Below are 227977 nucleotides of genomic sequence, written 5' to 3'. Positions count from 1 at the left end.
GCCGCCGAGATGCTGCGGCGCATGGGCTCCCCGGACCTCGCGGACGCCGACGGCACCGACGCCGAGCCGTCGATGTCGATCGCCGAGGTGGTCGTGCTCGGCCGCCGGACCTCCCGGCCGCGGCACACGGACGTGCTGACGCCCCGGGAGCTGGAGGTGGCCGGCCTCGTCGCCGAGGGGCTCACCAACCCGCAGATCGCCGAACGACTGGTGATCTCCCCCGGGACCGCACGGACGCACGTCGAGCGCATCCGGACGAAGCTGGGTGTGGGCTCGCGTGTCCAGGTCGCCCGATGGGTCCTCGAAGAATACGTCGATCGACAGACGCGCTGAGACCTCCGACGGCCCACGATGGGAACGGTTCGGGCGAGCGATCGAGACGCTCTGCCCGAGAGGACGTGGACCGTTTCCCCCGGCGGTTCATCGTGACGCGTCGGTGGCGTCGGTTCGGCCGGCGCCACCGGTGTCCGTCGGACGGCGGCGTCGCACCCGCCGCCGCCTCCGCCGCGCGCAGTCGAGCACGAGGCCACGGTCCCGCACGGCCAGCACCGCCGTCCCGCACCCGTCCGTGCGCACCACGCGCGACCCGACGGCTTCGTAGAGCCGCAGCGCGGTGTCGGCGGGGTGGCCGTAGTCGTTCTCCCCGACCGGCACCAGCGTGACCTCGGGTCCCAGGTGCGCCGCCAGGGCCGGCGACTGCGACGCCGACCCGTGGTGCGCCATCTTCACCACCTCCACCGGCTCGTCGGGGAACCCGGAGGCCCGGAGCCCCGCCAGCAACCGCTCCTGTCCCTCCTGCTCCAGGTCGCCGAGCGAGACCACGTCGATCCCGCTCGCCGTCCGCAGCACCGGGACGACGCTCGCGTCGTTCGCCCCGCCACGGGAGTCCGCCCCGAGCACCTCCCAGGTCACCGTGCCGGCGACGCCCCGGTGTCCGGGCACGGCGGCGCTGACCGGCACCTCGGCGTCGTGCAGCGCCGCGCGCGCCCGTCCGGCCGGGGCGGCCGGCTCGTCGAGTGGGGAGACCAGGGCCGCACGCACCGTCGGTCCGGCCAGCACCGCGTCCAGGCCACCGACGTGGTCGGTGTGGAAGTGGCTGAGGACCAGCAGGTCGATCTGCTCGAGGCCGAGCCGTCCCAGGCACCGCGCAGCGGCGTCGCCCGGTGGCCCGACGTCGACGACGACGGCGGCACGCGGTCCGCTGCGCACCACCAGGGTGTCACCCTGGCCGACGTCGCAGGCGACCACCTGCCAGTCGTCCAGAGTCCCCGCCGTGCCCGCGCCGACGACCGGCCAGCGCGGCACGAACAGCACCGCCGCCACGACCGCCAGCACCGCTGCCGCGGCCCAGGTGCCGGACCGGCGCGAGCCGACGCGCCCGCCTCCGGGGAGCCGGTGGCGGCGCCGCAGCGTCGCCACCAGGTCTCCGAGCGGGCGGCGCCAGCCGTGTGCCGGCGGTCGGCGCAGGACGGCCCAGAGCACGACCGCCGACGATCCGGCGAGCAGCAGGGCACCGAGGGCTCCCCCCGGCCACGGGGTGCTCGCACCGGGAAGGCCGGCGAAGAACCGGGCGACCGCGGCGATCCAGGCCGTCGCTCCCCCGGCGACCCACGCGACCGCGCCGGCGGCCGCCGGCGCCCACGGCGCGAGCAGCGTGGCCACGAGGCCGAGCACCGTGGCGGGTACCAGGGCCGGCGCGGCCAGCAGGTTGGCGGGCACGGCCGTGAGGGGCAGCGCGGGATCGAGCAGGACGAGCACCGGGCCGCAGGTGGCCTGGGCGGCCAGAGGCACGGCGACGGCGAAGCCGACGGCGCGGCCGCACCACGGGGCCAGGCGACGAGCGAGCGGCCCGGTGAGCAGGATGATGCCCGCGGTCGCCGCGCAGGACAGCGCGAACCCGAAGGACCGCGACACCCAGGGGTCAGCGACGAGCAGCACCGTCGAGGCCACGGCGAGCGCCGGCGGGCCGGCCGACGGCCTGCCGAGCGCCAGGGCGAGCAGTGCCACGGCGCACGTCCATGCGGCCCGCAGCACGCTGGGCTCGGGGCGGACGAGCAGCACGAACCCGAGCGCCCCGACGACGAGCAGACCGACGCGGGCCCCGCGCGGCACCCGCAGCAGCACGCAGACCACGGTGAGCGCGGCGACCACGATCGTGAAGTGGCTGCCGGAGACGGCCGTGACGTGGGTGAGCCCGGTGACCCGCATCGCCTCGTCGAGGTCCTCGGGCAGCCGGGTCGTGTCCCCGACGGCGGCTCCGGGGACGAGCCCGCGCGCCTGGGGCGACAGGTCGTCGGTGACCTCGAGCAGCGCCGCGCGCAACGTCGCCGTCGCGCGCAGGACGGCTCCCGGCGGTGCGGTCGTGGCCACGGACGTCGCGGATGCCGTGGCCACCGTCCCGGGCGCGAACTCCGGCGGGCCCAGCCGGGCGTCGACGACGACCCGGGCCCCGTAGCTGGGGGGCGTTCCCGGTGCGGTCACCTCGACGTGCCCGCGGACCGCCGACCCGCTGCCGCGTGCCCAGACCTCGTCGACGGCCAGGACGAAGCGATGACCGCCGCCGAAGGTCGCCGGCCGGGGCTCGGCGGCCACCGTCCCGTGCAGCGTCGTCACCGCCTGCTCGACCGCGAGCTCGGGCAGCGGGGCCCGGGCGGCGCTCTGTGCGTGCGCCGAGGCGCCGACGGCGAGCACGTAGCCCGCGACGAGCAGCAGGTGGGCGGCTGCCCGCACGCGGCGTCGGACCAGCACGAGCGCCAGGAGGACGACGACCGCGGCGACGAGCGCGACGGCGACGTCCCGGCCGCTGCCCGAGGGGTTGTCGCGGCTCAGCAGCCACGCGGCGACCCAGGCCGCGACGGCCGTCGGCGCGAGGCGCAGGTCGCGGGTCACCACGAGACGAGGTCGCGGACGTCGGCCAGCAGCGCGGGCCCGATCCCGGAGACCTCGGTGAGCTCGTCGACACGCGTGAACGGCCCGTTCTCGTCGCGCCAGGCGACGATCCGCTCGGCGATCACCGGGCCGACGCCGGGCAACGAGGTGAGCTCTGCGGCGTCCGCGGTGTTGAGGGGCACGAGCCCGCGCGGCCGGTCCGGACCGCCGACGGCGGCAGCATCGGCGGGCGCGCCCTGCACCGGAGGGTCGTCCCCGGGCGCGGGGACGTCGACCTGCTCGCCGTCGACGACCGCGCGCGCCAGGTTCAGCGCGGTCAGGTCGGCGCCGTCCGTCGAGCCCCCGGCCGCCTCGACGGCGTCGGCCACCCGTGCGCCTGCCGGCAGCTCGACCAGGCCCGGGTCGGCAACCTCGCCGACGACGTGGACCACGACGCTCGCAGCGGACCGCGGTGCCGCGCCGTCCTCGGCCGCCGCCTCGTCGTCCGCGGGCACGTCACCCCGGGGCACGTCGTCCGTGACCTGCGTCCCGGCGTCGTCGGCCGACGTGCCGTCGCCCGGAGCGACGGGCGCCCCGGCCCGGGCGTCGTCGGGCACCCTCGTGGCCGACGGTGGACCGACGGCGACACCCAGGTCCTCGACGTCCTCGTCCGACCAGATCGTCACGCCCAGGACGGCCACCGTCAGGACCAGGAGCGCGAGGCAGGCGACGACGGCGGTGGGGCCGGACAGGGCCCAGCGGCTCCGGGCGGCGCCGTCGTCGCCGCCGAGCGGGTGCCCGTGCGCGGCGCTGTACGCGGCGGCGACGTGCCCGGCCGAGCGCCGGGCACGCAGGCGATCGACGAGCTCCGGGTCGGGCTCGTCACCGGGCTCGGTGGCCCCGGGAACCTCCGGCGCCACCGGTCGCGCTGGTGCGGGGGCCGCGGCGTCGAGCGCCGCACGCAGCGCCGCCAGGCGAGCGGCGGCCTCGGGCCCGGAGCTGGTGTCGGTGGTGGTCACGGCGCGAGGCTAGGCAGGCGCGCGGCCCGCCGGACGCCGTGGGACCTCGGCCTGTGGACGTTCGCGGCCGGGGACGGCCTCGGACGCCGGTCCTACCAAGGGCCGCCCGGTTCGAGGTCGTGGACGTGCCCACCTCGGTCGACGACCATCGCCGCGAGCGCACCGGGCCCCACGTGCGCGCCCAGCACCGCGCTGACCGGGGTGACGACGGGAAGCACGCCGAGGCGCTCCGCCAGCACGGCCGCGACCTCGGCGGCACGCTCCGGTGCGCCCAGGTGGTGGACCGCGACGGCCGGACGGGTGGCGGCCCGCGCCCGGGTGACGGCGATCTCCACGAGACGAGCCGTCGCGGCGGAACGGGTGCGCACCCTCTGGACGAGCTCGACCCGCCCGTCGCGCAGCCCGAGGATCGGCCGGACGCCGAGCGCGGCCCCGAGGGCCGCCGCCGGCGCGGTCAGCCGCCCGCCGCGACGCAGGTGCTCCAGCGAGTCGACGAGGAAGACCGCCTCCGCCGAGGCGGCCACGTCGGCCGCTCGACGGGCCACGTGCTCGGTGTCGCAGCCTGCCGCGGCGCACCGGGCCGCCTCCACGGCCGCGAAGCCGAGGGCCATCGCCGCCGTGCGCGAGTCGACCGCGCGCACCGGGACCATCGACCGCTGCCCGGCACGCTGCGCCGCGGCGAAGGTGCCGGACAGGTCGGCGGACAGGTGGACCGAGACCACGGAGCGGGCGCCGTCCGTGACGAGCTGCCGGTAGGCGTCGGCGAGCTCGGTGATCGAGGGCTGGGACGTCGTCAGGCCCTCGCCGGCTCCGATACGGGCGGCCACGTCCTCGGGGCTGACGTCGACGCCCTCGCGCAGCGACCCGCCGTCGGTCACGACGTGCAGCGGGACGACGAGCGGGCCGTGGCCCGGGCCCTCCCAGAGCGCGGGGTACGTCGCGTCGTCCGCGGCGGGGAGGCAGGCGGTCGAGTCGGTCACGACGCGCACGGCAGGAGAGTCAGGCATCGGTGCGAGTCTAGCGAGCACGGCTCGCGGCCCCGTGCACGCGTGGTCCCCCGCGCGCGAACCGTGCCGCGTCGCGTTAGCGTGCCACCCATGCCCGACGACGCCACGCCCACCGCCACCGCTGCGGACCGGGCCGTCGGAGGTGCACCGCCGCACCCCGGCCAGGCGCTCGTCGCCGTCGGCGGGGCTGCTGTCCGGGGGGAAGGAAGGCGCGCACCAGGACGTGCCCGACACCACCGCCCGGACCTGGACCGCCGGCACCGTCCCTGACACGGGGAGGGCCCGTCGTCGGGCGCCGGGCACCGGCGTCCGACGACGGCAGCCTCACGTCTCAGGCGGGCGGCAGCACCTCGGCGTGCCACACGCGGTCCATGTAGTCGCGCATCGAGCGGTCCGAGGAGAAGAACCCGGACCGTGCCACGTTGAGCACCGCGGAACGGCTCCACGCGTCCGGGTCGCGGTACGCGGCCTCCACCCGTTCCTGCGCGTCCAGGTACGGCTGGTAGTCCGCCAGCACCATGAAGCGGTCCTCCCCCAGCAGGTTCGACACGATCGGCTCGAAGACCGAGCGGTCTCCGCCGGAGAACTCGCCGTGCGCCACGAGGTCGAGCGCCCGGCGCAGCGCCGGGTTGGACTCGTAGTACGACGACGGCCGGTAGCCCGCCTCCTGCATCGCGGCGGCCTCGGGCTCGGTGAGCCCGAACAGGAAGAAGTTGTCGTCGCCGACGAGCTGGCGGATCTCGACGTTCGCGCCGTCGTCCGTGCCCACGGTCAGCGCACCGTTGAGCGCGAACTTCATGTTCCCGGTGCCGGACGCCTCCTTGCCGGCCAGCGAGATCTGCTCGGACAGGTCGGCGGCCGGGATGAGCGTCTCGGCGACGGTCACGTTGTAGTTCGCGGGGAACGCGACCCGCAGCACCTTCGACACCTCGGGGTGGGCGCCGACCACCGCGCCGACGTGGTTGATCAGGGCAATGATCTCCTTGGCCATGGCGTACCCCGGGGCGGCCTTGGCGCCGAAGACGACGGTGCGCGGCACCAGGTCCTCGGCGGCGACCTCGCCCGAGACGATGCGGTCGTACAGCGTGATCACGTGCAGGATCTTGAGCGTCTGTCGCTTGTACTCGTGCAGCCGCTTGACCATGACGTCGAGCATGGTGCCGGGGTCGACCTCGATCCCGTCGCGGCGGGCGAGCAGGTCCACGAGCCGGTCCTTGTTCACGGCCTTGACCTCGCGGAAGCGCCGGCGGAACTCGGGGTCGTCGGCCATCGGCTCGAGCTCGCGCAGCCGGTCGAGGTCGGTCACCCAGCCGTCACCGATCGCCTCGGTGATCAGCTCGGACAGCCTCGGGTTGGCGAGCCGGACGAAGCGGCGTGGCGTCACCCCGTTGGTGACGTTCGTGAACTTCTCCGGCCACATCCGGGCGAAGTCCGCGAGCACCTTGTCCCGCAGGAGCTGGGAGTGCAGCTCGGCGACGCCGTTGACCTTCGTCGCCGCCACCGTGGCGAGGTGCGCCATGCGCACGCTGCGCGCCGGGTGCTCGGCGATGATCGACATGCGTCGCACGAGCAGCTCGTCGTCGCCGGAGCGGTCCCGCACCCGTACCAGGAACTCGTCGTTGATGCGGTAGATGATCTCCAGGTGGCGCGGCAGCAGCCGCCCGAGCAGCTCGACCGGCCAGACCTCCAGGGCCTCCGGCAGCAGCGTGTGGCAGGTGTAGGCGAAGCAGCCCTGGGTGACCTCCCACGCCTCGTCCCAGTCGAAGCCGTTCTCGTCGACGAGGATGCGCATCAGCTCGGGCACCGCGATGACCGGGTGGGTGTCGTTGAGCTGGAAGCAGATCCGCTCCGGCAGCCGGTGCAGGTCGAAACCCTCGGGCAGCAGCTGGTCGATGAAGTCCCGCAGCGAGCAGGCGACGAAGAAGTACTGCTGCTGCAGGCGCAGCTCCTTGCCCTGCGGCGTCGAGTCCTCGGGGTAGAGCACCTTGGAGATGTTCTCGGCGAACGTGCGTGAGCGGACCGCCTCGGCGTAGTCGCCGTGGTTGAAGATCTTCAGGTCGAACGCGTGGGTCGCCCGCGAGCTCCACAGCCGCAGGGTGTTGACCATGCCGTTCCGGTAGCCCGGGACCATGTAGTTGTAGGGGACGCCGAGCACCTTCCAGCCGGGCAGCCAGCGGGTGCGCTCGACGGCGTCGTCGCCCTCGCCGTCGACGTAGCGCTCCGTGTGCCCGCCGAAGCCCACCGTCACCTCGTGCTCCGGGTGGGCGAACTCCCACGGTGCGCCGGCCGCCAGCCAGTCGTCCGGCTTCTCGACCTGGCGGCCGTCGACGAACGTCTGGCGGAAGATGCCGTACTCGTAGCGGATGCCGTAGCCGATCGCCGGCACCGACATCGTCGCGAGCGAGTCGATGAAGCAGGCGGCGAGACGTCCGAGCCCACCGTTGCCGAGCCCGGGCTCCACCTCCGCCTCGCGCAGGTCGGCGAGGTCGATGCCCAGCGAGGCGAGCGCCTCGGCGGCGATCGCCTCGAGGTCGGCGGCCACGAGCGCGTTGTCGAGCTGTCGGCCCAGCAGGAACTCCGCCGACAGGTACGCCACCGCCTTCGGCTGGCGGCGGTAGTGGTCGGTGGTCGTCGTGATCCACCGGGCCATGAGGTAGTGCCGGACGGTGCGCGCCAGCGCGAGGTACTGGTCGTTGACGCTCGCCCGCTGCAGCACGGTGCCCTGGGCGAAGTTGAGCTCGCGCAGGTACTCGCGGACGAAGCCCTCGACGGAGTGCTCCGGCGTGGCGATCAGGGGGGTCGATTCGGTCACGTGGTCGACACTACCCACGGCCCCGCCCCGTGTCGTCGGTTGAGGCCGAGCCGACCCCGCACGGAAACACGCCCGTCGTCCGCCGTTCAGGGCGTGGTGCGTCCCACGTCCCGCACGCTAGGGTTCCGCCGGCACCGCGCCCTGCCGCTGCACGGGGTGCAGTTCCACCCCGAGTCGGCGCCTGGTCGAAGCGCCGCTGCACGTCGGCGCCGTTGACGCCGCTGGAGGACTTCGACCTCGACCGGACCATCGTCCGGGACTCCGGTGCGGGGACGCGCCCGTTCGGCGTCGTCAGCGAGCGGAACGGTGTGCCGCGGACCAGCGACCGCGTCACCGAGGTGCGCGGCGTCCGGGTCTCGGTCCGCACCGGTCCGCGTGCCGGCCGCATGAAGGTCTACGTCGGCAAGAGGTACCTCGGGACGGTGGACGCGCGGTCCGCCACGACGCGCTGGCACGGCGTCAAGCTCAAGGTGCCCGCCGACGAGGCGCGCACCGGCCGCCTCCGCTTCGTGCCCGTGACCAAGAGGCCGGTGAAGGTGCGGTTCGTCTGGCCGATCGGCTGACCGGCTCAGGCACCGACCAGCGTGACCAGCCGCGAGCGGCCCGCCGCGTCCTTGACCGCCTGCAGCACGACGTCCACGTGCGGCTCCAGCGCACTGACCTTGTCCAACGGGGCACCGATGACGAGCTGGAACCCCAGCCCCCGCCACGCACCCACGGCGCGGCCGGCGAACCGGGCGTCGGCCTTGATGAACGCCTCGTCGAGGAAGACCGGCGCGTACCGCGGGCGCTCCGCCCCGGCGTCGCCGAGCTGGTAGCGCAGCGCCGCCCCCACGATGAACGCCACGAGCTCCTGCGACTCCCCGCCGGACTTGCCCGCGATGTGGTCGTACACGCTGACGTGGCGACCCTCGAGGTCCACGCACTCGGCGCTGATGCGCACGTGCTCGCGCACGTCCACCAGCCGGCGCCGCTCCGGCGAGTCCGGACGGATCCGGTCGATCAGCCGCGCCATGCGCTCGTACCGTCGCTGCCGCTCCGCGGGCGTCTGCTCTCCCGGGTCGGCGGCCAGGTCGCGCAGCTGGCGGCGGAAAGAGGTCACGTCACGCGCCTCGGTCACCTGGGCGGTGATGCGCAGCCGATGGGTGTCGTCGCGGAACGGCAAGGTGGCCAGGATCGCGTTCACCGGTTCCATGCGCTCGCGGATCTCCGCGACCGATCGGTTCATGACGTTGCCGAGCAGCGTCAGGTCGTGACCGCTGAGCCGGCCCAGGGTCCGTGACCAGCGCTCGGTGAGCTGGTAGAGCCGCTGGTCCTCGATCTCGTCGAGGATCCGCGCGAAGTCCTCGTAGGACTCCTCAGGGTCCGTGCCCAGGTTGGGGTTCGGCCACGCGTCGCAGAAGCGCTCGAACACGCTGCGCAGCGCAGCGCGCGCGGTGCGCCCGGCCTCCAGCGCCTCGTCCCGGTCGCGCACGAGCTCGCGCACGACGGCCGTGGTCGCCTGCTCCAGCGCGGCGAGCGACAGCGTCTGCGGGTCCGACGGCGTCACGGCGGCCAGCGCGGCGTCCAGGCGTTCGCGCTGCACGGCCGTCGGTGCGACGTCGGCCCGCTCGGCGCTCTCGACTGCGTCGGTCACCTGGTCGACCAGGTCGGTGATCGCCGCCCAGTGCTCGCCGAGCTCACGCACTCGGTTCTCGGCGTCGGCGCGCTCGCGGTAGAGCTCGGTGAGGCGGGAGCGCAGGCGCTGCTCGTCCTCGGCGAGCCCGCGGACCGCGTCGGACCCGTCGCGCAGCGCCTCGAGACGCTCCGTGCGGTCCGCGACGGCCTGCTCGGCGGCGGCGACGTCGACGTCCTCCCACGACACCCGCAAGACCTGGCTGGCCGCCACGAACTCGTCGGTGTGCGCCGCCTGCCGCAACCGGGCACCCTCCAGGGCGGCACCGGCGTCGCGCAGCGCCCCGCGGGCCTCCTCGACGTCGGCCTCGACACGGGTGCGGCGGCGGGTGTTCGAGAAGCCGAGCACCGAGGCACGCCCGGCTCCGCCATGGGCTCCCCGTGCCCCGTCGGACATCTGTCCGGTGCGCGTGAGCGCCCGCCGGTGGTCCCGCAGCTCGGCGGGGTCGTCGACGCAGACGTAGGCGAACTGCTCGGCCAGGCGCCGGGCGAGCCAGCCGCCGAACGGACCGGCCTTGACCTCGAGCCGGCCGGGCAGCGTCGACGGGTCGGCGTCGTCGTCGAGCGGCAGGTGGGTGGGGACGCCCTCGAACCGGACGCGCCGGCGCAGCGACACCCCGTCGATCGCCGCGCGGAACTCCGCCAGCCGCTCGGCGTCGACGAGCAGGGTGGTGGCGAACCCGCCGAGCGCGACCGAGACGGCCTCGCGCCACGGCTCGTACTCGCCGCGCACCTCGAGCAGCTCGCCCACGAACGGCAGCTCGTCCACCTCGAGGCCCGCGGCCTCAGCCAGTGCGAGCCGCGCCGCGTGGTCCTCGGCCGGCATGTTGCCGCGCCGTCCGGACAGCGACACCTGCTCCTGCTCGAGACGTGCGAGCCGATTCTCCGCCTCGGCGACCGCCTGCCGCGCGGCGAAGACGTCCTCCTCGTGCTCGCCCGCCCGCAGCGTGCGCTCCTCGACCAGGTCGCGCGCCCGGCGCAGCACCCGGTCGAAGTCGCGCTTCGAGGCGACCTGCTCCTGCAGGACCGCGAGGTGGGTCTCCAGGCCCGCCCGTGCCGTCCGGGTCTCCTCCAGCACCTCGGTCCGACGGCGGATCTCCCGTTCCGTGGACTCGATCGCGTCGCCGCCCTGGCTGCGCAGCGACGCGCGCACCTCCTCCAGGTCCGCCTCGGCCGACGCGATCCGTGCGGCAGCAGCGGTACGACGCTCCTCGGCGGCACGGTGCGCCACCCGGTTCGCCTCCTCCTCCGCCCGCACCAGCGCGAGCCGGCGGCCGTCGCGCCACGCCCCGAACGCCGTGGGACCAGCAGGCTCGCCCCGTCCACCGCCGTCGGGCACCCCGAGCGTGTCCAGCAGCGCGACGGAACGCTGCGCGGCCTCGGCCTGATCGCGCAACGTCCGCATCGGGCGCAGCACCTCGACCTGCCGGTTCGCCGTGAGCATCTCGGTGCGCACGGCGCTGAGCTCGTCGAAGTGCTCGACGGCACGGTCGGCGACCTCGAGCGTCTCCGGCTCGGTGAGCACCATCGCCTTGTACAGCGCGTCGACGGTGGTGATCGCCTGGCCGGCCTGGATGCGGCCCAGCAGCTGCATCGCCTTGTGCCCGTCGCCGGCGGCACCGATGCCGAGCGCCGAGTGCAGCCGCGTGGCGAACGCGACGTCCGTGTCGTACGGCGTCAGACCGGCCTCGGTCAGCGCCGCGCGGGCGAACCGTCCCGCGGCCAGCGGCTCCAGGTCCCGCAGGTCGAAGGCGCCGTCGGCCGTCGCGCGCACGACGACGCACTCCTCGTTGCGAGTCGCCCCACGGGGCACGTACCAGGCACGCAGAGCCGTCAGGGTCCCGCCGGACTGGTCGGACCACGACATCGCGATCGCCGTCCACGTGTCCACGCCGTCGCCGCGCAGCACCTGCTCGCGGCTGGTGGTGCCGTCCGCCCGGGACTCGTCGAGCTTGCCCCGCGCGTAGGACAGCACGTTGCGCTGCTCGCGCCCCCGGGCCCGCCCGGCCGCCGCGCCGTTCGAGGCACCGTTGAACGGCGTCGTGTGGCTCATCATGAGCGCGATGTAGGCGTCCAGCAGGGTCGACTTGCCGGACCCCGACGCCCCCGAGAGCAACGTCGCGGCCCGGGAGAAGCGCACCTCGTGGTGGCCGTGGTAGCCGCCCCAGTTGACGAGCTGCATCGACCGGGCCGTCCACTGCCGGCCGTCCGAGGCGGCGGGGATCAGCCCGAACAGCGAGTCGTTCATCCGCGTCCCGGCCGGGATGGTCACACTCATTCGTCCGCCTCCTGCGGGCTCGCCGCGGTGTCGTCGTCGGGCAGCACGGGCGGCGCGGGGTGCTCGACAGGTGCGGCGGCGTCCCCCCGCAGCCAACGCGTCAGCTCACGCAGCCGGTCCACCGGCAGCAGGATCTCCACCACCGGCAGGACGCGGTACCGGCCGGTGGCGACCTCGTCCAGTACGCGCTCACGCGCCAGGGCCGCCACCGCGTTGTCGATCTCCCGCCGTCGTGCGGACAGGTTGGTCTCGTCGTGCGCGAGGAAGCCGAGGGCGTAGTCGGCCATCTCCTCGGCGTCCACGTAGGCGGCCGCCTGGCCGGCCCCCTGCTCCTGGCGGAACCGGTTGCGCACGAACAGCATCAGCAGGGTCTCGACCCGCTTGTACGGTTCGTCCTTCAGCAGCACCGGGATGGTGAGCCCGTCCGAGCGGACCTGCCGCTTGTAGGCGATCTCGTAGTCGCGGTCCACGACCAGCTCGACGAACAGGTCGTGCAGGCGCGAGGAGATCACCTGCTGGTGGCTCAGCAGCGCCTTCCACTCGAGCGGGTGGTCCGCCGCCGCGAGGTAGCGCCGCTGGAGGAGCAGCGCCAGCACACGGCGGGCCTCGAACGGGAGCACGCCCGTGTCGCCCGGGAAGAGCCCCGGGTCGTCGTCCTCGACCGCCGCGGGCTCGACGAAGGTGCCCGACGGCGCGGGTACCTGGTCGTCCGGCGCCTCCGACGTGCGTGGTTCCTCGACGGTTTCCAGCTCAGTCATCCGTCCTCCTGATCGGGGTGCGGGGCAGCACGAAGTCGCGGACCGTCCCGTCGGCACGCGTCGCCGTGACGCGTTCGAGCCCGTCCGCCGGGACGTCGCCGGACCCTCCGCCGTCGTCCTCCGTGGCGAGGTCGAGATAGCCGAGCAGCTCCACCGGGCGGCGCAGCGTGTCCGGTCCGGCGGTGAACGCCTGACCGATGCTCGACGGGCCGGCGATCGTGCTCAGGTGCGCCAGGATCTCGGCGTGCTGCGGACCGCCCATGGCGCGCAGGTCGGCGATCTCGTCGCTCGGGGCGAGGCCGTCGGACCAGTCCTCCAGGTCGTCCGGCGGGGTCTCGGGGCGCAGGTCGTGGAGCGCGGTCCGCAGGCGGCAGGGACGTGCCCGCTCGAACCAGCGCAGCGGCTCGACCCGCGCCGCACGTCCCGACGCCGGGAACCAGTCGGCCATCGCGGCGGTGGCCTCGCGCAGCGCGTCGTCGAGCTCGCGGTCGCGCAACGGGTTGTGGTGGCGGATCTGCGCGGTGACCGTCCGCGAGGCCCGCGCCTGGGCGGCCAGCACCACCTCGATCGCGCCGACGAGCTGGGTCCGCAACGTCTGCAGCACCGCCCGGTGGTCCGGCGGCAGCTCGGCCGCGAACGGGTGGTCGAGGATCGAGCGGACCCGGTGCTCGAGACCGTCCAGCAGGTCCGGGTCCCCGAGCAGCTCCATGGCACCGGCGAACGCCCGGCCCTCCGGGGTGCGCTCCAGGAGGTTCTCCGAGGCGTCCAGGTAGTCGGCGACGACGACGCCGGTCGTGCGCTCGTCCTGACGCAGCCGTGTCACCATCTCGCGCTGCAGTGTGGAGATCGACTCCGCGACCCGGGCGAAGTCGGCCGGGAGCTCACGCACCAGGGACAGCACGTGGTCGTACTGCTCGGCCAGCCGCGCGGGCGCGACCGACTCCACCTCTCCCCCGGCCTCGAGCCGGCCCAGCTCCGCCTGCGCCTCGTCGATGCGCGAGCGGAGCTCGCGCATCCGGGCCTCGCGGTCGGGACGGGCGTCACGCGCCAGGTCCTCCACCGTCACCAGCAGGGTCCGGATGCGCGACTCGCTGACCAGGCCGCGGGTGCCCTGGGTGCGGGCGACGACGTCGAGCGCCTCCGCGGCATAGCTGGAGAGCCGGTAGCGCTCGGCGCCCGCGTCGTCGAGCGAGCGCACGAGCCAGCGCTCGCGCACCCAGCGCGTGCACAGCACCCGGGCCGGGTCGTCGGGCACGTCCGGCGCACGATCCTCGCCCGCGGGACCGGCCGCCGAGCGCAGCTCGGCCAGCAGGTCGTCGACCTCCACGTGCAGCTGCTCGGTGGCCACCGTGGGCCGGTCCGGCGTGAACACGCAGCGCAGCACCGCGACCACCAGCGGGGCCTCCACCTTGTGCAGCAGCCCGAGCGTCGGGGTCGCGAAGGCCCGCTCCGCGCCCGCGAGCGCCGCCGCCAGCCGTGCCGCCGTCACGACGCCACCAGACGGCAGCGCTCGTCGTCCGAGCCTGCGGTTCCGCTGCGGCCGAGTGCCTCGCTGCGCTCGGCCCTCACCCTCCGCTGCACCTCCGGCTCACCAGCACCACGATCGTCCGAGCCTGCGGTTCCGCTGCGGCCGAGTGCCTCGCTGCGCTCGGCCCTCACCCTCCGCTGCACCTCCGGCTCAGACGACAATGTTCACGAGCTTGGGCGCCCGCACGATCACCTTGCGGATCTCGGCGCCGTCGATCGCGCGCTGCACGTTGGGCTCGTCCAGCGCGGCGGCCTGCAGGTCGGCCTCCGAGATGTCCGGCGCCACCTCCAGGCGTCCGCGCACCTTGCCCCTGACCTGCACGACGCAGGTCACGGTGTCCGCCACCAGGTACTGCTCGTCGGCGACGGGGAACGGCTCGCGGGCCAGCGACGCGTCGTGACCCAGCCGCTCCCACAGCTCCTCGGCGATGTGGGGGGCGATCGGGGCGACCATCAGCACCAGCGGCTCGACGGCCGCCCGCGGCACCACGTCCAGACCGGTCAGGTGGTTGTTGTACGTGATGAGCTTGGCGATCGCCGTGTTGGGCCGCATCTGCTCCATCTCGACGCGGACGTCCGCGACGGTGCGGTGCAGGGCACGCAGCGTCGCGAGGGCCGGCTCGTCGTCCGAGACGACCAGGTCGCCGGTCTCCTCGCTGACGACGTTGCGCCACAGCCGCTGCAGGAACCGCTGCGACCCGACGACGTCGCGGGTGTTCCAGGGGCGCGACAGGTCCAGCGGGCCCATGGCCATCTCGTAGACACGGAACGTGTCGGCGCCGTACTCGGTGTACATGTCGTCGGGCGTGACGACGTTCTTCAGCGACTTGCCCATCTTTCCGTACTCGCGCTCCACCGCGGCGCCCTGGTACGTCCAGCCGCTCTGCTCGTCGCCCTCGACCTCCGCGGCAGGCACGTAGGTGCCGCGGTCGTCGGTGAAGGCGTACGCCTGGATGTACCCCTGGTTGAACAGCTTGCCGAAAGGCTCGCGGGAGCTGACGTGCCCCAGGTCGTGGAGCACCTTGTGCCAGAACCGCGCGTACAGCAGGTGCAGCACGGCGTGCTCGACGCCGCCGACGTACAGGTCGACGCCGCCGGCCGGACCGGCCGTGTCGTTGTGCTGCGGCCCCATCCAGTACTGCTCGAGGGCCGGGTCGATCACGGGCAGCGTCGTGTCGGTGGCGCCGTCGGCTCCCACCGAACCCCAGGTGGGGTCGAGGTAGCGCAGGTAGTACCAGCAGGACCCGGCCCAGTTGGGCATCGTGTTGGTGTCCCGGCGGTACTGCTGGGGACCGTCGCCCAGGTCGAGGGTGACGTGCACCCAGTCGTCGTTGCGTCCCAGCGGCGCCTCGGGCTCGGAGTCACGGTCGTCCGGCGCGAAGGTCCGCGGCGAGTAGTCCGGCACCTCCGGCAGGTCGACGGGCAGCCGGTCGGCGGGCACCGCCACCGGGCGGTCCTGCGCGTCCCACAGGATCGGGAACGGCTCGCCCCAGTAGCGCTGGCGGCTGAAGAGCCAGTCGTTGAGGCGGTAGGTCGTGGTGCCCTCGCCGGCGCCACGGGCCTCGAGCCAGTCGATGATCTTGGCCTTGGCGTCCGCGACGCCCAGGCCGTCCAGCGAGATCTCCTCGTTCGACGAGTTCACGGCCACACCGTCGCCGGTCCAGGCACCCTGGTGGCCCTCCGGCAGCCCGCCCGCGGGCTCGACCGTGTGCACGATCGGCAGCTCGAACGCCTCGGCGAACGCGTGGTCGCGGTCGTCCCCGCCCGGCACCGCCATGATCGCGCCGGTGCCGTAACCCATCAGCACGTAGTCCGCGGTGAACACCGGGACGGTCCGCCCGTCGACCGGGTTCACGGCCAGGTGACCGGTGAACACGCCCGTCTTCTTGCCGGCGTCGGCCTGCCGCTCGACGGCGGTCTTGGCCGCGGCCTCGGCGCGGTAGGCGGCGACGGCCTCCACCGGGCTGGCGTGCCCGCCGGTCCAGGCGTCGCGGGTGCCCTCGGGCCAGGTCGCGGGGACCTCGTCCAGCAGGGGGTGCTCCGGGGAGACCACCATGAACGTCGCGCCGAACAAGGTGTCGGGGCGCGTGGTGAAGACCTCGATCTCCTGACCGGCACCGGCGGGGTCGACGGAGGCGTCGCCGGACCCGACGACGTGGAACCGGACGTTCGCACCGGTGGAGCGGCCGATCCAGTTCCTCTGCATCGCCTTGACCTTGTCGGGCCAGTCGATGAGGTCCAGGTCGTCCGTCAGGCGGTCCGCGTAGGCGGTGATCCGCATCTTCCACTGGCGCAGGTTCTTGGTGAAGACCGGGAAGTTGCCGCGCTCGGAGCGACCGTCGGACGTGACCTCCTCGTTGGCGAGCACCGTGCCCAGGCCGGGGCACCAGTTCACCGGGGACGAGTCCACGTAGGCCAGGCGCTGGGAGTCCAGCACGTCCCGGCGCTCGCCCTCGCTCAGGGCCGCCCAGACGGCTCCCTGCGAGTTGTCACCGCCGTGCTCCTCGCCCCACGGACCGGGCACCGCGCGGGTGCCGGCGGCCAGCTCGTCACGGAGCTCGGCGATGCGTCGCGCGCGGCCTCGCTGGGTTGTCTGGCTGCCGTCGGACGGCTTCCCGACCGGCTCGGCGTCGGCGTCGTACCAGGAGTCGAAGATCTCCAGGAAGATCCACTGGGTCCAGCGCACGTAGTCGCTGTCGATGGTCGCGAAGCTGCGGCGCGGGTCGTGGCCCAGGCCCATGCGGCGCAGCTGCCGCCGGTAGGTGACCATGTTCCGCTCGGTGACCAGGCGCGGGTGCTCACCGGTCTGCACCGCGTACTGCTCGGCGGGCAGGCCGAAGGCGTCGAACCCCATGGCGTGCAGCACGTTGTCGCCGCACATCCTGCGGAACCGTCCGACCACGTCCGTGGCGATGAATCCCAGCGGGTGCCCCACGTGCAGCCCCGCGCCCGAGGGGTACGGGAACATGTCCATGATGAAGAACGGTTCGGCTGCGCCGGCGTGCTCGCCGTCGCCGCTCGTGAGCTCGCCCGACGGGTTCGCGGCGTAGAACGTGCCGCGCTCGTCCCAGCGGTCCTGCCAGCGCTCCTCGATCTCCTGCGCGAGGGCGGGCGTGTACCGGTGGGCGGGCTCGGAGGGTCGCTGCTGGGTCTCGGTGTCTGGCGTGCTCACGCCGGGGAGTCTACCGGCCGGGCCTCGCCCGGCCCGCCGGGTTCTGCCGCCTCAGAAGGAGCCGACGAGCGCCGGTCCCACGGCGAGCAGGAGCCACGCGACGGCGACGACGTACCCGATGACGAGGATCACCCAGCGGTTGCCCACGACGGCGCGTCGCAGGCCCTCGCTCGCCGGCAGGTCCCCGGACTGCACGGCGCGCACGACCTGCACCCACAGCAACGGCCACATGGCGGTCCACACGATCATGCAGGCCGGGCACAGGGCGACCAGCACGTAGAAGCTGGTCCACATGAGGAAGAAGATGAGCGCCTGACCCAGGACGGTGCCGGCCAGCAGGCTCAGCAGGTACCAGCGCGGCAGCCGGGCTCCCGCGAGCAGCACGACGCCCGTGGTGATCACCACCGGGAACGCCGCGACCCCGAGGAACGGGTTGGGGAAACCGAGCAGGGCCCCCTGCCACGACCCCATGGCGACGCCGCAGTCGAGGAACACGTTGATGCTGCACGAGGTCGTGCGTCCGGGGTCCTGCAGCTTGAGGATCTTCTCGATCGCCAGCCACATCGACCCGGCGAGCCCGATGCCACCGAGGACGACCAGCAACGTGCCGAAGGCGCGGGTCGACAGCGTGCGCAGCACGGGCGCAGGCACCGCAGGATCGAGGCCGTCCGGGCTCTGGGCGGAACCGTCCGTGCTCACCGTCGTGTCGGTCACGCGGGTGACGGTACCGCACCGTCCTGGGACGGTGCTGGGAGTACGCGGTCAGGAGGTCGGGCCCGACCCAGGAGCCCGCACCGCCCGGTGGGACCAGCGTGCCCGCACCGACAGCAGCACGATGGCGAGGCCGACGAAGGTCAGCACCAGGCCGGTCCAGGCGGGAGCCACGTACCCGTAGCCCGCGGCGATGACGAGCCCGCCGAAGAACGCGCCGCCGGCGTTAGCCAGGTTGAGGGCCGAGTGGCACAGGGCGGCACCGAGCGACTCCGCCCGGGGCGAGAGGTCCATGAGCCGTGTCTGCATGGCCAGCCCCAGCACCTGGGAGGTGACGCCCAGCAGGAAGAGCCCGGCCACGGCACCGACGGGCGACGTCGCGGTCAGCGCGAACAGGACGAGGGCCGCGGCGGTGGTCAGGAACCCGCCGATCACGGTGCCCAGCACCGAGCGGTCGGCGAGCCGTCCGCCCACGAGCGTGCCGACCGTCATCCCGACGCCCATCGCCGCCAGCACCCAGGGCACGGCGCCCTCGCTCATCCCGGTCACCTCGGTGACGGTCGGCGCGACGTAGGTGTAGACGGCGAACAGCCCGCCGAACCCGATCGCGCCGGCGACGAACGCCACCCACATCGGTCCGTTCGCCAGCGCGCCGAGCTCCTGGCGCACGCTGGACTCGACGGGTCCGCGCTCCGGCACGAACCGCCACAGCCCCAGCAGGGCGACGCCGCCGAGCGCGCCGATGAGCACGAACGCGACCCGCCACCCGAACGCCTGGCCGACGGCGGTGGACAGCGGCACCCCGATCACGTTGGCGACGGTGAGCCCCGTCATCATCACGGCCACCGCGTGCCCGCGCCGACCCGGCCCGGCGACGGAGGCCCCGACCGCGGCGCCGACGCCGAAGAAGGCCCCGTGCGGCAGGCCCGCGAGGAACCGGCCGGCCACCAGCCACTCGATGCTCGGCGCGGCCGCCGAGACCACGTTGGCCACGGTGTAGAAGCCCATCAGCCACAGCAGCAGCCGACGCCGGGACATGCGCGCGGCGGCGACGGTCAGCAGCGGGGCGCCCACGACGACGCCGACGGCGTAGGCCGTCACGGCGTGCCCGGCCACCGGGTCGCTCACGCCCAGGTCGGCGCCGAACTGCGGGAGCATGCCCATGGTGGCGAACTCGGTGGTGCCGATCGTGAAGCCGCCGAGCGCGAGCGCGAAGAGGGCCCACGAGGCGGGGCTGAGGCGCAGGCGCGCCGCGGGGCGGGAGGGAGCCAGGGTCACGGAGTTCCTCGAGTTCTCGGAAGTGCTCGAAACGATTCGACGGCGCGTCGCAGAGACTGCGAGCACACCGTCGGGAAGGGACCCAGCCTACGCGCGGACCACCCGCACGCGCGAGGCCGCCAGGTGCCCCAGGTCGACGGACACCGGCCCGTCGGCCCCGCTCCAGGCCACCGTCAGGGTCCCGGCGTAGTCGCGGCGCCGCACCACGGTGATCTCGAGGTCCAGGTCGAGGCCCAGCCCGGCCAGGTACCGCAGCGCGTCCGGGTCGGCGTCGGAGATCCGGGCGACCACGCCGACCTCTCCCTCGGCGAGATCGGCCAGCAGGATGGCGTCCGGACGCACGACCCGGCCGTCCGCCGTCGGGATCGGGTCGCCGTGCGGGTCGCGGCGGGGGTGCCCCAGCCGGGCGTCGATCCGCTCGACGAGACGGTCGGAGACCGCGTGCTCGAGCACCTCCGCCTCGTCGTGGACCTCGTCCCAGGTGTAGCCGAGCTCGCGCACCAGCCAGGTCTCGATCAACCGGTGCCGACGGACCATCGTCAACGCGTGCCGGCGCCCGAGGTCGGTCAACCACACCCCGCTGTACGGCTCGTGCCCGAGCAGTCCCTGGGCCGTCAGCCGGCGCACGGTCTCCGAGACGGTGGAGGGGCCGACGCCGAGCCGGTCGGCGAGCAGACCGGTGGTGACCTTGTCGTCGCTCCACTCCTGCGCGGACCACACGGCCTTGAGGTAGTCCTGCGCCACGGGCGTGAGGTCGGCCGGCTGCGTCTCGGTGTCGGTCACACGGAAGAGCCTACGCGCGGCGGCGGCGCTCAGGGCGCGATCGGGACGTCGACCGAGGGCTCGTCCGAGGGTGCGACCGTCTCCGCGGGGTCCTCGGGCGACGAGGGCGAGACCAGCGGCGCCGGGTCGGCCAGCTCGCCCACCGGCGGGACGACCTCGGGCACGGGGACGCGGTCGTGGACGGTCGCCTCGCCGTCCGGCGTCACCTCGATCACCTGGGTGTCGAGCCACTCACGGGTAGCGGTGTCGATGCGCAGCAGCGTCATCTCGGCGGTGCCCCGCAACGGGCCCACGGTGGGCTGCCCCGAGGCGGCACCCGCCGTGCTCGCCGAGACGTACCGCATGCCGCGCCCCACCTGCAGCGGTCCTGATCGCCGGTGGGTGTGGCCGGAGACCTGGAACGGGACGCATCCCGACTCCAGCGCCGGCACACCCACGACCGGAGTGTGGACCAGCAGCAGGTCAGGTTCCTCCTCGCAGGCGGTCTCGGCCAGGTTCGCCGCCTGCTCGGCCGGCGTCTGCTCGCGCGCGGGGTAGGTCCCTTCGCCGATGCGGGTCTCCAGGGCGTCCCGGTCACCCAGGATCCGCACGCCGGCGACCTCGACCACGTCACCGTCGAGGATGATCTGGCCGTGCGCCGCCTCCTGCTGGGAGGTGAGCGTCGAGTCGTGGTTGCCGTCGGCGACCACCATCGGGACGTCGCCGACCGCCGAGGCGAAGGCGTCCACGCAGACCTTCTCGACGGCGGTGCCGTTCATCGTCGTGTCGCCGGCGTTGAGCACCACGTCGGGCTCGGAGCGCTCGACCACCTCCTCGATCACCGTCGACATGCCGGTGTTGCAGTGCAGGTCGGAGACGACCAGCATCGTCACGACGTCACCGTCGGCGCCCGTGGCGGGATCGGCGGGTTCCTCGCCCAGGTTCGTCCGCACGGCGTGGCGGATCTCCCAGGAGCTCCACGCCGTGCCGAGGTCGGAGCGGGCTGCCTCGTAGAAGGCCTCGTTCTCGTCGTACAGCTCGACGAGCTGACCACCGTAGGTGTCGATCACCCCGGCGAGCCGCCCGGTGATGCGCGCGCCCTCCAGCGACGTCCCCGCGAACACCTCCGAGGCCGGGCGTCCGGGGCGCGGCGTGTCGACGTCCGCCGAGACGAACGCCCCGCCGATGAAGGCGACGACGACGACACCGGCCGTGAGCTGCCACGTCCGCGGGGCGAGCACCGCCGTGAGCTCGCGCCTCCTGGGGCCGCCCAGCAGCGCCCGCACCCCCCAGCCCAGCAGCGCGACGACGGCGAGCGCGAGACCCGCCCGTCGTGCGGCGTCCCCGAGCAGCGCCACGGTCACCGCGTCGATCGTCACCTGCGGGCTGTCGTAGAACTGCAGGTAACCGTCCAGGTCGCCGACGAGCCGGTCGAGCGTCGACGAGGCGCCGACGGCGGACAGGTCGGCCGGGATCTCCTTGACGGTGACGTCCACGCCGAGGCCGAGCGGGAGGGGCGAGTCGATCTCGAGGGTGCCGAGCGGCCCGAGGTCGACGACGACGAGCCCGTCGGTGTCGACGGCGTACTCGGCCTCGTGCGGCCCGAGGCTCAGCGTGGCGGACGCCGTCGTGATGCCGAGACCGACGCAGGCGGTGACGACCGCGACGACGGCGAGCGCCCAGCGCAGCCAGCGGGGCGGGGTGCGGTGTTCGGTCATGGTGGCACCATCCTGACATCGCGCCGCCCGGCTTCCGGCACAGCCCTTCCCCGGGCGGCGCGTCAGGAGGTCACACGGCGCAGCGTCGTCCGCGCGACCACGGCGGCGACCAGGACCGCGACGAGGCCGATGACCGACGTGGTGACCACGCCGCTGCCGAACGCGGCGTGGGCGGAGTCGAGCAGCACGGTCGCCTGCTCCGCCGGGAGCCCTGCCGCGACGTTGGTCGCCCCGCCGAGCGTCTCGGCCGCCCGGGCGGCGTCCGCCGCGGCGACGCCGTCGGGCACCACGACCGACGCCTGGTACGACGCGGTGAGGATGCCGCCCAGCACGGCCGTGCCCAGCACGGCGCCGACCTCGTAGGCGGTCTCGGAGATCGCCGAGGCGGCGCCGGCCTTGGCCGGCGGGACCGTGGAGACGATGAGGTCGTTCGAGATCGTCTCCGCCATCCCGACCCCGAGGGAGAGCAGCACGAACGCCGCGGCGATCCAGCCGGCCTCGCCGCGACCGGCCACGAGGGCGGTGACGAGGTAGCCGGTCGCGGACACGCACAGCCCCGTGGCCACGACGGACGCGGGGCGCACGCGGCGCACGACACGGACCACCGACAGACCGGCGACGACCATGGTGACGGTCCCGGGCAGGAGCACGAGACCCGCCTGGACCGGCGACAGCCCGATGACGAGCTGGAGGTCCTGGGAGACGAAGAACAGGAACCCCACGAGCGAGAACACCGAGAGCAGGTTCACCAGCACGCTGCCGGTGAACGCCCCGTGCCGGAAGAGGCGGACGTCGAGCATGGGGTCCGGGCGGCGCAGCTGGCGGCGGACGAACACCGCCCCGACACCGAGGCCGAGCAGCATCTCGGCGACCCCGGAGACCTCGCCCTCGGCGAGCGTCTTGATGCCGAGGACGACGGCCGTCATCGCCACCATCACGAGCACGATGGAGACGGGGTCGATGCGGCCGGGCGCCGGGTCCCGCGACTCCGGGACGTAGATCGGTGCGAGCACGAGCATCAGCACCAGGACGGGCACCGCGAGCAGGAAGACCGAGCCCCACCAGAAGTGCTCGAGGAGCACGCCCCCGACGATCGGGCCGACGGCCGAGCCGGCGGCGAAGCCCGAGGCGAAGATCGCGATGGCCAGCCGGCGCTCGGAGCGGTCGGTGAAGACGTTGCGCAGCAGCGACAGCGCCGACGGCATGAGCATGGCGCCGAAGAAGCCGAGCGCCGCCCGCGCGGCGACGAGGGTCTCCGCCGTCGGGGCGAACGCGGCCACGGCGGAGACCGCGGCGAAGCCGACGGCACCGGTCAGCAGCAGCCGACGGCGGCCCACCCGGTCGGCGATCGAACCCATCGGGACGAGCAGGCCGGCGAGCACCAGGGAGTAGGAGTCGACGATCCAGAGCAGCTGGGTGCCGCCCGGCTCGAGAGCGGCCGAGATCTGGGGCAGCGCGAAGCTGAGGACGGTGTTGTCGATGGACACCAGGAGCACCGGCAGCATGAGGACCGCGAGGGCGACCCACCGCCGCGCCGCAGTGGTCGGGGACGCGGCGCCGGGGGCGGAGGGGTTCGTCGTCGAGGGTGCCGGTGCCGTGGGGATCTGAGCCATGGCGGATGCCTCTCACAGCACACGACGGTCAGGGCGACGCGTCGCGTCGAGCTTCTGCACCGTCTAGTCGGTACAGTAACGCGTCCGCCGGTAGGGTGCAACCATGCCTCCCCCACCGGCAGCCCGCGCCAAGGTGCTGCACGCGTTCACCGACCTCCTCGTGACCTCCGGCGAGCGGTCCGCCACGCTCGACGCCGTCGCCGAGCACGCGGGCGTCTCGAAGGGCGGGCTGCTCTACCACTTCGGTTCCAAGGACGCCCTCGTCGACGGCCTGGTCGAGCACCTCACCGGGCTGATCTCCGCCGACGTCTCCGCGATGCGGTCCGCACCCGAGGGCCCCGTGCACTACCTGCTGCGCACCTCGTCCGCCGTGGGCAGCGAGTTCGACCGCACCTACCTCGCCGTGGCGGAGCTCGCGCGCGGCGCCTACCCGCGTGCTCGCGGCGCGCTCGACGCGGCCGAGCAGGCGTGGACCGACGCCGTCGCCGAGCAGGTCCACGACCCGGCGGTGGCCCGCGCCGTCGTGCTCCTCAGCGACGGCATCTACCACCGCGCCTCCCTCGGCGCCGAGCCCCCGCCGCTCGAGGAGCTGCTGGCGCTGGTCGAGCGCCTGCGACAGTCCGCCACCGCCTGAGCTGCCAGGACGAGCCCCCGCGACGACGGTCAGCCGGTCTTGCGCTGCGCGGCGACGGATCGCTTGAGGGCCTCCATGAGGTCGACGACCTCGGCGCCCTCCCCCTCCTCCTGCTCCCCGAAGGTCTCCGCGGGGTCCAACGTGTCGCCCTTCTCGATCTTGGCGTCGATGAGCTGGCGCAGCTGGACCTGGTACTCGTCCGTGTAGTCCTCGGGCGTGAAGTCGGACTCGTAGCTCGCCACCAGCTGGGCGGACATCGCCAGCTCCTTGTCGGTGACGGAGGTCGAGGCGTCCAGGGACGGGAACTCGGCCTCCCGGATCTCGTCCGCCCACAGCAGCGTCTGCAGGGTCAGCACCTCCTCGCGCACGCGCAGCGCCGCGAGCCGGGTGCGCTGGCGCAGCGCGAACTTCACGATCGCCGTCCGGTCCGTCTCCTCCAGGGTGCGCCGCAGCAGCACGTACGCCTTGGGGCTCTTCGAGTCCGGCTCGAGGTAGTAGGTCCGGTCCAGCAGGATCGGGTCGACCTGGTCGCTCGGCACGAACTCCACCACCTCGATCTCGCGGTGGGTCTCCGCCGGCAGCGCGGCGAAGTCCTGCTTGGTCAGCACGACCACCTGCTCGCCGTCGTCGTACGCCTTGTCGATGTGCTCGTAGGGCACCGTCTCGCCGTCGAGCTCGCAGACGCGCCGGTAGCGGATCCGGCCGCCGTCCGCGTCGTGGACCTGGTGCAGCGAGACGTCGTGGTCGGACGTCGCGCTGTACAGCTTCACCGGGACGTTGACGAGGCCGAACGTCACGGCACCCTTCCAGATGGCCCTCATCACCCCAGTCTCACGCGGGACGCGCGAGCGCGCAGGGCGATCGAGCGTCAGCCGAGCAGACCGAGCACGCCCACGACGCCGACCAGCAGCGCGAGGACGACGGAGACCCCGACGAGCACGGCATGGACGGTGTAGAACCGCGTCGGTCGGCCGGCGTCGTCACGGGCGCGGGCGTCCTTGGTCACGCGTCGCCAGAACTGGGGCCACACGACGAGATTCCAGACGGCGGCGAGGACGAGGACGAGCGACCACACGAGAGGAATCTGCACGTCACCAGTGTCCCACCGACCGCCACCAGGCCGTCCGGGGACCCCGCCTCACGAGAGCAGGCCGTGGTGCAGCGCGCGCAGCACCGCCTTGGTGCGGTCCGTGGTGTCCAGCTTGAGCAGCACGGCGGACACGTGGTTCTTCACGGTGCCGGGTGCCAGGTGCAGCACCTCGGCGATCTCCCGGTTGGTGCAGCCCTCCGCCACGAGCCGCAGCACCTCGGTCTCGCGCTCGGTCAGCGGCTGGACGTGCGCGTCGTCGATCCCGAGGTCCGCTGCCGGGGACGACCGCACGGCGCGCAGCAACCGGGCCGTCACCGACGGCTGGACGTGGGTGCCGCCGCCGGCCAGGGTGCGCACCGCACCTGCGAGCTGCGCGACGGTCACATCCTTGAGCAGGTAGCCCTGCGCCCCCGCGCGCAGCGCGCCGAGCACGAGCTCGTCGTCGTCGAACGTCGTCAGCACCAGCACCGGCACGTGCAGCCCACGACGGCGCAGCTCACGCAGCGCCCACAACCCGTCCGTCCCCGGCATGCGCAGGTCGAGCAGCACCACGTCCGGGCCGTGCGCCACCACGGCCTCCACCCCCGCCGCGCCGTCGTCCGCCTCGGCCACCACGTCGAGACCCCCGGCGATCTCCAGCAGGCTCCGGATGCCGTGACGCACGAGCGTCTGGTCGTCGACGAGCACCAGGCGCAGCTCCCCGGGTGCCGCCGGTGCCCGCGTCACGAGCGCACCCGCTGCGGCATCGCGGCCTCGATCCGGAAGCCCCGCGAGCCGTCGAAGCGCACCGCCCCGCCCAGCACCTCGACGCGCTCGACGATGCCGCGCAACCCGTTGCCCGGCGTCACCGTCCCGGCGGCGTACCCGTCGTCGTGCGCGACCAGCCTCAGCCGCTCGCCGTCCGCCGTGACCTCGATCGTCAGGACCGACGCCTCGACGGCGTGCCGCACGGCGTTGGTCGCGACCTCTTGAGCCACCCGCACCAGCGCGGCCGTCTGCTCCTCGTCGGCGGCGACGTCGTCCGCCACCGACACCTCGAGCCTCGGGTGCGGGACCGCGGCCGCGACCGCGCCGAGCGCCTCACGCAGGTCCGGCGCCCGACGGCGGAGCTCGCCCACGGTCGTGCGCACGTCTGCCAGGAGCTCGCGCGCCATGCTCCGCGCCCGCTCGACGTGCTCGGCCTGCTCCGGACCGGTCCGGTGGACGGCCGACTCCAGCTCCAGCGTCAGCACCGTGAGCTGGTGACCCAGCAGGTCGTGCAGCTCGCGCGCGATCCGCAGGCGTTCCGAGGCCCGGCTCACCTCGTCGCGCAGCACCGTCGCCGCCGCGAGCTCGGTGTGCGCCACCGAGAGCTCGACCCGCATGCGCTGCTCACGCTGCAGGGCGGCACTGACGAACGCGGCGGAGACCTGGAGGAGCAGGTACAGGCCCGCCCCGAAGACGACCTCGGCCACCGGCAGCTCCGCGCCCCGGCGCTCGGCACCGAGCACCGAGCTGACCACGAGGACCACGGTGTTGGCCGCGATCACCGCCGTCGTCACCCGCCACGACACCAGGTACGTGCTCAGCGCGGCGCCGAACACGAGCAGGATCGGCAACCAGCCCGCCCCCGGCAGCCCGATGATCAGCACACCCGCGAGCACCGTCTGGCCGGCGACACCCGCCACCGTCCCCGGGGCGTGCGGCTTCTGCACCATCACCCAGAGGGTCAGCGCCACGAAGGCGACCGCCGCGACCCACCACATCCACGGCGCCACCAGGTAGGACGACCGCTCGACGATGAACGGCACGATCACCACGACGCCCACGCACACGCCGAGCACCGCCAGCCCTGCCGCCGCGTCTGCCCCTGGTCGTCGCACCGTCCCACGCTACGGCAGGTCAGCGCCGCGCCGCGGGTGCCAGAGGTCACGGTCGGAGGTCGTGACCGCCGGCACGCGCGGCGGGGTGCCCGCCGTCCCTAGCGTCGTGGTCATGACAGCGATCCGAGCGACGCACCTGCACAAGGAGTACCGGCGGCGCGGCCGCACCACCGTGGCGGCGGACGACGTGAGCCTCCGCATCGAGGTCGGTGAGATCGTCGGGCTGCTCGGCCGCAACGGCGCCGGTAAGTCCACGGTGGTGAGCCTCGTCAGCGGCCTGCGCGCTGCGGACACGGGCACGGTGAGCGTGCTGGGTCACGACCCGCGCGCCGACCGCGCGAAGGTCCGCGGCGTCCTGGGCGTCCAGCTCCAGGAACCACAGCTCCAGGACGCCCTGACCGTCGGCGAGCTGGTCAGGCTGCACCGGTCCTTCTACCCGACGGGCCGCGACCCCGGCGAGCTCGTCGAGGCGATGGGGCTGGGCGACCAGCACGAGACGCGGTTCGGCAACCTCTCCGGAGGACAGCGGCAGCGCACCTCGATCGCCGTGGCGCTGGTCGGCAACCCGCGGGTGGTGATCCTCGACGAGCTCACCACGGGTCTCGATCCCGAGGCCCGTCGCGGCATGCTCGACCTGGTGCGCGGACTGCGCGAGGACGGCACCACGGTGCTGCTGGTGAGTCACCACATGGACGAGGTGGAGAAGCTGTGCGACCGCGCGATCGTGCTCGACGCCGGCCGCGTCGTCGCCGACAACACTCCCGCCGGACTCGTCACGGACGCCGACCTGCCGACGGATGCCGGGCTCGAAGAGGCCTACCTGACCCTGACGGGAGCCGCACGATGACCGACACCCTGGTCCCCCGCCTGCCCGAGGTCCGTCCCGGCGTCCGCGCGTGGCTCGCCATGACGGTCGCCGAGGCGAAGATGGTCGCCCGCGACACGGCCGGTCTGATCGTCCCGATCGGCATGCCCGTCCTCATCCTCGTGATGAACGGCACCCAGAGCGGCGCCGAGACCGTGATCCCCGGCACGGGCGGACGCACCGCCTTCGACCTCTACCTGCTGCCCCTCACCCTGGCGTTCGTCGTCGCCATGGTCGGGGTCGTGAACATGCCGAGCTTCCTGGCCACCTATCGCCGCACCGGAGTGCTGCGCCGGCTCGGCGTGACTCCGGCGTCCCCGGTGATGGTGCTGGTCGCGCAGGCCGCCGTCGGGATCGCGCAGATCCTGGTCGGGCTGGCGCTCACCCTGGGGGTGGCGTTCGTGGCCTACGGTGCCCACGCACCGGCGGCCCCCTGGACCGCGACCGGTGTGCTGGCGCTGGCGATCGCGGCGATGTACGCCGTCGGCATGCTCGTGGCCGCGGTCTCCCCCACGCCACAGTCCTCGGTGGCCATCGGACTGGTCGCCTTTCTCGGTATGGCCGCCGTCGGCGGACTGTTCGGGGGCCGGGAGAACCTGCCGGACGTGCTGGCCCAGATCGGTGGGGTGCTGCCCTTCGGCGCCACCGTCGACGCGCTCGGCGCCGCCTGGGCCGGCGCTCCCGTACCGGCCTCCGCCGTCGTCGGCCTGGTGGTGGCGACCCTCGTCGGCACGCTGCTGTCGGCTCTCTGGTTCCGCTGGGAGTGACCCGGGACTGCGCCCCGCCCCGGGCCGGGGCAGCATGAACCCATGGCACCCGCCGACGCGCCCCGGTCCCGGCCCCAGACGGTCTCGGTGGAAGGCCGCCGGCTCCAGCTGACGAACCTCGACAAGGTGCTCTACCCGGCGACGGGCACCACCAAGGGCGAGGTGCTGCACTACCTGGCCCAGGTGGCGCCCGCGCTCGTGGCGCACGCCGCGCACCGTCCGGCCACGCGCAAGCGGTGGCCGGACGGGGTGGACGGGCAGATGTTCTTCCAGAAGAACCTCGACGCCTCGACACCCGAGTGGGTGCCGCGGCGCACCATCCGGCACACGTCGTCGACCAACGACTACGTGCTGGTCGACGACCTCGCCACCCTGACCTGGCTGGGCCAGACCGCCACGCTCGAGATCCACACCCCGCAGTGGCAGTTCGGCCGCACGGGCACGCCGCTGGCCCCGGACCGCCTGGTCCTCGACCTCGACCCGGGACCCGGCGCGGGTCTGGCCGAGTGCGCGGAGGTCGCCCGGCTCGCCCGGGACGTCCTCGCGGGCATGAACCTGGACCCGCTGCCGGTGACGAGCGGCTCCCAGGGCATCCACCTGTACGCGGCGCTCACCGCGGCGCACGGCGAGCTCACCTCCGACGACGTCTCCGCCGTCGCCAAGGAGCTGGCCCGGCACCTGGAGTCGGCCCGTCCGGACCTGGTGGTCAGCGACATGAAGAAGTCGTTGCGCGTGGGCAAGGTGCTGGTCGACTGGTCGCAGAACAACGGGTCGAAGACGACGATCGCGCCGTACTCGCTGCGCGGGCGCGGGGAGCCCACGGTCGCGGCACCGCGGACGTGGGACGAGCTCGACGACCCGGACCTGCGCCAGCTGAGCCACACCGAGGTCCTCGAGCGGCTCGACCGCGACGGCGACCTGCTGGCCCCGCTGCTCACCGGCCACCTGTCGCGGCTGGAGCCGACGCCGGATCGGCTCGCCTCGTTCCAGCGGCTCGAGACGTACCGGGCCAAGCGTGACCCCGGCAGGACGCCGGAGCCCTTCGGGCCGGACGCCGGGCGCCCGGACCCGCACCCGGAGGGGTCGGCCGGGCACGGCGGGCCCCCGTCCGCACCGGGCGAGGAGGCCCGCCCGTCGTTCGTCGTCCAGGAGCACCACGCCCGCCGCCTGCACTGGGACTTCCGCCTGGAGCACGAGGGGGTGCTGGTGAGCTGGGCGCTGCCCAAGGGTGAACCGACCGACCCGTCCCGCAACCACCTCGCGGTGCAGACCGAGGACCACCCCCTGGAGTACGGGCAGTTCGAGGGCACGATCCCGTCCGGCGAGTACGGCGCAGGCGAGGTGACGATCTGGGACGCCGGCACCTACGAGCTGGAGAAGTGGCGCGAGGGCAAGGAGGTCATCGTCACGCTGCACAGCGAGCGCCGGGGGTCGCGCCGGCTCGCCCTCATCCAGACCGGTGGCCGCGACGGCAGCGCGAGCTCCTGGTTGATCCACCGCACCAAGGAACAGCCCGACGGCGCCGCGCCGTCAACCGGTACGACCTCGACCGGTACGACCTCGACCGGCGACGCCGAGACACTGCCCGACGCCCCGACACCGGCCGCCGGCCCGCCACCGCGCCCGATGCTCGCGACCACGGCGCCACCCGCGGAGCTCGCCCGCATGGAGGCCGACGAGTGGGCGTTCGAGGCCAAGTGGGACGGGTTCCGGGCGATCGTCGAGGTCGTACCCGCCGACGTGCCCGAGGGACCTGGCGGCGCTGCGGGCGACGGCACGGGCGCCGGCACGGACGGCGGCCGCCCGCCGACAACCCGCGTGCGCCTGACCTCACGGTCGGGCCGGGACCTGACACCCACGTTCCCGGAGCTCCAGGAGCTGGCGGAGATGGTCGCCGACGACGAGGTGCCGCTGGTGCTCGACGGTGAGGTGGTCGCGCTCGACCCGCAGGGCCGGCCCAGCTTCCGGCGGCTGCAGAGCCGGGCCAACCTGGTCAAGCCGCGGGAGGTCGAGCGTGCGCGCCGTCGCGTGGGCGTCGATCTCGTGCTCTTCGACGTGCTGCGGGTGGCCGGCATCGACGTCACCGACCACCCCTACGACGAACGGCGTGCGATGCTCGCCCGCGTGCTCACCCCGCGGCGCCCCGTGCACGTGCCGGAAACGTTGCCCGGCGGCGCGGCGGACGCGCTGACCGAGTCACGCCGTCTCGGGCTGGAGGGGATCGTGGCGAAGCGACGGCGGGCCGGCTACGCGGCAGGGCGCCGCTCGCGCGACTGGCTGCGCGCCAAGCACGTCGAGATGCAGGAGGCGGTCGTCGTGGGATGGCGTCCGCTGCGCAGCGGGACACCGACCGAGGACCCGCGGTCTGTCGGCGGCCTGCTGCTCGCGGTGCCCGACGGCGAGGGCCTGCGCTTCGTGGGACGGGTCGGCTCCGGCTTCGGGGACGCGGAGCGGCGGTCGCTGCGCGAGGTGCTGGGTTCGCGAGAGCGTTCCACCGCGGCCGTGGACGTCCCGGCCGTCGACGCCGCGGGGACGCGCTGGGTGGACCCGTCCGAGGTGGTCGAGGTGATGCACGCCGGGTGGACCGGGGGCTCGCCCGGCGCGGGGAGCCTGCGGCACCCTGTCTGGCGGGGTCGGCGCCCGGACAAGGGGCCGCAGGACGTCCGCGTCGAGTGACTCACACCTGGTGGGCGTACACGACGGTGTTGTCCTGGTAGTGGCCGGCCTCCGGGTCCCAGGCTCCGCCGCACGTGATGACACGCAGCTCGGGGCCCTCGGTGTTGGCGTACACGCGCCGGGTCGGGAACTCGTCCTTGTCGTACGCCTCGACACGGTCGACCTCGAAGGTGACCGTGGTCCCGTCCTTGCGTTCGACGTGCACCTTCTGCCCCGGTTCCAGCGTGGACAGGTGGTAGAAGACCGACTCGCCGTTCGGGCTGTCGACGTGTCCCTCGATGACCGCCGGCCCCTGGTCGCCGGGCCGCGGGGACCCGTCGAACCAGGCGGCGCGGTCGATGTCGTCACCCGCGGGGACCTCGATCGTGCCGTCGTCGTTCAGGCCCAGGTGCAGCAGCCGCGAGTCGACGTCGATGGCCGGGATCCGCACCCGCTCGGGTGGAGCGCTGCGCTCCTCCGCGGTCGGCTCGTCGGACGGTGCGACCGGCTCGGCGGCGCTCGGGGCGGTGCTCGGGCCGGGCAGCGCCTCGGGCGGCGCGGAGCGGGACGAGGACGGGGGCGGCGACGGCTCAGCCGCCGTCATCCCTCCCACCGGTGCCGGCACGGGTGCCGGCTCCTGCGTACCCAGCCCGACGGCGACCGCCGTGCCGCCGCCGAGCAGCAGCCCGGCGGCGAGGACGACGGTCGCGCGTCGGCCGACCATCAGGAGTCCTGGCTCACGGTCCGACGGCGGGCGACCAGACCGGCGGTCAGGCCGGCGCCCGCGAGGAGCGCCACACCACCACCGGCGATCAGACCAAGGTTCTCGGTCCCGGCGGTGCCACCGGTGCCGGTGGCCACGCCGCCGGCCGGCATCTCGTCCATCTGCGAGGCGGCGAGGATGCCGCACAGCGCCGGGTCCGTGGCCTCGGCCGGCAGCGACGGGTCGAGGTCCGACTCGGTGTCGCCGTCGTAGGCACCGCTGCCGTCGTGGTCGACGCCGTGCACGACGAGGGCGACGTCACCGGCGAGGATGTCGTCCGCGAGGTCCTCGGAGACCTCGATCTCACCGCGCTGGTAGTCGATCTCGCCGCCCTCGGCGGTGTCGAACCGGTCGACGGCGAGCGCCGAGTCGCCCGACGTGTCGCCCTCGGTGGTCAGGGAGACCTGGACCGAGCCGTAGGACGGGACACCCTCGGACGTGGTGATGGTGCCCGAGTCGTCGGCGTCGTCGCTCTCGACGGGGCACTGGTTCGTGGCGTCCTCGCCGTAGTGCAGGTGAGCGGCGTGCGGGCTGCCGGCGAGCAGGCCGGAGGCCGCGAACTCCACGGTCAGCGTGGTGCCCTCGACCCAGACCATCGCCTCGCCGCTGCCGTCCACGCCGTTCAGCGGGACGGGGGTGAGATCGCCCTGAGCGGTTCCGTCCGCGGCCGAGGCCGTTCCGGTCACGGCGAGCAGTCCGGCGAGCGAGAGGGCCGGCGCGACGAGCGCGGCGCGGGTGCGTGCCTTCATGATCGATCCCTTCGTTCCGGGCCGCGACGTTCGCGACCTGTCGGGGGTTCGGAGGTGTGGCGCGTCCGGATGGGTCCGGATCGAGATCGGCGACGACGGCGGCCGGGCGGGGGCCCGGAATGGCTGGCCCGGGTCGCCGGTTTCCCCTGGCATGCGAGCAATCACCTACGGCCGGTACGGCGACGCCGACGTCCTCGAGCTCACCGAGCACCCCGACCCCCACCCCGGCCCGGACGTCGTCGTGGTCCGGGTCCGCGCGACCTCCGTCAACCCCGTCGACTGGAAGGTCCGGGAGGGATATCTGGACGGGCTGCTGGACGCCCGGTTCCCGGTGACGCCCGGCTGGGACGTCGCCGGCGTCGTGGAGCAGGTGGGTCTCGACACGCCGGAGCTCCAGGTGGGCGACGAGGTCTACGGGTACGTGCGCACCGACGTCGTGCATGGCGGTACGTTCGCCGAGCTCGTGGCCGCGCCCGTACGCACGCTGGCGCGCAAGCCGCGCTCCCTGACGTTCGAGGAGGCGGCAGCCGTCCCCCTGGCGGGCCTCACCGCGCTGCAGACGGTCCGGCGTTCCGGCGTCCGGGACGGACACACCGCGCTGGTCCATGCCGCGGCGGGCGGCGTGGGCGCCTTCGCGGTGCAGATCGCCCGCTCGCTCGGCGCCCGGGTGATCGGTACCGCGAGCGAGCCGAACCACGCGTTCCTGCGGTCCCTCGGCGCGGAGCCGGTGACCTACGGCGACGGCCTCGCCGACCGGGTGCGCGAGCTGGCGCCCGACGGCGTCGACGTGGCGCTCGACTACGTCGGCGGCGACGCGGTGGCGACCTCCGCCGCGGTGCTGGCCGACGGCGGGACGATCACCTCGATCACCGACCCGGCCGCGCGTGACGAGCACGGCGGGCAGTACGTGTGGGTGCGCCCGTCGACAGGCGACCTGGACGACCTGGCCGCGATGCTCGACGCCGGGACGCTGCGTGTCGAGGTCGCCGAGACCTACGAGCTCGCGGACGCCGCCGCGGCGCACCGCGCCAGCGAGGGCGGGCACGTGCGCGGCAAGATCGTCGTGCGGGTCTGACCGACGGTCCGTCCGACCGACGGTCCAGGGTCAGCTCTGGGCCGCCCGGCCGTGCTTCCAGTACCCGACGAAGTCGACGTGGGCCTTGGGGACGCCCCGGTCGTTGACCAGGTGCCGGCGCACACCGGTGGCGAGGCCGGACTCCCCGGCCGCGAAGGCGTAGACGTCACCGGCCGGGAACCGCGCGTCCCGGACGACGGCGAGCGCGGCCTGCCCCGGGACGGCGGCCGGGTCCGCACGGTCCCGTTCCACCCAGAGCAGCTCGACGCCGTCCGGGACGCGGAAGTCCTGCCGGTCGTCCGCCGTCGGCACCTCCACGACCGCGAGGCCACGGGCGTCGTCCGCCAGCGACTCGCAGACCCCCGCGACGGCGGGCAGCCCCGACTCGTCCGCCACGAGCAGCGTCCAGTCGTGCTCGTGGCGCGGGTTGTAGCCGATGCCCTGGTCGAGGATGCCGACGACGTCACCGGGCCGGGCCGTCTCGGCGAAGGTGGTGCCCGGGCCGTGCGGCTCGTCCGGCTCACCGCCGTGCACGACGAAGTCGACGTCGATCTCGTGCAGGTCGGGGCGGGCGGCCCGGATCGTGTAGCTGCGCACCCACGGGCGCCGGGAGCGCGGGGTGGCGAGGTACTGCGCGTACCAGCCGAGGCTCGAGGTCCGGGTCGGCAGCCGCATGGCGTCCTGGCCGGGGCGCGGGAGGAAGAGCCGGAACCACTGGTCGTGGCCTCCGAGGGTGAGCTGCGCGAGCCCCTCACCGCCAAGCGTGACACGGGTCAGGTTCGGCGACAGCCGCTTGGTGGACACCACCTCGGCGACGAGGACGTGCGGCTCGACCGGTCTGCGACCCCTGTAGGCACTCATAGGGTGAGGTTAGGCGAACCTCACCGAATTTCCCAGGGGCTGCTCACCGTCCGGACAAGGCACGGTGCCGCAGACTGGTCCCGTGTCCAGCCGCCGCCCGTCCCGCGACGCCCCTCAGCCGCCGATCGCCCTGCTGCTCGCGCTGGTCGGTGCGCTCGCCGCCTGCACCCCCGACGACGGCACGTCCGGCGCACCCGTACCCCCGTCCGCGTCGGTCTCGTCGGCACCGGCCACCGCGCCCGTGCCCGTGCCCGCGCCCTCGGTGACACCGGTCGAAGAGGTGGTCCGGTCGGGCGGGGTGGGCCTCGTCGTCACCTCCGTGGGGCCGGCCGAGGTGACGGCCGACGACGACGCCACCAGGTTCACCGTGGGCGCAGGGCCCCGGTCGCCGGTGTCCCTGGCCGTGGACACCGGGTCGCTCGTCGTGAACGCCGACGGGACGGTCACCGTCCACGACGACGACGGCACACCGGTCGCGGCCCTGACGACCCCGTCGGGCGGCGCCCGCCTCACCGCGGCGGACGGCGGCGCCGTGCGGCTCGATGCCGACGAGCCGGTCACCTCGACCATGATCCTGGGGAGCCGGGCGGTCGAGGCCACCTCGTGGGGCGACCGTGAGGGTGGCCGGTCGCTCGCCGTCACGCCGACCGACTGGGCACGGACGGCCGGCGTCGCCGGCGAGGAGCTCGTGTGGACCGAGCTGGTGGCGGCAGACCCCGACGTCGGCTCCACGACGATGCGCGACCAGCTCACCTGCCACGTCCTCGGCGCCCCGGACAAGGAGACGTGGAACCTCGAGCCCTGGCGTCCCGACGTCGGCCTGATGGCCGTGCTCGCCGCACGCTGCAACCCGACCGACGACGGCGCCGCGTGACGCGTCGTCACCACCGTTGACGGACGTCCTCCGCCCAGCCCTCGATCCGGTGCACGTCCAGCCGTTCCCCGGCGTCGGTCCTGACCCAGCCCGACCAGCTGCCGAAGCACTGGTCCGTCGCTGACGCGACGACCCCGAGGTTCGTGCGGCTCACACGGTCGAAGAACGGGGCGAACGACAGGTCCAGCCGCTCCCCCCGCACCCGCCAGGGACGCAGGTAGGCGTGCCGGTCGAACGACCACTCCAGCTCGTCGTGGACCTTGTCCAACCGGCCGTCGACGAACAGCGCGTTCTCCGTGGTCGGGCCGTGGCGGGTCCATGTCCCCCCGAGCTGCAGGCCGAGCCGGCGGTCCCGCCCCGAGGCGTCCCGCACCGAGCCGTTCCCCACGCCCCACTGCCAGGCGACCGAGTACGGCCAGCGGCCCCGGCCGTGGTCCAGCACGGCCCACGCCGGGGCGCCGATCTCGTGCAGGACGCCGTCGACGCGCAACGTCCCGCGTACCGGGCGGCCGACGTCCTTGAGCGTGTACTGGAAGCGCCGCGGGGACCAGGGGACGACGACGCCCAGCACCTCGTGGCCGTCCGGCCGGTCCACGACGACGTCCAGCTCGACGTCCGCGGTCCGCGCCCGCAGCCGGGTCCCCGGGGTACCGGACGGTCCGTCGGCGCCCTCGTCGGCGTCGTCGACCGCGATCTCGACCCGGCGGGTGCGCGAGCGGACCCGTCCCTGCCCCAGGGTGGCCGGCAGCTCGACGGTGCCGGACAGGGGCGCCACGACCACCTCGTCCGTCTCGATCCCGGTGGACCGCTCGAGCACGTACACCTGGTGCAGGGCGGCGTAGTCGAGGGCGGCGGTGGTCACGCCGACGACGTGCGTCGGGGTGATGATCCCCCAGTACTCCCACCGCTTGTCCCGCCCGCGCCGTCCGCGGCCGATGCCCGAGGTGTCGTGCAACGGGGCGCGGGTCCACCCCACCGCGGCGGGGTCCAGCGACCCGTCCGGCCGGCAGAGCCGGACACCCGCGATGATCTCGTCCTCGGTCACCGCTCGACCGTAACCGTCGACGGCACGTGGCTGCTCCACGGAAGGGCCGGTCAGCGCGTCGGCCGCGTCATTTCACCCGCGCCGACCGCTCCGTGCCGTCGTCACGGATACCCACCATGCTCACCAGGCCACCGGCCACCAGCAGAGCCGCGGTCACCACGAGCGCCCGGTGGAAGGAGTCCACGTCGAGCACACCGCCGACGATGACCCCGGCGAAGGCGATGACGACGAGTCCCGCGACCCGGGAGACGGCGTTGTTCACGGCCGAGGCGATCCCGGCGTCCGACGGCGGCACGGCCCCGAGGATCGCCGCGGTCAACGGTGCGACGGTGATCGCGAGACCGAGGCCGAACACCAGGATCCCGGGCAGCACCTGGGTGAGGTAGTCGGCGTCGGCGTCCATGGTGAGCATGAGCAGGAAGCCGCACCCGGCGACCAACGGCCCCACGGTCATGAACCACCGCGCGCCGTAGCGGCCCGCGAGCGCCCCGAAGCGCGTCGAGAGCGCGAGCATCGCGAACGTCGTCGGGAGCTGGGCCACGCCCGCCGCGGTCGCCGAGTACCCGGCGACCTGCTGCAGGAACAGGGACAGCACGAACCCACCGAAGGCCAGCGCTCCGTAGACGGCCGCCGTGGCGAGGTTCCCCCACGCGAAGTTCCGCACCGCGAAGAGACGCAGCGGCAGCATCGGGTCCGGCGCCCGGCGCTCGACGAGGACGAACGCCACGAGCAGCACGATGCCGACGCCGACCACGACCCAGATCTCCTCGATGAGCCCCAGCACCGCGCAGGCCAGGCCCAGGGCGGCGAGCGCGGCCCCCGGCAGGTCGAGGCGCCGACCCACCGTACGGCCCGACGGCGGTACCCGGCGCAGCAGCACGAGGGTCACGGCGACCACGGGCAGGTTGATCCAGAAGACCCACCGCCACGAGACCAGGTCGACCAGCCCTCCCCCGACGAACGGGCCGACGATCATCGCCGTCCCGGTCCAGGCGGTCCACCGACCGATCGCGCGGGCCTGCGCCGGGCCGTCGAACGACGAGATGATGATCGCCAGGGAGCTCGGGACGAGCAGCGCGCCGGCCACGCCCTGCGCCAGCCGCGCGGCGACGAGCACGGGGCCGGTCGGAGCGAGCGCGCACAGGGCCGACGACACCGCGAAGCCGAGCAGCCCGACGAACAGCACGCGACGCCGTCCCAGCACGTCGGACAAAGACCCGGCCAGGAGGATGAAGGAACCCAGGGTGACGAGGTAGCCGTCCACCACCCACTGCTGGAGCGTCAGGCCCGCCTCGCCCGGTCCGCCGAGCTCGTCGGCGATCGCCGGCAGCGCCACGTTGACCACGGTGCCGTCGAGGAACGACACGAACGAGGCGAGGATCGCGACGAGCAGCACCCGTCGCTGGAGGGGCGAGTCCACGCCCGTCACGCTACGGCCGCGCGGGGGCCACGGCCATCCGTGGCGCGACGCCGGCGGCACTCCGGCCCGCGGGTCACTAGCGTGATGGCGTGACCTTCGACATCCGACGCTCCACCTTCGCCGACGTCCGTGCGGCGCGACGGCTCGGCGACGAGGCCTTCGGCGCCCCCGCGGCCCGGGCCCCCGACCCGGACCCGGACTCCTGGCCGTCGCCGAACGTCCGCCCCTGGTCGGCCTGGGCCGGGGCGGAGCTCGTCGCCGTGCTCGGCGTGCGGCACTTCACCTCGTGGTTCCACGGTGCCGCGGTCCCGACGGCCGGGTTCGCCGGGGTGACGGTCGCCGCGGAACGGCGTGGCGAGGGCGTGATCCGGCCGCTGTTCGACGCCGCGCTCGCCGAGGCACGCGACCAGGGCGAGGTGGTCTCGACCCTCTACCCGAGCGCAGCCGGGATCTACCGCGGGCTCGGGTACGAGGTGATCGGCTCGTACGACGAGGTCCGGCTGCCGATGTCGGCGCTCGCCGCGGTGCGACCGCCGACGAGCGGGGTGCGCACCCGGCGCGCCACCCCCGCCGACCTCGAGGCGGTCCGGGCCGTGTACGCCACGTGGTCGGCGGCGCAGAACGGTCCGCTCACCCGGGCGGAGAAGCCCTTCACCGCCGAGTCCGACGAGCTGTTCGGTCCCGACTCGCCCTACACCGGGGTCAGCCTCGCCGTCGGCCCCGACGAGGGCGTGCAGGGCTTCGTGAGCTGGAACCGGGGCTCGGCGCACGACGGGACGGGCAGCCTCGAGGTCGACGACCTGGTCGCCCTCACCCCGGACGCCGCGCGGGCCCTGTGGCGTGTGGTCGGGTCGTTCACGACGGTGGCCGGTGCGGTGCAGGTCTCGACGTCGGGCGGATGGACGGGGGCCGACCCGAGCCGGCTCGTGCTGCCCGACCACGCCGCGACCACCACGAGCCGCCCGTACATGCTGCGGCTGCTGGACGTCGCCGGCGCGCTGGGCTCCGCCCACCTGCCGCCGCTGGAGGCGTGCGTGCCGTTCGCCGTCGTCGACCCGCGCACCCCCGACCTCGAGGGCGCGTGGACGCTGGTCGCGGACCGCGACGGCGTGGCGCACCTCCGCGCGGACCCGTGGCGTGCGCCGACGGCGGGGGCGCCCGACCGGCCGACCTTCACCTCGGCCGGGCTCGCCGTCAGCTATGCCGGTGCCGCGTCGACCGCGAGCCTGCGCCTGGCGGGCCACCTGTCCGGGCCGTCGGACCACGACCGGGTGTGGGACGCCCTGTGGCGCGGCGGCGACGTGCACGTCCGCGACTACTTCTGAGGCACGTTCAGCAGGAGGCCGCGACGTCGGTGCGGTAGGCGAGCGCCCAGCACAGGGTGCCGACGTCCTGTCGCACCCCGTCCACGGCCCCGCGGAGCCCGTCGAGCTCCTGGCGCAGGGCGTCGAGGTCGGCGACCGTCGGGGTGTCCTGGCCGCCGTCCAGATCGGCGCGGACGCTCGCGAGGTCGCTGCGGACCGTGCCGAGGCCGTGCTGGAGATTCGTCTCGAGGCTGTCGATCCCGTTCGAGACCTCGAGCAGCCGCGTCTGCAGGTCCGCGGTCCCGGCGGCGCCGTCGGCGGGGAACCCGGTCCAGGCTTCGACGTTCTCGACGCGCCCCACGAGCGCGTCGACCGTCTCGGGGTCCGGGCCCTCCTCGACCGTGGCGCGCAGCCGCGCCGACTCCGTCCGCACGGCTTCCGCCTGGGCGACGGCGGACTCGACCTCGCCGGCGAGCTTGCGGTTGGCCGACCAGAGCACGGCGACGCCGACCGAGGCGACCAGCGCCAGGATCAGTGCGGCGGCGAGCAGAGCCGTCTGGACGCGACGCGCGTCGAGGTGGTCCATCAGGTCACGCGTCCTCGTCGGTGGCGGCTCCGGGGGGAACAGCGACGCGACGGACGCCAGCTCGCCGGTGCCGGGCCGGCGGGCGATCCGGACGCCGTCCGTGCGGACCGGCGCGGTGCCGGGCTCGTCCCTCATCTCGGTCCTCCTGTCGCCCGGCGGTCGGTGACATCTTTCCGCCCCCTGGCTCGGGCCACAACCGGTCGCGCGGACTGCCGGCACACCGCGAGGCAGGTGCGGCAGGTGCGGCAGGCGAGGTGGGTATGGTCGTCGCGATGCTCGCCGACCGCGAGCCCCGACGAGCCGCCGCACCGGAGGACCCGTGACCACGTTCCGCGAGCGTCTGCGCGCCCTGCCCGTGCTCCCCGAGGGGCTGCCCGCCTGGGAGGTCGAGGACCTCGACGACCTGCCCCGACACCGCACCGGCTGTTCGAGCAGTGGTTCGACGAGACCGTCGCCGCCGGGGCGACGGCCCCGCACGCGATGACCCTGTCGACGTCGGACGGGCACGGCGCGGTGCACGCGCGCACGGTGATCCTCAAGGACCTCACCGCCGAGGGGTGGTGGTTCGCCGGGCATGCCACGAGCCCCAAGGGAGTCGACCTGGCGGCCGACCCGCGGGCGGCCCTGACCTTCCTGTGGCGGGAGACCGGACGCCAGGTACGCCTGAGCGGCCCGGTGACCGCGAACCCCGGCGCCGGTGCCGAGGACTTCCGCGCCCGCCCCGACGCCTCGCGCGCGGCCGGGCTCGTCGGCCGCCAGAGCCAGGTGCTGCGCGCCCTGGACGAGCACCGCGCCGCGTGGGCCGAGGCGCTGGACCGGGTCCGCGCCGCACCCGACCTGGTCGCCCCGACGTGGACCGCGTGGCACCTCGCCCCTGTCGAGGCCGAGTTCTGGCAGTCGGGCACCGGGACCGGTCAGACGCGCGTGCGCTACCGCACCGGCGACGCGCACCGACCGGCCTGGACCAAGGAGCTGCTCTGGCCCTGAGCCGCTGACCTGGCCACCCGTCGACGCGTGGTGTGACCTGCATCACTGCAGGTCAGGGGCCCTGTGACCTTGCTCTCATTCTTTGTGACACTTTTCACCAGCGTCGTAGCATGGCGTGGTGACTACGCGTGCTACGGCCTCCAGCAACGGCTCATCCGACGCCGTCGACGTCGTCCTCATCGGCGGCGGCATCATGAGCGCCACCCTCGGGACGCTGATCCAGCAGGTCGAGCCGACATGGTCGATCCGCATCATCGAGCGTCTCGACGCCGTCGCGCTCGAGTCGTCCAGCCCGTGGAACAACGCCGGCACCGGGCACGCCGCGCTCTGCGAGCTGAACTACACGCCCGAGAGGCCGGACGGCACGATCGACGTCTCCAAGGCGGTGACGATCAACGAGCAGTTCCACACCTCGCGCGAGCTCTGGAACCACCTGCTCGCCACCGGCCGTCTCGCGGACTCCTCGTTCGTCAGCCGGACCCCGCACATGACGTTCGTGCGTGGCACGAAGAACGTCGAGTACCTGCGCCGCCGCCACGAGGCGCTCAGCGCGCACCCGCTCTTCCGCGACCTCGAGCTCTCGACGGACCGGGCCGAGATCGGCCGCTGGGCACCGCTGCTCACCACCGAGCGCGACGCGGGCGAGCCGATCGCCGCGACGCGGTCCGCCGCCGGCACCGACGTCGACTTCGGCAACCTCACCCGCCAGCTCGTCGACGGTCTCGTCGCGAACGGCGCCGAGCTCCAGCTCCAGCACGAGGTCCGTTCGCTGAAGCGCACCCGCGACGGCGGCTGGCGCCTGCGCGTCAAGGACCGCTCGTGGAACGCCCCGCAGCGGATGTCCACGCTCAAGGCCCGCTTCGTGTTCGTCGGTGCGGGTGGCGGTGCCCTGCCGCTGCTCCAGTCGGCCGGCATCCCGGAGATCAAGGGCTTCGGCGGCTTCCCGATCTCCGGCGAGTTCCTGCGCACCGACGACCCGGAGCTCGTCGCCCAGCACCAGGCCAAGGTGTACGGCAAGGCCGACGTCGGCGCGCCGCCGATGTCCGTGCCGCACCTGGACACCCGCGTCGTCGACGGCAAGAGCTACCTGATGTTCGGCCCGTACGCCGGGTTCAGCCCCAAGTACCTCAAGAAGGGCAAGTACCTCGGGCTGGTCACGTCGCTGCGCGCGCACAACCTCACCTCGATGCTCGGCGCCGGCCTGAAGAACCTCGACCTGACCCAGTACCTCGTCGGCCAGCTCGTCGCCGCGCCCGAGACCAAGTTCCACGCCCTGCAGCAGTTCATGCCCACGGCACACCCCAAGGACTGGGAGACCATCACCGCGGGACAGCGTGTGCAGGTGATCAAGCGCGACGCCGACGGCAAGGGCGTCCTGCAGTTCGGCACCGAGATCGTCTCGGCCGCCGACGGCTCGATCGCGGGACTCCTCGGCGCCTCCCCCGGCGCCTCGACCGCCGTCTCCGCGATGGTGGACCTGATGTCCCGGTGCTTCCCGGACCGCTTCACGCGGTGGCGTCCCCAGCTCGCCACGATGATGCCGAGCCTCGACGGGGTCCCGGCCGACGCGCGCGAGATCGACACCACGGCGGACGCGGCGTCCGAGCTGTCCGCCGCGGAGCTCGCCGCCCGCAACGGCGGTGTGGTCCCCGCCAGCGTCTACGAGTCCCGCGCCGACTCCCGCTCCTGAGCGCTCGGTCGGTCAGCCGACGCCGCGGTGCAGGCGGTCGACCGTCCGCTCGATCGTCGGGGTGGGCACACCGCGCTGCGCCCCGCACCGGGCCACCGCTCCCCCGATCGCGTCGAGCTCTCCGAGCCGGCCGACGGCCAGGTCGGCCTGCAGCGAGGACCGCATCGTCGGCGGGAAGCCCCCCAGGATCGCCCGCAGGTCGTCCGGCGTCGTGGCCACCCCCTCGGCCGTCGCCACCGCGGCCACCTCGCCGAGCACGTCGGCGGTGAGGGCCGGGTCGGCGTCCAGGGCCTCGCCGATGCCCGTGCGGTGAACCGACGTCAGCAGCGCCAACGGGGCCAGGAACCGCAGCTTCGACCACAGCACCTCGGCCTCGCTGCCCGCCGTCGCGACCTCGATGTCGGTGTCTCGCAGCGCCCGGACGACGTCCAGGTCGGCAGCGGCCGCCGGGACCGTGATCCGCAGCAGGTCGCCCCGGTGGCGCACGGTCATCGCCGTGTCGGGGCCGGACCCGGTGCGCAGCGTCTCGCCCGCGTAGGACGCCCCGGCCACGGCCGTCACACCCGGACCTCCGCCGTCGCCGTCCACCGCGAGGGCACCGCGCAGCGTCGCCATGTGCTCCACGCCGTTGAGCAGCGAGAGCACCTCCCGCGGACGGGCCGCCGCGACGGACCCGACGACGGCGGCGAGCCCCTCGGCCTTGACCGCCACGAGCACGCACGCACCACGGGGCACGGTCGTCGTCGCCCGCAGCGGGGCGTGCCAGTCGCCGTAGCGGTCCGTGACGATCTCCAGGCCGTGCTCCGACACCCGCCGGGCGGTCCCCGGCCGGCCGACGAGCACGACCTCGTGCCCGGCGCGCTGCAGGAACGCGGCGACGAGTCCGCCGACCGCGCCCGGGCCGACGACGGCGAACAGGGGTCCGTGCGTGCGGTTGGTCATCGCCCGAGGGTAGCGCCGACGCCGGTCACAGCGCCTGGATGATCATCTCCACCTGATCCTTCGCGTCGCCGAAGACCATGGCGGTGTTCTCCCGGAAGAACAGCGGGTTCTGCACCCCGGCGTAGCCGGTGGCCATGGACCGCTTGAACACGACCACCTCGCGGGCCTTCCAGACCTCGAGCACGGGCATGCCGGCGATCGGTGAGCCCGGGTCCTCCTGGGCCGCGGGATTGACCGTGTCGTTGGCCCCGACGACGAGGACGACGTCGGTGTCCGGCAGGTCGCCGTTGATCTCGTCCATGCCGAGCACGACGTCGTAGGGCACCTTCGCCTCGGCCAGGAGGACGTTCATGTGTCCGGGGAGCCGGCCCGCCACGGGGTGCACCCCGAACCGGACCTGCACCCCGCGGGCCCGGAGCTTCTCGGTGAGGTCGGCTACCGGGTACTGCGCCTTGGCCACGGCCATCCCGTAGCCGGGTACGACCACCACCGACGACGCCGCCGTCAGCTGCGCGGCGACGTCCGCCGCGAAGGTCTCGCGGTGCTCGCCCTCGACGCCGGCGGCGACCGTCCCGGGCTCGGTCCCGAACCCTCCGAGGATCACCGAGACGAACGACCGGTTCATCGCGCGGCACATGATGTACGACAGGATCGCGCCGGACGACCCGACCAGCGCGCCGGTGATGATGAGCAGGTCGTTGCCGAGCATGAAGCCCGCCGCGGCGGCGGCCCAGCCGGAGTACGAGTTGAGCATCGAGACCACGACCGGCATGTCACCGCCGCCGATGGAGGCCACCAGGTGCCAACCCAGCGCCAGCGCCACGACGGCCACGAGCACCAGCGCGGTGAGCGCCTGGTCGCCCGACCCCGTGCCCGAGGCGGTCAGGAACCAGGCGAGCAGGGCCGCCGCGGCGAGGACGAGGCCGAGGTTGGCGAGGTTGCGGCCCGGCAGCCGCAGCGGCGCGGAGCGGATCCGTGCCGCCAGCTTGAGGTTCGCGACGATCGACCCGGTGAAGGTCACGGCACCGATGAGGATCCCCAGGAAGACCTCGACCAGGTGCACCGTGTCCGAGGCCGGCTCCGTGAGGTACGACCCGAACCCGACCAGCACCGCCGCCAGGCCGACGAAGGAGTGCAGGAGCGCGATGAGCTCCGGCATCTGCGTCATCTCGACCTTGCGCACGCGCCACGTGCCCACGGTCGCGCCGACGACGAGCACCACGAGGATCAGGCCGGACGTCACCTGCCACGGACGCTCGGACCGCTCGAGGGCCAGGGCGACGGTGGCCATCAGCGCCAAGGTCATGCCGAGCATGCCCAGCACGTTCCCGCGCCGGGCGGACTCCTGCCGGGACAGGCCGGCGAGCGAACCGATGAACAGGATCCCGGAGATCACGTAGGTGGCCTGCACGACCGACAGCACCGTCATCGGGCCACCTCCCCCGTGGCCACGACACCGGTCGCGTCCTTGCGGAACATGCGGATCATGCGGTGCGCGACGAGGAACCCGCCGAACACGTTGATCGACGCCAGCGTGGCGGCGACGACGGCCAGGGACGTGACCAGCCAGTCGTCGACGCCGATCTGCAGCAGCGCGCCGACCAGGATGATGCCGCTGATCGCGTTCGTCTGGGCCATCAGCGGGGTGTGCAGCGCGTGCGGGACCGCGGAGATGACGTAGAAGCCCACCACGACGGCGAGGGCGAACACCGTGACGTGGCCGACGGTGTCGGGCGGTGAGGCCGCGATCGCGAGCCCGGTCAGGACCGCGGCGACGACGGTGAGCACGCCGCGGCGTCGTGTCCGTGCCCGCTGCGCGACGGCCAGCTCCTCCGGACTCGGCCCGGCGGGCGGCGGCTCGGGCGCGGGTGCGGGCGGCGCGGCCGAGACCTGGACCGGCGGCGGCGGCCAGAGCACCTCGCCGTCCCGGGTGAGCGCCATGCCCCGCACGACGGCGTCGTCGAGGTCGATCACCAGGCGGCCGTCCCCCGCCGGTGTCAGGAGCGCGACGAGGTTGACGACGTTCGTGCCGAAGAGCTGGGACGTGTGCTGCGGCATGCGACCCGGCAGGTCCGTGTAGCCGAGCACGACGACGCCGTTGTCGCTCACCACCCGTTCGCCCGGCACCGTGAGCTCGCAGTTCCCGCCTCCGGGCGCCGCCAGGTCCACGATCACGGACCCGGGCCGCATCGCGGCGACCATCTCGGCGGTGATCGTCGTCGGTGCGGTGCCCCGCACCAGGGCTGTGGTGATGACGACGTCCGCCGCGGCGGACTCGGCGGCGTAGGTCCGTCGCGTCGCGGCCTCCTGGTCCTCGCTCAGCACGCTCGCGTACCCGTCGGCGCTGACCTCCTGAGCCGCGCCCGCCGCCTGGACGGGGGTGGCGCCGAGGGACTCGATCTGCTCGGCCACCTCGGGGCGCACGTCGAAGGCCCGGACCCGGGCACCGAGCGACGACGCGGTGCCGATCGCCGCGAGCCCCGCCACGCCCGCACCGATGACGAAGACCGTCGCCGGGGGCGTCGTCCCCGCCGCTGTCACCTGGCCGGTGAACATGCCTCCGTACTCCTCCGCCGCCTCCACCACGGCGCGGTATCCCGCCACGTTGGACTGCGCGGACAGGACGTCGAGCGCCTGCGCCCGGGAGATGCGGGGCACGGCGTCGAGCGCGAGCGCCGTCACGTGGCGCTCGGCCAGGGCGTCCGTCAGCTCGGGTCGCGCCGCCGGCGCGAGCTGGGAGACCAGCACCGCACCGGGGCGCAGGAGGTCCAGCTCGTCGCCCGACGGCGCGTTGACGCAGGTGACGACGTCGGCGGCCCAGACCTGGCCGCGGTCGCCGAGGCGCGCCCCCGCCGCGACGTACGCCGCGTCCTGCCAGCTCGCGCGCTCCCCCGCGCCCTGTTCGACGACGACGTCGTACCCCCGGGCGACGAGCTTCTCGACGGTGGCGGGGGTGCCGGCGACGAGCCGCTCACCGGGACGCGACTCGCGTGGGACACCGATCAGCACGGGCTCGGACCTCCTGTGGTCGAAACTCCTGCAACCTACCCGGTGTCTCCCGGCAGGACGAGGCCGACACGGCTCCCGAGACACGGTCTCGTCCGGCTGCCACGGCCGGCGGAAGGCCGATAGCATCCAAGGGCGGCGACGAACGGAGGGACCATGTCCAACCTCGAGGCCCTGACCTCGGTCCACCTCGCGAAGGCTCGAGCCGCCGAGAACGGGCGCAGCGCCGAGGTGCTCGTCCACGACGGCACGCTCCGCCAGACCGTCCTGGCCCTGGCGGAGAGCACGGAGCTCGGTGAGCACAACGCGCCGCCGGCAGCCTCGGTCCTCGTGCTCCGCGGCCGGCTGCGCGTCACCGTGGCCGACGGGCACGACGAGATCTCGGCCGGGGAGCTGCGCGTCCTCACCCACGACCGGCATGCCGTGCTGGCGCTCGAGGACTCCGTGTTCCTGCTGACCACCGTGACGAGCGTGCCCAAGCCCTGACCGCCGCGGACTCCGTGCCGGTTCAGTCGCGCCGCGGCCCGACCCACACCTGCTGAGCGTTGACGAACTCGCGGATCCCGTGCGGCCCGAGCTCGCGCCCGTAGCCGGACCCCTTGACCCCACCGCTGGGCAGGCGCGGATCGGTCTTGACGATGCCGTTCACCGCGACCTGCCCGGCGGCGATCCGGCCGGCCATCGCCTCGCCCCGCTCCGGTGTCGACCAGACCGACGCCGCCAGACCGTAGTCGGTCCGGTTCGCCAGCGCGAGCGCCGTCTCCTCGTCCGCCGCCTCCATCACGACCATCACCGGGCCGAACGTCTCCTCGCGGCACGCCGTCATGGACTCGGTGACGTCGGCGAGCATCGTCACGGGGTAGAAGAAGCCGGGGCCGTCCGGCATCTCACCGCCCAGCAGCAGGCGGGCGCCGGCGGCGACCGTCTCGGTGACCTGCCGGTGCAGACCGTCGCGCAGGTCGGCGCGGGCGATCGGACCGACGTCGGTACCCTCCGAGCGCGGGTCACCCACCGTCAGCTTCTCGAGCCGCATCCGCAGACGTCCCACCAGGTCGTCGTAGACGGACGACTCGACGATGATGCGCTTGGCGGCGATGCACGACTGCCCGGCGTTGATGATGCGGGACAGCGTGATGGTGTCGGCCGCCGCGTCCAGGTCGGCGTCGGCCAGCACGATGCACGGGTCGGAGCCGCCGAGCTCGAGGACCGTCGGCTTGATCTCGCCGGCCGCCACGCTCGCGACAGCCGCACCGCCCTTCGCCGAGCCCGTGAAGGACACGGCGTCGACGCGACGGTCACGGATGACGTCGGCCACGGCGGGTGTCTCCAGCGGCAGGTTGGCGAAGACGCCCGACGGTGCGCCGACGGACTCGAGCTCTGCGGCCACCACCTGGGCGATGGCTCGTGCGCAGCCGGGCACGTGGGGGTCGTGCTTCATCAGGCACGTGTTGCCGGACATCAACGCCGGAGCAGCGAACCGGGCGGCGAGCCAGAAGGGCGCGTTCCAGGGCAGCACCCCCAGGACCGTCCCGAGCGGAAGGTGCTGCACGTAGCTGTGGGTGGCGTCCGACTCGATGGTCTGCGGCGCCAGGTACTCGGCCCCGTGCTGGGCGTAGTGCTCGAAGCACCACGCCGCCTTCTCCACCTCACCGCGCGCCTCGCCGATCGGCTTGCCCATCTCCTCGGTCATCAGGGGCGCCAGCTCCTCGACCTGTGCCCGCAGCCGGGCCGCCACCCCGCGGAGCACCTGTGCTCGACCGTCCAGGCCGCGGTCCACCCAGCTCGCGCGCGCGGCCTCCGCCGCGGCGAGCAGAGACTCGACCTCGGCGGCGCCGGCCGGGGTGATCTCGCGGACGACCTCGCCGGTGCTGGGATCGATCACAGTGAGCATGGGTGCTCCTCTCAGGCGACTTCGGGACGGATGGGCGTAGCGCCCTCGTGCTCGTGCTCCGGCGACACCACGGCGGCGGCGTGCTCCGGCTTGACGGTGAAGTCCTTGTCGAGCGTGAAGAAGGACTGGCAGCCGTCGGCCGTGACGTGGACGGTGTCGGAGATGCCGACGGTCTTGTCCCCGTCGACACCCCACATCCACGGCAGGATGTGGAAGGTCATGCCCTCGCGCAGGATCGCCGGGTTCCCCTGATTCAGGCTGACGATGTAGCCCTCGTCCCAGCTCGGGGGGAACGCGATGCCGATCGAGTAGCCGGACCGCGTGACCAGCCGGGCACCCACACGGTTGTCGCTGATGATGCTGCGCACGATGTTGTCGGCGTCGGAGACGGTCAGGCCCGGGCGGATCGCCGCCTCCACCTCCGTGAGTGCCAGCTTCATCCGCTCCTGCGCCTCGAGCATCGAGCCGGAGAGGTCGTCGAGGACGGCGGTCCGCATCATGGCGGTGTGGTAGCGGCGGAAGCACCCACCGACCTCCAGGAAGACGTGCTCGCCCGGCTGCACCGTCCGGCCCTCCCAGGTCGCGTGCCCGATCATGCTGCGCGGTCCGGAGGTCACGTACGGCATGACCGCCGGGAACTCACCCCCCGCCCGGAACATCGCCGAGCTGATCTCCGCGGCGATGTCGTTCTCCGTCACCCCGGCCGCGCATGCCTCGAGACCCGCGCGCATGCCGGCCTCCGTCGCCTGGGCCGCCTTGCGCATGATCGCGATCTCGGCGGGCGACTTGCACACCCGCCCCTCCTCGACGATGCCGAAGCAGTCGAGCAGGCGCCCCTCGGTGAACGTCGCGTGGATGTAATCCTGGTGGTAGGCCGGGAAGTAGTAGCTGTTGCGCTCGTACCCGACCTCCTTGGTGTGCAGCCCGAACTCACGCATCGCCTGGACGAGGCCCTGGATGGCGTCCCCGGTGTCCGGGTAGGGCCGGGTCTTCTCGACCCAGGTGCGCGCGTGGACGTTCGACTCCTCCATCGCCCGCGTGATCATGAACGGTTCGGCGTCCAGCGGGACGACCAGCGCCTGGAAGAACGAGTACCCCGTCGTCTGGTAGTCGGTGAGGTACATGAGGTTCTCGGGGTCGGTGATCACCACCGCGTCCAGGAGCCGGTCGGCCATGCGCCGGCGCAGCTCGCCGACCCGCCGCTCGTACTCCTCGAACGGGAACGTCATGTCGTCGCGTGGGTTCATCCCGGCCTCCTGGCGGTCAGGTCAGAGAGCGTGTCGTACTGCCTTGTCGAGGATCTGGAGCCCCTCGTCGAGGTCCTCGTCGGAGATCGTCAGCGGCGGGATGAGCTTGAGCACCCGACCCCCGCTGCCGCACGCACCGATGAGCATGCCCTGGGCGAAGCAGTCGGCGACCACGGCCTTCGCCACGGCGCCGTCGCCCACGTCGAGACCCTGGATCATGCCCCGGCCGCGCACACCGACACCGGCGCCGACGTCGTCCGCGAGCGAGCGCAGCGCGCTCTCGATGCGCGCGCCCTTGGCCCGGACCTCGTCCATGAGCACGTCGTCGTCGAAGTACGTCAGCGCCTCGCGCCCCGCCACGAACGACAGCCCCTGGCCGCGGAACGTCCCGGTGTGCTCCCCAGGGGACCAGTGCGCGTCGTGCTCGGGCTTGGCCAGGTTCATCGCCAGCGGCGTCCCGAACCCGCCGATGCCCTTGGCCAGGCACACGATGTCCGGGTCCAGCCCCATGCCGTCGAAGCTGAAGTAGCTGCCGGTGCGGCCGCACCCGACCTGGATGTCGTCGACGATGAACAGCGCGCCGACGTCGTGCGCCAGGTCCTGGACGGCCCTCAACCACTCGGCGCTCGCGACGTTGACGCCGCCCTCGGCCTGGATCGTCTCGACGAGGAACGCCGCCGGCGGGACGAAGCCGCTGGACGCGTCGGCGACCAGCGCCCGGAAGTCCTCCAGCGCCGCCACACCCCCGCCCGGCGCCGTCTCGAACGGCAGCCGCACCACGTGGTCCAGCGGCACGCCCGCCGCGTTGCGGAAGTAGTCGTTGGCGGTGGCGGCCAGCGCCCCGAGCGTCATCCCGTGGAACCCGTGCGTGAACGCCACCACGTCGCGGCGGCCGGTGACCCGCCGGGCGAGCTTCAGCGCCGCCTCCACGGCGTTCGTCCCGGTCGGGCCCATGAACTGCATCTTCATCGTCATGTCGCGCGGGACCAGGACGGTCTCGACGAACTTCTCGATGAAGTCGCGCTTGGTCGTGGTCGCCATGTCGAGGCTGTGCGCCACGCCGTCGGCCTCGAGGAACTCGATCATCGCGCGCTTCATGCGCGGGTTGTTGTGCCCGAAGTTCAGGACTCCTGCACCGGCGAAGAAGTCCACATAGCTGCGCCCGGCCTCATCGACCTGCCGGGCGTTGGATGCCGACGCGAAGACCGTCGGGTACGTGCGGCTGTAGCCGCGGATCTCGGATTCCCACTTCTCGAACGCCTCCATTGACCACTTCTACGTGTCCCCCTGGGGGCTGTCAACAGATGTGGCTCAGGATTTACCGCGGCGACATCGTGCGCCGCCGCGGCGCTGACGTCCCAGCAGCCCGCGCGGGCGACGGGCCTGGTCCGCCGCGCGGCGGTACCGTCGGCACGACGCCCACGACCGCAGGAGGCACCATGACCGAGCTGCAGATCCCCGCACCCGTCGCGTCGTTCATCGACGCCGTCAACCACCACGACGAGGACGGCTTCCTCGACGCGTTCACACCCGAGGGAGCGGTGGACGACTGGGGGCGAGTCTTCACCGGACGCGCAGCCATCAAGAAGTGGAGCGACGAGGAGTTCATCGGCGCCCGCGGCATCCTCACCCCGGAGGAGGTCTCGGACGACGGTGACGTCGTCACCGTCGTCGGCGACTGGCGGAGCAACCACGCCAACGGGCGCAGCAGCTTCGCCTTCGACGTCGACGGCGACAGCATCAGCCGGATGACGATCCGCGAGGGCTGACCGACCCTGCTCGGGCCGACCGGGCGCGGCTCAGGTCTCGTCGCGCCGGTCGATGCCCAGCGTGGCGAGCAGGTCCTCGTGCAGCTGGGACCAGACGCGGTGGCAGGAGTCGATGCCGCTGCCGTCGACCCACTCGCTCCGGCCGGCCTGCGCACGACGCAGCGCCGTCGCGAAACGGACGTCGTAGCCGCCGAAACGTGCGAGCACGCCGGCCAGGCCCTCGACCAACCGCGCCAGATCCGTCGCGAGAGCTGCGAGCTCGCCCAGGACGCGCGCGTCCCACCCGGGGTCGGTGTGATCGTTGGGCACCAACCGGCCGGAGCCGGTGGGCCTGAGCTGCCAGTCGGTGCAGGCCCGCAGCAGCCGCGCGTTGAGCGGGAGGAACGCGCGGTGTCCGGCCGCGATCACGCCGTCAGGGTCGGCTTCGACGCGCTGTCGAGCGAGCAGCCGCTCGTTCTCGGCCTTGCCGGTCCGGGTCAGCGACCAGCCCTCCAGGTCGGCGAAGGAGGTGTGCTGGACCCAGCCGCGACGAGCCGCGTCATGCAGCTCCCTGGTCGTGCCGTCGAGGTCGAGGCCGGCACGACCGGCGACCGCGAGGGCGTCGGCGAAGCCGAGCAGGCGCACCCCGTGCAGCACCGGCAGCGCCGTCGGCGGACGGCTCACGAGCTCTCGCCCTGCCGGGCGACGAGCCGCGTGAAGTGCTGCTGGCAGGCCTGGGGGGACCGGTAGCCCATCGCCTCGGCGATCTGCGCCCACGTCAGCCCCGCGCTGCGCGCGGTGAAGAGCAGCCCGGCCTCGAGACCGTCGACCTCGGCGCGGGCGGCGGGCAGCAAGGTGAGCGCACTGAGCAGGTCCTCGGCCCCCAGGTCGGACGACCGCCACAGGGCGAGCTGGACGAGGTCCCCGGCAGCCGGCGGCAGGGGATGCGGTCTCCACGGACGGGGCTCGAGGTGTCCCGCCGCCAGGGCGGAGAGTCGCTCCTGCGCACGGTGCTCCCGGCGAGCCTGCCGCTGGTCGTCGTCCGGCTCGTGGTCCCGGTCGTTCTTGCCTTCCATGCGAGACATCCTGCAGAATCAACAGATCATTGTCAACGGATTGTTGAATCGACATGCTCACCTCGCTCGCCCGGGCCGACTCCTCGACATGCGGCCACAAGGCCGCCGCACTGGCCACGCTGCTGCGTGCGGGCCTGCCCGTCCCGGACGGGTTCGTCGTGCCGGACGCTACAGGACCGTCCTCGCCGTCCAGGGAGCGACGGCGGTCATGGACGCGCTCCGCACCTGCTGGGCGTCAGCACCCTCCGGCCGCACTGCTCAGGACCGTCCCGCCATGGCGGTGCTGGTGCAGCGTCTGGTCGATGCCGACACCTCCGGCGTGCTGTTCACGCCCACGCCCACCGAGGCCCGCACCCGGATCGAGGCGTCCTGGGGCCTGGGTCCGAGCACGGTGGGCGGGACGGTCACCCCGGACACCTACCTGGTGGCGCCCGACGGCGCCGTCCGACACGCTCTCGGGAGCAAGGCGACACGCATGGACAGGGACCGGCTCGTCGGCGGCCTCACGACACGGCCCGTCCCCTCGGGCCACCGCGCCACCCTCTCGCTCGACGACGGCACCGCCCGCGAGCTCACCGACCTCGGCCGCCGGGTCGCGTCCGAGCTCGGCCAGCCGCAGGACATCGAGTGGGCGCTCGCAGGCAACACGCTCTGGGTGCTCCAGGCCAGACCGATCACCGCACCACTCCCCCCGTGGCACACCGCCGCCTCTGATCCGCAGGGGCGGCTCTTGGCCGGCACACCCGGTTCGCACGGCGTGGCCTCCGGGACGGCACGCGTGCTGCACGGCCCGTCCGACATCCCCCGGGTGCGCCCCGGCGACGTCGTGGTCTGCCGCGACACCGACCCTGCCTGGACGCCGCTGTTCCGGGTCGCGGCGGGCGTCGTCACCGAGGCGGGCGGAGCGCTCAGCCATGCCGCGATCGTCGCGCGGGAGCAAGGCATCCCTGCAGCCCTGGGGGTCCGCGACGCCACCACCACGATTCTCGACGGACGTCCCGTCACCGTCGACGGCACGGCGGGCACCGTGCTCCTCGAGCCGTCCTGACGCTCCGCTGGACAAGGTCTCCCGCGTCGGGCCGGCGCTGAGCCCCGGGGCCTCGCTCCAACGCGGCCGAGACACGACGAAGGCCCCACCTCGCGGCAGGGCCTTCGTCGTTCTTCTTCGGTGGAGCTGAGGGGACTCGAACCCCTGACCCTCTGCATGCCATGCAGATGCGCTACCAGCTGCGCCACAGCCCCGTGAACCTGACGCGAGCGTCGGATTCGGGATGTTCGTGCAATTCCTGCGGGCTTGCGCCCCCCGGGAACGGAGATATCTTAGGCAGACTTCGGCTCAGGCTCCAAATCCACGTGCGGTCCCGCCTGCCAACGGTCCAAGGGGTAGCCGGCACCCACGTTGTGGGCCACGAGCCGCCACTCGGGCACGGCCCCTTGCGCGGATCGGTGCAGGTGGGACCAGTGCACGTTGTTCATCCCGGAGATGCCTCGCCAGCCGGCGGCGTCCAGCCCGAGCAGCCCGGTGATGGCCAGCGAGATCGCCGCGCCGTGGGAGACCACCACGAGACACTCGTCACCGCCGAGCTCCTCCGCGTGCTCGAGGGCCGCGTCGACCATGCGGGCGGCCACCTCGACCTTGGTCTCCGCACCGATGCCCCGCGGTTCGCCGCCGCGGCGCCACTCGTCCCGCTCGGCCGGCCACCCCGCCGCCATCTCCTCGGGCGTGAGGCCTTCCCACCGCCCGAACGAGCGCTCGCGCAGCCGCGGGTCCGTGGTCACCGGCGCGCCCACGAGCGCCGCGTAGGCGCTGGCGGTGTCCACCGCACGGACGAGGTCGGAGGACACGATCCGGCTGGCACGGTGCGAGGCGACGAGGGCCGCGGCCCCCTCGGCGGCCTGCCACCGGCCCACCTCGTCCAACGGGATGTCGATCTGCCCCTGCAACCGCATCGCCGCGTTGTACGCGGTGCGGCCGTGGCGCAGCAGCACGATGGTCCCGGCTGTCACGCCTCGCTCACATCCCGCCGAGGTGGATCGTGCCGTCCGACGAGCTCTCGCCGAACTCGGCACGGGCCGCGGCGCCGTCGCCGCCCCGCGCGTCCTCGGGGAGCTCGACCGCCGGACAGTCCTTCCAGAGGCGCTCGAGGGCGTAGTAGACGCGGTCCTCCGCGTGCTGGACGTGCACGACGACGTCACCGAAGTCGAGCAGCACCCATCGTCCCTCGGCCTTGCCCTCCCGCCGGATCGCCTTGGCGCCGGCGGCGAGCATGGCCTCCTCGACAGCGTCGACGACGGCGACCACCTGACGCTCGTTCGTCCCGGAGGCGATGAGGAAGACGTCCGTGAGGACGAGCTGCTCGCTGACGTCGAGGGCGATGATCTCCTGCGCCTTGCGGCCCGAGGCGGCACGCGCCGCGACGATCGCGAGGTCGACGGCCCGTTCCGTCGCGGTCATCGCGGTCCTCCCTCGTCGGACGCCGCGGCAGACGTCGCGACGGGTGCGGCGGCCTCCTCGGTGGCGAAGTCCTCGTCACCCGGGCCGTCGAGGAGCAGGTTCCACAGCAGCAGGCCCAGGACGAACGCCACGACGACCAGCACGATGTAGTGCAGCCAGGTGTAGGACGGCTCCGCCTCGTCCCACTCCTCGTCCTCGTCGGCGTCGGGGGCGAGATCGATCCGCGCGGACTGCCCCTGACCGACGACGGCGGCGAACGGCGACGCTCCGGCCTCGTGGTGCGACGGCGCCGGTGCGGCACGCGCCGGCTCGGGAGCCGCCGGTCCGGGTGCGGCAGCGCCCGGACCTGCGGTGCCCCAGGGCAGCGCGGGAGCCACAGCCGTCGCGTCGGGGTCTGCCGCCGACGCCGAGCCGCCTGCCGACGGACTCGAGGCTCCGGGCCACGCCGGCGCGCTCCGTGACGGCGTCGGCGGGGCGGGGGCCGGCGTCGCCGGCGACCTCGTCGGCGTCGGAGCGCCGGAGGCGTAGGCCGAGCGGCGGCTGGGGCTCGCGCCGTCGAACGGTGAGGGGACGGGTTCTGCGCCCGACGGTCCGGCCGGCGGCGAGCCGGCGCGCGAGGACGACGCACCACCGAACGGCGGGCGCGGCGGTTGGTCCCCCGGACCGGCCGCGGGACGCGACGGCGTCGGCGGGCCGCTCTCGGCCGGCGAGAACGGCGACGGCGACGGCGATCGCATCGAGGTGCGCGTCGGCGTCCTCGGCGGTGCCGACGGGGCGGGAGCCGGCGGAGCGGACGCCGACGGCGCCGAGGAGGCGCTCGGCTCGCTGCCGGTCCGGCGGACGGGTGCCAGCCGGCCCGTCTCGTCGAGTCCGCGGACGCCACCGGACGTCGACGGGGGCCGGACGGTCGGCGCCGGGGCCGCTGCCGGGGCGGGCGGCGGACCCTGTTGCTCCCGCATGGATCGCCGCGAGGGTGCCGGGCCGGTGCCAGGTGCCGGCGGCGCGGCCGGCGGCGAGGACGCGCTGGGCGCGCCGCGCCCGAAAGCGGCCGGGCCCGCACCGGGGACCGGAGCCGAGCCACCGGGGGAAGCCTGCCGGGCCGCCGCCTCGGCGGCGGCCTGCTCGCGTTCGCGGATCTCCCGGCGCGTCAGCGGCCGGGACGTGTTGTCACTCATCGAGACCTCGATACAGACCGTGCTTGGCGATGTACTGAACGACGCCGTCCGGCACCAGGTACCAGACCGGCTGACCCGCCTCCGCGCGTCGACGGCAGTCCGTGGACGAGATCGCGAGCGCCGGCACCTCGAGCGTCGTGACGCCCTCCGACGGCAGCCCGTCGACCGTGAGCCGGTGGCCAGGCCGGGTGACGGCCACGAAGTGGGCCATCTCCCACAGCGACCCCGCGTCCTTCCAGGTCAGGAGCTGTTCGATCGCGTCCGCACCCGTGATGAAGTACAGGTCGGCGTCCGGACGATCCTGACGCAGATCCCGCAGCGTGTCGACCGTGTAGGTCAGCCCCGGCCGGTCGATGTCGACCCGGCTCACGGTGAACCGAGGGTTCGACGCCGTGGCGATCACCGTCATGAGATAGCGGTGCTCGGCCGGGGACACGCGGGTGTCCTGCTTGAAGCTGGGCTTGCCCGTCGGGACGAAGACCACCTCGTCGAGGCCGAGCAGCGCGGCCGCCTCGCTCGCCGCCACGAGGTGCCCATGGTGGATGGGGTCGAAGGTCCCACCCATCACCCCGATGCGGGGACGACGCTGCTGGCTCACCGGTCGGCGGACCGCTCAGTGCTTGTTGCTGGCGTTGCGGAAGGCGAACGTCGCGAGCAGCGCCACGACGAAGCCACCGAAGGCGAGCACGCCCAGCAAGATGGGCGAGATCCCGGTCGACGCGTGCTCGGCGGCTTCCTCGGCAACCTGGACGGCGGTGTGCAGCACGATGGCTCCTCAAGGGTGGTCGGGTCGGGTCGGGGCACAGTCTCTCACGACGGACGATCAGGGCCGTACGTGACCGTCACCGTGCACCACCCACTTGGTGGTGGTGAGCTCGGCCAGCCCCATCGGCCCCCGCGCGTGCAGCTTCTGGGTGGAGATGCCGATCTCCGCGCCCATGCCGAGCTGGTTGCCGTCCGTGAACCGGGTCGAGGCGTTCACCATCACGGCGGCCGAGTCGACCTCGGCCACGAAGCGCTCGGACGCGGCGAGGTCCTGTGTGACGATCGCCTCGGTGTGCCCGGAGCTCCACGTGCGGATGTGCTCGATCGCCTCGTCCAACGAACCCACCACCCGTACCGCGAGCTCGGCCGCGAGATACTCGGTGGCCCAGTCGTCGTCGGTCGCCGGGGTGATCTCGACGCTCTCGGGAGCCTGGGCGCGCGTCCCCTCGTCACCGTGCAGGACGACTCCGGCGCCGCCGAGCGCAGCCAGCGCGGCGGGCAGGAACCTCTCCGCGACGTCGGCGTGCACGAGCAGCGTCTCCGCGGCGTTGCACACCCCGACGCGCTGCGTCTTGGCGTTCATGACGATCTCGACCGCCGTGGGTACGTCCGCCGTGGCGTCGACGTAGACGTGCACGTTGCCCGTGCCGGTCTCGATGACCGGCACGGTCGACTGCTCCACGACGGTCCGGATCAGATCCGCACCCCCGCGCGGCACCAGGAGGTCGACGAGCCCCCGTGCCTGCATGAGCGCCACTCCGCCGGGCCGGCCGAACCGGTCGATCGACTGCAGGAGGTCCGCCGGCAGCCCCCGCGCCTCCAACGCCCGGCGCATCACGTCCACGATGACCGTGTTGGACGAGGCCGCCGCGCTGCCGCCGCGCAGGACGACCGCGTTGCCGGACTTCAGCGCGAGCCCCGCGGCGTCCACGGTCACGTTCGGGCGCGCCTCGTAGATCATGCCGACCACCCCCATGGGCACCCGGAGCTGACGCATCCGCAACCCGTTGGGCAACGTGCTGCCGCGCACGACCTCCCCCACCGGGTCGGGCAGCCCCGCGAGCTCGCGCAGGGCGTCGGCGATCGCCACGACGCGGTCGCCGGTGAGGGCCAGGCGGTCGAGCAGGCCGTCGCTCATGCCGTTCTCACGCCCGCGCGTCACGTCCTCGGCGTTCGCCGCCACGATCTCCGCCGACGCCGCCACGAGCGCGTCCGCGAGGGCGTGGAGCGTCGCGTCCTTCTCGCCACGGGTAGCAGTGGCCAACGTCCGCGACGCGGTCTGCGCACGACGGGCGACGTCCTGGACGGCCGCCGCGACCTCGGCGTCCGGCTGCGGTCGCGCGGTGCCGGGCGTCGTGGGCGGTGTGGTGCCGAACGTCGTGGTCATGCCCCCGAGACTACGACGCCGGGCCGGTCGAGGACAGGCCGTTCCGCCCTTCGAGCACGAGATCGTCCCGGTGCACCACCTCACGGTCGTAGCCCTCGCCCAGGTCGTCGCGCAGCTCGTAGGTGGACCGTCCCAGCAACGGCGGGAGCTCGGCGGCGTCGTACGCGACGAGGCCCCGGGCGACCACCGCACCGTCCGGGCCGACCAGCTCGACAGGGTCACCGGCGTCGAACTGTCCCTCGACGCGCGTGATCCCCGCGGGCAGCAGCGAGGCCCGTCCGCCGAGCACGGCGCGCGTGGCTCCGGCGTCCAGGTGCAGCACACCGGCCGCGCGTGCCGCGTGGGCGATCCACAGGCGGCGGGCCGTCGTGCGCTTGCGGCCCGCGGCGAAGAACGTGCCGACGTCGTCCCCGGCCAGCGCCGCAGCGACGTTCCGCGCGGCGGTGAGGACCACGGGGACCCCGGCCTGGGTGGCGATCCGCACCGACTCCAGCTTCGTGACCATCCCACCGGTGCCGACGGCGCTCCCCCGTGCGGTCACCTCCACGCCGGCGACGTCGTTCAGGTCGGCCACGTGAGCGATCCGCCGGGCGCCCGGGCGGCTCGGCGGGGCGTCGTGCAGGCCGTCGACGTCGGTGAGCAGCACCATCGCGTCGGCACGCACCAGGTGCGAGACGAGGGCGGCGAGCCGGTCGTTGTCGCCGAAGCGCAGCTCGTCGATCGTCACGGCATCGTTCTCGTTGACGACCGGCACCACGCCCAGGGCGAGCAGCTTCTCCAGCGAGCGCTGCGCGTTGCGGTACCGCACGCGGCGCACCGTGTCCTCGGCCGTCAGCAGCGCCTGCCCGACCTGGAGCCCGTGCGCGGCGAAGGCCTCGCTGTACCGGGCCACGAGCTGCCCCTGGCCGAGCATCGCGCAGGCCTGCATGGTGGCCAGGTCGCGCGGCCGAGCAGTCAGGCCCGCCGGGCCGATGCCCGCGGCGATCGCGCCCGAGGTGACGAGCACGACCTCCTGCCCCTGCGACCGACGCGCGGCGAGCACGTCCACCAGGGCGCGCAGCGCCGCCACGTCGAGGTGCCCGTCCGGTCGCGTCAGCGACGACGAGCCGATCTTGACGACGATCCGGCGGGCGGCCGGCAGGGCGGAGCGGGTGAGGGCGTTCACGGGGCCATCATCCCCGCATCGGACGTCAGTCGTCGCTGGGGTCCGCCCAGTGGCCCGAATCCCGCTCGGTCCACAGCTCCTCACGCGCTGCCGTCTTGGCGTCCATGCGCTCGCTGTGCTCCTGGCGCTTGCTGGCGCGCGTCGGCCGCGAGGGCTCGTCGAAGCGCAGGTCGGTGCCGCGCGCCCCCAGGAGCTCGGCGCCCGTGCTCATCGTGGGCTCCCAGTCGAACACGACGGCGTCGCGGTCGGTGCCGATGCGCACCTCGTCCCCCGCGACCGCACCCGCCTTGAGGAGCCGGTCCTCGACGCCGAGCTTGGCCAGCCGGTCCGCGAGGAACCCGACGGCCTCGTCGTTGTTGAAGTCGGTCTGGCGCACCCACCGGTAGGGCTTGCGACCCTCGACCAGGAAGTACACGTGCCCCGTGGAACCGTCGGTGCGGCGGGTGACCGTGAACCCGGCGTCGTCGACGGCGCGCGGCCGCAGGACGACGCGCGCGGGCTCCGCCGGCGGCGCGGCGGCGCGCGCCTGGTCGACCAGCTCGCCGAGCGCGAAGGTCAGCGGCCGCAGCCCCTCGTGGGAGGCGGTCGAGACCTCGAAGACGCGCAGCCCGCGCGCCTCCAGGTCCGGGCGGACGAACTCCGCGAGCTCGCGCGCCTCGGGGACGTCGATCTTGTTGAGAACGACGAGCTGCGGGCGTTCGGTCAGCGGCACGCGGCCGCCCTCGATGCCCAGGTCGCCCGCGTAGGCCGCGAGCTCCGCCTCGAGCAGCTCGAGGTCGCTGATCGGGTCGCGGCCCGGCTCCAGCGTCGCGCAGTCGAGCACGTGCACGATGACGGCCGTCCGCTCGACGTGCCGCAGGAACTCCAGTCCCAGCCCCTTCCCCTCGCTGGCGCCCGGGATCAGCCCCGGCACGTCGGCGATCGTGTAGCGGGTGTCCCCCGCCTGCACCACCCCGAGGTTCGGCACCAGCGTCGTGAACGGGTAGTCGGCGATCTTGGGGCGGGCCGCCGAGACCGCGGCGATCAAGGACGACTTGCCGGCGCTCGGGAAGCCGACCAGCGCGACGTCGGCGATCGACTTGAGCTCGAGGACGACGTCGCGCTCCTCCCCCGGCTCGCCGAGCAGCGCGAACCCGGGCGCCTTGCGCTTCGGCGAGGCGAGCGCACGGTTGCCGAGCCCGCCGCGTCCGCCCTCGGCGATGACGTACTCGGTGCCGTGGCCCACGAGGTCGGCGAGCACGTCGCCGTCGCGGTCCTTGACCACGGTGCCGTCCGGCACCCGCAGGACCAGGTCGGCGCCCTTGGCACCGTCCTTGTCGTCACCCATGCCCTGTCCGCCCTTGGACGCGCGCCGGTGAGGCGAGTGGTGGTACTCGAGCAGCGTGGTCGTCTGCGCGTCCACGACGAGGCGGACGCTGCCGCCGTCACCGCCGTTGCCGCCGTCGGGACCGCCGAGCGGCTTGAACTTCTCGCGGTGCACGGACGCGACCCCGTGCCCGCCGTCACCGCCGGCGGCGTGCAGCACCACTCGATCGACGAAGCTGGCCATGGGTAGATCCTCTCAGGAGGGTGGGAACAGCACGAGGGGCGCACCCGAGATGGTGCGCCCCTCGTGGGAAGTACGGCAGCGGATCGCTGCGCGCGGTTCCAGGTGGATCAGGCCGGTGTCGTCAGCCGGCGGCGAGGATGTCGACGACCTTGCGGCCGCGGCGCGTCGCGAAGGCGACCTCGCCGGCAGCGAGCGCGAACAGCGTGTCGTCCCCACCGCGGCCGACGTTCTCGCCGGGGTGGAAGTGGGTGCCGCGCTGGCGCACGATGATCTCACCGGCGTTGACGGCCTGGCCGCCGTAGCGCTTCACGCCGAGCGACTTCGCGTTGGAGTCACGACCGTTGCGCGAGGAGCTCGCGCCCTTCTTGTGTGCCATGTCAGTCCTGCTTTCTGGGAGTACGAAGAGGGTGGGACCGGGCGGCCGGGGCCGCCGGACGTCACTTGATGCCGGTGACCTTCAGGCGGGTCAGCTGCTGACGGTGACCCTGGCGCTTCTTGTAACCGGTCTTGTTCTTGTACTTCTGGATCGAGATCTTCGGGCCCTTGGCGTCCCGGACGACCTCGGCGGTGACCGTGACCTTCGCGAGCTTCTCCGCGTCGGTGGTCACCTTCTCCCCGTCCACGAGCAGGATCGCGGGCAGCTCGACGGAGTCGCCGGCCGAAGCCTCGATACGGTCCATGACGACGATGTCCCCGACGGACACCTTCTCCTGACGGCCACCGGCCTTGACGATCGCGTACACCATGCTGATGCTCATCTCTCCTGGTCTTGGCGTGCTCGCCCGACGTCGGTCACCGGCTTGATCTGGAACTCTGGCCGCCGCGGCGGTCGAGTGCGGTGCGCCGAGGGCACACGGGACAGGCGCACTGAGGGCGCGCCGACGCACTACTCTACGTGACGCCACCTGTTGCGATCAACCGGCCCGGGTGGCGACCCGCGTGACCTCAGGCACGTCGCGGGCCCGCTCGCCCGCTCGCGACGGGACCGCCACCGGTCGATCATGGCACGGTGAGGTCAGCACCTCCGCCGGTCGGCGGCCCACCCACCGACGACGGCGCCGACGACGCCGTCGCGCAGGCGATGCGCGCTGTCGACCGGCGCGGCTTCCTCCCCCGGGCCCAGCGTGCCGCCGCCTCCCGGGACCGTCCCCTGCCCATCGGCCACGAGCAGACGTGCTCGCAGCCGTCGACGGTCGCCGCCATGCTGGCGCTCCTGCGCGTCCCGCGGGGCGGGTCAGTCCTGGACGTGGGCTCCGGCTCGGGGTGGACCACGGCCCTGCTCGCGCATCTCGTCGGCCCCGGCGGCGAGGTGCTCGGGGTCGAGCTCGTCCCCGAGATCGCGGCCTGGGGCGCCGCGAACCTGGCCCGGCAGGAGACGCCGTGGGCCACGATCGTGCCGGCGACGAGCGACACGCTCGGATCGCCCCGCGAGGCCGGATGGCAGCGGATCCTCGTCTCGGCGTCACCCGACGAGCTGCCGCCCGAGCTGGTCGACCAGCTCGCTCCCGGCGGCCGGATGGTCATCCCGGTGCGCCACGCGATGCTGCTGGTCGAACGGTCGGTCGACGGCACGGTGCGCACCTCGGAGCACGGCACCTACAGCTTCGTGCCGCTCGTCCAGGGCTGAGCCGACCGGTCGGACCTGCGCGAGACCTTCACTTCTGTGTCGCGACCCCGGAACCTACGGTCCCGTAGGCTCGGGCCCATCGCCGGGCACCTGCCCACCATATCGGCTGGGAAGTCGACACCGACCAACTGCGAGGCATGCATGGCCCCCTCCGCATCGTCCGTCCTCGACGACACACGCCCCCCGCCCCGCGCCGCCGAGCGCTTCACCAGCAGCTACAGCGACCTCGCCCGCCAGGTGCGCGAGGCCGGTCTGCTGCGCCGGGCCTACGGCTACTACCTCGCCATCGGGATCGGTGTGACGTTGGCGCTGGGCGGCATCGTGACCGGGATCGTGATGCTCGGGGACTCGTGGTTCCAGCTGCTCATGGCCGGTGCGCTCGGCATCGTGCTCACCCAGATCGCGTTCCTGACCCACGAGGCCGCCCACCGTCAGGTCTTCGCGAGCGGGCCCGTCAACGACCGCGTCGGGCGCTGGCTCGCCAACGCCGTCGTCGGCATCAGCTACTCGTGGTGGATGACCAAGCACACCCGCCACCACGCCAACCCCAACCAGGTCGGCAAGGACCCGGACATCGCGCCGGACACGATCCGGTTCACCCCGGACGACGCCGCCGACGTCCGCGGCCCGCTTCGACACATCACGCGACGCCAGGGCTGGCTGTTCTTCCCCCTGCTGACCCTCGAGGGGCTCAACCTGCACGTCACCTCGATCCGGTCGCTGCTGACCGGTCCGCCGAAGACTTTCGCCGCGCGCCGTCGTGAGATCGTCACGATCGCCGTCCGGCTGACCCTCTACGTCGGCGTGATCGTCTGGTTCATGCCGCTGGGACTCGCCGCCGCGTTCATCGGCGTCCAGCTCGCTGTGTTCGGCGTGTACATGGGTGCGTCCTTCGCCCCGAACCACAAAGGCATGAAGCTGGTGCCGGCGGGCACCAAGATGGACTTCCTGTCCAAGCAGGTGCTCACGTCCCGCAACATCCGCGGCGGCTGGTTCATGAACGTCCTGATGGGCGGCCTCAACCACCAGGTCGAGCACCACCTGTTCCCGAGCATGCCGCGCCCGAGCCTGGCGAAGGCCCGCCTCCTGGTGCGCGACCACTGCGACCGCCACGGTCTGCCCTACACCGAGACCAGCCTGGTCGCGTCGTACGCGATCGTCGTGCGCTACCTGAACCAGGTCGGGCTGGCCGCCCGCGACCCGTTCGACTGCCCCCTGCGGCAGGAGCTGCGGGGGTACTGACCACCGGGCTCCGGGCCTACCGGGGCGTCCGGTGCGCGCGACAGCGCGCCTGGTAGGACTCCGTCCCTCCGACGTGCGCGGCGACCGGCACGACGGCGTCGTCCACCGGTGAGCCGCCGTCGGACGCCCGCACGTGGTAGGCGGCGTCCCGGCCGCACACGCTGCACACCGCCGTCAGCTTGACCACCGACTCGGCGACAGCCATGAGCGCCGGGACGGGCTCGAACGGCCACCCGTCGTAGGTCACGGAGAGCCCCGCGACGACGACGTCGAGCCCCGCGTCGAGCAGGTCGAGGACGACCGGGACGAGGCCGGGACCGAAGAACTGCGCCTCGTCGACCGCGACGAGGCGGACGTCCGGCGTCACGATCCCCCGCACGGCTCCGGCGTCGTCGACGGCCAGGGACTCCGCCACGACGCCGGAGTGGGAGGCCACCCTGCCCGTGCCGTAGCGCGTGTCCAGCACGTGCGTGACCACGACGGTCCCTCGCCCGGCGATCTGCGCGCGGTGCACGCGACGGACGAGCTCCTCCGTCTTGCCGGCGAACATGGGGCCGCCGACGACCGTGAGATGACCGGGGGCTCGACCGTCGTCCATGCGGACCAGTCAAGCACCCCGGTCACCCGGTCGCTCAGGGCGTGTCGGTCAGCGCCGCAGCCTCGCCATCAGCCTGCTCAGGAGCCTCTGCGGCTCCGGCTCCTTTGGCCGGGTCGGCCTCGGCCGACGGTTCGGCCGGGTCACCCGACGGTGCCGGCTCGGACGCTGCCGGCTCGGAGGGCACGGGCAGCTCGACGGGCGCGGCCGCGGGCTCGGGCTCGGGCTCGGGCAGCACGATCGCGTCGACCGCCGCCTCCACCGCTGCACCGGCCTCGGCCGCCGTGCCCTCCGTGACCGGCTTCGCCGACTCAGTCGACTCCTTCGGTTGCTCGGCCGTCGCGGGACCGTCGACCGACGGACCGCCGTGCTCCTCGTCGTGGTCGTGCGCGTGCGCGGCCGCCGCGGCGATCGTGGCCAGGGTGGCCTTGACCGCCTCTCGCGCCTCGGACTTGTCGTCCGGCAGCTTGGCCATGTCGGCAGCAGGCTGCTGCGGCTCGTCCTTCTTGCCGGTCCGCTTGCGGCGCGAACGCTTCGACCCGCCGTCGTCGCCCGACCCGGAAGATGCCGCGCCGCCGCGCTCGATCGGCTCGCTGTGCACGATGAAGCCGCGTCCCTTGCAGTGCTCGCACGTGGAGGAGAACGCCTCGACGAGGCCCTGCCCCACACGCTTGCGCGTCATCTGGACCAGGCCCAGCGAGGTGACCTCCGCCACCTGGTGCTTCGTGCGGTCCCGGCCGAGGCACTCCACGAGACGCCGCAGCACCAGGTCGCGGTTCGACTCGAGGACCATGTCGACGAAGTCGATGACGATGATCCCGCCGATGTCACGCAGCCGGAGCTGGCGGACGATCTCCTCCGCGGCCTCCAGGTTGTTGCGCGTGACCGTCTCCTCGAGGGTGCCGCCCGACCCGGTGAACTTGCCCGTGTTGACGTCGACGACGGTCATCGCCTCGGTCCGGTCGATGACGAGGGAACCGCCCGAGGGCAGCCAGACCTTGCGGTCCATGCCCTTGGCGAGCTGCTCGTCGACGCGGTGCTTGGCGAAGACGTCGCCGGGCTCGTTCCACTTGCTCACCCGCTCACGCAGGTCGGGCGCCAGCTCCGCCACGTAGGACGAGATCTCGGACCAGGCGTGCTGACCCTGCACGCCGAGCGACGTGAAGTCGTCGTTGAAGATGTCCCGCACCACGCGGATGGCCATGTCCGGCTCGCCCTGGAGCAGGCTGGGGGCGCTGGTCGACGCCTTGGCCGCGCCGTCGCTGATCGCCTGCCACTGCGACTGCAGACGCTCGACGTCGGCGCGCAGCTCCTCCTCCGAGGCGCCCTCGGCAGCGGTGCGCACGATGACGCCCGCACCCTCGGGCACGACGTCGCGCAGGATCTTCTTCAGGCGGCTGCGCTCGGTGTCCGGCAGCTTGCGGCTGATGCCGGTCATGCCACCGCCCGGCACGAACACGAGGTACCGGCCCGCGAGGGTGATCTGCGACGTCAGGCGAGCGCCCTTGTGGCCGATCGGGTCCTTGGTCACCTGGACCAGCACGGAGTCGCCCGACTTGAGCGCCTCCTCGATCCGACGCGGCTGTCCCTCGATCCCGGCGGCGTCCCAGTTCACCTCGCCGGCGTACAGCACGGCGTTGCGGCCCTTGCCGACGTCGACGAAGGCGGCCTCCATCGACGGCAGGACGTTCTGCACGCGGCCGAGGTAGACGTTGCCCACCATCGAGGCCTGCTCCTGCTGGGAGACGTAGTGCTCCACGAGCACGCCGTCCTCGAGCACGGCGATCTGCGTGCGGCCGTTCTCCTCCCGGACGAACATGGACCGCTCGACCGACTCGCGGCGCGCCAGGAACTCGGCCTCGGTGATGACCTGGCGACGACGCCCCGCGTCGCGGCCGTCGCGGCGCCGCTGGCGCTTCGCCTCCAGCCTGGTCGAACCCTTGAGCGCCGTGACCTCGTCCTCGGCACGTTCCTTGCGCCCACCGTCGCGCTCACCGCTGCGCGCGCCACGGCGACGGCGACGACGACGGCGGCTGGAGCCGGACGAGTCGTCCTCCGGGCGGTCGCCGTCCTCCGGGCGACCCGCCCCCTGGCCACGCTGCTGGTCGGTGTCGGTTTCGGTGCCGCCGTCGTCCGGCGAGGCTGACGACTCCTCGGCGGCGGACGACTCGGTGCCGTCGTCGTCCGTGCCGTCGTCGTCCGTGCCGTCGTCGTCCCGCTGGTCGATCTTGCGCCCGCCACGACGGCCGCGGCCTCCCCGGCGGCGGCGGCGACGCGGCCGGATGTCGGTCTCGTCGCCGTCCTCCACGAAGTCCTCGGGTCGCAGCTCCGGCAGCGCGACACCCTCCGCCTCGAGCTCCGTCTCGATCACCTCGAGCTCGGAGACGGCGGCCTCCTCGGCCTGGCTCAGCGAGATCGGCTCGACGGGCGCCGGGGCTGCCTCGGCGGCGGCGTCCGACGCGTCCGAGGTCGACCCTTCCGTGGTGTCCGGCTCGTCCGCTGCGTCGGCGGCCTTGGCCGCGCGGGTGCTGCGACGCGAACCGGACCTCCGCGACGGCTTCTGCTCGTCCTTCGCGGCGCCGGTGCCGGGCTCGACAGCCGGCGCCGGCGGTGCGATGCGCCCGGAGTCCTCGACGGCCTCCGTCGCCGCCTCCGTCGCGGCGCCCCTGTCGACGTCGTCACGGTGGGTCGGCGGTCCGGCCGGTGCCTGCGCACGGCGGGACCGGCGCGGCCCGGACATCTCGGGCGCCTGGAACAGCAACGCCGTCGTGGCCAGGCGCGGCGCGCCGGAGTCCCCGCCGGTGCGAGTGGTCGCGGGCTGGGCCGGCTGCTCGGGCTGGGCCGGCTGCTCGGGCTGGGCCGGCTGCTCGGGCTGGGCCGGCTTCTCGGCCTCCGCGGGCTGCGGCGGCGCGGCGGCCTCGGCGACGCTCTTCTTCGGGGCTCGGGAGCGCGACCGCTTCGCCGGCTTCTCGGCCTTCTCCTCGGCGGACTGTGCGGCCTTGCTCCGCGAGGTCCGCTTCCTGGCCGGCGCGGGCGACGCCTCGGGTGCCGGCTCCACGGCCGGGGCGCCGGGCAGCACGATGTCGTCCAGGGAGAAGGATCCGCCCGGGGTCGTGGGTGCGGCAGGTTCCGCCGCCCTCGGCAGCGAGACGGCGGCGGACTCCGTAGGACGGTCGGCGGGGGCAGCTTCCGGCTCCGGGGCAGCCTCCGGCTTCGGGGCGGCTTCCGAGGCCGGTCCTGCGGTGCGTCGCACCGCACGGCGTGGCCGCCGGGCGGATGCGGACGAGGACCCGGTGGCGGACTCGGTGCGGGCGGCCTGCTCCGGAGCGGCCTGCTTCGCAGCGGCAGGCGCCGCTTCGGTCGGTGCGGCGTCAGGTGCCGGCGCGGGCTCGGGCGCCGACGCGGGGACCACGATGGGCGCCGGTCCGGAGGCCTGGGGTGCTGAGGTGGGTCGGGTGACCCGACGGCGGGTCGCGCGCCGGGGTCCGCTGCTCGCGCCCTCGGTCGTCGCCTGGTCGCCGGTCGGGATGTCGGACGTCACGAAATACGCTCCTGCTCCCGGGTGCCGGCCCACACCTACCGGCCGCCGGGTGGTCGCCGCCCTAGGTGGCAGCGCTGCTCAGCGCGCCGCCCGGACGGAAGTCTCGGTCTCGGCTGCGTCACCCCCGTCTTCGCGGCCGCCGGCTGCCGGGCCCCTTCACGCCCGGCCGCGGCACCGCGTGCGGGACGCGGGAGCTGCAAGCTTGTCGACCGTCCGAGGGATGTGGCCCCGGCGGTCTGCCGTCCAGTATCGCACCCCTCGGTGCCGACGCCGACCGCGGTCCGACCGTCGGCGTGGCGCCGCTCACATCCAGCCCGCACGGCTTGACTTGTGAAGATCTTCACGAGATCGTTCGTGAAGGTCTTCACAAACTTTGAGGAGTCCCTCCGTGGAAGCTCTGGATCTGGCTCGATGGCAGTTCGCCATCACGACCGTGTACCACTTCATCTTCGTGCCCCTCACCATCGGGCTCGCGCCCATCGTGGCCGGCATGCAGACCGCGTGGGTCGTCACGGGGAACGAACGCTGGCTCCGGTTGACGAAGTTCTTCGGCAAGCTTCTGCTGATCAACTTCGCGCTGGGGGTCGTCACCGGGATCTGGCAGGAGTTCCAGTTCGGGATGGCCTGGAGCGAGTACTCCCGGTTCGTCGGCGATGTCTTCGGTGCACCGCTCGCGATGGAGGCGCTGGCCGCGTTCTTCGTCGAGTCGGTCTTCCTGGGCGTGTGGATCTTCGGCTGGGACCGGGTCTCCAAGAAGATCCACCTCGCCTCGATCTGGCTGTTCGCCCTGGCGACCAACCTCTCGGCGTTCTTCATCCTCGCCGCGAACTCGTGGATGCAGCACCCCGTCGGGACCGTCTACAACCCCGAGACCGGCCGCGCCGAGATGGAGTCCGTCTGGGCCGTGCTGACCAACAACACGCTGCTCGCGGCCTTTCCGCACACCATCACCGCGGCGTTCCTGACCGCGGGCACCTTCGTCACAGGGATCGCCACCTGGTGGATGGTGCGGCTGGTCCGCAGCAAGCGGCCCGAGCACGTCGAGACTGCCCGGAACGTGTACCGCCCCGCCGTCCTCGTGGGCGTGTGGGTGATGATCGTCGCCGGGATCGGGGTGATCTGGTCCGGCGACGTCCAGGGGAAGCTGATGTACGAGCAGCAGCCCGGCAAGATGTCGTCGGCCGAGGCCCTGTGCGAGGGCACCGAGTCCGCGGAGTTCTCCATCCTGGCCGTCGGGCCGTTGCACGCCGGGTGCGAGGACGTCGAGCACCTCATCTCCCTGCCCGGGCTGACCTCCTACCTGGGCACCGGACACTTCTCCGGCGAGGAGTCCTACCTGCCGGGCGTCGACGACGTCCAGGAGGAGTACACCGAGCGGTACGGCGACGTCACCGCCGACGGCGAGGAGGTGACCTACACCCCGCACCTCGCGATCACCTACTGGTCCTTCCGCCTGATGATCGGCCTCGCCGTGTTCTCCGTCGCGCTCGCACTGGCTGCCCTGTGGTTCACGCGCAAGGGGAGAGTCAGTGACAACGTCTGGCTCGGACGTCTCGGCATCCTCGCCATCCCCATGCCGTTCGCCGCCTGCTCGTTCGGCTGGATCTTCACCGAGGTCGGGCGCCAGCCCTGGGCGGTGGTCCCCAACCCCACGGGCATCGACCAGGTCCGGCTGCTCACCGAGCGCGGCGTGTCCACGGCCGTCCCGCCCGGCGTCATCCTCACCTCGATGATCGTGCTCACCGTCATCTACGCGGTCCTCGCCGTCGTCTGGTACCGCCTCATGCACCGCTACACGATCGAGGGAGTTCCCGACACCGTCCGTGACGAGTCGCCGGAGGCGCAGGACCCCGACGACTCCGACCGCCCGCTGTCGTTCGCGTACTGAGCGTCCGCACCTGAAGAGACTGGAGACCTGACGTGGACCTCGCGATCCTCTGGTTCGTCATCATCGCCGTGCTGTGGACCGGCTACCTCGTGCTCGAGGGCTTCGACTTCGGCGTGGGCATGCTGCTCTCGATCCTGCCCCGGGGCGACAAGGAGCACCGGGAGAAGGAACGCCGCGTGCTGGTCAACACCATCGGCCCCGTCTGGGACGGCAACGAGGTGTGGCTGCTCACCGCCGGCGGCGCGACCTTCGCCGCGTTCCCCGAGTGGTACGCGACGATGTTCTCGGGCTTCTACCTCCCGCTGCTGATCATCCTCGTCGGGCTCGTGGCCCGTGGCGTCGCCTTCGAGTACCGCGGCAAGATCGCCGACGCCGCCTGGGTCCGGCGGTGCGACCTGGCGATCCAGGCCGGTTCCTGGATCCCGGCCGTGATGTGGGGGGTGGCTTTCGGCAACCTCGTCCGCGGTCTCCTGCTCGACGCCGACCACCAGTACGTCGGCGGGTTCTGGGCGCTGCTCAACCCGTTCGCCCTGCTCGGAGGGCTCACCACGGTGTCGCTGTTCCTGCTGCACGGGGCCGTCTTCGTCGCGCTGAAGACGGACGGTGACATCCGTGCCCGCGCCGCGCGCCTCGCCTCCGGGCTGTCGGTCGTCGCGCTCGCGGTGGCCGGCGGCTGGGCCCTCTGGGCGCAGATCGCCTACTCGACGCCATGGACGTGGGCCGCCGTGCTGGTGGCCGCGGGCAGCCTGGTTGGGGTGGTCGCGACCACCCGCGCACGCCGGGAGGGAGCGGCCTTCACCCTGTCGGCGGTGACGATCGTCGCGGCCGTCGTGCTGATCTTCGGCTCCATGTACCCCGACGTGATCCCCGCGCTCGACGGAGGAGAAGCGCTCACGGTCGCGGAGGCCTCCTCGACGGACTACACGCTGACCATCATGAGCTGGGTGGCGGTCGTCCTGACCCCGCTCGTGATCGCCTACCAGGCCTGGACGTACTGGGTCTTCCGCCGCCGGCTGAGCACCCGCGACATCCCGGCCCCGGCCGGACTGACGTGGCAGAAGATCAAGGACGCGGCGTTCTGACGTGAGACCGCTCGATCCCCGCCTGCTCCGACAGGTACGAGCCGCCCGCTCCTACGTCCTGCTGACCACCGTGCTGGGCGCCGCCTCGGCTGCGCTGGTGGTGGTGCAGGCCTTCGCGATCGCGCACGCGCTCGCCCCGGTCGTCGTCGCCACCAGCCCCGGCGGGCGCGGGGCGGGCGCCGGCGAGGTGGCGGGGTGGCTCGCGGTGCTGGCGGGCACCGCCGTCGGACGATCCCTGGTCGCCTGGGCCCAGGAACGCTACGGCCGACGTGCCGCCACGCAGGTCGTCGCCGACCTCCGTGAACAGGTGGTGGCGCACGCCGTCGGGCTCGGCCCCCGGCCACCCGCAGGAGCAGCACCCGCCGACATCGCGACGCTCGCCACCCGCGGGCTCACGGACCTGGAGCCCTATCTCGTGCGGTTCCTGCCGCAGCTGCTGCTCACCGCGCTGGTCACCCCGGCCACGGTGCTGGTGGTGCTCGGCCTGGACTGGGTCTCGGCCGTGATCGCCGTCGCGACGCTGCCGCTCGTCCCGTTCTTCATGTGGCTGATCGGCACCATGACGGCCGGGACCTCCGAACGGCGCCTCGCGGCCGTCGAACGCCTCGGCGCGCAGGTCCTCGACCTGATCTCCGGTCTGCCGACCCTGCGCGCCTTCGGCCGGCAGGTCGGGCCCGGGAGGCGGGTACGGGCCCTCGGCGAGGCCTCCCGGCGGGCGACGATGGGCACCCTGCGCGTCGCGTTCCTCTCCGGTGCGGTGCTCGAGCTCCTCACGACCCTGTGCGTCGCGATCATCGCCGTCGGGGTGGGACTGCGGCTCGTGCACGGGGGCGTCGAGCTCGTGCCCGCGCTGACGGTCCTCGTGCTCGCCCCGGAGATCTTCCTGCCGCTGCGTCGTGTCGGCGCGGAGTTCCACGCGTCCACCGACGGGCTCGCGGCGACGCGGCGGGCGTTCGCCCTGCTCGACCTCCCCGCCCCGGGCGGGCCGGCTCCGGCGCGCACCGGCCCGGACGACCCGGAGCCGGCGGCACCGGTGCCCGTCGCCGCCGGGGCCACGCTGGTGCTCGACGACGTCACCGTCCGGGCGCCCGGACGCCACGTCGACGCGCCCGCCGGCCTGTCGGCCCGCATCCCGCTCGGCACCGGTGAGCCCGGCGGCGGCCGCGTGGTGGCCCTCCGCGGCCCGAGCGGTGCCGGGAAGTCGACGGTCGCGCTCCTCCTGCTCGGCCTGCTGCGCCCCGACACGGGCACGGTCTCCCTCGAGCTGTCAGAACGTGGTCCGGGTGTACCGGCGCCAGGACCTGACAGCTCGCGGGGGTGGTGGGATCAGGTCGCCTGGGTACCCCAACGTCCCGCCATCGGGCCCGGCACCGTGCGCGACGTCGTCACCGACGGCCGTGACGTGCCGGCCGGCGCGCTCGCCGCCGCCGCGCGAACGACCGGTCTCGACGCCGTCCTGGCCGCCCTGCCGTCCGGCTGGGGCACCCCTGTCGGGCTCGACGGCGTCGGCCTCAGCGTCGGTCAGCGGCAGCGGGTCGCCCTGGCGCGTGCGCTGGTCGGGGCCGCCGACCGCCCGGTCGTCGTCCTCGACGAGCCGACCGCGCACCTGGACGCCCGCGGCGAACAGGTCGTGCTCGACACGGTCCGGGCGTGGCGCGACGCCGGACGCACCGTCGTCGTGGTCGCCCATCGCTCCTCCCTGCTGTCGGTCGCCGACCAGGTCGTCGACGTCGAGGCCCGGGAGGCCGTCGCCCGAGAGGTGGTGGAGTCATGACCGATCCCCTGGTCCGCGTGCTGCCGATGCTCGAGGTGCGCTGGGGTCGGGTGGCGCGTGCCGTCGGGCTCGGCACGCTGACGCTCGTGTGCGCGATCGGCCTCGCCGCCGCCGCCGCGTGGCTCGTCGCCCGCGCCTCCCAGATGCCGCCCGTGCTGGTGCTCTCCGTCGCGGCGGTGGCGGTCCGCGCCTTCGGTACCGGACGGGCGTTCTTCCGTTACCTCGAACGCCTCGCCTCCCACGACGTGGCGCTACGTGGGATGGCCGCGCTGCGCGCGAACCTGTACGACCGGCTCGCCCGAGGCGGCGCCGACGTCATCGCCCTGCGCCGGGGCGACCTGCTCGCGCGGGTCGGGGGCGACGTCGACGACGTGGGCGACGTCGTCGTGCGCGCGCTGGTTCCCGGTGCCGTCGCCGTCGTCGCGGGGACGGGCGCCGTGGTGCTGGTGGGAGTCTTCCTGCCGGCCGCCGGGCTGGTGCTGCTGGCGTGCCTGCTGCTGACCGGCGTGCTCGCCCCCTGGCTGGCGTCACGGGCATCGGCGTCGGTCGAGCTCCGAGGGGCCGAGGCACGCGGCGAGGTCGCCGCCCGCGTCCTGGAGCTGGTGGAGCACGGCCAGCAGCTGCGCGTCTCGGGCCGGCTCGACGACCGCCGTGCCGGCCTGCGGGCCGCGGACGTCCGCCTCGCCGGAGCGACCGACGACGGCGCACGCGTGGCCGGCGTGTCAGCGGCGATCGAGGCCGGCGCCCAGACGCTCGCCGTGCTCGGCTGCCTCCTCGTCGGCGTCCCCGCGGCCCTCGCCGGGGACCTGGCCGCGACCGAGCTCGCCGTCGTCGTCCTCACTCCCCTCTCCGTGTTCGAGGTCACGGCCGCCCTGCCTGCCGCCGCCGTGCAGCTGCGGCGGTCGCGTGCGGCCGCCTCCCGGCTGCTCGACCTGCTCCCACCGGAGCTGTCAGAACGTGGACCCGGCCTGCCCGCGCCACGTCCTGACACCTCCGGCGGGTTGACGCTGCAGAGTGTCGGTGCGGGGTGGGAAGGCCCGTACGGCACGACGGTGGTCGAGGGTGTCGGTCTCGTGCTGCGACCCGGGGCGGTCGTCGGGCTGGCCGGGCCGTCCGGGGTCGGCAAGACTGCGCTGCTCCTGACCGCGGCGGGCCTCTTGCCGCCCGTGGCCGGGCACGTCGAGGGTGACGGGCTCTTCGTCGCCGAGGACGGGCACGTCTTCGGCACCACGCTGCTCGAGAACCTCCGGGTCGCCCGCGCCGACGTGACCCCGGCCGAGGCGCGCGACGCTCTCGACGCCGTCGGGCTGACCGGGTGGCTCACCGGGCTGCCCGACGGTCTCGACACCCTGCTCGGCACCGGCGCCACCGACGTCTCCGGTGGTGAGCGGCGGCGGCTGCTCGTCGCCAGGGCGCTGCTCGCGCCGCACCGGGTCCTGCTCGTGGACGAACCCGCCGAGCACCTGGACCCCGCCGCGGCCGACTCCTTGGTGGAGATGCTCGCGGACCTGGCCCGGACCACCGGCCGGGCCGTCGTCGTCGCGTCCCACCGGCTCACGCCGCTCGCCGCCGCCGACGAGGTGCTGCTGCTCGGCCACGGGGACGTTCCGGACGCCCCGGCGCGCGTCGTGGCGCGAGGCCGGCACGACGCGTTGCTGCGGGACCTCCCCGACTACCGGTGGGCAGCCGACCAGGAGGCGGCCGGGGCCGTTCAGGGTCACGACCAGGGCTCTCCCTGATGCCGGGAGCGGACCGCCGTCCGTAGCGTCGCCGCCATGATCAGGATCGACTCGCTCACCCAGCGCTACGGTGACCTCACCGCCGTCGACGACGTGTCCTTCACCGCGTTCCCCGGTCGCGTGACCGGGTTCCTCGGGCCGAACGGTGCCGGGAAGTCGACCACCCTACGAGCCCTCACCGGCCTGTCCACCCCGACGGCGGGGCGCACGACCGTTCTGGGGCACCGCTACACGGACCTGCCCAACCCCGGCCTGGACGTCGGCGTCCTGCTCGACGCCTCGGCGCAGCACGGCGGACGCACCGGCCGCGAGACGCTGGTGCTGGCGCAGCGCACGATGGGCCTGCCGTCCATCCGCGTCGACGAGATGCTCGACCTCGTGGGGCTCACCTGGGCGGAGGGCAAGCGCCGCGTGCGGGACTACTCCCTGGGCATGCGCCAGCGGCTCGGCATCGCGACCGCACTGATGGGCGACCCGTCGGTGCTCGTCCTCGACGAGCCGGCGAACGGCCTCGACCCCGCAGGCATCCGCTGGATGCGTGACCTGCTGCGCGGCTTCGCCGACGACGGCGGGACCGTCCTGCTGTCCAGCCACCTGCTGTCCGAGATCGAGATGATCGCGGACGACATCGTCATGATCGGCCGTGGCCGGATCGTCGCGTCGGGGGCCACCGACGAGCTGCTCGCCGGCGTGGGGACCCTCGTCCGGTCCTCCGACGACGTGCAGCTCGCCGCAGCGCTGACGTCCGCGGGCTTCCAGGCGGCTCCCCGCCCGGACGGCGCGGTCGCCACCGACGCCGACCTCGCGACGGCCGGCCACGTCGCCTTCCGGGCCGGCCTGCCGGTCACCGAGCTGCGCACGGCCGACGGCCACGGCCTGGAGGACATGTTCCTCGAGCTCACCTCGGCCGACCAGCGCGAGGGATCCCCCGCGCGGACCTTTCTCGCGAACGGAGCACCAGCATGAGCGCCCCCGCCCTGGACACCCGCGCGGTCGCGCCGCGCCCGGCGACCGGACGTCCGCCGGTCCCGCTCTCCCGGCTCGTCGACGTCGAGGTCCGCAAGCTCGTCGACACCCGGGCCAGCCGGTGGCTGCTCGCCGCGGTGCCGTTGCTGACGCTCGTCGTCGTCACCGGCGTCACCCTGTGGGGCCGCGACGAAGAGGTCACGTTCGGCATGCACACCACGACCAACATGATGCCGCTGGAGTTCGTGCTGCCCCTGGTGGCGGTCCTGGCGGTGGCCGGCGAGTGGAGCCAGCGCGCCGCGCTGACGACGTTCGCTCTGGTGCCCCGGCGGGGGCGGGTCGTCGTGGCCAAGGCGGCGGCCCTCCTGGTCGTCACCCTCGCCGCGACGGCGACGGTCGTCGCCCTCAGCGCGCTCGGCACCGTGGTGGCCGCGCAGGTCCGGGGCATCGAGGCGGTGTGGGACCTGCCGCTCGAGCTGGCCCTGCGTCTCGCCGTCGCGAACGTGCTCGTGGTGGCGTTCGGGTTCCTCGTCGGGGTGGCGATCCGCAGCACGGCGCCCGCCATGGTCGCCTACCTCGGCTTCATGTTCGTGGTGCCGATGATCTCGAGCGTGGTCGCCGGCGCGTGGACCTGGTGGGCCGAGAACGGCGCCTGGTTGGACCTGAGCTGGTCGTCGAGCTTCGTCACCTCCCCCGAGATGACGGGTGAGCAGTGGGCCCAGGTCGGGACCTCGTCGCTGATCTGGGTGGTGGTCCCGATGGTGGTCGCCGTGCGGCGGCTGCTCCGGGTCGAGATCCGCTGAGCCGCGTCACGGCGCTCCGGACCCGTCCGTCGCGGTCGTCGCCAGGTAGTAGCGCTCGAAGTCTCCGAGCACGACCGACCCGTCGCCGGTGACCGTGGTGGGCACGACGATCCGTCCGGTGCCCTCCGGGTCGTAGGCCTCGGCGACGTCGCCCGTGACGACGTTGTGCGCGCGCACGGTCTCCCCCTCCCGCAGGAAGACCAGCGCACCGCTCACCCCCGCGATCGTCGTCCCGGGCGCGATCGAGAAGGCCCACAGCTCCTCGCCGGCGGGTCCGGTCCCCGTGATCCGGGTGTCCTCCAGGGTCACGACCGTGCCGGTCGTCGGGTCGGCCGCCACGTGCGCGACGTCCTCGGCGAGCAGCGAGCCGTCGTCGAGGTCCACGAGCGCCGTCGCGTCGTCGCCGACCTGCCAGACGGCGGTCCCCGGGGCGGCGGTCTCGCCAGGGGCCGCGACGACACCCTCGAGGTCCCAGCCCCGTTCTGCGGGCTCCACGCGCCACTGCTCGCTGCCGTCGTGGACGTCCGTCGCGACGAGCGTCCCTTCCTCGCGCTCGACCAGCACGTCGTCGTAGGTGCCGACGACGACGGTGCCGTCGTGGTCCTGCGCGGCCACCTCGCCGGTGGCCGGGTCGAGCGCGACGCGCGGCCCCGAGGCCCCCATGGCCTCCGTCGACGGCTCGGCGAACACGAGACCCGGTCCGTGCAGCGGACCGGGCACCTCGACGGGTCCCCAGACCGGCTCGCCGGTCGCCAGGTCGTACGCCGTGGCGGTGGTCTCCGCGAGCGAGTCCTCGGTCGTCGAGGTGTCGGTCAGGACGGCGAGCGCCCGGTCTCCTGCGGTGGTGACCAGGAAGCCGGTGCAGCTCGCGGGCCGCTCGACGGTCCACAGCGGGTCGCCGTCGGGCGCGACCGCGGTGAACCGCAGCACGCCACCGTCCTCGGTGAAGCCGAGCGCGATCCCCTCGGCGGTCTGGGGCGCGACGTCCCATCCCGGGTCCACGACCCGCACCCCCTCGACCTGGATCGGGATCCGCAGGTCGGCGGTGTCGATCTCCGGCAACGGGTCGCCGCCCGAGGTGGGCACGCGGTCGACGTCGACGGGGGCAGCGGCCTCGGCGCAACCGGCGAGCAGGAGCGCCGACATCGCCACGGCGGCGAGCCTGCGGGCGCGCATCAGGCCTCCTCGCGGGTGGCGGTGGTCGTGCTCGCCGCGGCGCGCCGGGCACGACGGCGGGTCCACACGACGGCCACGACGACGGCGACGACCACGACGGCGACGACGTCGAGCACGGGGCTCGCCAGGACGGCACCCTGGCCCTGCAACCACGTCTGGGCGCCCTGCGGGACGACCTCCGGCACTCCGACCAGACCGTTGGTCGCCCAGAACACCACCCCGACGGCGACGAGCAGCAGCCCGGTGACCACCGAGGTCGTGTGCAGCTCCCGGCCCAGCAGGGTGAACGTCCGCCCGCGCAGCACGGAGCGGCCACGCTCGCCGATCCGCCCCCAGAGCGCGGCGACGGCCAGCAGCGGCAGGACCATGCCCGCACCGTAGACGGCGAGCAGCGTCCCTGAGGCCACGACGTCGCCCTGGGCTGCGGCGAGGGTCAGCACGGCCCCGAGGATCGGTCCGGCGCAGAACCCGGCGACGCCGCTCGTCGCGCCCAGCAGGAGGCTCTTGACCCATCCCGTCCGCGAGGCCGCCGAGCTCTGGATCCCGCGGGCGCCGGGGAGCAGGCGTGCCGGGTCGAAGCCCAGGCCGAGGAGCTGGACGACGCCGAGGACGACCAGCAGGACGGAGGCGACCGCGATGACGAGGTCGCGCCGGGTGGCGAACAGCCCGCCGAGCGCGCCGGCGCCAACGCCGAGAGGGACGAGGACGGCCAGCAGGCCGGCGTAGAAGACGGCACCGTGCGCCCACAGCCGTGGTCCGGTGCCGACCGTGGAGGCGAAGAACGCGGGCAGCAGCAGGGCACCGCAGGGGCTCAGCAGTGCGAGCACGCCCCCGAAGAATGCGGTGAGGAGTCCGATCTCCACGGCTCAGCTCCCGTCCGCGAGCGCCGCCTCGAAGGCGTCGCGGAAGACCTGGGTCGGCTGGGCGCCCACGATCGGCTCGCCGCCCAGCAGGAACGCCGGTGTCGAGTAGGCACCGAGGTCGAGGCCGAGCTGCTGGTTCGCCTGGACCTGCTCGACCGTCCCGGTGGCGTTCAGGTCGGCGGCGAACTGCTCGGTGTCGAGGCCGAGCTCCGCGGCCAGGTCGGTCAGCGCCTGCTCGGACAGCTCGCTCTCCGTCCGGGTCTCCCCGTCGGGGTAGAGGGCGTCGTGGTAGGCCCAGTACTCGTCCTGCAGCGCGGCGGCGTAGGACGCACGGGCGGCGCGCTCGGAGGCCTCGCCGAAGACGTTGACGTCGCGGTACTCGATGCGCAGGTCGCCTGCCTCGGCGTGCTCCATCATCTCCGGCAGCGTCTCGTGGCTCCACTGCGCGCAGTACGGGCACTGGTAGTCGGAGAAGACGACGAGCACCACGGGGGCGTCGACCGGCCCGGCGGCGAGCAGGTCCTCGGGGTCCCGCCGCTCGACGGCGGCCGTGTCGACGTCGGCCGGGCCCTGCACCTCGGTGGGGGCGTCGGCCGGTGAGCTCTCCGTCGCGGCCGGTGCGGCCGCGGGTGCGCCGTCGTCGGACGACCAGACCACGACCGCGAGGAGCAGCCCCGCCAGGACGGTGACGACGCCGGCGGGGACGACCCACGGGCGCTTTCTGGGCGATGTGCGGTGGTCGGCCACGGTTCCTCCTGAGGTGCTGCTCGATGCAGATCGACTATGCACCATAGTCGACTATGCGCGGTAGTCAACTACGCTCGGTAGTCGGCTATCGTGCCCCGAGGCACTGATCACGTCCACGCCGGCACCAGGAGGAACACCGCCGATGAGCGAACGGCACACCGAGGCCCCCGCACGGCTGGGCGCCCTCGAGGCACGGGTCATGGACGTGCTGTGGGACTGCGGCGGCTGCAGCATCCGGCACGTCATCGACCGCCTCGACGGACGCCCGGCCTACACCACGATCGCGACCGTCCTCGGCAACCTGGAGCGCAAGGGCTTCGTCGAGCACGTACGGCAGGGCCGCGCCGCCCGGTACCTGCCGGTCTCCAGCCGCGAGGAGCACGCCGCCCAGGTGATGGGGCACGTGCTCGAGAGCGGCGGCGACCGGGCCGCTTCGATCCTGCACTTCGTCGAGTCCATGCCGGAGAGCGACCGGACGCTGCTGCGCGACTACCTGACCCGGCAGGAGGGGGCGGACCCTCGATGAGTGCCGTCGTCGCGCTGACGGTCGCCCTGGTCGCCGCTGCACTCGGCGGCCCGCACCTGGTCCGCCGGGCGGCCCCGGCCCTCGTGCGCGTCCCCCTGCTCGCCGCGACGGCCCTCACCGCGGGGATCGTCGCATGGCTGGCCGCCCTCCTGGCCGTCGGACCGATGCTCGCCGGCCTGCTCTCCGGGCCCGCCGTCCTGAGCGGCACGGCTGGTGAGGTGTGCCAACGGTGCCTCGACGTGGCGAGCCCGTACGACGGTGTGCTGCGCATCACGCCCGTCCCGGTGGTCCTCCTGCTGGTCGTCCCCGCGGCGGTGGCCGCGCTCCTCGCCACGACGCTCGGCCGCGAGATCCGCCGGCGGCGACGCGCGTCCCGCCGCACCTCGGACGAGCTGCGCAGGGTCACGGTCCCCCGCACCCTGCACGGATACCGCGTGCTCACCGTCCCCGACGCGCCCCCGTACGCCTTCACGCTGCCCGGCCGGCACGGCGGGATCGTCGTCTCGACCGGCGCGCTCCGCGCCCTGGACGACCGCGAGCTCGCCGCCGTGCTCACCCACGAGCACGCACACCTGCGCCAGCACCACCATCTGGTCTCCCTGCTCGCCACCGCCCTGGCGGTCCACCTGCGGTGGATCCCGCTCGTCCGCGCCGTCACCGACGCTGTCCCGACCTACCTGGAGATCGCGGCCGACGACGTCGCACGCCGCCGCGTCGGCACCGCCGCGCTCGCCGGTGCGCTCCTCGCGCTCGGCGACCCCGTCCACCCCGTCGCGCTGACGGCGGCAGGGGCCGGGGCGCTCCACGCGACCGGACCGGACCGCGTGCGCCAGCTGGTCGCCCGCGCCGAGGGACGGACCGGCGCCGCGCCGGCACTCGCGATCGGCGTGCACCTCGGGGTGCTCGGGGCCGTCGCCTCGGCCGTGCACCTGCTGTTCGCCGGTGCGGTGCTGTCCGGCTGCGCCTGATCCGGTCGGCCCGGTCAACCGGTCAGCAGCGCCATCGCGGCGGCGCGGCCGGGGATCGCGCTGACCCCGCCGCCGCGGCGCGCGCCGGCACCCGCGACCAGCACCCGCGGATGGACGGTCTCGACGCCCCACGCGCCGGGATCGTCGAGACCGTTCGGGCCGTCGCCGTCGCCTGCATCACCTGTCTCCGACCACGGCCACGACAGGTCGCGATGGAAGATGTGGCCGCCCGGCAGCCCCACGTCCTGCTCCAGATCCACGGGCGATCGGGCCTCCAGGCACACAGCACCCTTCGGACCGCTCCACAGGACGTCGTCGAGCGGTTCGGCGAGCACCGAGTCCAGCGAGCGCAGCGTGGCCGCGAGCGCCGTCTGGCGCGACCCGTCGGGGTCGTCCCGGAACAGCCGCGCCGGCATGTGCAGCCCGAACAGCGTGAGCGTGTGCGCCCCGGCGGCCCGCAGGTCCGGGCCGAGGATCGAGTCGTCGGTCAGCGAGTGGCAGTAGATCTCGCACGGGGGCAGGTCGGGGACCTGCCCCGCCGCGGCCTGCCGGTGGGCCGCCTGCAGCTGGGAGTACGACTCGTTGACGTGGAAGGTCCCGGAGAACGCGGCCACGGGGTCGGCGCCGTCGCGCAGACGGGGCAGGCGGCGCAGCAGCATGTTCACCTTGAGCTGGGCACCCTCGGGCGCCCCGGCGGTCGCGCGGCCCGACGCCTCGGCGCCGGTGGCCGCGAGCAGCGCGTCCAGCGTGGCCGGGGCCGCCCCGCTGACCACCGCACCGGCACGCACGGCCCGGGCCCCGCCGTCGGCGTCGGTCCACGACACCTCGGCGTCCCGGCGCGCCGTCCCGGGGTCGACGGCGGTGACGTGCGCCCCGGTGACGAGGGTGGCCCCGGCCGCCCGGGCGGCGTCGCGCAGGGCACCGGAGACGGCGCCCATCCCGCCGACCGGCACGTCCCAGTCGCCGGTGCCGCCCCCGATCACGTGGTAGAGGAAGCACCGGTTCTGGACGAGGGAGTCGTCGTCCAGGTCGGCGAACGTGCCGATGAGCCCGTCGGTGGCCGCGACGCCCCGCACGACGTCGGAGGCGAAGGTCGCGCGCAACGTCTCACCGAGCGGTCGCTCGACCACGGCGCGCCAGGTCTCGTCGTCGTCGACCAGCGCGCGGGCCTCCGCACGGGAGACCAGCGGCGCCGTGACGGTGGGGAACAGCCGACGCGCCAGCCGGCCCACCCGGGCGGAGAACGCCTGCCAGGCCGCGTGGTCGGCGCCCGCTCCGAGCGCCTCGAACGAGCCCCGTGTCGCGTCGTCGGACCCGGAGTCGACGAGCAGGCCGGTGTCCCCCACCGGGGTGTACGAGGAGAACCGGCGGCGCCGCAGGGTCAGGCGCAGGCCGAGCTCGGCGACGATCTGGCGGGGCAGCAGGGAGACCAGGTAGGAGTACCGCGAGATCCGCGCGTCGACGCCGTCGAAGACGCGCGCCGAGACCGACGCGCCACCGACGTGGTCCAGCCGTTCCAGCAGCAGCACCGAGCGGCCCGCGCGGGCGAGGTAGGCGGCCGTGGTCAGCCCGTTGTGCCCGCCGCCGACGACCACGGCGTCGTAGCGGGCGGCGCCGTGGGAGGCGCTGGGGTGCGGGGAGCTCATCGCCTCATCGTGGCACGCCGTCTCCGGTAGCGTCCGAGGCATGAAGATCCTGGTGCCGAGCAACGTCCCGTTCGACCTGACCCTCGACGTCGAGGGCGTCGACGTCGCCCCCTACGTCATGCGTGAGGAGATCCCGGACGAGCACGTGGACGCCGAGGCGGTCGTCACGTGGGCCAGCCCGCAGCGGGTGATGGACGACGCGGCCCGGCGGCTCACCCGGCTGCGCTGGGTGCAGACCCTCAACGCCGGCCCGGACCAGGCGCTCGCCACCGGGTTCGCCCCCGACGTCGTGATCACCTCCGGGCGGGGGCTGCACGACGCGACGGTGGCGGAGCACGCGCTCGCCCTGTTGCTGGCCTCGGTGCGCCGTCTCGACCGCACCCTCGACGCCCAGCGTCGGCACCGGTGGGACCGCGAGCTGGGCCGGGAGCAGGCCAGCTCGGAGCAGGAGTTCACGCTGCGCGGCGCACACGTCGTCGTCTGGGGGTTCGGCTCGATCGCCGCGGTCCTCGCGCCGCTGCTGACCGCCCTCGGCGCCCGCGTGACCGGCGTGGCGTCGTCCGACGGCGAGCGCTACGGCCACCCGGTCGTGGCGGCGTCGCGGCTCACCGAGGTGCTGCCGACCGCGGACGTGCTCGTCTCTCTGCTCCCCGCGACGCCGGAGACCCACCACGCCCTGGACGCCTCGGTGCTGGCGCTGCTGCCGCCGCACGCACGGTTCGTCAACGCCGGCCGTGGCGCCACGGTCCATGAGGAGGCCCTGGTCGCCGCTCTGCGCTCGGGTGCGCTGGCCGGCGCCGCGCTGGACGTCACCGAGACCGAACCGCTGCCCGCGGACTCACCGCTGTGGGACGCCCCGGGGCTGATCCTCACCCCGCACGTCGCGGGCGGGCGGCCGCAGGGAGCCGCGGAGCTCGTCGCGGCGCAGGTGCGCCGCTGGCTGGCCGGCGGTGCGGAGGCGCTCGAGAACGTCGTCCCCCGCTGAGCGGCCGGACGGATGCGGCGCGCGGCCTCAGGAGCTGCGCTCGCGCTGGCGCACGTGGCGACGTTCCTGGAGGTAGGTGGCCACGATCGTCACGACGAAGAAGAGTCCGACACCCTTGAGCCGGTCGTCGGGCTCGGTGGTCCCCAGCACCACGCCGAGCAGGGCCAGCACGACGGCCACGTAGAGCACGAACCAGGCGAACCGGCGCGGGTCGCCCTCGTCGTGCGCCAGCCAGTAGCGCGTCGTGAGGAACGACGCCGCGACCGGTCCCGCGAACGTCACGACGGAGGTCAGGTCGGCGGCGTCCAGCACGGATGCTCCTTGTCGGCGGGTCGGTCGGGTGCGTGGCCCGACGACCGAGCCTAGTGCTACGCGCCGAGAGCCAGCGACGCCCCGATTCCCGTCGCCAGCAGGGCGACGGCGGGCGTCCAGCGTCGGTCGTCGGCGCGGGCGAAGCTCGTGTCGCGGACGCGCTTGAGGACGCCGACGTACCGCCCATCGCCGACGACGCGTGCGACGAGGATCACCAGCGCCGCGACGCCGCACCAGGTCCACCACCAGCCGTCGGCACCGAGAGCGAGCGCGAGGACCACCACCACGTAGGCCGACAGTGCCACGGCGACCGCGAGCGTGGGCAGCGGTCCGGGCTCGCCGAGCCGTTCGCGCGAGCCGGCTCGCTGCGGGAGGACGTCCGCGGCGCCCCGGGTGGACCCGGCGGCCCAGGTGACGTGGAACCCGGCGGCGGCGGCCGCCGCCAGAACGGCAAGGCCGATCACGACCCACCAGGCCTGCGCCGGCACCGCGCCAGCGGCCGCGAGCGACAGCAGGCCGGCGGCCGTGAACAGCGGCCAGGCCAGGTGCCAGCGGACGATCGCGAAGCACAGCGCCGCGGATGCCAGGCACATGACGCCCATGACGACCGGCGCGGACCCGCCGAGCAGCACGCCGGCCGCCGCCCACCAGGCGATCGAGGTCAGGTGCCACGCACCACGCAGCAGCCCCTCCGCGTGCTGACGTGGCAGCCGGACGCGCCAGCCGGACGCAGCGAGGAGCGACCGCAGGACGAACAGCTCGCCGAGGACGGAGTGCAGCACCCCGACGACGATCAACAGCACAGCGGCGGTGAGCAGCATCTTTCCTCCATACGATGGCGTATGGTCACGGTAGCCATACGGTGGCGTATGGTCAAGGGATGGCTTCGCTCTCCGCCTCCGACTGGGTCCGCGCCGCCGCACGCCGGCTCGCCACCGACGGGGTCGACGGCGTGCGCGTCGAACCCCTGGCGGCCGGCCTCGGCGTGTCCAAAGGGAGCTTCTACTGGCACTTCGCGAACCGTGACGCGCTCCTCGTGGCGGTGCTCGACCACTGGCAGCGAGCAGGTGTCGCCGGCGTCATCGCCGCGGTGGAGGACGCCGGGACCGACCCCGAGGCCCGGCTGCGAGAGCTGCTGCGCCGGTCGTTCGACCATGCCGACCGCGGGTTCGACGTCGGCGTCCGCGCGTGGGCCGCCCGGGACGAGCGGGCCCGCACCGCAGCCGGTGCCGTCGACACCGCCCGCACCGACTACCTGACCCGGCTGCTCGACGAGGCCGGTTCACCGGATCCCCGCCGTCGGGCAGCCGTCGTCTACCGCACGCTCCTGGGCGAGTACGCCCTGCGGCAGGCCGGAGCACCCGGGCTCGACGAGACCGCGGTCGCCGCCCTGGTGGACTGGAGCCTCGGCTCGAGCGAGCCGGCTACCAGCGACCCTGCCGCGGGCGCGGCTGGCACCGCGGGCACGTGAAGGACGACCGGTTCATGAACTCGTCGCGACGCACGGGCGTCGCACAGCGCCGGCAGGGCTCACCAGCCCGCCCGTAGACCGCCAACGACCGGGAGAAGTACCCGGACTCCCCGTTGACGTTGACGTAGAGCGCGTCGAAGCTGGTGCCGCCCTGCCCCAGCGCCTCGGTCATGACCTCGGTGGCGGCGTCCAGGACCCGGCGCACCACCGGGCGCGTCATCGTGTCGGTCGCCCGCGCGAAGTGCACCCGAGCCCGCCACAGCGCCTCGTCGGCGTAGATGTTCCCGACACCCGAGACCGTCGTCTGGTCCAGCAGCGCGCGCTTGATCCCGGTCCGACGACGGCGCACGCGCTCGACCAGCACGTCCCGGTCGAGCGCGGGGTCGAGCAGGTCGCGGGCGACGTGGGCGACTGGTTCGGGGACCGCGGCCAGCGGCGAGCCGTACCCGCCCGGCCGGCCGTCCGCCGTCGGCGCCAGGTCCGTCACCGCGAGATGGCCGAAGGTGCGCTGGTCGACGAAGTCCAGGTACCGCGCACCCGACGGCGCGGACTCCAGGTGGAGGCGCGCGCGCAGGTGGGGGTGCGCCCACTCCCCCGCGACCGAGGGGTCACGGACCAGGAGCTGGCCGGACATCCCCAGGTGGGCCAGCATCGCCGCGGGCACCCCGCCCCTGGGGCCCTCCAGCACCAGCCACAGGTACTTGCCACGGCGGGCCGCCGCCACCAGGCGCTGCCCGCGGAGCTGGTCCGCAAAGCTCAGGGGTCCGCCGTCGTGCCGCCGTACCGAGTAGTCGCGAAGGACATCCGCGCTCGTGACCCGGGCGCCCACGACGAGTCGGTCGAGCCCGTCGCGGACGGTCTCGACCTCCGGGAGCTCAGGCACCGGCGGGCTGCTCCTCACCCGTGACAGGCAACGCCACGACCGCCCGGTAGGCCTGCTCCGCGGCGGCCTGCTCGGCGTGCTTCTTCGCGGTGCCGCGCCCCATGCCCACGACGGGGCCGGCGGTCACCTGCGCCTCGAACCGGCGGGCGTGCTCGGGCCCCTCGCCCAGCACGGAGTAGACGGGAGCGTCGAAACCACGCTCGGCGACGGCCTCCTGCAGGGATGTCTTCCAGTCCAGGCCCGCCCCGAGGTCCGCGGCGTGGTCCATCGTGGCGTCGACCAGACGGTGCACCAGGTCGCGCGACACCTCGAGACCGTGGGAGAGGTACGTGGCGCCCAGCAGGGCCTCGACGGTGTCCGACAGGATCGAGTCCTTGTCGAACCCGCGGGTGCGCATCTCGCCCTTGCCGAGCAGCACGAAGGCGCCCAGGTCGAGGCGGCGGGCGACGGCGGCCAGCGAACGCTGCGAGACCGTGGCGGCACGCATCTTCGCCAGCTCACCCTCGGACTTGTCCGGGTGACGGCGGTACAGCGCCTCCGTCACGACCAGACCCAGGACGGTGTCGCCGAGGAACTCGAGCCGCTCGTTCGTGGGGATGCCGCCGGCCTCGTGCGCGAACGAACGGTGGGTCAGGGCAAGCACCAGAAGCTCGGGATCCAGACGGACCCCGAGCTTCTCGAGGAGCTCACGCGGCTCCGGCCTCCCGGAAGAAGATGCGGGGCCGGTGGCAGGCATCTCAGCCGGCGTGCTCGGTACGGAGTGCCTCCGCGTACTGACGACCCTTGTACGCGCCGCAGGTCGGGCACGCAGTGTGGGACAGCTTCTGCCCCTTGCAGCTCGGGCACGTGGTGAGGGTCGCCGCGGTGGTCTTCCACTGCGAACGACGCGCACGGGTGTTGCTGCGCGACATCTTGCGCTTCGGAACAGCCACGGTCAGCTCTCTTTCGTCTCGTCGGACACGCTCGACTCCTCGAGCATGGTCTGCAGCGCCGCCCAGCGAGGGTCGACGACGTCATGGTGGTGCTCGGGGTCGTCCTCGAGCCGCGCTCCGCACTCGGAGCACAGGCCGGGGCAGTCCTGCCGGCACAGCGGTTGAAATGGTAGTGCAGTCACGAGCGAATCCCGAACCACGGGTTCGATGTCCGCCAGGTCGTCGGTCAGCTCGGGCTCGTCGTCGGCCTCGTCGTCCCCGGAGTCGTCGGCCGCCTGGGCGCGCTCCGGGTAGACGAACAGCTCCTGGACGCGCACCGTGACCTCGTCGCGCACCTCGTCGAGGCAGCGTACGCACTCGCCGACGGCCGTCCCGCGGACCACGCCGGAGACGAGCACGCCCTCCATCACGGACTCGAGGCGCAGCCCGAGCGTGAGGTCGGCGCCCTCGGGCACGCCGATGACCGCCGTGCCCATGTCGGCGGGCGCGGCGACGACGCGCGCGACCTCCCGCATGGTGCCGGGACGTCGCGACAGCTCGTGCGTGTCGAGCACGAGCGGCGAACGCTTGTCGGTCGTGATAAGGATCTCCTGAGAGTGGGTGCGCCGGAGGCGCGGCATGGCACCGGGTCGGCACAGCGGCGAACGGGTGCGGGATGATCGGTCCGAGCGGACCAGCGACCCAGTCTACGCGATCCCGCGCCCGCGGCCAACGGGCCGCCGGCGTGACCTGCGCAACGATCGGACGGTCATGCGCTGCGCTCGGCACCGCGGCCGGCGCCGCGCTGGGCACGCTCGGCGCCGCGGGACCCCTCCTGTGGCCACTGCGGGTCGTCGACCGCGTCCCACCGGACCCGCGGCGTGCCCGTGCCCAGCCGCTCGGCGAGCTTGGCCCGGCCCGCCTGGACCTGCGCGCCCAGCGTTCCCAGGTCGGCCTCGAAGTCCGCCAGCCGGCTGTCGCAGTACTCGTCGGCGTCGGTGCGCAGCCTCTCGGCCTGCCGCTCGGCCTCGGCGACGATCTCGGCGGCGCGCGACTCCGCCTGGACGACCACCTGCTCCGACTGCACGAGCTCGATGGCCCGGGCCCGCGCCGTCGCCAGCACCTCCTCGGCCTGCCGGTGGGCGCTCTCGAGCGTCCGCTCGGCCTCCGCGAGGACGTCGTCGGCGCGCGCCACCTGCGTGGGCAGCGAGTCGCGCAGCTCCTCGACGAGCCCGAGCGCCTGGTCGCGGTCGATCTTGACGTTCGTCGACAGCGGTGACGTCCGCGCGTTCTCGACGAGCGCCGCCAGGTCGTCGATGATCTCCAGCAGCCCGGCGGTGGGGTTCTGTGTCTCGGTCATGTGGTGCTCCTCACCTCACGCGCGGTGCGCGACGGCGGCGCGCACCGCCTCGGCCGCACCGGGCGGCACGAGGTCCTCGATCGGCCCGCCGTGGCGGGCGATGTCCTTGACGAGCGACGACGCCACGTGGGCGTAGCGCTGCTCGGCCGGCAGGAAGACGGTCTCCACGCCGCTCAGGTGTCTGTTCATCAGCGCCATCGGCTGCTCCCCGTCGAAGTCCGCCCCGCCGCGCAGGCCCTTGACGACGGCGGAGGCGCCCACCTGCCGGCAGAAGTCCACGAGCAGACCCGGGACCTCCTCGACCTGCACGGACGCCAGGTCTGCATCCTCGGCGAGGGCGCCACGGACCAGGTCGACCCGCTCCTGCGGCGTCAGCAGGGCGGACTTGGAGGCGTTGCGGGCGACACCGACCACGACGACGTCGAACAGCCGTGCGGCCCGCCGCACGACGTCGAGGTGGCCCAGCGTGATGGGGTCGAAGGACCCGGGACAGACAGCGATGCTCACGCCCCGACGCTAGCGCGCCCCCGGCCGGATCGCGCCGAGGCGCCCCGGAGTGGTCGGCACGTCGCCAGGGAGATGTGGACTGCCCGCGGTCGGCCGGAGCCGTCAGAACTGGCCGTCAGGGCCGTCAGGGCCGTCGTGGTCGGAGGGCTCCGCGTAGTGCACGGCGGTGTCGCCGTAGGTCTTCGTCGTGACCGGGTCGAGGCCGTCGGGCCAGTCCGGGGCGCCGCTGCGTCGCGCTCGTTCGACGACCACGACGGCGTCCGCGGCGAGGACCCCGGGCTCTGCCAGGTTCGCGAGCAGGTCCGCCAACGCCGTCGCCGGCAGGTCGTACGGCGGGTCGACGAGGACCAGGTCGAGCGCCTCTCCCCCGGGCGTCCCGTCCGCCGCGAGGCGGGCCACGTACCGCTCGGCCGGCTCCGCGAGGACGCGCACCGTGCCCTCCAGACCGAGCGTCGCCACGTTGCGCCGGGCGATGTCGGCCGCCTTCCGCGCCGACTCCACGAGCGTGACGGCCGCCGCGCCACGGCTGGCGGCCTCGATGCCGAGCGCCCCGGAGCCGGCGAACAGGTCGAGCACGCGTCCGCCGTCGATCACGCCGTCGTGCTCCAGCCGGGAGAACAGGGCTTCGCGGACACGTTCGCTGGTGGGTCGGGTGCCTGACGGCGGCACCACGAGGGTGCGCCCGCCGACGGTCCCGGCGACGATCCTGGTCATGGCGTCGAGCGTAGCCGCCGTCGCTCAGCCCGGTGGCAGGCGGACGTCCGCGACGACGGGCAGGTGGTCGCTGCCCGTGCGTCCCAGGGTGGCGACCCGCGTGACGTCGGCGCCCCGGGCCAGCACGTGGTCGATGCGCACGACGGGCAGCGGCGCCGGGAACGTGGCCCCGAGCACCACGCGTGGCGTCGACACGTGCGCCAGCACCGGTCCGAGCGCCCGGTCGTCGAGGGTCGCGTTGAGATCTCCGCCGACGACGACGACGCTCGCGTCGTCGTCGGCGAGCACCTCGCCCAGGAGGCCGAGGGAGTGGTCCCGGGCCTGCGACCTCAACCCGCCGGGACCGAGCCGCACCGAGGGGGCGTGCACGGCGTACACCCGCGGGTCGGTCCCACCGGGGACGTCCACGACGACGCGCATCCCGCGCTCCCACGAGGCGTTGGTGCCCGGCGGGCGCAGGTCCACGGGTTCGGGCCCGAGCAGCGGGTAGCGGGACCACACGCCGACGGTCCCGCGGACCTCCCGGTAGGGCAGCGCCGCGCCGAGGGCCTGCGTGAGCTCCCGGTCGAGCGGCGTGGTGACCTCGACCAGCGTCACGACGTCGGGTTCCGCCTCGAGCAGCACGGCTGCCGTCCGCCCGGGATCGCTGTTGGTGTCGGCCACGTTGTGCTGGACCACGACGAGGTCCGGCCCCGGCGCCGAGGCGGGGGCCGGCAACGGCCAGAAGAGCCACAGCCACGCCCCGGCGGAGAAGAGGACGGCGAGCGCCCCACCAGCGGCACGCCGCAGCACCGCGACGACACCGAGCGCCAGCAGCACCAGACCGCTCCAGGGCAGGAAGGTCTCGACCAGGCTGCCGAGGCCCGCGATGTCCGGGAGGAGGTGGTGCAGGACGAGGAGCCACCCGGTGGCCAGTGCCGCCGCAGCCAGGGCCACCTGGCCCTGGCGGCCCGGTCGGCCGGGCGGCTCGGGGCTCCCGGGCCGCTCCCCCGGGCGGGCACGGTCGGGTCGCTGGTCCTGTCGTCTCGGTCCTTGCCGTCGAGGACCCTGACCTCGGGGCGCGGGCGGTCGGCGCCGAGGCCGAGGGCCGGGCGACGCGACGGTGTTCACGCCCCGACCGTAGCCAGCGCCCCCGACGGCGGCCCGCCGCCACGCTCAGGCCCGCTCGAGGAACTCCTCCTGCTCGGCGTCGAGCTGCGCGGCGATGGCCTCGGCGAGCTCCGGGTGCGCGGCCAGCTCGGGGTCGCCGGCGACGATCGCGGTGGCCTCGGTCCGCGCCTCGGCGATGAGGTCGGCGTCCTTGACCACGCGCAGCAGCCGCAGCGAGCTCGACCGGCCGGACTGGGCGGCGCCCAGCACGTCGCCCTCCGACCGCAGCTCGAGGTCGAGCGTCGCCAGCTCGAAGCCGTCGGTGGTGCCCGCGAGCGCCTCCACCCGCGCGGCCGCGGGCGTGCCGGGCTGGGCGTTCGACACCAGGAGGCACAGACCCGGGTCGCCACCACGGCCGATGCGTCCTCGCAGCTGGTGGAGCTGGGAGATCCCGAACCGGTCGGCGTCGAACACGACCATGACGGTGGCCTCCGGGACGTCCACGCCGACCTCGACCACCGTGGTCGACACGAGCACCGGCGCCTCGCCCGAGGCGAACCGTGCCATGGCGACGTCCTTCTCGGCCGGCGGGAGCTGGCCGTGCAGCACGCCGACCTCGACGCCGTCGAGCCGCGGCGTCGAACGCAGCATGTCCGCGACCTCGAGCACGGCCCGCAGGGGCGGCCCGTCCGAAACCGCCTCGGCGGGCTCGAGGAGGTCGGCGATCTCGTCGGGCTCGGGCGCTCCCGGCGTGCTCGCACCGCCCGCGGGTGCGTCGTCCGGATGGATCCGGGGACATACGACGTAGGCCCGGCGGCCGGCGTCCACCTCCTCGCGGACCTTCTCCCACATGCGCTCGTTCCACCGCGGGTTGGCGGCGGGGACGACGTGGGAGGTGATGCCCGCGCGACCCGACGGCAGCTCGGTGAGCGTCGACGTCTCCAGGTCGCCGAACACGGTCATCGCCACCGTGCGCGGGATCGGGGTGGCGGTCATGACCAGCAGGTGCGGGGCGACGCGCCCCTTGGCCCGCAGGGCGTCGCGCTGCTCGACCCCGAACCGGTGCTGCTCGTCGACCACGACGAGGCCGAGGTCGGCGAACTGGACCTGGTCGCCGAGCAGCGCGTGGGTGCCGACGACGATGCCCGCCTCGCCGCCGGCGGCCTGCAGGAGGGCCTCCTTGCGGGCGGCCGCCCCCAGGGAACCGGTGAGCAGGGCCACCCGCGTGCCGTTCGCGGCCCCGCCGAGGAGCCCGCCCTCGGCCAGCGGGCCGAGCATGGTGCGCAACGTGCGAGCGTGCTGGGCCGCCAGCACCTCGGTCGGGGCGAGCAGCGCGGCCTGCCCACCGGCGTCGACCACCTGGAGCATGGCGCGCAGGGCGACCACCGTCTTGCCGGACCCGACCTCCCCCTGCAGCAGCCGTTGCATCGGCCGGGGGCGGGCGAGCTCGTCGGCGATCTGCTCACCGACGCGTCGCTGCCCCTCGGTCAGGGTGAACGGCAGCGCGGCGTCGAAGTCCTCCAGCACCCCGCCGGCGCCGGCTTGCCGCGGCAGACGCGCCGTGGCCTCCTCGGACGCGGTCCGGGCACGGCGTTGCGCGAGGGCGACCTGGAGGACGAAGGCCTCCTCGAGCCGCAGCCGGCGGCGGCCCCGCTGCCAGTGCTCGGCGGAGTCCGGCACGTGCACGGCACGCAGTGCGTCCAGCCGGGTGGGCAGCCCGAGTCGGGCACGGACCTCGACCGGGAGCGGGTCGACCACGTCGTCCTCGGTCAGCGGGTCCAGGACGGTGCGCACGGCGCGCTGGATGCGCCAGGTCGGCACCGAGGCCGACGCCGGGTAGATCGGGATGGGTCGTGACGCCTCGACCATCGCCTCCTCGTCGTCGTCGGCGTCGACCCCCACCAGCACGTAGTCCGGGTGCGTGAGCTGACGGGTGCCCCGGTACTCCGAGACGACCCCCGTGAAGAGTCCGGAGCGGCCGGGACGGAGCTTGTCCTCGTGGGGGCGCAGGGCTCCGGCCCGCTTGGCGAAGAACGTCAGGCTCAGCTCGTGACGACCGTCGGTGACCGTGGCTTGCAGCAGCGCCCCGCCGCGGCTGCGCATCGGGCGCACCGTGGCCCGGGCGACACGCGCCATGACGGTCACGTGCTCGCCGAGCTGCAGGCGGTCCATGTCGGTCAGGCGACCCGGGTCGCCGTAGCGTCGCGGGTAGTGCCGCAGGAGGTCGTCGACAGTCTCCAGGCCCAGCTTCGCGAGGGGCCCTGCGGCACGCTTGCCGAGCGTGGTGGCGAGCGGCTCGGCCAGCCGGGCGGTCACCACGCTTCTCCGCTGAGCGCCCCGATCGCCGTCTCGTCGCCGGGATCGTCCAGCGGTTCGACGCCGATGCCCACCTGTCCGCCGACCCGGCCGGTGGGCAGGACGACGACGTCGGCACCGGCGGCGACGGTCGTCGCCTGCGCCACGAGCGCGTCCACGGCGTCGGCCGGCACGTCCAGGTCCGGCAGCAGGGCGACGATCCCCGGGGTGCCGGCGAGGTCTGTGGTCAGGCGGCCGAGCTCGCCGACCGCCTCCCCGGCCGGCACACGGGCCGCGCGCAGCCTGGTGAGCGCCTCGCGGACGACCCCGGGGACGTCGGCCCCCGCCGGGCCGGCCGCGTCCACCGCGCCCGCGAGCGCCGAGACCGCCGTGACCAGGTGCACGTCCTCCTGCGCGGGGACGACGACGACGTCAGGGGGCTCGACGGCGTCCTCGGCCAGGCCGTCGCGTCCGGCGAGCCCGGCGATCACGTCGCGCAGGCCCGTCCCGTCGAGCACGGAGGACGGGGCCAGGACGAGCACATGGGGCGTGCCCGCGCCCAGCGCGCTGTGGGCCAGGTCCTCCACGGTGGGTGGGACGTCCAGGTCGAGCAGGACGACCGCCCCGCCGGACGCGAGCTCGACCGCGAGCGCCGGGGCTGACGTCGAGGCCACCACGGCCCAGTCCGCCGGCGGCACCGCCAGGTGGCGCACGTGGACGCGCGAGACCGCGCCGCGGCCGGACCACCGCCGCGTCACCTCGAGGGCCGCGTCGAGGTCCTGGGTGTGCACGTGCGCCTGCCACAGCGACTCCACGTCCTCCCCCGTCGCGTCCCCCGCACCACCACCGACCACGACGACGGAGTTGCCCACCTCGTCGAGATCGGCCCGCAGGGCGTCGGCCACCGCGCCCGGCCGGAACCCCGCGGCGTCGGCCGCGCGGTGCAGCACGAACATGAGCTCCAGCTCGTCGCTCGGGCCACCGGTGTGCTCGTGGTCGTGCGAGGGTGCGCCGGTCCACCGGCCGGCGGAGGCGCCGTCCGGGGAGCCGTCGGCGGTGTCGGCGGCCGGCGTGTAGCCGCGCAGGTCGAGGTCGAGCAGCACGGGGCCGATCGTGCCGTCCGCCTCCGACACGGGCGCGCTGGTCGCGTGCCGCTGGGCCGCGGCGAGCGACGTGAGCACGAGCAGCAGCCCGCAGGCCCCGGCGTCGAGCACACCGGCGGCCCGCAACGGCGCGAGCGTGCCGACGCTGCGCAGCGCTGCTTCGCGGGCACCTCGGCGGGCGGCCTCGAGGACCGTGAGCCGCGCGGGAGCGCCGAGGGGGCCGACCATGCCCCCGGCCTCCGCGTGCCGGGCCGCGGCCGCGGCGGAGTCCGCTGCCGTGAGGATGGTTCCCGCCGCCGGGTGCGCGACCGCCTGGCGCGCCGACCGCGCGGCGACGTCGAGCCCGACCGCGAGGCTGTCGCGACGGCTGGCCGCGAGGGCGAGACCCCGCAGCCACTCGCTGAGGATCACCCCCGAGTTGCCGCGTGCCTGGAGCAGCGCCGCCCGGGCACCCAGCCGCAGCAGGCGTGCCCCACCCGCGCCGGCGTCGGCGTCGTGGATCGCGGCGCCCGCCTCCCGCACGGTGAGGTACATGTTGGTGCCGGTGTCGCCGTCGGCCACGGGGAAGACGTTGACACCGTCCAGCTCCGAGCGCGCGGCGGCGAGGGCGTCGGTGGCGACACGGGCCCACGCGCGGACGACGGAGGCGTCGAGGAGCTCGGGCTGATCCACTGCACCACCGTAGCGGTGACGCACCCGACGCCGGCGCTGTTGAGGCCGACCCCGCACATCGGCTATCCTCGTGTGGTTGCCCGGAGTTCCGGGCGCCCCCAGACCATCAAGAACCTCACGTCCTGCTGCCGTGGCACGGGACGTGCACGACGATTCAGGAGAAACCGTGGCTGCCAACTGCGACGTCTGCGGCAAGGGCCCGGGCTTCGGGCACAGCGTCTCGCACTCCCACATCCGCACCAAGCGGCGCTGGAACCCGAACATCCAGCGGGTGCGTGCCGTCGTCGCGGGCACCCCCAAGCGCGTGAACGTGTGCACCTCGTGCCTCAAGGCCGGCAAGGTCCAGCGCAAGGCCTGATCCTGCGCCTTGTGGCGCACGATCGACGAACGCCCGTCGGGTTCGCCCGGCGGGCTTCTTGTCGTGCCCGCCATCCGGACGAAGCAAAGGGTTCGTGAAGCGTTCACCAATACCTCTGGTCGATCCGTCGTGGACGTGGCAGGCTGACAGCATGATGGTCGAGACCGACAACGACGTGGTGATCCGGTCGGCGACGACGGACGACGCCCCCACGATCGCGCACGTGCACGTCACCTCCTGGCGTGGCGCCTACTCCCACGTGCTGCCCGCCTCGTACCTCGACGCCCTGGACGTGGGCGAACGGACCGAGCGGTGGGAGCGGATCCTGTCGGCCGGACGCGGCTCGACGATCGTGGCCGAGGCCGACGGCCGCACCCTCGGTTTTGCGAGCTATGGTCCGTCCCGCGACGAGGATGCCGAGGACGGCTGCCTGGAGCTCTACGCCATCTACCTCGACCCGGAGGCGTGGGGCCGCGGTGTCGCCCGCGACCTCATGCGCACCGTGCTCGCCGACGTCCCGCCGACCGTCCGCATGACGCTGTGGGTGCTGAACGAGAACGATCGCGCGCACCACTTCTACCGCCGCCACGGGTTCCAGCCCGACGGTATCGAGCGCATCGAGGACTACGACGACGTCCCGGTGACGGAGGTCCGCTTCAGCCGGGCGCCCGAGCGCTGACCCGGAACGAGCCCGCGAGTACAGGGGCCAGCGCGACCGCAAGCCCGAGCGCTGACCCCCGCCTTGCTGTGGGTATGAAATATCCCGCCGCGGGCTGTCCGCGGTGGGATATTTCATACCCACAGCACCGGGTCAGGGTCGGAAGTGGTCCCAGCCCGGTGGGATGTCGGGCTCGTCGCCGTCCAGCAGCACGCGCGCGCCGCCCTCCCCTGCCACCGTGACCTCACCGATCGGGCGGAATCCCGGGGGCAGGCCCCGCTCGGCGACCTGAGGGTCGAACGTCGCCAGGAGTCCGTGGTCCTCGCCCCCGGACAGCACCCAGCCGTGCGACCGCTGCGTGCCGGCCGGGTCGTCTGTCACGACCGCCAGCTCGACCGCGGCAGGAACCAGGGCGGTGACGTCGCGGGACAGCAGCCCGCTGGACAGGTCGACGGTCACTCCGCTGGCCTTCGCGAGCCGACCGGCGTCCCGCAGGAGCCCGTCCGAGACGTCCAGCATGGCGGTGGCGCCGGCCTCGGCGGCCGCGGGGCCCGCCGCGAGCGGGGCCTCGGGTCGCAGGTAGGCGGCGACGTAGGGCGCGAGGGCCCCGGGCGCCCCGGGTGCGCCGTCGGCGGGCGAGGCCGCTCCCGCCCTGAGCAGGTCGAGACCTGCCGCCGACGCTCCCAGCACCCCGGCGTGCGCGACGACGTCGCCCGGCCGCGCCCCGGAGCGCAGGGCCGGAGCACGGCCCTGCAGGTCGCCGTGCACGGTCACCGCCGCGACGACCGCGTCGCCCCCGGACAGGTCCCCGCCGACGACGACGGCCCCGACGGGCGTCGTCGCGTCGGCCAGGCCTCGGGCGAACCCCGTGACCCAGTCGACGGGCAGGTCGTCCGGCACGACGAGGGAGACCACCAGGGAGGTGGGCCGCGCGCCCATCGCGGCGATGTCCGCGAGGTTCTGCACGGCGGCGCGGTGCCCGACGTCGTATCCCGTCGACCAGTCCCGCCGGAAGTGCCGCCCCTCGACGAGCACGTCGGTGGAGACGACGACGCGCCCGTCGTCGGCGCGCACGACCGCGGCGTCGTCACCGGGCCCGACGTCGACCCCGGCACCGGTCGGCAGGAGCGGGAAGATGCGGGCCAGGAGCTCGGACTCGTCGAGGTCGCGCACGCGCAGGGTGGGGTCGGTCACGGACCGAACCCTAACCGGCCGGACGCCGTCGGCGGGCGGGTAGCGTGGGACCGTGCCCCTTCGTCGACTCCGCACGGTGCTCTGCCTGCCTGCCGTCGCCCTGCTGGCCGCCTGCACCCCGATGATCGGTGTCGAGGCCGGCGACGACGCGACGGACCCGGACTGCGCCCCGGTCATGCTCGCGCTGCCGGACGTCGTCGCGGGCGATCTGGAACGGGCTGACACGAACGCCCAGGCGACCGCCGCGTGGGGCGAGCCGGGTGCCGCGGTGACGCTGCGCTGCGGGGTCGCCCCGCCCGGCCCCTCGGCGGACTGCCAGCGCATCGAGTCGGGCGACGGCACCGTGGACTGGATCGTGGCCGGCGGGGACGACGGCACCTGGCGGTTCACGACGTACGGGCGTGAGCCCGCCGTCGAGGTGACCGTGCCGCCCGCGGTCACCCAGGACCACTCGACGTCGTTCATCGCCGACCTGACACGGGCCGTCGAGCTGGTGCCCGCCACCCAGGAGTGCACCTGACCCCGCTCAGGGCACGACGAGGTCGCCCACGGGCCCGGGCGCGTACGCGACCTCCCAGAGGAATCCGTCCGGGTCGGTGAAGTAGCCGGAGTACCCGCCCCACTCCCGCTGGACGGCGTCGCCGATCGTGGGCGCCCCGGCGCGCCGAGCGTCCCGCAGCACCGCGTCCACGTCGTCGGGCGAACCGACGTTGTGCGCCAGCAGCGCCGGCGGCGTCCCTCCCCTGGTGACAGGACCGATCTCCTCGAGAGCCGCTGCCTCGTCCCACAGGGAGAGCACGAGGTGCGGGCCCACCTGGAACATGAGCACGTCGCCGGGGACGTCGACGAAGCTCTCCCACCCGAGCCCGTCGAGGTAGAAGCGCCGGGTCTCGGTCAGGTCGGTGACGACGAGGGTGACGAGGCTGATTCTCTGGTCCATGCCCGTACGGTGTCACCCGGCACCGACACGGGCACCACGGCGCGCGCCAGGGTCAGCGCAATCCGGTGGGCCGCTCGAGGGCCAGCTGGATCAGCTCGTCCACCAGCTCGGGGTAGCTCATGCCGGTGGCCTGCCACATCCGCGGGTACATGGAGAACGGCGTGAACCCGGGCATCGTGTTGATCTCGTTGACGACGACCCCGTCGTCCGGGGTGACGAAGACGTCGACCCGCGACAACCCCTCGGCCTCGACGGCGTCGAAGGTGCGCACGGCGAGCTCGCGGATCTCGTCGACGACGGCGTCCGGGAGCTTCGCGGGGCAGTCGAGCTGCACGTGGGCCTCGTCGAGGTACTTGGCCTCGAAGTCGTAGAACGTGTGGGTGCCGTCGACCACGATCTCACCGGGCATCGATGCCCGGGCGGGCGCTCCGCCACGGCCACCGAGAACCGCGCACTCGATCTCGCGGCCGTCGATACCGGCCTCGACGACGACCTTGGGGTCGTGCTCACGGGCCGCCTCGATCGCGGCCGGGAGGTCGGCGGGGTCGTCGACCCGGGTGATGCCCAGGGACGATCCTGCGCGGGCGGGCTTGACGAACACCGGCATGCCGAGCTGTTCGATGCGCGCGATGCACGCCGCGGGGTCCCCCTGCCATTGGCGGGGGGTCACGACCTCGTAGGGGCCGACGGGCAGCCCGTGGCCGGCCAGCACGAGCTTCATGAAGTGCTTGTCCATGCCCACGGCGGAGGCCAGGACGCCAGCGCCGACGTAGCGCACGTCGGCGAGCTCGAGCAGGCCCTGGACGGTGCCGTCCTCGCCGAACGGCCCGTGCAGGAGCGGGAACACGACGTCGACCTCACCGAGGAGGCTCGGCACCTGACCCGGTTCCAGCACGCGCAGCGTGCTCTCGCCGGAGGTGAGGGACAGCACGACCTCGGCACCGTCGTCGGCGGTCACCTCGGGAAGCGTGCCGTCGCTGATCTGCCACCGCTCGGCCCGGTCCTCGGCGACCACCCAGCGACCGGCACGGGTGATCCCGACCGGGACGACGTCGTACCGGTCCCGGTCGATCGCACCGAGCACGCCCGCCGCGGTGGCCGCGGAGATGGCGTGCTCGCCGGAACGCCCGCCGAACAGCAGGGCGACGCGCGGCTTGCGCGCGGGGACGGGAGGCTGCGTCTCGGACATCGGCCCGACCCTACCGGACCTCCGCCCTGCTCGGACCACTGATTCCCGTCCCCGCGCGGGCTCGCTCACGCGGCCTTGAGGTCCTTGCGCAGGATCTTGCCGGCGGCGGACTTCGGGATCGCGTGCGTGAACTCCACGATGCGGATCTTCTTGTACGGGGCGACCTCGGCGGCCACGTACTCCATGACGTCCTCGGCGGACATCTCGGCGCCCTCGGTGAGCACGACGAACGCCTTGGGGAGCTCCTCGCCCGCCCCGTCCGGTACCCCCACCACGGCTGCGTCGGCGATCTGCGGGTGGGCGATGAGCAGCGCCTCGAGCTCGGCCGGAGGCACCTGGTAGCCCTTGTACTTGATGAGCTCCTTGAGCCGGTCGACCACGTGGAAGACGCCGTCGGCGTCGACCGTGACGATGTCGCCCGTGCGCAGGAACCCGTCGGCGGTGATCGTGTCCCGGGTCTCCTGCTCGTTGCCGAGGTAGCCGACCATGACGTTCGGCCCGGCGCAGAGCAGCTCGCCGGGAGCGCTCGTCCCCTGCGTCGGCTGCTCGATCTCCTCGCCGGTGGCCGGGTCCACGATCATGGCCCGCATGTTCGGGACCAGCAGGCCGATGGACCCGGGCGAGATGTCGGCGCGGCCCGTCGGGATGACGTGGGAGATCGGCGACAGCTCGCTCATGCCGTAGCCCTGCCCCACGTGGGCGCCCGGCATCCGCAGCGCGACGGCGGCGGCGAGCTGGGCGTCGAACGGGGCGGCGCCGGAGTTGAGCAACCGCACGCTGGACAGGTCGGCCTCCAGCGCGAGCGGGTGCTTGGCCAGCGCCAGCGCGATCGGCGGCGCGACGAAGAGCGCCGTGGCCCGGTGCTTCTCGATGATGCCGAGGTACTCCGGCAGGTCGAACCGCGGCATGGTGACCAGCGCCGACCGCTGGTACAGGGCACCGTTCATGAGGGCCGTGACCCCGTAGATGTGGAAGAACGGCAGCACGGCGGGGATCACGTCGTCGTGGGTGAGCGGGATGTACGGCTCGGCCTGCAGCACGTTGGCGACCAGGTTGCGGTGCGTGAGCATCACCCCTTTGGGCAGGCCGGTGGTGCCGGAGGAGTACGGCAGCACGGCGAGGTGGGTGGCCGGGTCGAACGAGACCTCGGGCGCGGGTGCGCCGGCGGCGAGGAGGTCGCGCAGGCCCGGGTGACCGTCGGCACCGTCGAGCACGACGACGTCGTCGTCCCCGAGTCCCGCGGCGCGGGCGCCGTCGACGGCCTGCGCGAGCAACGGCGAGACCGTGACGATCGCCTTGGCACCGGAGGCGACGATCTGCTTGCCCACCTCCGGGCCGGAGGCGAGCGCGTTGATCGTGGTGACGGTGACGCCGGCGCGCAGCAGACCGTGGAAGACGCTGACGAAGGCGGGGACGTTGGGGCTGTGCAGGGCGACCACGTCGCCCACGCCGTATCCGCGCGCGGCGACCGCACCGGCGATCGCGTCGACCTGTGCCCGCAGCGATCCGTAGCTGGTGACGGCGCCGCTGGGGCCGTCGATCACGGCGGGCCGTTCGAGGTCCGCGTTCTCCAGGGAGGCGAACAGGAAGTCGTACAGGCTGACGTCAGGAATCTCCACGTCTGCCTGGGGGCTGCGGATGACCAACGCTGGCTCCTCTCGTCGGTGCGGTCGTCGTCGACCGCGCTGGGGCACCAGCCTAGCCGACAAGACCGACCGGACGGTATGCCGCACTCCGGCCCTCCCGTCCCCCGGGTGGTTCAATCGACGCATGCCTGCCGTTCCCGCTCCCTCTGCCTACCGTCGACTCCTGCCCGACGACCTGCTGGCCACCGTCCGTGGACGCGCCGCGATCCACGACCGGGAGAACACGTTCTTCACCGACGACCTCGCCGACCTGCGCGCCGCCGGGTACCTCGCCGCCCTGGTCCCGACGTCGCTGGGCGGGGCCGGCCTGACGCTGCGCGAGCTGTGCCACGAGCAGGCCCGCCTGGCGGGCGCCGCTCCCGCCACCGCGCTGGCCGTCAACATGCATCACGTCTGGACCGGTGTCGGCCGCTACCTGCACGAGCGCGGCGACGCCACCCTGGACTGGCTGCTCGCCGAGGCGGCCGCGGGGGAGGTCTTCGGCTTCGGCTACTCCGAGGCGGGCAACGACCTGGTGCTGCTGGGCTCGCGCACCGAGGCCCGGCCCGACGGCGAGGGCGGCTACACGTTCCACGGCCGCAAGATCTTCACGTCCAACTCCCCCGGCTGGACCCGGCTGGGCGTCATGGGTCTGGACAGCACCACCGACCCCGACGACCCGCGGATCGTGCACGCGTTCATCACCCGCGACGGCGGCGGGTTCCAGATCCTCGACGACTGGGACACGCTCGGCATGCGGGCGTCGCAGTCGTGCACCACCGTGCTCGACGGCGCCCACGCCCCGGCCGACCGCGTCATGCGCCGGATCGCGCCGGGGCCGAGCGTCGACCCCTACGTCCTCGGCATCTTCACCAGCTTCGAGATCCTGCTCGCCTCCGTCTACGCCGGGGTCGCGGACCGTGCCCTCGACATCGCCGTCGAGACGGTGGGCCGGCGCACGTCGATGAAGACCGGCAAGACGTACTCCCAGGACCCGGACATCCGACGGCGGATCGCCGCCGCGGCCCTCGCCCAGGACGGCATCTGGCCACAGATCGACCAGATCGCCGGGACGCTCGACGCGGAGGTCGGCGAGCGGGAGGACCACGGCGCCGGGTGGTTCCGCGCGACGTCCGGGCTCAAGGTCCGCGCCACGGAGACGGCCCGCTCCGTGGTGGACGAGGCGATCCGTTGCTCCGGCGGGTCGACCTACTTCAACCGCTCCGAGCTCGGCCGGCTGTACCGGGACGTCCTGGCGGGGATCTTCCACCCGAGCGACGACGAGTCGGCCCACGCGCAGGTGGCCCAGTCCCTCCTCGGGCCCGTCCAGGACTGACGATCGCGCAACACTCCGCAGCTGTCAGAACCTGGTGGCTGCAGACCGCCACCACGCTCTGACAACTCTCGGTGACCGGGAGTTGTCAGGACCGGGACGGCCTCGACTGCGACCAGGTTCTGACAACTCTCAGGTGGTGGCGTTGGCGCGTTCGAGGCCGCTGATCAGCAGGTCGAGCGTGAACTCGAACTCCGACTGGCTGTCGCACCAACCGAGGACGGGGTCCGCCGCGTCGTGCAGCTCGGACGCGACCATCGCTGCCGTGTACGGCAGCGCCGCCGCCATGGCTTCCATCTCGGCCTCGCCGGCCGTGCCGGCGCCACCCGGGCTGAACAGCTCCTGGGAGAACCCGAGGACCATGCTGCCGAGCGCGTGCATCGCGCGGTGGGCCAGCCGGTACGAGCAGCCGCCGCGGACCATCGCTACGAGGACGTCCTCGTAGAGCTGGAAGATGCCGGGCCGGATCGTCGGGCGCGACCCGAGCAGCCCTGGCACCCACGCGTGCCGCAGCATGACGGTGCGCGCCGCGAGGCACCGGGTGCGCACCTCGGTGGGCCACCCCTGGTCGACGACGGCCATCTCGCGCGCGGCGCCGGCCACCTCCTCGGCGACGAGATCGAGCAGCCCGTCGAGGAGCTCCTCCTTCTTGCCCGGCAGGTGGTGGTACAGCGACATCGCCTCGATGCCCAGCTCGGCGGCGACACCTCGCATGGTCAGCGCCCCGAGGCCCTGGGCGTCGGCCAGCGCGAGCCCCGCGGCGAGCACCTGCTCGCGGGTGACCGACTTCGTGGCCGCCATCCGTCCCCCTCTTCCTTCGGCACCACCTTACGCCGTATGGTTCCCTTACGTCGTAAGACTTATGGCGTAAGACCGACAGAGAGGCACCCCATGGACCCGTCCGTCTCCCGACCCGCAGCGCGCACGACGGGCCTGCTCTATCTCGCCATGGCGATCGCCGGCATCCCCGGGGTCGTCGTGATCCGCCCGATGCTCTTCGAGCCCGACGACCCGGTCGCGACGATGACGCTGCTCGTCGAGAACGAGGCGCTCGCCCGCGCCGGCATCGGCTTCCAGCTCGCCCTCGTGATCCTCCAGACGCTCACCGCCCTGTGGTTCTTCCGGCTCCTCGGCCGCATCGACCCGTTCGCCGCCGGCGCCGTCACCGTCTTCGGCACGATCAACGCGATCGCGGCCCTGAGCAGCGCGGCGGGCTCCGCCACCGCCCTCGACGCCGCACTCGGCGGCGACACGGCGGGCGCCCACCTGATGCATCTCCTCTCCGGCCACCTCTGGGGCGTGGCGGGCATCTTCTTCGGGCTGTGGTTGATCCCGATGGGCCGGCTCGCTCGCCCGGCCGGCATGCCCCGTGCGCTCGGGTGGACCCTCGTCGTCGGCGGCGTCGGCTACGTGGTCGGCACGCTGGCCACGTACCTCGCCCCCGGCATCGGCGTCGTCGGCACGCTGCTCGTCGTCCCGGCCACCGTCGGAGAGTTCTGGATCATCACGCTCCTGCTGTGGTTCGGCTTCCGCCGCCCCTCGATGCCGGACCTCATCACCGCGGCCGCAGACGAAGCGGCCGCCAGACCCTGACCGGCACCGGCCAGCGGTGCCGGGGATCACGCACGCATCTCGTAGGATCCCCGCATGACTCTGAGCCGGGGCACCGTCGCCCGCTACGCCGTCGGGTCGGTGGGGACCGGCGGATTCGCGACCCTGCCGGGGCTGGTGCTCGTCTACTACCTGACCGACACCCTCGGGGTGGCGGCCCTCATGGCGGGGCTGATCGTGACGCTCGCCAAGGTGTGGGACGTGGTCATCGACCCGGTGATCGGCGCGGTCAGCGACCGTGACCGGGCGCACCACGGCTCGCGGCGCCGGCTCATGGCGGCGGGCGGGCTGCTCCTGCCCGTCTTCTTCGTGCTGACCTTCGCCGTGCCGGCCTCGTGGGGGCCAGGGGCTGGCGCCGCGTGGGTGCTGCTGGCGTTCCTGTGCGCGGCGACCGCGTTCTCGCTGTTCCAGGTCCCCTACATCGCCCTGCCGGCCGAGCTCACCGACGACTACGAGGAACGCACCCGGCTGCTCACCGCACGGGTGGTGGTCCTGACCGTCGCGATCCTGGCGTTCGGCGGCGGCGCCCCCGCGCTGCGCTCGGTGGTCCCCGACGAGCACGCGGGCTACCTGCTGATGGCGGCCGTAGCCGGCCTCGTGCTCGGCGTCTCGCTGCTGGTCGCCGCCGGCGTGCAGCACGGCACCCAGCGACGCATCCCGGGGCGTCCTTCGCGCGACGCGTCCGCGAGCGACGCACCCACGCCCGTCCCGCCGTCGGGCACGTGGCAGCGTGTGGGCGCCGCCTATCGCGACGGCGTGACCCTGCTGCGCACGAGCGTGCCCTTCAGGATGCTGCTGACCACCTTCGTCCTGCAGGCGCTCGCGACCGGCACGATGCTCGCCGGTGCGCAGTACGTCGCGCGCTGGGTGCTCGACGACGAGGCCGCCGTGACGTTCCTGTTCGCGGCCCTCGTGGGCCCGGCGGTGGTGTTCGCCCCGGTCTGGGGAGCGGTCGCCCACCGGGTCGGCAAGGAGCGCGCCTTCCGGCTGGCGTCGGCCGTCTTCACGGTCGCGGCGCTCGGGCTGCTGGGCCTGGCGTGGTCCCCCGGGGCATGGGTGTACGCCGTGGTCGGTCTGGCCGGGGCGGCGTACGCGGGCCTGCAGTCCCTGCCGCTGGCCATGCTGCCCGACGTCGTCTCGCACGACGCCCGCACCCGCGGACCGGGGCGCGCCGGCACCTTCTCGGGCGTGTGGACCGCCGGCGAGACGACGGGCTTCGCGCTCGGCGCGACCGTGCTCTCGGTGACCCTGGCGGTGACCGGCTACGTGGAGTCGCGAGCGGGGGCCGCCGTGGTGCAGCCGGACGGCGCGGTGCTCGGGATCGTGCTGGCGTTCTCGGTCCTGCCGGCCGCGCTGGTCGCGCTGAGCCTGGTCGCCCTGCGCCGCTACCCCCTGCGCAAGAACGATGTCGACGTCGCGCGACCCGCGGCCACGCACGAGGAGCTCGCATGAGGTTCGCCGCATCACCCGACGACGTCCTGGACCGCCTCGCGGCTCTGCGCGAGCGCGACGCCCCGACGCACGGCGGGCACGTGCTCAGCTACGTCTACGACTCCGGCGAGCCGGAGCTGGACGAGGTGGCGGCCGCGGCGATCCGTGCCATGCAGCCCGTCAACGGCCTGGACCCGACGACTTTCGGCTCGGTCGCCGCGCTGGAGCGCGACCTCGTGGCGTTCGCACGTGACCTGCTCGGCGGGGTCGAGGAGGTCGACGGCGAACCGGTCGTGGGGTCCGTCACCTCCGGCGGCACCGAGAGCTGTCTGCTCGCGGTGAAGACGGCGCGGGACGCCTGGCTGGCGGCCCGCGGGGAACGGCCGGGCGCTGCCCGGCCCCGCCTGGTGGCTCCGGTGACCGTGCACGCCGCGTTCCACAAGGCCGCGCACTACTTCGGCCTGGAGCTGGACCTCGTGCCCGTGCTCCCGGGCGGGGCGGTCGCCGCGGCCGACGTCGCGGCCCGCCTGGCGGAGCCCGGAGACGTCGCCCTGGTGGTCGTCTCGGCCCCCTCCTACCCGCACGCCGCGCTCGATCCCGTCGCCGACGTCGCGCAGCTCACCGTGGCCCGCGGCGTGCCGTTGCACGTGGACGCCTGCATCGGCGGCATGGCGTTGCCGTTCTGGCCCGGGTTGCCCGCCTGGGACCTGCGGGTGCCGGGTGTGACGAGCCTGAGCGTGGATCTGCACAAGTACGGCTACGCCCCCAAGGGGGTCTCGGTGCTGCTGCACCGTGGCCGTGACCGGCAGCGTCGGCAGTACTTCGCCACCACCCGCTGGCCCGGCTACCCGGTGGTCAACCCGAGCCTGCTCGGCTCGCGGTCCGGCGGGCCGCTCGCCGCCGCGTGGGCGATCACCCAGGTGCTGGGGCGGGACGGCTTCGCGACGCTCGCCGAGCGCGCCCGCCGGGCGACCGGGGCTCTGCGCGACGCCGTCGCCGCGATCGAGGGCCTGCGGGTGGTCGGCGAACCCGTGGGCCCGCTGCTGGCGGTGGCGGGCGACGACGCGGTGGATCCCGGGCGGCGCGTGGACCCGCACCGGTGGGCCGACGCGGCCACGGCCCGCGGATGGGTGCTGCAGGCCCAGCCCGCGCACGCCCAGGCGGACGGCAGCCGGTTGCCGCACACGACGCACCTGACCGTCACGCCCGTGACGGAGTCTGTGCTGGGCGAGCTGGTGCCCGCCCTCGTCGCCGCGGCGGACGAGGTGCGCGGGGCGCCGCGCCCGGACGTCACCGACCTCCTGACGGGGATGCCGGACGGGGACCTGGACTCCGGCACGGCGGCCGCCCTGCTGGGCACGCTCGGGCTCGACGGCTCACGCATCGGTGCCGACGGGCCGGGCGTCGGCGCCATGGCCCCGCTGCTCGCCGCCCTCGAGTCGGTGCCCGCGCCCGTCGCCGAACGCCTGCTCACCGAGCTGCTCGCGCGGCTCGTCGAGCCTCGCTGACGGCTCGGCCCGGCGGGCTCCCGGGTCAGTCCCGTCGCACCTGCTGGTATTCGGATACTCCGAGTATCCACATACCGCTGGTCGTGGCGAGAGCTAGGGTGAGATCCATGGCCGACCAGCTGATGAGGAGGGCGGAGCGTCAGCGACAGACGCGGGACGCCCTCGTGCAGACCGCGCGCGCCGTCTTCGCCCGCGACGGCTACCACGCCGCCCGGCTCGACGTCATCGCCCGCGAGGCCGGCTACTCCAAGGGCGCGGTCTACTCGAACTTCGACAGCAAGGCCGACCTCTTCCTCGCGGTCATCGACGTCAACCTCGAGATCGCCACCCCCGGCGGGTGGGACCCCTTCGAGCCGGCCGGCGAGGCCACGTCGCACGCCGAGGACGACGGCTGCACCGAACGGCCCGCCGTCCCGCCTGACGACGCCCCCCTCGACGAGATGGTGCGCGGCTTCGCCCTCGCCACGCTCGAGTTCATCGCCAGCGCGGCCCGCGACGACGCGCTGCGGTCCCGGATGGCGACGCAGATGGAGGCGATGATCCGCCTCAACGACCCCGTCGCGGAACGCACCGGCACCGACGACGAGCTCACCACCGCCGACCGCGCCGCCCTGCTCACCGCGTTCGAGCAGGGCGCCGCGCTGCTCAGCCTCGGCGGGGTCGGGCGCATCGACCAACGGCTCCTGAGGATCGGGTTCCGCCGACTGGTCGACCCGCGCCGCGCCGTCCACGACCGCGTCGACGACACCCCCGGCGCCTCCGGCCTGCACCGCCAGGAGTACCGCGCCGACGTGCTGCGCAGCATCCAGGACGACGCACCACGACCCCGGTGACCGACGTAGTCTGCTGCCATGACGCACGACCCCTCCCCCCTGGCCCCGGCCACCGTCGCCGTGACCGCCGGCCGCCCCCCGCGCGTGCAGGGCGGCCCCGTCAACCCGCCGGTCGTCCTCAGCTCGACCTACGTCTCCCAGGGCGTCCCCGGCGACGAGCTGCTCTACACCCGCGGCGGTACCGAGACGTGGGAACCGTTCGAGACGGCGCTCGCGGCACTCGAGGGCGGCGCGCACGGTGTCGTGCTCGGTTCCGGGATGGCCGCGATCATTGCGGCGCTCGGCGACGTGCCGCCGGCGGGCGTCGTCGTCGTGCCCCGCCACGCCTACCAGGTCACGCTCGGCTACCTCGACGACCTGGCCCGGCGGCACGGCGTCGAGGTGCGCCGGGTCGACATCGCCGACACCGAGCAGGTGCTCGCCGCCCTCGACGGCGCCGACGTGCTCATGGCGGAGTCACCCACCAATCCCATGCTCGAGGTCGCCGACCTGCCCACGATCCTCGCCGGCGCCCGGCAGCGCGGAGTGTTCTCCGTGGTCGACAACACCTTCGCCACGCCGCTCGGGCAGCGGCCGCTGGACCTCGGCGCCGACGTCGTCGTCCACTCGGTGACGAAGTACCTCGCGGGCCACTCCGACGTCGTGCTCGGCGCCGTCGTGACGGACGACGACGACGTCGCCGCCCGCGTGCGGGCCTACCGCACCCTGCACGGCGCGATCGCCGGGCCGATGGAGGTGTTCCTCGCGCTGCGCGGCCTGCGCACCCTCCCGCTGCGCGTCGAGCGCGCCAACGCCAACGCCGCCGAGCTCGCCCGCCGCCTGGCGGAGCACCCCCGCGTGGCCGAGGTGCGGCACCCGTCCCTGCCCACGGACCCCGGCCATGCACGGGCCGCGCGACAGATGACGTCCTTCGGTGCGATCGTCGGGCTGCGGCCCGTCGGCGGGCTCGCGGCGGCCGACGCCGTCGTCGACGCGGTCCGCCTGTGGGTGCCTGCCACGTCGCTGGGCGGGGTCGAGTCGACGCTGGAGCGTCGGCGTCGCTTCACCACCGAGTCCCCCACGGTCCCCGAGGACCTCCTCCGGCTCTCCGTCGGCGTCGAGGACGTCGAGGACCTGTGGGCCGACCTGTCGCGGGCCCTCGACCACGGAGCCCGCTGAGAGGGACGGCGCACCCGCAGGGCGCCGACGCCCGCCGCGCCCTCGTCCCGCGACGGGCCTAGGCTCGGTGGCAGGACGCCACGTCGAGCAGGGAGGCACCGTGCGCACGTCACCGCACCGTCGGAGGTCGGGTGGCTTGTCTGCCGCCGCGCTCGTCGTGCTGCTCGCCGCCTGCGGGGGTGGCGCCGATCTGCCGGGCTACGGCGGCGGCGCGTCCGAGCCGACGGCGACGGCGACGGCGACGGCGACGGCGACGGACGACGACACGGCGGCGGCCAGCCCGACGCCGGACGCCACCGCGACGGAGGACGCCGCACCGGAGGACACCCCGGCCGCGGAGAGCCCCGCCGCGACGGAGGCTCCCTTCGAGGGCGGGACGGCCGTGGACACCGGGGACCCGAGCGGCGACGCGCTACTGACCGTCACCGACGTCCGTGTGGGCCTGCACGAGGAGTACGACCGGGTCGTGTTCGACCTCGAGGGCACCGGGACCCCCGGCTGGCGGGTCGAGTACGTCGAGGAGGCGCTCGAACCCGGCCGCGGCGACGAGGTGGAGGTCGACGGCGACGCCGTCCTGGAGGTCGGGATCACCGGGACCGCGATGCCGATGGACTCGGGTGTCGAGGAGTACGGCGGCGACCCCGTGGCCGGACCTGGCGAGTCCGTCGAGGAGGTCGTCTACCGCTTCGTGTTCGAGGGCACCGCGACGGCGTTCGTCGGCGTCGACGGTGAACCGCGCCCCTTCCGGGTGCTCACCCTCAGCGACCCGACACGGATGGTCGTGGACGTCGGGCACTGACCGGCAGCGCCGCAGACGGGCCGAGGTCGTCGGCCCACCCGTCAGGTGGTCAGGGCGTCAGGTGACCGTCTGGTGAGACGTCGTCCACAGGCCCGTGCCCGAGATGGTCCGGTTTCGCTACGGTGTCGAGGTGTCGCCGTCGACCCGCTGGTGAAGGAAGCCGTGAAGGAGCCCTCGATGCCCCCTGCCGCCCCTGCGCTCGGTGCGCTCGCACTGGTGGCGCTCCTGCTCACCGGCTGCACCCAGCCCGCGCCCGCGCCGACGGGTCCGGGCACGACGGCGGAGGCCACCTCCAGCCCGTCGCCGTCGGTCACCGAGTCCTCGCCGGCACCGTCGCCGACACCCGTGGTCGTCGCGCCCGAGCGGCCCGCCGCGATGAACGACGACGGGCACGAAGGCGCCCAGGCCGCGGCGAAGTACTTCCTCAGCCTGGACGACTACATCATGAAGACCGGCGACACCACCGAGTGGGAAGCCATGTCCCACAAAGAGTGCGGATACTGCTCGCGGCGCCTCGAACAAGCTCAGCTCATCGACAAAGAGGGCTACACGTACCACGGGGGCAAACTAGTAGCGCAGGTCCTCCATACCTACGAGAAGGACACGCCAACTGGAATTTGGCCGATTGACATCGAGGTGTCCGTTGACGATGCCAGAGTCACGGACTCTACGGGCCGAGATGTCTTTGCTGATGAGGCGTCAACGGCAAAGAAGAGAATCGAGGCCCTCCGACAGAAAGATGGATGGGTCATCGTCGGGCTGTTCACAGAGCAAACGGGGGAACAGTGATCCGATTTGTAGCCATCACTCTACTGCCCTTACTTCTCGGACTCGGACTCGGACTCGATGCAACAGTGCCAGAGCTGTCGGGCGCGTTGAATGACGACGACAACACCGCCAACGTCACCGCGGAAGGCGACGCGGAGAACCCGGCAATGTCCGGGGACGACGGACCCCGTGACCGCTACTTCCGCACCGACTCCACCACCTGCAACCTCGCCGCCACCACCGACGGCGCGGACTTCATCACCACCCTGGACTCCTGCCCCGACGGCTCCCAGGAAGCAGACTTCCAAGGCGCACCCTGCCCCGAGGACGAGTACGAGCTCGCCGAGCTCTGGGTCGAGCGCCTCCAGGACGACGGCACCTACACCGCCCCCGAACGCGTCTCCGGCACCGAGTGCATCACCCCCGCCGACCTCGCCGCCCCCGCCCGGCACGAGTTCGCCACCATGCACATCCCCACCCCCGAAGCCGTGCTGCAGGCCCGCGAACCCCTCCTGGTCAACGTCCACTACCCCGCCTACGCCACGACCCAGCCCCAGATCGTCGACGTCACCCTGCTCGACGTCCCCGTCCAGATCCGCGCCGACCCCGTCCAGTACACCTGGGACTTCGACGACCCCCACACCCCCGGCACCACCACCCTGACCACCACCGACCCCGGCCACCCCTGGACCGACGGCACCCCCGCACCCGACAGCACCTGGATCGGCCACACCTACACCCACCTCGGCCACCCCGATCAGGACACCGGAACCCTCCGCGACCAGGCCGGCAACTGGTACCGCGACAACGTCACCACCACCCTGACCACCACCTGGGAAGGACACTTCCGCATCACCGGCACCAGCACCTGGACCCCCATCGAGGGCACCATCACCACCACCAGCACCACCGACCCCGTCACCCTCACCGAAGCCCGCGTCCGCCTCGTGTGCGACGACACCCACGCCAACCCCACCTGCTGACCCCCACCCCCTCGTTGTGGGTGCACGACACGCCACCAACGACCCGACCACCACCGCGTGTCGTGCACCCACAGCGGAAGGGGGACGACGAGGGCCGTCGTCGAACGGTCCTACTCGGTGATGCTCTCGGCCTTCTGCGGGCGCGACAGCAGGGCGCGGGCCATCTCGTCCACCGACAGGCCCTCGTGGAGCACCGCGACGACCCCGGCCGTGATCGGCATGTCCACCCCGTGCTTCTGCGCCAGCTCCAGCACGGAGCGCGACGACTTCACGCCCTCGGCGGTGGTGCCGGTGGCGACCAGGGCGTCCTCGAGAGACATTCCCTGCCCCACGTGCTTGCCGAGGGTGTGGTTGCGCGACAGCGGCGAGGCGCAGGTCGCCACGAGGTCGCCCATCCCGGCGAGGCCCGCGAAGGTCTCCGCCTGAGCGCCCAGGGCACGGCCCAGCCGGGTGATCTCGACCAGCCCGCGGGTGATGACGGTCGCGGTGGTGTTCCAGCCGAACCCGCGGCCCTGCGCCATGCCGATCGCCAGCGCGATGACGTTCTTCACCGCACCGCACAGCTCGACCCCGACGACGTCGGAGTTGGTGTAGGGCCGGAAGTACGTGTTGGAGCACGCCTCGGCGACCCGGCGGGCGTTGCCCTCGTCCGGGCAGGCGACGACCGTCGCCGTGGGCTGCCGCGTCGCGATCTCCTTGGCGAGGTTGGGCCCCGAGACGACGACCACGCGGTCGAGCGAGATGTCCAGCGCTTCGGCGATCACCTGGCTCATGCGCTTGTCCGTGCTGAGCTCGATGCCCTTCATGAGCGAGACGACGACGGCGCCCGGCTCCAGGTCCTCGCGCAGCCCCTCGAGGGTCGTGCGCGCGACCTGCGAGGGGATGGCGACGACGACGACGCGCGCGCCGGCGAGCGCGGCCGCGGCGTCCGTCGTCGCGCGCATGGCGGGGAGCTCGACGTCCGGGAGGTACTTGGCGTTGCGGTGCTCGTGCTCGACCTCGCGGGCGACGGCCTCGTCACGACCCCAGAGCGTGACGTCGCAGCCGGCGTCGGCCATCACCATCGCGAAGGTCGTGCCCCAGGACCCGGAGCCGAGGACGGCAGCCTGCACGCCGCTCACGGGCGCTCCACCGGCGGGTAGCTCATCTTCTTCACCTCGTAGTCAGGATGCTTGCGCAGGTCGAACCGGTGCTCCGGCGCCTGCTCGTCACGCAGCTCGGCGAGCAGCGCCGTGATGGCGTCCATCACGCGGTTCATCGCCTCACGCAGGGTGGCGGCGTCCTGCGGGCGGTCGTACAGGTCGGACAGGTCCACGGCGGGACCGCCCTTGACCTGCACGCGCTTGCGCGGGAACGGTCGGGGCAGCTTGCCGTAGCGCGGCAGGACGTCGGCCGCGCCCCACTGGGCGATCGGCACCACGGGCAGGCGGGTCGTCAGCGCGATCCGTGCCAGGCCGGTCTTGGGTTCCATCGGCCAGCAGTCCGGGTCACGGGTGAGCGTGCCCTCGGGGAAGATCGCCACACAGGCGCCGCCGCCGAGCTCCTCGCCCGCCCGCTGGAGCGACCGCGCCGCGGCCGCGCTGCCCCGGTCCACCGGGATCATGTTGGTGCCGCGCAGCACGGTGCCCACGACCGGCGCGGTGAACAGGCTGCTCTTGGCCAGGACGCGGGGCTCGACCCCTTGGTCGAACAGGTAGTGCACGAACGTCAGGGCGTCGAGCTCGGTGACGTGGTTCGCCGCGGCGATGAAACCGCCGTCGGTGGGCAGGTTCTCGCTGCCGCTCCACTCGTAGCGGCACATCGAGAACATGGTCGGTCGGACGATCTTCGCGATGAGGCGATAGAGGCGCGACTCAGGTCTGGCGATGGGCACGGCCACAGAGCCTACCTGCCCGACGGCCGCGCGGGACGACGCCGAACAGGAGCCTGAGCCCGCTGTGCCCCGTCGATGCGGGCACAGGCTCCTGTTCGGCGAGGCTGCTCAGTCGCGGGCGACGTCGGCGCCCAGCGCCACGAGCTTGTCCTGGAACGACTCGTACCCCCGGTCGATCAACGAGATCCCCCGCACCGTCGACGTCCCCTTGGCCGCCAACGCCGCGATCAGGTGCGAGAACCCGCCCCGCAGGTCCGGCACCTCGATGTCCGCCGCCGCCAACGGCGTCGGCCCCGAGACCACCGCCGAGTGGTGGAAGTTGCGCTGCCCGAACCGGCAGTCACCCCCACCCAGGCACTCCTTGTACACCTGGATCGTCGCGCCCATCTGCCGCAACGCCTCGGTGAACCCGAACCGGTTCTCATACACCGTCTCGTGCACGATCGACAGACCGGTGGCCTGCGTCAACGCGACCACCAACGGCTGCTGCCAGTCCGTCATGAACCCCGGATGCACATCCGTCTCCAGCACGATCGGGCGCAGGTCCCCACCCGGGTGCCAGAACCGGATCCCGTCGTCCTGCACGTCGAACTGCCCACCGACCTTGCGGAACGTGTTCAAGAACGTCATCATCTCCGGCTGCGAGGCACCCTTGATCGTCACGTCCCCACCCGTGGCCAACGCCGCCGACGCCCACGACGCCGCCTCGATCCGATCACCCAACGCCGTGTGGTTGTACCCCTCGAGACGATCCACACCCTCGATCCGGATCACCCGATCGGTATCCACCGAGATGATCGCACCCATCTTCTGCAGCACCGCGATCAGATCCATGATCTCCGGCTCCGTCGCCGCACCCGACAGCTCCGTGATCCCCTCCGCACGCACCGCCGTCAACAACAGCTGCTCCGTGGCACCCACCGACGGATACGGCAACGAGATCTTCGTACCCTGCAACCGCCGCGGCGCCCGCAGATGAATCCCGTTCGGGCGCTTGTCCACCACCGCACCGAACTGCCGCAAGATGTCCAAGTGATAGTCGATCGGACGATCCCCGATCCGGCACCCACCCAGATCCGGGATGAACGCCTCACCCAACCGGTGCAACAACGGACCACAGAACAAGATCGGGATCCGCGAGGACCCCGCATGCGCATCGATGTCCGCCACGTGCGCCGACTCCACGTTCGACGGATCCAGGTCCAGGATCCCCGCGTCGGGGTCGTACTTCACATTCACCCCGTGCAGATCCAACAACCCCGAGACCACACCCACATCCCGGATCTGCGGCACGTTGCGCAACACACTCGCCGACTCACCCAACAACGACGCCACCATCGCCTTGGACACGAAGTTCTTCGCACCCCGCACCGAGATGGTGCCCTGCAACGGCGTCCCACCGTTCACGTACAGCAGATCAGTCATAGCTCGTCGTCGTCCTGTCCTCGGGGAATCCGCAGCACGGTGGTGCTGCTCGTCGGTGCGGGCCCGCCCCGGCTCGCGTGGCGCGTGGTGCGCAGCTCGACCGATCCTGCCCTCGCAGGCCCGGTGGTGCCAACATCCGGCGCACCCGACGTATTCACGTTCACCACACCTTCACGCCGCGGGCGCGGACTCGCGCGACGACGTGCCGGTCTTCACGGGATCGTGACGTGTCACCAGTGGCGAAACATCGCCCGACCGTCGCTTCCGCGCCCTCCACGGGACCATCGCCGTCACCGGTCCCGGTATCGGGCGACCAGCTCGGCACCGAGGCGCGCCAGCTCCGCACGAACCTCCGGCGGCCCCTCGACCTCCACCCCGTCGCCCCAGCCGGCGAGATGGCGGGCGACGTCGAGGGGCGTCGGTGCGCCGACGTGGACCCGGGCCATGCCGTCCACCGGGACCGCCTCCGCGCCAGTCCCGTCCTCGACCCGCACGTGCCGCCCGAACTGGGCCCGCAGGACCCCGACGTGCCGCTCTCGGACCCGGACGGTGGCCCACGTCGTCGAACGCAGCGCCTCGACCTCCTCGACGACCTGGGCCCACACCGCACCGAGGTCCAGGTCCGGGGGCACCTCGGCGGGTTCGTCGGTGACGCCGGCGTCGGCGATGCGGTCGACCCGGTAGGTGCGCGGCCCGCCGTCCGTCCCGGCGAGGAGGTACCAGGTGCCGTCCTTGTCCACGACGCCCCAGGGGTGGACGACGCGGTCCGACGTCCGCCCGGTGGCGCCGGTGTAGCGCAGCCGGACGCGCCGCTGCCGGACGACGGCCCCCTGCAGGGTCTCGAGGTGCGGCGCCCGCTCGCGGGTGACGGCACCCCACCGTTCGTGGTCGACGACGGTGGCGACGGCAGCGGCCTCCGCCTCCGCCCGGAACGGGGTGGGCAGCGCGCGGACGAGCTTGCGCAGCGCGGCGCTCGCGTCGCCGTCCGCGGCCGCCACCGGGCCCGCCAGGAGGAAGAGGGCGCGCACCTCCGGTGCGGTGAGGCCGCTGAGGTCGGTCCGGGAGCCACCGAGCAAGGACCATCCGCCGCCTCGGCCGCGCTGCGCGTACACGGGGACACCGGCGGCGGACAGTGCCTCCAGGTCGCGGCGCGCCGTGGCCACGGACACCTCGAGGGCGCCGGCGAGCTCGCCGGCGGTCACCCGCGGCCGGGACTGCAGGTGCAGGAGCACCTGGATGAGGCGATCGGCTCGCACCCGTCGAGAGTGCCACAGAAAGTCGTCAGAAGGTGAGCACTTTGGCCACCAGCATGAGGATCGACGGCGTCACCGAGGCGCCGCACGACCCGGGAGGACTCCCATGCTGCGCGGACTCACCACCATCACGTACTTCGCCGACGACGTCGCCGCCGCCCGCGACTGGTACGCCGAGGTGCTCGGCGCCGAGGCGTACTTCGCCCGCGACGCCGAGGGCACCCTCGCCTACGCCGAGTTCCGGGTCGGCGACTACCAGCACGAGCTCGGGATCATCGACCGCCGGTTCGCGCCCGTGCCCCGCACGGAGGAGCCGGCCGGTGCGGTCGCGTACTGGGCGGTCGACGACGTCGAGGCGACGTACGAGCGGCTGCTCGCCCTGGGCGCCGTCGGGCACGAGGAGCCGTTCGAGCGCGGACCGGGGTTCGTCACCGCCGTCGTCGTCGACCCGTTCGGCAACCTGCTCGGCGTGATGGAGAACGCCCACTACCTGGAGGTCCTCGCCTCGCGGCGCGGCTGACGAACGAGCCTCAGTTGAGCATCAGCACGACGCCGTCGCCCGCCGCGGCCGCCGCAGTGCAGAAGCGCCGCAGCTCGTCGTACCGCACGCCGAGCACCTGGGGGCGCTCCTCGTCGAGGTGCTCGGCCGGGTCCGGACAACCCTCCCCGTCGCAGAGCTGTGTCATGTCGTACCCGTCGGCGAGCGCCCGGAAGGGCGTCGAGCTCAGGAACTGGGCGGCACGGCGCACCTCGTCGGGCGAGAGCGAGCGCACCGGACCCAGCACACCGGCGATCCCCAGGGGTGTGCCGCCGTGGACGACGTCCACCGTCGGCTGCCGCTCCTGGAGCAGGGCGTGCAGCGGTCCCCACGCCCGGCCGACGCTGAAGTAGCGCGCCTCCTCGGGCTCCAGGTCGAGCTCGACCCACTCGTCGGCGAGAGCGTCGAGACGTTCGGCGGCCCAGGCGGCGTCCGCCCGGGCCCTGTCCAGGTCCGCGGCGGCGAGCCGCGCGTACTCGCAGTGAATCCCCATGCGCGCGACCGTAGCGGTCCCGCCCGCGGCGCGGGAGGGGCAAAACGTCCGGACCGGGTCCGACCGCGCAAACCGGCCGCCCATTCTGTGAGATGTGACAAGTTTGTCGCGGCGACGCGCGCTCCGGTCGCGTCTGGCGGGGCGGGGCACACCTGCGCTAACGCACCTCAGGCGGCGCAGGCCCCGGGCGTGACCGCCGCGTCCAGGTCGGGGGCCTGCGCGACCACGGGCATCAGCTCGGTGGTCGTCACGCCGTACGCCAGGTCCTCGCCGCTCTCGGAGCGGGCGAAGATGACGCCGACGACGTCACCGTCCGTGGACAGCACCGGCCCACCGGAGCTGCCGGGATGCACCGACGCGGCCAGCGCGTAGATGTCGCGCTCCCCGCCACCCGTGCCGCCCGACAGGGGGATCCGAGCCGTGCCGGCGTCGAGCACCTCGGCACCGACGGACGTGAAGGGACCACCGTGCGGGTAGCCCTGCACGGCGGCCCGGTCGCCGATGGCGAGGGTCGGCGCGAGGGACAGCGGCTCGGCGTCCAGCCCGTCGACGGCGACGACGGCGAGGTCTGCCTGCGGGTCGAAGTAGACGACGCGCCCCTCCTGCGCCGCCCGGCCGGGCAGCTCGACGAGCGGCCGCTCGACCCCTGCGACGACGTGCGCGTTCGTGACCACGCGGTCCACCGCGACGACGAACCCGGACCCGGTGACGCCCGTGCCGCAGGCGTAGGCCGTGCCCCAGACCTTCGCGACCGACTGCGCCGACGCCTCGAGCGCCGGGTCGTCCAGGTCGACCGCGGGGGCCGTCGTCGTGCGGCGCGGGTCCAGCAGCCCGTCGAGCCGCGGCAGGCCGTCGTCGAGCACCGCGGCGCGTGCCGTGGCGAGCGACCGGCTCACGGGTGCCGGCGTGAGGTCCTCGATGGTGCGCAGCACCGTGGACGACGACACGGCGGACGCGATGCCCGGGGCGCCCGTCGCCTTGACCGCGGAGCCGACGAACGACAGCGCCAGGGCTGCCACCAGCAGGCTCGCGGCCCCGCCGAGGAGTCGGTCGAGGGGCCGCAGCGGCGTCCGGTCGACCTGTCGTCGGAGCCCGTGGCCCACGCTCGACCCGATCGAGGCGCCGAGCAGCGGGAGCACGACGGCGAGGAGCACCGTCGCCGGGCCGCGCCACTGCGGCTCGGGAAGCACGTCGACGGCCAGCGGGACGACGAGGAACGCCGCCACTCCCCCGACGACGAGCCCGACGAGGCCGCCGAGCGTCGCGAAGAAGCCGCGCCGGACCCCGGCCGCCACGGCGAGGAGGAGGACGACGACGAGCACGATGTCGAGCAGGGTCACGGGCGGCCTCCGGTGGGTGGGCTACGGCGACGGTACGCGACCAGCCTGCGTGACCACTGAGGGCGGTGCGAGCCGGTCATGGTCAGCGGATCGTCAGGTCCGCCGTCCTGCGCCGCCGTCGTCACGGCGACCGGGCGCCGGTAGCGTCAGGACAGCCGTCCCAGGAGGTCACCGTGCCACGATCGTCGCCATCGCGTTCCCACGCGCCCCGGGAGACACCCTGGGCGCGCCCGGCCGTGACGGTCTCCGGACTCGTCGTGGCGGTGGGCCTGCTCGCTGCAGGTGCCGCCGTCCTACGCGACCTCGACGGCGTGGTGCTCCTCACCGGGGCGGAGCCGTTCACCGGCCACTGGGTCCTGCGGGCGGGGACGGGGACGGCCGTCGCCGCCGCCGTCGCGGCCGCTGTCGCCATGCTGGGGCCACGCCTGGCGACGACGCTGCGATGGCCGGCACTGCTGGCCACCGCATGCTCGGCAGCGCTCGTCTTCACGGTGGCACTCGGCGCGACGGTCTCCTGGCCCGATCTCGCCGCACCGTTGGGCGGCCCGCACGAGTACCTGAACACGGTCCCCGTCGCGGCCGCGGACCCCGTGTCGTTCGTCGCGACCTTCACCTCGCAGATCAGCGGCTATCCGATCCACGTGCGAGGGCACCCGCCGGGCTTCGTGCTCGTGCTGGCCGGCCTGGACAGCCTCGGCCTCGGCGGCGCAGGCTGGGCGAGCGTCCTCGTGATCCTTGCGGGAACGAGCAGTGTGGTCGCGGTCGCGACCACACTGCGCCGGCTCGGTGGCACCGACGGCGAACGGAGCGCCAGACAGGCGCTCCCCGCCATGGTGCTCGCCCCGGCCACGCTCTGGGTGGCGACGAGCGCGGACGCCTTCTTCGCCGCCGTGCTCGCCTGGGGGGTCGCGGCGCTCGCGGTGGGGTCGACGACGCCGGGCCGCACCGCACGATGGACGGCGACGCTCGGCGCCGGCCTGCTCCTGGGCTGGTGCCCGTTCCTGTCCTACGGTCTGCTCCACATGGGCATGATCGCGCTCGTCGTGGGATGGGTGACCCGCCGCTGGGCGCCGACGGTCGTGGCTGCCGGGGTCGTGGTGGCGACCGTCATCGTGTGGGGTGCGGCCGGGCTCTGGCTGTGGGACGGGATCGTGGCCACGCACGCACAGTGGGACGCCGGGTCAGGTACCGGCCGCCCGTACCTGTACTTCCTCGTGGCCGACGTCGTGCTGCTCGGCGTCCTGATCGGTCCGGCGGGCGTCGCGGGCCTGGCGTGCATCGCACGCGGTAGGCGCCTCGACCGTGCGACGACGGCCTTCGTGCTCGTCGGCGTCGCTTCGGCTCTGCTCGGTGCACTCGGCGGCTTCGAACGTGGCGAGGTCGAACGGATCTGGCTGCCGCTGGCGTTCTGGGTGGCGCCGGCGGCGGCGCTCGTCGGAGCCCGCGAGCATCTGAGGTCGCCCGAGGCGCAGGGATTGCCGCAGGCCCAGGAGTCGCCGGAGGCCGCGACGACGTGGCGGTGGTGGCTCGGCGCGCAGGCTGCGACCACGGTCCTCCTGGCCGTCGTGCTGCGCTCTCCCTGGTGACTCCGGTCCTGGACGACGTCAGCCAGCCGTCAGGTCGCTTCGCCGTCGCGCAGCCTAGGCTCGTGGCATGACCTCGTCCGAGGACCGTTCGGAACCATCAGGTCGACGCCACCCCCCGTGGACACTCCCTCGCCCCGACGATTTCCGTTCTGCGGTGCACGACCCGCGTGTCGTCGCACGAGTCGGGGTTCTCCTGGGTTCCGCGATCGTCGTCCTGTTCCTCTCCGGCATGGTGTCCCACCTGCATCAGAATCCCGTGAGCTGGCTTCCGTTGCCCTGGGGGCCCGCTCCTGCCTGGGGATACCGCCTCACCCAGGGCGTGCACGTCACGGTGGGGTTCGCCTGTGTACCGCTCGTGCTCGCCAAGCTGTACACGGCCTACCCACGACTCTTTGAGCGGCCCGCGCTGCGCGGGCCCTGGCACGCCGTCGAGCGCGGCTCGATCGCGATGCTCGTCGCAGCGACGACTTTCCAGATCGTGACCGGCGTGCTCAACGTGTTCCAGGTCTATCCGTGGCAGTTCAGCTTCGTCGCCGCCCACTACGCCGCGTCCTGGGTCGTCATGGGCTCGGTCGTCGTGCACGTCGGGGTGAAGCTCCCGACGATCATGAGCGCGCTGCGCACGTCGCCGTCCGAGACATCCCCGAGCAAGAACGACACGGACCACCGAGCCGCGGACGACGGCGAGAACGCGGCCACGCGGCGCGGCTTCCTGGCGGCCGTCGCCGTCACGACACTCGGCGTCGTGGCACTCACGGTCGGTCAGACGTTCCGGCCGCTCGCCCCGATCGCGATCCTCGCCCCGCGCGACCCGCGAGCGGGCCCCCAAGGGCTGCCGGTGAACAAGACCGCGACCTCGGCAGGCGTGCAGGACAGCGCGACGGATCCTGCCTGGCGGCTGATGCTCCAGGGCCCCGACGGCGACCGCGAGCTCTCACGCACCGAGCTCCTCACCATGAGCCTGACCACCGCCGTCGTGCCGATCGCCTGCGTCGAGGGATGGAGCGCGACCGCGACGTGGACGGGGGTGCGCATCCGCGACATCCTGAGCCTGGTCGGCGGCACGGAACATGACGACGTCCGCGTCGAGAGCCTCCAGGAGGGTGGGTCGTACCGCGAGTCCGTCCTGCCTGCCGAGTGGGTAGCGTCCCCCGACACACTCCTGGCGCTGCGCCTCGGCGACGAAGACCTGGACCTCGACCACGGCTACCCGGCACGGGTGGTCGCACCGAACCGCCCGGGGGTGCTGCAGACCAAGTGGGTCGCGAGCATGACGGTGCTGCGATGAACGCCCGAGACCACCGGGCGGTGCGCGTCTGGCGACGGGCACTCGTCACCGGGGGCTTGGTGCTGATCGTCTTCGGGGCGTCCACCGTCTGGTCGAGCGTCCCGGTCGGTCAGTGGCCGTCGGTCCTCATCTGGCTCGCCGGAGGCGTGGTCGTCCACGACGCCGTCCTCGCTCCCCTCGCGGTCGGGCTCGGACTGCTCGTCCTGCCGCGGGTCCCGGCCCCGTGGCGAGGACCGCTGCGAGGCGGACTGCTCGCGGCCGGCGCGCTCGCGATCCTCGGAGTCGCGGTCGTGGCGGGGGCCAGGACGCGCGCCCACTGGTCGGCCGTCCCGCAGGACCCGTTTGCGGCCGTGGCGACGGCCCTGCTCGTGATCGGGGCCGGGGTGGCCCTCGGAGCACTCGTCAACGCGACTCGGCGACGCCGCGATCCAGCCGTAGCACGACGACGGTCCGGCCCCCCGCCGTCCACTCCTCGGCCACGCTGAGCCCGGCGTCCTCTGCGACCTCCCGCAACGCGTCGGCGCCGACGCGTGCCCACGGCAAGGCACGGCTCCGCCGCCCGTCCTCCGCCTGCAGGGTGATCGGCGCCACGTCGTACTCCGCACGGTCAGGGTCCGTCTCGACGAGAACGACGCCGTCGGCCCGCACCAGCGCAGCACAACGCGCCAGAAGGGCGACCGGGTCGCCGCCGATCCCGATGTTCCCGTCGGCCAGAAGCACCGAACCCCACCGCCCCTCTCCCGGCAGCGGGGCCTCGACCGCACGGCGCAGCGAGACGGCGCCACGGTCCCGGGTCCGCCGGACGGCGTCGCGCGAGACGTCGATCCCGAGACATGCCACCCCACGGCGGGTGAGCTCCGCGGCGAGGCGACCCGGGCCGCAGCCCACGTCCAGGACGGGCGGCGTGCACCGGGCCAGCAGGACGTCGTCCGACGCCGTGGCGGGCGCCGACCACGTGCTGACGTCCAGCGGGCGTACCCGGTCGTCCTGCACCACGACCACCGAGGCCCCGCCGAGCGCGGCCTCGTAGAGCGCGACCGGGCTGGACCACCGCGGCGGCGTCACCGACACAGCGGTGCACCTGCCACGCCCGAGGCCCTGGCGCCCGACGGGCCGTCGTCGCCCCGGGACACCGCTCGCCACCGCCGCGCGAACCTCGTCCCCGGCACCATCCGTGAGACGGCCCGAGCATCGTCGGGGCAGTCCACGTCGCGCAACGTCGGCAGCATGCCCACCTGCAGCCCGCGGGCGCGCATCCTCTCGAGCTGCGCACGCCCCGTCGTCGCCGTGGACATCGGCACCCCGAGGAAGACTTCGGGGTCAGGTTCCCGCAGACCCACCGCCCAGAAGCCGCCGTCCTCGGCGGGACCCAGCACGGCATCTTGACCCGCGAGGTCCACGGCAGCCAACGACGGACCAAGCTGCGGCGTGTCCATCCCGACCAGGAGCACCGGCCCCGGATACCGGGCACACACGTCCTCGAACGCTCCCGCAAGACGGCGGTCCAGCCCCCCGGCACGCTGCGGCACGACGTCGAAACCCGCCGGGACCCACGGTCCGGGTGAGCCGTCGAGCACCAGCACGTGCTCCCCCGGCATCGCGGCCACCGCCTCGAGCGTGTCCCCGAGCGCCGCTGCGGCCACGTCGGCAGCCTGTTCAGGGGACAGCAGGCTGGTCAGGCGAGTCTTGACCCGACCGGGTACCGGCTCCTTGGCGAGCACGACGATCGTCCGGGGCGGATCGGTCCTCATGACGCGAGCACCCTGCTCATGTCCCGCACGGCGCGCCACGCACCCAGCGGTGTGCCGGTCACCTTCGAACGGCCGAGCCGTGGACGGTAGGGCACGTCGACCTCCTGGACCCGCCATCCGGCGTCTGCCGCGGCGACGAGCATCTCGAGGGGATATCCGGAGCGCCGGTCCGCCAGGTCCAGGCCCAGCAGTGCCCCACGCCGCGCCGCCCGCATCGGGCCGAGGTCGTGGACGTCCAGACCGGTGCGCCGCCTCGCCCGGCGGGCCAGCTCACGGTTGGCGAACCGCAGGTGCCAGGGCCATGCGCCCTCGGACGGCAGTCGGCGGCCGAGCACGAGGTCCGCCTCGCCGCGGACGACGGGGTCGACGACTGCTGGCAGGTCGGCGGGATCGAGGCTGGCGTCCGCGTCGCAGAAGGCGACGACGTCGGCGCTCGCGGCACGCAGTCCGGCGTCGCACGCCGCGCCGAAGCCCCGGACGGACTCGACGACGACGAGCGCGTCGTGGGCTCGGGCAACGTGCACGGAACGATCCGTCGAGCCGTTGTCCACGACGATCGCACGCGCTCCGGCGGGCAGGCGTGGCAGGAGCCAGGAGAGCCCCTCGGCCTCGTCGAGGCAGGGCAGCACGACGTCGATCGTCGGCGTGACACGTCCCGGGACGTCGACGCCCTGGGGCGCACCGGGTGATGGACAGTTCACTCCTCGACGGTACGAGCGGACAGCCGTGCATGCCGCACGCAACGACCTGACGATCGTCTGACGGCCAGATACCGGGAACGGCGGCGAGGCGGCGTCGACTCGGTGAGCGTGGCCACCGGCGCTACTCTGCCCAGATGAGCACATCCGATGAAGACCCTCGCACGAGGACCGCGCCTCGGGCCGGGTCAGGTGCGATGTCGCACGTCCTCGTCGTGGACGACGACCCGCTGACGGCGACCGGCGTCGCCGCCCGTCTGACCGCCTCGGGGCACGCCGTCCGTACCGCGACCGACGCGGTCGAGGGCGAACGTCTGTGGCAGACCTGGGAGCCGAGCGCCGTCGTGCTCGACGTCCGTCTTCCCGGGCGTTCCGGACTGGAGCTGCTGAGCCGACGGCGAGCGGACGGCGACGGCACACCCGTGCTGCTCCTGTCCGGGTTGGGGGCGGTGGACGACCGCGTCGGCGGACTCGAGGTCGGTGCCGACGACTACGTGGTCAAGCCTTTCGACGCGCGCGAGCTCGTCCTGCGGGTGGAGGTGTTGCTGCGGCGCGGCCCGATGCTCGTGGCCGACGCTCCGACACGGGTGGCCGCGGGTGCGCTCGTCGTCGATGCCGCGGACCGCACCGCCACATACCACGGGCGGTCCGTGGCTCTGACACCGCGCGAGTTTGCGCTGCTGCACTTCCTCGCGTGCCATCCCGGGCGGACGTTCGGCCGGGCCGAGCTCCTTCGACGGGTGTGGGGATGGAGCTTCGGCGACGACTCGACCGTGATGGTGCACGTGCGCCGCCTGCGGGCCAAGCTCGAGGACGATCCCGCCGAACCCACCCTGATCGTGAACCTGCGCGGGGCCGGGTACGCGCTCGCGGCGACCGGCGCCGAACACGGGATCCGCAGCAGCGCCGACCGGGCCGACCTGCGAGTCACCGGATGACCGAGACGGGATTCATGCTGGCCGTGACCGTGGCGTGCGCCGTGGTCGTCGGGCTCCTGGGCGCGTGGGCGGTCCGGGCCGCGCGACGGGTGTCCCTCGTCGTCGCGCTTGTCGTCGCGGCACTCGTGCCCTTCACCGCCGTGGTGCTCGCCCTGTCGGTCAACGTCTCGGCGATGTTCCTGTCCGAGCACGACGCCGGCGTGGTGCGGCTGGTCCTGGGCGCGTCGTCCGTGCTCGCCGCCGTGATCGCCGTCGTGCTCGGTCGCACCGTCGCCGAGGACGCCCGCCAGGTGCGCCTGCTCGCCCGACGGCTCCGGGAGGACGCCGAGCAGCCGGGGACGGGCGTGGACGCGGTCGCGCAGACCGCGGACCCTGCGGCGTCGCCCCGACCGGCGACCACGACGGCGGAGCTGGCGCACGTCGCGGCCGAGCTCGAGGAGACCCGCCGACGGCTCGACGCCTCTCGCGCGAGCGAGCGCGCAGCGCAAGCCGCACGCCGGGAGGTGGTCGCCTTCGTCAGTCATGATCTGCGGTCCCCTCTCGCGGGAGTCCGCGTCGCCGCAGAGGGGCTGCGCGACGGCCTGTACCCCGATCCGAAGGACGCCATCGACGGGATCGTCGCCGCGACCGGACGGATGGCGCGGATGATCGACGACCTGGCGGACCTGGCTCGCAACGACGACCCACAGCCACGGCCGGTGAACAGGGACGTCGACGTAGCGCACGTCCTCGCCCGCGTCGCCGCACACGCTGGTCCGGTGGCCCGGTCGGTCGGCGTCGATCTCCACCTCGACGCACCGACCGGCGTGCTCGTCGCAGCCGACCCGGACGAGCTCGAGCGTGTGCTCGACAACCTCGTGACGAACGCCGTGCGCGCGAGCGGCGCCAACACCGGATCGCCCACGTCTCCCCGTGGCACCGTCACGGTCGAGGCCAGCGTCCTGGACGGTGCGGCGTGCATCGTCGTGCACGACACCTGCGGGGGCATCCCGACGGCGGCCCTGCCGCACCTGACCCGGGCCGGGTTCCAGGCGGGCGAGGCGACCGACGGCGCCGACGGCCTCGGCCTGGCTTTCGTCGACCAGACCGTCGACCGGCACGGTGGGTCTCTCGACGTGGCGACGTCGGACGACGGGTGCCGGATCGAGGTGCGCCTGCCGGCGGCAGGCTGAGTCGGGCGCCGCCCCTGGCTCCCGACCCTCGGCCGGTCACCTGACGAGCTGCGCGAGACCTTCGTCGAGTCCCACCCGGGCGCTCCAACCGAGCGCCCGACGGGCCCGGTCGCTCGATGCCGTGACGTGCCTGACGTCGCCGGCGCGCCACTGCCCGGTGACCACGGGCGTCGGCGCGTCGAGCAACGTCGAGATGCGGTGTGCGACCCGACCGATCGTGGTGACGGTGCCGGACCCCACGTTGAACGGCGTCACCTCACCGACCTCCTGGGGCTGCTCGACGGAGGCGAGGACAGCCCGCGCGACGTCGTCGGTGTGCACCAGGTCGCGGCGTTGACCGCCGTCCTCGAAGACCTTCGGCGGACGGCCGTGCTCCGCCTCGGAACGAAAGATCGAGGCGACGCCGGCGTAGGGGGTGTCCCGCGGCATACCCGGCCCGTACACGTTGTGGAACCTCAGCGCGGTCGCCGTCGACCGCGTCGCGCGAGCCCAGGCTCCCAGCAGTCGCTCGCCGTGCGCCTTGGTCGCCGCGTAGACGTTGCGCGGGTCGAAGGGTGCGCCTTCGTCAACGAGCCCTGGGCGCAGCACGTGTCCGCACGACGGGCAGCGCGGGTCGAAGATCCCGGCCTCGAGATCAGGCTCCGCACGCGGCCGGGGTCGCGTGGCACCGTGCTCGGCGCACGTGTAGGAGCCCTCGCCGTAGACGGTCATCGAGCTGGCGTAGACCAGGTGTGGTGGTGCGGCGCTCCGCTCCGCAGCGGTGTCGGCGGCTGCGCGCAGCAGCACCGCCGTGCCGTAGTCGTTGGAAGAGACGTAGTCGTCGATGTCACCGATCCCGACGCCGAGTCCCACCTTGGCGGCCAGGTGGACCACGGCCCCGCAGCCGGCCACCGCGCGGCGGACCTCCTCGGCGTCGCGCACGTCGGCGTGGACGAACGGAATGCCCTCCGGCGGAGCGCCGGGCAGGTCGCCGGGCGCGTCGGCAGGCCCCGAGACGGGCTCCCGTGGGCCATGGACGTCTTCACGCAGGGAGTCCAGCACGACGACGTCGTGCCCTGCGGAAGCGAGGACGCGGGTGGTGGCGGTGCCGATGAACCCGGCTCCGCCGGTGACGAGGATGCGCATCCCCTCAGCATCCCCGCCGTGGGACGGGTGCGCCCGCGTCGGGGATGTCGGCGCGCCTGACGATCCCCTGACGACTTGCCCGAGCGGGTCAGGTCGGCGCCCCTCGGCACGGCGGGCCCGCTAGCGTGGCGGTCGTGACCGACGCGACGACTGCGCCCGTAGGTATCCTGGGCGGATCCGGACTGTACCGCCTGCTCGACGACCCGGAACCCGTCCCCCTGACCACGCCGTTCGGCGACCCCTCCGACCCGCCCAGCCGCGGCACCTTCGCCGGACGGCCGGTCGTGTTCCTGCCCCGCCACGGCGCGGACCACCGGTTCCCGCCGCACCGCGTCAACTACCGCGCGAACCTGTGGGCGCTGCGGTCGCTCGGGGTGCGGCAGGTCGTGGCGGCGTCGGCCGTCGGCGGTCTCCGGGACGATCTGACGGCGGGAACGGTCCTGGTCCCGGACCAGATCGTGGACCGCACCTGGGGTCGCGCGCACACCCTCTACGACGACGTCGGCACCGTCGTGCACGTCCCCTTCGCGGACCCGTACTGTCCACGAGGGCGAGCGGTCGCTGTCCGCGCCGCGCGGGCCGGCACGCTGCCCGCCGTCGACGGGGGCACGATGGTCGTCATCCAGGGACCGCGGTTCTCCAGCCGCGCGGAGTCGCGGCGCAACGCCGCGCAGGGGGGCAGCGTCGTCGGCATGACGGGGATGCCCGAAGCGGCCGTCGCGCGCGAGCTGGCCCTGTGCTACACGACGCTCGCGCTCGTCACGGACGCCGATGCCGGGGTGGACGGCGACACGTCGGTCACCCATGCGGCGGTGCTGGAAGCGTTCGCGCGCAACGTGGTGGCGCTGACGGACGTGCTGCACGACGTCGTCGCCGACCTGCCCGACGACGACTGCGAGTGCCGTCACGTGCTGGACGGCCTCCCGCTGCCGTTCGAGCTGCCGTAGCTCCCGACGTCGGTGGGCTCAGAACAACGGCCAGGGCACGGCCGGCATGTCGCCCTCGGGTGAGGGGAACCGGGCGGTCTCCAGCAGTCGGTCGCAACGCCCGGCCAGGGCGGCGAGCTCGGGGGCCTCGAGCAGCGCGGTGCACCGATGGCCGAGGCCGCCGTCACCGGTGTCCTCGAGGTCCGCGCGAACCCGCCGCACGCCCTCGAGCTCGTCGGGCGTCAACGGCTCGCCGACCCACCCCCACAGCACGGTGCGCAGCTTCGGCTCGGCGTGGAACGCGACACCGTGGTCGACGCCGAGGCGGCGGCCGTCCGGCATGGGCAGCACGTGCCCGCCCTTGCGGTCGGCGTTGTTGACGACCGCGTCGAACACCGCCATCCGTCGCAGCGACGGCGAGTCCTCGTGGGTCAGGCAGACCGGCTCGCCGTCGCCGTCGCTACCCTCGAGCACCACACGCCCGTCGGCGGGCGCCCTGCCTGCCGGGACGACGTCGACCGGCCGCTGATCGCGGTCCCGCTCCTGCCAGAGCTGGACCATGCCCGGGCCGTGCGGCCCGTCCCGCCACCAAGTCCCGGGCACGATCCCCCAGCCGAACGACTCCGAGACGAGGTAGGCCGCGATCTCGCGGCGCGCCAAGGTCCCGTGAGGGAAGTCCCAGAGCGGCTTCTCGCCGGCAACGGGCTTGTAGACGACGCGGGCCTGCCCGATCCGGCCGACGAAGGTGGCGTTCGAGGCCACCCGGATGCGGCCGACGACCTCGAGATCGCCTCGTTCGAGATCGACCTGCTGTTCGGTCACGGTGCGCTCAGGAGGATCGCGATGCTCACGCGCCGTCGTCCGCGGGGCACGCGTGACCGTCGTCGTCCATCGGCAGACCGCAGTCCGAGCAGATCGGGCGACCCGACTCGACGACCCGGCGGGCGCGTCGCGCGAACGCCCGAGCGGTGCCGACCGGTATCCGCACGAGCAGCACCTCGCTGGGCCCGCCGTCGTCACCGTCGGCCGGTTCCTCGCCGACGGGGAACGCCTCGATCACGACCTGGAGCGTCCGCGGGTCCCAGCTCAACCGCATCGAGCCCGTGCGGAAGTCCTCCTGGACCGGCTGGTCCAGCGGATCGTCGTCGATCAGTTCTACAGGCGCCTCCCCGGGGATGGAGAGCCGGTCATCACCCGCCCGCAGATCATCGAGGAGCCGGTCGATCATCTCGGCGAGCACCGCGGACTGCTGCTTCTCCAGGGCGACGCTCGAGGTCCGGTCGCCCGCGCGCGCCTGCACGTAGAACGTGCGTGACCCGGGGCGGCCGACCGTCCCGACCACGACGCGGTCGGGCCAGTCGAACTCGTGCACGAGAGTGGGCATGGAACCACTCTAAGAGGATCTCGTGCCCGCCCCACCACCGACCGGCGCGTCACCCCCGGGCGCAAGGTCGCGCAGCCACTCCAGGTCACCGGATTCGGTGTTGGTGGCCACGACCTCGGGACGGTGCGGCCCGTATCGCACGATCGAGACCGACGCCGGACCGACGGAGATGCGCTGGAACAGGTCCAGGTGCATTCCCAGAGCGTCGGCGAGCACCGCCTTGATGATGTCGCCGTGCGCGACCGCCACCCAGACCGTGCCCCGGCCGTGCCGCTCCTCGACGGCCGCGTCGTGGCGGCGGATCGTCGCCACCGACCGGTTCTGCATCGCCGCGAGCGACTCCCCTCCGGGAAACGTCACCGCCGACGGCTGCGACTGGACCTGCGGCCACAGGGACTCGTTCGCCAGGTCGTGCAGGGCTTGCCCCTGCCACTGCCCGTAGTCGCACTCGGTGATGCCGCGTTCGACGACGATCGGTGGTGGATCGGCCTCTGCGTGCCTCTGTTGGTCGACGACGGCGCGGGCCGTCTGCCGGCAGCGCTCGAGGGGACTCGTCACCACGGCGACGAGAGGCACCTGGGCCAGCCGCGCCGCGGTCCGGGCCGCCTGCTCGCGGCCGACGGCGTCGAGCCGCACCCCCGCGGCGCGTCCGGCGAGGATGCCGCGGGCGTTCGCGATCGTGCGACCGTGGCGGACGAGCAGGACGGTAGGCATGATCCGGAGCCTACTGCGCGGCCCTCACTCTCGGCCTGCGCCAGGTCTGCCCTGTCGTTGGTCCTGACCTGCGACGGGTCGGCGTACAGTCAGGCCCGGAGCTGCCCCCGGTTCCCCGACGATGGGAGGCCGGATGTCCGGCACCGCTCAATCACCCCCTGCTGTCCACTCGTTGCTGACCCTGGGGCTGCTCGCCGGCTCGTCGATGGAGAACGAGCGACGGCTGCCGATCCACCCCCACCACCTGGACCGGATCGACCCGGACGTGCGGGCGCGCATGGTCGTCGAGCGTGGCTACGCGGCCGACTTCCAGCTCGAGCCCGGGTACGTCGAGTCACGGGTGGGTCGCGTCGCGGAACGCTCCGAGGTGATCGAGTCCGCCGACGTGCTGCTCCTGCCCAAGCCACAGGCGGCGGACGTCGCCGCGATGCCCGCGGGCCGCGTGCTGTGGGGATGGCCGCACTGCGTCCAGGATGCCGCGATGACGCAGTCGGCGATCGACCGCCGGCTCACCCTGATCGCCTTCGAGGCGATGAACCACTGGACCTCCCGCGGGGACTTCAGCCTGCACGTCTTCCACCAGAACAACGAGCTCGCCGGGTACTGCTCCGTCCTGCACGCCCTGAGCCTGACCGGCTCGACCGGCGACTACGGGCCGCGGCTGAGCGCCGTCGTGATCGGGTTCGGCGCCACGGCTCGAGGTGCCGTCACCGCGCTCAAGGCGCACGGCATCCACGACATCCAGGTGCTCACGCAGCGTGGCGTCACGGCGGTCGGCTCACCGATCCACAGCGCGCACATCACCCAGCTCCACACGGACGACGGCGCCGCCAACCTCTCCACGGTGCCGACCGCCGACGGCGACGTCACCCTGCCGGAGTTCCTCGCGTCGCACGACATCGTGGTCAACTGCACGCTCCAGGACGTCTCCGCACCGTTGACGTACCTGCGGACCGATGACCTGGCGGCCTTCGCCGCGGGGAGCCTGATCGTCGACGTCTCGTGCGACGCCGGGATGGGTTTCGAGTGGGCCGTGCCGACCACGTTCGACGAGCCGATGTTCACCGTCGGCGACGGTGTGCACTACTACGCCGTGGACCACACCCCGTCGTACCTGTGGAACTCCGCCACGTGGGAGATCAGCGAGGCGATCCTGCCGTTCCTGCGCACGGTGCTGGAGGGACCGGCGTCATGGGCGACGAACCTCACCATCTCGCGCGCGATCGAGATCCACGACGGGACGATCGAGAACCCGAACATCCTCAGCTTCCAGGGGCGGGAGCCGGGCTATCCGCACGCCGTGACCGGCTGACCACGGTCTCGTCCCGGACGGCCGACGCCGCTACCCCTCCTGGAGGAAGTCCCTCACGTGCGTGACGATCGCCTCCGGCTGCACGGCGGGCGTGCCGTGATGGGCTCGTCGGACCGTCGCCACACACCCACCGGTCGCCGAGGCCACCGCCCGCGTGCCGGCATGCGCCCATCCCTTGCTCTTCTCCCCCACGAGGACCAGCACCGGGGCGCCGATGCTCTTCCAGCGATCTTCCGGGATCGGTGCACCGTCCTGGAGACCGGTACACAGCCGGACGTCGTACGCGGCCGTGTGAGCCATCGCGGTCATCTGGCGCCAGGCCGGGACCATCAGCCGCAACGCGAAGACCATCGCCGCAGGGGCTCCGAGCGCTTCGCGCATGAACTGCGTCAACGCCTGGTTCCGACGTTCCTCACGGACGAGCTGATCCAGATCGTGGCTCAGCTCGCGGGGGACCGGTGAGCGACCGTCGTCGACGATCACCGGCGGTTCGAACGCCACGACCCGTTCGACCCTGGTGGCAAGGCTGTTCGCGGCGTCGAGCGCGAGCACGGCGCCCGACGACGCGCCGAAGAGGGCAGCAGACCCACCGTGGGCATCGATGAGGGCGGCGAGGTCTTCGACCTCCCGGTCCACGGTCCACGGTGAGGCTTCGCTGCTGCTCCCTCGGCCCCGGCGGTCGTAGTTGATCACTGTCCGGTCCTGTGCCAGGAGGGCAGCGAACCGCCGATGGTCGGTCCGGTCGGCGAGCGCCGGTGCGACCAGGACCACGGCGGGGCCACGTCCGGAGACCTCGTAGCCGATCGTCGACCCGTCGGCGGAGGTCACGGTCCGGCTCTCAGCGGCAACGGTCGGACTGCTCATGATCGTGCCTTTCCTGATCCGGGCCGGACGTACTCGTCCAGCCGGGCGAGCGCTCCGATGAAGCCGTCGACCATGCCGGTCGGCTCCGCCTGCTCCAACGCGTGGACCGAGGGGAACCGGACGACGATCCTGACCTCGCATCGACGTGGTGCGGATTCCTTGATCGAGACGTGCGTGGGCTGTTCGGTGCCGGGGATCGGGGTGCCGTGCGGGGAGCATGAGCCGTCGAGGAACGACAGCGAGGAGTACGGGTCGACCACGTCGTAGACGGCCCTGCCCCAGTGCTCCTCGTCGGCGCCGTGCTCCCGGGCAGGACGGAGCCGGTAGCGCCACACCCCTCCCGGGCGGAGCTCGAGCTCGAAGTGGTCCGACCGCCAACCTCTCGGTCCCCACCACTGGCGCAGGTGGCCGGGCTCGGTCCAGCAGGACCAGACCAGTGCGGCAGCGCCCCGTACAGAGCGCTGGACGGTGAGCTGCTTGTTCGCGTGGTCGCGGTCGACGATCGCGGTCATGACGTTCCTTCCTGGCGGCGGGTGCCCGAGGAGTCCTCGTCGAGGCGCTCGAGGTAGTCGCCGAGCCGGTCGGCGCGCTCTTCCCAGACGGTGGAGAACGTGTCGAGCCAGTTCTCGAGCGAGGCGAACGGGGAGCGTTCCAGCCGGTAGATCCTCGACTGGGCCTCGCGCCGGGCGCTGACCAGACCGGCGTCGGCGAGGATGCGCAGGTGGCGCGACGCATGCGGCTGGGCGATCTCGATACGGGCGGCGATGTCACCCACCGCTCGCGGCCCCTCCCGGAGCAGGCTGACGATCGCGAGCCGGTTCGGTTCAGCCAGCGCCGAGAGCACCGCGAGGTTCGACGGCGATGGATGGTCGGTCATCAGGCTGCTCCCGTTCTGTGGTGTGCCCGATCGGCCGATTCCGGAACGTGGACGGCCGCTCGCGACGCCCTGAGCACGGCGAGCGAGCAGCCTGCGGTGATCGCGACCCACGCGGCGTCTGCGACGAGCAGCCCACGCGCTTGCCACCCGATCGCCACCTCAGGGCCGAGGCCGCTGCCGGGGGGCATCAAGAGCCCCATGCTGACCGACAGGATGACGGCCGCGCCCACAACCAGTACCGCTCCGGCCCGCAACCACCAGCGCACAGGACGCCACCCTTCGCTGCGGCGGACGAGCGAGATGCCGAGAAGGACCGCAGCCACCAGGACGGCGTCCAGCAGCACCGGGGCGACGTTGTGGACCATCCCGACCGTGGTGGGCTCGGCCGCGTCCCATCGGTCGGTCGGGAAGGCCGCCCCCAGCACTCCGCCCGCGGCAGCGAGCAGCAGGGCCCAGCGCCCGGTGCGAGCCGTTCGAGAGGCCGACTGCCCGCGGAGCGCTGCGAACAGCAGCAGGCAGGCCAGACCGAGGAGGGCGAAGCCCGCGGTCATCGCCCAGCCGGTCGCCCCCAGGGCCAGCTCGCTCGGCGGCTGCCAGCTCGGGGCCACGGCTGGCTGGGTGATCTGGGCGAACGCCATCAGCAGGACGGCAGCGACGGCACACGTGATCGACAGCTTCGCCGCTCGGGGGCGGATCCGTCCGGGTTCGGTCTTCTGGAGGGCCATGACACCGAACATACATGCATCTGTATATATAGGCAATCGCATGCACCCGATTCAGGTGCCTCAGCACGACGCGACTGCGCCGCCAGGCCCGCGACATCGCCGACGCCGAACCGACGAGCATCCAGGTGAGGGGAATCGGAGGGAGCAGCCGACCCCCGGCGTCGCGAGCTGGGCCGCGTGGTGCTCGCCGACTCCACCGGGCGCGGCACGTCGCTCAGGAGGAACAGCGGCAGCATGTGGCTGTTCCAGCTCGCGACGAACGCGAGGATGCCGACGGTCACGACCCCGGGCATCGAGAGGGGCACGACCATGCGGGCGAAGAACCCGAGCCGGCTCGCGCCGTCGATGGACGCCGCCTCCTCGATGTCCCGGGGTATCGCCCGCAGGAACGGCACGAGGATGATCACGGTGACCAGCAGCGCGAAGGCGATCTGCGGCAGGATGATCCCTGCGAGGGTGTTCGTCAGGCCCAGGTTCCGCACCAGGATGTACAGCGGCGTGATCGCCACCGTCATCGGGAACATCAGCCCGGCGGCGAAGAGCGAGTACATCGCCTCCTTGGCCTTGAACGGGTAGCGCGCGATGACGTAGCTCGCCCCCAGCCCGAGGACCACGACCCCGACGGTCGTGCCGACACCGGCGACGAGCGAGTTGGCCATCTGCTGCCAGAAGATCCCGCCGGTGAGCACGCCGAGATAGTTGTCGATCTGCCACGGGTCCGGCAGCCCGGCCGCCGACCGGATGATCTGCGAGTTCGTTCGGAAACCGCCGAGCACGATGTAGAGCACGGGGGGCGAGGCACAAGCCGACCAGCCCGAACGCGACGAGGTACGCCGTCGGGCTGCCCCGTCCCCCGCTCGCGTGCGACGCCCTGAGCTGCTGTGGCGTGGTCTGCCGCGTCGTGGTGGTCGTCACGAGGCACCTCCGGTCAGCGCGCCCGCGGTGTCGCGGCGCAGGACGAAGCGCTGGTAGACCAGCGCGATGGTCAGAGAGATCAGGAAGATGACGACGGCGACGGCGTTGCCGTACCCGTAGCTGCCGGAGATGCGGCCGTTGACGACCATGTAGGTCGCCATCGTGGAGGTGCCCGCGGTCGCGGCCACGTACTGCCCCCACATCACGTACACGAGGTCGAAGAGCTGCAACGACCCGATGATCGACAGGAACGCCCAGATCCGGATCGTGGGTCCGAGCAGCGGCAACGTGATGTATCGCTGCGCCTTCCAGTAGGAGGCGCCGTCGATCGCGGCGGCGTCGTGCAGCTCCTCGGGGATGCTCTGCAGCCCCGCCAGCATGAGGATCACGGCGAACCCGATGTCCTTCCAGACCAGGACGGCCATGAGGGACCAGATCGCCACGTCCGGGTCGGCCAGCCAGTCACGGGTCAGCCCCTCCAGCCCGGCGCGCGTCAGCAGGTCGTTGACCGCACCCGTGGTGTGCAGCATGAGCCCCCACCCGATGCCGACGATGACCTCTGACAGCACGTACGGGACGAAGATCAGCACCCGGATGAGCGCCCGGCCACGCATCCGCTTGTTCAGCAGCAACGCGATGCCGATCGCCGCCGGGCCCTGCAGCACGAGCGACATGACGAGGATGAAGCCGTTGTGCGCCAGGGCGTCCTGGAAGACGGGGTCGGTGAGGATGAGCCGGTAGTTCTGGAGCCCGACGAAGTCCGTCGGCGGCCCGTAGCCCTTCCAGCGGAAGAACCCGTAGTAGGCCGCCATGACGACGGGGAAGATCACGAGAGCGACGAAGACGACGATGCCGGGGCCGGCGAGCAGGGCGATCTCCGCCCACTTGCCCCACGGGAGGTGCCGGTTCCTCCGTGGCCGGGCGGCCGGTGAGGGCGCACGGGTGGCACCCTCACCGGTCGGCCGGGGCTCCGGGGGCACGTCGACGACGGCGGTCGGAGCGTGGTTCATGCCGGGTCAGCCCTTGGCCGCCGCGTCCGTGATCGCCTGGACGAGGCCCGCCGCGTCGGTGTTGCCGGCGAGCAGCTCGACGACGGCCTGGTTGAGCGCGGTGCCGACGTGGCCCGTCGTGGGAAAGAAGCGGACGACCCAGATGAGCGACGTGGCCCGGGCTGCCGGGGTCTCCGTGATGACGGTCTCGAACGTCCTCAACGGGCGTCCCAACGTCGGGGCCGAGACGCGGATCCGCGTGCTCGAGGTCGTCGACGAGCTCGGCTACGAGATCAACCTGACCGCGCGGCGCCTCCGTACGGGGCGCACCGGCACGGTCGGGCTCATCGTCCCGCGGTTCGACCACCAGTACTACAGCGAGCTGGCGGCCCGGGTCTCCGACGCGCTCGCCCCCGAGGGCCTGCACCTCGTCGTCGAGCAGTCCGGCGCGAACCGCGAGCGCGAGCTCTCCGCGCTCTCGCTCGCCCGCCTCCAGCAGTACGACGGCGTCCTGCTGAGCGCCGTGGGCCTCGACTACCGCGACCTCGACCGGCTGCGCACCGACGTGCCGATCGTGCTCCTCGGCGAGCAGGACGTGCCGGACCGGTACCACCGCGTCCAGATGGGCAACGTCGCCGGGGCACGGCTCGCGACCGAGCACCTGCTCGCGTGCGGAGCCCGCCGCATCGCCGTCGTCGGTGGCCGGCTCGAGTCACCGCACCGCGACATGGCGTCGTCGCGGGCACGCGGCTGGGCCGACGCCCTGGAGATCGCCGGCCTGGTCCCGGACCCCGGCCTCGTGATCCCGCTGGAGCGCTACTCGAGCGCCGAGACCCGGTCCGCCGTCGCGGGGCGCGTCGCGGACGGGCTCGCCGTCGACGGCGTCCTCGGCGTCACCGACGACGTCGCGATCGGCGCCATGGCCGGGCTGCGCGACGCGGGTCGCAGCGTGCCCGACGACGTCCAGGTCGTCGGGTTCGACAACCTCAAGATCTCCGAGCACGTCTGGCCGGGTCTCACGACCATCGACCCCTGCCACGACGCGATGGTGACCGACGCGCTGCGCCTCCTGCGCCGGCCGATGGCGGACAAGGACGCGACGCTGGAGCACGTGGTCGGCGAGGTTGCCCTGGTGGAACGCGGGAGCACGCGCCCCCCGAGGTGACGGCCAGGCCCCCGAGCCGCTGTGGGTGCACGACATGCCGCTGTGCCGATGGCATGGGCGGCGTGTCGTGCACCCACAGCGTGCGGGCGGCGGGCGATCAGAAGTTGATCATGTGCCCCGCGAGGCCGTGGATGGCCTCCTGGACGGACTCGGACAGCGTCGGGTGGGTGTGCACGTTGCGCGCCACCTCGTCGGCGGTGAGGTCCCACTTCTGCGCGAGGGTGAGCTCGGGCAGCAGCTCGGAGACGTCCGGGCCGATGAGGTGCCCGCCGAGCAGCTCGTTGTACTTGGCGTCGGCGACGAGCTTGACGAACCCGACCGGGTCACCGAGGCCGTGCGCCTTGCCGTTCGCCATGAACGGGAAGGTGGACACCTTGACGTCGTAGCCCTCGTCCTTGGCCTGCGCCTCGGTGAGGCCGAAGGAGGCCACCTGCGGCTGGCAGAACGTGGCGCGCGGCATCATGCGGTAGTCACCCAGCGTCATGGTCTCGGCGTCGCCGATGGTCTCGGCGGCGACGACGCCCTGCGCCTCGGCGACGTGCGCGAGCATGAGCTTGGCGGTGACGTCGCCGATGGCGAAGAGGTGCGGCACGTTGGTGCGCATGTGGTCGTCGATCGCGATGGCGCCACGCTCGGTGAGCTGCACGCCGGTGTTCTCCAGGCCGAAGTTCTCGACGTTCGGCGCGAAGCCGACCGCCATGAGGACCTTGTCGACCTCGAGCGATCCGGGCTTGTCGTCCTTGACGCCCTTGTACTCGACCGTCACGGACGAGCCCTTGTCCTCGACCGTCTGCACAGCCGTGGAGGTGAGGATCTTGACGCCCAGCTTCTTGTACTGCTTGGCGATCTCCTTGGAGACGTCCGCGTCCTCGTTCGGCAGGGCCCGGTCGAGGAACTCGATGATGGTGACGTCCACGCCGTAGTTCTTCATGACGTAGGCGAACTCCATGCCGATGGCGCCGGCGCCGACGATGGCGATCGACTTCGGCAGCTCGCGGGTCATGATCTGCTTCTCGTACGTCACGACGTTGTCGGAGAGCTCGACGCCGGGCAGCAGGCGAACCTTGGAGCCGGTCGCGATGATCGCGTTGTCGAACGTCACCGTCTCGGTGCCGCCCTTGTTGAGCGTCACCTCGATCGTGTTCGCGTCGCGGAACGTGCCGCGGCCGTCGTACTCGGTGATCTTGTTCTTCTTCATGAGGAAGTGGACGCCCTTGGTCCGGCCGTCCGCCACCTCGCGGGACCGGTCGAACGCCTTGCCGTAGTCGAACGTCACGTCACCCGACATGCCGAAGAAGTCGGCCTGATGGGTGAACAGGTGCGCGAGCTCCGCGTTGCGCAGCAGGGCCTTGGAGGGGATGCAGCCCACGTTGAGGCAGACACCACCCCAGTACTTCTCCTCGATGATGGCGACGGACTTGCCGAGCTGTGCCGCACGGATCGCGGCGACATAGCCGCCGGGGCCAGCTCCGAGGAGGACGACGTCGTAGTGGGAAGCCATGAGGCCACCCTATGAGGTGTCGCGGCCTGCCGCGGCGTGACGTGCGTCGCACCGGTACGACGACGCCGCGCCGGCAGCGGGACGGAGCCCGGACCACCGCCGTTCAGCGCACCGAGTCGACCCCGAGGTTGGCGAGGGCGTCGGCGCGCTCGTTGCCGGGGTCGCCGGCGTGCCCCTTGACCCACACCCACTGGACGGTGTGCCGGTCGACCTCGGCGTCGAGGGCCTGCCAGAGGTCGACGTTCTTGACGGGCTTCTTCGCCGACGTCGTCCACCCGTTGCGCTTCCAGCCCGCGATCCACGTCTTCATGCCGTTCATCACGTAGGACGAGTCGGTGTGGACCGTGACGGCGCTGGACTGCTTGAGCGCCCGCAGCGCCTCGACGACGGCGGTGAGCTCCATCCGGTTGTTGGTGGTGACCTTCTCCCCGCCGTAGAGCTCCTTGGTGTGCTCGCCAGACTTCAGCAGCGCACCCCATCCTCCGAGCCCGGGGTTGCCCTTGCAGGCCCCGTCGGTCCACATCTCCACGATCGGCTTGTCGTCCACGCGGTCACCCTATGCCGACTGTCGGTGGGGGCCCGTAGCGTCGTCGTGGAGCGACGACGTCGAGGCGCACCGGGAGGTCACACCATGAGGTTCGGGTTCATCGGCAGCTACGGCAGCCCCGCCCAGCAGGTCCGGCTCGCCCAGGAGTGCGAGGCGCACGGCTGGGACGGGTTCTTCACGTGGGACGGGGTGAGCCTGGACGCCGAGGGCTTCGACGCCCAGCCCACCTGGGACCCGTTCGGCCTCCTGGCGGCCGTCGCCGCGGTCACCGAGCGCATCACCCTGGGCGCGATGGTGTTCGCGCTACCCCGACGGCGCCCCTGGGAGCTCGCCCAGCAGCTCCTGACGGTCGACCACCTGTCCGGCGGTCGCCTCGTGCTGCCCGTGGGCGTCGGCGTGCCGATCGACCGCGCGTTCACGTCGGTGCCGGGCCAGCCGACGGCGCTGCGGGACCGTGCGCACGCCCTCGACGAGGTGCTGGCCTGGCTCGAGCGGTCCTGGTCCGGCGAGTCGTTCGAGCACGACGGCGAGTGGGCCGGCACGAGCACGTTCCAGTTCCCCGTCCCACCGGTCCGCGGCCGCGTCCCGGTCTGGCCGGTCGCCGTCTGGGACGCTGCGGCCCCACCGCGCCGCAGCCTCGACCGGGCGCTGCGCTGGGACGGCATGGTGCCGCAGGTCCGCGGCGAGTCGCCCGAGGACGCCGAGGCGGGCCCGGAGCAGGTCCGCGACCTCACCGCCTGGATCGCCGAGCACCGCGACAGCGACGCGGGCCCCTTCGACGTCGTCATGCAAGGCCGGCTCGACCCCGACCCGGAGAAGGCCCGGGACCAGGCCCGCGCCGCGGCGGATGCCGGAGCCACCTGGTGGGTCGAGTCCTGGTGGGACCCCACCACGACGACCCCCGAGTCCCTCCTCGACCGCGCTCGCCAGGGCCCACCGACCCTCTGAAGCCCCGCTCGCCCCGCTCCCCCGGCGCGCGAACGACTTCTGCCCCACACGACGACCCCGCCCGTGAACGCAAGCCGGACGCGAGCGTCAGGAAACAGGCCGCGCCGGCTCGATGTCCACCTTCGGCAGGTGCTTGGCCGGCAGCGTCTTCGGACGCCACGCGGCGCGCTTCTCCTCGAAGGCGGTGATGTCGGCCTCGTTCTGCAGGGTCAGACCGATGTCGTCGAGGCCCTCCATGAGGCGCCAGCGCGTGTACTCGTCGATCTGGAACGGCACGGTGACGTCGTCGGCGTGCACGGTGCGGGTCTCGAGGTCGACGGTCACCTCGGTCCCGGGCTCGGCCTCGAGGATCTTCCAGAGCAGCTCGATGTCCTCCTGAGCGACCATGCCGGCCACCAGGCCCTGCTTGCCGGAGTTCCCGCGGAAGATGTCCGCGAACCGGGAGGCGAGCACGACGCGGAAGCCGTAGTCCTTGAGCGCCCAGACGGCGTGCTCGCGCGACGAGCCGGTGCCGAAGTCGGGGCCGGCCACGAGCACTGATCCCACCTTGTACGCGTCCTGGTTCAGCACGAACGACGGGTCGCTGCGCCACGCCGCGAAGAGGGCGTCCTCGAACCCGGTGCGGGTGACCCGCTTGAGGTAGACGGCCGGGATGATCTGGTCGGTGTCGACGTTGCTGCGACGCAGCGGCACCCCGACGCCGGTGTGGGTGGTGATCTTCTCCATGAGAGTTTCTCCTCGAAAGCTGCGGGGTGCTCAGACGAACGACGGGGCGGTCAGCGGGGCCAGCGGGGTGCCGTCGAACGTGGTCAGGTCGACGTCGCCGTCCAGGTCCAGGTCCGACAGCGAGGACAGCGTGCCGCGGATCGCGGTGGCCGCCGCGACGAGCGGCGAGACCAGGTGCGTGCGACCGCCCTTGCCCTGCCGGCCCTCGAAGTTGCGGTTCGACGTGGATGCTGCGCGCTCGCCCGGCGCGAGCTGGTCGGGGTTCATGCCGAGGCACATCGAGCAGCCGGCGTTGCGCCACTCGGCGCCGAACTCCTTGAAGATGACGTCCAGGCCCTCGGCCTCGGCCTGCAGGCGCACGCGGGCCGACGCCGGCACGACGAGCACACGCACGTCCTCGGCCTTGCGGCGACCCCGGAGCACCTTGGCGACCGACCGGAGGTCCTCGATGCGGCCGTTGGTGCACGACCCGATGAAGACCGTGTCGACGGTGACGTCGCGCAGCGGCATGCCGGGCTCGAGGCCCATGTACTCCAGCGCGCGCTCGGCGCTGACGCGCTCACCCTCGTCGGCGATCTCGGCCGGGACCGGGACGTTCGCCGAGAGGGGCAGGCCCTGGCCCGGGTTGGTCCCCCAGGTGACGAACGGCTCGAGGTCGGACGCGCGCAGCACGACCTCCTCGTCGAACGTGGCGTCGTCGTCGGTGCGCAGCGTCTTCCAGTACTCGACGGCGGCGTCCCAGTCCTCGCCCTCGGGCGCGTGCGGGCGGCCCTTGAGGTACTCGAACGTGGTCTCGTCGGGGGCGATCATGCCGGCGCGGGCGCCCGCCTCGATGGACATGTTGCAGATGGTCATCCGCGCCTCCATGGAGAGCCGGCGGATGGCCTCCCCGCGGTACTCGAGCACGTAGCCCTGCCCGCCGCCGGTGCCGATCTTGGCGATGATCGCCAGGATGATGTCCTTGGAGGTGGCGCCCGGGGGCAGCTCGCCGTCGACGGTGATCGCCATCGTCTTGAAGGGCGCCAGGGGCAGCGTCTGGGTGGCGAGCACGTGCTCGACCTCGGAGGTACCGATGCCGAAGGCCAGCGCGCCGAACGCGCCGTGCGTGGAGGTGTGCGAGTCGCCGCAGACGACGGTCAGGCCCGGCATGGTCAGCCCGAGCTGCGGGCCCACCTGGTGCACGATGCCCTGGTCGGCGTCGCCGAGCGAGTGGATCCGCACGCCGAACTCGGCCGCGTTGTTGCGCAGGGTGTCGATCTGCGTGCGGCTCGTGAGGTCCGCGATCGGCAGGTCGATGTCGAGCGTGGGAGTGTTGTGGTCCTCGGTCGCGATCGTCAGATCGGGGCGCCGTACGAGGCGTCCGGCGAGGCGGAGGCCCTCGAACGCCTGCGGGCTCGTCACCTCGTGCACGAGGTGCAGGTCGATGTAGAGCAGGTCCGGTGCCCCGTCGGCGCCCTGGCGCACCAGGTGCGCCTCCCAGACCTTCTCTGCCAGCGTGCCGGCCATCTCGAGCTCCTCGTTCCGCCACCGGTGGGTGGCTGTCGTCACTTGTGATTCCGCGACCTGACGCGAGGCTCCACCAACCGAGAAGTTGTGTAGAACTTGCAATCTCACCAAGCGAGACGTCAGTATCGACCTATGGACGATACTAGCGGAGTCGGCGTACTGGACAAGGCCGCGTCCGTTCTGGGAGCGCTCGAGGCCGGACCGGCCACCCTCGCGCAGCTGGTCTCCTCGACGGGACTGGCCCGGCCGACGGCGCACCGGCTCGCCGTCGCGCTCGAGCACCACCGGTTCGTGGCCCGCGACATGCAGGGCCGGTTCGTGCTCGGCCCGCGGCTCAACGAGCTCGCGACGGCCGCCGGCGAGGACCGCCTGCTCGCCGCCGCGAACCCGGTGCTCACGGCGCTGCGCGACCACACCGGCGAGAGCGCTCAGCTCTACCGGCGCCAGGGCGACCACCGCGTGTGCGTGGCCGCCGCCGAGCGCCCGGTCGGCCTGCGCGACTCGATCCCTGTCGGTGCCACCCTGACGATGCACGCCGGGTCCGCCGCCCAGATCCTGCTCGCCTGGGAGGAGCCCGACCGGCTGCACCGCGGCCTGCGCGAGGCGGTCTTCACCGCGACGATCCTCTCCGGCGTCCGACGGCGCGGCTGGGCCCAGTCGGTCTCCGAGCGTGAGCTCGGGGTCGCCTCCGTCTCCGCTCCGGTGCGGGGCCCCTCCGGGCGCATCGTGGCGGCAGTCTCGGTCTCCGGACCGGTCGAACGCCTCACCCGCCAGCCGGGTCGCCTGCACTCGGCGTCCGTCGTCGCGGCCGCGAACCGGCTGACCGAGGTGCTCCAGCGCGCAGGCGAGTGACGGCGCGCCGCGACAGGTACTCGCGGCGCGACCCCGCAGGTCAGTAGGCTCCCGAGCAGCGGAGCGACCCTGCCCCGCAGACCGAGAGGCGTGAGGACCCGATGCCGGCCAAGGCCAAGACCCTCCTGATCTGGCTCGTCGTGATCTTTCTGATCTACGCGATCGTGACGAGCCCGGACCGCGCTGCGGACATCGTCAAAGCGATCTGGGACGTGATCGCCAACGCGTTCGCCAGCTTCGGGGAGTTCCTCGCCAACCTGACCTCGTAACCGTGGTGTCGCCCGACGAGGCGGTCCGCAGCCACCGCCACCTGCGCCGATACGTCCTGCACCACGAGCGTGCCGTCTTCGCCTCGCGGCTGCACTGGGCGACGCTGCTCGAGCCGGTCCTGACGACCCTCGCCGCGACCGTCGTCGTCGCACTGCTGCACTCGGCGACCCAGGCGCCGGGCGTGTGGGTCCTGTGGCTGGTCCCGGCCGGCCGGCTGCTGCTGAAGTGGGCCGACTGGAACTACCAGTGGTTCGTCGCGACCGACAAGCGTCTGGTCCTCACGTACGGGTTCATCATCCACAAGGTCGCGATGATGCCGCTGACCAAGGTGACGGACATGAGCTACACCCGCACCCCGATGGGCCAGGTGCTGGGCTACGGCCGGTTCGTCATGGAGTCGGCCGGCCAGGACCAGGCGCTGAGCCGGATCGACTACGTGCCGGACCCGGACGTCACCTATCGCCGGCTCACCGACACGATCTTCTTCCCGACCAAGCCGGGAGCGAAGCCCGAGCCACCGAGGCCTCCGGCGATCGTGCCGACGGGTCCCCGCGAGTCGCGACCGACGACGGCGGAGCTCCCCACGGTCGCGCCGCCGGCCGGGGGCCGGCCTGCCACGGCGGGCTCGTCCGCTGACCACACGGCCACCGGCGACGGCCCGAGCGCCGGCGCCAGCACCGGGCACCCCGAGGTCGAGCCGTTCCCGCAGCCCGAGGGAACGCAGTCGACCCGGCAGCGTGCCCACCGTCGCACGTGGCTGCCGACGCGGCGCAGGGACGCCCTCTACGAGCCGCCGACGAGCAGCGGCGCGGGCCCGACGGTCCCCGACCCGTTCCTCTGACAGACCCGTCGAGACAGCAGAAAGGCCCGGTCCACGTGGACCGGGCCTTCGCTCGCTGTACCCCCAACGGGATTTGAACCCGTGTTACCGCCGTGAGAGGGCGGCGTCCTAGGCCGCTAGACGATGGGGGCCGGACGTGGCTCCGTCACCGGAGCCGGTACATCGGTCCGCCGGACGGACCGCTGCGTACCCCCAACGGGATTTGAACCCGTGTTACCGCCGTGAGAGGGCGGCGTCCTAGGCCGCTAGACGATGGGGGCCTGAGGTTCCTCGGAGCCGTCAGGCACCGATTCGCCGGTGAGAACTCTAGCGCACGCCGATCACCGATGAACGTTGGTCGGACGTGATGCCGAGCATCACGCTGGGGTACCAGGACTCGAACCTAGACTAAGTGGACCAGAACCACTCGTGCTGCCAATTACACCATACCCCATGGTATGTGGACCTGGCGGGACATATCCGGCTTTCACCGGTGGAACCCGTACGGCCCAACGACCCGAAACATTACCGGACCGACCGCCCGGATCCAAACCGGTTCCTCGGTGCCCTTCGTCACGTCCCACCAGCCATGCCTCGGCTCCGCCGGGCACCGCGGCGGGCTACCCGTGCTGACGCGCACGGCCGTCCCGTGGGACCCTGCTGCCATGCCGTCGACGCCCGACCCGCACTCGCACTCCGACCGCGCCGCCTCCTTCTCCACCAGGGCCGACGTCTACGCCCGCGTGCGCCCCTCGTACCCGGCCGACGCCGTCGACTGGATGGTCCCCCAGCAGCAGGCCCGGGTCCTCGACCTGGCCGCCGGCACCGGGCTGCTCACGCAGCGGCTGGCCGACCACGGCCACCACGTCGTCGCCGTCGACGCCTCCCGGCCGATGCTGGACGAGCTGACCGCCGCGCTGCCCGAGGTCGAGGCGCACGTCGGCACCGCGGAGGACGTCCCGCTGCCGGACGCGTCGGTCGACGCCGTGACCGTCGCCCAGGCGTGGCACTGGTTCGACCTGCCGCGTGCGGTCCCCGAGATCGCACGGGTCCTGCGCCCGGGCGGCACCCTCGCCGTCGTCTCGAACGACCGGGACGAACGCATCGACTGGGTCGGCCGCTTCGGCGAGATCCTGCACACCGGCGACACGCTCGCCCCGGACGGCGACCAGAGCGCCCGCCCACCCGCCCTGGACGAGAGCTTCGACGAGGCCGAGGCCGCGGAGTTCCGCTGGCTGCAGCACCTGGCCACCGCGGACCTGCGGGCGCTGGCAGGGACGCGCAGCTACCTGCTGACCGTCTCGCCCGAACAGCGCGAGCAGCTCCTGCAGCGGGTCGACGACCTCGTGGTGACACACCCCGACCTCGCCGGGACCCGCGCGATCGCCATGCCGTACATCACGACGGCATACCGAGCGCGACGGCGCTGAGCCGCCGGGCCGTGGCCGACGGCGTGGAACCGTCGCGCCAGACGACCCGCAGCCGCCGGGTCAGGTCCACGCCGTCGACGGGTACGGCGACGAGGCGACCGGCCGCGACGTCGTCGGCCACGGTCAGCCCCGACAGCACCGCCACCTGGCCGCCGTGCTGCACCGCCGCCTTGAGAGCGGACGTCGACCCCAGCGTCGGCAGGTGGCCGGGGATCTCCTCTCCCACGGACGCCAGGGCGCGTTCGAGGATCTCCCGCGTCCCGGAGCCGGCCTCCCGCAGGACGAGGCGCCCGCCGAGCAGCTCGCTCGGGCCCACCGCACGCCGTCGGGCCCACGGGTGGCCGGGGGCGACGACGGCGACGAGCTCGTCGTGCGCGACGGTCCGGCTGCGGAGCCCTCGTCGCACACCGAGGCTCTCGACGAACCCCAGCCCGGCGTCCCCCGCCAGCACCATCTCCATGACGTCGCTGGAGTTGCGCACCACCAGCTCGACGTCCGCCGGGCCCTCCTGGGCGGCGATGAGGGCCAGCCAGCGCGGCACGAGGTACTCCGCGACCGTCAGGCTGGCGGCTACCCGCAGCGCCGTCGTCGGCCCGGCGCGCAGCCCCACGACCGCCGCCTCGAAGCGGTCGGACGCCGCGACGACGTCCCGCGCCCACCCGGCGACCGCCTGACCCGTCGGCGTGAGCGCCGTCCCGCGAGCGCCCCGGGCGACGAGGTCGAGGCCGAGGCGCCGCTCGAGTCGTCGCAGACCGGCCGACGCCGTGGGCTGGGCGACCGCGAGGGCGCGGGCGGCCGCGCTGATCGAGCCGTGGGTGTCCACCGCGACGAGGAGCTCGAGCGTGGTCAGAGACGTGGTGGCCATAGCAGGAGTCTATGGATGGATCCCCACCTCGGCCTACCGGACCATCACGTCGGGGCCCAGGGTGGACACCATGACACGCCTCCTGCCAGGTATGGCTCTCGCCGGGTCCGCGACCGCCGTCCTGCTCGTCGCCGCACCCGTCCTGCTCGTCGCCGCACCCGCCCTGTCCCCGCTCGTGCTCGCACTGCTCATCGGCTCGCTCCTCGGCTCCTTCCTGGGTGCCCGGGCCCGTCGACGGCCGGACGGCGCGACCCGTCCGGCACGACTGCTCGAGGCCACCGCCCCCGGGATCGCCTGGACCGCGCGGCACGTGCTGCGGGCCGGGGTCGTGCTGCTCGGCCTCCAGCTCTCGGTCGGCGACGTCCTGGGCCTGGGCTGGCGCGGCCTGACCGTCGTGGCCACCACCGTGGTGGTGACCTTCGCCGCCACGCTGCTGCTCGGACGACGACTGGGGGTCACCCGCGACACGACGCTCCTTGTCGCCACCGGGTTCTCGATCTGCGGAGCGGCCGCCGTCTCGGCCATGACCGGCGTGCTCGACCGCGCCCCGGCACGCTCGACACCCGCGCTCCAGGCCCGACGCGCCGCGTCGGTCGCGACCGCACTGGCACTCGTCGCCCTGTACGGCACGGCGGCCGTCGTCATCCTGCCGTGGCTGGCCGGACTGCTGGGTCTGAGCGCCGCCCAGGCGGGTCTGTGGATGGGAGCGAGCGTCCAGGAGGTCGCCCAGGTGGTCGCGGCAGCCGGGACCCTGGCCGGGACGGCCGCGCTGGCCACGGCGACAGTGTCCAAGCTCGCCCGGGTGGTGCTCCTGGCTCCCCTGGTGGCCGTGGTCGGTGCTGTCCGGGCCCGCCGGGTCGCCCCGACAGCACCGCTGCCGGGAGACGGCGGGGCCGCCCGCCGCCCGGCGCCGGTACCCGGCTTCGTGGTGGGGTTCCTCGTCGCCGTCGGTCTGCGCAGCCTCGGGGTCGTCCCGCCGTACGTCCTCGACGGCGCGGCGAACGTCACGACGACGGCCTTCGTCGCGGCGATGTTCGCCCTCGGACTCGGCGTCGACCTGCCCACCCTGCTGCGCACCGGTCGGCGGCCCCTGGTGCTCGGGGCGTGCTCCGCCGTCGTGGTCACCGGGACCAGCCTGACCGCCGTCCTGGTGCTGACCTGACCGGTCAGCCGACCAGCGCGCCGCCGACCTCGTCCAGGCCGGGGGCGACGACCATCCCCGCCGCCCGCAGCGCGTCGGCGTCGACGTGACGCTCGTCCGCACGACGGGCACCGGGCCGATCGAGCCACACGCCGAGCAGCCCGGCCTCGTGGGCGGCGCGGGCGTCCGTCGTCGGCTCGTCGCCCACGTACGCCGTCCGCGGCGGGAGCGTCCCGAGCCGACGGGCGCCCTCGACGAAGACGTCCGGGTGCGGCTTGCCGTAGCCGAGGGTGTCGACGCCGACCAGCACCGGCACGTCCAGCCCGGCGGCGGCCAGCTTGCGCTCCTGCAGCTCGACGGCCGCGTTCGTCACCACGCCCACGGCGATCCCGGCCGCCCGCAGCTGCTTCACGAACGCCGCGGCGTCGTCGAACGCCCGCCACGACCGCTCGAACGTGCCCCAGAACAGGTCGTCCCAGGCGTCGAAGGCGTCCTCGCCGACCGGCGCACCGCCGAAGGTGCGGTGCAGCAGGTCCGCGCGGAGCCGACGCTGCGTGCGGGCGTCGGTCTCCCCCCGGGTGAAGCGCGCGTAGTGCCCGGCCGGGTCGGACCGCCAGTGGTCGAGCACCGCGGCGTGGTCGACGTCGCCGGGCAGGTGCGCCCGCGCGACCGCCGCGAGCGCCGTGGAGAACGCCGCCCGGGTGTCGACCAGGGTGTCGTCCACGTCGAGCAGGACGCCGTCCACCCGCGCGCCGACGGCGCCGAACGCCGTCACGAGGCGGCTGCCGGCGGGTTCTCGGCGAGGCGGGCCAGGGCGGCGTCGATGCGGCCGAGGGTGCGCTCGCGGCCGAGCACCTCGAGCGACTCGAAGAGCGGCAGGCCGATCGTGCGGCCGGTCACCGCCACCCGCACCGGCGCCTGCGCCTTGCCCAGCTTGAGACCGTGCCGCTCGCCCGTGGTGGCCACCGCGTCCTTGAGCGGCTCCGCCTCCCACGGCTCGAGGTCCGCGAGGACGGCCCGCACCTCGGTGAGCAGCTCGACGGCGCCGGGCTTCATGGCCTTGTTCCAGGACCTCTCGTCCTCGGCCGGGGCGTCCAGGAACAGGAAGTCGACGTTGTCGGTGATGTCGCTGAGCAGCGCGACCCGCGACTGCGCGAGCGGTGCGACGGCGGCGAACGCCGCGGCGTCGAACTGCTCCTCGGCCCACGGGGCGTGCGGGGGGCGCAGCCACGGCCCCACCGCGGCGACGAACTCGTCCACCCCGAGCGCCCGGATGTACTCGCCGTTGAACGCGGCGAGCTTCTTGAGGTCGAAGAACGCCGAGGCGGAGTTGACGTCCTCGATGCGGAACCGGGAGATCATCTCGTCGAACGGCAGGATCTCGTCGTCGTTGCCCGGCGCCCAGCCGAGCAGCATGAGGTAGTTGACCATCGCGGCGGGCAGGTAGCCCTCAGCGAGGTAGTCCTCGAGCGCCACCTTGTCACGGCGCTTGGAGAGCTTCTGCCGCTTCTCGTTGACGATGACGGGCAGGTGCGCCCACACGGGCGGCTCGGCGCCCAGCGCGGCCCACAGCAGCTGCTGCTTGGGGGTGTTCGACAGGTGCTCCTCGCCACGGATGACGTGGGTGATGCCCTCGTCCAGGTCGTCGACGACGTTGGCGAGCAGGAACACCGGGGACCCGTCGCCGCGCGCGACGACGAAGTCCTCCATGGCGTCGTTCGGGAAGACCGGGTTGCCGCGGATCAGGTCGACGACGCGGGTCTCGCCGTCGTCCGGCGTGCGGAAGCGCAGCGCACGGCCCGGAGCCTGCTCGAGGCCGCGGTCGCGGCAGTGACCGTCGTAGCCGGAGTGCGGGTTCCCGGTCCGGGCGGCGACGTCGTCGCGCGTGCAGTCGCAGTAGTAGGCGCGCCCGGCCTCGAGCAGCCGGGCGGCGGCGTCGCGGTGCTTCTGGACGTTGGCCGACTGGAAGTACGGCCCCTCGAACGTCGGGTCGTCGGCGTGCATGCCGAGCGCGGCGTGCGCGGCGAGGATCCCGTCCACCCACTCGGGCTTGTTGCGCGAGGCGTCGGTGTCCTCGATCCGCAGCACGAACGTGCCGCCGGTCTGCTTGGCCACGGCCCAGTTGAACAGCGCGGAACGCGCGCCGCCCACGTGGAACATGCCCGTGGGGGACGGGGCGAAGCGGACACGGACCGGGGAGGAGGTGGTAGTACCTGCAGCGACATTCACGGGTCCAGGGTAGTGGCCCGACGGCGCACGCTCACGGGGCCCGGCAGCACAGGAGATCAGACCTCGCGGCGCACCACGGGGTTGGCGAGCACGCCGATCCCCTCGACCTCGCACTCGACACGGTCGCCGTGGTCGATGCCGCCGACGCCTGCGGGCGTGCCGGTGAGCAGCACGTCACCGGGCAGCAGCGTCATCGCCTTCGAGGCGTACGAGACCAGGTGGTCGACGTCGAAGATCATCTCGCTGGTCCGCCCGTCCTGCTTGAGCTCGCCGTTGACGCGCGAGCGCACCCCGACGTCCTCGACGTCCAGGTCGGTCTCGATCCAGGGCCCCAGCGGGCAGGAGGTGTCGAACCCCTTGGCGCGCGCCCACTGGTCGTCGGTGCGCTGGGCGTCGCGGGCGGTGACGTCGTTGGCCACGGTGTAGCCCAGCACGTAGGCCCGGGCGTTCTCCGGCTCGACGTCCTTGCACACGCGCGACACGACGACGGCGAGCTCGGCCTCGTACGAGACCTCGCGGGTCCAGTCGGGCAGCACGACGGGGTCGTCGGGGCCGACGACGGACGTGTTGGGCTTGAGGAAGAGCAGCGGCGCCGTCGGGGGCTCGCCACCCATCTCGCGGACGTGGTCCAGGTAGTTGCGGCCCACGGCCACGACCTTGGAGCGCGGTATCACCGGCGCGAGCAGCCGGACGCCGTCGCCGAGCTCGATCCGCTCCCCCGTCGGCATGGCCGGCATGGAGAGCGGGTCGCCGCTCAGCACGGCCAGGTAGGTGGTGTCCCCCTCGGTCTGCACGAAGGCGAAGCGGGGGTCGTCGCCGGTGGTGAATCTCGCGATGCGCACGGGTCCAGGCTAACCGGACCACGGACCGGCACCCGGATACCGACATTTCACCCGCGCCGATCGGCCGGTGCCGGGCGGGGGGCCGGTAGCCTGCAGCGTTTCCATCCCCCGACGAAGGACCCCGCATGAGCACGCCCTCGTTCGACGCACCGACCCCGCCGACCCCGCCTCCCGCACCCGCCCCGTACACCGACGGCGCCCCGGCAGCGCCGGTGGCCGGCCCGCCCCACCCCGGCTACCCCACGCCGCCTCCCGGGCAGCCGCCGATGCCCGGCCAGTACGGCCCGCAGCAGCCGCGGCCGGCGTCCGAGCGCAAGGGCCTGGCGATCACGGCGCTCGTCCTCGGCATCGTCGCCCTGCTCGGCTGCTGGATCCCGTTCCTCAACGTCGGGTCGGTCGTCATCGGTCTGGTCGGTGTCGCGCTGGGCATCGTCGGTGCCGTGAAGGCCGCCAAGGGCACCGCCGGCGGCAAGGCGATGGCGATCGTCGGCACCGTGCTGTCCGCGCTGGCGATCGTGCTCTCGATCGTCGTCTCCGTGGCGACCGCCTCCTTCGTGTCCACGGCCGTCGACGAGCAGACCGCGGCGCTCGAGCAGAGCCTCGAGGAGGCCGGGGTCGACCCGGAGGAGCTGGAGGCACTGACCTCGGACGAGGTCGTCGACGGGATCACCGAGGAGGCGCCCGCCGAGGCCGAGGTGGCGGAGGACGAGCCGGTGGAGCCGGCCGAGGAGGAGGCCCTTCCGGACGAGAGCGCCGGACAGCAGAACGCCCGCGAGAGCGCACGGTCCTACCTGGACTACACGGCTTTCTCGAAGTCCGGGCTGGTCGAGCAGCTCGAGTACGAGGGGTTCTCGACCACGGACGCCGAGTACGCGGTCGGCGCCGTCGAGGTGGACTGGAGGGAGCAGGCCGCCCTGAGCGCCGCGTCCTACCTGGACTACACGGCCTTCTCGCAGTCCGGGCTGGTCGAGCAGCTCGAGTACGAGGGGTTCACCACCAAGCAGGCCGAGCACGGCGTCGACACCCTCGACGCCGACTGGATGGAGCAGGCCGCCCTGAGCGCCGCGTCCTACCTCGAGCACACGTCGTTCTCCCGCTCCGGGCTCATCGGACAGCTGGAGTTCGAGGGGTTCACCACCGAGCAGGCCGAGCACGGGGCCGACGCGGCAGGACTGTGAGCCGTCCCCGGGGCTGAGCGCTACGCGCCGGCCGGTACGGTGCCGGCCGGCACCGTACCGGCCAGCACCGTGTCGCACACGTCGAGCAGCCGGGCGCGCAGCACCTGTGCGCGCACGGCGAGGCCTCGCTGGCGGCGCACGTACTCCGCCTTGCCCGCCGACGTCTCGATCGCCACCGCCTCGACGCCGTACGACGAGACGTCGTACGGGGACGCCGCCATGTCGGTGTACCGGATGTCGCGCGCCAGCTCGAAGGCGTCCAGCAGGAGCTCGCCAGGCACCGCCGGGCCCAGCTTCAGCGCCCACTTGTACAGGTCCATGTTCGCGTGCAGACATCCCGGCTGCTCCATCGCGACCTGGCGCTCGCGGGTCGGACGCAGCTGGTTGACCTCGCGGGCCTCCGGGGTGAAGAACCGGTAGGCGTCGACGTGCGAGCACCCGACCCGGTGCGACTCCACCACGGCGTCCGTCCCGTCGTGCCCGAGGCGCAGGGGCAGGGGGTGGCGCTGGTCGCGCCCGGCCGCCGCGTCGCGGTAGACCATCGCCCACTCGTGCAGGCCGAAGCAGCCGAACGTCCCCGCACGGGCCGCCGTCGCGCCGACCAGCGCACGCACGTACCGCACCGCGTCGCCGCGGTCGGCGAGGAACGCCGCGACGTCGAGCGTGGCACCGGAGGCACCGTCGGGCAGCACCACGGTGCTGTACCACCGCCAGGACGCGTGCTCGCGCGCGTCCGCCAGCACACGACCGGCACCCGGGTGCCAGCGGCGCAGGTGGCTCACCCGGGTGGGGTAGTAGGTGAACAGGAAGTCCTCGATCGCGTGCTTCTCGCTCCGGTCGCGAGCCGCCCGCCAGACGGCCGTCAGGGCGTCCGCGCGCGCCGCGTGGGCCGCGGCCCGGCCCGGCCACGCGGGCACGACGCCGCCACCGGGCGCACGCTCGGCGGCTCGCTCGGGGGCGGTGGGGGCGGGACCTGTCACCCGGCCAGGGTAGGCGGCGAGACGTATGATCGAAGGGACGGGAGGTGGTGACCATGGCCACCATCGGGACGCAGTCGGACCTCGAGCCGGAACAGGACGGCGTCAAGCCCACGCCGCACGTGCCCCAGGACACCTGGATCCAGCAGCACGGCCCGGCCGTCGGGCTGCTCGTGGGCCTGTCGGCGCTGATGTGGACGCTGCTGCGGTACGCCGGCTGAGAGCGCACCGCGGGACCGGTCGCCGCGGCTAGGGTGCCAGGCATGGCAACCTTCCCGTTCCGTCAGGTGGACGTCTTCGGCGCCGGTCCGCTCTCCGGCAACCCCGTCGCCGTCGTGCACGACGCCGACGGCCTGACCGACGAGCAGATGGCCGCCTTCGCGCGGTGGACGAACCTGTCCGAGACGACGTTCCTGCTGCGGCCCACCCAGCCCGGTGCCGACTACCGCGTGCGCATCTGGACGCCGGGCGGCGAGCTCCCGTTCGCCGGGCACCCGACGCTCGGCACGGCCCACGCGTGGCTGGAGGCGGGAGGTGTGGCAGCCTCGGCGGCCGCCGTCGTGCAGGAGTGCGAGGTCGGGCTGGTGACCGTGACCCGGGCGGCCGACCGGCTCGCGTTCGCCGGTCCGCCGCTGCTCCGATCGGGGCCGGTCGCCGACGACGACCTCGAGCGGATCGTGCACGCCCTGCGGATCGCCCGCACCGACGTCGTCGACGCCGCCTGGGTCGACAACGGCCCCGGCTGGGTGGCGGTGCGGCTGCGGGACGCCGACGCGGTCCTCGCGCTGGAACCGGACTTCGGCGCGTTCGGCGGCCTCGACATCGGTGTGGTCGGTCCGTACGCCCCGGGTCGGTGCGACGCCGACGTCGAGGTGCGCGGGTTCGTCCCCGGCATCAGCGTGCCGGAGGACCCGGTCACGGGGTCTCTGAACGCCGGTCTGGGCGAGTGGCTCGCCGGGTCCGTGCTGCCGGACGCCTACGTCGCGTCGCAGGGCACGGTGCTCGGCCGGCGGGGGCGCGTGCACGTGCGTCGGGACGAGGACGGGACCGTGTGGGTGGGCGGTTCGACGGCGACCACGGTGCGCGGCGACGTGTCCTTCTGACGCGGGGACACGACGGGTCTGGTCCCGGTGACGGCGTCTCAGGTGGCCGGGCGGTCGGTCCTCGGCGGCGGGGCGGCGCGCCGCGCGACGGCGGAGAGCACGCGTTCGAGCGGTCCGCGTCCGAGCACGGCTCGCCAGGCGGTCGCCGCGACGAGCGTCACGAGAACCAGGAGGAGCAACGGACCGTTGGTGGTCGAGCCCACGAGGTCCCACCACCAGATCGCGACGATCTGCAGCGAGTACACCGTCAGCGCCATCGACCCGACCGCGGCGAGCGGCGCGAGGGCCCAGGCGCCGACGCGTCGGGCGTACAGGCACCCGCCGAGGACGGCCGCGGCGAACCCGCCGGAGCCGAGCACCTCGAAGAACGTGTCGTGGTGGGGCCCCGCCTGGGAGAGGTACCACGCGGCCGACTCCGGCGTGAACCTGTCCATCAGCCAGGCCGACGCGAGGTAGCCGACGGCCGTGGCGGCGAGCCCGCCGCGCACGAGCCACCCCCGCACGCGGGCCGAGCCCAGGTCGGAGCGTCCGATCGCCATCCCGGCGAGGACGTAGGCCATCCACACCACGGCGGGGTAGTGGCCGGTCAGCAGGAAGTCCGTCACGGCCCCCGACCCGTCGCGGGGCGTCCGGAGCCCGCAGTCGACCAGGAGCTCCGGGCCCCGGTACGCGAGCGGCGGTCCCGCGACGGCCACCACGGCGGCGGCCAGCGCCAGACGGCGGGGACCCCAGCGCAGGAACGGCAGCGCCAGCACGAAGTAGCCGGCATAGAACCCGAGGATCAGGAGCACGCGGGTGCCGAGCAGGTCGAGGAGAGCGACGAGCGCGAGCAGCAGCACCGCACGGACGAGCAGCCGTGCCCGGGCGTGCACCAGCGCGTCACCCGCGAGCGGGCGAGCGCCGCCGGTGACGATGCCGAGCGAGACGCCCGCGACGAGGGCGAACAGGACGGACGAGCGGCCGTCGGCGATCGCGAGCCATGCCGTCGACCCCTCCGCGACGCCCACGTGGGCCGCGAACATGCCCAGGACGGCGAGACCGCGCGCGACGTCGACGCCCACGACGCGCCGGTCCCCGCCCCGCAGGCGTCGCCCGGCACGTCGCAGACGAGGTGCGCGACGCCGGACCGTGGCGGGGGCGCCGTCGTCGGGGGCGCCGTCGTCGGAAGTCATGCGCCGATGATCCCGCAGCGTCCGGCTCGTGAGAACAGGGTGTCTCGGCGCGGCGTGATGACTAGGTTGTGCTCATGAGCGATCAGTCGATGGAGTCCGAACCCGAGTTCCCGGACGCACCCAGCTTCGGCAGCCCGTCGGACGGACCGAACGGCAGCGCCTCCGACGAGCCGCACGGCGCGGCGCTCTCCGACGCGATCGAGGCTCCGAGCACCCACCAGACGGTGCCGAGCCAGGAGTCCGAGTCCTACACGCACGGGCACCACGAGTCCGTCCTGCGCGCCCACCGGGCGCGGACCGCGCAGAACTCGGCGGGCTTCCTGCTCCCCCACCTGCGCGACGACATGCACGTGCTGGACGTCGGCTGCGGGCCGGGCACCGTCACCACCGACCTCGCCCGCATCGTCGCGGGCGGGGAGGTCGTGGGGGTCGACGCGTCCGAGACGGTGCTGGACGCGGCCCGCTCGCACGCCGAGGCTCTCGGCGCCGGCAACGTCGGGTTCCAGCAGGCCAACGCCTACGAGCTCCCGTTCGACGACGACACCTTCGACGTCGTCTACGCACACCAGCTCCTGCAGCACCTGTCCGACCCGGTCGCCGCGCTGCGCGAGATGAAGCGCGTCGCCAAGCCAGGCGGACTCGTGGCGGTGCGCGACGCGGACTACGCGGCCATGGCCTGGTACCCCGAGTCGGCGGGCCTGACCGAGTGGAACACGCTCTACCACGAGGTGACGCACGCCTACGGGTTCGAGCCGGACGCCGGGCGCCGGCTCTTCTCCTGGGTGCTCGACGCCGGGTTCGACGTCGCCGGGACCGTGCCGAGCGCGTCGTCGTGGTGCTACGCGACACCCACGGACCGCGAGTGGTGGGGTCAGCTCTGGGCGGAGCGCTGCGTGGAGTCGAACTTCGCCGTCCAGGCGGTCGAGTCGAACCTGGCCGACGACGTCGCCCTCGAACAGCTCGCGCAGGACTGGCTCACCTGGGCGCACTCGCCGGACGGCTGGTTCGCGATCCTGCACGGCGAGGTGCTCACCCGCGCCTGAAGATCCCGTCAGTCACGGCCGGCCCGCCGCGCACGGTGCGCGGCCTGGGCGTTGCGGTTGGTGCAGGTGGTCGAGCAGTACCGCCGCGACCGGTTGCGGGAGAGGTCGAGGACGATGCCGTCGCAGCCCGGGTCGGCGCACACGTCGAGCCTGGAGGTCTGGCCGGAGCGCACCACGTCGACCATCGCCATCGCGGTCTCGGCGAGGATCCGGTGAGCCAGCGGGGCGTCGTCGTCGACGGCGTGCAGGTGCCAGTCCTCGTGCTCGTGGCGGACCAGGCGCGGCACGGCGCCGACCTCGGCCAGCATCGAGTTGACGATCGCGGCGACGTCGTCGCGATCGGCCAGCAGCAGCTCGCGCAGGCGGGGCGCGAGGGCGAGGACGTCGGCGAGCTCAGCCGCGGTGCGGTCGTGGCGACCGGTGTACCCGTGCCGGTCGAAGAACTGGTCCAGGTCGGCCACGGAGGTGACGGTGCGGGGCGGCTCGACGGCGTTGACGAGCTCGGTCGCCGACTGCAGCGCACCCGCGGTGTCATGAGTGAAGAGCATGTTGACACGTTATCAACCCTCTCGTACTGTCATGAGCCATGGACCGCATGACGCCTGACGTCACCGCCGGACGTCCGGCCACCAGCACCGGGCTGATCCTCGCCGTCGTCTCGGCCGTCAGCTTCAGCCTCTCCGGGCCGCTCGCCGGAGCCCTGTTCGACACCGGGTGGACCCCCGGCGCCGTCGTGCTCGTCCGGGTCGCGGCCGGCGCGCTGGTCGTCCTGCCGCTCGGCCTCCGCGCACTGCGGGGCGACCGCGGCGCCGTGCGCCGCAACGCCCGCCTGATCGTCGTCTACGGCGCGCTCGGCGTCGCGGCCACGCAGTTCTGCTACTTCGTCGCCGTGCAGCACATGCAGGTCGGGCCCGCGCTGCTCATCGAGTACTCGGCGCCCGTCGCCGTCGTCGTCTGGCTCTGGCTGCGCCACGGCCAACGGCCCGCACGGACCACGCTCGGCGGCATCGCGCTCGCGGTCGGTGGGCTCGTGCTGGTCCTCGACCTCGCGGGCGCACGCCTCTCCGTCGTCGGGACCGCCTGGGCCCTGGGGGCCATGGTGGGCGCGTCGGTCTACTTCCTCCTCAACGCCCGCGCGGACACCGGGCTGCCTCCGCTGAGCCTGGCGGCAGGTGGGCTGACCGTGGGTGCCGCCGTGCTCGGGCTGCTCGCGGCCGTCGGCCTGCTGCCGGTGGCCGCGTCCACGCAGCCGGTCGCGCTCGGCGGCGCCGCGCTGCCGTGGTGGAGCGTGCTCGCCGTACTGGGCCTGGTGACCGCCGGGGTCGCGTACGTCACCGGCATCGCCGCGGGGCGCCGGCTCGGGGCCCGGCTCGCCGCCTTCACGGGCCTGCTCGAGGTGCTCAGCGCCGTGCTGCTCGCCTGGCTCCTCCTCGACGAGCTCCCCAGCCCCGTCCAGCTCACGGGTGGCGTGCTGGTGCTCGGCGGCGTCGTGGTCGTCCAGCAGGGCGAGGCCGCGGCGGCGCGCCGGGCCGCGCCGGCCGCGGCCGTCCGACGTCGGCGAGGATGCACCGCATGGACCGCCCCCTCGCCGCCGCCCCGACCGAGCGCGTGACCGTGCCGCCGGTCGTCCGCGCGCTCGCCGGGGACGACGACGTCGCCCCGGTCTGGCGCAACCAGCTCGGCGGGCTGACCTTCCGGCTCACGGGCGCCGCCGGCACCCGCTACGTCAAGCACGTGGCGGCCGGGACACCCGAGCTCGACCTCGACGCGGAGGCAGAGCGCCTCGCCTGGGCGTCGAGCCACACCGCCGTGCCCCGCGTGCTCGGCCGCGGCCACGACGAGGGCGGCTCGTGGCTCGTCACCGCCGCGCTGCCCGGTCGCTCCGCCGTCGACCCCGTCTGGCTGGCCCGCCCCGAGACCGCCGCCCGCGCGATCGGAGCCGGCCTGCGGGCCCTGCACGACTCCCTCCCGGTGGACGAGTGCCCGTTCTCCTGGAGCGCCGAGGAACGGACCGCCCGGCTGGACGACGCCGTGCGCGACCAGGTCGGTCCGGTCCCCGCCGTGGACCGTCTCGTGGTGTGCCACGGCGACGCGTGCGCGCCCAACACGCTGGTGGCCGACGACGGCGCACCGGCCGGGCACGTCGACCTCGGCACGCTCGGGGTGGGTGACCGTTGGGCGGACCTCGCCGTCGCGAGCATGAGCCTGGGGTGGAACTACCCCGGCGACGTCGAGGCGACCTTCTTCGCGGCGTACGGCGTGGCCCCCGACCCCGGACGGATCGCGTTCTACCGCAACCTCTGGATCCTGGGCTGACGAGCCCGGGGCCGGTACGCGGGATCCCGTAGACGGCGTCCGCACCTCGGCGGTTTCCCCTGATGCGCGGATCGCATGCCTCGGTCTACCGTCGCATTTGTCCAGATACCTGACGAACAGGAGACGCACGATGCGATGGCGCACAGCACTCGTCACCACCGTCACCGGGCTGGTGGCGCTCCTCGCTCCCCTGGCCGTGGCCCCCACGGCCGCCGCCCACGGCTGGGTCACCAACCCACCCAGCCGCCAGGACCACTGCAGCACCGGCAACCTGTCGTTCGACTGCGGCGGTCTGCAGTACGAGCCGCAGAGCGTCGAGGCCCCGAAGGGCTCGATGCAGTGCTCCGGCGGCAGCGGCTTCGACATCCTCGACGACGAGAGCAAGCCCTGGCCCCGCACCACCATCGACTCCTCGGTGACGATGCGGTGGCAGCTCACCGCGATGCACGCCACCAGCACCTGGGAGTACTTCGTGGACGGTGTGCTGCACCGCACGTTCGACGACGGCGGCGCGCGACCCGGAGCCGTCGTCGAGCACACGCTCGACAGCCTGCCGGCCGGCGACCACACGATCCTCGCCCGGTGGAACGTCGCGGACACGGCCATGGCCTTCTACGCCTGCGTCGACGTGACGGTCGGCGGCGACGGGGGAGGCACGGACCCCGACCCCGACCCGACGCCGGACCCGGAACCCGGTGACTGCCAGGCCGCGGCCTGGGACCCGGCAGCGGTCTACCTCAACGGCGACCAGGTCGCCCATGACGGCCGCACCTATCAGGCGAAGTGGTGGACCCGCGGCGAGGACCCGTCGTCCGCCGGCCAGTGGGGCGTCTGGAGCGACCTCGGCGCCTGCTGACCGCGGCGATCCGAGCTCGGCACGTCGTGCCCTGTTCGGCACCTGGAGCTGCCGAACAGGGCACGACGTGCCGAACCACGTGCGGACGGTGCCGGCCTGGGACAATGGGCCGCGATGACTGCCACCGACGCCCCCGCCCCCTCCACCGTCCCGCGTCCCGCCGGCACCCTGCTGCCGTTCCTGCCGGCCCCCACGGGCCAGGCGCCGGACCCGGACGTGCTGTTCGAAGGCTTCAGCGAGTGGGCGGCGTCGACGGGCCGGACCCTCTACCCCCACCAGGAGGAGGCGCTGCTCGAGCTCATGACGGGCTCGCACGTCGTCCTGGCCACGCCGACCGGCTCCGGCAAGTCGATGGTGGCGATGGGTGCCCAGTTCGCCGCGCTGGCCGCCCGACGTTCCGGACTCGGCGGGCGGACCTACTACACGGCGCCGCTCAAGGCCCTGGTCAGCGAGAAGTTCTTCGACCTGGTCGCGGCGTTCGGCTCGCGGAACGTCGGCATGATGACCGGCGACAGTGCCGTCAACGCGGACGCGCCGATCATCTGCTGCACCGCGGAGATCCTCGCCAACCTCGCCCTGCGCCGGGGCGCCGGCACGCCGGGCGAGGAGGACTTCATCGCCCAGGTCGTCATGGACGAGTTCCACTACTACGGCGACCCCCAGCGCGGCTGGGCCTGGCAGGTGCCGCTGCTGGAGCTGCCGCACACCCAGCTCCTGCTGATGTCGGCCACGCTCGGCGACACCACCCGCCTGCGCGAGGACCTCGAGGAACGCTCCGGCCGTCCCGTGGCTGAGGTCGCCGACGCCGAGCGCCCCGTGCCGCTGACGTTCTCCTACGTCCAGGACCCCCTGCCCGAGGTCATCGAGGAGCTCGTCACCACCCACCGCGCCCCCGTCTACGTCGTGCACTTCACGCAGAAGGACGCCGTGGACCGCGCCCAGGCGCTGCTGAGCACCAAGCTGTCCTCCAAGGAGGAGAAGGCCGCCATCGCCGCCGAGATCGGAGCGTTCCGGTTCGGCACCGGCTTCGGCAAGGTGCTCAGCAAGTACCTGCGTGCCGGGGTCGGGGTGCACCACGCCGGCATGCTGCCGAAGTATCGGCGCCTCGTCGAACGCCTCACGCAGCGTGGCCTGCTCAAGGTGGTCTGCGGGACCGACACCCTCGGCGTCGGCATCAACGTGCCCATCCGCACCGTGCTCCTGACCTCCCTCGTGAAGTTCGACGGCGAACGGATGCGGCACCTCACGGCGCGGGAGTTCCACCAGATCTCCGGACGGGCCGGACGTGCCGGCTACGACACCCTCGGCGAGGTCATCGTCATGGCTCCCGAGCACGTCATCGAGAACCGCAAGGCCATCGCCAAGGCCGGCGACGACCCGAAGAAGCTCAAGAAGCTCGTCCGCAAGAAGGCGCCGGCCGGCTCGGTGAACTGGACCGACTCCACCTTCGAGCGCTTGCGCGACGCGCCCCCGGAACCGCTGACCAGCCAGTTCACCGTCAACCACGCGATGGTGCTCAACGTGCTCGCCCGCACCCGCGACGAGCACGCCTCCGCCGGGTCCGGCACCGTCGACCCCGTGGAGGCCATGCGCCACCTGCTCACCGCGAACCACGACACCGACGCGCAGCAGGCGGCACACGTGCGCCAGGCGCTGCGCATCTACCGGTCGCTGCGGGTCGCGGGCGTCGTCGAGCGGGTCCGCGTCCCGGACCCGACGCGTCCGGCGGGCTACCGCCCCAGCGTCCGGCTCGAGGTCGACCTCCCCCGCGACTTCGCCCTCAACGCCCCGCTGTCCCCGTTCGCGCTGGCGGCCATGGACCTGCTCGACGTCGACTCCCCCACGCACGCCCTCGACGTGGTCTCCGTCATCGAGGCCACCCTCGACGACCCGCGCCAGATCCTCTACGGCCAGCAGCGCAAGGCCCGCGGCGAGGCCGTCGCCGCGATGAAGGCCGAGGGCATCGAGTACGACGAGCGCATGGAGCTGCTCGAGGAGGTCACCTGGCCGCGGCCGCTCGCGGACCTTCTCGAACCGGCGTTCGCCCAGTACAAGCAGTCCAACCCGTGGGTCGCGGGCGCCGAGCTCGCGCCGAAGTCCGTGGTGCGCGACATGCTCGAGCAGGCGATGACGTTCGCCGAGCTCGTCAGCATCTACGGGCTCGAACGCACCGAGGGCGTGGTGCTGCGGTACCTCGCCGACGCGTTCCGGGCGACCCGGCAGGTGGTCCCGGAGGAGCACCGCACCGAGGACGTCCTCGAGGTCGTCGAGTGGCTCGGCGAGCTGGTGCGCGGGGTCGACTCGTCGCTGCTGGACGAGTGGGAGCGGCTGCAGAACCCGGTGGACGACGACGCCGACACCGTCGTGGAGGGCGAGCTCGCCGAGGCCGGCGCCGAGGCGCCCGCCCGACCGGTCACCGGCAACCCCCGGTCCTTCCGCCGCCTGGTGCGCAACGCCATGTTCCGCCGCGTCGAGCTGGCCGCCCGCGAGGACTACGACGCGCTCGAAGCCCTCGACAAGGCGTCCGGCTGGGACGGTGACGCGTGGGCGGACGCGCTGGAGGACCTCTTCGAGACCCAGGGCGACGACGCCATCGGCTTCGGTGCGAACGCCCGCGCCAGCGCCCTGCTCACGCTGCGGGAACCGGGGGCCGAGCTGCCGGCCGGTGCGACGACGTCGGACGGCGAGCACCTCACGACCGTCTCCGCCGGGTCGTGGTGGGTCCGGCAGGTGCTCGACGACGCCGACGGCGACCGCGACTGGGCGATCACCGCACTGGTCGACCTGGCGGCGAGCGACGAGGCCGGCGCGCCGGTCGTGCGCATCCTGCACGTCGGGCGTCTCGCGTAGCACCTGCCGAACGCCCGACTCCCCTGCCGTGGGTAGCCGGTTGCGGGGACAGCCTGTCCGCCGTTCAATCGCCTCAGGGGGAATCTGTCCCTCGCTCGACACGTCGGGAGGCTGCCATGGACAGCTCGACCACCCTGTGGATCGTCATCGCGGTCGTCGCCGTGATACTGCTCGCGCTCCTGGTCTGGTTCCTGGTGCGCCGGTCGCGGACCGCTTCGGCGAAGCGGCACGAGGCCGAGCAGGCGAAGGCCGCACAGCTGCGTCATGACGCCGAGCGCGAGCGCATCTCGGTGCAGGAGCGCGAGGCGTCGGCCGAGAAGCTCGGTGCCGAGGCACGGTTGCAGCAGGCCGAGGCCGACCGCAAGGCCGCCGAGGCGGCACGGCTCCAGCAGGAGGCCCAGGACCGCAACGCGAAGGTGGGCGAGAGCCGAGCCGACGTGGAGGAGCGGCTGCGCCGCGCCGACGAGCTCGACCCCGAGCACCGGGCCACCAGCGGGACCGTCCGCATCGACGACACCGACCAGGGGCACCGCCCGGAGCACCGCGCCGACGCGCCGCCGGACACCCACGGCGACCGCACCGACCGCGAGGGTCGCCACCACACGTGAGCGCCCGCGCGCCCGCCGTCACAGGCCCGTGAGCCCCCGGGTCAGCGTCGCCAGCCCGCCGACGTAGGCGAGCACGATGAGCACCCGGCGGGTGGCCTCGGCGGACACCCGCGGGGCGAGCACCTCGCCGATCGCGAGCCCGCCGACGATGGCCACCATCAGCAGCACCCACTCCCACGGCGCCATGGACGGGAACGACGCGTCGGCGAGCACCAGCTTGGCCACGAGGGCCGCCACGGCGTTCGCGGCGAAGAACGGCTGCGCGGTGGCGGCGAACCGCCGGGGGTCCCAGCCGCTGAGCACGGCGTAGACCGCGACCGGCGGTCCCCCGATCCCCGCGGCGACCGAGCCGATGCCGCTGGCCGTCCCCGTCACGGCCAACGGCCAGCCCGCCGCGGCGTCCACGGGGTGCCGGTCCTCGCGCCGCAGGCGGGTGGTGACGACCGCCAGGGTCATCGCGGCGATGATGAACAGCCCGATGGTGACCTCGAGGGCCGGGGCACTGACGTCCCGCAGGAGCAGCGCGGCAGGCACCGTGACGACGAACGACGACGTCACGAGCCAGGCGAACTTGCGCCACTCCACGTCCCGGACCACCCGTCCGAGGATCAGCGTCGAGGCGATGGCGCCGGCCAAGTTCACGAAGAGCACGCCTTCCAGCGGCCCGACGATCAGCACGATGAACGGGCCGGCGACCAGCCCGAACCCCATCCCCGTCACCCGTTGCAGGATCCCGCCGACGAGGATCGCGAGGACGAGGAGGGTGAGCACGGCCACCACCGTACGCCGCACGGGCCGCGGGACCGCGCTCGACGGCGGTGCGCGGGGTGCGAGATCGGGCACACTGGGCGTCGTGGCCCGGAAGAAGACCGCGCGCGGCGCGACCCCTGCCGTCAGCCTGCTGGAGCGGGCGGGCGTGCCGCACGGCGTCCACCCGTACGACCACGACCCGTCGAGCGACCTCAGCTACGGCGACGAGGCGGCGCACGCGCTCGGTGTCCCGCCGTCCCAGGTGTTCAAGACGCTCCTCGCGGACGTCGACGGCGTGCTCGTGGTCGCCGTCGTCCCCGTCACCGGCTCCCTGGACCTCAAGGCCCTGGCCCGCGCCGTGAGCGGCAAGCGGGGCGCCATGGCAGACGTGGCCCGGGCCGAACGGGCCACCGGGTACGTGGCAGGCGGTATCTCACCGCTGGGACAGCGCGCCCGGCACCGCACCGTCCTCGACACCACGGCCGAGGGCTTCGACGTCGTCTACGTCTCGGGCGGGCGCCGCGGGCTCGACGTCTCGCTGGCCCCGGGGGACCTGGTGCGGCTCACCGACGCGACGCTCGCGACGATCGGTCGCTGAGCCGATGGACGCTCCCCGCCCCGTGGTCTCGCTGACCCTCGACGAGCTCCGCGCGACCACTGCCTACGGGGCCGACCGCGCGAGGACGGTGCTGCACCACTTCGCCGGCGCCCGGCCGGACGACGCCAGGGTGCTCGACGCGCTCCTGGCCGCCGACGAGTTCAGCCAGGGCGCTCCACGGCGTGCGACGCTCCGGTCAGCGGCCTGGACCGCGCACCGCGCGGGACAGGAAGCCGGCTCGACGCCGGCCGCAGAGGCCGCCCGCGCCGCGATGAGCGCGGCGGCCGCCGCGTTCCTGCACCCGCTGGCCCGGCCCCACCAGGTCAAGCACATCCTCGGCGCAGCGGCCCACGCGGCCCGTGCCGTGGAGCTCGCGGAGGGGAACGCCGCCGCCTCCGCACACCTCGTCCGTTCCCGCGAGCTGGCAGGAGCTACCGTCCGCGCCGTCCTCCTCCGCTACCCGGCGGCCCCGGCGGGCGGCGGGCGGGTCGGCGAGCTGGTGCGAACGCTGGACGAAGCCGTCCGCGGCTCCATGCCTCCGGACGGCCCGGGTCAGGCGCGCTGGTAGGTCGGGTACCGCGCGTCGCTCGGGACGATGTCCTTGCCGAGCGGCAGCAGCGAGATCGGGATCATCTTGAGGTTCGCGATCGCCAGCGGGATGCCGATGATGGTGACCGCCTGGGCGACGGCCGTCACGACGTGGCTGATGGCCAGCCAGATGCCCGCGAACACGATCCAGATCACGTTGCCCAGCACCGACCAGCTGCCCGCACCCGGCCTGTCGACCACGGTGCGTCCGAAGGGCCACAGCGCGTACCCGGCGATCCGGAACGACGCGATGCCCCACGGGATGGTGACGATCAGGACGCAGCAGATGATCCCCGCGAGGGCGTAGCCCAGCGCGAGCACCAGCCCGCCGAACACGAGCCAGATGATGTTGAGCAGTGCCTTCACCCGATCATCTTCTCACCACCGGGACACGGGCGGGATCCGGGGACACCCTGAGTCCTCCCCGACGTTCGTAGACTGGACGCATGCCCACTTCCCCGGTCCACGACCGGCTCGCCGCGGTGCGCGCGCGGGTCGACGACGCCGCGACCGCCGCCGGGCGCGACCCGGCCGACGTCCGCCTGCTGCTCGCGACCAAGACCCAGGAGGCCGAGTCGGTCCTCGCCGCCGTCGCGGCCGCGACCTCCCTGGCGGCCTCCCGCGGGGACGACGGCCCGGTGCTGCTCGGTGAGAACCGCGTCCAGGAGCTCGTCGCGAAGGCGCCTGCGCTGGCCGGTCCGGTCGCTGCCGGACGTGTCGAGGTGCACATGATCGGCAACCTGCAGCGCAACAAGATCAACCAGATGCTGCCCACCGTCACCGGGCTGGAGACGGTCGACAGGTCTTCCCTGGCAGACGCCGTCGCCGAGCGCGCGGCCCGCGCCGCACGCGTGCTCGACGTCATGGTGCAGGTCAACGTCTCCGGCGAGGAGAGCAAGTCCGGGGTGGCGCCGTCGGACGCCGTCGCGCTGGCCCGTCACGTCGCCGCGCTCGACGGGCTGCGGCTGGCGGGGTTCATGACCATCGGGGCCCGCACCGACGACCGCACCGCGGTGCGTGCGGGCTTCTCGACGCTGCGGGCGATCCGCGACGAGGTCGTAGCGTCCGGTGCGCCGGGCACCTCGGAGGCGCGCGAGCTGTCGATGGGGATGTCCGGCGACCTGGAGCTCGCCGTCGCCGAGGACGCGACGATCGTGCGCGTCGGGACCGCAGTCTTCGGAGCGCGCCCCCCGGTCTGAGCGGCGCCCTCCCGGCCGACGGCTGCCTCGCTCCCGGCCGGGGACGCTCAGGGCACCCGGTGGATCCACTCCGGGGTCGCGAACTTGGTCCGGACCAGCTCCTCGGCCCGCTCCAGCTCCTCCGGCCGCAGGGCGGACTCCTCGGTCTTGTACTGTCCGGCGAAGTACCGCGCGAAGGCGTCGACGACGTCGTCGCGCGCCATCCCGGTCTGCGAGCGCAGGGGGTCCACCCGCTTGTTGGCGCTGCGCGTGCCCTTGTCGGACATCTTCTCGCGGCCGATCCGCAGCACCTCGAGCATCTTGTCGGCGTCGATGTCGTAGGCCATCGTCATGTGGTGCAGCACCGCTCCCCCGGCGAGCCGCTTCTGGGCGGACCCCGCGATCTTGCCGGCCGGTGAGGCGACGTCGTTCATCCCCGCGAACGAGGCCTCGACGCCGAGCTCGGCCAGCGCGCCGAGCACCCAGGAGTCCAGGAACGCGTACGAGTCCTCGAAGCTCATGCCGTCCACCAGGGACCCCGGCACCACGAGCGAGAACGTCACGCAGTTGCCGGCCTCCATGAACATCGCTCCCCCGCCGGAGATGCGTCGCACCACGGTGACGTCGTGGCGGGCGACGCCGTCGTCGTCGATCTCGTTGCGGTACGACTGGAAGGAGCCGATGAACACCGCCCGCTCGTCCCAGTCCCAGAACCGCAGGGTCGGCCCGCGTCGACCATCGGCGAGCTCCTCGGTGAGCACCTGGTCCAGCGCCGCGAGCGTCCGGGGCGGCAGCGGGCCGGGGCGCAGCACCTCGAAGGTGTGCTGGTCCCACGTCGTGGCCAGGCCGAGGGCACGTCGCACCGCGACGGCGACGGCCCGGGCGTCGAACCCGACCATGGCCACGGGACCTGCCAGGGTCCCGGCCTGCTGCGCCGCATCGAGCGCCTCGGTCACCACCCGGGCGAGCTCGCCCGTGGACGTCGACGAGGTCAGCCCGGTCAGCGCGGCGTCCATGACGCCCAGCGCCTCGTCGGGCTCCAGGAAGAAGTCCCCGCTGATCCGGACGTCGGTCAGGACGCCCGGGTCCGAGGAGGTGTCGACGTCGAGGTCGACCGCCACGAGCTTGCCGCCGGGAACCTTGTACTCACCATGCACCCGGCCAGCCTAGCGGCGGTTCACCGAGGAACGACGTCCGCGTGGACCAGGCCGTAGACGTGCGCGTCGATGAGCGCCTCCCACGCGGCCTCGATGATGTTGGGCCCGACGCCGACGGTCGACCAGGTGTGGTGCCCGTCGGTGGTCTCGACCAGGACGCGGGTGGTGGCGTCCGTGCCGTGCTCGGCGTCGAGGATGCGCACCTTGAAGTCGACGAGGTCGAACTTCTCGATCTGCGGGTAGACGCGGGTGAGCGCGTGGCGCAGCGCCTGGTCGAGCGCGTTGACGGGACCGTTGCCCTCCCCCGTGACCACGATGCGCTCACCGCCGGCGTGCAGCTTCACGGTGGCCTCGGCCAGCGCCTCGGCGTCGCGACGGTCGGCGTCCGGCTGCCCACCGGCCCGGCCGCCCGACGTCTCGACGATCGCGCGCCAGGACTCGATGCGGAAGTAGTGCGGCCGGCCGCCGGTCAGCTCCTCGCGCAGGATCAGCTCGAAGGAGGCGTCGGCGGCGTCGAAGGTGTAGCCCTGCGCCTCCGCCTCCTTGACCCGGTTCGTCACCCGGGTCAGCAGCTCGCCCTGACCCGTCAGGTCGAAGCCGAGCTCCCGGCCCTTGAGCTCGATGGAGGCGCGGCCGGCCATGTCGGAGACGAGCATGCGCATGTCGTTGCCGACCGCGGTCGGGTCGATGTGCTGGTAGAGGTCCGGGTCGACCTTGATCGCGCTGGCGTGCAGACCGGCCTTGTGGGCGAAGGCGCTCGCCCCCACGTAGGGCTGGCGGGCGTAGGGCGCGATGTTGGTGATCTCGGCGACCGCGTGCGCGATCCGCGTCGAGTCGGCGAGCCCGTCGCCGGGCAGGGTGGAGATCCCGTTCTTCAGGGCCAGGTTCGCCACGACCGCCACCAGGTCCACGTTGCCGGTCCGCTCGCCGTAGCCGTTCACCGTGCCCTGGACGTGCGCGCAGCCCGCGTCGACGGCGGCGAGCGTGTTGGCGATCGCGCACCCGGAGTCGTTGTGGGCGTGGATCCCGAGCAGGCCGTCGCCGGGCAGGGCGTCGCGGCCGTGCGCCATCCCGAGCGTCTCGCGCAGCTCGGCGACGATGTCCGCGACCCAGGTCGGCAGCATGCCGCCGTTGGTGTCGCACAGGGCGACCACCTCGGCGCCCGCCTCGAACGCGGTCCGCACGGCCGCCGTCGTGTACACCGGGTCGAACCGGTAGCCGTCGAAGAAGTGCTCCGCGTCCACCACGACCCGGCGCCCCTCACCCACCAGGAACTCCACGGTGTCGCGGATCATCGCCAGGCCCTCGTCCGGCGTCGTGCGCAGGGCGCGCTCGACGTGCCGGACGTCGGACTTGGCCACGAGCGTCACCACCGGCGCCTCGGAGTCCACCAGGGCGCGCACCTGCGGGTCGTCCCAGGCGCGGGTGGCGGCCTTGCGCGTCGAGCCGAACGCCGCCAGGACGGCATGGCGCAGCTCGACCTCCTTGGCGGCCCGCCGGAAGAACTCGGTGTCCTTCGGGATCGCCCCCGGCCACCCGCCCTCGATGAAGCCCACGCCCAGCTCGTCGAGCAGGGGCGCGATCGCGAGCTTGTCCGCGACGGAGAGGTTCATCCCCTCCTGCTGCGCACCGTCGCGCAGGGTGGTGTCGTACACGTGGAACGGGGCGGCGGCCATCGGTGGCTCCCGTGGGGCTCGGTGCGGGCACAGATCTGGACAACAAAAAAGACCCCCCGGGTACGGAAGGTCTGCGCGTCCGGTCAGGTGGACCGGACGCGCTAGCTAATGCGGCAGGAGCAGCGGTGGTGGGGCTGCCGTCCGTGAGTCATGCCTCACATAGTGCCACAGCCGCCCTGCCGGGTCACCGGCCGTCCGCGTCCTGGACCGGGCGATCCGCCCCGCTGCGGGGTGTCCGCGAGGTGTGCGGGGTCCAGGTGTGGTCGGCTAGGGGCTGTCGACGACACGAGGAGGACGACGGTGAGCGATCCCCAGCGGCCCTACGGCGCGCAGGACCCCACGCAGCGTCAGGAGCCGGTGCACCCGGGCGAGCAGCCCCCGAGCGTCTTCCCGCCCCCCGGCCAGGCCGGCAGGGTGCCTGCCGAGCCCGCCGGACCACCACGGCCCCGGCTGGACGCCGGGCGCTACTGGGCCGGTGCTGCGGCGACGGTGCTGGTGTGCGCACTGATCGGGTTCGCCGCCTCGGTCATCTTCGACGAGGTGTTCGACATCGGCCTCTACGCGCCGCCCGACGCCATCGGCATGGGCGACGACGCCTCGTGGGCAGGCGCCGGTGCGATCTTCGCGCTGCTGGCGGCCGTCGTGCTGCACCTGCTCGTCGTGGTCGCCCCACGGCCCGACATGTTCTTCCGCTGGCTGGTGGGTCTGACGGCCGTCATCCTCGCCGTCCTGCCGTTCACGGGGAACCCGGACCCGCTGGCCGGGGCGATGACCGCGCTGGTGTGGATCATCCTCGGGATCGCAGTCGCCTCCATGCTCGGCAGCGTCCTGGGCCGCACGCTCAACCGGCCGGCCGAGACCATGTGACGGTGCGCTCGGCGGCGTCCGGGGCGATCCGATCCACCAGGCGCGTGCCCTCGGCGACCAGCTCGTCGCGCAGCGCCGCGGTGAGCTCGGGCGCGGTGGCGGTCGGCGTGACCGCGAGCGTCGCCCGATCGCCGGTGACGTCGACGGCCCAGGTCCCGACGACCCGACCGTCGACCCAGCAGGTCGGCAGGATGTCGCCGTTGCGGCGATACACCGCCGCGGCACCGGCGTCGTCGAGGAACCGCCCCCGGTCCTTGAGCGCGACGAGCAGGTGCTCCCAGCGCGGCAGGAAGCGCACGGGTGCGGCCACGTCCGCGGTGACCACCTCGCCGTCGGGCAGGTCGAGCAGCTCCGTGCCGTCGGGGCCGCTGAGCACGCGGGGCCCGATCTCGGCGAGCGCCGCCTTCAGCGGCGTGGCCCGGCGGATGCCCAGGCCGTGCCCGACGTCGGCGCGGCTCGCCGGTCCGAACGCCCGCAGGTAGCCGACGACGGCGCGCACCCGGGCGGCGTCCAGGTCCGGCTCCTCGGACACCCCGCACCACGACGCACCCTCGACGGAAGACGCCGGGGCGTCCGCCGCGCTCGGATGGGAGCCGGGGAGCCGGACCAGACCGCCGCCCGCCGACGCGAGCCGCCACCACGGTCGGCTCACCCCGCCGGGCACCGCGGCGACGACATCGACCCCCGGGTGCCGCTCGGCGGCGAAGGCCTCGATCTCGTCGACGGTACGGGGGCCCGTGCGGCACAGCTCACGCACGCCGGCGTTGAGCTCCACCAGGTCCACGCCGGCCCGGCGGGCGCTGGCGCGCCACGTCGCCAGCCGCTCGGCGGCGCTGACGGCGTCGAGGTCCGCCCAGCGTGCCACGGGGACCACGTGCAGCGTCGAGCGCATGACGGTGGCTCTGACCACCTCGCGCTCCGCCAGGGCGTCGTCGAGGTCGGTGGTCGACGTCCCCGCCCGGCGCGCCCACAGCGCCGTGGACGGCATGTCGGGATGTTGGGCCTGCAGTCCGCCGACGGCCCCGACCACGTCCGCGACCGTGCCCTCCGCGCGGGAGAGGAGGAGCTGCCGGGCCCACGTGGTCCGCCCGAGCTCGTCCAGCGTGAGCTGCGCCGACACGGCCGCTCACCCTCAGGCCAGGCGACGCATCCAGCCGTGCCGGTCCTCGGCGCGGCCGTACTGGATGTCGGTCAGCTCGGTGCGGATCTGCATGGTCAGCTCGCCGGGCTCGCCGTCGGCGACCGTGTGGTCGAACGTGCTCCCGGCGAGCCTGCCGATCGGCGTGACGACGGCGGCGGTGCCGCAGGCGAAGACCTCGCGCACGGTGCCGTCGGCGAGCCCGGCGACGATCTCGGCCAGCGGGATGCGGCGCTCGACGACGTCCCGGTCACGGTCCGCGACGAGACGCAGGATCGAGGACCGGGTCACGCCCTCGAGGATCGAGCCGGTGAGCTCGGGCGTGTGCACGCTGCCGTCGGCCATGACGACGAACACGTTCATGCCGCCGAGCTCTTCGAGGTAGTGGTTGGTGGCGGCGTCGAGGAAGCACACCTGGTCGCAGCCGTTCTCCTGCGCCTGGGTCTGCGGCAGGAGGCTCGCGGCGTAGTTGCCCCCGCACTTGGCGTCGCCCGTGCCCCCAGGGCCGGCGCGGTGGTAGTCCTCGGCGACCCAGATCGACACGGGCCTGACCCCGCCGGCGAAGTAGGGGCCGACCGGCGAGGCGATGCAGAGGTACTCGACCTCGGCGGCCGGGCGCACCCCGAGGAACGCCTCGGAGGCGAACATGAACGGCCGCAGGTAGAGGCTGGAGTCCTCGCCGCCGGGGACCCACGCGAGGTCGGTCCGCACGAGCGCGGCGATGGACCCGATGAAGTCGTCCACGGAGAGCGCGGGCAGGGCCAGGCGGTGGGCGGACCGGGCGAACCGGGCCGCGTTCGCGTCCGGCCGGAAGGTCCACACGGAGCCGTCGGCGTGCTTGTACGCCTTCATCCCCTCGAAGATCTCCTGCGCGTAGTGCAGGACGGCGGTCGCCGGGTCGAGCTGCAGCGGCCCGTACTTCTCGATCCGTCGGTCCAGCCAACCGGTGTCGCGGCGCCAGGTGACGCGCGCCATGTGGTCGGTGAAGACCGTCCCGAAGCGCGGTGCGGCGAGCGCGGCCTCACGCTCGGCGTCGGGCGTCGGGGCGTCGGACTGCTCGACGTCGAACAGTGCGACGAGGTCCTCCAGCTCGGCGGGGAGGATGGCGGAACTGTCGGTGCTGGTCATGTCTGCGGGACCCTTTCACGAACGGACCTTCGTAGTCTTCCACGGCTGGAGCGCCGTGACCTACGCGAGCACCGGTCCGATCCGGGGAGAATGGCCCTGCGACCCCTCCCCAGCACCGACCGGGCTCAGCCCGCTACTCGTGCGGCCAGGTCCCGGCCGACCTCCGCCGTCGTGCGCACCGCCTCACCACGGGTCGCCAGGTCGGCGGCCACGGCCGCCTCGACCCGCGCGGCCTCGTCGGTCAGGCCGAGGTGGTCGAGCATCAGCGAGACCGACAGGACGGTGGCGGTCGGGTCCGCCTTGCCCTGGCCGGCGATGTCCGGTGCCGACCCGTGCACCGGCTCGAACATCGACGGCGCGGTGCGGTCCGGGTTGATGTTCGCCGACGCGGCCAGTCCGATCCCGCCGGTGATGGCGGCCGCCTGGTCGGTGAGGATGTCACCGAACAGGTTGTCGGTGACGATGACGTCGAAGCGCGACGGGTTCGTGGTCAGGAAGATCGTGGCGGCGTCGACGTGCAGGTAGTCGGTCGTGACGTCGGGGAACTCGGCGTTGACCGCCTCGACGGTCCGGCGCCACAGGTGACCGGCGTGCACCAGCACGTTGTGCTTGTGCACGAGGGTGAGGTGCTTGCGGGGGCGCGCCTGGGCACGGGCGAACGCGTCGCGCACGACACGCTCCACGCCGAACGCCGTGTTGACCGACACCTCGGTGGCGATCTCGTGCGGCGTCCCCGTGCGGACGGAGCCACCGTTGCCGACGTACGGACCCTCGGTGCCCTCACGGACGACGACGAAGTCGACGTCGCCGGGCGCGGCCAGCGGGCTGGTCACACCCTCGTACAGCTTGCCGGGGCGCAGGTTCACGTAGTGGTCGAGCGCGAAGCGCAGCTTGAGCAGCAGACCCCGCTCGAGGACGCCGGACGGCACCGACGGGTCGCCGATCGCGCCGAGCAGGATCGCGTCGTGCTCGCGGATGCGCTGCAGGTCGGGGTCCGTGAGCGTCTCTCCGGTGGCGTGCCACCGACGCGCACCGAGGTCGAGCTCGGTGGTGGAGATCTTGAGGTCGGATCCGGCGACGGCGGCGTCCAGGACCGCGAGGCCCTGTTCGACGACCTCGGTCCCGATGCCGTCTCCTGCCACCACTGCCAGGTCGATGTTGCGCGTCATGGGCCGAGCCTACGCCGTCGTCGGCCATGATGCGGACGCCCGTCTCGCGATGCGGACAAGAAGTCTCCCGGGAGGACAATACGCAGAACTCGTTGCCGTCCGGGTCCGCCAGGACCGTCCACGACACGTCGTCGGGCTGCCCGACGTCGATCACCGTGGCACCCAGCCGGACCAGTCGCTCGATCTCGGCGTCGCGGTCGTCGCTCGTGTGCGGCACGAAGTCCCGGTGCAACCGGTTCTTGCCGGACTTCTCGTGCTCGACCCGGACGAACACCATCCCGGGCGGCACCCTGCCGGGCTCGCGAGGCGCGGGCCTCACTCCGAGTACAGCACCTCGAAACGCTCGCAGACCACCGGGACCGACGGGTCGAACTCGTGGTCGGTGCCGGCGAGGGTGCGCCGCCAGTACCGCTCGTGCTGCTCGCGCCACGACTCCAGCGTGCGGTCGTCCTCGCCCTCGGCCCAGGCGTGCTCGGCGGTGACCTCGTCGAACGGCACCGTCTCGACCTCGGTGGTGCGGACCAGCGCCCGCGGGTCACCGGCACCGTCCAGCAGGATGGACAGGTCGCCGGCGCGCGGGAGCTGCTCGGAGGCGTCCTCGTACTCGACCACGAGCGACGCCGTCGCGGTCTTGGTCCCGGCGAGCACGAGGGCGAGGAGCTCGTCGGCGAGCTGCGGGTGGTCCCCGAACGCCCAGGCCGGCGGCGGCACCACGTTCTCCGACCGCTCGCCGACAGCGCCGCCGTGGCTCGTCCGCCCGGCGCTCGGGCGGGCGGTGTCCCAGAACCGCGTGATGCGGTCGGCCTGGTCGGTGTCCGCCAGGTGAGGTGCGCTGCCTGAGGTCCCGGCGCCCTGCGCCTCGTTCGTCGGTTCGGTCATGCGAGCCATCCTGCCAGGGCGGCACCGCGACGTCCCGCGCTGCGCCGGGTGAGCCCTGGAACGCACGCGCGGCCGCCACCCCGGGGTCGGGGTGGCGGCCGCACGCGTCGCTCGCGACAGGGGTGGCGTCAGCGAGCGGCGCTGCCCTCCTGGTAGTCGGAGTCAGCGGGCTTGATCCACGCGAACATCTTGCGGAGCTCGCGACCGGTCGTCTCGATGGGGTGCGCCTCACCCTTGGCGCGGAGCTCCTTGAACTCCTGGCCGCCGTTGTCCTGGTCGGCGATGAAGCGCTCGGCGAAGGCACCCGACTGGATGTCCGCGAGCACGGCCTTCATGTTCTCCTTCACCTCGGGCGAGATGACGCGGGGCCCGGAGACGTAGTCGCCGTACTCGGCGGTGTCGGAGACGGACCAGCGCTGCTTGGCGATACCGCCCTCGACCATGAGGTCGACGATGAGCTTGAGCTCGTGCAGCACCTCGAAGTAGGCGACCTCGGGCTGGTAGCCGGCCTCGGTGAGGGTCTCGAACCCGTACTGGACGAGCTGCGAGGCACCGCCGCAGAGCACGGCCTGCTCACCGAACAGGTCGGTCTCGGTCTCCTCGGTGAAGGTGGTCTTGATGCCACCGGCACGCAGGCCGCCGATGCCGGCGGCGTAGGACAGCGCGAGGTCCCAGGCCGAGCCGGAGGCGTCCTGCTCGACGGCGACGATCACGGGGACGCCGCGCCCGTCGACGTACTCGCGGCGCACGAGGTGGCCCGGGCCCTTGGGGGCGACCATGAGCACGTCGTGGCCGGCCTCGGGCTTGATGTAGCCGAAGCGGATGTTGAAGCCGTGCCCGAACACGAGCGCGGTGCCCTCGGTCAGGTTCGGGGCGATCTCGTCGCGGTACAGGTCACGCTGGACCTGGTCCGGGGCCAGGATGACGACGACGTCGGCCTCCTTGACGGCGTCGGCGACGGGCAGGACCTTGAGGCCCTCGTTCTCGGCCTTCTGCTGCGAGGACGAGCCGGCACGCAGGCCGACGCGGACGTCGACGCCGGAGTCGCGCAGGTTGAGCGCGTGGGCGTGGCCCTGGCTGCCGTAGCCGATGACCGCGACCTTGCGCTGCTGGATGATGGACAGGTCGGCGGCGTCCTCGTAGAACATCTCAGCCACGGTGGTGCTCCTCTTTCTCGGGTGGTTCGCGTCGGGGGGTGTCGGGTTGATGGTGCCAGGCCTCGGGCGGGAGGTGACGCGGCGTCTCAGGCGCTGCGCACCCGTTCCAGGGCCCGGTCGGTGATGGACCGCGACCCGCGCCCGACGGCGAGGGTCCCGGACTTGACGATCTCGCGGACCCCGAAGGGTTCGAGCGCGGTCAGCAGCGCGTCGAGCTTGGTGCTCGTCCCGGTCGCCTCGATGACGACCGTGTCCGGCACCACGTCCACGACATGGGCGCGGAACAGCTCGACGACCTCGAGGACGCCGGACCGCGTGGCGGCGTCGGCCTTGACCTTGACGAGCAGGAGCTCGCGCTGGACGGACACCTCGGCGTCGAGCTCCACGATCTTGATCACGTGCACGAGCTTGTTCAGCTGCTTGGTGACCTGCTCGAGCGGGTGCTCGTCGACGTCCACGACCACGGTGATCCGGGAGATCTCGTCGTGCTCGGTGGGGCCGACGGCCAGGGAGTGGATGTTGAAGGCACGGCGGGCGAAGAGGCCGGCGACGCGTGTCAGGACGCCGGGCTTGTTCTCCACCAGCACGGACAGCGTGTGTCGCGACATGGTTCAGTCCTCACTCAGTCTTCGCGTTCCCAGGCGGGCGAGATGCCGCGCGCGTACTGGATGTCGTCGTTGCTCACGCCGGCCGCGACCATGGGCCACACCATCGCGTCGCGCGAGACGTTGAAGTCGACGACGACGGGGCGGTCGTCGATCTCGTTCGCCCTCTTGATGGCGTCGTCCACCTCGGACTCGTGCTCGACGCGGATGCCGACGCAGCCGTAGGCCTCGGCCAGCTTGACGAAGTCGGGGATCCGCACGGTGCCGTGGCCGGTGTGCAGGTCGGTGTTGGAGTACCGCTCGTTGTAGAAGAGCGTCTGCCACTGGCGGACCATGCCGAGCGAGCTGTTGTTGATCAGCGCCACCTTGATGGGGATGTCGTTGATCGCGCAGGTCGCGAGCTCCTGGTTGGTCATCTGGAAGCAGCCGTCGCCGTCGATCGCCCACACGTCACGGTCGGGCTCGCCGACCTTGGCACCCATGGCCGCGGGCACCGAGAAGCCCATGGTGCCCAGGCCGCCGGAGTTGATCCACGTGTTCGGGCGCTCGTACCGGATGAACTGCGCCGCCCACATCTGGTGCTGGCCCACGCCGGCGACGTAGATGGCGTCGGGGCCGGCGATCTCGCCGAGCCGCGAGATCACGTGCTGCGGGGCGAGGTGCCCGTCCGCCGTCGAGGAGAAGCCCAGCGGGTAGGTCTCGCGCCACGTGTCGATCTGGTGCCACCACGCCTCGACGTCGGGCTTGCCCGTCCGCTCCTGCTCCGCCTGCAGCGCGGGCACCAGCTCCTCGATCACCTCACGCAGGTCCCCGACGATGGGGACGTCGACAGCGCGGTTCTTGCCGATCTCGGCGGGGTCGATGTCCGCGTGGATGACGGCGGCGTGCGGCGCGAAGCTGGACAGCTTGCCGGTGACGCGGTCGTCGAACCGGGCGCCGAGCGCCACGACGAGGTCCGCCTTCTGCAGAGCCGCGACGGCCGGCACCGTGCCGTGCATGCCGGGCATGCCCAGGTGCTGCGGGTGCGAGTCCGGCACGGAGCCACGGGCCATGAGCGTGGTGACGACCGCGGCACCCGAGGTGTCTACCAGGCGACGCAGCGCCGCCGAGGCACCCGACCGGATGACGCCACCGCCCACGTACAGCACCGGGCGGCGGGCCGTGGCGAGCAGCTTGGCGGCCTCGCGGACCTGCTTGGCGTGCGGCTTCGTCACCGGGTGGTAGCCGGGCAGCGCGAGCTCCTGCGGCCACGAGAACGTGGTGCGCTCCTGCATGGCGGACTTCGCGATGTCGACGAGCACGGGACCGGGGCGCCCGGTCGAGGCGATGTGGAACGCCTCGGCGATGGTGCGCGGGATCTCGTCCGGGTCGGTGACGAGGTAGGAGTGCTTGGTCACCGGCATCGTGATGCCGACGATGTCCGCCTCCTGGAAGGCGTCGGTCCCGATGGCCGGGGCGGCCACCTGCCCGGTGATCGCGACCATCGGGATGGAGTCCATGTTGGCGTCGGCGAGCGGTGTGACCAGGTTGGTCGCCCCCGGGCCCGACGTCGCCATGGTCACGCCGACCTTTCCGGTAGCGTGCGCGTAGCCGGAGGCCGCGTGGCCGCCGCCCTGCTCGTGACGCACGAGGATGTGGCGCAGCTTCGCCGAGTCCATCAACGGGTCGTAGGTCGGCAGGATCGCACCGCCGGGGATGCCGAAGACGTTCTCGACCCCGACGGCCTCGAGCGACCGGACGATCGACTGGGCGCCGGTGACCTGCTCGCCTACCACGCGGTCGACGCCGCGGGGCGCGGTACGTGCAGCCACCTGGGCTGGTGTCGGGTTCGGCTGGCCCATGGGGTCTCTCCTGCCGCTCGATCTGGGTTGATCCGGGGTATCTGTGCAACGAAAAACCCCCCGGTCCCGGGACGAGGGACTGACGAGGGGTGAGCGCGCTGACGAAAGCCTGTGCGGGGCCTCAGCCGGCGCGCTCAGGAAGTACTACGAGAAGAATCGTCTGCACGTGACGCACGTTACGCCGTCGGACGGTCGATGTCACGCCGTGGTCGAAGCGTCCCGCATGATGGACACGGGGGTGTCCGGGGCGTGACGGCGGTCACGGCTGCGACCCCACGGGCCCCTCGGCCGGCGCGGGATCGTCGTCGAACGCCGGCAGCCCGTCGATGCTGGTCAGGTTCTTGGCCCGGCGGTAGGCGACCTGACCGTCGGCACCCTTGCGGTCCATGAACGCGGGCAGGAGGTCGCGTTCGCCGGCGTGGTCGTAGAGCGGCACGCCGTACCCGCACGAGTCGGAGACCCGCTCGACGTCGACGACGATGACGGCCCGGGCCCCGCGCCGCTCGGTGAAGTGCTCCGCCAGGTCCGCGTACTCGTCGTCGTACAGGCTCACGACCCGCCCGCGGCCGTGCAGGCGCACGATGTTCGGCGGCCCCTCGAAGGCGCAGAACATCAGCGTGACCCGCCCGTTCTCCCGCAGGTGCGCGATCGTCTCCGCCCCGGACGCCGTGATGTCCAGGTAGGACACCGTGCGGTCGTCCAGCACCACGAACGAACCGTCGACGCCCTTCGGGGAGACGTTCACCCGGCCGTCACCGGACAGCGGCGCCGTCCCCACGAAGAACACGTGCTGGGCCTCGAGGAACGACCGCAGCCGGTCGTCGATGCGCTCATGAACCTTTCCCATGGGCCTACCCTGCCAGACGACCGGTGCCGGGCCCCGGTTCCCACCCGGACACCGCGTCCGGGCACCACCGGGCCGCGGCGCGGGCGAGCGCCGTCCGGTCGGGCTTGCGGCTGCGTCCGGCCACCGGGACGTGCGACGCGTGCAGCACGACGTCGGGCAGCGCGTCGTGGTCGAGCACGTCCGGCAGCGCGACCCGCAGCTGCGCGACGAGCGGGTGGTCCGCGTCGAGGGCCACCTCTCTCGGGCGACGCGCCGGTGACTGCGCCGAGGTGACGACCAGTGCGACCACCTCGTCGCCGTCGGTGCGGGGCAGGCCGACGAGCACGGCCTCGCCGACGCCGTCGAGCGCCGCGATCCGTGGCTCGAAGAGGCCGGGATAGATGTTCGTCGTCCCGCGGATGATCATGTCCCGCGTCCGGCCGACGAGCACGATGCGGCCGTCGGGCTCGAGGCGCGCGAGGTCACCGGTGCGGTGCTCGCGGGCACGTGCGGGAGCGCCCGCGGCGTCGAGGTCGTGCAGGTAGCCCGCCATGAGCGAGGGGCCGCCGAGCACGAGCTCACCGACGCCGTCCTCCGCGTCCTCGGCACGGCCCAGCCACGCCTCCACCCGGGGCAACGGACGGCCCACCAGGTCCCCGTCGCCGCCGAACGCGAGCTTGTCGTCCGCCTCGACGACAGCGACCGGCAGGATCTCCGTCATCCCGTAGACGCCGACCCAGCGGGTGCCGGGCAGGATCCGGGTGGCGCGCTCGAGCAGCGCCCGGGTCACCGGCGCTCCCCCGACCAGCGCCACCCGCGGTCCCCGGGCCGGCAGCCGCCCGTCCTCGACGGCGTCCAGCAGCGCGGTCACGTCCGCGGGCACGAGATAGGTCCCCGCGGCGTCGGCCAGGCACCGCCCGAACGCCACGACGTCCCGGCCCGGCGGGTCGGCGGGGACCGACCACGTCGCGCCGGCGAGCAGCGCGGGCATGCCCAGCAGCATCTGGTCGGTGTGCACCACGTCGCCGGGGGCGAGGTCGAAGACCTCGCGCAGCAGGTCGCACCCGGCCAGCAGCGAGCCCGCGCTGTGCACCACGGCGCGCGGCTGCGCCGTCGTGCCGGAGGTGAACACGACCAGCGCCTCGCGGTTTGGGTCGAGATCCGGCAGGGGGCCGGCGTCCGGGACCGTACGCGCCAGGGTCGCCGCCGACCGCGAGCCGCGCGGCACCCCCGGCAGCCACGTCCCGGCGTGCACGTGCCGGACGGGCAGCGTGGCGTAGTCCGGCAGCAAGACGCCCCGGGCGCGCGCGACGCGGCGCAGCGGGCCCCGCGAGACGGCGTAGAGCAGGGACTCGGTCATCGCGAGCGCCGGCCGGGCGGCGGCCACGCGCGCGGCGAACAGCTCCGGTGTCGACCCCGGGTCGACGAACACGACCGTCGCGCCGGCACGGACGGCACCTAGCGCCAGCACGACGCCCTGGGGGCGTGGGCGCACCGAGAACAGCGCCCGGTCGCCCGGGGCGAGCCCGTCGGCGGCGAGCGCCGCGGCGGTCGCCGTGATACGTCGTGCCAGGTCGCCGTACGTGACCTCCGCGCGCACCCGTGGGCCGCGTCGTCCGCCCCGGGCCCACCGCCGCAGCGCGACGTCATCGGCCCCGGGATGCCCGGTGGCCCCGCGGGCGAGGATCGGGTCGAGCAGGTGGGCACCGGTGGTCATGCGGCCTCCACGGTCAACGAGCGGTAGGCGGGGATGAGGACGCCGCGCGCCACCGACCGGTCCACGACCCGGAGGGCACGCCCCGCCACGGCGACGGACCGCAGGGCGTCCAGCACGGCGTCGACCTGCGCCAGGGCGAGCGGCATCCCGAGGCAGAAGTGCGGTCCGGCACCGAACCAGAGGTGCCGGACGGCGGCGTCGGCCGGTGTGCCCGGGTCGAACGGGCCGGCGTCGCGGCAGCACGAGATCGTCGCGACGACGACGCGGTCACCTGCGCGGACCCGCACCGTGCCCACGGCCGCGTCCGCGCGGACCGACCGGAGCATCGCCGGGGTGGGCGCCGTGACCCGCAGCGCCTCCTCGACCACCCGACCGCGCAGGGCGGCGCCTTCCGGTGTCGCCGGGTCCGCGGCCAGCAGCCGGTCGAGCCAGCCCGTGTCCGCGGCGAGCGCCACCAGGCGCGGGACGAAGGACTGGACGGTCTCGGTCCCGGTGAGCACGAAGGCGCCCACCGCTCCCAGCGCCTCCTCCTCCGACAGGCCCAGCTCACGCATCCGCCCCGGGACGGTGGCCGGGTCGCCGTCCCGGTAGGCGTCGCGCGCGGGCTCCGACAGCCGGGCGAGCACCGCCCGCGCGTGGCGTACCTGGGAGGGCGTCAGGCTGTGCCGGTGCAGGCGCACCAGGCCGACGACCGACTGGGCGGCGGTCATCGCCTCGCGCACGGCGGCGTCGGTCGGCGGCAACCCCGTCATCGCACAGATCACCGTCCCGGCGATGGTCGCCGTCTCCGCGACCAGGTCGACCCGCTCCCCCGCCAGCAGTCGCTCGGGCAGCGCCGCCAGGGCGGCCGGCACGCTCACCGCGACGAGCTCGCGCACGGTGCGCGGGGTGAACAGGCCGGCCAGCGTGCGGCGCAGCCGGCCGTGGTCGGTCCCCTCCATGTTGAGCAGCACGGAGGGGCCGAGCACCGGCGTCCACAGGTCCGACGGCGCTCCCGGGCCGACCTTGGAGAACCGGTCGGTGTCCAGCAGCACCTCCCGGGCGGTCGCGGCGTCCGAGACGACGACGCCGATCCCGGGGACCCGCACCACCGGACCGAGCCGCCGCAGCCCGCGGATCGCCGGGTAGGCCAGCGGGTGAGCCCCCCGCTGGACGCGTTCCTCCCACCGCAGGGCCGTCATCGGATGTCCACGACCTCGGGGCGGTATCGGTGGTCGGCGTACCAGCCGAGGGTGCGGACCAGGCCCCAGGCGTGGGCCCGCCGCGCGGAGGCGCGCACCACGACCTCGCGGTGCGCGCCGTACCGGGTCGTGAGGCGGCGGACGGCGTTGACGAGGGCACGGTCCTCGTGGAGGTCCTCGATGGCCGTGCGCGGGAAGCCCCCGGCCGCCTCGTACAGGGCCGCCGTGATCGCCATGTTGCACCCCGCCGCCATCACGTACGGACCCCGGTAGCCCGGGTCCTGGTTGCCGGGCCGGAACCGGCCGAACGTGCTCGCGACGACCACCGCCGCCGCCAGCACGGCCTGCTGGACGCGCGAGACCGGCCGGTCGTCGGTGCGCGGGACGAGGCGGCCGGCGACGAGGTCGTGCCCGGCGGCGAACGCGTCCCGGACGCGACGCGTCCAGTCGGGTGCGGGCAGGCAGTCGGCGTCGGTGCGCGCGAGGTGCGTCGCGCCGGCCGCGATCGCCGCCCGCATCCCCGTGTCGGCGGCGGCGCCGGTGCCCTTCTGCGCCTCGTCGACCACGCGCCACCGTGTCATGCCCCATACCTCCGCCGTGGCCCGCACGAGCTCGCCGGTCCCGTCCGACGAGCCGTTGTCCACGACGACCAGGTCGAAGTCCGGGTCCTGCTGGTCGCGCAGCGCGGCGAGGGTGGCGCCGACGCCGTGCACCTCGTCGCGAGCCGGGACGACCACGGCCAGACGGTACGAGGAGCGCGGTCCCGCCGGGGCGGACCGGGTCCGGCTCACAGCCGGACGACCGTCGCGCCGATGCTGATGCCGCCGGCGAGACCGACGAGCACCACCAGGTCGCCGGGTCCGACCCGGCACGTGTCCAGAGCGGTCCGGAGCTGCAGCGGCAGGGACGCCGAGGCCACGTTCCCGTGGTCGGCGACCGTGACGACGGTGCGCCCCGGTGGCAGGCCGAGCGCGACCTGGACGTCGTCGAGGTACGCGACCGCCACCTGGTGGACGGCGACCAGGGCGACGTCGTCCCAGGTGACGCCGGCCCGCTCCAGCGCCTGGTGGACGACGTCGGGCCCGAGGGCGAGGAACGCCTCGCGCAGCCGCGACCCGTCGATCTCGAAGTACGTCCGCTCGGGGTCGCGGGGGTGCGCGGTGCCGCCGCCGGGGAGCATCCCCACGTCCCAGCGCGTCGAGTCCGCGCCGAAGGCGCTGGCGAGGATCCCGCGCGGCGCCGGCCGGCCCTGCGCGTCCCGGGCGCCGGACTCCTCGGGCGTGGCACGACGGACGAGGACCGCCGCCCCGGCGTCGGAAATGGTGTACCCGGGCGCGGAGAGCAGGTAGGTGGCCCGGTCCGGCACGTCACGACGGACCCCGCGCGTGGGCGCCTCGCCGCAGGTGATCAGGACCGTGCGGTACCCGCCGGCCCCGACGAGCGCCTCGGCGACCTCGATCGCGTTCAGCACCGAGTTGCACGCGTTCTTGACGTCCATGACCGGCGCCCGCACGCCCAGCTTCGCCGCGACGATGTGGCTCGTCGCGGGTTCGATCATGTCCTGCGTCGCCGAGGCGAACAGCAGCAGGTCGACGTCGTCGGTGGCGAGGCCCTCCGCCGCGAGCAGCTTCCCGGCCGCGGCGACCGCGAGGTCCGACGCGTCCCACGAGTCGGGCAGGACGTGCACCCGGCGCACCCCGGTCAGTCGCGACACCAGGGGGACGCGGGGCACGGCACCGGGGTTGCGCGCGGCGAGCTCGAGCTCGGCGGCGCGCACGTCCACCGTGCGTTCCGGCAGGTGGACGCCGACGCCGGCGATCACCGCCGTCGTGGACGTCGGGCGAGGTGCGGTCCGGTCGGACGGCTGGGCGGTGACGGGCACCCGCGACAGGATAGTCGTGCCCCTGTCCGGTGATGCCGCCGTCCACAGGTCCGGCGCGGGTGGTCTCGGGGCGTGCACCACAATGGTCGGGTGACCCCGTACCCGACCGCTGCCCCGGGTCGACGGCGTCTGCTGCCGACGACCCGCCACGAGCTGCAGGTCCTCGCCGCCGCCCGGCCCGCGATGGCCGGGGTCCTCCTGGCGGGAGGCGCCCTCGCCGGCCCACGCCCGGGCGGTGCCGGCGGGCTCCGCCGGGTCCCCGGCCTCGGGTGGGTGACGGCGGACCCGACGGTCGGCCGGCGGGTCCTGACCGACCACCAGCACTTCACCCTCGTCGCGGAGGGCGGCGTCGGGCACCTGTGGGCGCAGATCCTCGGAGACTGGGTGCTCGACCTCTTCGACGGCCCCGGTCACCACGACCTGCGCGCCCGTTCGCGTGAGCTGTTCACCGAGGCGAACTCCGCGCGGCTCGTCGACACGGCCTGGAGCGACCCGCTGGGCCAGGCACGCTGCACGCTCGCTGCAGGCGGGCGCGTGGACATCGGTCGGCTCGCGCGGGTCCTCGTGGGGCGGATGATGATCTCGCTGCTCGGCATCCCCGCACAGGGCGACCCCGGTCAGCCACCGAGCGCCGCGGAGGCGCACGCCGCCTTCACCACCGGGGAGCGGCTGGCCGCCATCGCGCTCGGTAGCGCCGGATCGACCGCCCTGTCACCCGGGCAGGTCGCGGCGGCGCGAGCCATCGTGGCCGAGCTGACCCGCGGTGTCCCCGACGGGTGGCGGGACGCGTCGCCGGACCACCTGCTCGGGCGGTGCCGAGAGATCGGCCTCGGCCTGGCCGAGACGACCGGCCTCGCGAGTCTCCTCCTCGTCGCCGGCACCGAGACGTCCGCGTCCGCGATGACCCGCACGGCAGCGCTCCTCGTCGACACCGGTGAGCAGCACCTCCTGCTGGGCCGGCTCGCCGCCGAGCGCGAGCAGCCCTCCGAACGCGCGGCCGGCGAGCCGGACGTCGTCGAGAACGCGGTCCGTGAGGGGCTCCGCGTGACGAGCCCTGCCTCGGTCATCGGTCGCGGCGTGTCGGCAGACGTCGATGTCGCCGGCCGCACGCTGCGCGCAGGTGAGCGCATCCTCGTCCTCACCTGGGCGGCGAACGTCGCCGCCGGACCGTTCCGCGCCGACCGGCCGTACGCTCCCCAGACGCGCCAGCTGTGGTTCGGCGCGGGACGTCACCTGTGTCTCGGGGCGGCGCTCGCCCGCGCGGAGATCGCGGCCCTGCTGCACGCGCTGTGGGACGACGGCGTGCCGCTGACGATCTCCTCCCGGCGCGCCACTCGGCGCGCCCTCGTCCCCGGGTACGACCGCCTGGTCGTCACGCGCGCCTGACGGTTCCGGGGCGTTCGCGGTCCCCGACAGGTGGTGGGTTCGACGTCCCCCCGGTCAGCGCTCAGCAGCCTCCTGCCAGGTGCAGACGCAGGCCTCGTTGCCCTCGGCGTCCGCCAGTACCCACCAGGCGGGCGCGAACTCGTCGGTGACGATCCGTCCGCCTGCGGCCACGGCGTCGGCGACCCGCTGCTCGGCGACGCCGGGGCCGACGTAGACGTCGAGATGGATCCGGTTGCGCTGCTCGCGGGGTGCGTCCATCTGCTGGAACCACACCGTGGGCAGCGCGCCGGACGGGTCGACGAGAGCCGGTGCGGCGTCGTCGGCGTCGCCGCCGGTCGTCTCCTGGTAGCCGAGCACGGCCCGCCAGAAGGGCTGCACGGCCCGGCCGTCGAGCACGTCGATGCCGACGGTGATCCCGGTCGGCGCCGCCGGGTCCGCCGTGACGTCGAGCTCCCGGGCCGCCTGTGAGACCTGCACCGCGAGCGCCTCGTCCCGCTCGCTGAGCCCTCCGACGTCGTGCGACGTCAGCCGCACGGTCACCGTGCCGTAGCGCAGGTCGACGTCCGGGTGGTGGTTCGCGGCCTCGGCCAGCTCGCCGATCGCCTCGACGAGCTGCACCCCCGTGGTGAAGCTGCCCGTTCGGAAGACCGCGGTCGCCCGCTCGTCGGCCGTCACCCGCCAGTCGTCGGTGCCGTCGGCCGCCTGGAAGTCGGCGGCGCTGATTCGATCGCTCATGGGTCACACCTCCGCGTCCCACGCTAGGGCCGGCGTCCGACGCCCGCCGAACCGGTCACCGGGGTGCCGGTCCCGGCGTGCCGCCACCTCAGCCGAGCACCGCACCGCGCGAGGCGGACTGCACCAGCTTCGTGTACTTGGCCAGCACGCCCCGGGTGTAGCCGTGCGGCACGGGCTGCCAGCCCGAGGCGCGACGGGCCGCGAGCTCCTCGTCGCCCACGAGGACGTCGAGGGTCTTGGCCGCCACGTCGAGACGGATCCGGTCGCCGTCGTGCACGAACGCGATCGGGCCGCCGTCGACGGCTTCGGGGGCGATGTGCCCGACGCACAGCCCGGTGGTCCCGCCGGAGAACCGGCCGTCGGTGATGAGCAGGACGTCCTTGCCGAGCCCGGCGCCCTTGATCGCGCCGGTGATCGCGAGCATCTCGCGCATGCCCGGCCCGCCCTTCGGACCCTCGTAGCGGATGACGACGACGTCCCCGGCCTGGATCGTGCCGTCCTCGAGCGCGTCGAGCGCGCCGCGCTCGCGCTCGAACACGCGCGCCGTGCCCTCGAAGACGTCCGAGTCGAAGCCCGCGCTCTTGACGACGGCGCCGTCCGGGGCGAGCGAGCCGTGCAGGATGGTGATCCCGCCGGTCGGGTGGATCGGCTCCGCGAGCGCCCGCAGGATCTTGCCGTCCGGGTCCGGCGGGTCGATCTCGGCCAGGTTCTCGCGCACGGTGCGGCCCGTGACCGTCAGGCAGTCGCCGTGCAGCAGCCCGGCGTCGAGCAGCGCCTTCATGATGACCGGCACGCCGCCGATGCGGTCGACGTCGTTCATCACGTAGCGCCCGAACGGCTTGAGGTCGCCCAGGTGCGGCACCCGGCTCGCGACCCGGTCGAAGTCCTCGAGCGTGAGGTCGACCTCGGCCTCGTGGGCGATGGCCAGCAGGTGCAGCACGGCGTTGGTCGAGCCGCCGAACGCCATGACGACGGCGATCGCGTTCTCGAACGCCTCCTTCGTCATGATGTCGCGGGCGGTGATCCCGCGGCGCAGCATCTCCACGACCGCCTCTCCGGAGGCGTGGGCGAACGTGTCGCGACGCCGGTCGGCCGACGGCGGGGCGGCGGACCCTGGCAGGGACATGCCCATGGCCTCGGCGGCGGAAGCCATCGTGTTGGCGGTGTACATCCCGCCGCACGCACCCTCGCCGGGGCAGATCGCCCGTTCGATGCGGTCCACGTCCTCGCGGCTCATGAGCCCGCGCGAGCACGCGCCGACCGCCTCGAAGGCGTCGATGATCGTGACGTCCTTCTCCATGCCGTCCGAGAGCTTCACCCAGCCCGGCATGATGGAGCCCGCATAGAGGAACACGCTGGCCAGGTCGAGGCGAGCGGCGGCCATGAGCATCCCGGGCAGCGACTTGTCGCAGCCGGCGAGCAGCACCGATCCGTCGAGACGCTCGGCCTGCATGACCGTCTCGACGGAGTCGGCGATGACGTCGCGGCTCACGAGCGAGAAGTGCATCCCCTCGTGCCCCATCGAGATGCCGTCCGAGACGGAGATGGTGCCGAACTCCAGCGGGAAGCCCCCGCCCGCGTGCACTCCGTTCTTCACCGCGCCCGCCAGGCGGTCGAGCGACAGGTTGCACGGGGTGATCTCGTTCCAGGAGCTCGCCACCCCGATCTGCGGCTTGGCGAAGTCGTCGTCACCGAGCCCGACGGCGCGGAGCATGCCGCGCGCGGCGGTCGCCTCCAGACCGTCGGTGACCTGGCGGGAACGGGGCTTGATGTCGGGTGTGGTCCGGGCGGCAGCAGCGTCGGCACTCATGCGCCCAGGCTAGGCCCGACGACGGCCCTCGGCCGTGCGGACCTGCCGACACCCCTTGTTCTTGCCCCGGCCGACCGACCCGGCGCGTCAGGACAGGACCGGCCGCGTCCAGATCCGCGCCACGGACCGGACGGTCCCGGACGCGAAGGGTCTCGTCTCGCCCGTCGGACCGTAGCCCATCGCGCGCCAGAACGGTTCCGCGACCTCGCGGTTCCTGTCGACGACGGCGAGCCGGAGCGTCGTGACCTCCGGCCATGTCGCCACCCGCTCCTCCACCGCACGGTGCAGCGCGCGGCCGACCCCTCGCCGGTGCCGCGTCGCCGCCGTCTGGAGCAGCCCGACGTGCGCGTGCTCCACGGTCGGCCAGCCGCGGATCACGTCGGCGAGCGCGACCAGGTCGGCGCCGTCGGACAGCCCGAGGACGTGCTTCGCCGTCGCCGGGACCCCCGGCGGACGCTCGGTGAGCACGACCAGCGCGTCGGACGCCTCGGGCTGCCGGCCGGCGACGCGCCGGCAGTACCCGCCGTCGTCGGCGAAGAGCCGCTGGACGATGTCGGCGTCGTCCGCACAGAGGTCGACGACCCGCACGGTCAGCGGCGCGTGACCAGGGAGACGTCCCGCACGGCGCCGCGGTCGGCCGACGTCGCCATCGCGGCGTAGGCCTGCAGGGCGGGCGAGACGTAGCGGTCCCGGTCGACCGGCTGCCACGGGTTCTCCGAGGCCTCCATCTTGGCTCGGCGCTCGGCGAGCACGGCGTCGGGGACGTTGAGCCTGATGGCGCGCGAGTCGACGTCGATCTCGATCTCGTCGCCGTCCTCGACCAGACCGATGAGCCCACCGGCCGCCGCCTCCGGGGAGACGTGGCCGATCGAGATGCCGCTCGACCCGCCGGAGAACCGGCCGTCGGTGATGAGGGCGCAGACCTTGCCGAGCCCCCGGCCCTTGATGAACGAGGTGGGGTACAGCATCTCCTGCATGCCCGGACCGCCCGCGGGGCCCTCGTAGCGCACCACGACGACGTGCCCGGGCTCGACCTGCTTGGTGAGGATCTTCTCCACGGCGTCCTCCTGCGACTCGCACACGAGGGCCTTGCCGACGAAGTGGAAGACGTCCGGGTCCACCCCGGCCGTCTTGAACACGGCGCCGTCCTCGGCGAGGTTGCCGCGCAGCACCGCGAGGCCGCCCTCGACGGTGTACGCGTGCTCGAGGTCGCGGATGCAGCCCTCGGCCGCGTCGGTGTCCAAGGACTCCCAGCGGTTCCGGGTGGAGAACGCCTGCGTGGTGCGCACCCCGCCCGGGGCTGCGTGAAAGAGCCCCAGCGCCGTGGGCGTGGCTTTGCCGGACCGGATGTCCCAGTCGTCCAGCCAGCCCTCGAGGGTCGGGGTGTGCACGCTGGTCACGTCGGTCTCGAGAAGGTCGGCGCGGCGCAGCTCGCCCAGGAGCGCGGGGATGCCACCGGCCCGGTGGACGTCCTCCATGTGGTAGTCCGGGTGGTTGGGGGCCACCTTGCTGAGGCACGGCACGCGACGGCTGATGTCCTCGATGTCGGTGAGCGTGAAGTCGATCTCGCCCTCCTGCGCGGCGGCCAGCACGTGCAGGACGGTGTTGGTCGAGCCGCCCATGGCGACGTCGAGCGCCATCGCGTTGTGGAACGCCGCCTTGGTCGCGATGCCGCGCGGCGCCGCGGAGTCGTCCTCGTCGTCGTAGTACCGCTTCGCCAGGTCGACGATGGTCCGCCCGGCCTCGAGGAACAGCTCCTTGCGGGCGGCGTGGGTGGCCAGCGTGGACCCGTTGCCGGGCAGCGACAGCCCGAGCGCCTCGGTGAGGCAGTTCATGGAGTTGGCGGTGAACATGCCCGAGCAGGAGCCGCACGTGGGGCACGCCGCCTCCTCGACCTTCGCCAGCGTCTCGTCCGAGACGTTGTCGTCCGCCGAGTAGTTGATCGCGTTGATGAGGTTGAGGCTGGTCTTGGCGACGCCGTCGGCCACGATCGCCTTGCCGGCCTCCATCGGCCCTCCGGAGACGAAGACGACCGGGATGTTGAGCCGCAGCGCCGCGTTGAGCATCCCCGGGGTGATCTTGTCGCAGTTCGAGATGCACACCAGCGCGTCCGCGCAGTGCGCGTTGACCATGTACTCGACCGAGTCCGCGATGAGGTCCCGGCTCGGCAGCGAGTAGAGCATGCCGCCGTGGCCCATCGCGATGCCGTCGTCCACGGCGATCGTGTTGAACTCCTTGGCGACCCCGCCGGCCTCCTGGATCGCGCCGGCCACCAGGTCGCCCATGTCCTTGAGGTGGACGTGCCCCGGGACGAACTGCGTGTACGAGTTCGCGATCGCGACGATCGGCTTCCCGAAGTCCTCGGACCCCATGCCGGTCGCGCGCCATAGGGCGCGGGCGCCGGACATGTTGCGGCCGTGGGTGGACGTGCGAGAACGCAGGGGGCGGCTCATGTCACTCCTTCAAGACGGGGCGCGCATGCCGCGAGCGGCACGCTCGCGCAGCGTACGCCGTCGCTCGTCGGAGCGGCACACCCGTCCCGCGACGTGGGCATACGGGATGCCCCTCATCGGGTCCACCAGGTGGACAGATCCGTGCGCATAAACGCTCCACCTTGCACCGGACGCTGGCCACCGCTTCCCCGAGGTGCTGAGGATGCAGGTGCCCACCACCGAGACGAACGAGGACGAGACGATGACGGCCACGACCTCCGCACCGACCAGCCCCGCCGACGCCGGGACGTCGGCGTCCGGCGCCGCGGCCCGCCGTGCGCTCGCCTCCTGCCGCCTCCTGCTCTCCGTCGTGTTCCTGTGGCTGGTGGCCGACAAGGCGTTCGGCCTGGGTTACGCCACCCCGCCCGAGGCGGCCTGGTTGACCACCGGGACGTCGCCGACGGCGGGCTACCTGGAGCACGTCGCCGCTCCGCTGTCCGGGACGTTCGCGACGCTGTCCGGTCCCGTGACCGACATCCTGTTCATGCTCGGCATGCTGGGCACCGGGTTCGCCCTGCTCCTGGGCGTCGGGATGCGGCCCGCAGTGGCCGCCGGTGGCCTGCTCATGCTTTCCCTGTGGCTGTCGACGTGGCCGTTCGCCGCCGGGTCGTACAACCCGCTCGTCGACGAGCACGTCGTGTACATCGTCCTGCTGGTGACGCTGGCCCTGACCCGTGCGGGCGACACGTGGGGGCTCGGCCCCGCCTGGGCAGCCTCACCGGTGCCCGGGGCGAGCAGCTGGCTGCGCTGAGCGCTCCGCCGGAGGCGGCTGTCACGCACCGGCGGTCCGGACCCCCTCCGCCTCGTCGGCGGCCCGGACGTGCCGCACCACCCACGGCGCGACCGCCCGGACCAGCCCCACCACCACGAGCGGCGCGACGAGCGAGCCGAGGTTGGTCCCCATGTAGAACAGCGAGAACCCCGACTCGCGTCGCGGGTCGTCGCGGTCGTACAGCTCGCCCACCGTCGCGGACACGTTGGGCTTGAGGAGTCCCGTGCCGAGCGGCGCGCACCGACGACCCGGTCCGCCAGCCACCCGCCGACGATGGACAGCAGGTAGACCGAGCTGCCGTACACCGACGCGATGAGCGGGACCGCCCGCCGGCGGCCGCGACGACGCGCTCATGGGCAGACTCTGGCGCCGGAGCACCGGACCTGCGACCGGGCGGCCGGCCCGGCCGACGACGAGCCGCGGCCCGGGTGCCGGACTACGGTGGACCGGTGCCCTCGACCGTGCTGTGGTTCCGCCGCGACCTGCGCCTCGCCGACAACCCCGCCCTGCTGGCCGCCGTCGAGACGGCCCGCCAGGACGGCAGCGACGTCGTCGGGCTCTACGTCCTCGACGACGCCCTGTGGTCGCGGGCCGGCCGCAACCGGCTCGCCTACCTCCTCGACGCGTTGCGCGCGCTCGACGAGACCTGCGACGGCGCACTCGTCGTCCGGCACGGCGACCCGCGCGCCGTCGTGCCCGAGATCGCCCGCGAGGCCGGCGCCCGGGAGGTCCACGTCGCCGCCAGCCACGAGCCGTACGGGCGGCGACGTGACGACGCGGTTGCCGAGGCGCTCGCGGAGGACGGCGGGCGGCTCGTCGTGACCGGTTCTGCCTACGCCGTCTCCCCCGGTCGGCTCCGCACCGGCGGCGGCACGCCGTACCGGGTCTTCACCCCGTTCCGGCGGGCCTGGCTGGAGCACGGGTGGCGGGCGCCCGCGGCGCGCCCACGGTCGATCCCGTGGGCGTCGCTGCCCGCCGACGACCTGCCCGCCCCGCCGGCCACCGAGGCGCGGCTGCCCCGGGCCGGCGAGGCGGCCGCGCGGCGCCGGTGGCACGCCTTCCTCGACGACGGGCTCGCCGGCTACGACGAGCGGCGCGACCGGCCGGACCTGGCCGGCACCTCGGCGATGTCCGTCCACCTGCGTTGGGGCGAGGTCCACCCGCGCACCCTGCTCGCCGACCTCGCCACCGCGGCGTCCGACGGCGCACCCGCCGACGACGTCGCCTCGTTCCGTTCCGAGCTGGCGTGGCGAGAGTTCCACGCGGACGTCCTGCACCACCAGCCGGCGTCCCGCACCCGTTCGTTGCGCACCGTCGTGCCGGAGGAGTCGTGGGCGCGGGGCGCGCAGGAGGACGAGCGCCTCGCCGCGTGGACGGCCGGTCGCACCGGCTACCCGATCGTGGACGCGGGCATGCGCCAGCTCCTGGCCACGGGATGGATGCACAACCGGGTGCGCATGGTCGTCGCGTCCTTCCTCGTCAAGGACCTGCACGTGCGCTGGCAACGAGGTGCCGCGCACTTCATGGAGCACCTGGTCGACGGCGACGTGTCACAGAACCAGCTGAACTGGCAGTGGGTGGCCGGCACCGGGTACGACGCGGCCCCGTACTTCCGCATCTTCAACCCGGTCACGCAGGGCACGAAGTTCGACCCGGACGGCGAGTACGTCCGCCGGTGGGTCCCCGAGCTCCGCGACGTCCCGGTCGCCCGCGTGCAGGAGCCCTGGCGGCTCGACCAGCCCCCGGCCGGCTACCCCGCGCCGCTCGTCGACCACGCCGTCGAGCGGCGCGTCGCCCTCGACGACTTCCAGCGGGCACCACGCTGAAGGTGGCGCGCCGTGACCTGATGGTGGGACGTCAGCGCTGGTGGTCGCGGAACTCGTCCTCGAGGACGCTCATCACGATCGCGTCCGCCCACGTGGCGCCGTCCCGGTAGACCTCTCGCAGGCGCCCCTCCTCGACGAAGCCGAGCGAGGCGTACAACGCCTTGGCCCGCGGGTTGATGCTGAGCACGTCGAGGCTCACGCGATGCAGGTGGGGACCGTTGTCGCCCGGCACACCGTCGAAGGCGAACCGCAGCACCTCCTCGATGGCCTCCCGTCCGTACCCCCGGCCCCGGTAGTCCGGCAGCATCTGCAGGCGCAGGTTCGCGCTGCGGGCGGCCGTGTCCAGGTCGTTGAGGACGATCTCGCCGATCAGCTCGTCGCTGACCAGCTCGCCGTCCCGCACGGCGCCCGGGGTGATCGCCCAGTCGTAGCGGCCGTCGCGCTCGGAGACCGTGGCGGCCCACTCGTCGACCTGCTCCCGCGAGAAGGTCGCGGTCGTGCCCGTCAGGCGCATGCCCTCCGGGTCGTGCAAGGACTCCCAGAGCCGGTCCGCGTCCCGCGCCTCGATCGGACGCAGACGCATCATCTCCCCGGCGAGGAGGGGGCCCCTCACGCGCCGATCCTCTCCAGCACGAGCTCGCGCACGCGCTTGGCGTCGGCCTGCCCCTTCGTGGCCTTCATGACGGCGCCGATGATGGCGCCGACCGGTCCCTGGTTGCCACCGCGGACCTTCTCCACGACATCGGGCTGCGCGGCGAGCGCCTCGTCGATGGCGGCCAGCAACGCGCCGTCGTCCGAGACGATCTCCAGCCCGCGCGCCACGACGACCGCCTCGGGCTCGCCCTCACCGGCGAGCACGCCGTCGAGGACCTGGCGGGCGATCTTGTCGTTGATCCGCCCCTTGTCCACGAGGCGCTGCAGCTCGCCGATCTGCGCGGGGGTGATCGACAGCTCGGCCAGGTCGAGGTCCGCCTCCTTGGCGCGACGGGCCAGCTCGCCCATCCACCACTTGCGGGCCGCCGCCGGGCTGGACCCGGCGGCCACCGTCGCCTCGATGAGCTCGATCGCCCCGGCGTTGACCACGTCACGCATCTCGGCGTCGGCGAACCCCCACTCGGTCTGCAGCCGACGACGGCGCGCCTGCGGCAGCTCGGGCAGGGTCGCGCGGATCTCCTCGACCCACTCGCGCGACGGCTCGACCGGCACCAGGTCGGGCTCCGGGAAGTAGCGGTAGTCCTCGGCGTCGGATTTCACCCGGCCGGACGTGGTGGTGCCCGTGTCCTCGTGCCAGTGGCGGGTCTCCTGGACGATGGTCTCGCCGGCGTCGAGGGCGCCCGCCTGGCGGGAGATCTCGTGCCGGACGACGCGTTCGACCGACCGGAAGGAGTTGACGTTCTTCGTCTCGGTGCGCGTGCCCAGCTCGTCCTGCGGGGTGGGGCGCAACGACACGTTGACGTCGGCACGGACGTTGCCGCGCTCCATCTTGGCCTCGGACACGTCGAGGACACGGAAGATGTCGCGCAGCGCCTGGACGTAGGCGCGGGCGACCTCGGGTGCGCGGTCGCCCACGCCGGTGATCGGCCGGGTGACGATCTCCACGAGCGGGATCCCGGCCCGGTTGTAGTCCACGAGCGAGTACTCCGCGCCGTGGATGCGACCGGTGGAGCCGCCGACGTGGGTGTTCTTGCCCGCGTCCTCCTCCATGTGCGCCCGCTCGATCTCGACCCTGTGGATCGTGCCGTCCTCGAGCTCGACGTCGAGCCAGCCGTCGAACGCGATCGGCTCGTCGTACTGAGAGGTCTGGAAGTTCTTCGGCACGTCCGGGTAGAAGTAGTTCTTCCGGGCGAAGCGGCACGACTCCGCGATCTGGCAGTTGAGCGCCAGACCGATGCGGATCGCGTACTCCACCGCTGTGCCGTTGACCACCGGCAGCGCGCCGGGCAGACCGAGGCTCACCGGCGTCGTCTGGGTGTTGGGTTCCGCGCCGAACGAGGCCTCGGCCGGGCAGAACATCTTCGTGCGGGTACCGAGCTCGACGTGCACCTCGATGCCGAGCACCGGGTCGTACCGGCGGACCGCGTCGGCGTAGTCGACCATCTGGGTCACAGTCATCTCCTTCGTGGGTCCGTCAGCCGAGCTCGGGGGCGCGGTCGAGCAGCGGGCCGCCCCAGCGGGTCTCGAGCGCGGCCTCGAGGGCGGCGCCGACGCGGTAGAGACGGTCGTCGGCCTTCGCCGGGGCGAGCACCTGGAACCCGACCGGCAGGTTGTCGTCGGACAGGCCGTTCGGCACCGAGATACCCGGTACACCGGCCAGGTTCGCCGGGATCGTGGCGACGTCGTTCAGGTACATCGCCAGCGGGTCGTCCAGCTTCTCGCCGAGCTTGAACGCCGTCGTCGGCGCCGTCGGGGACACCAGGACGTCGGCCTGCTCGAAGGCGGCCTCGAAGTCGCGCTGGATGAGCGTGCGCACCTTCTGCGCGCTGCCGTAGTACGCGTCGTAGTAGCCGGCGCTGAGGGCGTAGGTGCCCAGGATGATGCGGCGCTTGACCTCGTCGCCGAACCCGGCGCCGCGGGTGGCGGCCATGACGCGCTCGGCGGTGACGGGGCCTTCCTCCGGCTCGACACGCAGGCCGAAGCGCATGCCGTCGAACTTGGCGAGGTTGCTCGACGCCTCGGCCGGCAGGATGAGGTAGTAGGCGGCCAGCGCGTACTCGAAGTGCGGGCAGGAGACCTGGACGATCTCCGCGCCGGCCTCCTCCAGCAGCGCCAGCGACTCCTCGAACCGCGCCTGGACACCGGGCTGGTAGCCGTCGCCCTGCAGCTGCTCGACGACACCGACCCGGACGCCGCTCAGGTCACCGAGCGCTCCCTGCCGAGCGGCACCCACGACGTCGGGCAGGGGCTCGGGGATCGACGTCGAGTCACGAGGGTCGTGCCCGCCGATGAGCTCGTGCAGCAGCGCGGAGTCCAGGACCGTCCTGGTCACCGGACCGGCCTGGTCGAGGCTCGACGCGAGCGCGATGAGCCCGTAGCGGGAGACTCCCCCGTAGGTCGGCTTGACGCCGACGGTGCCCGTGACGGCACCCGGCTGGCGGATGGACCCACCGGTGTCCGTGCCGATCGCGAGCGGGGCGGCGAAGGACGCGACCGCTGCGGCGGAGCCACCCCCGGAGCCGCCCGGGATGCGGTCCAGGTCCCACGGGTTGTGCGTGTTGCCGTATGCCGAGTGCTCCGTCGACGATCCCATGGCGAACTCGTCCATGTTCGTCTTGCCGAGGATGGGCATCCGCGCGGCACGGATCCGCTCGACGAGCGTCGCGTCGTACGGCGGGATCCAGCCCTCGAGGATCTTCGAGCCGGCGGTGGAGGGCATGCCCTGGGTGACCACCACGTCCTTGACGGCGATCGGCACACCGGCCAGGGGATGCAGGTCCTCGCCGTCCGCGCGCCGGGCGTCCACGTCGCGCGCGGTGGCCAGAGCCTCCTCCGCGGACACGTGGAGGTAGGCGTGGACGGCGGGCTCGACGACGGCGATCCGGTCCAGGTACGCCTGGGTGACCTCGGTGCTCGTCACCTCGCGCGCACGGAGCCTCTCGGCGAGCTCGGCCGCCGACAGTCTGGTCAGGTCCGTCATGTCACTCCTCCCCCAGGATCTGCGGGACGGCGAACCGGCCGTCCTCGGCGTCCGGCGCGGCGGCCAGGACGTCCTCGACCGGCAGCGACGGGACGGGCTCGTCCGCGCGGAAGACGTTCGACATCGGGAGCGGATGGCTCGTGGCGGGGACCTCAGGGGTCGCGACCGCGCTCACCTTGGCGATGGACTCGACGATCACGTCGAGCTCGCCGGCGAGCCGGTCCAGCTCGTCGGAGCGCAGCTCGATCCGCGCCAGTGCTGCGACGCGCGCGACCTCGTCACGGGAGATGGTGGACATGGCCGCCAGTCTAGTGGTCCCTCGGGCCCCGCCAGGGCACCGCGTGGTCACGTCCGTGTGAACAGACGGACGGTCGTCGGCACAGCCGGCAGCGGGCACGTTCCCGGCGACGACAAAGGACCCCGCACCAGAAGGTGCGGGGTCCTCGTCAAAGGGTGTCCGGCGGCGTCCTACTCTCCCACCCCGTCTCCAGGGCAGTACCATCGGCGCTGAAGGGCTGAGCTTCCGGGTTCGGTATGGGACCGGGCGTTTCCCCTTCGCTGTGACCGCCGTAACGTTATCGAGTTGTTCGGGTTCCCCGTGTGTTCCCACCTGGTCAAGGTGGGTGGGGGGTGGTGCCCGTTTCTCGGGAACCGCACAGTGGACGCGTGCATAGCAGAAGTGTTGGTGTTGAAGTTGTTGGCTTATTAGTACCGGTCAGCTGCGACAGTCGTTGGTCCTGTCTTCCACTTCCGGCCTATCTACCCAGTGGTCTAGCTGGGTGCCTTCACCCCACGAGGGGGATGGAAACCTCATCTTGAAGCAGGCTTCCCGCTTAGATGCTTTCAGCGGTTATCCCTTCCGAACGTAGCGAACCAGCGGTGCTCCTGGCGGAACAACTGGCATACCAGAGGTTCGTCCGTCCCGGTCCTCTCGTACTAGGGACAGCCCTTCTCAAGTTTCCTGCGCGCGCAGCGGATAGGGACCGAACTGTCTCACGACGTTCTAAACCCAGCTCGCGTGCCGCTTTAATGGGCGAACAGCCCAACCCTTGGGACCTACTCCAGCCCCAGGATGCGACGAGCCGACATCGAGGTGCCAAACCATCCCGTCGATATGGACTCTTGGGGAAGATCAGCCTGTTATCCCCGGGGTACCTTTTATCCGTTGAGCGACGGCGCTTCCACAAGCCACCGCCGGATCACTAGTTCCGACTTTCGTCCCTGCTTGACCTGTCGGTCTCACAGTCAAGCTCCCTTGTGCACTTGCACTCGACACCTGATTGCCAACCAGGCTGAGGGAACCTTTGAGCGCCTCCGTTACATTTTGGGAGGCAACCGCCCCAGTTAAACTACCCACCAGGCACTGTCCCTGATCCGGATCACGGACCGAGGTTAGATGGTCGATGCGGTCAGAGTGGTATTTCAACGGCGACTCCACTCGCGCTGGCGCGCGGGCTTCATAGTCTCCCACCTATCCTACACAAACCGCACCGAACACCAATACCAAGCTATAGTAAAGGTCCCGGGGTCTTTCCGTCCTGCTGCGCGTAACGAGCATCTTTACTCGTAGTGCAATTTCGCCGAGTTCGTGGTTGAGACAGCGGAGAAGTCGTTACGCCATTCGTGCAGGTCGGAACTTACCCGACAAGGAATTTCGCTACCTTAGGATGGTTATAGTTACCACCGCCGTTTACTGGGGCTTAAATTCTGAGCTTCGCTTACGCTGACTCGTCCTCTTAACCTTCCAGCACCGGGCAGGCGTCAGTCCGTATACATCGTCTTGCGACTTCGCACGGACCTGTGTTTTTAGTAAACAGTCGCTTCTCCCTGGTCTCTGCGGCCCTCACCGCTTCCCACCGCTAGGGTGTTCACGGATCGGGCCCCCCTTCTCCCGAAGTTACGGGGGCATTTTGCCGAGTTCCTTAACCACGATTATCTCGATCGCCTTGGTATTCTCTACCTGACCACCTGAGTCGGTTTGGGGTACGGGCGGCTAGAACCTCGCGTCGAGGCTTTTCTTGGCAGCTGAGGATCACCCGATTCCCGCTTGTGCGGTCACCGTCAGTTCTCACCGTATATGCTTCGCGGATTTGCCTACGAAGCCGGCTACGACCTTGGACGTGGTCTACCATCGCCACGCCGGGCTACCTTCCTGCGTCACCCCTGTTAACACGCTTACCTACTACCGGATTGGGTCCCACGCCGTTGTACCGGTGTCACCCGAAGGTGACGGTGGTACTCGGGGGTGGTCAGCATCACCGGATTCGGTATGGGCGGTTCTTCGCCGGTAGGAGAATATCAACTCCTTGTCCATCGACTACGCCTGTCGGCCTCGCCTTAGGTCCCGACTTACCCAGGGCGGATTAACCTGGCCCTGGAACCCTTGGTCATTCGGCGGACGGGTTTCTCACCCGTCTTTCGCTACTCATGCCTGCATTCTCACTCGTGTGGTCTCCACCGCTAGGTCACCCTGCGACTTCACTGCCCACACGACGCTCCCCTACCCACCCACACACCTGAACAACCCCCGAAAGGGATGCTGGGTAAAGTGTGAGTGCCACGGCTTCGGCGGTGTACTTGAGCCCCGCTACATTGTCGGCGCGGAATCACTTGACCAGTGAGCTATTACGCACTCTTTCAAGGGTGGCTGCTTCTAAGCCAACCTCCTGGTTGTCTGTGCAACTCCACATCCTTTCCCACTGAGCACACGCTTAGGGGCCTTAGCCGGTGGTCTGGGCTGTTTCCCTCTCGACTACGAAGCTTATCCCCCGCAGTCTCACTGCCACGCTCTGGCTTACCGGCATTCGGAGTTTGGTTGACGTCAGTAACCTGGTGAGGCCCATCGGCCATCCAGTAGCTCTACCTCCGGCAAGGAACGCGTGACGCTGCACCTAAATGCATTTCGGGGAGAACCAGCTATCACGAAGTTTGATTGGCCTTTCACCCCTAACCACAGGTCATCCCCTCAGTTTTCAACCTAAGTGGGTTCGGTCCTCCACGCCGTCTTACCGGCGCTTCAACCTGCCCATGGCTAGATCACTTCGCTTCGGGTCTAGACCCGGCGACTCAATCGCCCTGTTCGGACTCGCTTTCGCTACGGCTTCCCCACACGGGTTAACCTCGCCACCGAGCACTAACTCGCAGGCTCATTCTTCAAAAGGCACGCCGTCACCCCTGCTAAGGAGGCTCCGACGGATTGTAGGCACACGGTTTCAGGTACTATTTCACTCCCCTCCCGGGGTACTTTTCACCTTTCCCTCACGGTACTTGTCCGCTATCGGTCACTAGGTAGTATTTAGGCTTAGCAAGTGGTCTTGCCAGATTCACACGAGATTTCACGGGCCCCGTGCTACTTGGGATCCCCTTCACCAGGCCGCACCATTTCGTCTACGGGACTCACACCCTCTACGGTCCGCCTTTCAATGCGGTTCGACTATGACACGACTTTCTTACTGGTCCAGACCATGTCAGTGATCTGAGAAAGGTCCCACAACCCCGCACACGCAACGCCTGACAGCTTGACACGCATACGGTTTGGCCTCATCCGCTTTCGCTCGCCACTACTCACGGAATATCTCTTCCTGCCGGTACTGAGATGTTTCACTTCCCGACGTTCCCCCCTGCACCCTATGAATTCAGGTACAGGTAACCGCACATGACTGCGGCTGGGTTCCCCCATTCGGACACCCTCGGATCACAGCTCGTTTGCCAGCTCCCCGAGGCTTAACGCAGGCTACAACGTCCTTCTTCGGCTCCTAGTGCCAAGGCATCCACCATGTGCCCTTCTAAACTTCGACACACACTACAAATATGCTACAGAAATCCAAGAATAATACTTGAACATCTGGGATGCTCGCGTCCACTGTGCAGTTCTCAAGCAACGGACGGTCCCGCCAGCCACCAGGCCCACCCGACCCCCACACACCTGCCCCACCACCACCCCCGAAGGAGCAGCGACCCGGCACGACGCGCGAAGCGGTATGAAGACCCGACCGACGACCCGTATCCATCAAAGGTCACCCGACCACGCAGGCCGGTTGCCTCAGGACCCAACAGTGTGCTCACACGACGAACCAGACACCACCGACCACGTTCCCACCCACCACCGAAGCAGCAGACGTACTAGCAGCCGGCACGCACCCAGCGCACCGCAAACAGTCAATGTTCCACCCAGAGCAACCACCAGACACACGTTCGGCGCCTACGATGGCTGTGCATGACCACCCACCAGCAGGGCAAGACCCCACCACGCGAGCAGTATGTGCTCCTTAGAAAGGAGGTGATCCAGCCGCACCTTCCGGTACGGCTACCTTGTTACGACTTAGTCCCAATCGCCAGTCCCACCTTCGACCACTCCCCCCGGACGAACCGGTTGGGCCATGAGCTTCGGGTGTTACCAACTTTCGTGACTTGACGGGCGGTGTGTACAAGGCCCGGGAACGTATTCACCGCAGCGTTGCTGATCTGCGATTACTAGCGACTCCGACTTCATGGGGTCGAGTTGCAGACCCCAATCCGAACTGAGACCGGCTTTTTGGGATTCGCTCCACCTTACGGTATCGCAGCCCTCTGTACCGGCCATTGTAGCATGCGTGAAGCCCAAGACATAAGGGGCATGATGATTTGACGTCATCCCCGCCTTCCTCCGAGTTGACCCCGGCAGTCTCCCATGAGTCCCCGGCATAACCCGCTGGCAACATGGGACGAGGGTTGCGCTCGTTGCGGGACTTAACCCAACATCTCACGACACGAGCTGACGACAACCATGCACCACCTGTGCACCGACCTTGCGGAACCACCATCTCTGGCAGCGTCCGGTGCATGTCAAGCCTTGGTAAGGTTCTTCGCGTTGCATCGAATTAATCCGCATGCTCCGCCGCTTGTGCGGGCCCCCGTCAATTCCTTTGAGTTTTAGCCTTGCGGCCGTACTCCCCAGGCGGGGCACTTAATGCGTTAGCTGCGGCACGGAACTCGTGGAATGAGCCCCACACCTAGTGCCCAACGTTTACGGCATGGACTACCAGGGTATCTAATCCTGTTCGCTCCCCATGCTTTCGCTCCTCAGCGTCAGTTGCGGCCCAGAGACCTGCCTTCGCCATCGGTGTTCCTCCTGATATCTGCGCATTCCACCGCTACACCAGGAATTCCAGTCTCCCCTACCGCACTCTAGTCTGCCCGTACCCGATGCAAGCCCGAGGTTGAGCCTCGGGTTTTCACACCAGACGCGACAGACCGCCTACGAGCTCTTTACGCCCAATAATTCCGGACAACGCTTGCGCCCTACGTATTACCGCGGCTGCTGGCACGTAGTTAGCCGGCGCTTCTTCTGCAGGTACCGTCCACCCGAAGGCCTTCTTCCCTGCTGAAAGAGGTTTACAACCCGAAGGCCGTCATCCCTCACGCGGCGTCGCTGCATCAGGCTTTCGCCCATTGTGCAATATTCCCCACTGCTGCCTCCCGTAGGAGTCTGGGCCGTGTCTCAGTCCCAGTGTGGCCGGTCGCCCTCTCAGGCCGGCTACCCGTCGACGCCTTGGTAGGCCATCACCCCACCAACAAGCTGATAGGCCGCGAGCCCATCCCCCACCGAAAAACTTTCCAACACCCACCATGCGGCAGATGCTCATATCCGGTATTAGACCCCGTTTCCAAGGCTTATCCCGAAGTGGAGGGCAGGTTGCTCACGTGTTACTCACCCGTTCGCCACTGATCCACCCAGCAAGCTGGGCTTCACCGTTCGACTTGCATGTGTTAAGCACGCCGCCAGCGTTCGTCCTGAGCCAGGATCAAACTCTCCGTAAAAGAGAGAAAACAACCAACGACCCCCAAGGGGCCACCAGTCGCCTATCGATACTGGCCAGACCAAACAGACTAGCTGTTCAATCCAGTCCAAAGGAACCAAAAAGGTTCAAAATTTGGCATTGACTATCAAGCACACTGTTGAGTTCTCAAACAACCGACGCACACCATCCAAGACCAGAACTTTCCGTTCCGACCCCGTCCGGGGCAACCCTTCAACCTTACCCGATCGTCCCGCTCTGTCCAAACCGCCTCAGCGACCCGATCAGTGGGACGACCACGACAAGATCCCCGCACCCGATGCCGAGGCGCACGAAGCACTCTCGCCCTTCCGGTGGAGTTTCAGCCCCGGCGGCCACCTCGCGGTGTCCGTTCCCTGTCGGGCTGACCTCGAGAACATTACACGGCCAGCGGCGCGACGCCAACTCCGCGAACCGTGACCCGGGGCACAGTCGCCAGGTCAGCATCCCCGCAGGTCAGGCGACCGCACCCCTCGCCACCGTCCGTGAAGGCCCCGGCCCGGGCTCGCCGACCGGCCCGGACCGGTCCCCGGAGCACGCCGCGGAGCAGGCCTGGACCTGCTCCGCGGACACGCTACGTTCGGAGGCGTGACCGCACCTTCCGTCGTCGTCCGCCCCGCCCGGGTCCACGAGGCGGCCGAGACCGCCTGGCTCGCCGCCCTCACGTTCCCGCTCGCCTGTCCCGCGGGGACGCCCGTCACCACGATGGCGGCCCACATCGCCACCCATCTGACGCCGGCCCGCTTCGCCGCCTGGGCCGCCTCGAGCGAGCACGTGCTGCTCGTCGCGGAGACCACGGGTCCCACGGAGGGCACCGGAGCCGTCGCCGGCTACGCGCTCCTGGCACGAGGCGAACCGGCCGGGGACGAGGAGTCGGCCGTCCTCCGGTCGGTCGCAGGGTCCGGCCCCTCCGTCGAGCTGTCGAAGATCTACGTCCACCCCGGCCATCTCGGCGTCGGCACGGCCGGCCGCCTGCTCGACGTCGCCACCGCAGAAGCCCACCGTCTCGCCCCCGGCCGGCCGTTCTGGCTCGGGACCAACGGTGAGAACCAGCGCGCCCAGGCCTTCTACCGGCGGCACGGTTTCGACGTCGTCGGTCGCCGCACCTACGACGTCGGCGGGGTGCAGCACGACGACGTGGTCATGCTGCACCCCGGTGCCTGAGCGCTCAGCGCGAGGAGAAGGCCGCGTCGAACGCGGCGTCCGGGGCGTCGAACGCGTGCTTGCGCACGAAGCCCACCGCCTCGGCCGCGCCGACGAGGCGATCCATCCCCGCGTCCTCCCACTCCACGGACAGCGGACCGTCGTAGCCGATCGCGTTGAGCATCCGGAACGCGTCCTCCCACGGCACGTCTCCGTGACCCGTCGAGATGAAGTCCCAGCCGCGCCGCGGGTCCGCCCAGGCCAGGTGCGACGAGAGCCGGCCGTTGCGGCCGTTGAGGCGCTTCTTCGTGTCCTTGCAGTGGACGTGGTAGATCCGGTCGGCGAAGTCCCAGAGGAACGCCACCGGGTCCAGGTCCTGCCAGACCATGTGGCTCGGGTCCCAGTTGAGGCCGAACGACTCCCGGTGGCCGATCGCCTCGAGCGTCCGCTTCGCCGTCCAGTAGTCGTAGGCGATCTCGCTCGGGTGCACCTCGAGGGCGAAGCGGACCCCGACCTCCTCGAACACGTCGAGGATCGGGTTCCAGCGGTCTGCGAAGTCCTGGTAGCCCGCCTCGACCATGTCGGCCGGCACGGGCGGGAACATCGCCACGGTCTTCCAGATCGACGAGCCGGTGAAGCCGACGACGGTCTTCACGCCGAGCCTGGCCGCCATGCGCGCCGTGTCCTTCAGTGCCTCGGCCGCACGCTGCCGGACGCCCTCCGGGTCGCCGTCGCCCCAGACCTCGGGTGAAAGGATCTCCTCGTGCCGCCGGTCGATCGGGTCGTCGCAGACGGCCTGTCCGGTCAGATGGTTCGAGATGGCGACGATCCGCAGCCCGTGGCGGGCCATGAGGTCGAGGCGCCCCTGGACGTACTCGGCGTCGTCCCACCGGGTCACGTCCAGGTGGTCACCCCAGCAGCACAGCTCCAGGCCGTCGTAGCCCCACCCGGAAGCCAGCTCGGCCAGCTCCTCCAGCGGCATGTCCGCCCACTGGCCGGTGAACAGGCTGATCGGTCGTGTCATGGTCGTTCCTCTCGTTGATGTCTCCACGGTCGGTCGCGGAATCCCGCCTCAGCGCGCACGGCGCCGACGATGCAGGAGGACTGCGGTGAGGCCGCCGGCGGCCACCAGGACCGCCAGACCGGCGATCGCCCAGGTGGACAGCCCGTCGCCCGCGTCGGGACCCGCTGCTGCCGCCTGGTCTCCGGAGGTACCGTCCGCGGCGACCTCCTCAACGCTCGGCTCGGCAGACGGCTCGGGGGCAGGGGGCGACGGCGGAGCAGCGACGTCGATCTCGGTCTCCCCCTCGTACTCGGCGGGCTCGGTCGCCGTCGCCGTGATCGTCCAGTGGCCCTCACTCAGAACTCCCGGCTCGGAGCGGTACCAACCCACGCCCTCGGAGGCCGACTGGAGCTGGATCGGCCCCACCTCTTCACCGTCGTCGGAGACGGCCGTCACCGTCAGGTCTACGGTCTCCTCGACCGGGTGTCCGTCACCGGCCCAGGTCACGGAGGCGTCGATCCCGCCGGCGCCGTCCGTGCCGAGGTCGACCTTCAGGTCTCCGCCGTGAGCCACGGCAGGCATCGCCGTCGAGACCCCGGCCAGCGCGAACGCAGCGAGAATCGCCACGAGCACCGCTCTTGCGACCGTCCGGCCATCGACCAGCACGCCACGTTGCGTCGTCATCAGTCCTGCTCCTTCATCGTCATCGATAGGGCCCTCGGCGCAGGTGCGGAGCGCACCGACCTGCACCGAGGGCTTGCCGACACCAGGTCGGCGGTGTCGCCGCCCGCGGTACCGACCTCACGATCGTCCCCGGGCCGGGAGACCGTGAGGCGTTCCCGGCACCCGGGCGGCGACGGTGCGGGGAGCCGTGACGTGCACGGCTCCCCGCAGTCATGTCAGCCGCAGGCCACCTCCTCGACGGTGAGGATGACCTTGGCCTTGCCCGACGGGCTCAGCTCCCACTCACCCTCGACCTCGAGCTCGGTCTTCGGCTCGGGGCTCGCGATCACGCGATACTGACCAGGCTCGAGCTCCGCCAGGTCGGAGGGCTTGCCCTGCGCATGCCCGTCGACCCAGTTGTGCACCACGTAACCCTTCACGCCGGTCACGTCGACCGGGCTCAGCGAACCCGTCGTCGCGCCGCCGTCGGAGCACGTGGGCTGGACCAGGTCGACCGCCGGGACACGGTCGCAGCCGTAACCGTCGATCGTGACCACGAGCGTCGCCTTGCCCGACGGGCTCATCGCCCACTCACCGTCCACCTCGAGGAGGTGGTCGGCGTCGGGTGTGGCGATCACGTGGTACTGGCCCGGAGCAAGGTCGCCCAGGTCGGACGGCTTGCCGTCGTTCAGGTCACCGTCCACCCAGTTGTGCACCACGTAGCCCTTGACGCCCTCGACGGCCTCACCGGTGAGCGAACCACCGGTGCGGACGTTCTCGCCGTCGGCGTCGACCTCGCAGGTCGGCTGCGTCACGGAGACCACGGGGGTCGCCGTCGGGCAGTCGAACTCGTCGATCGTGACGGAGGTCTCCAGGCGCCCCTTGAAGATCTCCTCCCAGCCGTCACCGGGTACGAGGGTGTAGCCCTCGGCCGGCCAGGCGCGCACCAGGTACTCGCCGGGCGACATGTCCCCCGCACGCACGTACCGGCTGGAGTCGTCGGCGTCCTTGACGACGTAGCGGGCCACGCCGTCCATCTCCGCGCCGACCACCGAACCGTTCACCTGGTCGAACTCCCCGTCGACGACGGTGCAGCTCGACTGGTTCACGGTCACGGCCGGAGTCGCCTCCAGCTCGGCCGGCTCGGCGATGGTGAACGTGAGCTCCTCCCCGGTGACGTTGTCGTCACCGGCCGAGGCGCGCACCTGGACGGTGTGCTCCCCCGGTTCGGAGATCTCGACCGGAGCGGTGTACTCCGCCCAGCCCTCGCCGTCGAGGTTGTACTCGCGGTACACGAGCACGTCCTCAGGGCCGCCGGTGGTCTCGATCGAGACCGTCACCGGACCGGTGTACGTGCCGTCCTCACCGTCGGGGGCCGCGGGGTCGAGCGACCCCGTGACCTCCAGCGGCTCGACGTCGTCGCCGACCACGTGGAAGTAGTCGAACGCCGCCGTCGACGAGGACTGCTGCACACCACCGAGGGTGAACAGACCGACCTTCGCGTCACCGAGGGACTCGTTGGTGACACTCTCCGGGAACTCCTCCCACGTCTCGCCGTCGGTGGAGTACGACGCGGAGAACGTCGTGCCCGCCTTGGCCAGTCGCAGGTGCCAGACGTCACCGGTCACGTCGGAGACCGTCGGGCCACCGGCGGAGGCGTTCTCCTCGGAGCGCACCTCCAGGTTGGCGGCCGTCGTCGCACCAGGCTGGTTCTTCGCCAGGTAGTCGAACTTGACGTAGTTGTCGTCGTCGACGTAGGCGATGAGACCCGCCTGCTGCCAGCGCTGGTCGAGGTCGGAGACGTCGACCTTGGTCTCGACCGTCCAGTCACCGTCCGGCTGGTCCTGGACGACGATGTTCGGCGTCCCGGTGTTGTCCGCTCCGTAGATGTCCGTAGCGGTCGTGTCGATCTCGAGCGAACCGTCACCCACGCGGTACCCGGTCGGGTCCTCGCGGACCACGGCCCAGCGGCAGCCGTCGAGCTGGTCGCCCTCGAACTCGTCGTCCGGTCCCGGCGCCACCGCGGTGTCGTCGGGGGTGACCGAGAACCAGTCGAACCGGGCGTCGATGACGTCGGCCGGTGAGTTGACGTTGGCGAACGCGGTCAGCCCGATCTTCGGGTCGACGATGTCCGCCGTCGTCGTGCTCTCCGGCATGTCGGTGAAGGTGACGCCGTCCGCCGAGTACGACCCGACGAGCGACTCCCCGGTACGGGTCAACCGCAGGTACACGGTGTCACCGAAGTCGGCACCGATGCCCGTGTTGATCTCCGACGGGTCGCCGTCGACCTCGGTGGCCAGCTGGAAGATGCGGGAGTCGGCATCGGGGCTGCTGCCCCGGCCCTGAACCGCCATCTTCACGTAGTTGGCGTCGTCCGCGTACAGGACGAGACCAGCCTGCTGGTAGTTGACCCGAGCCGCCAGGTCCACCTTCGTGGTGACCGTGAAGTCACCCTCGGGCAGGTCCTGCAGCACGATGTTCGACACGTCGTCGGCGGAACCACCGTAGATGTCGGTCTTCGTCGCCGGGATCACCAGGTTCCCGTCGGACACCGCGAGGTTCTGGTCGCGGCGCACCACGGTCGTCCAGCGGTCCTCGTCGAGCTCGTCGCCGAGGAAGTCGTCCGACCGGCCCGAGAAGCACTGGGCCGGCGGCACGACGACCTCAGAGACCTCGACCTCGACGTACTCGGTCGCATAGGCGCCGCCCGCGTCCGTCACACGCACCTGGACCCGGTACGTACCGGGCTCGGTGTACGTGTGCTCGAACGAGGACGTCCCCTCGACGAACCCGTCGCCGAGGCCTGCGTCCCAGGCGTAGGTGAGCGTCTCGGAGTCACCATCGGGGTCTGTCGCCGTGGCGGTAGCGGTGACCGTCAGCGGAGCGTCCCCGGCCACCGGGTCGGCCTCGAGCGTGACGTCGGGGCGGACGTTGTCCGTGACACCACGTCCGTCGAACTCGGCCCAGTTGACGTTCACACGACCGTCGAGCGACACGAAGTACAACGTCCCGGAACCCGACGGCGGGTCCACGAGCTCGACCGGGTCGGTCGTGATCCAGTTCTGCCACCCGCCGGTACCCGGCACGGTGATCAGAGCGATCTCTGGACCGTCCGGAGCATCCCAGCGCACGGACACGCGCGACGAGCTGGCCGGCGTCGAGGCACGCAGAGCGATCGCTTCGACGTTGTTCAGGCTCACCGGCTCGAAGGCCCACCAGTCGTCGGCCTCGGTCCAACCGACGTTGAGGCCGCCACCGGCCTCGTCCTCGGTCTCCTCGGTCTGCACACCGGCCGATCCCGACGACGTCGAACCGTCAAGACGGCCCGTCGAGGTGAAGAACTCCGCCTGGAGCGCCTTGGGCTGCAGGACCTGCAGGTCGTTGCCGCCCAGCGGAACTCCGGCGTCGCCGCCGTCGTCGGTGTACGAGGCCTCGATCACCCAGAAGATGTTCTCGGAGATCCCGTGACCCTCGTCGCGCGCCGTCTGGAGCATCCCCGAGCAGCCGGTGAGCTCCTCGAAGGGGTGGGCGTGGGTGTCGTGCCCGAGCGAGGTGTAGAGGTTGACCTCGGAGCAGTCGACCTCGCCGTCGGGGTCCGTGACCTCGACCTCGTAGGCCACCTGGTCACCGAACTCGAAGAAGCCGCCGTTCTCCGGGAACGTGATCGACACCGTGGGCGCTTCGTTGCCCACGACGACCGTCACGTTCGCGGTGCTGGTCTTCTCGTTGGCTGCCGTCACCGTCAGCTGCGCGGTGTACGAACCGTTTTCGGTGTAGGTGTGCGTCGGGTCCGCTTCCGTGCTGGGCGCGGAACCGTCGCCGAACGTCCACTGCCGAGTGATCGGCTCGCCACCGGGGTGACGCGAACCCTCCGAGGAGAACTGCACCGTCAGCGGTGCGGCACCGCTCGTCACGTCGGCCTCGGCCCGGGCGATCGGCGCCGGGTCACCCTGGACGTAGTTGACCTTGAAGATGCCGGAGGTGTCGTTGTTGCCACCGAACCCGGCGCCCCAGTCGACCATGTACAGCACGCCGTCGGGACCGAACTCGAAGTCCATCGGACGGTTGAACCCGGCCGAGGAGTCGAAGATGCCCGGCAGGATGCGGTTGACGTCCACCACGTCCTCGCGGGTCTCGCCCGCGAGCTGGATGGAGTACATGTTGCCCTGGTTCCACTCACCGAAGAACGCCTTGCCGTCCCAGTACTCGGGCCACTTGTAGTCCGAGTCCAGGTCCGGGTCGTAGGAGTAGGTCGGTCCACCCATGGGCGCACCGCCCCCACCGATCTCCGGCGAGACCTCCGAACCGTCCTTGTCATACGGGATCTCCGCGCCGATGATCGGCGGCAGCTCCGTCAGACCGGTGTTGTTCGGCGAGTCGTTCACCGGGGCAGCACAGTCGAAGGGCTCACCCGACTGACCGGTCGCGAAGTCGTAGTCGACGTACGCGTCCAGGTCACCCGTGCAGTACGGCCAGCCGTAGTTGCCCGGCTCGGCCACGACGTTCCACTCGACCGTGCCGGCCGGACCGCGGTCCGGGTTGGCGTTGCGGTTGTCCGGTCCGTAGTCGCCGACCAGGATGTTGCCGTTCTCGGCGTCCAGGTCGATACGGAACGGGTTGCGGAAGCCCATCGCGTAGATCTCCGGGCGGGTCAGGTCCGTCCCGGGTTCGAACAAGTTACCTTCGGGAACCGTGTAGGTCCCGTCCTCCTGCGGCGTGATCCGCACGATCTTGCCGCGCAGGTCGTTCGTGTTCCCCGAGGTGCCCTGGGCGTCGAAGTTCTCGCGACCCTCCCGCTCGTCGATCGGCGTGTAGCCGTTCGACTGGAACGGGTTGGTGTTGTCACCCGTGGCCAGGATCAGGTTCCCGGCGTCGTCGAACACCATGTCACCACCGGCGTGGCAGCAGGTGTCCCGCTGGGTCTCCACGACGAGCACCTTGACCTGCGACCCCGGGTCGATGCTCCCGGTGTCCGGGTCGTAGGTGAACCGGGAGATCCGGTTGTGCGGCCCGTCCTCGTCGACGTCGGTCGGCGACCAGTAGACGTAGACCCACCCGTTGGACTCGAAGTCGGGATCGAGCACGAGGCCGAGCAGACCGTCCTCGTTGCCCTGCGTGACGCTGAGTTCCAGCGCCGTCGTCGTGATGCCCGACTCGGCACCGATGACCTGCACACGACCGTCGCGCTCGGCGTAGAACACGTCACCGTTCGGTGCCACGTCGAGCACCATCGGGTTCTGCGTCTCGTCGTCGAGCGTGACCTGCTCGTAGCTCTCGGTCTGGCTGGCGTTGCAGTCGTTGTCGACCACGCCGGCCGCCGTGCGGATGCCGCCGAGCAGGTGCTCGAGGAAGTCCGGCTCGGAGAACGAGGCGTCGGTGTGACCACCGCCGGTGTACCAGGACCGGCCACCTTCAAAGTTGTGGCACCAGGCGATCGGGTGCTCGGCACCCATCGCCGTCCCGCCAGCGTTGTAGGTGCTCTCGTCGAGGGACGCGAGCACGTGGACCTCGTCGCGGGGGTCCGAGCGGAAGTTGTACCACTCGTCGAACCGGTCCCAACGCTCCGGCAGGTGTTCGGTCGACGGGTGCGCGTGGTCCTCCACCTTGATGGTGGCGTCCTGCTGGGCCGGGTGCCCGGCGAAGTAGGCGCCCACGAGCTCGCCGTACCACGGCCAGTCGTACTCGGTGTCGGACGCCGCGTGGATGCCGGCGTAGCCGCCGCCGTCCTCGATGTATCCCTCGAAGACGGCCTGCTGGGTGTCGTCCAGGACGTCACCCGTGGTCGACAGGAAGACCACGGCCTCGTACTGCTCGAGGTTCTCCTCGGTGAACGCACCGGCGTCCTCCGTCGCGGTGACGGTGAAGCCGTTGTCCTGTCCGAGCTGCTCGATGGCAGCGACGCCGGTCGGGATCGACCCGTGGCGGAAGCCCGCCGTCTTGGAGAAGACGAGGACGTCGAACTCGTCGATCGCCTCGGCGGCGGGCGCTACCTCGACCGGTCCGGGCTCGTCCTCGGCCGCTGCGGCACTGAAGATGCCGGTCAACGACAGAGGCAGAGCGACGGTGGTCGCGACAGCCGCCGCCACGCCGCGACGGACGCGACGTGATCGTGAGCTGAGCACTGTTCTCACCAGGAACTCCTTTGTCTGGGTGGGTGCTGCTGATGGTGCGCGCTCCGCGGTGCCCGCTCACGTCGGCCCGGACGTGGTGGAACCGGCTCGTGCTGGTCCGCTGGGAGGGACCTCCTTCCTCGGCTTCCTCGTGTCGGTCCGGACGGTTCACACGTCGAGCCAGGTGCCCTTCTCGGCACTGCGCTCCACGGCGTCCAGGACACGCTGGACGGCGAGCCCGTCGGCGAACGACGGCGCGGGGTCGTCGCCCGCAGCGATCGCCCCGACCAGGTCGACGACCTGGTGGGTGAACGCGTGCTCGTAGCCGAGCCCGTGGCCGGGCGGCCACCAGGCGGCGACGTAGGCGTGGTGGTCGGCCTCCGTGACGACGATCCGGCGGAACCCGGCCGTCGCGCCCGACTCCTCGGCGTCGTAGAAGTGCAGGACGTTCATGTCCTCGAAGTCGAACGCCAGGGAGCCTCGCGACCCGTTGATCTCGATCCGGATGGCGTTCTTGCGGCCCTGGGCGTAGCGCGTGGCCTCGAAGACCCCGACCCCGCCGCCGGACATCCGCGCCAGGAAGCACGCGGCGTCGTCGACGGTCACCGGACCGGTCTCGTCGCCGCCCGTGCCGGACAGGCCGGCAAACTCCGTGGCGACGGGTCGCTCGGTCACGAACGTCTCGAGCATGCCGGTCACGCCGGCGACCCGCTCGCCCGTGATGAACTGCGTCAGGTCGACGATGTGGGCGCCGATGTCACCGAGGGCACCGGACCCGGCCTTCTCCTTGTCCATCCGCCAGGACAGCGGAGCCGCGGGGTCGGAGAGCCAGTCCTGCAGGTACTGCGCGCGCACATGGCGCACCTGCCCGATGCGGCCGTCTGCGACGAGCTGCCGGGCGAGCTGGATCGCCGGGACGCGCCGGTAGGTGAACCCGACCATCGCCCGCACGCCGCGCGCCGCGGCGCGGTCGGCCGCGGCCACCATCTCCTCGGCCTCGCCGACGGTGTTGGCCAGCGGCTTCTCGCAGAGCACGTGCTTGCCGGCGTCCAGGGCGGCGATCGCGATCTCGGCGTGTGTGTTCCCCGGCGTGCAGATGTCGACCAGGTCGATGTCGTCCCGCTCCAGCAGCCGGCGCCAGTCGGTCTCCGCGGACTCCCAGCCGAGCTTGGCAGCGGCCTCGGTGACCCGTGTCCGGTCACGGCCGACGACGGCGGTCATCTCCGTGCGCAGCGGCAGGTCGAAGAAGCGGGGGGCGGTACGCCACGCCTGGGAGTGCGCGGCGCCCATGAACGAGTAGCCGACCATCCCGACGCCGAGACGGGCACCTGCTGCATCACCCATGTGAGTGGTCCTTCCTTCGTGGGGCACGGCCCGGACCCGCGCGCGGGCGACCAGGGCCGCGGCGGCGGGGACAGGGCCCCGCCGCCGGGTCGTGGGTGCGTGGTCCGGTCAGGACTCGAACGCGCTGGACATGTACTGCTCGACGTTGTCCGCCGTCACGACGGGCGCGTAGAGCTGGACGGTCCGCGGGACGTTCGACGAGGCCAGGTCGCTCATGCTTCCCTCGTGAGCGACCAGCCGGGCGAGCTTGATGCCGTCCGCGGCCTGCGTCGACGGGTAGATGACGGTCGCCTGGACGACCGAGTCGCCGCTCTCGATCTCGCGCATCATGTTGGCGGAACCCGCGCCACCGACGAGGAAGAACTCGTCGCGGCCGGCGTTCTCGATCGCCTGGAGGACGCCGACACCCTGGTCGTCGTCGTGGTTCCAGATGGCGTCGATCTCCGGGGCGGCCTGCAGCAGGTTCGCCGTCACGGACTCACCGCTCTGCACGGTGAAGTCGGCCGAGACCTGGTTGTCGACGTCCAGGCCGCACTCGCTCAGCGCGTCCTCGAAGCCCTGGCTGCGGTCCTGGGTCAGCGGCAGCGAGGCGATGCCCTGGATCTCGGCGACGACGGCGTCCGGCTGGTCACCGAGCTGCTCGCAGATGTACTGGCCGGCCGAGACGCCCATGCCGTAGTTGTCACCGAGCACCGTCGAGCGGGCGGCGAACGGGTCGGAGAACTCGCGGTCGACGTTGATGACCGGGATGCCGGCCTCCATGGCCTCCATGGCGACGTCCGTGAGAGCCGCGCCGTCGAACGGCAACAGCACGATGGCGTCCACGCCGTCGGCGATGAACCCCTCGATCTGGCTGATCTGCACGTTGACGTCGTTGGTGCCCTCGGCGACCCGGAGCTCGACGTCCTCGTAGTTCTCGGCCTCGGCCTCGGCGGCCGAGGTGATCGCACCCATCCAGCCGTGGTCGGCCGCGGGGGCGGAGAAGCCGATGACGACCTCCTCGCCCGGTGCGTCGTTGTCGGAGACGGCGCCCGCCTCCTCGCTCATGGAGTCGCCCTCGGTCTCCTCCTCGGCCGGCTCGTTGCTGACGCAGGCGGTCAGCAGGAGCGCCGAGGCGGCGAGAGCGGCAGGGACGGTGAGCAGGCGGTGCCGGCGGTTCGTACGTGCGGACATGGGATCTTCCTCGATTCGGTCCGGTCGTGCAGGGTCTGGATCTGGTGGGACGTCTGGGGTGTCAGGTGGATCTCGGTGCCGAGATCCGCTGCTGGAGCAGCACGGCGCCGACGATGATCGCGCCCTTGGCGATCTGCTGCACCGAGCTGTCGAGGTTGTTGATGATGAACACGTTGGTGAGCGTCGCGAAGATGAGGACGCCGATGACGGTGCCGATGATGGTGCCGCGCCCGCCGGCGAGGAGGGTGCCGCCGACGACGACCGCGGCGATCACGTCGAGCTCAAGGAGCAGGCCGTTGGTCGACGAGCCGGCGCCGGTGCGGGCGAGCATCATGACGCCGGCGATGCCGACCGTGAGACCGGAGAGCCCGTAGACGTACATCAGGTGCCGCTTGACCTTGATGCCGGCCAGGCGCGCCGCCTCCGGGTTGCCGCCGACGGCGACCGTGCGGCGACCGAACGTGGTGCGGTTGAGCAGGAACCAACCGGCGACGACGACGAGGGCGAAGATCCACACGATCTTCGGCACGCCGAGCAGGTCGCCCTGGAACGTGTCCTCGAAGGACGGCTGGTCGACGATCTGCGTACGGCGGTTCGCGATGAGCTCGGCGAGGCCGCGGGCCGCGACGAGCATCGCCAGGGTCGCGATGAACGCGACGACCCTGCCATAGGCGATGACCACGCCGTTGACGAGTCCGGCGGCGAGCCCGACGAGCAGCGAGCACGCCACCATGACGATCCAGCCGTACTGGTCGGCCAGGTTCTGCGTGGACAGCGTCGAGGCCCACACGGTCGTCAACCCGAGCACGGAGCCGACCGACAGGTCGATGCCGCCTGTCGTGATGACGAACGTCATGCCGATGGCGATGACCCCGGTCACCGAGGCGAGGCTCAGGATGATCATCAGGTTGGACAGGCTCGCGAACCGCTCGCCGCCCGTGAGGAAGCCGACCAGGCACAGGAGGACGAGGGCGGCGACCAGCCCGAGGTTGCGGACGGTGCTCCCGGCCATGCCACTGCGACGGCGGCGCCCCGCTGAGGCTCCTGGGGTGTCCGCCGCCGGGTTCGACGACGTCTGCTGCTCGCTCACGCGACACTTCCTTCCATGACCATGTCGAGCACCTGGTGCTCGTCGATCGACTCGGCGTGCCCGGTGTGCACGACCTGTCCGTCGGAGACGACGAGGACACGGTCGGCCAGGCCCAGGACTTCGGGGATCTCGCTGGAGACGACGAGGACGGCGGTGCCGGCGTCGGCGAGGCGGCGCACGAGCGCGTAGATCTCCGACCGCGCCCCGACGTCGACGCCGCGGGTGGGCTCGTCGAGCAGGAGCACCTCGCAGCCGTGGACCAGCCAGCGGGCGAGCATCGCCTTCTGCTGGTTGCCGCCCGAGAGGGTGCGGATGGCACGCTCGACGTCCGGTGGTCGCAGGTCGAGGGCGGTCGCCTGGTCCTGCGCGGCCTTCTTCTCGGCGCGCTCGTCGAGCCAGCCGGCCCGCGCCGTCCGCGCGAACGTCGACAGCGTGATGTTGCGGTAGACGGGCTCGTCGAGCACGAGTCCCTGGCTCTTGCGCTCCTCGGGAGCCAGGCCGATGCCCGCGCCGACGGCCGCGGTCACGGAACCGCCGCGCAGCCGCCGGCCGTCGAGGCGGACCGATCCGCCGGTGGCTCGCCGTGCTCCGTAGATCGTCTCGAGGATCTCGGAGCGTCCCGAGCCGACCAGCCCCGCGAGCCCGACGATCTCACCGGCGCGGACGGTCAGCGACACGTCCGAGAACACGCCGGCCAGCGACAGGTCCTCGACCTCGAGCCGCACGGGGGCGTCGTCGGGGACCCCGGGACGCGCGGGGAACGCGTACTCGACGTCCTTGCCGGTCATCAGCTTGATGAGCTCGTCCGTCGAGGTCGTGGCCACGTCCAGGTTGCGCCCGACGGTGCGGCCGTCCTTGATGACCGTGATGCGGTCACCGATCCGGCGGATCTCCTCCAGCCGGTGTGAGATGTAGATGATCGCGATGCCCTGCTCGACCAGCTCCTCGACCACCCGGAAGAGGTTGTCGACCTCGCCGGAGTCGAGGACGGCCGACGGCTCGTCCATGACGATCACGCGGGCGTCGCGCGAGAGCGCCCGGGCCATCGACACGACCTGCTTGCCGGCCGCCGAGAGCGAGCCGACCTCGCGGTGCGGCGAGATCTCCGGGTGCCCGAGCCGTTCCATGAGCTGGCGGGTGCGGCTCGCGACCTCGCGCCGCTGGGTGAAGCCTGCGGACGCCAGCTCGTGGCCGAGGTAGATGTTCTCGGCCACGGTGAGCCCGTCGACGACGTCCAGCTCCTGGTACATCGTGGCGACGCCGTGCTCGAGCGCGGCCACCGGGTGCGGGATCTGGATCGGCTCGCCGTCCATGAGGATGGTGCCCTCGGTCGGCTGGTGGGCCCCGGCGAGCACCTTGATGAGGGTGGACTTGCCGGCGCCGTTCTGACCGAGGAGGCAGTGCACCTCTCCGGGCCGGACGTCGAGGTCCACCCCGTCGAGCGCGCGGGCTCCCGGGAACGTCTTCACGATGCCTTGCATCTGCAGCAGCAATGCTGGGGGGTCTTCTGTGACCATGTGACGAACGTAGACGGACTTATGTTGCCCGTCAAGCAAAAGTGCGGGTACTTTGTGATCGTTACCCGCTCGTGATAGACACCGAGCAACAAAACACGGATGCCGGAGGGGCGTGGTTCACTGTGCTCATGGAAGGGCTGCAGAAGTTCCCGCCACGTCCCACAGGGGCCGGCGAGATGTTCCAGCTGTTCCGGGACGGCACTCCGCACACCCGGGCGTCGCTCGTCTCCGAGACGGGCCAGTCCCGCTCCACCGTCGCGGCACGCATCGACGCCCTGACCGCGATCGGGCTCCTGACCCCGGCCGGTGAGGCCACGAGCACCGGCGGACGCCCGCCGTCCACGTTCGCCTTCGACCCGTCGAACCGGATCGTGCTCGGGGTGGACCTCGGCGCCACGCACGCGCGCCTGGCCATCACGGATCTCGCCGCCAACCCGATCGCGTCCGCCCAGGAACCGCTCGCCATCGCGGACGGTCCCGAGCACGTGCTCTCGTGGGTCGCGGACACCGGGGCGAAGCTGATCACCGAGGCGGGCCGGCGGGCCGAGGAGCTCGCCGGCATCGGCATCGGGCTGCCCGGCCCCGTCGACCACGCCGACGGCCGCCCCGTGAACCCGCCGATCATGCCCGGGTGGGACGGCACGGACGTCCCCGGCATCCTGCACCGGCTCCTCGGCGCGCCCGTCGTCGTCGACAACGACGTCAACGTGATGGCTCTCGGCGAGCACCGGACAGTGTGCCCCGACGAGCAGAACCTGCTGTTCGTCAAGGTCGCGACCGGGATCGGCGCCGGTGTCGTCATGGACGGCGAGCTGCGCCGCGGCGCGCAGGGCGCCGCCGGCGACATGGGGCACGTCGCGGTGTCCGGCGCCGCCGAGATCCCCTGCCGCTGCGGCAACACCGGATGCCTCGAGGCGGTGGCCGGAGGGATGGCCATCGCCGCCTCGCTGCGGGAGGGTGGAGCACGGATCACGACCACCCAGGACATCGTCGACCTCGTCCGCACGGGCGATGTCGCGGCCGGTCAGGCCGTCCGTCAGGCAGGCCGTGACATCGGCACGGTGCTGGCGGCCTCCGTCAGCCTGCTCAACCCCTCGCGGATCATCATCGGCGGCGTGCTCGCCGGCGCCGGCGAGCACCTCGTCGCCGGGATCCGGGAGGTCGTCTACCAGCGGTCACTGCCGCTGGCCACCCAGCACCTGCGGATCGCCACCTCGCAGGCGGGCGCCCAGGCGGGGGTCGTGGGTGCCGCCACCCTGGTGACCGACCGGTTCCTCGCCCCACACTCGATCGACGCACTCATCACCGTCAAGGAGGACACGTGAGCAACCGCAGGGCCCTCGTGGTCCGGGGAGGCTGGCCGGGGCACGACCCCGTCGGCTCCACCGACCTCTTCCTCCCCGTGCTGGCCGACGCCGGGTTCGACGTCACCGTCGAGGACTCCCTCGAGGTCTATGCCGACGAGGCCGTCATGGCCGGCACGGACCTCATCGTGCAGAGCTGGACCATGGGCGACATCCTCGCCGACGAGATGCACGGGCTGCGCGTGGCCGTCGAGAACGGCACGGGCCTGGCCGGCTGGCACGGCGGTCTGCTCGACGCGTTCCGCAACGCCACGGACTACCAGCACATCGTGGGTGGGCAGTTCGTCGCGCACCCGGGCGACCTCGTCGACCACGAGATCCACGTCCGACCCGAACGAACCGATCACCCGATCGTCGAGGGGATCGGCCCCCGCATCCGGATGACCACCGAGCAGTACTGGCTCCACACCGACCCGCTGTGCGACGTGCTCGCCACGACCACCCACGACGTCGGCCCGGACAGCCCGTGGCGCGAGCCCACGACCGTGCCGGTGGCGTGGACCCGTCGCTGGGGCCGCGGCAAGGTCTTCGCCTGCACGGTCGGCCACAGCGTCGAGGACCTCCAGGTCCCCGAGATCCACACGATCGTCAGTCGGGGGCTCGTCTGGGCGGCACGGGAGCCCGACACGGTCTGACGACCGGCAGCCGCGGCCCGGCGGTCAGTCCGTGAGCGCCTCCGGGCCGCCCTCCAGCAGCCGCGTGAACTGGTCCTCGTCGAGGATCGGCAGCCCGAGGTCGCGCGCCTTGGTCTCCTTGGACCCGGCGTTCGCCCCGGCGACGACGTAGTCGGTCTTCTTCGAGACCGAGCCCGACGCCTTGCCGCCCGCCGCGAGGACGGCCTCCTTGGCGCCGTCCCGGCTGTAGCCCTCGAGCGATCCGGTGACGACGACGGTCAGCCCGGCGAGCGGACCGGTGGGCCCCTCGGCGACCTTCTCTGCCATGACGGCGGGACCGGGGTGCCCGGGGATCTCGAGCCGCACACCTGCCCGCTGCCAGGCGTCCACGATCTCCTGGTGCCAGCCGACGTCGAACCAGGCGAGCACCTCGTCGGCGATGACCGGGCCGACCCCCTCGACGGCCGCGAGCTCCTCGCGCGACGCGCGCCGGATCGCCGCGACCGAGCCGAACCACTCCGCGAGCGCTCGCGCCGCCACCGGACCGACGTGCCGGATGTTGAGGGAGACCAGGAGGCGCCACAGGTCCTTGGTCTTCGCGCGCTCAAGCTCCTCGAGGAGCTTGGTCGCCTGCGTCGAGGGCTCGTAGAGGGACTCTCCCGCCTCGACCGCCGCGCGTTCGGCGGCCTTGGACAGCTTGCGCTTCTTCTGGAACGGGCGGACGACCTTGACCACCGCCGTCGACCCGTCGGGCATGGTCAGCTCCGTCGACTCGCCGCGCCCGTCCCCCTCTCGCGGCAGCCCTGTCTCGCTGTCCCGCACGACGACGCGGATCGGCTCGAGCTGCTCGACGGTGAGGTCGAACAGGTCCTTCTCCGTGCGCAACGGCGGCTCCTTCGGCTCCAGCGGCTGCGTGAGCGCGGCCGCCGTCACCTCACCGAGCGCCTCGACGTCGAGCCCGCCCCGCGACCCGATGTGCTCCACCCGGCCGCGCACCTGAGCCGGGCAGGACTCGGCGTTGGGGCAGCGCAGGTCGACGTCCCCCTCCTTCATCGGACGCAACGGGGTGCCGCACTCGGGGCACTCGGCCGGCATGACGAAGTCCTCACGGGGATGGCCGTCGTCGGCGAGGGCGGTGACCGGGCCCAGGATCTCCGGGATGACGTCGCCGGCCTTGCGCAGCACCACCACGTCGCCGATGCGCACCCCCTTCGCCTTGACGACGTCCTGGTTGTGCAGGGTGGCCTGCCGGACCGTGGAGCCGGCCACCGTGACCGGTTCCATGACGGCGTACGGGGTGGCGCGGCCGGTCCGTCCGACGCCCACCTGGATCGCGAGGAGACGGGTGTTGACCTCCTCGGGCGGGTACTTGTACGCCGTGGCCCACCGCGGCGCGCGGCTCGTGGTCCCGAGCCGACGCTGGTCGGCCCGGGCGTCGACCTTGACCACGATGCCGTCGAGCTGGTGCTCGATATCGTGCCGGTGATCCGCGAAGTAGGCGATCATGTCGACCACGCCGTCGATCCCCTGCACGACCCGGTTGTGCGGGGAGACCGGGATCCCCCACTGCTCGAAGAGCGTGTAGGCGTCGGACTGGTTCGCGAGCTCCGCGTGCTCGCCCTCGGTCCACTGCAGGGCGCCGACGCCGTGCGCGTAGATCCGCAGCGCCTGCACCCGGGCGAGGCCGGCCTCCCGCTCGAGGCCGCTCTTCTTGTCGAGGAGCTGGCGCAGCCCGCCGGCGGCCGCGTTGCGCGGGTTCGCGAACTGCGGGAAGCGGCGCAGCGCGGCGACCCGGGCACGCTCCTCGTCGAACGCACGCGAGGCCACGGCCCGGCTGTCCGACCGGTCGCGCGCCTCGGCCACCGCGCGCTCCCGCAGCTGCTCCTGCAGCTCGTTGAGCCGCTCGAAGGCGGAGACGGGGATGAAGACCTCGCCGCGCACCTCGACGACCTCGGGGTGGTCGTCGCCGGCGAGGTGCTGCGGGATCTCGGCGATCCGCAGGGCGTTGGCCGTGATGTCCTCGCCCGTCTGGCCGTCGCCGCGCGTCGCCGCGCGCACCAGGTGGCCGCGCTCGTACAGCAGCGCGATCGCGAGCCCGTCGATCTTGACCTCGGACAGGTAGCCGACGTCGCCGCCCTCGACCCCGAGGTCACGGGCGACCCTCGCGTCCCAGGCACGCAGCTCGTCGGTGCTGAACACGTTGTCCAGGGACAGCATGCGCTCGACGTGCTCGACGGTGGCGAACCCGACGGCGGCCTGCCCGCCGACCCGCTGCGTCGGCGACCCCGGCTTGCGCAGGGCCGGGTGTGCGGCCTCGATCGCCTCCAGCTCCCGCAGGCGTGCGTCGTACTCGGCGTCGGACACCTTGGGCGCGTCCTGCTGGTAGTAGGCCCGCTGGTCCTCCTCGACGAGAGCGGCCAGCTCGGCCCACCGACGCTGGGCGGCGGGCTCGTCGAGCGAGGTCGGGTCGGCGGCGGCATCGGTCGTGTCGGTCACGACCCCATCTTGCCGCGTCCTACCGACAGCAGCAGGACCGGCCCGCACCTCGGGCTTCCGTACCCACCTGACCGATTGGTCCCTCCACGGGGCCTATCGCCCGGTGTGTCCCGACCGCTACGATCCTTGCGATCGCCCGCACCGACCGAAAGCAAGGACGCCCTCATGAAGATCGCCGTCGTCGGCGCCGGATTCGCCGGTCTGGCCAGCGCCAAGGTCCTGACCGAGTTCGGCCACCAGGTCGTCGTGTTCGACAAGACCCCCGACGTCGGAGGGGTGTGGAGCGCGACCCGCCGCTACACCGGCCTCTACACCCAGAACAACAAGGGCTCGTACTCGTTCTCGGACCTGCCGATGCCGAAGCACTATCCCGAGTGGCCGAGCGGGGAGCAGGTCCAGGCCTACCTGGAGCAGTACGTCGAGACTCACGGGCTGTCCGAGGCCCTGCGCCTGTCGACCGAGGTGGTCCGGGCCGAGCTCACCGACACCGAGGACGGCTGGCTCGTCACCTCCCGCCACGCCGGCGAGGCCGTCGGCGACCCCGAGCGGTTCGACCACCTGATCGTCGCCAACGGCATCTTCTCCGACCCGGTGATCCCGGCGTTCGACGGGCTCGCCGAGCTCCTGCGTGCCGGGGGGAAGGTCGTGGCCGCGAGCCAGCTCTCGTCCTTGGAGGAGGCGCGCGACAAGAACGTCGTCGTCGTCGGCTACGGCAAGTCCGCGTGCGACGTCGCCGCGGAGATCGGCCCCGTCGCCGCGACCACCACCGTCGTAGCACGCCAGCTGCTGTGGAAGCTTCCCAAGAAGCTCGGCAAGGCCCTGAACTACAAGTACCTGCTCCTCACCCGCCTGGGCGAGGCGCTGTTCCGCTACCAGACGCTGGACAGCGGCATGGAGAAGTTCCTGCACGGCCCGGGCGACGCCGTCCGCGGCTCGATGGTCTCCAGCGTCGGAGCCGTCTCGAAGAAGCAGCTCCGCCTCGAGGACCTCGGCCTGGTCCCGCGCGGCGAGTTCTCGGACATCGCCCGCTCGACGGTGTCGCTCGCCACCGACGGGTTCTACGAGCAGGTCTCCGACGGGGCGATCAGTGTGCACCGCGACACCGAGATCAAGCGGTTCACGACCGACGACGGCGGCGCTCCGGTCGCGGTGCTCAGCGACGGCAGCACCGTCCGGGCCGATCTGGTGGTGTGCGGGACCGGCTTCCACCAGCGCGTGCCGTTCCTGGACCAGGAGGTCACCGGGCGGCTGCTCGACGACCGCGGCAACTTCCACCTCTACCGTCAGATCCTCCCGCACGACGTGCCGCACCTGACGTTCGCCGGGTACAACTCCTCCCTGTTCAGCCCGCTCTCGGCGGAGATCGGTGCGGTGTGGACGGCGGGCTACCTGGCCGGCGTGCTGGAGCTGCCGCCCCTCGAGGTGCGGCGCGAGCACGTGGCCGACCGGGTGGACTGGATGGAGAAGCGCACGGAGGGCAAGCACGCGCGGGGCACGAACGTCATCCCGTTCTCGATGCACCAGGTGGACGAGCTGCTCGGGGACCTCGACCTCAACCTCTCGGGTCCGGCACGAGCGAAGCAGTGGCTGCTGCCCGTCGACCCGAAGGCCTACCGCGGCGTGACCGACCGGTTGCGCGCCCGGGTCGGCGCCTGACGGCGGACGGCTCGGTCCGGCAGGACCGCCCGGGCCTGGTAGCGCGGGTTCCCGGCCCCGTTCCCTCAGCGGAACCGGACCGGGAGCTCGCGCGGGTAGCGCGACCACGCCGAGCGCACGGGCACGATCTCCTCGGGTGCGACCGCGAGCTCGATCTCGGCCACCCTCCCGACGAAGTGGCCCACGACGAGCCGCGTGAGCAACGGGGCCGCCCGGTGCGCCGGGCAGGCGTGCGCCCCGACGCCCCACGTCAGGTGGAACCGCGAGTCGACCTGCTCCCAGGGGTCGGACGCCTGCACCGCCCCGTCGGCGTTCGCTGCCGCGACCGCGGGCACGACAGCGTCGCCCGCGGCGATCGGCTGCCCTCCGAGCTCGCAGTTCTCGAGCGCGTACCGCGGCAGCAGGTGCGGCATGGGCGGGGACTCACGGGCGATCTCGTCGAGGGCGTCGTCGATGGACAGCCGGCCGCCGTGCACCGTCGTCGCGAAGCCGGGGTCGGCCAGCAGGCGGTGCAACGCCGTCGCGATCCAGGCGATCTCCGCGTCGTGCGCCGTCCGGAAGAGCAGCCCGACGGCGCCCATCACCTCCAGGTCGTGCCGGTGCTGCGGGTGGGACAGCAGCCACGACGTCAGGTCGTCGCCCGGTTCCGCGCGGCGCCCCGCGACGAACGTCGCGAGGAGGTTCTCCGTCTCGGCGACCGCCGCGTAGGCGTCCTCGGTCCCGGACCGCCGCAGGACCGTGAGCTCGTGCAGCCGGCGGGCGTCCGCGAGCGTCATGCCGAGCAGGTCGGCGACGACGCGCACGGGGACGTCCACCGCGTAGTCCGCCACGAGGTCGGCACCGCCCCGGGCGGCGAGCCGGTCCAGCGTGGACGTGCAGGCCACCGTGACCGTGCGGGTGAGCCGCTTGTCGTCGACGGCGGCCAGGGCGTCGGCCAGGGGGGCGCGCAGGCGCCGGTGCTCCGCCCCGTCCCGGTCGTGAGCGCTGTCGGTCTGGGCGAGCACCGCCCGCACCGGCGACCGCCACGCCACGAGCCGCTCGGACTCGTACCGCCAGTCCCGCGAGTCGCGGGAGAAGAGCACCTCGTTGCGCAGCACCGTGCCGACCTCGTCGTAGCCGAGGGCGAGCCAGGCCGGGACCCCGGGCTCCAGGTCCACCGGGGCCACGGCCCCCCAGCGCGAACGCAGGTCGGCATACCGCTCAGCGGGGTGACGGGCCCCCGCGAGGTCCGCGAGCAGAGGGCGGTCGGTCACCTCCTCCAGCCGCACGACGCGGCCCGCCGCCGTGACGCTCATGCGGCGACGCCCCCGGCACGCTGACGGCGCAGGGCGTGCGCGACGAGGGTCGTCAGCGCCTCGACCGCCTGCGCGCGGCCCCGGACGTCGCCGGCGACCACGGGGGTGTCCGGGGGCAGGTCGAGGGCGGAGCGCACCTCGTCGACGCCGTGCCGCGGCGAGTCCGGGAACTCGTTGACCACCACGGCGACCGGGAGACGGGTGTGCTCCTCGAGCTGGTCGAGCACCTCGAAGCTCTGCGCCAGGTCGCGTGTGTCGACGATCACCAGGACGCCGACGGCGCCGTCGGCCAGGCCCGACCACAGGTCCCAGAAGCGGCGCTGACCGGGCGTGCCGAACAGGTAGAGCGCCGTGCTCGACCCGACGGTGACCCGCCCGAAGTCCATCGCGACGGTCGTCGTCCGCTTCTCGTCGCGCCGTGGGTCCACGCCCACGCTCGCGGTGGTGATCGACTCCTCGGTGCTGAGCACCGGGATCTCGCTGACCGTACGGATGAGCGTCGTCTTGCCGACGCCGAACGCGCCGACCACCAGCACCTTGACCGACCGGTCGACCGTGGGGGCCAGGTGTCGTGCGGCGCGGGGCTCAGAGACGACGGAGCCCATCGAGCACCTCCTCGAGCAGATCTGTCGCGGGCAGGTCGTGGACGGGGGTGGACAGCACCGCCAGGTAGCCGCCGTCGACCAGGTCGGAGACCAGCACGGCGACGAGGCTCACGGGCAGGCGCACGTGCGCGGCGAGCTCGGCGAGGGCCAGGGTGCCGCGACAGGTCCGCAGCAGGGTCCGCTCGTGACGGCCCGCGCTGCCCGGCAGCTCACGCCCGTCGTCGACGGCGCGCAGCAGCGTCTCGGGCCGCAGCGTGTTGCGCGTGGGGTGCGCCCGCCCCCCGGTCAGGACGTAGGAACGTACCGGGTGGTCGCGGTATCCGTCCGAGTGCATGGCACCATCCCTCAGCTGACCGTGTCCGTGCGGAGCGCGTGCTCACCGATCATCAGGACCTGTGCCTGCATCTGCTGGGCGACGAGGCCCGGGTCGACGCTCGCGTCGGTGACGACGGCCAGCCGAGAACCGTCGCCGGCTCCCCGGACGAAGAGGAAGCCGCCGTCGAACTCCACGACGACCTGCCGCAGCCGGTCGCCGGCCCCGAACTCGCGGCCCATGCTCATCCCGAGGGCGACGAGCCCGGCGCACGCCGCGGCGACCTTGTCGGCCGTGTCCGGGTCCGTGTCGTCGGTGCGCACCTTCACCAGCCCGTCCGAGCTGAGCACGACGGCGTGCTGCACGCCTCGCACCTCGGCGACGAGGTCGAGCATCCAGCTGTCGGGGTCGTCGGCCCCGGGTGAGGTCGAGGTCATGGTCGTCATCTGTCCTCCGAGGTCCCGTCCGTCGCGACGGACGGCTCATGGGTGTCAGGGTCGTCCTGCGGGGCGTCCGCCGTCGCGGCGAAGAACGCGCCGATCCAGGCTCCCGCCTCCTCCGCGGTCTGGTCGGGCGTCGGGTCGGGCGTGGCGCCCACGGGGCTGGAGGCGGCGGCGACCCGGGGCAGACCGGTCCCGGACGTCGACGGCCGGTCCAGCTCCGCCCGGCGCGACCGCCGCTGCGGCAACGCCGGTGGGCCGCTCGGCACCGCGGTGTCCTCCGGGCCGGCGTCCCGCGCGCCACCGGTCGGGGCCGGCGGCGGGATGTCGGGTGCGGTCGTGCCCGGATCGCCCGCACCAGGGCCGTCCCAGGCGTCGTCGACGCTGGGCGCCAGGACGTCGGGGGCGGTCGCGGCGACCTCCGTCAGCGTGCCGGGCACCATGACGACGGCGCGCAGCCCGCCGTACACGGACTCGGTGAGCTCCACGCGCAGGTCGAGGAACCGGGCGTACGTCCCGACCACCGCGAGCCCCGTCTGCGGCACCTCGCCCAGGTCGGCGATCCCCACCGCCCGCTCCCCGGCGGCGATCGCCCGGACGCGGGAGAGCTCGCGCGGGTCCATCCCGACCCCGCAGTCGTCGATCTCGATGACCGCGCCGCGCTGCACCTGGCGGATCATCACCAGCACCTGGGTGTTCGGGGGCGAGCACTGGGTGGCGTTGGCGAGGAGCTCCGCCACGACGTGCACCAGGGGCTCCACCGCGCGCCCGGCGATCGCGAGACCCGGGTCCCCCGAGACCTCCACCCGGTGGAAGGCGGTGATGCGGCCGGCGGCGGCCTTCACGACGTCCGGCAGCGGCAGCGGGTCCTCCCACGTCTGCCCCGGGCGCCGACCGCACAGGGCGACCAGGTTCTGCGCCTGGCGGGCGTGCTGCGCCGCGGCGTGGTCGATGCGCATCGACGTCTGCAGCACGTCCGGGTCCGCCGCGTGCCGCTGGACCATGCGGGCCGCCTCCTCCTGGATGCGGTGCGCCGAGGACTGCACCTTGCGACTCAGGGCGACGACCGCCGTCTCGACGGCCGTGCGCTGATCGACGCGCGCCTCCTGCTCGGTCGTGAGGGCCGCCGTCGTCTCCTGGAGAGTCCGGCTGGTCTCGTGGAGGCCGGCCGCGAGCTGGTCGCGCTCGGCGAGCACCGTCCGGAACGCCTCGTCGTCGCGACGGGACGTGCGGGCCAGCAGGACGGCGGCCAGGACCGGAAGCACCACGGCCGCTCCGCCGAGGAGCCAGCCGGCCCAGGCGCGGGCCGACACGTCCACGAGGGGCAGGGCCGCCACGCACAGGACCATGCCCGCGACACACAGCCACGGCAGCACGCGTCCGGCCGCCGGCGCTCGTCGGGGTCTCGTCGTGCTCACCGCACCTCCGTCGGTGTGAGGCCGGGTCCCACGGCGTCGTGCACAGATCGCCCAGAGGTGATCTTCTCCGCGAACCCGGTGGAAGGTCTGAAGCGGGCAGCGAAGCCCTGACCAGGAGTTTCTACCACAGCGGGCAACCGGGTGAAAGAGGAACGCCTCCCGGCGCGCCCTCCCCGAAGCCGTGTCACCCCGGCGGGTTAGGGTCCGTCCATGAGTGCCGACGCCCCGTCCCGGACCGACACGACGCCGTCCGACACCGTCCCCGGGCCCGGTTCCGCGCCGGGGTCCTCGGAGGACCCGTACCGCTGGCTCGAGCAGGTGTCCGACGACGACGCGCTCGACTGGGTGCGTGCTCGCAACGAGCACGCCCACGCCGCCACGGCCGGCCCCCTGTTCGAGGAGACCCGGGACGCGCTGCGCGAGGTCCTCGACTCCGACGACCGCATCCCGGCCGTCTCGCGCATCGGCGACCACCTGTACAATTTCTGGCGCGACGCCGGCCACGAGCGGGGCCTCTGGCGGCGCACCACCCTCGAGGAGTACCGCACCGACGAGCCCCGCTGGGAGACCGTCCTCGACCTGGACGAGCTCGCGGCCGCCGAGGGCGAGTCGTGGGTCTGGCACGGCGCGTCGGTGCTGCGGCCGACCCCGGAGCGGCTCGCCGCCGGCGAGCCCTGGCGGCGCGCCCTGGTCGACCTCTCCCCCGGCGGGTCGGACGCGGACGTGACCCGGGAGTTCGACCTCGTCGACAAGCGCTTCGTGCCGGTCGAGGAGGGCGGCTTCAGCCGGCCGCTGGCCAAGGGCGGCCTCTCGTGGGCGGACGAGGACGGCGTCTACGTCTTCACCGACTTCGGTCCCGGCACGACGACCCCGTCGGGCTATCCCCGCATCGTCAAGCTCTGGCGGCGCGGGACCCCGGTCGACGACGCGGTGGTGGTCTACGAGGGCACCGACGACGACATGTACATCAGGGGACACCGGTCGCGTACACCAGGGTTCGAGCGCGACGTCGTGCAGCGGTCGATCGCCTTCTACCGCTCCGAGACCTACCTCGTCAGCGACGTCGGCACGAACCGCCAGGCGCTGACCCGGATCGACGTCCCGGACTCCGCGGAGGTGGGGTTCCACCGCGAGTGGTTGCTCGTCGAGCTGCGCGAGGACTGGGAGGTCCGGACCTCGTCCGGTCCCCGCACCTACCCCGGCGGCTCCCTGCTCGCGGCGCCCGTGGCCGCGTTCCTCGCCGGGTCCCGCGACCTGACCGCGGTGTTCACCCCGACGCCGTCGACCTCGCTCGCCGGGGCGGCCTGGACCCGCCACCACCTGGTGGTCAACGTGCTCGACGACGTGAAGAGCTCGGTGCACGTGCTCACGCCCCCGGACCCCGCCGAGGACGGCGGCGCGGCCTGGAGCCGCTCCGACCTGCCCGTCGGCGGCGAGCTCCTCACCGTCGGTGTCCGTGCCGTCTCGGCCGTGGACAGCGACGACGTGTGGGTGACCAGCAGCGGCTACCTCAGCCCGTCGACCCTGGCGATCGCCACCGTCGTCGGGCCGGACGACGAGCCGCGCGCCCCCGAGCCGTTGAAGTCCGCGCCGTCCTTCTTCGACGCGGCCGGCATGGTCGCCGAGCAGCACTTCGCGACCTCCGACGACGGGACGCGGGTGCCGTACTTCGTCGTCGGCCGCGCGGACCTCGTGCGTCCCGCGGACCCGACGGCACCGGCCACCACCCCCACGCTCCTGTACGGGTACGGCGGGTTCGAGATCCCGCTGCTGCCCGGGTACTCGGGCGGCGCCGGACGGGCCTGGCTGGCCCGTGGCGGGGTGTACGTCGTGGCCAACATCCGCGGCGGCGGCGAGTACGGACCCCGGTGGCACCAGGCGGCCCTGCGGGAGAACCGGCACCGCGCCTACGAGGACTTCGCCGCGGTCGCCCGCGACCTCGTCGGCCGCGGCATCACGACCCCGGAGCACCTCGGCGCCCAGGGCGGCTCCAACGGCGGCCTGCTGGCGGGCAACATGCTCACCCGGTACCCGGAACTCTTCGGCGCCGTCGTGGTCCAGGTGCCGCTGCTCGACATGCAGCGGTACGCGCACCTGCTCGCCGGGGCGTCGTGGGTCGCGGAGTACGGCGACCCGGACGACCCCGAGGACTGGGAGTTCCTGCGGACCTTCTCGCCCTACCACCAGTTCGACGCGGACCGCGAGCACCCGCCGGTGCTGTTCACGACCTCCACGAAGGACGACCGCGTCCACCCCGGCCACGCCCGCAAGATGGCGGCGAAGATGCTCGCCGCCGGCCAGGACGTCACCTACTACGAGAACATCGAGGGCGGCCACGGCGGGGCGGCCAACAACGCGCAGGCCGCCCACATGTCGGCGCTGGCGTGGACGTTCCTGCACGACCGGCTCGCCTGACGACCCCTCCCGGCGGCCGGTTCAGGCGAGGGCACGCTCCGCGAGCGACTCCGCGACCCGGCCGAGGTTGGCGAGCCCGGCACGGTGGTCGTCGACGCTCGCCGGCGCGGTGCGCGGTGCGGCGAGCAGCGTGAGCGAGGCCAACCCGGCGGCGGGCAGCCCGACACGGCGCCACGGTCCGGCGACGAGCGCCACGAGCTCGCCGAGCTGCGGGCCCGAGCACTGCGAGACGGTGGCGGGCGGCAACCCCGCCCAGAGGCCGACCTCGCGCTCGGTCGCCCGCGCGACCAGCTCCCACGCCCGCTCGTTCCACCCGTCGGGACCGACCGCCGACAGCTCCAGGCCGATGGCGTCGGCGCCCGCCAGCACGGCAGGAGGGATGCCCACCCAGGTGCCACCGAGGTGGACCACGACCGACGCCCCGGCGTCGTGCACGGCGTCGACCACGGGCCGCAGCCCCTCCACGACCGTGGGTCCGTCCACACCTCGGATCCGCGAGTAGCCCGAGAACGTCGGCAGCACGCCCGCGTGCACCTGGCCCAGCAGCGGCTCGGCGAGCTGCACGACGACCTCGGCGCCGGGGACCTGGCCGCGCACCTCGGCGACGTGCTCCGCCAGGCCTGTCGCCAGCGCCACCGCCAGGTCGGCACGCGCTCCCTGGTCCGCCAGGACCCGG

209 protein-coding genes, 4 tRNA genes, 3 rRNA genes and 2 pseudogenes (2 of these 218 cut by a window edge) are annotated in these 227977 nt (G+C 72.7%); 76 read left to right on the top strand and 142 right to left on the bottom strand.

Features of this window, described 5'->3' with window-relative positions; translation table 11 throughout:
- Positions 1 to 333, top strand: the end of a protein-coding gene (locus UQW22_RS12640) for a LuxR C-terminal-related transcriptional regulator (RefSeq protein WP_407317343.1). 1920 nt of this gene lie to the left of the window's left edge; only the last 333 of its 2253 coding nucleotides appear in the window; the start codon falls outside the window, past its left edge; it ends in the stop codon at positions 331 to 333.
- 87 nt (positions 334 to 420) lie between these two features.
- Here UQW22_RS12640 and UQW22_RS12635 read toward each other — a convergent pair whose 3' ends face one another.
- From UQW22_RS12635 to UQW22_RS12625, 3 genes are all read right to left on the bottom strand, one after another.
- Positions 421 to 2889 carry a ComEC/Rec2 family competence protein gene (locus UQW22_RS12635; RefSeq protein ID WP_407317342.1) on the bottom strand — a complete coding sequence of 823 codons (2469 nt, stop codon included), beginning with the start codon at positions 2887 to 2889 and terminating at the stop codon, positions 421 to 423.
- Positions 2886 to 3887, bottom strand: a complete 1002-nt coding sequence (locus tag UQW22_RS12630; protein ID WP_407317341.1) for a helix-hairpin-helix domain-containing protein — start codon at positions 3885 to 3887, stop codon at positions 2886 to 2888. Before UQW22_RS12630 ends, UQW22_RS12635 begins: the two co-directional genes overlap by 4 nt.
- Positions 3888 to 3979: 92 nt before the next feature.
- A complete protein-coding gene (locus tag UQW22_RS12625) occupies positions 3980 to 4894 on the bottom strand; it encodes a DegV family protein (protein ID WP_407317340.1) in 915 nt (304 codons plus the stop codon).
- Positions 4895 to 4984: 90 nt separating this feature from the next.
- Between UQW22_RS12625 and UQW22_RS12620 the strand changes: the two genes are divergently transcribed.
- A complete protein-coding gene (locus UQW22_RS12620; protein ID WP_407317339.1) occupies positions 4985 to 5164 on the top strand; it encodes a hypothetical protein in 180 nt (59 codons plus the stop codon).
- A gap of 61 nt (positions 5165 to 5225) precedes the next feature.
- Here UQW22_RS12620 and UQW22_RS12615 read toward each other — a convergent pair whose 3' ends face one another.
- Positions 5226 to 7706, bottom strand: a complete 2481-nt coding sequence (locus UQW22_RS12615) for a glycogen/starch/alpha-glucan phosphorylase (RefSeq protein WP_407317337.1) — start codon at positions 7704 to 7706, stop codon at positions 5226 to 5228.
- A gap of 212 nt (positions 7707 to 7918) precedes the next feature.
- Between UQW22_RS12615 and UQW22_RS12610 the strand changes: the two genes are divergently transcribed.
- Positions 7919 to 8269 (top strand): hypothetical protein, encoded by a 351-nt coding sequence (locus UQW22_RS12610; RefSeq protein WP_407317335.1) that lies wholly within the window; start codon positions 7919 to 7921, stop codon positions 8267 to 8269.
- 5 nt (positions 8270 to 8274) lie between these two features.
- Here UQW22_RS12610 and UQW22_RS12605 read toward each other — a convergent pair whose 3' ends face one another.
- From UQW22_RS12605 to UQW22_RS12565, 9 genes are all read right to left on the bottom strand, one after another.
- Entirely contained in the window at positions 8275 to 11658 is a 3384-nt protein-coding gene (locus UQW22_RS12605) for an ATP-binding protein (protein WP_407317334.1), read from the bottom strand.
- A complete protein-coding gene (locus UQW22_RS12600; RefSeq protein ID WP_407317333.1) occupies positions 11655 to 12416 on the bottom strand; it encodes a DUF4194 domain-containing protein in 762 nt (253 codons plus the stop codon). The genes UQW22_RS12605 and UQW22_RS12600 overlap by 4 nt, the downstream gene beginning before the upstream one ends.
- Positions 12409 to 13905 carry a DUF3375 domain-containing protein gene (locus UQW22_RS12595; RefSeq protein WP_407317331.1) on the bottom strand — a complete coding sequence of 499 codons (1497 nt, stop codon included), beginning with the start codon at positions 13903 to 13905 and terminating at the stop codon, positions 12409 to 12411. The genes UQW22_RS12600 and UQW22_RS12595 overlap by 8 nt, the downstream gene beginning before the upstream one ends.
- Before the next feature lie 189 nt (positions 13906 to 14094).
- Entirely contained in the window at positions 14095 to 17115 is a 3021-nt protein-coding gene (gene leuS / locus UQW22_RS12590; RefSeq protein WP_407317329.1) for a leucine--tRNA ligase, read from the bottom strand.
- Positions 17116 to 17166: 51 nt separating this feature from the next.
- Complete coding sequence (locus UQW22_RS12585; RefSeq protein ID WP_407317328.1) at positions 17167 to 17829, bottom strand: vitamin K epoxide reductase family protein; 663 nt, start codon at positions 17827 to 17829, stop codon at positions 17167 to 17169.
- 48 nt (positions 17830 to 17877) lie between these two features.
- A complete protein-coding gene (locus tag UQW22_RS12580) occupies positions 17878 to 19104 on the bottom strand; it encodes an MFS transporter (protein ID WP_407317327.1) in 1227 nt (408 codons plus the stop codon).
- 87 nt (positions 19105 to 19191) lie between these two features.
- Entirely contained in the window at positions 19192 to 19887 is a 696-nt protein-coding gene (locus UQW22_RS12575) for a metal-dependent transcriptional regulator (protein ID WP_407317326.1), read from the bottom strand.
- Positions 19888 to 19916: 29 nt separating this feature from the next.
- A complete protein-coding gene (locus UQW22_RS12570) occupies positions 19917 to 21584 on the bottom strand; it encodes a metallophosphoesterase (RefSeq protein ID WP_407317325.1) in 1668 nt (555 codons plus the stop codon).
- 62 nt (positions 21585 to 21646) lie between these two features.
- Positions 21647 to 23197, bottom strand: a complete 1551-nt coding sequence (locus tag UQW22_RS12565; RefSeq protein WP_407317323.1) for an MFS transporter — start codon at positions 23195 to 23197, stop codon at positions 21647 to 21649.
- Positions 23198 to 23300: 103 nt separating this feature from the next.
- Here UQW22_RS12565 and UQW22_RS12560 point away from each other — a divergent pair, with 103 nt between their 5' ends.
- Positions 23301 to 23831 carry a TetR/AcrR family transcriptional regulator gene (locus UQW22_RS12560; protein ID WP_407317322.1) on the top strand — a complete coding sequence of 177 codons (531 nt, stop codon included), beginning with the start codon at positions 23301 to 23303 and terminating at the stop codon, positions 23829 to 23831.
- Positions 23832 to 23860: 29 nt separating this feature from the next.
- Here UQW22_RS12560 and UQW22_RS12555 read toward each other — a convergent pair whose 3' ends face one another.
- From UQW22_RS12555 to UQW22_RS12540, 4 genes are read right to left on the bottom strand one after another with little or no spacing between them, the layout of a single operon-like run.
- Positions 23861 to 24652: a Ku protein gene (locus UQW22_RS12555; protein ID WP_407317321.1), complete on the bottom strand. Its 792-nt coding sequence runs from the start codon at positions 24650 to 24652 to the stop codon at positions 23861 to 23863.
- Between the two features lie 47 nt (positions 24653 to 24699).
- Positions 24700 to 24921, bottom strand: coding sequence for an SCO4848 family membrane protein (locus UQW22_RS12550; RefSeq protein WP_407317320.1), 222 nt, complete (start codon positions 24919 to 24921; stop codon positions 24700 to 24702).
- A gap of 48 nt (positions 24922 to 24969) precedes the next feature.
- Complete coding sequence (locus UQW22_RS12545; protein ID WP_407317318.1) at positions 24970 to 25647, bottom strand: response regulator; 678 nt, start codon at positions 25645 to 25647, stop codon at positions 24970 to 24972.
- Complete coding sequence (locus UQW22_RS12540; protein ID WP_407317317.1) at positions 25644 to 26783, bottom strand: sensor histidine kinase; 1140 nt, start codon at positions 26781 to 26783, stop codon at positions 25644 to 25646. The genes UQW22_RS12545 and UQW22_RS12540 overlap by 4 nt, the downstream gene beginning before the upstream one ends.
- A gap of 112 nt (positions 26784 to 26895) precedes the next feature.
- On the opposite strand from UQW22_RS12540, the gene UQW22_RS12535 reads away from it, so the two are divergent.
- Genes UQW22_RS12535 through UQW22_RS12525 form a run of 3 tightly spaced genes read left to right on the top strand, consistent with a single transcriptional unit; the run spans position 26896 to position 31091 of the window.
- Positions 26896 to 27630, top strand: a complete 735-nt coding sequence (locus UQW22_RS12535) for an ABC transporter ATP-binding protein (RefSeq protein WP_407317315.1) — start codon at positions 26896 to 26898, stop codon at positions 27628 to 27630.
- Complete coding sequence (locus UQW22_RS12530) at positions 27627 to 28415, top strand: ABC transporter permease (RefSeq protein ID WP_407317314.1); 789 nt, start codon at positions 27627 to 27629, stop codon at positions 28413 to 28415. Before UQW22_RS12535 ends, UQW22_RS12530 begins: the two co-directional genes overlap by 4 nt.
- Positions 28416 to 28457: 42 nt before the next feature.
- A complete protein-coding gene (locus tag UQW22_RS12525; RefSeq protein WP_407317312.1) occupies positions 28458 to 31091 on the top strand; it encodes an ATP-dependent DNA ligase in 2634 nt (877 codons plus the stop codon).
- 1 nt (position 31092) lies between these two features.
- On the opposite strand, the gene UQW22_RS12520 is transcribed toward UQW22_RS12525, so the two are convergent.
- Positions 31093 to 31794: a class F sortase gene (locus tag UQW22_RS12520; RefSeq protein WP_407317311.1), complete on the bottom strand. Its 702-nt coding sequence runs from the start codon at positions 31792 to 31794 to the stop codon at positions 31093 to 31095.
- Positions 31794 to 32582 carry a hypothetical protein gene (locus tag UQW22_RS12515; RefSeq protein WP_407317309.1) on the bottom strand — a complete coding sequence of 263 codons (789 nt, stop codon included), beginning with the start codon at positions 32580 to 32582 and terminating at the stop codon, positions 31794 to 31796. Before UQW22_RS12515 ends, UQW22_RS12520 begins: the two co-directional genes overlap by 1 nt.
- Positions 32583 to 32733: 151 nt before the next feature.
- Here UQW22_RS12515 and UQW22_RS12510 point away from each other — a divergent pair, with 151 nt between their 5' ends.
- Positions 32734 to 33657 (top strand): NADP-dependent oxidoreductase, encoded by a 924-nt coding sequence (locus UQW22_RS12510; protein WP_407317308.1) that lies wholly within the window; start codon positions 32734 to 32736, stop codon positions 33655 to 33657.
- A gap of 30 nt (positions 33658 to 33687) precedes the next feature.
- On the opposite strand, the gene UQW22_RS12505 is transcribed toward UQW22_RS12510, so the two are convergent.
- On the bottom strand, positions 33688 to 34518 hold the full coding sequence (locus UQW22_RS12505; RefSeq protein ID WP_407317307.1) for a siderophore-interacting protein: 831 nt from the start codon (positions 34516 to 34518) through the stop codon (positions 33688 to 33690).
- 82 nt (positions 34519 to 34600) lie between these two features.
- Here UQW22_RS12505 and UQW22_RS12500 point away from each other — a divergent pair, with 82 nt between their 5' ends.
- Positions 34601 to 35392, top strand: a complete 792-nt coding sequence (locus UQW22_RS12500) for a DUF2599 domain-containing protein (protein WP_407317306.1) — start codon at positions 34601 to 34603, stop codon at positions 35390 to 35392.
- A gap of 7 nt (positions 35393 to 35399) precedes the next feature.
- On the opposite strand, the gene UQW22_RS12495 is transcribed toward UQW22_RS12500, so the two are convergent.
- Both UQW22_RS12495 and UQW22_RS12490 read right to left on the bottom strand, forming a co-directional pair.
- The gene (locus UQW22_RS12495) at positions 35400 to 36437 is read right to left on the bottom strand and encodes a DUF2804 domain-containing protein (RefSeq protein ID WP_407317305.1); all 1038 of its coding nucleotides are present in this window, start codon (positions 36435 to 36437) and stop codon (positions 35400 to 35402) included.
- Positions 36438 to 36504: 67 nt separating this feature from the next.
- The gene (locus tag UQW22_RS12490) at positions 36505 to 37866 is read right to left on the bottom strand and encodes an MFS transporter (protein ID WP_407317304.1); all 1362 of its coding nucleotides are present in this window, start codon (positions 37864 to 37866) and stop codon (positions 36505 to 36507) included.
- Between the two features lie 80 nt (positions 37867 to 37946).
- Here UQW22_RS12490 and eis point away from each other — a divergent pair, with 80 nt between their 5' ends.
- Positions 37947 to 39182: an enhanced intracellular survival protein Eis gene (eis, locus tag UQW22_RS12485; RefSeq protein WP_407317303.1), complete on the top strand. Its 1236-nt coding sequence runs from the start codon at positions 37947 to 37949 to the stop codon at positions 39180 to 39182.
- Positions 39183 to 39189: 7 nt separating this feature from the next.
- Here eis and UQW22_RS12480 read toward each other — a convergent pair whose 3' ends face one another.
- Entirely contained in the window at positions 39190 to 39882 is a 693-nt protein-coding gene (locus tag UQW22_RS12480) for a hypothetical protein (RefSeq protein ID WP_407317302.1), read from the bottom strand.
- Positions 39883 to 40066: 184 nt separating this feature from the next.
- On the opposite strand from UQW22_RS12480, the gene UQW22_RS12475 reads away from it, so the two are divergent.
- The 3 genes from UQW22_RS12475 (at position 40067) to mqo (ending at position 42424) form a co-directional block, all read left to right on the top strand.
- Positions 40067 to 40231 (top strand): hypothetical protein, encoded by a 165-nt coding sequence (locus UQW22_RS12475; RefSeq protein WP_407317301.1) that lies wholly within the window; start codon positions 40067 to 40069, stop codon positions 40229 to 40231.
- Positions 40228 to 40734, top strand: coding sequence for a pyridoxal 5'-phosphate synthase (locus UQW22_RS12470; RefSeq protein ID WP_407317300.1), 507 nt, complete (start codon positions 40228 to 40230; stop codon positions 40732 to 40734). Before UQW22_RS12475 ends, UQW22_RS12470 begins: the two co-directional genes overlap by 4 nt.
- 118 nt (positions 40735 to 40852) lie before the next feature.
- On the top strand, positions 40853 to 42424 hold the full coding sequence (gene mqo / locus UQW22_RS12465; RefSeq protein ID WP_407317298.1) for a malate dehydrogenase (quinone): 1572 nt from the start codon (positions 40853 to 40855) through the stop codon (positions 42422 to 42424).
- A 12-nt stretch (positions 42425 to 42436) separates the two neighbouring features.
- Here the strand turns inward: mqo and UQW22_RS12460 are convergent, their stop codons facing one another.
- The 3 genes from UQW22_RS12460 to UQW22_RS12450 are packed head-to-tail and all read right to left on the bottom strand — an operon-like array spanning position 42437 to position 46375.
- The gene (locus UQW22_RS12460; protein ID WP_407317297.1) at positions 42437 to 43366 is read right to left on the bottom strand and encodes a ketopantoate reductase family protein; all 930 of its coding nucleotides are present in this window, start codon (positions 43364 to 43366) and stop codon (positions 42437 to 42439) included.
- 25 nt (positions 43367 to 43391) lie between these two features.
- Positions 43392 to 44795, bottom strand: a complete 1404-nt coding sequence (gene pntB / locus UQW22_RS12455) for a Re/Si-specific NAD(P)(+) transhydrogenase subunit beta (RefSeq protein ID WP_407317296.1) — start codon at positions 44793 to 44795, stop codon at positions 43392 to 43394.
- Positions 44792 to 46375, bottom strand: a complete 1584-nt coding sequence (locus tag UQW22_RS12450; protein ID WP_407317295.1) for a Re/Si-specific NAD(P)(+) transhydrogenase subunit alpha — start codon at positions 46373 to 46375, stop codon at positions 44792 to 44794. The genes pntB and UQW22_RS12450 overlap by 4 nt, the downstream gene beginning before the upstream one ends.
- A 153-nt stretch (positions 46376 to 46528) precedes the next feature.
- Between UQW22_RS12450 and UQW22_RS12445 the strand changes: the two genes are divergently transcribed.
- Positions 46529 to 46858: a cupin gene (locus UQW22_RS12445; protein ID WP_407317294.1), complete on the top strand. Its 330-nt coding sequence runs from the start codon at positions 46529 to 46531 to the stop codon at positions 46856 to 46858.
- 22 nt (positions 46859 to 46880) lie between these two features.
- Here UQW22_RS12445 and UQW22_RS12440 read toward each other — a convergent pair whose 3' ends face one another.
- From UQW22_RS12440 to UQW22_RS12430, 3 genes are read right to left on the bottom strand one after another with little or no spacing between them, the layout of a single operon-like run.
- A complete protein-coding gene (locus UQW22_RS12440) occupies positions 46881 to 48263 on the bottom strand; it encodes an aldehyde dehydrogenase family protein (RefSeq protein ID WP_407317293.1) in 1383 nt (460 codons plus the stop codon).
- Positions 48264 to 48274: 11 nt separating this feature from the next.
- Complete coding sequence (doeA, locus tag UQW22_RS12435) at positions 48275 to 49510, bottom strand: ectoine hydrolase (protein ID WP_407317292.1); 1236 nt, start codon at positions 49508 to 49510, stop codon at positions 48275 to 48277.
- Between the two features lie 21 nt (positions 49511 to 49531).
- Entirely contained in the window at positions 49532 to 50776 is a 1245-nt protein-coding gene (locus UQW22_RS12430; protein ID WP_407317291.1) for an aspartate aminotransferase family protein, read from the bottom strand.
- A 173-nt stretch (positions 50777 to 50949) separates the two neighbouring features.
- Here UQW22_RS12430 and UQW22_RS12425 point away from each other — a divergent pair, with 173 nt between their 5' ends.
- The gene (locus tag UQW22_RS12425) at positions 50950 to 51279 is read left to right on the top strand and encodes a nuclear transport factor 2 family protein (protein ID WP_407317290.1); all 330 of its coding nucleotides are present in this window, start codon (positions 50950 to 50952) and stop codon (positions 51277 to 51279) included.
- Positions 51280 to 51309: 30 nt separating this feature from the next.
- On the opposite strand, the gene UQW22_RS12420 is transcribed toward UQW22_RS12425, so the two are convergent.
- Together UQW22_RS12420 and UQW22_RS12415 are read right to left on the bottom strand one after the other, a co-directional pair.
- Positions 51310 to 51942, bottom strand: coding sequence for a transcriptional regulator (locus tag UQW22_RS12420; RefSeq protein ID WP_407317289.1), 633 nt, complete (start codon positions 51940 to 51942; stop codon positions 51310 to 51312).
- Positions 51939 to 52334, bottom strand: coding sequence for an SANT/Myb-like DNA-binding domain-containing protein (locus UQW22_RS12415; protein ID WP_407317288.1), 396 nt, complete (start codon positions 52332 to 52334; stop codon positions 51939 to 51941). The genes UQW22_RS12420 and UQW22_RS12415 overlap by 4 nt, the downstream gene beginning before the upstream one ends.
- Here UQW22_RS12415 and UQW22_RS12410 point away from each other — a divergent pair.
- A complete protein-coding gene (locus UQW22_RS12410) occupies positions 52333 to 53382 on the top strand; it encodes a PEP/pyruvate-binding domain-containing protein (RefSeq protein WP_407317287.1) in 1050 nt (349 codons plus the stop codon). The two genes, UQW22_RS12415 and UQW22_RS12410, sit on opposite strands and share 2 nt — an antisense overlap.
- A 121-nt stretch (positions 53383 to 53503) precedes the next feature.
- Here the strand turns inward: UQW22_RS12410 and UQW22_RS12405 are convergent.
- The 11 genes from UQW22_RS12405 to rplU all read right to left on the bottom strand — a co-directional run bounded on the left by UQW22_RS12405 (position 53504) and on the right by rplU (position 61576).
- Positions 53504 to 53576, bottom strand: a tRNA-Ala gene (locus UQW22_RS12405).
- A 78-nt stretch (positions 53577 to 53654) separates the two neighbouring features.
- Entirely contained in the window at positions 53655 to 54341 is a 687-nt protein-coding gene (locus tag UQW22_RS12400) for a histidine phosphatase family protein (RefSeq protein ID WP_407317286.1), read from the bottom strand.
- Between the two features lie 7 nt (positions 54342 to 54348).
- Positions 54349 to 54789: a ribosome silencing factor gene (gene rsfS, locus UQW22_RS12395; RefSeq protein WP_407317285.1), complete on the bottom strand. Its 441-nt coding sequence runs from the start codon at positions 54787 to 54789 to the stop codon at positions 54349 to 54351.
- Positions 54786 to 55166, bottom strand: a complete 381-nt coding sequence (locus UQW22_RS12390) for a hypothetical protein (RefSeq protein WP_407317284.1) — start codon at positions 55164 to 55166, stop codon at positions 54786 to 54788. Before UQW22_RS12390 ends, rsfS begins: the two co-directional genes overlap by 4 nt.
- A 790-nt stretch (positions 55167 to 55956) precedes the next feature.
- On the bottom strand, positions 55957 to 56562 hold the full coding sequence (nadD, locus tag UQW22_RS12385) for a nicotinate-nucleotide adenylyltransferase (RefSeq protein WP_407317283.1): 606 nt from the start codon (positions 56560 to 56562) through the stop codon (positions 55957 to 55959).
- Positions 56563 to 56577: 15 nt separating this feature from the next.
- Positions 56578 to 56730: a hypothetical protein gene (locus UQW22_RS12380; protein WP_407317282.1), complete on the bottom strand. Its 153-nt coding sequence runs from the start codon at positions 56728 to 56730 to the stop codon at positions 56578 to 56580.
- A 57-nt stretch (positions 56731 to 56787) separates the two neighbouring features.
- A complete protein-coding gene (locus tag UQW22_RS12375) occupies positions 56788 to 58116 on the bottom strand; it encodes a glutamate-5-semialdehyde dehydrogenase (protein ID WP_407317280.1) in 1329 nt (442 codons plus the stop codon).
- 10 nt (positions 58117 to 58126) lie between these two features.
- On the bottom strand, positions 58127 to 59281 hold the full coding sequence (gene proB, locus UQW22_RS12370; RefSeq protein ID WP_407317279.1) for a glutamate 5-kinase: 1155 nt from the start codon (positions 59279 to 59281) through the stop codon (positions 58127 to 58129).
- A 25-nt stretch (positions 59282 to 59306) separates the two neighbouring features.
- A complete protein-coding gene (gene obgE / locus UQW22_RS12365) occupies positions 59307 to 60830 on the bottom strand; it encodes a GTPase ObgE (RefSeq protein ID WP_407317277.1) in 1524 nt (507 codons plus the stop codon).
- Between the two features lie 121 nt (positions 60831 to 60951).
- Entirely contained in the window at positions 60952 to 61206 is a 255-nt protein-coding gene (gene rpmA, locus UQW22_RS12360) for a 50S ribosomal protein L27 (protein WP_407317276.1), read from the bottom strand.
- 61 nt (positions 61207 to 61267) lie between these two features.
- Positions 61268 to 61576: a 50S ribosomal protein L21 gene (rplU, locus tag UQW22_RS12355; RefSeq protein ID WP_407320811.1), complete on the bottom strand. Its 309-nt coding sequence runs from the start codon at positions 61574 to 61576 to the stop codon at positions 61268 to 61270.
- Positions 61577 to 61839: 263 nt separating this feature from the next.
- Here rplU and UQW22_RS12350 point away from each other — a divergent pair, with 263 nt between their 5' ends.
- A complete protein-coding gene (locus UQW22_RS12350; protein ID WP_407317275.1) occupies positions 61840 to 62457 on the top strand; it encodes a protein-L-isoaspartate O-methyltransferase family protein in 618 nt (205 codons plus the stop codon).
- A gap of 141 nt (positions 62458 to 62598) precedes the next feature.
- A complete protein-coding gene (locus tag UQW22_RS12345) occupies positions 62599 to 63699 on the top strand; it encodes a fatty acid desaturase family protein (protein ID WP_407317273.1) in 1101 nt (366 codons plus the stop codon).
- Positions 63700 to 63715: 16 nt separating this feature from the next.
- On the opposite strand, the gene UQW22_RS12340 is transcribed toward UQW22_RS12345, so the two are convergent.
- On the bottom strand, positions 63716 to 64297 hold the full coding sequence (locus UQW22_RS12340; protein WP_407317271.1) for a thymidine kinase: 582 nt from the start codon (positions 64295 to 64297) through the stop codon (positions 63716 to 63718).
- Between the two features lie 34 nt (positions 64298 to 64331).
- Positions 64332 to 67835 (bottom strand): Rne/Rng family ribonuclease, encoded by a 3504-nt coding sequence (locus UQW22_RS12335; RefSeq protein WP_407317270.1) that lies wholly within the window; start codon positions 67833 to 67835, stop codon positions 64332 to 64334.
- A gap of 388 nt (positions 67836 to 68223) precedes the next feature.
- On the opposite strand from UQW22_RS12335, the gene UQW22_RS12330 reads away from it, so the two are divergent.
- The 6 genes from UQW22_RS12330 to UQW22_RS12305 are packed head-to-tail and all read left to right on the top strand — an operon-like array spanning position 68224 to position 76087.
- Positions 68224 to 69723 (top strand): cytochrome ubiquinol oxidase subunit I, encoded by a 1500-nt coding sequence (locus tag UQW22_RS12330; RefSeq protein WP_407317269.1) that lies wholly within the window; start codon positions 68224 to 68226, stop codon positions 69721 to 69723.
- Positions 69724 to 69755: 32 nt separating this feature from the next.
- On the top strand, positions 69756 to 70805 hold the full coding sequence (cydB, locus tag UQW22_RS12325; protein ID WP_407317268.1) for a cytochrome d ubiquinol oxidase subunit II: 1050 nt from the start codon (positions 69756 to 69758) through the stop codon (positions 70803 to 70805).
- Between the two features lies 1 nt (position 70806).
- The gene (gene cydD / locus UQW22_RS12320; protein ID WP_407317267.1) at positions 70807 to 72579 is read left to right on the top strand and encodes a thiol reductant ABC exporter subunit CydD; all 1773 of its coding nucleotides are present in this window, start codon (positions 70807 to 70809) and stop codon (positions 72577 to 72579) included.
- Positions 72576 to 74318 carry a thiol reductant ABC exporter subunit CydC gene (gene cydC / locus UQW22_RS12315; RefSeq protein ID WP_407317266.1) on the top strand — a complete coding sequence of 581 codons (1743 nt, stop codon included), beginning with the start codon at positions 72576 to 72578 and terminating at the stop codon, positions 74316 to 74318. The genes cydD and cydC overlap by 4 nt, the downstream gene beginning before the upstream one ends.
- Positions 74319 to 74354: 36 nt before the next feature.
- Positions 74355 to 75284, top strand: coding sequence for an ABC transporter ATP-binding protein (locus tag UQW22_RS12310; protein ID WP_407317265.1), 930 nt, complete (start codon positions 74355 to 74357; stop codon positions 75282 to 75284).
- Positions 75281 to 76087, top strand: a complete 807-nt coding sequence (locus UQW22_RS12305) for a hypothetical protein (protein ID WP_407317263.1) — start codon at positions 75281 to 75283, stop codon at positions 76085 to 76087. Before UQW22_RS12310 ends, UQW22_RS12305 begins: the two co-directional genes overlap by 4 nt.
- A gap of 6 nt (positions 76088 to 76093) precedes the next feature.
- On the opposite strand, the gene UQW22_RS12300 is transcribed toward UQW22_RS12305, so the two are convergent.
- From UQW22_RS12300 to UQW22_RS12290, 3 genes are read right to left on the bottom strand one after another with little or no spacing between them, the layout of a single operon-like run.
- Positions 76094 to 77263, bottom strand: a complete 1170-nt coding sequence (locus tag UQW22_RS12300) for a PQQ-binding-like beta-propeller repeat protein (protein ID WP_407317262.1) — start codon at positions 77261 to 77263, stop codon at positions 76094 to 76096.
- Positions 77263 to 78126: a cytochrome c biogenesis CcdA family protein gene (locus tag UQW22_RS12295; RefSeq protein ID WP_407317261.1), complete on the bottom strand. Its 864-nt coding sequence runs from the start codon at positions 78124 to 78126 to the stop codon at positions 77263 to 77265. The genes UQW22_RS12300 and UQW22_RS12295 overlap by 1 nt, the downstream gene beginning before the upstream one ends.
- 3 nt (positions 78127 to 78129) lie before the next feature.
- Entirely contained in the window at positions 78130 to 78873 is a 744-nt protein-coding gene (locus UQW22_RS12290; protein WP_407317259.1) for a DsbA family protein, read from the bottom strand.
- A gap of 142 nt (positions 78874 to 79015) precedes the next feature.
- Here UQW22_RS12290 and UQW22_RS12285 point away from each other — a divergent pair, with 142 nt between their 5' ends.
- Entirely contained in the window at positions 79016 to 79399 is a 384-nt protein-coding gene (locus UQW22_RS12285) for a BlaI/MecI/CopY family transcriptional regulator (RefSeq protein ID WP_407317258.1), read from the top strand.
- Positions 79396 to 80367, top strand: coding sequence for a M56 family metallopeptidase (locus UQW22_RS12280; protein WP_407317256.1), 972 nt, complete (start codon positions 79396 to 79398; stop codon positions 80365 to 80367). The genes UQW22_RS12285 and UQW22_RS12280 overlap by 4 nt, the downstream gene beginning before the upstream one ends.
- Positions 80368 to 80381: 14 nt before the next feature.
- Here UQW22_RS12280 and UQW22_RS12275 read toward each other — a convergent pair whose 3' ends face one another.
- Positions 80382 to 82013, bottom strand: a complete 1632-nt coding sequence (locus tag UQW22_RS12275; RefSeq protein ID WP_407317255.1) for a phytoene desaturase family protein — start codon at positions 82011 to 82013, stop codon at positions 80382 to 80384.
- Positions 82014 to 82053: 40 nt separating this feature from the next.
- Between UQW22_RS12275 and UQW22_RS12270 the strand changes: the two genes are divergently transcribed.
- A complete protein-coding gene (locus tag UQW22_RS12270) occupies positions 82054 to 82998 on the top strand; it encodes an NAD(P)-dependent oxidoreductase (protein WP_407317254.1) in 945 nt (314 codons plus the stop codon).
- A gap of 27 nt (positions 82999 to 83025) precedes the next feature.
- Here the strand turns inward: UQW22_RS12270 and UQW22_RS12265 are convergent, their stop codons facing one another.
- Positions 83026 to 83310 carry a hypothetical protein gene (locus tag UQW22_RS12265; RefSeq protein WP_407317253.1) on the bottom strand — a complete coding sequence of 95 codons (285 nt, stop codon included), beginning with the start codon at positions 83308 to 83310 and terminating at the stop codon, positions 83026 to 83028.
- Positions 83311 to 83366: 56 nt separating this feature from the next.
- Positions 83367 to 84131 (bottom strand): DUF3995 domain-containing protein, encoded by a 765-nt coding sequence (locus UQW22_RS12260; RefSeq protein ID WP_407317252.1) that lies wholly within the window; start codon positions 84129 to 84131, stop codon positions 83367 to 83369.
- Positions 84132 to 84190: 59 nt separating this feature from the next.
- Here UQW22_RS12260 and UQW22_RS12255 point away from each other — a divergent pair, with 59 nt between their 5' ends.
- The gene (locus tag UQW22_RS12255; RefSeq protein WP_407317251.1) at positions 84191 to 84781 is read left to right on the top strand and encodes a TetR/AcrR family transcriptional regulator; all 591 of its coding nucleotides are present in this window, start codon (positions 84191 to 84193) and stop codon (positions 84779 to 84781) included.
- Here UQW22_RS12255 and mutM read toward each other — a convergent pair.
- From mutM to UQW22_RS12205, 10 genes are all read right to left on the bottom strand, one after another.
- Complete coding sequence (mutM, locus tag UQW22_RS12250) at positions 84735 to 85664, bottom strand: bifunctional DNA-formamidopyrimidine glycosylase/DNA-(apurinic or apyrimidinic site) lyase (protein WP_407317250.1); 930 nt, start codon at positions 85662 to 85664, stop codon at positions 84735 to 84737. The genes UQW22_RS12255 and mutM overlap by 47 nt on opposite strands.
- Positions 85657 to 86400 (bottom strand): ribonuclease III, encoded by a 744-nt coding sequence (gene rnc / locus UQW22_RS12245; RefSeq protein ID WP_407317249.1) that lies wholly within the window; start codon positions 86398 to 86400, stop codon positions 85657 to 85659. The genes mutM and rnc overlap by 8 nt, the downstream gene beginning before the upstream one ends.
- Position 86401: 1 nt before the next feature.
- Complete coding sequence (rpmF, locus tag UQW22_RS12240; protein WP_106268541.1) at positions 86402 to 86596, bottom strand: 50S ribosomal protein L32; 195 nt, start codon at positions 86594 to 86596, stop codon at positions 86402 to 86404.
- A 2-nt stretch (positions 86597 to 86598) separates the two neighbouring features.
- Positions 86599 to 87216: a YceD family protein gene (locus UQW22_RS12235; protein WP_407317248.1), complete on the bottom strand. Its 618-nt coding sequence runs from the start codon at positions 87214 to 87216 to the stop codon at positions 86599 to 86601.
- A 128-nt stretch (positions 87217 to 87344) separates the two neighbouring features.
- Positions 87345 to 87935 carry a hypothetical protein gene (locus UQW22_RS12230; protein ID WP_407317247.1) on the bottom strand — a complete coding sequence of 197 codons (591 nt, stop codon included), beginning with the start codon at positions 87933 to 87935 and terminating at the stop codon, positions 87345 to 87347.
- Between the two features lie 15 nt (positions 87936 to 87950).
- The gene (gene coaD, locus UQW22_RS12225; RefSeq protein ID WP_407317246.1) at positions 87951 to 88442 is read right to left on the bottom strand and encodes a pantetheine-phosphate adenylyltransferase; all 492 of its coding nucleotides are present in this window, start codon (positions 88440 to 88442) and stop codon (positions 87951 to 87953) included.
- A 102-nt stretch (positions 88443 to 88544) separates the two neighbouring features.
- Entirely contained in the window at positions 88545 to 89156 is a 612-nt protein-coding gene (gene rsmD / locus UQW22_RS12220; RefSeq protein WP_407317245.1) for a 16S rRNA (guanine(966)-N(2))-methyltransferase RsmD, read from the bottom strand.
- 24 nt (positions 89157 to 89180) lie between these two features.
- Entirely contained in the window at positions 89181 to 90092 is a 912-nt protein-coding gene (locus UQW22_RS12215; RefSeq protein WP_407317244.1) for an endonuclease/exonuclease/phosphatase family protein, read from the bottom strand.
- Positions 90093 to 90311: 219 nt separating this feature from the next.
- Positions 90312 to 92561: an ATP-dependent DNA helicase RecG gene (locus UQW22_RS12210; RefSeq protein ID WP_407317243.1), complete on the bottom strand. Its 2250-nt coding sequence runs from the start codon at positions 92559 to 92561 to the stop codon at positions 90312 to 90314.
- The gene (locus tag UQW22_RS12205; RefSeq protein ID WP_407317241.1) at positions 92558 to 94315 is read right to left on the bottom strand and encodes a DAK2 domain-containing protein; all 1758 of its coding nucleotides are present in this window, start codon (positions 94313 to 94315) and stop codon (positions 92558 to 92560) included. The genes UQW22_RS12210 and UQW22_RS12205 overlap by 4 nt, the downstream gene beginning before the upstream one ends.
- A gap of 166 nt (positions 94316 to 94481) precedes the next feature.
- On the opposite strand from UQW22_RS12205, the gene rpmB reads away from it, so the two are divergent.
- Positions 94482 to 94673, top strand: coding sequence for a 50S ribosomal protein L28 (rpmB, locus tag UQW22_RS12200; RefSeq protein WP_407317240.1), 192 nt, complete (start codon positions 94482 to 94484; stop codon positions 94671 to 94673).
- Positions 94674 to 94824: 151 nt separating this feature from the next.
- A complete protein-coding gene (locus tag UQW22_RS12195) occupies positions 94825 to 95352 on the top strand; it encodes a GNAT family N-acetyltransferase (protein ID WP_407317239.1) in 528 nt (175 codons plus the stop codon).
- 132 nt (positions 95353 to 95484) lie between these two features.
- Here UQW22_RS12195 and UQW22_RS12190 read toward each other — a convergent pair whose 3' ends face one another.
- Positions 95485 to 96525 carry a thiamine-phosphate kinase gene (locus tag UQW22_RS12190; protein ID WP_407317238.1) on the bottom strand — a complete coding sequence of 347 codons (1041 nt, stop codon included), beginning with the start codon at positions 96523 to 96525 and terminating at the stop codon, positions 95485 to 95487.
- 52 nt (positions 96526 to 96577) lie between these two features.
- On the opposite strand from UQW22_RS12190, the gene UQW22_RS12185 reads away from it, so the two are divergent.
- Positions 96578 to 97045 carry a DUF3515 family protein gene (locus UQW22_RS12185; RefSeq protein WP_407317237.1) on the top strand — a complete coding sequence of 156 codons (468 nt, stop codon included), beginning with the start codon at positions 96578 to 96580 and terminating at the stop codon, positions 97043 to 97045.
- Positions 97046 to 97051: 6 nt separating this feature from the next.
- On the opposite strand, the gene UQW22_RS12180 is transcribed toward UQW22_RS12185, so the two are convergent.
- From UQW22_RS12180 to UQW22_RS12170, 3 genes are all read right to left on the bottom strand, one after another.
- Positions 97052 to 97465, bottom strand: a complete 414-nt coding sequence (locus tag UQW22_RS12180) for a VOC family protein (RefSeq protein ID WP_407317235.1) — start codon at positions 97463 to 97465, stop codon at positions 97052 to 97054.
- 52 nt (positions 97466 to 97517) lie between these two features.
- Complete coding sequence (locus tag UQW22_RS12175) at positions 97518 to 98654, bottom strand: D-alanine--D-alanine ligase family protein (RefSeq protein WP_407317234.1); 1137 nt, start codon at positions 98652 to 98654, stop codon at positions 97518 to 97520.
- Between the two features lie 65 nt (positions 98655 to 98719).
- The gene (locus tag UQW22_RS12170) at positions 98720 to 100273 is read right to left on the bottom strand and encodes an AMP-binding protein (protein WP_407317233.1); all 1554 of its coding nucleotides are present in this window, start codon (positions 100271 to 100273) and stop codon (positions 98720 to 98722) included.
- A 151-nt stretch (positions 100274 to 100424) separates the two neighbouring features.
- Between UQW22_RS12170 and UQW22_RS12165 the strand changes: the two genes are divergently transcribed.
- Positions 100425 to 101615, top strand: a complete 1191-nt coding sequence (locus UQW22_RS12165; RefSeq protein ID WP_407317231.1) for an acyl-CoA dehydrogenase family protein — start codon at positions 100425 to 100427, stop codon at positions 101613 to 101615.
- Positions 101616 to 101744: 129 nt separating this feature from the next.
- On the opposite strand, the gene UQW22_RS12160 is transcribed toward UQW22_RS12165, so the two are convergent.
- A complete protein-coding gene (locus UQW22_RS12160; RefSeq protein WP_407317230.1) occupies positions 101745 to 102413 on the bottom strand; it encodes a TetR/AcrR family transcriptional regulator C-terminal domain-containing protein in 669 nt (222 codons plus the stop codon).
- A 90-nt stretch (positions 102414 to 102503) separates the two neighbouring features.
- Here UQW22_RS12160 and UQW22_RS12155 point away from each other — a divergent pair, with 90 nt between their 5' ends.
- The 8 genes from UQW22_RS12155 to UQW22_RS12120 all read left to right on the top strand — a co-directional run bounded on the left by UQW22_RS12155 (position 102504) and on the right by UQW22_RS12120 (position 110703).
- Positions 102504 to 103205 carry a DUF4386 domain-containing protein gene (locus UQW22_RS12155; RefSeq protein ID WP_407317228.1) on the top strand — a complete coding sequence of 234 codons (702 nt, stop codon included), beginning with the start codon at positions 102504 to 102506 and terminating at the stop codon, positions 103203 to 103205.
- A gap of 54 nt (positions 103206 to 103259) precedes the next feature.
- On the top strand, positions 103260 to 104675 hold the full coding sequence (locus UQW22_RS12150) for an MFS transporter (RefSeq protein WP_407317227.1): 1416 nt from the start codon (positions 103260 to 103262) through the stop codon (positions 104673 to 104675).
- Entirely contained in the window at positions 104672 to 106162 is a 1491-nt protein-coding gene (locus tag UQW22_RS12145; RefSeq protein ID WP_407317225.1) for a pyridoxal phosphate-dependent decarboxylase family protein, read from the top strand. The genes UQW22_RS12150 and UQW22_RS12145 overlap by 4 nt, the downstream gene beginning before the upstream one ends.
- Before the next feature lie 107 nt (positions 106163 to 106269).
- Positions 106270 to 106995: a TetR family transcriptional regulator gene (locus tag UQW22_RS12140; protein WP_407317223.1), complete on the top strand. Its 726-nt coding sequence runs from the start codon at positions 106270 to 106272 to the stop codon at positions 106993 to 106995.
- 18 nt (positions 106996 to 107013) lie between these two features.
- Positions 107014 to 108153: a trans-sulfuration enzyme family protein gene (locus UQW22_RS12135; protein WP_407317222.1), complete on the top strand. Its 1140-nt coding sequence runs from the start codon at positions 107014 to 107016 to the stop codon at positions 108151 to 108153.
- Positions 108154 to 108289: 136 nt separating this feature from the next.
- Positions 108290 to 108952 carry a hypothetical protein gene (locus UQW22_RS12130; RefSeq protein ID WP_407317221.1) on the top strand — a complete coding sequence of 221 codons (663 nt, stop codon included), beginning with the start codon at positions 108290 to 108292 and terminating at the stop codon, positions 108950 to 108952.
- A gap of 177 nt (positions 108953 to 109129) precedes the next feature.
- On the top strand, positions 109130 to 109741 hold the full coding sequence (locus tag UQW22_RS12125) for a DUF6318 family protein (RefSeq protein WP_407317220.1): 612 nt from the start codon (positions 109130 to 109132) through the stop codon (positions 109739 to 109741).
- An 86-nt stretch (positions 109742 to 109827) separates the two neighbouring features.
- A complete protein-coding gene (locus UQW22_RS12120) occupies positions 109828 to 110703 on the top strand; it encodes a hypothetical protein (protein WP_407317219.1) in 876 nt (291 codons plus the stop codon).
- A 110-nt stretch (positions 110704 to 110813) separates the two neighbouring features.
- On the opposite strand, the gene UQW22_RS12115 is transcribed toward UQW22_RS12120, so the two are convergent.
- The 4 genes from UQW22_RS12115 to UQW22_RS12100 all read right to left on the bottom strand — a co-directional run bounded on the left by UQW22_RS12115 (position 110814) and on the right by UQW22_RS12100 (position 115257).
- A complete protein-coding gene (locus UQW22_RS12115; protein WP_407320809.1) occupies positions 110814 to 111815 on the bottom strand; it encodes an NAD(P)H-dependent glycerol-3-phosphate dehydrogenase in 1002 nt (333 codons plus the stop codon).
- Positions 111816 to 111820: 5 nt separating this feature from the next.
- Positions 111821 to 112576, bottom strand: coding sequence for a lysophospholipid acyltransferase family protein (locus UQW22_RS12110; RefSeq protein WP_407317218.1), 756 nt, complete (start codon positions 112574 to 112576; stop codon positions 111821 to 111823).
- Between the two features lie 108 nt (positions 112577 to 112684).
- Positions 112685 to 114001 carry a UDP-N-acetylglucosamine 1-carboxyvinyltransferase gene (murA, locus tag UQW22_RS12105; RefSeq protein WP_407317217.1) on the bottom strand — a complete coding sequence of 439 codons (1317 nt, stop codon included), beginning with the start codon at positions 113999 to 114001 and terminating at the stop codon, positions 112685 to 112687.
- Positions 114002 to 114291: 290 nt separating this feature from the next.
- A complete protein-coding gene (locus tag UQW22_RS12100) occupies positions 114292 to 115257 on the bottom strand; it encodes a helix-turn-helix transcriptional regulator (RefSeq protein WP_407317216.1) in 966 nt (321 codons plus the stop codon).
- Positions 115258 to 115360: 103 nt separating this feature from the next.
- Here UQW22_RS12100 and UQW22_RS12095 point away from each other — a divergent pair, with 103 nt between their 5' ends.
- Positions 115361 to 115774 carry a VOC family protein gene (locus tag UQW22_RS12095; protein WP_407317215.1) on the top strand — a complete coding sequence of 138 codons (414 nt, stop codon included), beginning with the start codon at positions 115361 to 115363 and terminating at the stop codon, positions 115772 to 115774.
- A 10-nt stretch (positions 115775 to 115784) separates the two neighbouring features.
- On the opposite strand, the gene UQW22_RS12090 is transcribed toward UQW22_RS12095, so the two are convergent.
- Positions 115785 to 116285 (bottom strand): DUF1877 family protein, encoded by a 501-nt coding sequence (locus UQW22_RS12090; RefSeq protein ID WP_407317214.1) that lies wholly within the window; start codon positions 116283 to 116285, stop codon positions 115785 to 115787.
- A gap of 167 nt (positions 116286 to 116452) precedes the next feature.
- A complete protein-coding gene (locus tag UQW22_RS12085; RefSeq protein ID WP_407317213.1) occupies positions 116453 to 117625 on the bottom strand; it encodes a MarP family serine protease in 1173 nt (390 codons plus the stop codon).
- A gap of 236 nt (positions 117626 to 117861) precedes the next feature.
- On the opposite strand from UQW22_RS12085, the gene UQW22_RS12080 reads away from it, so the two are divergent.
- The 3 genes from UQW22_RS12080 (at position 117862) to UQW22_RS12070 (ending at position 120984) form a co-directional block, all read left to right on the top strand.
- Positions 117862 to 119211, top strand: coding sequence for a hypothetical protein (locus tag UQW22_RS12080; protein ID WP_407317212.1), 1350 nt, complete (start codon positions 117862 to 117864; stop codon positions 119209 to 119211).
- 154 nt (positions 119212 to 119365) lie between these two features.
- Positions 119366 to 120499: a molybdopterin-dependent oxidoreductase gene (locus tag UQW22_RS12075; protein ID WP_407317211.1), complete on the top strand. Its 1134-nt coding sequence runs from the start codon at positions 119366 to 119368 to the stop codon at positions 120497 to 120499.
- Complete coding sequence (locus UQW22_RS12070; protein WP_407317210.1) at positions 120496 to 120984, top strand: hypothetical protein; 489 nt, start codon at positions 120496 to 120498, stop codon at positions 120982 to 120984. Before UQW22_RS12075 ends, UQW22_RS12070 begins: the two co-directional genes overlap by 4 nt.
- Here the strand turns inward: UQW22_RS12070 and UQW22_RS12065 are convergent.
- Genes UQW22_RS12065 through UQW22_RS12055 form a run of 3 tightly spaced genes read right to left on the bottom strand, consistent with a single transcriptional unit; the run spans position 120902 to position 122951 of the window.
- Positions 120902 to 121570: a class I SAM-dependent methyltransferase gene (locus tag UQW22_RS12065; RefSeq protein ID WP_407317209.1), complete on the bottom strand. Its 669-nt coding sequence runs from the start codon at positions 121568 to 121570 to the stop codon at positions 120902 to 120904. The genes UQW22_RS12070 and UQW22_RS12065 overlap by 83 nt on opposite strands.
- On the bottom strand, positions 121561 to 122250 hold the full coding sequence (locus UQW22_RS12060; protein ID WP_407317208.1) for a TIGR04282 family arsenosugar biosynthesis glycosyltransferase: 690 nt from the start codon (positions 122248 to 122250) through the stop codon (positions 121561 to 121563). Before UQW22_RS12060 ends, UQW22_RS12065 begins: the two co-directional genes overlap by 10 nt.
- Positions 122247 to 122951, bottom strand: a complete 705-nt coding sequence (locus UQW22_RS12055) for a glycosyltransferase family 2 protein (protein ID WP_407317207.1) — start codon at positions 122949 to 122951, stop codon at positions 122247 to 122249. The genes UQW22_RS12060 and UQW22_RS12055 overlap by 4 nt, the downstream gene beginning before the upstream one ends.
- Before the next feature lie 194 nt (positions 122952 to 123145).
- Here UQW22_RS12055 and UQW22_RS12050 point away from each other — a divergent pair, with 194 nt between their 5' ends.
- A complete protein-coding gene (locus tag UQW22_RS12050; RefSeq protein WP_407317206.1) occupies positions 123146 to 123886 on the top strand; it encodes a response regulator transcription factor in 741 nt (246 codons plus the stop codon).
- On the top strand, positions 123883 to 125058 hold the full coding sequence (locus tag UQW22_RS12045; RefSeq protein WP_407317205.1) for a sensor histidine kinase: 1176 nt from the start codon (positions 123883 to 123885) through the stop codon (positions 125056 to 125058). Before UQW22_RS12050 ends, UQW22_RS12045 begins: the two co-directional genes overlap by 4 nt.
- 36 nt (positions 125059 to 125094) lie before the next feature.
- Here the strand turns inward: UQW22_RS12045 and UQW22_RS12040 are convergent, their stop codons facing one another.
- Complete coding sequence (locus tag UQW22_RS12040) at positions 125095 to 126183, bottom strand: NAD-dependent epimerase/dehydratase family protein (RefSeq protein WP_407317204.1); 1089 nt, start codon at positions 126181 to 126183, stop codon at positions 125095 to 125097.
- A 134-nt stretch (positions 126184 to 126317) separates the two neighbouring features.
- On the opposite strand from UQW22_RS12040, the gene UQW22_RS12035 reads away from it, so the two are divergent.
- Complete coding sequence (locus UQW22_RS12035) at positions 126318 to 127130, top strand: S-methyl-5'-thioadenosine phosphorylase (protein WP_407317203.1); 813 nt, start codon at positions 126318 to 126320, stop codon at positions 127128 to 127130.
- Between the two features lie 18 nt (positions 127131 to 127148).
- Here the strand turns inward: UQW22_RS12035 and UQW22_RS12030 are convergent, their stop codons facing one another.
- The 3 genes from UQW22_RS12030 to UQW22_RS12020 are packed head-to-tail and all read right to left on the bottom strand — an operon-like array spanning position 127149 to position 129207.
- A complete protein-coding gene (locus UQW22_RS12030) occupies positions 127149 to 127931 on the bottom strand; it encodes an SCO1664 family protein (RefSeq protein ID WP_407317202.1) in 783 nt (260 codons plus the stop codon).
- A gap of 25 nt (positions 127932 to 127956) precedes the next feature.
- Positions 127957 to 128493, bottom strand: coding sequence for a DUF3090 domain-containing protein (locus tag UQW22_RS12025; RefSeq protein WP_407317201.1), 537 nt, complete (start codon positions 128491 to 128493; stop codon positions 127957 to 127959).
- A 9-nt stretch (positions 128494 to 128502) separates the two neighbouring features.
- Positions 128503 to 129207 carry an MSMEG_4193 family putative phosphomutase gene (locus UQW22_RS12020; protein WP_407317200.1) on the bottom strand — a complete coding sequence of 235 codons (705 nt, stop codon included), beginning with the start codon at positions 129205 to 129207 and terminating at the stop codon, positions 128503 to 128505.
- Between the two features lie 121 nt (positions 129208 to 129328).
- Here UQW22_RS12020 and UQW22_RS12015 point away from each other — a divergent pair, with 121 nt between their 5' ends.
- Positions 129329 to 130519, top strand: a complete 1191-nt coding sequence (locus tag UQW22_RS12015; protein WP_407317199.1) for a N(5)-(carboxyethyl)ornithine synthase — start codon at positions 129329 to 129331, stop codon at positions 130517 to 130519.
- A gap of 30 nt (positions 130520 to 130549) precedes the next feature.
- On the opposite strand, the gene UQW22_RS12010 is transcribed toward UQW22_RS12015, so the two are convergent.
- From UQW22_RS12010 to UQW22_RS11980, 7 genes and pseudogenes are all read right to left on the bottom strand, one after another.
- Positions 130550 to 131347 carry an alpha/beta fold hydrolase gene (locus UQW22_RS12010; RefSeq protein WP_407317198.1) on the bottom strand — a complete coding sequence of 266 codons (798 nt, stop codon included), beginning with the start codon at positions 131345 to 131347 and terminating at the stop codon, positions 130550 to 130552.
- Positions 131348 to 131379: 32 nt separating this feature from the next.
- Positions 131380 to 131895, bottom strand: coding sequence for an SRPBCC domain-containing protein (locus UQW22_RS12005; RefSeq protein WP_407317197.1), 516 nt, complete (start codon positions 131893 to 131895; stop codon positions 131380 to 131382).
- Positions 131892 to 132260: an ArsR/SmtB family transcription factor gene (locus tag UQW22_RS12000; RefSeq protein ID WP_407317196.1), complete on the bottom strand. Its 369-nt coding sequence runs from the start codon at positions 132258 to 132260 to the stop codon at positions 131892 to 131894. The genes UQW22_RS12005 and UQW22_RS12000 overlap by 4 nt, the downstream gene beginning before the upstream one ends.
- Positions 132260 to 132985 (bottom strand): DUF998 domain-containing protein, encoded by a 726-nt coding sequence (locus tag UQW22_RS11995; RefSeq protein ID WP_407317195.1) that lies wholly within the window; start codon positions 132983 to 132985, stop codon positions 132260 to 132262. The genes UQW22_RS12000 and UQW22_RS11995 overlap by 1 nt, the downstream gene beginning before the upstream one ends.
- 209 nt (positions 132986 to 133194) lie before the next feature.
- A pseudogene (locus tag UQW22_RS11990) lies at positions 133195 to 133900 on the bottom strand (carbohydrate ABC transporter permease); the annotation flags it as partial.
- Entirely contained in the window at positions 133897 to 134910 is a 1014-nt protein-coding gene (locus tag UQW22_RS11985; RefSeq protein ID WP_407317194.1) for a carbohydrate ABC transporter permease, read from the bottom strand. The gene UQW22_RS11985 and the pseudogene UQW22_RS11990, both read right to left, overlap by 4 nt.
- Positions 134911 to 134916: 6 nt before the next feature.
- The gene (locus tag UQW22_RS11980; protein WP_407317193.1) at positions 134917 to 135111 is read right to left on the bottom strand and encodes a hypothetical protein; all 195 of its coding nucleotides are present in this window, start codon (positions 135109 to 135111) and stop codon (positions 134917 to 134919) included.
- Here UQW22_RS11980 and UQW22_RS11975 point away from each other — a divergent pair.
- Positions 135089 to 136054 carry a LacI family DNA-binding transcriptional regulator gene (locus tag UQW22_RS11975; protein ID WP_407317192.1) on the top strand — a complete coding sequence of 322 codons (966 nt, stop codon included), beginning with the start codon at positions 135089 to 135091 and terminating at the stop codon, positions 136052 to 136054. The genes UQW22_RS11980 and UQW22_RS11975 overlap by 23 nt on opposite strands.
- A 97-nt stretch (positions 136055 to 136151) precedes the next feature.
- Here the strand turns inward: UQW22_RS11975 and lpdA are convergent, their stop codons facing one another.
- Entirely contained in the window at positions 136152 to 137555 is a 1404-nt protein-coding gene (gene lpdA, locus UQW22_RS11970) for a dihydrolipoyl dehydrogenase (protein WP_407317191.1), read from the bottom strand.
- 103 nt (positions 137556 to 137658) lie between these two features.
- Positions 137659 to 138078 (bottom strand): ribonuclease HI, encoded by a 420-nt coding sequence (gene rnhA, locus UQW22_RS11965; RefSeq protein ID WP_407320808.1) that lies wholly within the window; start codon positions 138076 to 138078, stop codon positions 137659 to 137661.
- A 108-nt stretch (positions 138079 to 138186) separates the two neighbouring features.
- On the opposite strand from rnhA, the gene UQW22_RS11960 reads away from it, so the two are divergent.
- Positions 138187 to 139050, top strand: a complete 864-nt coding sequence (locus UQW22_RS11960) for an LLM class flavin-dependent oxidoreductase (RefSeq protein ID WP_407317190.1) — start codon at positions 138187 to 138189, stop codon at positions 139048 to 139050.
- A gap of 87 nt (positions 139051 to 139137) precedes the next feature.
- Here UQW22_RS11960 and leuD read toward each other — a convergent pair whose 3' ends face one another.
- Positions 139138 to 139776 carry a 3-isopropylmalate dehydratase small subunit gene (gene leuD / locus UQW22_RS11955; RefSeq protein ID WP_407317189.1) on the bottom strand — a complete coding sequence of 213 codons (639 nt, stop codon included), beginning with the start codon at positions 139774 to 139776 and terminating at the stop codon, positions 139138 to 139140.
- Positions 139777 to 139806: 30 nt separating this feature from the next.
- Positions 139807 to 141282 carry a 3-isopropylmalate dehydratase large subunit gene (gene leuC, locus UQW22_RS11950; RefSeq protein ID WP_407320807.1) on the bottom strand — a complete coding sequence of 492 codons (1476 nt, stop codon included), beginning with the start codon at positions 141280 to 141282 and terminating at the stop codon, positions 139807 to 139809.
- 132 nt (positions 141283 to 141414) lie between these two features.
- Here leuC and UQW22_RS11945 point away from each other — a divergent pair, with 132 nt between their 5' ends.
- From UQW22_RS11945 to UQW22_RS11935, 3 genes are all read left to right on the top strand, one after another.
- Entirely contained in the window at positions 141415 to 142134 is a 720-nt protein-coding gene (locus UQW22_RS11945; RefSeq protein ID WP_106268618.1) for an IclR family transcriptional regulator, read from the top strand.
- Between the two features lie 101 nt (positions 142135 to 142235).
- Positions 142236 to 142403: a hypothetical protein gene (locus UQW22_RS11940; RefSeq protein WP_165800019.1), complete on the top strand. Its 168-nt coding sequence runs from the start codon at positions 142236 to 142238 to the stop codon at positions 142401 to 142403.
- Positions 142404 to 142405: 2 nt separating this feature from the next.
- Positions 142406 to 143245 (top strand): PH domain-containing protein, encoded by an 840-nt coding sequence (locus UQW22_RS11935; protein ID WP_407317188.1) that lies wholly within the window; start codon positions 142406 to 142408, stop codon positions 143243 to 143245.
- A gap of 58 nt (positions 143246 to 143303) precedes the next feature.
- Here UQW22_RS11935 and UQW22_RS11930 read toward each other — a convergent pair.
- The 3 genes from UQW22_RS11930 to UQW22_RS11920 form a co-directional block, all read right to left on the bottom strand.
- A tRNA-Glu gene (locus UQW22_RS11930) sits at positions 143304 to 143376 on the bottom strand.
- Between the two features lie 56 nt (positions 143377 to 143432).
- Positions 143433 to 143505 (bottom strand) — tRNA-Glu (locus UQW22_RS11925).
- A gap of 101 nt (positions 143506 to 143606) precedes the next feature.
- Positions 143607 to 143678, bottom strand: a tRNA-Gln gene (locus UQW22_RS11920).
- Positions 143679 to 143889: 211 nt separating this feature from the next.
- Between UQW22_RS11920 and UQW22_RS11915 the strand changes: the two genes are divergently transcribed.
- Positions 143890 to 144654: a class I SAM-dependent methyltransferase gene (locus UQW22_RS11915; RefSeq protein ID WP_407317187.1), complete on the top strand. Its 765-nt coding sequence runs from the start codon at positions 143890 to 143892 to the stop codon at positions 144652 to 144654.
- On the opposite strand, the gene UQW22_RS11910 is transcribed toward UQW22_RS11915, so the two are convergent.
- Positions 144623 to 145519 carry a LysR substrate-binding domain-containing protein gene (locus tag UQW22_RS11910; RefSeq protein ID WP_407317186.1) on the bottom strand — a complete coding sequence of 299 codons (897 nt, stop codon included), beginning with the start codon at positions 145517 to 145519 and terminating at the stop codon, positions 144623 to 144625. The two genes, UQW22_RS11915 and UQW22_RS11910, sit on opposite strands and share 32 nt — an antisense overlap.
- Before the next feature lie 70 nt (positions 145520 to 145589).
- On the opposite strand from UQW22_RS11910, the gene UQW22_RS11905 reads away from it, so the two are divergent.
- Positions 145590 to 146681, top strand: coding sequence for a YeiH family protein (locus UQW22_RS11905; RefSeq protein ID WP_407317185.1), 1092 nt, complete (start codon positions 145590 to 145592; stop codon positions 146679 to 146681).
- Positions 146682 to 146685: 4 nt separating this feature from the next.
- Here the strand turns inward: UQW22_RS11905 and UQW22_RS11900 are convergent, their stop codons facing one another.
- The 3 genes from UQW22_RS11900 to UQW22_RS11890 are packed head-to-tail and all read right to left on the bottom strand — an operon-like array spanning position 146686 to position 149731.
- Positions 146686 to 147435 (bottom strand): HAD family hydrolase, encoded by a 750-nt coding sequence (locus UQW22_RS11900; protein ID WP_407317184.1) that lies wholly within the window; start codon positions 147433 to 147435, stop codon positions 146686 to 146688.
- Positions 147432 to 148889, bottom strand: coding sequence for a glutamate--tRNA ligase (gene gltX / locus UQW22_RS11895; protein WP_407317183.1), 1458 nt, complete (start codon positions 148887 to 148889; stop codon positions 147432 to 147434). Before gltX ends, UQW22_RS11900 begins: the two co-directional genes overlap by 4 nt.
- Before the next feature lie 56 nt (positions 148890 to 148945).
- Complete coding sequence (locus tag UQW22_RS11890) at positions 148946 to 149731, bottom strand: fumarylacetoacetate hydrolase family protein (RefSeq protein ID WP_407317182.1); 786 nt, start codon at positions 149729 to 149731, stop codon at positions 148946 to 148948.
- Between the two features lie 125 nt (positions 149732 to 149856).
- On the opposite strand from UQW22_RS11890, the gene UQW22_RS11885 reads away from it, so the two are divergent.
- On the top strand, positions 149857 to 150909 hold the full coding sequence (locus UQW22_RS11885; RefSeq protein WP_407317181.1) for an Ltp family lipoprotein: 1053 nt from the start codon (positions 149857 to 149859) through the stop codon (positions 150907 to 150909).
- A gap of 20 nt (positions 150910 to 150929) precedes the next feature.
- Here the strand turns inward: UQW22_RS11885 and UQW22_RS11880 are convergent, their stop codons facing one another.
- Entirely contained in the window at positions 150930 to 151826 is an 897-nt protein-coding gene (locus UQW22_RS11880) for a 3-methyladenine DNA glycosylase (RefSeq protein WP_407320806.1), read from the bottom strand.
- Positions 151827 to 151942: 116 nt separating this feature from the next.
- On the opposite strand from UQW22_RS11880, the gene UQW22_RS11875 reads away from it, so the two are divergent.
- The gene (locus UQW22_RS11875; RefSeq protein ID WP_407317180.1) at positions 151943 to 152107 is read left to right on the top strand and encodes a hypothetical protein; all 165 of its coding nucleotides are present in this window, start codon (positions 151943 to 151945) and stop codon (positions 152105 to 152107) included.
- A gap of 42 nt (positions 152108 to 152149) precedes the next feature.
- Entirely contained in the window at positions 152150 to 152989 is an 840-nt protein-coding gene (locus tag UQW22_RS11870; protein WP_407317179.1) for a PhzF family phenazine biosynthesis protein, read from the top strand.
- Between the two features lie 38 nt (positions 152990 to 153027).
- Here UQW22_RS11870 and UQW22_RS11865 read toward each other — a convergent pair whose 3' ends face one another.
- Complete coding sequence (locus UQW22_RS11865; RefSeq protein WP_407317178.1) at positions 153028 to 154161, bottom strand: heparan-alpha-glucosaminide N-acetyltransferase domain-containing protein; 1134 nt, start codon at positions 154159 to 154161, stop codon at positions 153028 to 153030.
- A 74-nt stretch (positions 154162 to 154235) separates the two neighbouring features.
- Here UQW22_RS11865 and UQW22_RS11860 point away from each other — a divergent pair, with 74 nt between their 5' ends.
- Positions 154236 to 155204, top strand: coding sequence for a class I SAM-dependent methyltransferase (locus UQW22_RS11860; protein WP_407317177.1), 969 nt, complete (start codon positions 154236 to 154238; stop codon positions 155202 to 155204).
- An 8-nt stretch (positions 155205 to 155212) separates the two neighbouring features.
- On the opposite strand, the gene UQW22_RS11855 is transcribed toward UQW22_RS11860, so the two are convergent.
- Positions 155213 to 155752: a CGNR zinc finger domain-containing protein gene (locus UQW22_RS11855; RefSeq protein ID WP_407317176.1), complete on the bottom strand. Its 540-nt coding sequence runs from the start codon at positions 155750 to 155752 to the stop codon at positions 155213 to 155215.
- Positions 155753 to 155790: 38 nt separating this feature from the next.
- Between UQW22_RS11855 and UQW22_RS11850 the strand changes: the two genes are divergently transcribed.
- The 5 genes from UQW22_RS11850 to UQW22_RS11830 all read left to right on the top strand — a co-directional run bounded on the left by UQW22_RS11850 (position 155791) and on the right by UQW22_RS11830 (position 161834).
- Positions 155791 to 156816: an EamA family transporter gene (locus UQW22_RS11850; protein ID WP_407317175.1), complete on the top strand. Its 1026-nt coding sequence runs from the start codon at positions 155791 to 155793 to the stop codon at positions 156814 to 156816.
- Entirely contained in the window at positions 156777 to 157520 is a 744-nt protein-coding gene (locus UQW22_RS11845; RefSeq protein ID WP_407317174.1) for a phosphotransferase, read from the top strand. The genes UQW22_RS11850 and UQW22_RS11845 overlap by 40 nt, the downstream gene beginning before the upstream one ends.
- 130 nt (positions 157521 to 157650) lie before the next feature.
- A complete protein-coding gene (locus tag UQW22_RS11840; RefSeq protein ID WP_407317173.1) occupies positions 157651 to 158376 on the top strand; it encodes a lytic polysaccharide monooxygenase in 726 nt (241 codons plus the stop codon).
- 114 nt (positions 158377 to 158490) lie between these two features.
- Positions 158491 to 161226 carry a DEAD/DEAH box helicase gene (locus tag UQW22_RS11835; protein ID WP_407317172.1) on the top strand — a complete coding sequence of 912 codons (2736 nt, stop codon included), beginning with the start codon at positions 158491 to 158493 and terminating at the stop codon, positions 161224 to 161226.
- 116 nt (positions 161227 to 161342) lie between these two features.
- Positions 161343 to 161834: a hypothetical protein gene (locus tag UQW22_RS11830; RefSeq protein WP_407317171.1), complete on the top strand. Its 492-nt coding sequence runs from the start codon at positions 161343 to 161345 to the stop codon at positions 161832 to 161834.
- An 18-nt stretch (positions 161835 to 161852) separates the two neighbouring features.
- Here UQW22_RS11830 and UQW22_RS11825 read toward each other — a convergent pair whose 3' ends face one another.
- A complete protein-coding gene (locus tag UQW22_RS11825; RefSeq protein WP_407317170.1) occupies positions 161853 to 162605 on the bottom strand; it encodes a sulfite exporter TauE/SafE family protein in 753 nt (250 codons plus the stop codon).
- Between the two features lie 82 nt (positions 162606 to 162687).
- Here UQW22_RS11825 and ybaK point away from each other — a divergent pair, with 82 nt between their 5' ends.
- Positions 162688 to 163182, top strand: a complete 495-nt coding sequence (gene ybaK, locus UQW22_RS11820) for a Cys-tRNA(Pro) deacylase (RefSeq protein ID WP_407320804.1) — start codon at positions 162688 to 162690, stop codon at positions 163180 to 163182.
- A 4-nt stretch (positions 163183 to 163186) separates the two neighbouring features.
- Positions 163187 to 163750 carry a putative immunity protein gene (locus tag UQW22_RS11815; RefSeq protein ID WP_407317169.1) on the top strand — a complete coding sequence of 188 codons (564 nt, stop codon included), beginning with the start codon at positions 163187 to 163189 and terminating at the stop codon, positions 163748 to 163750.
- On the opposite strand, the gene UQW22_RS11810 is transcribed toward UQW22_RS11815, so the two are convergent.
- On the bottom strand, positions 163735 to 164136 hold the full coding sequence (locus UQW22_RS11810) for a YccF domain-containing protein (RefSeq protein WP_407317168.1): 402 nt from the start codon (positions 164134 to 164136) through the stop codon (positions 163735 to 163737). The genes UQW22_RS11815 and UQW22_RS11810 overlap by 16 nt on opposite strands.
- Positions 164137 to 164216: 80 nt before the next feature.
- On the opposite strand from UQW22_RS11810, the gene UQW22_RS11805 reads away from it, so the two are divergent.
- Complete coding sequence (locus UQW22_RS11805; RefSeq protein WP_407317167.1) at positions 164217 to 164969, top strand: YggS family pyridoxal phosphate-dependent enzyme; 753 nt, start codon at positions 164217 to 164219, stop codon at positions 164967 to 164969.
- A gap of 47 nt (positions 164970 to 165016) precedes the next feature.
- Here the strand turns inward: UQW22_RS11805 and UQW22_RS11800 are convergent, their stop codons facing one another.
- Complete coding sequence (locus UQW22_RS11800) at positions 165017 to 166105, bottom strand: biotin/lipoate A/B protein ligase family protein (protein ID WP_407317166.1); 1089 nt, start codon at positions 166103 to 166105, stop codon at positions 165017 to 165019.
- Between the two features lie 20 nt (positions 166106 to 166125).
- The gene (gene cimA, locus UQW22_RS11795; protein WP_407317165.1) at positions 166126 to 167781 is read right to left on the bottom strand and encodes a citramalate synthase; all 1656 of its coding nucleotides are present in this window, start codon (positions 167779 to 167781) and stop codon (positions 166126 to 166128) included.
- 300 nt (positions 167782 to 168081) lie between these two features.
- Here cimA and UQW22_RS11790 point away from each other — a divergent pair, with 300 nt between their 5' ends.
- Positions 168082 to 168648, top strand: coding sequence for a hypothetical protein (locus UQW22_RS11790; protein WP_407317164.1), 567 nt, complete (start codon positions 168082 to 168084; stop codon positions 168646 to 168648).
- On the opposite strand, the gene UQW22_RS11785 is transcribed toward UQW22_RS11790, so the two are convergent.
- From UQW22_RS11785 to UQW22_RS11725, 13 genes and pseudogenes are all read right to left on the bottom strand, one after another.
- Complete coding sequence (locus UQW22_RS11785) at positions 168623 to 169768, bottom strand: winged helix DNA-binding domain-containing protein (protein ID WP_407317163.1); 1146 nt, start codon at positions 169766 to 169768, stop codon at positions 168623 to 168625. The two genes, UQW22_RS11790 and UQW22_RS11785, sit on opposite strands and share 26 nt — an antisense overlap.
- Before the next feature lie 12 nt (positions 169769 to 169780).
- On the bottom strand, positions 169781 to 170914 hold the full coding sequence (locus UQW22_RS11780) for a branched-chain amino acid aminotransferase (protein ID WP_407317162.1): 1134 nt from the start codon (positions 170912 to 170914) through the stop codon (positions 169781 to 169783).
- Positions 170915 to 171039: 125 nt separating this feature from the next.
- Positions 171040 to 172083, bottom strand: a complete 1044-nt coding sequence (locus UQW22_RS11775; protein WP_407317161.1) for a 3-isopropylmalate dehydrogenase — start codon at positions 172081 to 172083, stop codon at positions 171040 to 171042.
- A gap of 64 nt (positions 172084 to 172147) precedes the next feature.
- Positions 172148 to 172432 (bottom strand): annotated as a pseudogene (locus UQW22_RS11770) (VOC family protein); the annotation flags it as partial.
- The gene (locus UQW22_RS11765) at positions 172399 to 172962 is read right to left on the bottom strand and encodes an ASCH domain-containing protein (RefSeq protein ID WP_407317160.1); all 564 of its coding nucleotides are present in this window, start codon (positions 172960 to 172962) and stop codon (positions 172399 to 172401) included. The pseudogene UQW22_RS11770 and the gene UQW22_RS11765, both read right to left, overlap by 34 nt.
- Before the next feature lie 128 nt (positions 172963 to 173090).
- Entirely contained in the window at positions 173091 to 174119 is a 1029-nt protein-coding gene (gene ilvC / locus UQW22_RS11760) for a ketol-acid reductoisomerase (RefSeq protein WP_407317159.1), read from the bottom strand.
- Between the two features lie 86 nt (positions 174120 to 174205).
- Positions 174206 to 174727 (bottom strand): acetolactate synthase small subunit, encoded by a 522-nt coding sequence (gene ilvN, locus UQW22_RS11755; RefSeq protein ID WP_407317158.1) that lies wholly within the window; start codon positions 174725 to 174727, stop codon positions 174206 to 174208.
- Between the two features lie 14 nt (positions 174728 to 174741).
- Entirely contained in the window at positions 174742 to 176565 is a 1824-nt protein-coding gene (locus UQW22_RS11750; RefSeq protein ID WP_407317157.1) for an acetolactate synthase large subunit, read from the bottom strand.
- A gap of 259 nt (positions 176566 to 176824) precedes the next feature.
- Positions 176825 to 177412: a pyridoxamine 5'-phosphate oxidase family protein gene (locus UQW22_RS11745; RefSeq protein WP_407317156.1), complete on the bottom strand. Its 588-nt coding sequence runs from the start codon at positions 177410 to 177412 to the stop codon at positions 176825 to 176827.
- Between the two features lie 4 nt (positions 177413 to 177416).
- A complete protein-coding gene (locus UQW22_RS11740; RefSeq protein WP_407317155.1) occupies positions 177417 to 179108 on the bottom strand; it encodes a class I adenylate-forming enzyme family protein in 1692 nt (563 codons plus the stop codon).
- Positions 179105 to 180289, bottom strand: a complete 1185-nt coding sequence (locus tag UQW22_RS11735; RefSeq protein WP_407317154.1) for a cytochrome P450 — start codon at positions 180287 to 180289, stop codon at positions 179105 to 179107. Before UQW22_RS11735 ends, UQW22_RS11740 begins: the two co-directional genes overlap by 4 nt.
- Complete coding sequence (locus UQW22_RS11730; protein WP_407317153.1) at positions 180286 to 181026, bottom strand: glycosyltransferase; 741 nt, start codon at positions 181024 to 181026, stop codon at positions 180286 to 180288. Before UQW22_RS11730 ends, UQW22_RS11735 begins: the two co-directional genes overlap by 4 nt.
- A 50-nt stretch (positions 181027 to 181076) precedes the next feature.
- Entirely contained in the window at positions 181077 to 182171 is a 1095-nt protein-coding gene (locus UQW22_RS11725) for a 3-oxoacyl-ACP synthase III family protein (protein ID WP_407317152.1), read from the bottom strand.
- A gap of 90 nt (positions 182172 to 182261) precedes the next feature.
- On the opposite strand from UQW22_RS11725, the gene UQW22_RS11720 reads away from it, so the two are divergent.
- Positions 182262 to 183557 carry a cytochrome P450 gene (locus UQW22_RS11720; protein ID WP_407317151.1) on the top strand — a complete coding sequence of 432 codons (1296 nt, stop codon included), beginning with the start codon at positions 182262 to 182264 and terminating at the stop codon, positions 183555 to 183557.
- A 54-nt stretch (positions 183558 to 183611) separates the two neighbouring features.
- Here the strand turns inward: UQW22_RS11720 and UQW22_RS11715 are convergent, their stop codons facing one another.
- The 4 genes from UQW22_RS11715 to ilvD (UQW22_RS11700) all read right to left on the bottom strand — a co-directional run bounded on the left by UQW22_RS11715 (position 183612) and on the right by ilvD (UQW22_RS11700) (position 188555).
- On the bottom strand, positions 183612 to 184292 hold the full coding sequence (locus tag UQW22_RS11715; RefSeq protein WP_407317150.1) for a VOC family protein: 681 nt from the start codon (positions 184290 to 184292) through the stop codon (positions 183612 to 183614).
- Positions 184293 to 184380: 88 nt separating this feature from the next.
- Positions 184381 to 186102 (bottom strand): dihydroxy-acid dehydratase, encoded by a 1722-nt coding sequence (gene ilvD / locus UQW22_RS11710; RefSeq protein ID WP_407317149.1) that lies wholly within the window; start codon positions 186100 to 186102, stop codon positions 184381 to 184383.
- Positions 186103 to 186189: 87 nt separating this feature from the next.
- Positions 186190 to 186690, bottom strand: coding sequence for a GNAT family N-acetyltransferase (locus tag UQW22_RS11705; RefSeq protein ID WP_407317148.1), 501 nt, complete (start codon positions 186688 to 186690; stop codon positions 186190 to 186192).
- 2 nt (positions 186691 to 186692) lie between these two features.
- On the bottom strand, positions 186693 to 188555 hold the full coding sequence (gene ilvD, locus UQW22_RS11700; protein WP_407317147.1) for a dihydroxy-acid dehydratase: 1863 nt from the start codon (positions 188553 to 188555) through the stop codon (positions 186693 to 186695).
- 202 nt (positions 188556 to 188757) lie between these two features.
- Here ilvD (UQW22_RS11700) and UQW22_RS11695 point away from each other — a divergent pair, with 202 nt between their 5' ends.
- Positions 188758 to 189345: a DoxX family protein gene (locus UQW22_RS11695; RefSeq protein ID WP_407317146.1), complete on the top strand. Its 588-nt coding sequence runs from the start codon at positions 188758 to 188760 to the stop codon at positions 189343 to 189345.
- A 21-nt stretch (positions 189346 to 189366) separates the two neighbouring features.
- On the opposite strand, the gene UQW22_RS11690 is transcribed toward UQW22_RS11695, so the two are convergent.
- A complete protein-coding gene (locus UQW22_RS11690; protein WP_407317145.1) occupies positions 189367 to 189630 on the bottom strand; it encodes a hypothetical protein in 264 nt (87 codons plus the stop codon).
- A 185-nt stretch (positions 189631 to 189815) separates the two neighbouring features.
- Here UQW22_RS11690 and UQW22_RS11685 point away from each other — a divergent pair, with 185 nt between their 5' ends.
- Positions 189816 to 191192 carry a cryptochrome/photolyase family protein gene (locus UQW22_RS11685; protein ID WP_407317144.1) on the top strand — a complete coding sequence of 459 codons (1377 nt, stop codon included), beginning with the start codon at positions 189816 to 189818 and terminating at the stop codon, positions 191190 to 191192.
- A 31-nt stretch (positions 191193 to 191223) separates the two neighbouring features.
- On the opposite strand, the gene UQW22_RS11680 is transcribed toward UQW22_RS11685, so the two are convergent.
- The 7 genes from UQW22_RS11680 to UQW22_RS11650 form a co-directional block, all read right to left on the bottom strand.
- Positions 191224 to 191778 carry a GNAT family N-acetyltransferase gene (locus tag UQW22_RS11680; protein WP_407320803.1) on the bottom strand — a complete coding sequence of 185 codons (555 nt, stop codon included), beginning with the start codon at positions 191776 to 191778 and terminating at the stop codon, positions 191224 to 191226.
- A 23-nt stretch (positions 191779 to 191801) separates the two neighbouring features.
- Complete coding sequence (gene gatB, locus UQW22_RS11675; RefSeq protein WP_407317143.1) at positions 191802 to 193304, bottom strand: Asp-tRNA(Asn)/Glu-tRNA(Gln) amidotransferase subunit GatB; 1503 nt, start codon at positions 193302 to 193304, stop codon at positions 191802 to 191804.
- Between the two features lie 16 nt (positions 193305 to 193320).
- Entirely contained in the window at positions 193321 to 194826 is a 1506-nt protein-coding gene (gene gatA, locus UQW22_RS11670; protein WP_407317142.1) for an Asp-tRNA(Asn)/Glu-tRNA(Gln) amidotransferase subunit GatA, read from the bottom strand.
- 1 nt (position 194827) lies between these two features.
- Positions 194828 to 195124: an Asp-tRNA(Asn)/Glu-tRNA(Gln) amidotransferase subunit GatC gene (gatC, locus tag UQW22_RS11665; RefSeq protein ID WP_407317141.1), complete on the bottom strand. Its 297-nt coding sequence runs from the start codon at positions 195122 to 195124 to the stop codon at positions 194828 to 194830.
- A 157-nt stretch (positions 195125 to 195281) separates the two neighbouring features.
- Positions 195282 to 195398 (bottom strand): 5S ribosomal RNA (gene rrf / locus UQW22_RS11660).
- A gap of 113 nt (positions 195399 to 195511) precedes the next feature.
- A 23S ribosomal RNA gene (locus UQW22_RS11655) occupies positions 195512 to 198623 on the bottom strand.
- 475 nt (positions 198624 to 199098) lie between these two features.
- A 16S ribosomal RNA gene (locus UQW22_RS11650) occupies positions 199099 to 200625 on the bottom strand.
- The 16S, 23S and 5S rRNA genes sit together here, the layout of an rRNA operon.
- Before the next feature lie 605 nt (positions 200626 to 201230).
- On the opposite strand from UQW22_RS11650, the gene UQW22_RS11645 reads away from it, so the two are divergent.
- Entirely contained in the window at positions 201231 to 201806 is a 576-nt protein-coding gene (locus UQW22_RS11645) for a GNAT family N-acetyltransferase (RefSeq protein WP_407317140.1), read from the top strand.
- A 4-nt stretch (positions 201807 to 201810) separates the two neighbouring features.
- Here the strand turns inward: UQW22_RS11645 and UQW22_RS11640 are convergent, their stop codons facing one another.
- From UQW22_RS11640 to UQW22_RS11610, 7 genes are all read right to left on the bottom strand, one after another.
- Entirely contained in the window at positions 201811 to 202809 is a 999-nt protein-coding gene (locus tag UQW22_RS11640) for a sugar phosphate isomerase/epimerase family protein (protein WP_407317139.1), read from the bottom strand.
- A gap of 48 nt (positions 202810 to 202857) precedes the next feature.
- On the bottom strand, positions 202858 to 203472 hold the full coding sequence (locus tag UQW22_RS11635) for a hypothetical protein (protein ID WP_407317138.1): 615 nt from the start codon (positions 203470 to 203472) through the stop codon (positions 202858 to 202860).
- A 215-nt stretch (positions 203473 to 203687) separates the two neighbouring features.
- Entirely contained in the window at positions 203688 to 209582 is a 5895-nt protein-coding gene (locus tag UQW22_RS11630) for a ThuA domain-containing protein (RefSeq protein ID WP_407317137.1), read from the bottom strand.
- A 147-nt stretch (positions 209583 to 209729) separates the two neighbouring features.
- The gene (locus UQW22_RS11625) at positions 209730 to 210905 is read right to left on the bottom strand and encodes a Gfo/Idh/MocA family protein (protein WP_407317136.1); all 1176 of its coding nucleotides are present in this window, start codon (positions 210903 to 210905) and stop codon (positions 209730 to 209732) included.
- Positions 210906 to 211013: 108 nt separating this feature from the next.
- The gene (locus tag UQW22_RS11620) at positions 211014 to 212078 is read right to left on the bottom strand and encodes a substrate-binding domain-containing protein (protein ID WP_407317135.1); all 1065 of its coding nucleotides are present in this window, start codon (positions 212076 to 212078) and stop codon (positions 211014 to 211016) included.
- A 61-nt stretch (positions 212079 to 212139) separates the two neighbouring features.
- A complete protein-coding gene (locus UQW22_RS11615) occupies positions 212140 to 213168 on the bottom strand; it encodes an ABC transporter permease (protein ID WP_407317134.1) in 1029 nt (342 codons plus the stop codon).
- Positions 213165 to 214685, bottom strand: coding sequence for a sugar ABC transporter ATP-binding protein (locus UQW22_RS11610; RefSeq protein WP_407317133.1), 1521 nt, complete (start codon positions 214683 to 214685; stop codon positions 213165 to 213167). Before UQW22_RS11610 ends, UQW22_RS11615 begins: the two co-directional genes overlap by 4 nt.
- Positions 214686 to 214813: 128 nt before the next feature.
- On the opposite strand from UQW22_RS11610, the gene UQW22_RS11605 reads away from it, so the two are divergent.
- Together UQW22_RS11605 and UQW22_RS11600 are read left to right on the top strand one after the other, a co-directional pair.
- Positions 214814 to 216010 carry an ROK family protein gene (locus UQW22_RS11605; RefSeq protein ID WP_407317132.1) on the top strand — a complete coding sequence of 399 codons (1197 nt, stop codon included), beginning with the start codon at positions 214814 to 214816 and terminating at the stop codon, positions 216008 to 216010.
- Positions 216007 to 216684 carry a ThuA domain-containing protein gene (locus UQW22_RS11600; protein WP_407317131.1) on the top strand — a complete coding sequence of 226 codons (678 nt, stop codon included), beginning with the start codon at positions 216007 to 216009 and terminating at the stop codon, positions 216682 to 216684. Before UQW22_RS11605 ends, UQW22_RS11600 begins: the two co-directional genes overlap by 4 nt.
- A 24-nt stretch (positions 216685 to 216708) precedes the next feature.
- On the opposite strand, the gene ligA is transcribed toward UQW22_RS11600, so the two are convergent.
- Complete coding sequence (gene ligA / locus UQW22_RS11595) at positions 216709 to 219159, bottom strand: NAD-dependent DNA ligase LigA (RefSeq protein WP_407317130.1); 2451 nt, start codon at positions 219157 to 219159, stop codon at positions 216709 to 216711.
- A 165-nt stretch (positions 219160 to 219324) separates the two neighbouring features.
- Between ligA and UQW22_RS11590 the strand changes: the two genes are divergently transcribed.
- Positions 219325 to 220815, top strand: coding sequence for a flavin-containing monooxygenase (locus UQW22_RS11590; protein ID WP_407317129.1), 1491 nt, complete (start codon positions 219325 to 219327; stop codon positions 220813 to 220815).
- 65 nt (positions 220816 to 220880) lie between these two features.
- On the opposite strand, the gene UQW22_RS11585 is transcribed toward UQW22_RS11590, so the two are convergent.
- Genes UQW22_RS11585 through UQW22_RS11565 form a run of 5 tightly spaced genes read right to left on the bottom strand, consistent with a single transcriptional unit; the run spans position 220881 to position 224886 of the window.
- On the bottom strand, positions 220881 to 222110 hold the full coding sequence (locus UQW22_RS11585; RefSeq protein WP_407317128.1) for a cytochrome P450: 1230 nt from the start codon (positions 222108 to 222110) through the stop codon (positions 220881 to 220883).
- On the bottom strand, positions 222107 to 222643 hold the full coding sequence (locus UQW22_RS11580) for a GTP-binding protein (RefSeq protein WP_407320802.1): 537 nt from the start codon (positions 222641 to 222643) through the stop codon (positions 222107 to 222109). The genes UQW22_RS11585 and UQW22_RS11580 overlap by 4 nt, the downstream gene beginning before the upstream one ends.
- Before the next feature lie 52 nt (positions 222644 to 222695).
- Positions 222696 to 223049, bottom strand: a complete 354-nt coding sequence (locus UQW22_RS11575) for a DUF742 domain-containing protein (RefSeq protein WP_407317127.1) — start codon at positions 223047 to 223049, stop codon at positions 222696 to 222698.
- An 11-nt stretch (positions 223050 to 223060) separates the two neighbouring features.
- Positions 223061 to 223465 (bottom strand): roadblock/LC7 domain-containing protein, encoded by a 405-nt coding sequence (locus UQW22_RS11570; protein WP_407317126.1) that lies wholly within the window; start codon positions 223463 to 223465, stop codon positions 223061 to 223063.
- 5 nt (positions 223466 to 223470) lie between these two features.
- Positions 223471 to 224886 (bottom strand): ATP-binding protein, encoded by a 1416-nt coding sequence (locus UQW22_RS11565; protein ID WP_407317125.1) that lies wholly within the window; start codon positions 224884 to 224886, stop codon positions 223471 to 223473.
- A 210-nt stretch (positions 224887 to 225096) separates the two neighbouring features.
- Here UQW22_RS11565 and UQW22_RS11560 point away from each other — a divergent pair, with 210 nt between their 5' ends.
- Complete coding sequence (locus UQW22_RS11560) at positions 225097 to 227301, top strand: prolyl oligopeptidase family serine peptidase (RefSeq protein ID WP_407317124.1); 2205 nt, start codon at positions 225097 to 225099, stop codon at positions 227299 to 227301.
- Positions 227302 to 227322: 21 nt separating this feature from the next.
- Here UQW22_RS11560 and UQW22_RS11555 read toward each other — a convergent pair whose 3' ends face one another.
- On the bottom strand, positions 227323 to 227977 hold the 3' portion of the coding sequence (locus UQW22_RS11555; protein ID WP_407317123.1) for a hypothetical protein. It continues 383 nt past the right edge of the window; 655 of the gene's 1038 nt are visible here — the last part of the coding sequence; its start codon lies beyond the right edge, outside the window — the gene reads right to left on this strand; the stop codon is at positions 227323 to 227325.

The sequence above is a fragment of the Isoptericola halotolerans genome, from assembly GCF_045689585.1.
GTDB classification, from domain to species: Bacteria; Actinomycetota; Actinomycetes; order Actinomycetales; family Cellulomonadaceae; genus Isoptericola; species Isoptericola halotolerans_B.
This window is presented reverse-complemented; position numbering and strand designations above follow the sequence as displayed.

Bases quoted from the DNA above. Each gene is read 5' to 3' on its own strand.
- UQW22_RS11985 (WP_407317194.1), bottom strand. From the start codon at position 134,910: ATGAACCACGCTCCGACCGCCGTCGTCGACGTGCCCCCGGAGCCCCGG.
- UQW22_RS11875 (WP_407317180.1), top strand. From the start codon at position 151,943: ATGGCCACCATCGGGACGCAGTCGGACCTCGAGCCGGAACAGGACGGC.
- UQW22_RS12625 (WP_407317340.1), bottom strand. From the start codon at position 4,894: ATGCCTGACTCTCCTGCCGTGCGCGTCGTGACCGACTCGACCGCCTGC.
- UQW22_RS12345 (WP_407317273.1), top strand. From the start codon at position 62,599: ATGGCCCCCTCCGCATCGTCCGTCCTCGACGACACACGCCCCCCGCCC.
- UQW22_RS12000 (WP_407317196.1), bottom strand. From the start codon at position 132,260: ATGACCGACCATCCATCGCCGTCGAACCTCGCGGTGCTCTCGGCGCTG.
- UQW22_RS12095 (WP_407317215.1), top strand. From the start codon at position 115,361: ATGCTGCGCGGACTCACCACCATCACGTACTTCGCCGACGACGTCGCC.
- UQW22_RS12515 (WP_407317309.1), bottom strand. From the start codon at position 32,582: ATGAAGGCACGCACCCGCGCCGCGCTCGTCGCGCCGGCCCTCTCGCTC.
- rnhA (WP_407320808.1), bottom strand. From the start codon at position 138,078: ATGTGGACCGACGGGGCCTGCAAGGGCAACCCCGGGCTCGGAGGATGG.
- UQW22_RS12480 (WP_407317302.1), bottom strand. From the start codon at position 39,882: ATGAGGGACGAGCCCGGCACCGCGCCGGTCCGCACGGACGGCGTCCGG.
- UQW22_RS11905 (WP_407317185.1), top strand. From the start codon at position 145,590: ATGACACGCCTCCTGCCAGGTATGGCTCTCGCCGGGTCCGCGACCGCC.
- UQW22_RS12300 (WP_407317262.1), bottom strand. From the start codon at position 77,263: ATGCGCGCCCGCAGGCTCGCCGCCGTGGCGATGTCGGCGCTCCTGCTC.
- UQW22_RS11940 (WP_165800019.1), top strand. From the start codon at position 142,236: ATGCCGGCCAAGGCCAAGACCCTCCTGATCTGGCTCGTCGTGATCTTT.
- UQW22_RS11780 (WP_407317162.1), bottom strand. From the start codon at position 170,914: ATGACCAGCACCGACAGTTCCGCCATCCTCCCCGCCGAGCTGGAGGAC.
- cydC (WP_407317266.1), top strand. From the start codon at position 72,576: ATGACCGATCCCCTGGTCCGCGTGCTGCCGATGCTCGAGGTGCGCTGG.
- UQW22_RS11625 (WP_407317136.1), bottom strand. From the start codon at position 210,905: ATGGGTGATGCAGCAGGTGCCCGTCTCGGCGTCGGGATGGTCGGCTAC.
- UQW22_RS12015 (WP_407317199.1), top strand. From the start codon at position 129,329: ATGGGAGGCCGGATGTCCGGCACCGCTCAATCACCCCCTGCTGTCCAC.
- UQW22_RS12460 (WP_407317297.1), bottom strand. From the start codon at position 43,366: ATGACCAACCGCACGCACGGACCCCTGTTCGCCGTCGTCGGCCCGGGC.
- UQW22_RS12020 (WP_407317200.1), bottom strand. From the start codon at position 129,207: ATGCCTACCGTCCTGCTCGTCCGCCACGGTCGCACGATCGCGAACGCC.
- UQW22_RS11845 (WP_407317174.1), top strand. From the start codon at position 156,777: ATGGACCGCCCCCTCGCCGCCGCCCCGACCGAGCGCGTGACCGTGCCG.
- UQW22_RS11835 (WP_407317172.1), top strand. From the start codon at position 158,491: ATGACTGCCACCGACGCCCCCGCCCCCTCCACCGTCCCGCGTCCCGCC.
- UQW22_RS11855 (WP_407317176.1), bottom strand. From the start codon at position 155,752: ATGCTCTTCACTCATGACACCGCGGGTGCGCTGCAGTCGGCGACCGAG.
- rnc (WP_407317249.1), bottom strand. From the start codon at position 86,400: ATGCCTGCCACCGGCCCCGCATCTTCTTCCGGGAGGCCGGAGCCGCGT.
- UQW22_RS12570 (WP_407317325.1), bottom strand. From the start codon at position 21,584: ATGACCGAACACCGCACCCCGCCCCGCTGGCTGCGCTGGGCGCTCGCC.
- UQW22_RS11865 (WP_407317178.1), bottom strand. From the start codon at position 154,161: ATGACTTCCGACGACGGCGCCCCCGACGACGGCGCCCCCGCCACGGTC.
- rsmD (WP_407317245.1), bottom strand. From the start codon at position 89,156: ATGACCAGGATCGTCGCCGGGACCGTCGGCGGGCGCACCCTCGTGGTG.
- UQW22_RS11635 (WP_407317138.1), bottom strand. From the start codon at position 203,472: ATGACGACGCAACGTGGCGTGCTGGTCGATGGCCGGACGGTCGCAAGA.
- UQW22_RS11560 (WP_407317124.1), top strand. From the start codon at position 225,097: ATGAGTGCCGACGCCCCGTCCCGGACCGACACGACGCCGTCCGACACC.
- UQW22_RS11735 (WP_407317154.1), bottom strand. From the start codon at position 180,289: ATGACGGCCCTGCGGTGGGAGGAACGCGTCCAGCGGGGGGCTCACCCG.
- UQW22_RS12510 (WP_407317308.1), top strand. From the start codon at position 32,734: ATGCGAGCAATCACCTACGGCCGGTACGGCGACGCCGACGTCCTCGAG.
- UQW22_RS11640 (WP_407317139.1), bottom strand. From the start codon at position 202,809: ATGACACGACCGATCAGCCTGTTCACCGGCCAGTGGGCGGACATGCCG.
- UQW22_RS12160 (WP_407317230.1), bottom strand. From the start codon at position 102,413: ATGGCGGCCACGAAGTCGGTCACCCGCGAGCAGGTGCTCGCCGCGGGG.
- UQW22_RS12260 (WP_407317252.1), bottom strand. From the start codon at position 84,131: ATGCTGCTCACCGCCGCTGTGCTGTTGATCGTCGTCGGGGTGCTGCAC.
- UQW22_RS12050 (WP_407317206.1), top strand. From the start codon at position 123,146: ATGTCGCACGTCCTCGTCGTGGACGACGACCCGCTGACGGCGACCGGC.
- UQW22_RS12140 (WP_407317223.1), top strand. From the start codon at position 106,270: ATGGCCGACCAGCTGATGAGGAGGGCGGAGCGTCAGCGACAGACGCGG.
- UQW22_RS11570 (WP_407317126.1), bottom strand. From the start codon at position 223,465: ATGACCTCGACCTCACCCGGGGCCGACGACCCCGACAGCTGGATGCTC.
- rpmA (WP_407317276.1), bottom strand. From the start codon at position 61,206: ATGGCACACAAGAAGGGCGCGAGCTCCTCGCGCAACGGTCGTGACTCC.
- UQW22_RS12060 (WP_407317208.1), bottom strand. From the start codon at position 122,250: ATGAGGACCGATCCGCCCCGGACGATCGTCGTGCTCGCCAAGGAGCCG.
- UQW22_RS12270 (WP_407317254.1), top strand. From the start codon at position 82,054: ATGAAGATCCTGGTGCCGAGCAACGTCCCGTTCGACCTGACCCTCGAC.
- UQW22_RS12470 (WP_407317300.1), top strand. From the start codon at position 40,228: ATGACCCTGTCGACGTCGGACGGGCACGGCGCGGTGCACGCGCGCACG.
- UQW22_RS11860 (WP_407317177.1), top strand. From the start codon at position 154,236: ATGAGCGATCAGTCGATGGAGTCCGAACCCGAGTTCCCGGACGCACCC.
- UQW22_RS11715 (WP_407317150.1), bottom strand. From the start codon at position 184,292: ATGAGCGATCGAATCAGCGCCGCCGACTTCCAGGCGGCCGACGGCACC.
- UQW22_RS11590 (WP_407317129.1), top strand. From the start codon at position 219,325: ATGAAGATCGCCGTCGTCGGCGCCGGATTCGCCGGTCTGGCCAGCGCC.
- UQW22_RS11680 (WP_407320803.1), bottom strand. From the start codon at position 191,778: ATGATGCGTCTGCGTCCGATCGAGGCGCGGGACGCGGACCGGCTCTGG.
- UQW22_RS11910 (WP_407317186.1), bottom strand. From the start codon at position 145,519: ATGGCCACCACGTCTCTGACCACGCTCGAGCTCCTCGTCGCGGTGGAC.
- UQW22_RS12090 (WP_407317214.1), bottom strand. From the start codon at position 116,285: ATGGGGATTCACTGCGAGTACGCGCGGCTCGCCGCCGCGGACCTGGAC.
- UQW22_RS12145 (WP_407317225.1), top strand. From the start codon at position 104,672: ATGAGGTTCGCCGCATCACCCGACGACGTCCTGGACCGCCTCGCGGCT.
- UQW22_RS12310 (WP_407317265.1), top strand. From the start codon at position 74,355: ATGATCAGGATCGACTCGCTCACCCAGCGCTACGGTGACCTCACCGCC.
- UQW22_RS11870 (WP_407317179.1), top strand. From the start codon at position 152,150: ATGGCAACCTTCCCGTTCCGTCAGGTGGACGTCTTCGGCGCCGGTCCG.
- UQW22_RS12600 (WP_407317333.1), bottom strand. From the start codon at position 12,416: ATGACTGAGCTGGAAACCGTCGAGGAACCACGCACGTCGGAGGCGCCG.
- UQW22_RS11975 (WP_407317192.1), top strand. From the start codon at position 135,089: ATGACGGTCTCGAACGTCCTCAACGGGCGTCCCAACGTCGGGGCCGAG.
- UQW22_RS12285 (WP_407317258.1), top strand. From the start codon at position 79,016: ATGAGCGAACGGCACACCGAGGCCCCCGCACGGCTGGGCGCCCTCGAG.
- UQW22_RS11775 (WP_407317161.1), bottom strand. From the start codon at position 172,083: ATGACGCGCAACATCGACCTGGCAGTGGTGGCAGGAGACGGCATCGGG.
- leuD (WP_407317189.1), bottom strand. From the start codon at position 139,776: ATGGAGAAGATCACCACCCACACCGGCGTCGGGGTGCCGCTGCGTCGC.
- UQW22_RS11605 (WP_407317132.1), top strand. From the start codon at position 214,814: ATGGAAGGGCTGCAGAAGTTCCCGCCACGTCCCACAGGGGCCGGCGAG.
- ilvN (WP_407317158.1), bottom strand. From the start codon at position 174,727: ATGTCGCGACACACGCTGTCCGTGCTGGTGGAGAACAAGCCCGGCGTC.
- UQW22_RS11945 (WP_106268618.1), top strand. From the start codon at position 141,415: ATGGACGATACTAGCGGAGTCGGCGTACTGGACAAGGCCGCGTCCGTT.
- UQW22_RS12530 (WP_407317314.1), top strand. From the start codon at position 27,627: ATGACCGACACCCTGGTCCCCCGCCTGCCCGAGGTCCGTCCCGGCGTC.
- UQW22_RS12195 (WP_407317239.1), top strand. From the start codon at position 94,825: ATGATGGTCGAGACCGACAACGACGTGGTGATCCGGTCGGCGACGACG.
- UQW22_RS11850 (WP_407317175.1), top strand. From the start codon at position 155,791: ATGGACCGCATGACGCCTGACGTCACCGCCGGACGTCCGGCCACCAGC.
- gatC (WP_407317141.1), bottom strand. From the start codon at position 195,124: ATGTCCACCATCTCCCGTGACGAGGTCGCGCGCGTCGCAGCACTGGCG.
- UQW22_RS11585 (WP_407317128.1), bottom strand. From the start codon at position 222,110: ATGAGCGTCACGGCGGCGGGCCGCGTCGTGCGGCTGGAGGAGGTGACC.
- UQW22_RS12155 (WP_407317228.1), top strand. From the start codon at position 102,504: ATGGACCCGTCCGTCTCCCGACCCGCAGCGCGCACGACGGGCCTGCTC.
- UQW22_RS12180 (WP_407317235.1), bottom strand. From the start codon at position 97,465: ATGGACCAGAGAATCAGCCTCGTCACCCTCGTCGTCACCGACCTGACC.
- rplU (WP_407320811.1), bottom strand. From the start codon at position 61,576: ATGGTGTACGCGATCGTCAAGGCCGGTGGCCGTCAGGAGAAGGTGTCC.
- leuC (WP_407320807.1), bottom strand. From the start codon at position 141,282: ATGGCCGGCACGCTGGCAGAGAAGGTCTGGGAGGCGCACCTGGTGCGC.
- UQW22_RS11815 (WP_407317169.1), top strand. From the start codon at position 163,187: ATGGACGCTCCCCGCCCCGTGGTCTCGCTGACCCTCGACGAGCTCCGC.
- UQW22_RS11575 (WP_407317127.1), bottom strand. From the start codon at position 223,049: ATGCACTCGGACGGATACCGCGACCACCCGGTACGTTCCTACGTCCTG.
- UQW22_RS12430 (WP_407317291.1), bottom strand. From the start codon at position 50,776: ATGGAGGCGTTCGAGAAGTGGGAATCCGAGATCCGCGGCTACAGCCGC.
- UQW22_RS12620 (WP_407317339.1), top strand. From the start codon at position 4,985: ATGCCCGACGACGCCACGCCCACCGCCACCGCTGCGGACCGGGCCGTC.
- UQW22_RS12445 (WP_407317294.1), top strand. From the start codon at position 46,529: ATGTCCAACCTCGAGGCCCTGACCTCGGTCCACCTCGCGAAGGCTCGA.
- UQW22_RS11610 (WP_407317133.1), bottom strand. From the start codon at position 214,685: ATGGTCACAGAAGACCCCCCAGCATTGCTGCTGCAGATGCAAGGCATC.
- UQW22_RS12175 (WP_407317234.1), bottom strand. From the start codon at position 98,654: ATGTCCGAGACGCAGCCTCCCGTCCCCGCGCGCAAGCCGCGCGTCGCC.
- UQW22_RS11740 (WP_407317155.1), bottom strand. From the start codon at position 179,108: ATGACCACCGGTGCCCACCTGCTCGACCCGATCCTCGCCCGCGGGGCC.
- UQW22_RS11750 (WP_407317157.1), bottom strand. From the start codon at position 176,565: ATGGGCCAGCCGAACCCGACACCAGCCCAGGTGGCTGCACGTACCGCG.
- UQW22_RS12555 (WP_407317321.1), bottom strand. From the start codon at position 24,652: ATGAGGGCCATCTGGAAGGGTGCCGTGACGTTCGGCCTCGTCAACGTC.
- ilvD (WP_407317147.1), bottom strand. From the start codon at position 188,555: ATGAGCCGCCCCCTGCGTTCTCGCACGTCCACCCACGGCCGCAACATG.
- UQW22_RS11745 (WP_407317156.1), bottom strand. From the start codon at position 177,412: ATGGGAAAGGTTCATGAGCGCATCGACGACCGGCTGCGGTCGTTCCTC.
- UQW22_RS12125 (WP_407317220.1), top strand. From the start codon at position 109,130: ATGCCCCCTGCCGCCCCTGCGCTCGGTGCGCTCGCACTGGTGGCGCTC.
- UQW22_RS12340 (WP_407317271.1), bottom strand. From the start codon at position 64,297: ATGGACGACGGTCGAGCCCCCGGTCATCTCACGGTCGTCGGCGGCCCC.
- UQW22_RS12535 (WP_407317315.1), top strand. From the start codon at position 26,896: ATGACAGCGATCCGAGCGACGCACCTGCACAAGGAGTACCGGCGGCGC.
- UQW22_RS11830 (WP_407317171.1), top strand. From the start codon at position 161,343: ATGGACAGCTCGACCACCCTGTGGATCGTCATCGCGGTCGTCGCCGTG.
- UQW22_RS12440 (WP_407317293.1), bottom strand. From the start codon at position 48,263: ATGCTCACTGTGATCGATCCCAGCACCGGCGAGGTCGTCCGCGAGATC.
- UQW22_RS12410 (WP_407317287.1), top strand. From the start codon at position 52,333: ATGCGAGACATCCTGCAGAATCAACAGATCATTGTCAACGGATTGTTG.
- UQW22_RS11620 (WP_407317135.1), bottom strand. From the start codon at position 212,078: ATGTCCGCACGTACGAACCGCCGGCACCGCCTGCTCACCGTCCCTGCC.
- UQW22_RS12070 (WP_407317210.1), top strand. From the start codon at position 120,496: ATGAACGCCCGAGACCACCGGGCGGTGCGCGTCTGGCGACGGGCACTC.
- gatA (WP_407317142.1), bottom strand. From the start codon at position 194,826: ATGACGGACCTGACCAGACTGTCGGCGGCCGAGCTCGCCGAGAGGCTC.
- UQW22_RS12505 (WP_407317307.1), bottom strand. From the start codon at position 34,518: ATGAGTGCCTACAGGGGTCGCAGACCGGTCGAGCCGCACGTCCTCGTC.
- UQW22_RS12605 (WP_407317334.1), bottom strand. From the start codon at position 11,658: ATGAGTGTGACCATCCCGGCCGGGACGCGGATGAACGACTCGCTGTTC.
- UQW22_RS12255 (WP_407317251.1), top strand. From the start codon at position 84,191: ATGGCTTCGCTCTCCGCCTCCGACTGGGTCCGCGCCGCCGCACGCCGG.
- UQW22_RS12150 (WP_407317227.1), top strand. From the start codon at position 103,260: ATGACTCTGAGCCGGGGCACCGTCGCCCGCTACGCCGTCGGGTCGGTG.
- UQW22_RS11995 (WP_407317195.1), bottom strand. From the start codon at position 132,985: ATGGCCCTCCAGAAGACCGAACCCGGACGGATCCGCCCCCGAGCGGCG.
- UQW22_RS11885 (WP_407317181.1), top strand. From the start codon at position 149,857: ATGAGCACGCCCTCGTTCGACGCACCGACCCCGCCGACCCCGCCTCCC.
- UQW22_RS12165 (WP_407317231.1), top strand. From the start codon at position 100,425: ATGCCTGCCGTTCCCGCTCCCTCTGCCTACCGTCGACTCCTGCCCGAC.
- murA (WP_407317217.1), bottom strand. From the start codon at position 114,001: ATGACTGATCTGCTGTACGTGAACGGTGGGACGCCGTTGCAGGGCACC.
- UQW22_RS11765 (WP_407317160.1), bottom strand. From the start codon at position 172,962: ATGACCGAACCGACGAACGAGGCGCAGGGCGCCGGGACCTCAGGCAGC.
- UQW22_RS12415 (WP_407317288.1), bottom strand. From the start codon at position 52,334: ATGGAAGGCAAGAACGACCGGGACCACGAGCCGGACGACGACCAGCGG.
- UQW22_RS12525 (WP_407317312.1), top strand. From the start codon at position 28,458: ATGGCACCCGCCGACGCGCCCCGGTCCCGGCCCCAGACGGTCTCGGTG.
- obgE (WP_407317277.1), bottom strand. From the start codon at position 60,830: ATGGCCAGCTTCGTCGATCGAGTGGTGCTGCACGCCGCCGGCGGTGAC.
- UQW22_RS12045 (WP_407317205.1), top strand. From the start codon at position 123,883: ATGACCGAGACGGGATTCATGCTGGCCGTGACCGTGGCGTGCGCCGTG.
- UQW22_RS11960 (WP_407317190.1), top strand. From the start codon at position 138,187: ATGAGGTTCGGGTTCATCGGCAGCTACGGCAGCCCCGCCCAGCAGGTC.
- rsfS (WP_407317285.1), bottom strand. From the start codon at position 54,789: ATGACCGCGACGGAACGGGCCGTCGACCTCGCGATCGTCGCGGCGCGT.
- UQW22_RS12025 (WP_407317201.1), bottom strand. From the start codon at position 128,493: ATGCCCACTCTCGTGCACGAGTTCGACTGGCCCGACCGCGTCGTGGTC.
- UQW22_RS12375 (WP_407317280.1), bottom strand. From the start codon at position 58,116: ATGACCACGACGTTCGGCACCACACCGCCCACGACGCCCGGCACCGCG.
- doeA (WP_407317292.1), bottom strand. From the start codon at position 49,510: ATGAACCCACGCGACGACATGACGTTCCCGTTCGAGGAGTACGAGCGG.
- UQW22_RS12280 (WP_407317256.1), top strand. From the start codon at position 79,396: ATGAGTGCCGTCGTCGCGCTGACGGTCGCCCTGGTCGCCGCTGCACTC.
- gatB (WP_407317143.1), bottom strand. From the start codon at position 193,304: ATGACTGTGACCCAGATGGTCGACTACGCCGACGCGGTCCGCCGGTAC.
- UQW22_RS12040 (WP_407317204.1), bottom strand. From the start codon at position 126,183: ATGCGCATCCTCGTCACCGGCGGAGCCGGGTTCATCGGCACCGCCACC.
- UQW22_RS11915 (WP_407317187.1), top strand. From the start codon at position 143,890: ATGCCGTCGACGCCCGACCCGCACTCGCACTCCGACCGCGCCGCCTCC.
- UQW22_RS12235 (WP_407317248.1), bottom strand. From the start codon at position 87,216: ATGCCGCGCCTCCGGCGCACCCACTCTCAGGAGATCCTTATCACGACC.
- UQW22_RS12520 (WP_407317311.1), bottom strand. From the start codon at position 31,794: ATGGTCGGCCGACGCGCGACCGTCGTCCTCGCCGCCGGGCTGCTGCTC.
- ilvD (WP_407317149.1), bottom strand. From the start codon at position 186,102: ATGAGTGCCGACGCTGCTGCCGCCCGGACCACACCCGACATCAAGCCC.
- UQW22_RS12005 (WP_407317197.1), bottom strand. From the start codon at position 131,895: ATGACCGCGATCGTCGACCGCGACCACGCGAACAAGCAGCTCACCGTC.
- UQW22_RS12135 (WP_407317222.1), top strand. From the start codon at position 107,014: ATGACGCACGACCCCTCCCCCCTGGCCCCGGCCACCGTCGCCGTGACC.
- UQW22_RS12560 (WP_407317322.1), top strand. From the start codon at position 23,301: ATGCCTCCCCCACCGGCAGCCCGCGCCAAGGTGCTGCACGCGTTCACC.
- cimA (WP_407317165.1), bottom strand. From the start codon at position 167,781: ATGGCCGCCGCCCCGTTCCACGTGTACGACACCACCCTGCGCGACGGT.
- UQW22_RS12275 (WP_407317255.1), bottom strand. From the start codon at position 82,013: ATGAGCTCCCCGCACCCCAGCGCCTCCCACGGCGCCGCCCGCTACGAC.
- UQW22_RS12230 (WP_407317247.1), bottom strand. From the start codon at position 87,935: ATGACCGAGACACAGAACCCCACCGCCGGGCTGCTGGAGATCATCGAC.
- UQW22_RS12305 (WP_407317263.1), top strand. From the start codon at position 75,281: ATGAGCGCCCCCGCCCTGGACACCCGCGCGGTCGCGCCGCGCCCGGCG.
- lpdA (WP_407317191.1), bottom strand. From the start codon at position 137,555: ATGGCTTCCCACTACGACGTCGTCCTCCTCGGAGCTGGCCCCGGCGGC.
- UQW22_RS12565 (WP_407317323.1), bottom strand. From the start codon at position 23,197: ATGGCTCAGATCCCCACGGCACCGGCACCCTCGACGACGAACCCCTCC.
- UQW22_RS11805 (WP_407317167.1), top strand. From the start codon at position 164,217: ATGCCCACTTCCCCGGTCCACGACCGGCTCGCCGCGGTGCGCGCGCGG.
- UQW22_RS11695 (WP_407317146.1), top strand. From the start codon at position 188,758: ATGCAGGTGCCCACCACCGAGACGAACGAGGACGAGACGATGACGGCC.
- pntB (WP_407317296.1), bottom strand. From the start codon at position 44,795: ATGACGGTGCTGTCGGTCGTGCAGGCCACCTACGTGATCTCCGGGATC.
- UQW22_RS12425 (WP_407317290.1), top strand. From the start codon at position 50,950: ATGACCGAGCTGCAGATCCCCGCACCCGTCGCGTCGTTCATCGACGCC.
- UQW22_RS11840 (WP_407317173.1), top strand. From the start codon at position 157,651: ATGCGATGGCGCACAGCACTCGTCACCACCGTCACCGGGCTGGTGGCG.